Consider the following 225,498-nt stretch of genomic DNA (forward strand, 5'->3'; position numbering starts at 1 on the left):
CGTGTGCCCCGAGAACGTTCTGACCATCGGCCCGGACCAGACGGTCCCGCTGGCCGCCCCCGGCCTGACCGACGGCACGTGCGGGACCTGCACCCTGTGCACGGACGTGTGCCCCGGGCGGGACACCGGCGTCCCGGCCTCCGAGCGGCGCGTCTTCGGCCGGACGAGGACCGCCGAGGAGCGCTGGACCGGCATCTTCCGGCACTCCTACCGGGCCCGCGCGGGCGCTCCCGCCGTCCACGGCGCGGCCTCCGCCGGCGGCGCCGCCACCGCCCTGCTGGTCGCGGCCCTGGAGCAGGGGCGCATCGACGCGGCGCTGGTCGTCGGGCGGGACCCGGAGCGCCCCTGGGTGCCCATGGCCCGACTCGCCGACACCCCCGAGCAGATCATCGCGTGCGCGCAGGCCAGCTACTGCATCACGCCCAACCTGCAGGTCCTGCGCGACGCCCCGTACGAGCGCATCGGCATGGTCGGACTGGCCTGCCAGATCGAGGCCGTGCAGAAGATGCGCAACCTCCCGGTGCCGCCGCCGGTCGCCGAGCGGATCGTGCTCACCCTGGAGATCGGCTGCGCCTCCAACACCCGGCGGGAGGGTACCGAGCACCTCATCGAGGGGCGGCTGGGCCTGCCGCTGGTGGACGTCACGGGCATGAAGTACCGGGCCGGCACCTATCCGGGCGAGTTCACCGTGCGGGACCGCGAGGGCGCCGAGCACGCCCTGCCCTTCCACGAACTGGTCCTGGAGTTCAAGAACTTCAAGACCTTCCGCTGCCTGGCGTGCCCCGACTGGTGGAGCGGCCTGGCGGACATCTCCATCGCCGACGGCGACCCCAACATCTTCCGTACCAGCCGCGAGGGCGAACGCACCGACAAGGCGTCGGCCGTGCTGACCAGGACGGCCGAGGGCCAGGCCCTGCTGGACGCCGCCGTGGCCGACGGTTCCCTGCTGGTCACGGAGGAGGTCTTCCTGCCCGAGGAGAGCCTGGGCCTGCAGCGCAAGCGGCACCGCTACGCCTCCTACGCACGCGACCGCGCCGGTGAGATCCCCACGTCCCCGGTGGCCGAGGAGGAAGCGGTGGACACCCTGGAGGACGGCGAGTTGATCGAGCTGATGAGTAGGAACCCATGACCCCGCCCCACGCACCCGCACCCGCACCCGCACCCGCACCCGGCGCGCACGTCGGCACCGCCGAGGTCTTCGGCCCGGCCGCCGAGCAGCCCGACCGGGTCCTGGTCGGCCCGCTGCGCGCCGGCACGCCCGCGCCCGCGTGGCTGTACCCGCACCCCGACAAGGCCATCTCCCAGCGGGCGACGATCCTGGCCGCCCTGGCGGACGGCACCTCCCGGCTGTCCAACCTCGCCGACTGCCGCGACGTCCGCGCCAACCTGCGCGCCCTGTCCGGGCTGGGCGTCGCGGTCGAGCCGCTGGGCCCGCGCTCGGTGGCCGTCACCGGCCGGGCCGTCGCCGACATCCGGGCCCGGGGCCTGACCCTGGACGTCGGCAACAGCGCCACCACCTCGCGGCTGCTGCTGGCCCTGCTGGCCGGCAGCGGCGCGAGCTGCACGGTGACCGGCAACGAACTGCTGCGCGCCCGGCCGATGGGCGAGGTCGTCCGGCCCCTGCGGGCGCTCGGTGCGGACCTGGCGGAGCTGGGCGACCCCGACCGGCTTCCGATCCGCGTCACCGGCACCCGCCTGCGCGGCGGCGAGGTCGAGGTCACGGTGGACTCCGCCCAGCCGGTCTCCGCCCTGCTGCTGGCGGCCACGGCCGCCGACGGCCCGGTGCGCGTCCGGCGCCGCACGGCCGCACGCGACCACACCGAGCGGCTGCTGCGCTGGACCGGTGTGCCGGTCCAGGAGAGCGGCACCGACCTGCTGGTCACCCCCCGCCGTCCGACGGCCTTCGACCTGACCGTCCCCGGCGACCCCTCCGCGGCGGCGTTCCTGGCCGCCCTGCACCTGGCGTCGCCGGGCTCGGCGGGGGAACTGACCCTGCGCGAGGTCTGCCTGAACCGGCGGCGCACCGGGTTCCTGCGGGTCGTCGAGGCGATGGGCGCCCGGGTCGAGGAGATCCCGCGGGGCGGTGCCGCCCCGGAGCCGGTCGGGGACATCCGGGTCAGCCTGCCCGGCCCGCTGACCGGCACCGAGGTGTCCGGGCCCGCCCTGGTGCAGAGCTGCATCGACGAACTGCCGCTGGTCGCCGCCCTGGCGACGACCGCCCGCGGGACCACGGTGGTGCGGGACGCCGCCGAGCTGCGCGGCAAGGACACCGACCGGATCGCCTCCGTCGTCGAGCTGCTGCGCGCCTTCGGGGCGTCGGCCCGGGCCACCGACGACGGACTGGTGGTGGAGCCCTCGCCCCTGGTCGCGCCCGCCCGGGTGGACCTGCCCGCCGATCACCGGATCATCTTCGCCGCCTTCGTCCTGGCCGTGCTCTCCGGCGGCACCACCGAGCTGTCCGGCACCGCGGCGGTGGCGACGTCCAACCCGTCCGCGCTCCGCGAGCTGGCGCGCTTCGCCTCGGTGGAGGCGCTGTGAGCGCCCCCGCGCCGGAGCGCTACGCGGTGGTCGCGGGCGGCTCGGGCTTCCTGGGCGCGGCCGCGGCCGAGCGGCTGCGGGTCGACGGCCGGGAGGTGGTGGTGCTGGACCGCGTCGCGCCACGCCGCCCCGGCACCGCCTGGGCGCAGGTCGAGCTGACCGACGAGACCGCGGTGGCGCAGGCGCTGGACGGGCTGCTGCGCGAGCGCGGCGCGCCGGGCGCGCTGGTGCTGTGCCAGGGCTGGTCCCCCAAGGGCGGCGACGGACGGGCGGTCCCGGAGGACCAGGTGCCGCCGGAGCTCTTCCGTCGGGTCCTGGACGTCAACCTGACCAGCTGCTACCTGCTGCTGCGCACCCTGGTGCCCGCCATGGCCGCGGCCGGCGGCGGACGGGCGGTGGCGGTCGGCTCGGCCGCCGCCCACACCGGGCGGACCACCGCCGGCGCCGCCTACGCGGCGGCCAAGGCCGGGGTGGCGTCGCTGGTACGGACCTTCGCCGTGCGCTACGGCCCGGACGGCGTCCTGGTCAACGGCGTCGCCCCCGGCAAGGTCGCCAACCCGGCCTGGCCCGACGACCCCGAGGCCGTCGCCCGCTACCGCGAGCAGATCCCGGCGGGACGCCTGGGCGAGGCCGACGAGCTCGCCGACGTGATCGCCTTCCTCGTGTCCCCCCGCAACACCTACCTCACGGGCCAGACCGTGATCGTCGATGGAGGTCGACTCGCATGACACCACCCCTTTCCACGGCCACCTGGCTGGAGGACCTCACCTGGAGCGAGTTCGAGGAACTGGCCCCGCGGGTGCCCTACTGGATCCTGGTCGCCGGCAGCACCGAGCAGCACGGGCCGCACCTGCCGCTCGGAGCGGACACCCTCGTGGTGCAGCGGCTCGCCGAGCTCTCCTCCGCCCGGCACGGCGCGGTCGTGCTCGGCAGCATCCGCACCGGAGTGCTGCACGCCTTCCAGGACTGGCCGGGCAGCCAGCGGGTGCCCGCCGACGTGCTGGTCGGCCAGGCCACCGCGATGGCGCGGACCGCCGTGCCGCACAGCAACCGCCTGCTCATCCTCAACGGTCACGACGAGAACCACGAGCCGATGCTGCTCGCCGCCCGGGAGCTGGCCGAGCGCCACGGCACCGACGTCGTGGTCGTGGAGTGGGCGCAGCTGGTCAGCGACGTCATCCGCGAGGTCTCCGACTCCACCAGCGAGTCCCACGCCGGGGAGGGCCTGACCTCGGTGTTCCTGCACTGGTACCCCGAGCGGGTCCGCACCGGGCTGATCGCTCCCGGCACCCTGCCGGCCGGCGACCTGACCCGCGACGACCTGCACGTGAGCAAGCGCGCCCACCACGTGGTGCGCTTCCGTCGCGAGGACGTGCCCAGCGGTGTGCTGGGCGACCCGACCGCCGCGGACGCCAAGAAGGGCCGGGCCGTCACGGACGCCCTGGTCGAGCGGGTGGACGCGCTGGTCCGCGAGCGGGGGTGGCTGTGAGCACCCCCGCCGCCGGCGGCGCGGCCGTGGACTCCCTCCAGGTCGTGGCCCGCCGCGAGAGCCCCTCGATGGCCGCCACGATCGGCGCCGACATCGGCGTGGCGCTGGTCCGCGGCCGGGGCAGCCGGGTGTGGGACGAGCAGGGCCGCCCGTACCTGGACCTCACCTCCGGTTCCGGCGTGCACGCGCTCGGCCACGGACACCCCGCCGTGCTCGCCGCCATGCAGGCCCAGCTCGCCGAATTCGCCCACGGCGGCTGGCAGTTCACCTGCCCCGCCCGGGCCCGCCTGACCGAGCGGCTGTGCGCGCTGCTGCCCTGGGAGGACCCGATGGTGCTGTGGTGCACCACCGGCACCGAGGCGGTCGAGGCCGCGCTCAAGACCGCCCGGGCGGCGACCGGCCGCCGCCAGGTCCTGGGCTTCCTGGGCGGCTACCACGGCAAGACCTCGGGTTCGCTGGCGGTCACCGCGAACTCCGCCTACCGGGCCGGGGTCACCGAGCTACCGGTGGCCGGGCTGTCCCTGCCCTACCCGACCGCACCCGGCCACGTGCCGCCGGGTGCCGCGCCCGGCACCGGGCACCGCTTCGGGCAGGAGATCCTCGACCACCCCGACTTCGGTGCCGGCGATGTGGCCGGCCTCATCGTGGAGACGGTGCAGGGCGCGGGCGGCATGCAGGCCGCGGCCCCCGGCCTGCTGTCCGAGCTGCGGTCGTTCACCAGCGAGCGCGGCATGCTGCTCGTCGTCGACGAGATCTTCACGGGCTTCGGCCGCACCGGCGCGATGTTCGGCTTCGCCCACGAGGGCGTCGTGCCCGACCTGGTCGTGCTGGGCAAGGCGCTCGGCGGCGGGCTTCCGGTGTCCGCGGTCGTGGGTCCGCGCGCCCTGCTCTCCGCGCTGGCGCCGCTGCGCCAGACCAGCACCTTCTCGGCGAACCCGGTCGCCTGCGCGGCGGGTCTGGCGGTGCTGGACACCCTGGCCGAGCAGGACCTGCCCGCCCGGGCCGGTGCCGCGGGCGACCGGCTCGTGCGCGCGGTCGGCGCCCTGGACGTCCCGGGCGTGCGGCTGGAGACCATCGGCCGCGGGCTGATGACCGGCGTCCGCGTCGCCGAGGCCCCGGCCGCCGACCGCGGCGCCTTCACGAGCGCCGTGGTGCGGCGGATGCGCGACCTGGGTGTGATCGCCCTGCGCGGCGGCGCGGACGGCGCGGTGGTGAAGTGGACCCCGCCGCTCACCATCACCGACGCGGAACTGGACGCCTCGGTGGCCGCCCTGGCCGAGGCCCTGCACGCCGAGGCGGGGGGCCGCGCGCCAGCCGCCGGCGTCCCGGCGGAGGTGCCCGCATGACCCCCGCACACGCCCCCGGAGCGGCAGGGCTGTTCTGGTGCCGGGTGTTCGCCTCCGGTACGCGGGGCGGCAACCACACCGCCATCGTGCTGCCCGGGGCGCCCACCGCCGACCCGGCCGCGCTGGCCGCCGCGCTGGACGTCCCCGACACCGGCTTCGTCCAGGAGGCCTCGGCGGACCGGGTCCTGCTGCGCACCTTCTCCCCCGTCGAGGAACTCGCCCAGTGCGTCCAGACCTCGCTGGCGGCCGTCGTCGCCCTCGGCGTCCCCGAGGGCACCGCGCACCGGGTCCGGCACCTCGCGGGCGAGGAGCTGACGGTCCACCGGGAGGGCCCGGTCGTCTGGGCCCGCCCCGCCACCGCGCGGCCGCGCCCGGAGGAGACGGCGTGGCCGGACATCGTCCGCGCCGACCCCGACCCCGACCGGCCGCCGGTGGTCCTGCGTCAGGCCCGCAGCCGGCTGCACCTGGGCTGCGCCGACGCCGGACAGCTGGCCGCGCTGGACATCGCGGCGCCGGACGTGCTCGCCCTCTGCGAGGCCACCGGCACCAACGGCCTCGTACTGTCCGCCGCGGAGGACGGGGGCCGGCGCCGGGTACGGGTGTTCACCACCTCGCTGGCCGGTGCCGAGGACTCCGCCACCGGCGGCGCGGTGCTGGGCCTCGGACAGATCGAGGCACGGCACGGCGTACGCGGGGACCTGACCGTCGTCCAGGGCCCGGCCGACCCGGCCCGCCAGGGCCACCTGCGGCTGCGCCTGGCGGGCGCCGACGAGGTGCTGCTCGGCGGAGAGGTCCTGCCGCTCGCCCGAGGAACCCTGGAGCTGCCGTGACCACCTCCACCACCACCCGGGTGTACCGGCGCGTGGCCGACCTGCCCGACCTGGGCCCGCTGCTGCGCGACGCGGTGCTGTACGAGACGCCGGCCTGGCTCGCCTACTGCGAGGCGTCCGCCGGCGGACTGCTGCGTCATGTCGTCCTGGAGGACGGGACCGGCCGCGCCGCGGCGCTGGCCTCGTTCCGGATCGTCCCGGACGACGGCGTGCTCTCGCTGTACGACCTGTCGTCCTTCCTGGCCGGCCCGAGCGGACCGGCCGCCGGCGCCGACGCCCTGTTCCCCAACGCCGTCGCCGCCGTCTCCGGTGCGCACTGCGTGCTGCTCACCGACCCGGACGCGGACGCCGCGACCCGGTCGGCCCAGCGCCGCGCGCTCGCCCGGGCCGTCGCCGACCAGGCCGCCGACGAGGGTTGCGCCGCCGTCGGGTTCCTGTACCTGCGCGACCCCGGCAGCGTCCGGGACGTCGCCGCCGCCCTGGGCGAGGAGGCCTCCGCGCCGTTCCTGGCCGCGGCGCACATGGAACTCGAAGGCGGCTGGGCCGACTTCGAGGGCTACCTGGCAACCCTGCGCAGCCCCCGGCGCAACAAGATCCGGCGGGAGCGCCGCCAGTTCGCCGAGGCCGGGATCACCACCCGAGTGCTGCACGGCACGTCGGCCCTCGACGAGACCACCGCCCGGCTGCAGCTGTCGCTGCGTCGCCGCTACGGCGCCGGCGGCTCCCTGGAGTCGATCCTGGCCGACTACGCGCACCTGCGCGCGAGCGTGGAGGAGCACGTCCGGGTCTTCCTGTGCGAGAAGGACGGGCAGCCCGTCGGCCTGAGCCTCGCCCTGGCCGACGGCGACCGGCTCCACGTGCGGCTGGCCGGCTTCGACTACGAGGTCCTGGGCGAGGACTTCGCCTACTTCAACGCCGTGTACTACGAGCCGATCCTGTGGGGCATCGAGCACGGCGTGACCCGGTACTCCTTCGGCACCGGGACCTACGGCGCCAAGCTGGCCCGGGGCTGCGCCCCCGTCCCCACCTGGGGCGTGGTGCACTGGCCCGCCCCGCTGCGGCGGGCCGCCGCGGCGGCGACCGCCGACCGTCAGGCCGGGCTCTGCGCCGACCTCGGCCTGGACCCGGCCTGGCCCGACACCGCCCTGAAGCCGGGAGACGAGCGATGACCCCCACCCCGACCGGGCCAGGACACCGCCCGCGCATCGCCGTCGTCGACGCCCCCGGCGGCCCGCACCCCTCCCTCTACCTGCCCTCCTTGCTGCGGCACTTCGACGTCGAGGTGCTGTCGCTCGACGTCGAGAGCGGCGGCGCCCGCGAACGCCGCGCCCGGGCCCTGGCCGCGGTGCCCGCCGCCGGGGGCCGGCTGACCACCCTCGGCTCACCCGAGGACCTCCCGGACGCGCTGGCCGAGGCCCTGCGCACCGGCGGCGCCGAGGGCGTGGTCGCCTTCAGCGAGCGGGTGGTGCACGCCGCCCAGCGGGTCGCCTGGCGGGCCGGGCTGCCCGCCAACCCGCCCGAGGCGCTGGACGCACTGCAGGACAAGCGCGCTCAGCGCCGCCTGATGCGGGCCGCGGGCCTGCCCGTGCCGCAGGTGCGCGAGCTGCACGGGCCGCGGGAGGTGCGGGAGGCGGTGCGTTCGGCGGCCTTCCCCGCGGTGCTCAAGCCCGCGGTGGGCATGGGCAGCCTGGCCACCTTCCGGGTCGAGGAGCCCGGCGACCTGCCCGCGCTCTGGGAGACCGCCCGGGCCCTGGCGCACGCCGACGCCCGGGTGGGCCACCTGCGCCCGGCGATGCTGCTGGAGGAGGAGCTGGTCGGCGACCCGCGGCGGGCACGCGACGGGCTCGGGGACTACCTGTCGGTCGAGGCGCTGATGGTCGACGGGGAGCTGTGCGTGCTGGCCGTGTCCGACAAGCTCCCGCTGTCGCGGCCGTTCCGCGAGAACGGGCACATCCTGCCCGCGCTGCGCCCGGCCGAGGAGTGCGAGGAGGCCGTCGCCCACGTCCGGCAGGCCCACGCGGCCCTGGGCATCCGCTTCGGGGCGACCCACACCGAGGTGAAGCTGACCGCCGACGGGCCGCGGGTGATCGAGGTCAACGGGCGGGTGGGCGGCAGCGTCCCCGAGCAGCTCCTGCTGACCGCCGGCTACGACCTGCCGCTGAACCTCGCCCGGACGGCGGTCGGCCTCACCCCCGAGGTCCACCCGGTGCACCGCCGGTGGTCCGCCTACCTCACCCCCCAGCCCCCGTGCGGCCGGCACACCGTCGAGCGCACGCCCACCGCCGCCGAACTGGCAGCCGTGCCGGGCGTCTCCACCGTGCACCACGTGGTCCAGCCCGGCGAGGTCGTCGACTCGGCCGCCGGCACGGCGAGCAACCTGCTGCGGGTGGTGGCCGCCACCGACACCCCGCAGGAGCTGTTCGACCTGGCCGCCCGGCTCGGCGGACCCGACACCTTCACCCTCCGGCCGTTCGACCCCACGAAAGTGAGCGCCACCCATGGCTGACACCCCCCGTCGGATCCGGGTCTTCATCGGGGAGCCGTCCTCGATCGACCCCTGCAACGGTTTCGAGCACGACGGCGCGCTGCTGCTGCGCTTCCTCGCCGACCCCCTGGTGGACTACAGCCCCGCCACCGGCGAGCCCCGGCCCGCCGCCGCGCAGGGGTGGGAGGTGTCGGCGGACGGCCTGCAGGTGGACTTCACCCTGCGGCCCGGCGTGCGCTTCCACCACGGCCGCGAGGTGACCGCGGCGGACTACGTCTACTCGCTGTCGCGGGTCGCCCGTCCGGAGACCGGCTCCAAGCTCGCCTACCACCTCGCCTGTGTGGAGGGCTACCAGGACGTCCGGGACGGCCGGTCCCGGGTCCTCGCCGGGGTCCGCGCCCTGGGCCGGGACGTCCTGCGGGTCACCCTGGTGCGCCCCTTCCACGAGGTGGCCTCGGTCTTCGGACACCGGGTCACCGCACCGGTGCCGGCCGAACTGGCCGAGGCCGACGCCGAGCTGTTCCGCGTGCACCCGGTCAGCACCGGCCCGTACCGCGTCCTGGAGCCGTGGCGGACGGGCCGCGGCCTGGTCCTGGAACGCTTCGAGGACTACTACGCCGCCAACGGCGCCTTCCCGGACGGCGGCGCGGGCCACGCCGACCTGCTGGACTTCCGCATCTACGAGGAACTGGAGGACGCCTACCAGGCCTGGCACCGCGGCGAGCTGGACGTGGTCAAGGTCCCGCCGGCGCGCATCCCGGACTCCCTGCCGCTGGGCGAGCGCTTCCGCCGCACCCCCTGCGCGCTGATGCAGTACATCGGGTTCCCCACGGACGTGGCGCCCTTCGACGACCCGGCGGTGCGCCGGGCGGTGGCGATGGCCGTGGACCGGCAGGCCATCATCGACACCGCGTTCAGCGGCACCCGGCCGCTGGCCCAGCGCATCCTGCCGCCGGCCCTGGCCGGGCAGGACGACGCCGACCTCACCGCCGTGCGCTACGACCCCGCGGCCGCCCGTGCACTGCTGGCCGAGCGCGGCGTCGGACCGGTCACCACCGAGTTCGCCTACAACGCGGGCCTGGGGCACGACCAGTGGGTGGAGAGCGCCGTCGCGCAGCTGAACGAGAACCTCGGCTGGCACATCACGCCCCGGCCGATGGTCTGGCCGGAGTTCCTGCGCTGGCTGGGGCGCGCGGACACGCTGTTCCGGATGACCTGGGCCATCGACTACCCGTCGGCGGACAACTTCCTCTACCCGCTGTTCCACTCCGCCTCGATCGGCGACGACAACTTCACCCGGTACCGGGAACCGGAGGTCGACCGGCTCATCGACACCGCGCGCGCCACCGCGGACGGCGCCAAGCGGCAGGCGCTGTACGCCGAGGCCGAGGCGCGGGCCTGCGCCGACCTGCCGCTGCTGCCGCTGTGGTTCGGCGTCCAGTACCACCTGGTCGCGCTGGACTCCTTCGACGTCGACGGTCCCGTGGTGGACCTGTTCGGCGAACCCGTCCTGCGTTCCTTCCGTCCGAAGGCCTGACGGCCCGGGCGGCTCCCCACCAGCCGAGGACAGACCGACCGTGACCACCACCGCCCACCGCGACCAGCCCGACACCGCAGCCCCGGAGGACCGCACCGAGACCTACGAGCAGGCCTCCCCCGCCACCTCCGCCGCCGACCGGCCCCACGCCGGCCACGCCGACGCCGCGGAAGCCCCGCGCGATCCGGCCCTGTACGGCGTCTGACACCGCCACGGGTGCCTTCGCGCCGCCGCGCGGAGGCACCCGCCCGACCACCGGGCGATGTCCCGACCGGCACCCCGACGTCCGGGCCCGGTGCCGGGCGGCCCGGGAGTCGGGGCAGGCAGGCACCGGGCGGGCCGAGCGTCCGAGCCCGGCCGGGTCGACCCTCCGGTCCGCCCAACACGCCTGCCGCGCCTTGACCTTCACACCGGTGTGAAGCCCGATGATGCTCCCATGACCACCACGCACTTCGACCCGTACGCACTGCTCGCGCAGAGCCGCCTCGGCATCCTCGCCACCATCAAGGCGGACGGCCGGCCCCAGCTCTCCCCCGTCCTGCCGTTCTACGACCGGGAGGCGAACGTCATCCTGGTCTCCACCCGGGACGGGCTCGCCAAGACCGCCAACCTGCGCCGGGACCCGAGGGTCAGCCTGGAGGTGACCGGGCCGGACGGGCGCTCCTGGGTGACCGCCGAGGGCGTCGCCACCCTCACCGGCCCCGGCACCGACCCGGACGGCCCCGAGGTCGAGGCGCTGGTCGACTACTACCGCCGCGCCGCCGGGGAGCACCCCGACTGGGCGGAGTACCGCGAGGCGATGGTCTCCGACCGCCGGGTGCTGCTCACCATCCCGGTCGACCACGTGTACGGCACCCGCCTCTGAGGTCTTGCGGGGGCCGGGGACATCCGGGAGCTCCTCGGACGTCCGGGCCCGGTGCGGCCACCGTGTGGGGGGCGGTGGCCGCACCGGGCCCGCTGTGCGCCGGGCTCCGGTGGACCCGGCTCAGCGCAGCGTCGCGGTGACCACCGTGGCGTCCAGGTCCTCCTGCCGGCTCGCCTCCGCCGTCAGCCCGGCCGCCCGGGTGACGGCGAGGGCCGTCGCCACCTGCCGCTCGCTGGTCTCGAACAGCAGCGATCCGCCCGGCGCCAGCCACGCCGGCGCCGCCGCGGCGACCCTCCGCAGCACGTCCAGGCCGTCCGCGCCGCCGTCGAGCGCCGGCCGGGCCTCGTGCAGCCGCGCCTCGGGCGGCAGCAGCGCGATGTCCCCGGTCGGCACGTACGGCACGTTGGCGATCAGCACGTCCACCCGGCCGCGCAGCGCCTCGGGCAGGGCGTCGAACAGGTCGCCCTGGTGGACGGCGGCCGCGGTGCCGGCCAGGTTGCGGCGGGCGCAGCGGACCGCGTCCGGGGCGGTGTCGGCCGCGTGGAGCTCGATGGGGTGGGCCGCGCCGGCCGCGACGGCGGCGGCCAGCGCGCCGCTGCCGCAGCACAGGTCGAGCACCACCGCGCCGGGGCCGCGGGGCGGCCCGGTCAGCGCGGTGGCGGCGGCGGCCAGGAACTCGCTGCGGCGGCGCGGCACGAAGACGCCCGGGTCGACGGCGATCCGCAGACCGGCGAACTCGGCCCAGCCGACGACGTGTTCGAGCGGCCGCCCGTCGGCCCGGGCGCGGACCATGGCGGCCAGTTCGGCGGGCGAGGCGGCGGCGCTGAGCAGGATCCGCGCCTCGTCCTCGGCGAAGACGCATCCGGCGGCGCGCAGCCGGGAGGCCACCGAGGAACGGAGAGCGGCGGAGGAGAAGACCGGCAAGAGAACCCCTTCGGGGTGAACGGGAGGAGGTGAACGGAGGAGGAGAACTCCGTCGGGGCTCCCGCAGGGCCGACGCCGTGTCGGCGCGCCACCCGCGCTACGCGCGCGAGGCGCCCGCACGGCCGCGCTCCGGGAGCACCCGCTCGGACGTTCCGGTCATGGGTCTCACCTCCCTGAGTCGCGGTCATACATCGGCGTCGGCCACCCTACCGCACCGCCGGTCGCGGACGGTCGGACGATTCCGGGGGCTGGCCCGCTCGCGCGCCGGGCGCGCCGGGGGAACACGCGCCGGGCGGAACAGGCCCCGGGCGCGCGGGGCGGATCACGCGCCGGTCAGGCGGGTTGCGCCGCCGGCGGCCTGGTGCGGTAGGCGTCCGCCGTGCCCGGCGGGACAAGGCAGGGCAGCAGCCAGTCCCAGAGGGCGCCGACCCGACGGGCCCGCTCCTCGGCGGGGCAGCCGTCGGCGAACACCACCTCCAGGCCGCACGCCGCCGCCACCAGCAGGGTCTCCGGGCCGGGCCCGCCCGCCCGCTCGCGCAGCTCGCCCGCGCGGCGGGCTCCGGCCAGCAGGTCCCGGACGACGCCGGCCCAGACGCTGTGGAAACCGCGCAGGCCCGCGAAGGCCGGCCAGAGGTCCACCGACCCGGCCCCGGCGTCACCGAACCGCAGCTCCACCGGCCCGGCCGCACCCGGCCTGGTCTCGCCCCGCCTCGGCCCGCCCGCCCCGGCGCCGCCCGACCCGGGCCGCAGCTGCCAGCCGCCGTCCTCGCGGCCGAGGCGGAACGCGGCCCGGACCACCGGGTCCGCCCCCAGGGCGTCGACCAGCCAGTACCCGGCGTCGATCAGCCCCTGGAGCGGTGAGGCGGCGGCGCGCCGCTCTCCGCAGGCCGACCGCAAGGAGCGCTCGGCCTGCTCGAACACCGCTCTGGCCAGCTCCTCCTTGGAGGCGAAGTGGAAGTAGAGCGCTCCCTTCGTCACTCCCGCGGCTGCCGCGATCTCCCCGAGGGTGGCACCGGCGTAACCACGGCGGTCGAACAGCCCCGCCCCCGCCTCCACCAGCCGCCCGCGCGTCCGTTCCGACCTCTCCTGGACCACCCGTCCCACAACCCCTCACGACGACAAGCACGTTCCGCCCGGACCCGGCGATGGCCGGGCGGCGCCGGGTCCTCCGACCGGCTTCCTCAGCCCACCCGGCTGAGCCGGGCCACCGCGGCCTGCGGCACCGCGCTGGACGCGACGGCCGGTTCACGCTCCGCGCGGTCCGCCCCGACGACCCGCTCCGCGCCCGTGGGCCGCTCCGGAGCGGCGAGCAGGATGGAGCGCTGCAACCGGCGCAGCCCGGCCGAGGGCTCCATGCCCAACTCCCGCACCAGGGTGTTCCGTAGGCGCTGGTAGGCCTCCAGGGCCTCGCCGCGGCGCCCGGAGCGGTGCAGGGCGACCATGTACTGGCCGTGCAGGCTCTCGTGGGTGCGGTAGCGGTCGACCAGGACGGTCAGTTCGGCGAGCAGCACCCGGTGACGGCCGAGGCGCAGGTCGGCGTCGATCCGCTGGTCCAGTGCGCAGAGCCGGGTCTCCTCCAAGCGCTTGGCCTCGACGGCGAGTTGGCCGCCGACCGGGACGTCCGCGAAGGCCGGTCCGCGCCACAGCGCGAGCGCCTCGCCGAGCATCCGGGCGGCCAGCGGGTGGTCCTCGCCGTCGATCGCCCGGTAGCCCATACCGGCCAGCCGCTCGAACTCCCGGACGTCCGTCATCCCGCCGCCGCTGTTCAGCATGTAGCCGCCGGGCGAGGTCACCAGGACGTCCTTGGCGCAGGACACCCCGGTCTGCGCGCCGGCCTCGGCGAGCGCCCGGTCGATCAGGTCGCGCAGTTGCAGGACGTAGGTCTGCACGGTGGTGCGCGCGCTGCGTGGCGGACGGCCGGACCACAGCTCGTCGGCCAGCACCCCCGCCGGTACGACCTGGTCCGCGCGGAGCGCCAGCAACCCCAGCACCTGACGCGGCTTCGGTGCCGACGGCACCACTGACACCCCGCACACCCGGACGTCCAACGCCCCGAGCACCCGAATTTCCACGATGACCCACCCCAATCACACGGAACGCCGCAGGCTCTTCCGCCGCGGCCGGCACCCGGGTCGACGCCCAGGAGGCAACTGACACCCAGTGAAAAACAGGACGCGCGGTTTGTCAATACAAAACCGAACGTGCTGTTTGTTTTGAAGGGAAGGGCCGCTCGGCACGCCCGGGAACACCATGCGGATCCGGCCGATCACCCTCCGCGATGGCCTCGACGCAAACCAAAGGCGGCGCCGGACCCCCCGTGGGTCCCGCCGCCGCCCGTACGCCCGCACGCCGTGACGCGTCCGGCTCCCCGCCCCACCGGCCGCCGACGGTAGGACGGTTGAGTTTCCGTCAGCCCACGCCGACACCCGCCTGCGCCTGGGCCGGCACGTCGTCGCCCACCTCGCCGTCCAGACCGCCCACACCGTCCGGGCCGCCCTCGCCGTCCTCCGCGGCACGGGCCGCCGCGAGCTCCGCGACCACCTGGGCGCCCCGGTCCGGGCCCATCTGCAGCGAACCGAGCACGCCCGGGACGGCGATGCTCGGCATCAGGTGCTGGAACAGCGCGGACGCCCTGAGCTCCAGGTCCGCCCGGCCGGAGAGCTTCTGCGACTGGATCTGAACTCCCGTCCACGCAGCGACGATCAGCCACGCGGTGTCCGCCGGCACGATGTGCGGCAGCAGTTCCCCGCGCTCGCCGGCCGCGACCAGCATCTCCTCCATCCGGCCGATCCAGCCGGGAATGGCACCGCCGCCGAGGTCGTCGAACACGTCCTGCCCGAGCGAGAGCCGGGCCCCCGCGCTCAGCAGCGGATCACGCGGCATCAGGTGCGCCACGACCATCCCGGTGTCCACGAACTCCTGGAGCTTGCAGCTCCGTTCGGGAACGCCGTCCTGGGCGAACTGCGCCTCGACCACGCCCTGCGCCAGATCCCGCTTCGAGGCGAAATGGAAATACACCGCACCGCGCGTCACGCCGGCCCGGGAGACCACCTCCCCGATGGTCGCGCCCTCGTACCCGAACTCGTCGAAGACCGAGGCCGCCGCCTCCAGGATCAGCCGACGCGTCCGGAGCGCCCGCTCCTGCCGTACCACCGCAACCACCCCGCCCTGGGATCCCGGAAAACAAAACCAAACACCCCGTATCTTAGCTACGCCCCACCCGCAACCGACAAGACGATGGCGGTTGATCCCCCGACAACTCCCCTTTCTCCTCGACCCGTCGAGCCCCAACCGAGGGTCCGTCACCACCGAACCCACCCACCCCGGCCTTCATCCCCCGCCGAGGTCCATGGCGCCTATAAAACCGAACGATTGGTTTCTTCCGCTGGGTTTTACGGGTCGCCGCGCGCCGACGCGTGGCCGCGCCGCCGCGCCGTCCGCGCCCGGCCGCCGCGCAACCGCGCAACCGCCGCCCCGACCCCCGCGTCGTACCGGTGACTTGACCGGTGATCGACACGCTCGTCCACGGGGGGAACCGTGAGGCTCGACTCTCTGCGGCGCCATGCCGCCCTGTCCACCGCCATCGGGCTGGCCCTCGCCGCCCTGGTCTCCTGCGGCACCGCCGCGCCGACCGGCCCGGCCGCCACCGCGACCGTCCCGGCGGGCGCGGTCAGACTCCCGCTCGCCGAACGGGTCGCGGCCGGCCTGGCGCGGATCCGCGACGCGGCCAAGGACAACCCGCCCGGGGAGCAGTGGGCCCACTACATCGACGAGAGCGGCACCATCTGGTACTTCTGGCCCCTCCCCGACGGCCGGTCCTGCAACGGGCGGGGTTTCACCCTCGGGGATCAGGACATCCGGGAGACCGGCTGCACGGACCACCCGCTCCCCGGCGACGGCACGCCCTCCGCGCACGTGCTCGACGGCCCGGCCAGCGTGCACGGCGGCCGGTGGGTGGTCTTCCTCTACGCCGACCAGGAGGAGATCCAGCAGGTCTTCTGCGGTGGGCAGCAGCTCACCGCCCGCCGCTTCGGCCGGTTCGACTCCCCCGAGGGCCCCCGCACGGTCTACGCCGTCAGCACGCCGTGGTTCACCGTCGGATCCCTGCACACCGTGGTCCGCCGCCCGGACGGCAGCACCGCCGACGCCGAACTGCCGGTCGCGGACGGCGGCCCGGGCCCGCTCGTCTCCTACGCGCACGCCTGCGCGTGAGAAGTCGGCCCGGCCGACTTCTCGTGCGCGCCCCGCTGAGCCCTCGCGTCGAAGCCCGCCGCTTCCGAGCCCGCCGCCTCGAAGCCGGCTGCCTCGGAGTCCGCCGCCTCGGAGTCCGAGGCTACGAGTCGCGCGCGGCGGCGTTGCTGCGGGTCTCGGCGAGATGGAGGTCGATGTAGCGGACCAGGATCGGCGGGTCCCGCGGGTCGTCCGCCTGGAAGGTGACCCGCCGCAGCAGGTTGACGTCGTCCAGGCCCACGCCCTCGCGGGCGAGGACGAAGAGGAGGGCGAGGAAGGCCGCCCTGGCGTTGCCGTCCTCGAAGGGGTGGAAGAAGCAGACGTCGAGGTAGGCCCGGGCGGCGCGGGCGGACAGCGAGAGCGTGGTCCCGTCGCTCCCCGCGCTCTCCGCCAGGCAGGCGTCGAACCGGGCGCGGGTGTCGGGCCCGATGCCGTAGCGCTCCGCTCCGCCCTTGGCGAAGGCCGGCAGGGTGCGGAACGCCGGCGGCTGCGGAGTGTCCAGGACGTGCTGCTGCCAGCCGCTGAGCAGCTCGACGTCGAGCACCGCGCCCCGGGCCGCGTCGGCGCGGAGCAGGTCGAGGGCGGCCAGCAGGCCGTCCGCCCGGGCGACGTCGATGGCCCCGTCGAAGGCGCGGACGTCCTCGGCGGCGCCGTCGCGCGACGGGGTCACCGGCCCGTGCCCGGCTCCCGCCGAGGGCTCCGGCCAGACGACGTCCCGGCGGACGGCGAGCCAGCGTTCCAGGTGGTCCGGGAGCGGCTCGGCGGGCGGTCCACCCCTCGCGTGGCCCGGCCGCAGCGACTGGGCGAGCTGCTCCGCGACCGCGCCGACCAGCTCGGTGTCGGGGCTGATCCAGCTCCGGAACCGCCCGCCGATCGCCTCCCGGACCAGTCCCTCGGCGGCCTCCGGCGCGACGCCCCAGCGGTCCAGGAACCAGACCAGCACCTGCTCGCAGTGCCCGTACCAGCCGCTGTCGCCGCGGGTCCGCTCGGCCACCTGCAGGATCAGGCTCCGGGCGGCACGCTCCCACCGGCTCCGCTGCTCCTCGACGGCGGCCGCGTCCAGCGGGTGCTCCTCGAACCGGCAGGCGAGGTCCTCCAGCCAGGCGCGCCATTCGCACACCGCCGCGATCACGCGCTCGACCGTCTCCTCCGGCGTGCCGACCGAGTGCGGCGGGCAGCACCAGCTGCCGATCGGCCCGCCGTCGTAGTCGCCTTCGCCGATCGCCCAGCGCCAGCCCGCGACCCAGCCGCCGTAGTGCTCGGCCAGGGCGTAGGACATGGCGGCGGCCCAGGGCCCGGCCACGTTCCACTCCCACGCGTTCCGCCCCTCCTCGTCCGCCGGCGCGTCGGACGACGAGGGCACGCGCAGGGCCGGGCCGAGCCCGCGGATCTCCCGCGCGGCCGACGCACGGTCGAAGGGGTGACGGACCGGGTCCACGTCGTTCCAGCGCAGCAGGCGTGGGCTCAGGTTCGCGATCACCGCGCCAGCCTACGGTCAGCCCGTCCAGGGCAGCCGCAGTACCTCCAGCTCCGGGTCGTCCAGCAGCGCCCGGACGAGGTCCGGCGGCCCGGCGACCTTGGTGCCCCAGAGGTCGTAGTCGGTGCACAGCACCCAGGAGCGGTCGGCGGCCCAGAGGTTGGAGGGGCTGAAGTCCGCGTCGTCGGTGTCGTAGAGGAGTTCGGCGTCACCGAGGCGGCCCGCCCGCACGTGGTGGTGGTCGAACTCCCCCATCATCAGCGGGTTGTAGAAGGCCAGGCAGCGGGTGTCCGGCCCGTCCGGGCTGTACGCGGTGAGGACGGCGACCAGGCGGTTCCAGGTCTCCCGGTCCAGGCTCCCCTCAGCGGGCGGGACGATGCCGCGCGGCCAACTGCCGTTCTTCTTCACGGACGGGAAGCAGTGGAGGCACGGCAGCGTCCCCTCGGCCACCACGGGATCACCGCTGCGCTCGGCGAGTTCGGCCCACCGCAGCCGCCGCCAGCCCGGCCCCGGGTGCTCGGCGCGGCCCAGGCCGCCGCCCGTGACGACACCCACGGCATCGAGGTCTACGCCCGCGAGCACCCGCGGCCGCGCCCGGCCGTCCGCCAACCGGGCCCGCCGCTCCTCGTCGTACGAGACCTCGCCCGGCCCCCGCTCGTGCTCGTACATCGCGTGGAGCACCCAGCCCGCATCGGGCAGTCCCGGCGGCATGAACCCGAGCGTCCCGTCCTCGCACAGCTCCACCAACCAGTCGGCCTCGCCGGACGGCGCGAGCGGCCACCGCCCCGACAGCGGGTCGGTGGCCGGCGTCATCAGCTGATCGGTTTCCTCGGGCATCCGGCCATGATCGCACGACGACTCCGCCGGGCTCCGCGCGTCAGGACGGGCCAGGACGGCGGAGCCGGTTCGTCGTCCCCGTCTTGGCTTCCGTGACGGGCACGAGGGCGAGGCCGAGGAAGCCCGGCTCCGGCCGCCCGAGCCCACCGGCCGGTCCGAGGTAGGTCGTCCCGCCGGCGCTGTGGGCGGTCCACCCGAGCGCCTCCGCCCGGAACCGACCGCCCCCCGGAGGGTCGAGGGCCTCGATGTGCACCGTCACCGGTCCGCAGCGCCATGCCGGCGATCCCGTGCGCGCTCACCCGCCGTCGTCGGAGCGTTCGGCCAGGCGCCGGCGCCACTGCTCCATGCCCCGGCGGAGCGATTCGTTGACCAGGAGCAGGAGTTCGGCGGAGGACTCGAAGCGGGCGCCGGCCGGGGTGGTGCCGCCGAGGACCGCGGCCGCGTGCCGGGCCTCGGCGATGAGGGCCTCGTTCATCTGCATGGTGGCGAGGAGGGTCCGGGCCCAGGTGCCGTCGTCGATGACGTAGCGCTCGCGGCGCACGCCCGGGGTGCGCTCGCGTCGGAGCAGGCCCTGCTGTTCGAGGAAGGCGACGGCGTGGGAGATCGACGCCGCGCTGACCCGCAGCCGTTGGGCCAGCTCGGCGGCGGCGAGGGCGCCGGAGTCGGTGACGTACAGGCAGGCCAGCACACCGGCGGCGACCCGGGGCATGCCCTGCTGGACCAGGGCGGTGCTCCAGGACTCGACGAGCTCCTGGACGGCCCGGGGGTCGGGGCCGTGGCCGCCGTCGGGGACGGGCGGCGGCGCGGGCTCGGTCCGCCGGCGCCGGCGCGCGCGGTGCCGGGTCGCCTCCTGCGCTCGGTGCGCGCCGTAGCCGTCGGGTCCGCCGTTGCGGGTGACCTCCCGCAGGACGGTCGAGGCGGGCCGCCCCAGGCGTCGGCCGATCTCCGCGTAGCCGAGCCCTTCGGCCAGTCCGGCGGCGATCTGCCGCCGGTCCTCGTCGGTGAGTCTGCCTCCGGGCATCGGTACCCGTCTCCCCTCGGCCGGTGTGCGCGGATCCCGGCGCCCGCGCACTCGCCGGTCAGTATGCATTCACCCGAAGCTCATTGCAAAGGCTGACGCGCCCGCCCCTTGCATTAAGCGCCACACTCATTGCAAAGAAAGGCCAAGAAACCAAGCCGCAAAGTGCTCTGAGGCACCAAAGAGCGTTGACCAACTTCTGAACGCAATGTAGCGTCATGGACGTTCAGCGATCCCCGAACGTCAGCGAGAGCCGGTCGGGTACCGCACGTCGCGCCTCCGCCACCGGCGGATCCGAAGGAGGGCACCACCATGTCCGTCACCCCCACCGACCGGGACGAGCTCACCCCGCCGCAGGCCACCGCCGCTCCGGACCGCCCGGAGCTGCAGCAGGCCGTCCAGGCCTTCGTCGACTCCGGGTTCGCCGGAATGCAGATGCGGGTCCACGACGGGCGCGGCGCATGGGTCGGCACCGCCGGGATACGCGAGCTGGGCAGCACCGGGCAGCCGCCCGCGAACGGCCGGTTCTGGATCGGCAGCACCACCAAGACCTTCGTCGCGACGCTGGTCCTCCAGCTGGTGGCCGACGGCGCGATCGAGCTGGACGGCCCGGTGGCCGACCACCTGCCCGCGTTCGGCCTGGACCCGCGGATCACCGTTCGGATGCTGCTGCAGCACACCAGCGGCCTGTACAACTACACCGGCGAGCTGGACGCCGACGGCACGTTCGTTCCGGGGCTGCCCTCGGTCGGCAAGCCGTGGGTGGACAACCGTTTCCACAGCTACCGGCCCGAGGACCTGGTGCGGTTCGCGCTCGCCCGGCCGGCCCGGTTCGAGCCGGGGGCGGACCAGAGCTACGCCAACACCAACTACACCCTGGCCGTGCTGCTGATCGAGGCGCTCACCGGCCGCTCGTACGCCGAGGAGCTGCGGCAGCGGATCCTGGAGCCGCTCGGACTGCGGGACACCGCGGCGCCCGGTGACTCCCCCGAGCTCCCCGAGCCGCACGCCCACGGCTACTACCGCTACCAGGACGGCGAGCAGTGGGAGGTCGTCGACGTCACCCGCCAGAACCTCTCCCTGCTGGTCGGCGCCGGGGACCTGTTCTCCACCACCCGGGACCTCCACACCTTCTTCTCCGCGCTGCTGGGCGGCCGGCTCCTCCCGGCTCCGCTGCTGGACGAGATGCGCACGCCGCACGGGATGCTCGGCTACGGCCTCGGGCTCTTCGTGCAGGACCTCGGCCCGGAGCACGGCACCATCGTCCACCACAACGGCGGCGCCCCCGGCGGCTTCGGCGCCCTGATGATCAGCACCCCGGACGGCAGCACGACGCTCACCGCCGGACTGACCACCGGCGACTCGGCCACCGACCCGGCCCAGGAGTTCCCGAAGGCCCTGGACCGGCTCATCACGGCCGTCTTCCGCACCACCACCCCGGCCGACCCGGCCCGGCCCGCGGCCTGAGCAGCACCACGACCGCCGCGACGTGAAGCAGGACCGCCCGGTTGCCGACTCGGCCGAGTCGGCAACCGGGCGGTCCGGTCCTGTGCACCCCGGGTCGCGGGGGGGTCGCGTCAGGCGGTCAGACGGTGACCCGCTCGCGCTGCTCGGTGGAGAGGGCCTCGGCGACGGTGCCGGAGACGTTCTCCCGGGGCTCCGGGAGCACCGCCATGATCACGGCGGAGATCACGATGGTCGCCGCCCAGGCCAGCCCGTACCGGCCGACCGGGGTGTCGGAGAGCGGACCGGAGAACCAGTCGCACGTGGTGAAGGCGAGCCCGGCCAGCAGCGCGAGCACCCAGGAGGCCATCGCCTGCCAGCAGAAGCCGCCGACGTACCAGTAGCGGCCGCCCTTGCCGGTGTCCATCAGCGCCTCGGCGTCGTAGCGCACCGCACGCTTGCGGCGGCGGAACATGTCCACCGCGTAGACGCCGATCCAGGCCGAGAAGGAGACGGCGAGCAGGACCAGGAAGGTGATGAAGGAGCCCAGGAAGCTCTTCGCGACCAGCATCAGCAGCAGGCCGCCGACCAGCGAGATCACGGCGTTGATGCTGACGGCCATGGCGCGCGGCAGCTTGACGCCCATGGTCTGCGCGGTGAAGCCGGCCGAGTACATGGAGAGGCTGTTGATCAGCAGCATGCCCACGATCGCGGTCAGCAGGTAGGGCACGGCGAGCCAGGTCGGCAGCAGGTCACCGAGGAAGGAGACCGGGTCCGCGGCCTCGGCCAGGCCGGGCGAGGCCACCGCCATCACGGCACCCATCAGCACCATCGGCACCATGACCAGGCCGGCGCCGGAGACCGTCACGCCGACGATCTTCTTCCCGGAGGCGGCGTGCGGCAGGTAGCGGGCGAAGTCCGGGCCGGTGGGGACCCAGCTGATGCCGCCGGCGGCGATGGTCCCGATGCCGGCGATCATCATCGCGGTGGTGCCCGCGGGCTTGGCGAAGACCTCGCTCCAGTGCATGGTCGCGATCAGGTAGCCCAGCACCAGGACGCTGAAGACCCCGAACAGGTACGTCGACCAGGTGTTGCAGACGTTCAGCGCCTTGCGGCCCAGGCCGGAGACCAGGAAGGTGCAGGCGACGAAGGCGAAGAGCGTGATCACGATCAGCGCGGTGTTGCTCTTCACGCCGAACAGCAGGTCGAGCACGGTCAGCACCGCGTAGGCGCCGGTGACGGCGTTGATCGTCTCCCAGCCGAACCGGGCGATCCAGAGGATCGCGCCGGGGAACAGGTTGCCGCGCACGCCGAAGGTGGCCCGGGAGAGCGTGGCCCCCGGGGCCCCGCCCCACTTCCCGGAGACCGACAGCACGCCGACCATCCCGAAGGAGACCAGCGCGGCGCACGCGGCGACGATCAGGACCTGCCAGAAGTTCAGCTGGTTGAACACCACCAGGGCCGCCCCCATGGTGAGGAGCAGCACACTGATGTTCGCCGCGACCCAGGTCGGGAAGAGCTCGCGGACTCTGCCCCGTCGCTCGTGGTCCGGGACGGGTTCGATACCGCGGGTCTCGATCGCACCGTCGGCGTTGGCGGTGGACGGGTTGTCCATGTGGGTGGCTCCGTGCGTGTTCAAGCGGGAGATGAATCGGGCAAATGGAACATTTATGGAACTCCACGCGCGTAGCGCGGTAGTTGAGTCATCCTACTTTGTCCGCTTCACCGCTAGATCCACCCCGCCCCCGGCCCCCGCCCCCGCCCCCGCCCCCGCCCCGGCAGGGTTCCGGGCGTCAGTCCTGGACCGGGTACCCGATCGCGGCCAGGTCCTCCGCGAGGTCGGACAGGTCCAGCTCGGGGTTCAGCAGCGACACGACGTGCGGGGTGAGCGGGTGCAGGGCGTAGACGTGCCGGACGGCCGCAAGGTCCACCGCCACCTCGTAGTACTCCTCCGCGAACTGCTGGTACGCCTCGGGACGGCCGTCCAGCAGCACCTCGAACAACCACTCGCCGCTGCCGTCGTCCTCCACGCCCTCCGGCAACGGCTCGACCGTCCCCGCCTTCCACTCGCCGTCGGCCTGTTCGCGCCAGAAGCACACCGTGGCCCGCGGCGTCCCCTCGTCGCAGAAGGCGGGCTCCGCCACGTGGGCGCGCAGCGCCTCCGGCGCCCCGTCGAGCAGGCCCGGCCAGAGCGCCGGAGGCGTGACCCGGTACGGGGTCATCGGCGACTCGTGATCGAACCCGCGGGCGTAGGCGCCCGCCGGCGAGAAGAGGATCGAGTACTCGTTGCCGCAGCCGTCGCGCATCGAGGCCATCTCCTCCGTCGGCGACCAGCGGGAGTCGTACGAGAAGTACCGGTCCCCCCACTCCGGGCTCAGGACGGCCTCCAGCACGGCCATGGCGCGGCAGCGGTCCCGGACGACGGAGAGGGCGGGCAACTGGTCGATCAGCTCAGAAACAGACACCGGGACATCCAAGCCGATCCCCCTGACAGTCGGCGTCACTGCTGGAAGGGGCTCGGCTGCCAAGCGTTCCCGCCGACCGTCTGACCCGCCGCCGGACCGCGGGTCGGCCCTCAGGGGGTACCGGTCGCCACGAATCCCCCGGTCAGGCCCGCACGGTCCAACGCCCGGACGATGGCGGGCCCGTCCAGTGGATCACCGTCGCCGTTGGTCCGGGCCAGCCGCCGCAGCAGCCCCTGCGGCTCCAGTCGATACGCCTCCGCGTCGGCCAGGAGGCTGTCCGCGGTCGGCCCGTCGGCCGTGTCGTCCAGGTGGTCCTCCAGGTCGCCGAGCACGCTGCCGCGGTCGACGAAGGAACCCATGCCGCAGTCCAAGCCGTCGTCGTCCAGGTCGTCCGGGTATGGCGCCCGGGCCCAGGCACCGTTCTCGTACCAGTACACGCACCCGATCTCGTACCCTTCGAGCCGGCTCCGCAGTTCCTCGTAGGGCAGCCAGTCCGGACCGCCCGCCAGCACGTCGATCGCCGGTTCGTGCCACTTGACGCCGCTCGACTCGTCCTCGCCGTAGAGCACGAACCGGCCGGCGCCGGCCTCGGACATGATCCACCAGGTGCAGCCGCAGTCGTCCCAGTGCAGGCCCTCGTCGTCGATCCACCGACCGATCCGGTGACGCGGCGGGCGCTCCTCGTCCTCGGTGGTCGCCCCGAGGGCCGCGAGCAGCGCCCAGCGCGCCCACAGCTCCTCGGCCGGTGGAAGGTCCTGCGGCAGTCCCGGTCGGTGAACGGTCATCCGTGCCCCCGTGTGAGCGAATCCGATCGTGATCGCCGTAAGAATACGATCCGCCACCGACGCGCGGTGTCCGGTGCCCGGTCGGGGGGCCCGGCCCTCCTGGTCGCGTGGCGCGCCGACGGTGTCCCGTCGCGAGTCGGGGCGCGGCCCCGGTGTCGGTGGTCGGGGCTACGGTTCTCGGGACGGCGGGAGCTGACGGAACGGCAGCGGGAACGCGGAGCGGTCTGTTGCCCGGACGGCCGACGAGGCGTGCGCCGCCGACGTCCGACGGGATGCGAGCGGCGGACCGGTGACCGGCCGCCGGTGAGAGCTGGAAGACTCAGGCCATGACGTCCTCCCTGCCCGAGCCCGGCCAGCAGATCTCCGATCCCGGCACCCTGTTGCTGGAGTACCTGGACCACTACCGGTCCGTGATCGGCGCGAAGATCGCGGGACTGTCCGACGCGGAGCTGCGCACCAGCCGGCTGCCCTCCGGGTGGACCCTGCTCGAACTGCTGAAGCACCTGGTCCACATGGAACAGCGGTGGCTGCGCTGGGGCTTCCTGGCCGAACAGGTGGCGGCCCCGTGGGGCGACCGCGGCCCGCAGGGGCGCTGGTACGTCGGTCCGCAGGAGACGGCGGCCGAGCTGCTCGCCGCGCTGCACGCCGGTGGCGAGACCACCCGGGCCGTCGTGTCGCGCACCGCTCTGTCCACCGTCGCCGCGGCGGGCGGCCGTTTCCCGGACGACGGTACCCCCCGGCCCACCCTGGCCTGGATCCTGTTCCACGTCCTGCAGGAGTACGCCCGTCACGCGGGTCACCTGGACGTCGTCCGGGAACTCACCGACGGGGCCACCGGCTGACGGCGGCGCCCCGCGCCGGCGTCACTGCTGGAAGGGGCTCGGCTGCCAGGCGTTCCCACCGACCGGGTAGCTGTACAGCGGCCGGCCCTTGACCGCGCTGGTGCGGAAGGGCGCGCCCGCGCCGGGCCCGATGGTCAGCGTGCCCTTGCGGTTGCCGCTCGTCCACTCCAGTTCCAGGTACCAGCTGACGTCGTGCGAGATGGTCTTGGCGGTCACCTCGATGACCTCCGGGTCGCGCTCGCTCACCTTGAGCGGCAGACCGGTGGTGCCCTCGATCAGGACCGGACGGGGGCGGGCCGCGTCCAGGTCGAGGTTGTAGGAGTGGACGCTCATTCCGCCGCCGCAGCCCTCGCCCATGGAGTACGCGTTCCAGGGCAGCGGGGCCGCGGTCCGGGCGACGCGGACGTTGAGGGCGGTCAGCACCACGGTCTCGCTGCCGGTGCCCTGCACGGTGAGCTGGATCGACTGGTAGCGGCCGGGGACCGCGCCGACCCGGGCGACCCAGGCCGGGACGTCCTGCGGCGCGGGCGGACGGGGGACTTCCGACGGCGGGCGGTCCACCACGTACTGGTCGCACTCCGCGTCCCAGCCGGACGGGCGGACCGCGACCGTGATCGGGGCGCTCGCCCCCTGGTCCCCGGCGCCGGCCGGAGAGGCGCTGCCGACGGGCGTGGCGGAGCCGGTGGCGGTGGCAGTGGCGGCAGGGGTCGGCGTCGGGGATCCGGCGGACGGACCGGCGGACGGACCTGCAGCCGGACCGGCGTCAGCCGCCGGGGCGGCAGCCGAGGCGGCCGAACCGCCCGAGCGGGTCCCGAGACCGGTGGCCACGGCCCCGATGGTGGCGAGGACCGCCGCAGCCGTCACGGCGGCGAGGACGCCCCGACGCACGCGCCGCCGCAGCGGCACGGCGGGGGCGGACTGCGGGGCTGCCGCCCGGGCCTCGACGGCGCCTCCCGCGGCCGGTGCGTCCTCCGGTTCCTCCTCCGGCGCCTCATCAGACTCGGGAGCAGCCGGAGTGTCCGGCGCCGTTCGCGCCACCGGAGCCGCTGACGCAGCCTCAACCGCGGGCTCGGCTGCGGGTGAGGGCGCCGGCACAGGCGCAGCCGCGGACGCCGGCCGGTTCGCCCGCGCCTCGTGCGCGGTGACCCACCAGCGGTAGAGCTCGGTGCTCTCCTCCGGAGTCGCCCGGCACAAGCGCGCGAGGCGCTCCAACGGGGCGAACTCCACCGGCATCACCTCGCCGTTGCAGTAACGGTGGAGGGCCGACGTACTCACGTGCAGCCGCTTCGCCAGCGCCCCGTAACTGAGCCCCGACCGGCTCTTCAGCTCCTGGAGCAGCCGCGCGACCTCGTCCTCCGCCCGCAAATCCCCGATCCCCTCTGGCACTGTGTCCTCCACCCCTCCTGAACCCCCTCGGCGGCGCGCCCCCGGCTCCGGCCGTCGCCGGCCAATCACTCGCCGCCGAACCAGCCGGGCACGAACCGACATGAGCTCCGGCAGTCAAGTACGCCGCGGACCCGTCCCACGGTTCCCCCGAGGGCACCGCCGGAGCCGGCCGCGCCGTCCCGGAGCCCCGCGCGCGCGTCCCAGGAAGGTTACGTCTTCCCAGCTCAAACCCGGTAACGGCGTCCCAGCATCCCTGATCGCCCTCCCACCGTTGCGGCCGGGACGAACCGGCGGACAAGCTGACGGCGGAACATCGAGAGGGAGCAACTGTGAGCACTGTTCGGGCGGCCCGGGCCGCGATACGCACCAGCGACCGTCTCCACCGCGGCGCGGTGGCGCTGGCGATGGGCGGGGTCCTGCTGATGACCGCGGCCTGCGGCGACGGCAAGGGCGAGGGCGGCGGTGACGCCGCGCCGGCCGGCGCCGCCGCCTCCGCAACCGCTTCCGGGGCAGCCTCCGCCGGGGCGTCCGCCTCGGGAGCACCGAAGACGTCGACCGCGGTGCTGGACGTGGAGCCGAAGGACGGGGCCCAGGGCGTCGCGCCGACCGCGCTCCGGGTGTCCGTCTCGCAGGGCAAGCTCACCGCCGTCGACGTGACGGACAAGGACGGCAAGCCCGTCCAGGGCTCGATCACCCCGGACGGCGCGGGCTGGAAGCCCGCCGCCGCGCTCGCCCCGGGCACCGCGTACACGGTGAACGCCCAGGCGAAGGACGCCGACGGTCTGGTCGCCGCGGCCACCAGCGCCTTCACCACCGCCCCGCCCGGCAAGAAGGTGTCGACCAACGACAACATCGCCGACGGCCAGACCTACGGCGTGGGCATGATCGTCAAGGTGGACTTCAGCACCAAGGTCGTGAACAAGGAGGCCGTCGCCAAGGCCATCACCTTCGAGACCGACAACGGCACCGAGGTGAAGGGCCACTGGTTCGGCGACGACCGGCTCGACTTCCGCCCGGCCGAGCCCTGGAAGCCGAACACCAAGGTCACCATCCACTACCGGCTGAAGAACGTCGAGGTCGCCCCCGGCGTGTGGGGCGACGTCGACAAGGACGAACCGTTCACCATCGGCCGCTCCCAGATCTCCACCGCAGACGCCGCCACGCACCAGCTGACGATCGTGCGGGACGGCAAGTCCACCACCGTGCCCGCCACCCTCGGCGACGACCAGCACCCCTCCTGGGGCGGCACCATGGTCATCATGTCCAAGGAGCGGGTCACCCACATGAACTCCCAGACCGTCGGCATGGGCAACGAGTACGACATCCCCGCCGCCCCGCACGCGATGCGGCTGACCCGGTCCGGCACCTACCTCCACGGCAACTACTGGTACAAGGGCGACCCCTTCGGCAAGGCCAACACCAGCCACGGCTGCGTCTCGCTCAAGGACGTGGAGGGCGGCAGCGACATCTCCGTCGCCGGATCGTTCTACAACAGCTCGCTGATCGGCGACATCGTCACGGTCGTGAACACCAAGGAGAAGACCGTCGCCCCCGACAACGGCCTCGGCGGCTGGAACATCCCCTGGGCCACCTGGTAGCCCCCGCCCACTCCGCGTCAGGGCCCGCTCGGGAGGCCGACCCCACCTGCCGGTATGCGGAGGGCGGCCGCCCGGCCGACCACCAGGCGGCGCCGCGTGGGAAGTCGGCCCGTCCGACTCTTCACGCGGCGCCGGCTCCCTGAACCCGGACCATCGGCTCGATCCGCTGCTGCGTCCGTACGTACAGGCCCGTACCAGGAGGCCGACACCGAACACCGACGCCGGTCGATGGGCGGAGTGCAAGGGGCGGGATGAGAGCATGGGCTCTCGATCCGGCCTGATCTTGAGTGAGTGACCATGACTGCAGCTGAGCTCGTGTCGGCTTACCTGTCGGCGCTGGAGCGGGCGGATGCCGAGGCGGTGCTGGAGTTGTTCGCGCCTGGAGCGATGGTGCACTCTCCGCTGTACGGCCCCCGACCGGCCACGGAGTTCTATCCCGAGCTCTTCGCCGACACCAGCCGGGCGGACCTGACTCTGCTGGGGGTGGCGGAGGGCCGGACCCAGCAGGGGGCCGCACTGATCTCGTTCTGGTTCCACTTCGACTGGCGACTGCCGTCCGGAGCTGCCGCGCCGTTCGACGTGGTGGACCTGGCTGAACTCGCCGATGACGGCCGTATTGCCACGCTGCGTATCGTGTACGACACCGTTGACGTGCGTCCGGCGTTCGAACGCGAGACGGGCCGTTCGTGGCGGCCCACCCCAGACCAGAGCTGACGGCTGCTGCCCACCCTGGCCATGAAACGATTCTCAGCTCTCCCGGACGATCTGACGGTTGCAGTTCGCGGAGATCGGTGAGGCGATCAGCGAAGCCCTGCACCGGGTAACGGCCGTCGAGGCCGAGTCCGCCGGCTGACGACCGGCCAGCGCTGCGTGGGAAGTCGGAGGGGCCGACTTCCCGTGCGCCCCGACAAGCGGGTGCCGGCGGACTCACTCGTCGAACGGTTCGTCACTCCACCTGAACCACGCTCGGTCGTCACGGACGTGCAGGAGGAACTCCGCGACCGGACCCGACGGGGCTACCAGCGACAAGGCGTTCGCGATCCGGTTGTACGAGTCGTCGAAGCGCTCGTAGTCCTCCGCCTCCAGCAGGGCCAGTGACTCGTCGAACCACGGCTTCACCTGCCCGAACACCGGCGTTGGAACGAAGCGCCCGTTCAGCCACGGAAAGTCGGCCTCGTCGATCACGATCTCGCCGAGTCGCTCCTCCTGCCGCATCAGTCGCCAGACTTCGCCCTCGAAACCCATCCCGCCGGCTCCCCCTCCGCGTCCCGGTGCTGTCGGCAGCCTTTCACGCCGCAGGGACATCGAGGCGCGAACACCGGTGAGCCGTTCCGAATGCGGGGCTCGCTGGTGGGGCGAGGGGCGGTCGTTCCGTCGGTGGCCGGGCCGTTCGTGATCAGGGCGAGGACGTGAACGGCCCGCCGTTCCAGGACGGCGCCCGGCCGGGCGGTGCGATCGGCCCGTCCGGAATCCTCACCTCGGCCACCTCGTCCAGCGGGACGATCGTCAGGGCGACGCTCGGGTCGTGGACGAGCGCTCCGAGCTCGTCCACCGCCTGCCGGTAGGCCACCGCGTCGCCGACGGTGTGCTGGTAGGCGAGCACGTCGGTCAACTGCCGTGCCCGCTCCGCGCGTTCATCCCCCAGCGACTGCCACAGGTCCGGCGGCAGCAGGACCCTTGACTTGGCGAACCGGCGCCCGATGTCCACGAAGTTCCGGATGCAGGCGTCACGCGCGTCGTAGAAGTCCTGGGGGTAGCGGTACTCGTGGCCCTGGAACGCGATCCACGTCCGATCACCCCCTGCCCCGAACGACGTCGACACCGTTGCCGCGACGTCCAGCTGGTACGTCTCGTCATCCGGCCGGTTGGTCAGCCGCAGCCGCTCCCCGGCGGCGATGCGCTCGATCTCGTAGGACACGACGACCGTGCGCGTGTCCCCCTGCGGGTCGAGCCGGGAGTTCGCCACCTCGACCTCCTTGACGAAGGAGCACTGCCCGGAGGCACCCGTGAGCGGCACGTCGTCGACGGTCCAGGTCACCGTCACCGGCACGCCACCGGGCGGATAGGTCGCTTCGACGACGGCCTGCTGTTGCCGTGCCAGCTCGCGGTACTCCCAGGTGCCCACGACGCACAGCTTCTCACCGTGCCCCCAGGTGGTCTCGCCGGTGCCGCGTTCCTCCTCGCGCAGGGTGTCCGTACGGTCGGTGAACCCGATCGACACCGGAGTGGCCCGCCCCGGGCGCAGCCGGATCGTCACCGTATGGTCGTCGGGCGACCGGCCGACCACCTCCATCCCGAAACCGTGCCCGTTGTAGACGCTGCTCCAGGACCCGAAGGCGATCGGCAGGCGGCGCAGCCCCTGGTAGGTGGTCGCGAAGGTGCCGGGGTAGTGCGAGTCGCCGCTGCTGCCGCGGCCCTGGGCGACGATCAGGGCCGGCGACCCTTGTCCCCGGTCCCAGTCGGCGTCCTCCCGGTACTCGATGACGTAGTTCGTCCCGTCGGCCGCCAACACCTCCACCGCCTGCGGCGCAAGCCGGGGGTTCCGGCCGAGCCAGTGCCTGCTGCGAAGGGTGAACTCGGCGGGGCCGGCGGCCGCGGCCAGGTTGTAGGTGTCCCCGTGGATCCAGCCGCGGCCCAGCGCCGACGTTGCGTTCAGGCTCGGGCCGAGCCCCGAGTACTCGCGTCGGCCGTCCCGCGGGGTGGCCGGGAGGTAGGGGCGGCCGATGTCGCCGTAGGCCATCGCGCTCATGATGCAGTACGGGTGCGCGTAACCCCCGTAGTCCTCCCCGGGGTCCTTGAAGGCCGGATCGCCGAACGAGTGCGACAGGCCCAGGGCGTGGCCCAACTCGTGGGCCATGAAGTCGAACCGGTCTCCTGTCCGGGTCACGATTCCGTGGTGCCTGCGGTGCCTGGAGGTGGCCGGGGTCGACCCGCCGTTGACGGGGTAGTCGCCCCGTACGCCCAGCACCGCGACGATCACGTCGAAGGACGAGAAGTCGATGTTCCGGTCGTCCTCCATGGCTCGGATCACCCGGTCGACCGTCTTCGCCCGGTCGGAGAAGTCAGGGGCCGGATCCTCGAAGAGGGCCCGATCGAACACTTCCCCGTCGAGCAGCAGGTCGTTGTCGGTCTGCTTGAGCCAGTACGCCGCCTGTCCGTGCGTCGGGCTGAAGAAGTAGGAGACGTACCAGGGGGCGTCGCCTTGCACATCGAGCGGCTGTCCGGCCGGAAACTCGGTGAGCAGGACGGCGGTTCGGACGACGGGCACGATCGCTCTCCCTGATGCGCGGGGCGGCCCCGGAGCGGCACGACTACGTTCTGTGACCGAATCATGGCAACGGCGCGAGCGTCTGGGGCTGCGGCGCGCCGCACTGGTCGTCGACGTGGCCCGAGCGGGGAACTCACGGGTGGGCGAAGAGGGTGCTGGCGAGGGCGACGTGGACGGCGGTGCCGCCGAGGATGCTCAGGACGGCGTTGCGCCGCCACAGGTGCAGGCCGAGGGTGGCGGCCAGGGCGACGGCGGTGGGGGCGGCCCGCAGCGGGCTGGTGAGGGGGAGGTCGCGCAGGGCGTAGACGGTGAGGATCACCATCACGCCGACCGGCATCCGCTCGCCCAGGTGGTGCAGGACGGCGCTGGCCCGCAGCGGGGCGAGGGCGGCGAAGGGCAGGGCGCGCAGGCCCCAGGTGACGGCGACGGACACGCCGATGGCGGCGAGCAGGTAGGGCGTGTCAGGCACGGGCCGGCTCCTTCGGGGCGGGGGTGCGGTGCCGGGTGAGGGCCCGTCGGGCGAGCAGCCCGGCGGTGAACAGCGCGGTGGCGGCGAGCAGCATCTGACCGGGGAACAGGAAGCGCGCGGCGAGTGCGCAGACCAGGGCGAGCGCGGGGGTGGGGACGTCGCGCCGGGCCCGGTAGGCGTCGAGGGCGAGCACGACGAACAGCGCGGTCAGCGCGAAGTCCAGGCCGACCAGCCGGGCGGGCACCAGGGCCCCGAACAGCGCGCCGGCGGTGGCGCCGACGACCCAGTAGAGCTGGCAGAGCACCTGGAGCCAGATGATGCGCCGCCCGCTCCAGGAGCGCGCCTGCTGCCCGGTGGTCAGGGCGTAGGCCTCGTCCGTCATGGCGAAGGTGCTGTACGCCCGGCCGAACCGGCCGCCGACCCGGTGCAGCGGGAAGGACAGGGCGTAGAAGACGTGCCGGAAGTTCACCAGGAACGCGGTGAGGGCGATCTGTGCGAGCGGGGCGACCGCGACGACCAGCCCGATCAGCAGGAACTCCAGTGACCCGGCGTAGACCAGCGCGGTGAAGGCGGTGGCCCACCACCAGCTCAGGCCCGCGTGGACGACGAGCACGCCGAACGCGATGCCGAGCGGGAACAGGCCCAGGCCGACGGAGCTGGAGTCCCGGAGCGCGGCCGTCAGGTCGTTCCGGGCGCTCGACGCGGCCGCGGTCGTCTCGTCAGCGGGCATTTCGGGGGCGGGTGTTTCGGAGGCGGGCAGTTCGGAGGCGGGCGTATCGGAGGCGGGCGCGGGTGGCGGAACGGCACGGGTGAGCGTCCCGCCGGGAGCGGTGGTCATGGAGAAATTCTATGCCGAATTCCAGGTAATATGGTTTCCAATCATTGCCTCGCAATCCCGGGATGAGCAATAAAGAAATGCTGGATGGCATCGATCGTGAAATTTTGTTCCACCTGCGCCAGGACGGTCGGCTGACCAACGTCGAACTGGCCAAGCGGGTCGGCCTCACGCCGCCGCCGTGCCTGCGCCGGGTCAAGCGGCTGGAGGAGTCCGGGGTCATCGCCGGGTACCGGGCCCGGATCGACCCGGCGGCGGCCGGCCGCGGGTTCGAGGTGGTGGTCGCGGTCGAGATCGGCGTCAACGACCTGCAGACGGTGGAGGAGTTCGAGTCGACGGTGGCCTCCTACGAGGAGGTGGTCGAGTTCCGCCGGCTCTTCGGCCGCCCCGACTACTTCATCCGCGTCGCCGTCGCCGACCACGCCGCCTACGAGGGCTTCCTCACGGCCCGCCTGATGGGACTGCCGGCCGTCGCCCGGGTCGACTCGCACCTGACCATGAAGATCATCAAGAACGACGGCTGAGCGGCCGCGACCACCGGCGCCCGGGCGTCCGCCACCCCGACCCGGGCCGGACGGCTCCGGGGTCAGCCGCGGACGTGGAGCCCGAAGCCGGTGCGGCCGGCCGGCTCCAGGCCCCCCTTCAGGTGCAGCGAGGGGATCTCGTAGTCGCCGAAGTTCTGGCGCCGGAAGGCGATCGGCTCGGTCGTCTCCAGGGTGAGCAGGCGCTGCTTCCAGGCCTCGGCGACGGCCGGGTACTGCTCGTCGGTCATCCGGTCGGTGCCGTGGAGGACGAACGGCGGCAGCACCTCGATGCCCGGGTAGTAGAGGATGCCGTGCTGGATCGGGAACAGCAGGTCGTCGATGGGGCCGTTGATCCCGCGGGCCTGGTAGTGCGGTTCGGGGCCGCCGGTGGTGACCGACAGCAGGGCCCGGCGGCCCGCGAGGGTTCCCTCGCCGAAGCGCTCGCCGTACTTGGTGTCGCTGTGCTCGCCGACGCCGTACGCGAAGCGGTAGGTGAACACCCGGTCCACCCAGCCCTTGAGGATGGCGGGCATCGAGTACCACCACAGCGGGAACTGGAAGATGATCGTGTCAGCCCAGAGCAGCTTCTCCTGCTCGGTGCGGACGTCCGGGGTGAGCGTCCCGGCGGCGAAGGCCCGGCCGGAGTCGAGGGCGACCTTCAACGGGCTGGAGGCGTCCGGGCCGTAGTCCGCGGCGTCGACCACGGCCTTCCAGTTCATCGCGTACAGGTCGCTCACCCGCACCTCGTGCCCGGCGCCCTCCAGGGTGGACACCGCGAGGTCCTTGAGCGAACCGTTGAGCGACTTCGGCTCCGGGTGGGCATGGACGATCAGCGTCTTCACGGGAACTCCTGAGGATCGGTGGGGATCGGATGCCTTCGATCCTGGTCGCCCGGGCGCTCGCCGTTCAGGGGCGGCGATTCCGTCGGACCGGCGTTCCTGGTACTGGCAGGGCCACCCTCACGCCCCCTCCGACGGCCCCGGCCGCGGCCATACTTGGGGAATGGACGATCTTGCAGGCTTTCTGCGGACCAGGCGCTCCCGCGTCGACCCGGCGTCGGCCGGCATCCCCACCGACAGCCGCCGCCGGGTCCAGGGGCTGCGCCGCGAGGAGGTCGCGCACCTGTCCGGGGTCAGCGTCGACTACTACGTGCGCCTGGAGCAGGGCCGTGCGACCCAGCCCTCCGAGCAGGTCCTCGACACGCTCGCCCGCGTCCTCGGGCTGGACGACACCGAACGCGAGCACCTCCACCGGCTCGCCCGCCAGCCCCGCCGCCGGGCGAGGACCCCGGGCGGCCGGGTCCGGCCGGAGCTGCTGCGCGTGCTCGACCTGGTCCCCGACGCACCGGCGCTGATCGTGGACCACCGCCTGGACGTCCTCGCCGGGAACCGCCTCGCCCGGCTCCTGTTCGGCACGCCCATGCCGGGTCTGAACACCGCCCGGCACGTCTTCCTGGAGGAGACCGACGGCGGCCTCTACGCGGACTGGGAGAACTGCACCCTGGACGTGGTCGGCCATCTGCGCCTGGCCGCCGGCAAGTACCCCGACGATCGCCGACTGGCCGAGCTGATCGGCGAGTTGGCGATGGGCAGCGAGCGCTTCCGCCGCCTCTGGGCCCGCGCGGACGTGCGGGCCCGCACCCACGGGCGCAAGCCGTACCGGCACCCGCTGGTCGGACTGCTGGAACTTCACCACGAGAACTTCGCCCTGCAGGACGCCTCGGGCCTGGAGCTGCTGGTGCTGTCCGCGGCCCCCGGCAGCCCCGCCGAGGACGGGCTGCGCCTCCTCGCGGGCCTGGACGCGGACGGTGCTGCCGCGGCCACAGGGGTGAACCCCGAGGCCCGTACGTCCTGACGGCGGCGCCTCGGGACGGGCCGAGGCTGACAGGTGGAACCACCACCCGGACGACCGATTCCCCTCCGGAGGACGGGAGTTCGAGTCCGACGTCGACAGGGGCCCGGATACGCCACGGGTGGCCGACCGACCGGGAGCTGCGGCAGGTCTTCCCCCACGGAACTGGAGCGCGTGCTCACCGGCGGCGGGCCGCGCTCCCGCAGCGGGCTGGACGACGACACCGAGGAGGCGCTCCGGGCGATCGCCTCGGCCGAGCCCGCCGACCGCGAGGCCTTCGTGCCGGCCGCCGACCGGGCCTTCGCCGGTCAGCCGGACGGCGGCAACGCCGCGCGCCGGCACGCGGAGCTGGAGCGCCGGTTCGACGAGCGCGAGCGGCGGCGGCCGGACGGGACGGGGGAGGGGTTCGGATCCGGCAACGGCAGCCGTCCCGCCCGGGCCGGACGGTCAGGCGCGGGGCGGTCAGGCGCGGGGCGGTCAGCGCGGGGCGGGGTCCTCGGTGTGGTCGCCGAGGGTGAGGAGGACACGGCGCAGCAGGCCGGCGAGCTGGTCGCGTTCGGCACCGGTGAGCCCGGCGAGCTGGCGCTCCTCCCCCGCGAGGTGGTGTTCGACGAGGCGGTCGGTCAGCTCCCGGCCGGTGTCGGTCAGGGAGATCAGGACCCGCCGGCGGTGGGCGGGGTCGACGGCCCGTTCGACCAGGCCCTTCTTCTCCAGGTGATCGATGCGGTTGGTGAGCGCCGCGGAACTGACCATCGCGGCCGCGCTGAGCTCGCCGGCGGTGAGCACGTGCGGCGGGCCGGAACGCAGCAGGGTGGCGAGGACGTCGAACTCCCAGGGCTCGACGCCGTGGAGGGCCAGGTTGTCCTTGATCCCGCGCTCCAGCAGGCGGGAGGCGCGGGAGAGGCGGCCGATGACGGCCATGGGGGAGGTGTCCAGGTCGGGGCGGACCGCGCGCCACTGTGCGGTGATGCGGTCGACTCCGTCCTGCTGCGGCTGTTGGGCCGTCGAGTCCGTCACGGTGGGGCCGGTGGGGTCGGTGGGGGTCGAGTCCGTCATGGCCGGAGCCTAACACTTCGACATGGAAATGTTTGACATCGCCGACTACATCTCCCTATAGTTTCGACATCGAAATTTTCGACGTAGGGGGATGGTCATGAAGGTCCTGCTCACCGGCGCCACCGGCTACATCGGCACCGCCGTCACCGAACACCTCACCGCCGCCGGCCACCAGGTCGTCGCACTCACCCGCAGCACCGAGTCGCGGCCCGGCCGGGGCTGGCACGCCCGGATCGCCGGCGACACCGCCGACCCGGCCTCGCTGGTCGGCGCCGTCACGCCCGACATCGAGGCCGTGATCCACCTCGCTCCCCCGAGCGGCGACGCCGACGTCGACACCGCCGTCATCGAGGCGCTCGCCACTCCCCTGCGCGGCACCGGCCGCCCGTTCGTCTACACCAGCGGCGTCTGGGTGCTCGGCGCCACCGGCGAGGCCCAGGAGGTCGGCGAGGACACCCCGACCAACCCGATCGACATCGTCGGCTACCGCCCGCGGATCGAGCAGCGGGTGCTCGCCGAGGCCGCCGAGGGCGTGCGCGCGACCGTCGTCCGGCCCGGCATCGTGTACGGCCGCGGCGGCGGGATCCCCGCCATCCTGGTCGACCGGGCCCGCAAGCAGGGGGCACCCGAGTACTACGGCGAGGAGGGCGTGCGCTGGCCCACCGTCCACGTGGACGACCTGGCCGAGCTGTTCGTGGCCGCCGTCGAGCGGGCCGAGGCCGGCACCGTCTGGCACGGCGTCGGCGAGTCGGCCGTCCCGGTCCGCGACCTCGCCCGGGCCGCCGGTCAGGTGGCCGGCGTGCCCGCCGACCCACAGGTACTGGCGGCGGGCGAGGCCGCCGAGGTCTTCGGCCCGCTCTTCGCGGACGCGCTCGCCCTCGACCAGAGCGTCAGCGGCGCGGCCGCCCGTACCGCCCTCGGCTGGCGCCCGGTCCGCCCGGGCGCGGTGGCCGAGCTGGAGTCGGGCTCGTACCGGGCCGGCGAGTAGCCCCGCACCGCCCACGACCCGGCCCGGGGCGCACCTGCCCCGGGCCGGCTCCCGCGTACGGGCCCGGCCGCCCCGCCTCTCCCCCGTCCCCCCCTCGCCCCACGCCTTCACCCGCATCCCCCACGACCTCGTCCGCACCCTCGGCCAAGCCCCCCGCCGTGACCCGCACCGCGGTTGTCGGTGGCGGGTGATAGGACGGGGCTCGTACCGGAACGAAGCGGGTGTCGTACGGCCTCAGGCCAGGCCTCGGGCCTCGGGGCGGACAAGGCCTCAGGAAGAGGGATCTCGTGGGGTGGCTTGGCGGAGACGGAGCACCGGCGGTGTACCGCGAGGGCGGGTTGGACTTCCACGCGGGCACGGAAGAGGACGTGCGCGTGGTCACGGCCGCCCTGCCCTCGGAGGTCAAGGACGGCTTGCGGTACGACGCCGTGCCCTGGGTCCGGTTCCACCACGCCTACGGGCCCGGCGGCGACGTACCGGCCCGGTTGGAGGCGATCCGCCTCGGCGACGCCGACGCCGCCGAGCGAGCGCTGGGCACGCTGTGGAACAGCATCTGCCACCAGGGCGGAACCTCCGCCGTCGGCGCCCTCGCCGTGCCCTTCCTCCTCCGGATCGCCCTCGCCCACCCCCGCCACCGCGCCGACCTCTTGTGGCTGGTCGGCTCGGTCGCCCGCCGGCAACACTTCGGCGAGGCCTCCCGCACCGGTCTCCTGCGCGCCGGACTGCCCCACGACTCCATGCGCTGGGAACCGAGCGGCTACCCGCAGAACTGGTCGCTCGAAGCCGCCCGGCAGGCCGTGACCACGGACGCCGACCTCGTGCTCCACCTGCTCGACGACCCCGCCCCGGCCGTCCGCCAGGCCGCGGCCTTCGCCCTGGCGGCCGCCGCGCCCCCACCCCGCCACGGCCCGGCCGCCCTGCACGCCCGTCTCACCGTCGAGGACGACCCGGCGGTACGCGCCTGCCTGGTCCTGGCGATCGGTCAACTCGCCAGGGAGGAGGGCGAACCGGACACCGCCGCCCGCCTGCACGAGTGGTGGCAGGACCCCACCCGGCCCACGGACGTACGGGTGAGCGCCGCCCTGGCCTGGCTGTGCCTCGTCGACGACCCGATCCCCGACGACCTCGACACCCTCCTCGACACAGCCGTCACCGATGACCTGACAGCCCTCCTCGCCCCCGTCCCCTGGCTGCGCGACGCCGAAGACGGCGGCAAGGACAACGGCCTCCTGACAGCCCTCGCCCAGATGCGCAACCCCGACGACTACCGCTGGCTCGACTACTAGGAGTGCTGTGTCAGGTGACGTGCCACGCCAGGCGGTTGACGGTTCTCCGCCCGCCTGCCGGGACGTCCCGGAGCTGAGGACCCGCCACATGACCACCGACGTGATCACCGCCGGCTGTCGACGACGGCCTGGTCCCCAGGGGCTGTGTTCACGTAATTCCCCAGCCCCTGGGGCTGACGGAGGCTATGTGGCCGGGGGTTCGGTGGCGTTCTCCGGCCGCTTGTGGGGGCGGCAGCTGGGCCCGTCGATGATGCCGCGTAGGCGCTGCAGAACGCGTCGTCGGCCTGGTCGACGGTGCTGTCCTCGGCAATACGGTAGCCGCAGGAATCCATGGCGTCGGCGCCCCTGAGGCCGTCGCCGCGCCGATGATGCCTGGGGGACTGGTTGATCACGGTGATGCCCTGGACGCCTTCGAGACTGCTCCCCCGGGGACGGTCCGGAGTCGACCCCAGCGGAGTACCGTGGGAGACAACCGAGGACATTCCGCACACCGGCATCGGCGCCGACGTCGCCCTGGGTCATGAACTGGTCCCTTGCGGACCGGACGGGCGGCCTCTCATGATGCCGATTCCCCTCCCTTCGCCTTTCTCCTCCGGACGGTGGACGGTGCCCGGCGCTCCTCCGCTGCCTCGCCTGGTGCTTGAGCCGACGATGTCGCGCGACGGGGTCTTCGACGGTGCCTGGTGGCCCCGCTCGGACCACGTCCTCGCCGAACTGCCGGACCTGATCACCGCGCTCGGCGCCCACCTCGGACGCATCATCCGCGTCGGCCTCGACATGTCGGCCTGGGACGGCGTTCCCCGGTCCATCATGGCGAACGGCCTCATGGTCAGGATCAACTGGTTCACGGGCAGCGACGCGACGATCAGCATCACCCGGGGCTTCCAGGACCACTTCCTGCTCCTGGTGGTGCCGCCCCTCACCGACCCTGGCACGGCCTCGTCTGCGATGGCGGGGGCAGCAGCAACCGGAAACCACACCCCGGCAGCCGAGCTCCTGATGCCCAGCTGAGTGGTGATCGGGCGAAGGGCCGGCCCAGCTCCCCGCCGCCGGAGCGGATTACTTCCCCAGGAGGGGCGTCCCGGCGGACGGCCGCGCCGGAGCCGCACCGTGGCGATGACAGCCGGCCGACTGTCCGGCTCGCCCCCCCCGTCACCGTATTGGACGGCATTCCACGAAGGTAAGGCACCAGATGGCAGGGCGTTCGGCCGGCACGAGCGTGGCCCGCCGGGAGGGGAGGCAGTGGACTCCGTCTCTCCTCGATGCCGTACAGCTGCGACAACCTGGCCTCCTGGACGGTTCGTTGGCGTGATGCCCTTCGAACTACCGAGCGGCGCCCGGGAAGTGGCGCCCGTGCGGTGGTCAGGGGGCCGGTGCGGGCCGTGCGGCGGGTCAGGAGCGCGGTGGCAGCCGGTGGAGGCGTACGTCGGTGAGGTGGCCGTCGTGCGCGCGGGCGGTCAGGTAGGTGGCGAAGGGCTGGCGGCGCCGGTCGGTCGGGGAGCCCGGGTTGAGCAGCCGCAGGCCGCCGGGGGCCTGGCTGTCCCACGGGATGTGGCTGTGACCGAAGACCAGGACGTCCGTATCGGGGAAGCCCGAGCTGCACCGCTGTTCGCGGCCCCGGGCGGGGCCGGTCTCGTGGACGACGGCGAAGCGCAGGCCCGCCAGTTCGACGTGGGCGACCTCGGGCAGACGTGCGCGCAGCTCCGGCCCGTCGTTGTTGCCGTGGACGGCGACCAGCCGCCGGGCCCGGGCTTCGAACAGGTCGAGCGTGGCGGTGTCGACCCAGTCCCCGGCGTGGAAGACCACGTCGGCCTCGTCGAGGGCGCGCAGCAGCGGGTCGGGCAGGACGCGCGCCCGGGTGGGGAGGTGGGTGTCGGAGGTGAGGAGCAGTCGCACGTCCGCGGGCTTCCGTCGGGGTCGGGTGGGCGGGGTTCCGCTGGCCGGTGGCCGGTCAGCCGCTGACGTGGGCGGTGTGGTCGAGCCAGTGCCGGGCGAGGTCGGCGTCGCCGTCCACGGTGATTCCGGTGGCGTGGTGGTCGGTGAGCGGGAGCCGTCGGGTCAGGACCAGCAGCAGCGACCGTGCCGGGCCCGTGACCGTCACGTCGGCCCGTAGGCTGCGGGGCTGCCACGCCACACCGTCAGGGCGTCGTTCCACCAGCCAGGCGCCCGCGTCACCGGCGATGTCGGTGGCGAGCCACTGGAGGGTCTGCCCCGTGCCCCGGATCGCGTGGGCGGATTCGGGGCGCTGCAGCCGCCAGGTGGGCGAGGTGAGCATCGCGAGGTGGTTGCCGATGAGCGCCGCGGCGACGTCCGCGTCGATGTCGGTCGGCCGATCGGCCTGGCGGGCTGCGTCGCCCGCGTCGCCTGCGTCGCCCGCGTCGCCTGCGTCGCCTGCGTCGCCTGCGTCGGCAACGCGGGCTGCCTCGGCGTCGGCAGCGCGGGCCGCGTCGAAGCCGTGGACGACCGCCTCGTTGAGGAGGCTGGACAGCCAGAAACGCGTCCCCGAGCGCCCGTCCCAGGCGGCGTTGAACACCGGCGCGTCCAGCGCCGCGTCGGAGCAGGCGCTCGCGGCCCGCTGCGCCGACTCCGTCAGCCACGCCTGCCACCGGCCGGCGTCGGCGGGGACGGCGGCCATCTCCGTGGGCAGCTGAGCGGGGTCGGTGATGCGCCGCTCGACGATCTCCGCGACCCAGTGCTGGGTCCGGCCCACGTGCTCGACCAGGTCGGTGACGGTCCAGCCCGGGGCTGTCGGCACGACGGCGTCCGGTCCGGCCGCGGCGGCCGATTCCGCCAGACGCCGGGTGTGGTCGACGATCGTCCGGCGGGCGTGCTCCGCGTTCAGCTCGGTCATGTGCTCATCCTTCCCCAGGGTGCCGCTCGGGCGGTCACGGTTCGCTGCCACGCCTGGTGTGGCGTTGCCCAGGGGAAGACCGCGCACGGACGCGAAACTCATCGATCACCTCCCGACGACTTCTCCGGCGCGCCGGTCGCGGATCTGCTGCGGCCCGGGCCGACCGCGGGCGGCTGAAGCACCGAGGTGGGCCGTCGTGGCCCGGAGTCCACGGTTGAACGGTTGGACGCAGCAGAGCTTCATCACGTCGGTGTCCCCCGCGCCCTGTGCGTGCCGCTCCCGTTCCGTGTGTTCACCGAGCAGTCGGCGGACCTCGGCGATCAGCCCGGGGCGCAACGGGTCGTCCGCCCGGTCCGCTCCCGGGGCGTTCCCCGGCCCGCGTCCGAGGAGGCCGACGGTTCCTCCTGCACCAGCCCGAGCGCCTCCAGGAGGAACCGGTAGTCTTCGCGGTCGAGCGCGTGGGCGGCTATCGCCCTGCGCGCCCGGCACCGCACCGTCTCCGGCACGGCGCCCGCCGGTTCGAGAATCTCCCCGACCGACGCCGGGTCCCAGTTCGCACGCACCTGACCGACACCCCTTCGTGGACGATTGAACCTTTCAGGCTACTGCGGCCCGGGCGAACGCCTTCCCCCCGTGGGGCACACGACACCCCGCGGCGGGGGCTCGCCCGCGGGGGGCTTGTGCGTGAACCGGCCCCGGCGGGGGTTCGAGCGCGTCAGAGCCGGTCGTAGACGGCGGACAGCCGGTGCAGGACCTCGGCGGCACGGTCGAGGTCGTCGGCGTCGTAGTCCGCCAGGTCGGCGTGCAGGGCGTCGGCCAGTGCCGCCTGGCGCTGCCGGTGCCGTTCGCGCCCGGCGTCGGTGAGCGCGACCACGACGGAGCGCTTGTCCTCCGGCGGGCGGGTGCGGGTGACGTAACCGGCCGCGACCAGGCCGTTGACCAGCTGGGTGGTGGCGGCTCCGGTGGTCTCGGTGCCGGCGGCGAGCCCGCTGATGGTCAGCGGGCCCTGGTCGGCCAGCGTGCGCAGGGCGCGGGCATGGGTGAGGGAGAGGGCGCCGGGGGTACGGGTGGCGCGGCCGCGCAGGCGCGCGTCGGCGGCGCTGAGCCGGTAGGCGGCGCGGGCCAGGCGGTCGAGTGCCTGGGCCCGCTCGGGGGTGGGCGGCTGGTCGGCCATGGTGTCGCTCCTCCGGGCTGGGTTGACAGCCAGCCTAGCTTAAGTACTTAATGACTAAGTACTTACTCCTTAAGTACTTAGTGAATCACCGCCCCCGATTCAGGAGGAGACCGTCATGACCGTCCGTTCGACCGGCCAGAGCTGGGCCCTGGACATCGCCCTCGCCCAGGGCGGATTCGACGCCCTGCACCCCGAGGCCGTCGGGACCATGGAGCAGCTCGGCCACGACCACACCGACTTCGCCAAGGTCTTCGCCCTGGTCCGCAGCGGCGCGATGCTGCCCAAGGCGTGGGCGACCGTCGCCGGCCAGGCCGAGGAGCGCGCCGCCCACCACGAGCGCGGCGGCTTCGCGCAGACCGCCGCCGACCTCTACCTGCGGGCCGCGGTGATGTGGGGCCGCGCCCAGTACTCGATCTTCGACGCGGCCGACCCGCGCAAGGCGGCCCTGCGTGAGCGCGCCGACCACTGCGTGGCCCGCCTCGGCGCGCTGCGGGACGGGCGGGTGCGGCGGGTGGAGCTGGACTTCGAGGGCTCGACGATCCACGCCCTGCTGCACCTGCCCGCCGGCCCCGTCGAGAACGCGCCGGCCGTCATCCTCGGCCCGGGGATGGACATGATCAAGGAGGACTACATCTGGGCGGCCGAGCGGTACTACACCTCCCGCGGGATGGTCGCGCTGTCCGTCGAGGGACCGGGCCAGGGCGAGAGCCGGGCCGGCGGGCTCACCGTCGACCTGGCCAACTACGAGCGGGCGATCGGCCGCTACCTCGACCACCTGGCCTCGCTGCCGGAGGTCGACGGGACCCGGATCGGCATGTTCGGCATCTCGATGAGCGGCTACTGGGGCTCCCGGGCGGCCGCCACCGACGGTCGGCTGGCCGCGCTCGCCGCGTTCGAGGCCGTCACGGGCGACTTCGCGACCATCTTCGAGCGCGCCCAGCCGACCTTCAAGAACAACTACATGTACATGGCCGGGTACGACGACGAGGAGGCCTTCGACCGCGACCTCGCCCGACAGATGCCGCTCGGCGACCTGGTGGCCGGCATCACCTGCCCGGTGCTGTACGGCATCGGCGAGTTCGACGAGCTCACCGACCTCGGCCAGGCGATCGAGAGCTTCGAGCGGATCCGGGCGCCGAAGGAGCTCCGGGTCTACGAGGACGAGTTCCACCCGCTCGGCGGCGTGGCCGCCGAGGCCTTCCGGTTCGGGGCCGAGTGGCTGGAGCGCGCCCTCGCCGGCGAGTTCGCCGAGCCGGGCCGCGACGTGCGCCACTACGTCCACCGCGACGGCCGCACCACCGACGGCAGCGCCGACCCCACCTGGTGGCGCGGAGCGGCTCCGACCCGGCTGGCGGCCGTCCGGCGGGGGTGAGGGGGAGGCCTACTGGTCGGGCTCCTGCGGGTCGACGCCGGTGCGGGCCTTCTGGGAGTAGCCGCCGGACGGCCGCCCCGACGGGCCCTGGGGGCCGTGATCGCGCCGGTGCTCGGAAGGCCCCTGCTCCTCCCCGCGCGGCCCCTTGCTCTCCACCGTCTGCCCGGGCACGCCCTGCCTCTCCTCCTTGGAAGGCTCGCGCCCCGGACCGGGCTCGGGAGCGTACTCGTCGGGGTGGAAGGAGCGGTGCGCGCTGTCGTTGGGCTGCTGCTCCTCCGCGTCGATGTCACCCGACCAACCGTGGTGCGCACCCTCGTGGCGGCTGGCCTGGCCCTCGTCCATGGACTTGTGCGTGCCGGGTTTCCTGGAAGTCATGACCGAACGTCCTCACGTGCGGAGCTGTGTTCCCCACGCGCCTGTCCACCTCCCGGCCCGCGACACCCCGGTCCCGGCATCCGTTTCGTCAGGGGGCCGCCCGGCGGCGTCGGCGGGCCGGTCAGCCGCGGGGCGGCACGGTCATCAGCGGGTGGAAGTGAGCGAGTTCGGCGGGTTCGTCCACCGGCGCGCCGTCCGCCTCGATCCAGGCGTGGGCGCGGAACGGCTCCGTGCGCACCCCGGTGCGCCAGGTCGGCCAGCTCCCCCTGGCCCGGCACAGCAGGGCCGCGGCGATGGACCGCTGCAGGCAGCCCTGACCGGCGCAGCGCATGCTGAGCGCGACCACCTGTTGCCGGGCGGCCAGCGCCTCACGGGCGGTGGCCGGGCGGGCACCGCCGCGCAGGCGCAGCATCAGGCGGCGGATCCGGGCCGGTGGCATCCGCTCGATCAGCCGGGCGGCGGCGATCGCCGCGAGCGCGGCCGGGCGCCGGTGCCACGGCGGCCGGCCCGCCCCGGCGGCGTGGCCCTGCAGGCTCATCCGCGCGCCCCGGGGTGGCCGGCGGGGGTGCGCGTCCCGGTAGCGGACCGGCGCCGGGCGCTCATCCGGTGACCAGCCCGGCGGTGCGCAGGCTGCCCAGCAGGGCGGCGACGTCGGTGCGGGCCTGGTCCGCGGTGACGGGGTAGCGGCCGCTGAGGTCGGTGGCGATCTCGTCGGCGGTCCGGTCGTCGAGGAGGGACTGCAGGATGTGCAGTCCGGTGCGGTTGAGCTGGAAGTAGCGGCCGGAGCGCTCGTCCAGCACGACGGCGCCGCTGCCGGTCGGGGTGAGGGTCACATCGGGGCGCAGTTCCACGGACATGCGGTCTCCTCCTCGGGGGTTTCCGTGGCGGGTGGTCAGAAGGCGGTGTGCGCGGCCTCGTGGGCGCGCAGCCAGTGCTCGCAGGCGAGGGTGGCGTCGAGTGCCGCGTACGGGGTGCCGGGCGGGTAGAGCCCGAGGCAGGCCCGGCGCAGCGCGTCGGGGTCGACGAGGCCGGCGCGGGCGAGGGCGCTGTCCTCGGCGAGGGCGGCGAGTTCGGGTCGGTGGCGGGCCAGGCCCTGGTGGGCGTCGGGGCTGAAGTCGCCCTTGCCGGTGCGGCGCAGGAGCTCGTCGGGGACGTCCTGGGCGACGGCGGCGGTGAGCAGCGGCTTGTAGGCGAACGGGGTGCCGCGCTGGGCGGGTTCGGCGGCCAGGCAGGCGTCGAGGACCTGGTCGTCCAGGAACGGGACGGTGTACGGGGTGCCGACGGCGGCCGTGGCCTCGATCAGCTGGCGCATGGCGGCGGCGCTGTGGCGGACCATGTGCAGCGTCTGGTGCTGGGCGTGTTCGGGTGCGAGGGGCACGGCGTCGGCCGGCGCGACGGCGCGCAGCCGCTCGCGCAGGAGGTCGGCGGCCTGGGGGGTGATCCAGGGGGCGAGGCGGGGTTCGGGTCCCCAGCCGAGCAGTTGGGTGGTCGGTGGGGCGGTGCGGGTGAGGCGGTCGGAGGTGTGGGCGAGCCAGGCGTGGTAGGGGCGGGTGTCGGCGAGGGCGCGCAGCGCGGCGGACAGGCCCCAGCGCAGCCGGGCCCGGTGGCCGCGCAGGTGGCGCAGCGCGGTGGCGGGCTGGTGGACGGTCAGCAGGCGCAGGTACGAGGGCAGTGCCTGGAGGACCTCGTCGCCGCCCTCTCCGCTGAGGCGCAGACGGGCGCCGTGGGCCGCGAGGCGGCGGGCCACGGCCTCGTCGCGGGCCCGGGTGCGGGTCCAGGGCAGCGGTTCGTCGCCCTGCGGTCCCGCCGTGCCGACGTCCGCGAACATCGCGGGCAGGTCGTCGGGCGCCAGCAGGAGCCGCCGGCCGGGGAGGTGACGGGCGGCGCGCTCGGCCCAGGCGGCGTCGTCGTGGTGCGGGTCGGTGGAGCCGAGGGTGACGGTGAGCAGCTCGGCGGGCCCCCGGGCGGCGAGGAAGCACAGCGGGGTGGAGTCCAGGCCGCCGGACAGGTCGGCGGCGACGACCCCGCCGGTGCGGGTGCGGGCGTCGACGGCGCGGCGCAGCGCGTGGCCGAGTGCGGCCGCGGCCTCGGCCGGCGGACGGTCGGGGGCGGGCGGCTGCCAGTGGGCGAGCGTGCGGGCGGGGCGGCCGGGGGTGAGCACGGCCGCGTGGTGCGGGGGCACCGGGGTGATGTCGGGCCACAGGGGCAGCGCGTCGAGGGGGTGGGGCAGCGGGTGGGCGAGCCGCAGGGCGAGCCGGTCGAGGGACGGGGTGCGGTCGGTGAGCCCGGCGAGGGTGTCGGCCCGGTCCGCCAGGAGCGGGGTGCCGTCGTGTTCGGCCAGGTACAGGCGGCGCAGCCCGGACAGCGAGCCCCGGGCGAGGACCGTGCCGCGCACGGAGGCGACGAGGTGGAAGCAGCCCGCCGGTTCCCGGGCGAGGGTCAGGGCGTCGTAGGGGTCGCGGATCCGCTCGGCGAGGCGCAGCAGCCGGTGGTGGTCGGTGCCGACGGTGCCGAACACGGCGAGGGCCACCGGCCCGGCCTGCACGGTCAGCGGTTCCTCGTCGGCCGGCCACGCGCCGATGATCCAGGGGCGTCCGCCGGGGTGGGGCAGGACACGGCACTCGGCCGTGTCCTGCCCCGCGGCCACCGCGGACGCGGCTTCGGTATCCGGGAGGACCACGAACCAGGTCCTGCGGTGACCGCTCACTGGACGGCCCCTCAGATGAGGTAGAAGCCGTGACCGTCGAAGACGTCGCCGATCAGGAAGCCCTGGGTGAGGGCGGCGAAGTCACCGAGCTCGACCAGCATCGGGGTCTCGTACACGTCGGACATGACGGTTTCCTCTCGTTCGACTACTCAGTTGGACGGGAGTGCTTGCCGGCGACGACCACTCTTCCGGCCGGTCCGCTTTCCGGGCAACCGGTTCCCGGTGCTTTGACCGAAAGATGGTCACGCTCCGCTATCGATTGGATCCGTGGTGCGACCGGACGGAAGGGGCGGGTGGGGCGGGGGCGCGTCACCGGGCACTGGCCGGGTCCCATCCGTCACGGCTCCCCCAGGCTGCGTACACGCACTGCGTACGCCCCCCTCGGGCTTCCGGCCGCCGTCCACCCGGGCACGGCGATTTCCGGACCGGCCGGAGTGCGGGGGCGTGCGGCGGCCGCACGCCCCCGCGACGTCCGCCCCCGGCGCGCGGTCTGGACCACATGGCACGCGGTCGGGGTGCCCGGTCCTCGGGGGTGGGTCGGCGGGCCCGCGGACCGTGCGCGCACGCCGGGCACGCGGCGGCCGCCGGGCCGCACGGGAGGGGGAACCGGCTGCGCGCCGTGGCGGTCACGGCCGCCCGTGGCGGAACCGGGCGGTGAGGTCCTGGGGGTCGACGATGGGCGCCGGGTAGTCCCCGGCGAGGAGCCAGGGACGGTGGACGGACGGCCCGGGCAGGTGGGCGAGTTCGGGCACCCACCGGCGGACGTAGGCGCCGTCCGGGTCGTAGCGGTCGGCCTGGCGCAGCGGGTTGAGGACGCGGTTGGGCCGGGTGTCGGTGCCGGTGCCGGCGACCCACTGCCAGTTGAGCTGGTTGTTCGCGACGTCGCCGTCGACCAGCAGGGAGAGGAAGTGGGCGGCGCCGATCCGCCAGTCGAGGTAGAGGGTCTTGGCGAGGAAGCTCGCCGTCAGCAGCCGGGCCCGGTTGTGCATCCAGCCTTCCTCGGCGAGCTGGCGCATCCCGGCGTCGATGATCGGGTACCCCGTACGGCCCTGGCGCCAGGCCTCGGCCTCGCGCTCGTCGTGGTGCCAGCGGTCGTCCCGGGCGCGGTAGTCGCGGCGCGCGGCGTCGGGGCGGGCGGCGAGGACCTGGTGGTGGAAGTCGCGCCAGGCGAGTTGCCGGACGAAGGCCTCCGCGCCGGGGCCGCCGTGCCGCAGGGCGCGGTCGGTCAGCTCGGTGGCCGACAGGCAGCCGAAGTGCAGGTACGGGGAGAGCCGGGAGGTGTCGTCGGCCGCCAGGTCGTCGTGGACGTCGGCGTACGCGGCGACGTCCCAGCGGCGCCACCGCTCACGGGCCGCGCTCTCGCCGCCGCGCGGCAGGGAGGGCGAGAACGGGCCGCTGATCACGAGGTTCTCGCTGCCGATCTCCTCCGGGGTGCGGATCGCCCGGGGCGCGCCGAGCACGGTGCGGTGCGGGGCCTGCTGCCAGGCGCGGTGGTACGGGGTGAAGACGGCGTAGTGGTCGCGCCCGGCGGGGGCGATCCGCCCGGGCGGCACGACGGTCACGGAGGCGTCGTGGACGTGCAGCCGCTCGCCGAACAGGGCGCGCAGCGCCGCTTCGCGCCGCCGGGCGTAGCCGCTGACCCCGGCGGCGACGTGCACCGTCCCGGCGCCGGCCTCGGCGGCGACCTTGGCCGCCTGCTCGGCGGTCGCGCCCCGGCGGACGATGAGCCGGGAGCCGACGCGGCGCAGCGAGGCGTCCAGGTCGGCCAGGCAGTCGGCGAGGAAGGCCAGCCGGTTGGGGGCGGCGAAGCCGGCCGCCTCGACCGCCGGGTCGAGGACGAACAGCGGCACCACCTGGTCGGCGGCGGTGCGGGCGGCGTGCAGCACGGGGTTGTCGTGCAGGCGCAGGTCCTGGGTGAACAGGGCGATCGAGACGGTCACGGGTGGTGCCTCGCAGGTGGTGCGGTCGGGTGTGCGGGGTGTCGGCGTGGTGGCAGGGGGACGAAGCCGCTGGTGCGGGCGGCGTACGCGGCCCAGCCGGGCCGTTGGGCGCCGAGCTGCCGTTCCAGCATCGGTTTGCCGCTGCCGAAGGCGAGCAGCCAGGTCATCACGAGGGGGCTGAGGACGAAGGCCCAGCCGACGGGTGTGTCGGCGGCGAGCAGGAACAGGCCCCACCAGACGCAGGCGTCGCCGAAGTAGTTGGGGTGGCGGGTGTAGCGCCACAGGCCGCGGTCCATGATCCGGCCGCGGTGGGCGGGGTCGGCCTTGAAGCGGGCGAGCTGCCAGTCCCCCACGGCTTCGAAGAACAGGCCGACGGCCCACAGGGCGGTGCCCGCCCAGGCGAGCGGGCCGGGCGGGTGGGGCAGGTACTGGGCGGCTTGGACGGGGAGCGAGACGAACCAGACGAGGGCGGCCTGGAGCAGGTAGACGATCCGCAGGGCGTACCGGGTGCGGGCGGGGCCCTCGGGGGCGCGGGCGAGCATCCGGGCGTAGCGCGGGTCCTCGGGCGCGCCGCGGGCGCGCCACCAGATGTGCCCGGACAGCCGCAGCCCCCAGACGGTGACGAGGACGGTCGCCAGCAGCCGGCGCCCGGGATCCCCGTGGCCGTCCGAGAGCGCGTAGCCGGTCAGCGCCACGGCCGTGAACGCGAGCCCCCAGGCGACGTCCACGCCCCGGTGGCGCCCGGCGCGCACGCCCACCGCGAACGCGGCGAGGAGCACGGCGAGGGCGACGGCGGCGGTGACCGCGAGGTTGACGGCGAAGGCGGCGGCGTTCACGCCGTCGCCTCGTCGCGGGTGAGGAGGATCTGGTGGACGTCGAGGTAGCCGGTGCGGAATCCGGCCTCGGAGTAGGCGAGGTACAGCTCCCACATGCGCTGGAAGACCTCGTCGAAGCCGAGGGCCGCGACCTGCGGCGACCGTTCGGTGAACCGTTCGCGCCACAGGCGCAGGGTCTCGGCGTAGTGCGGCCCGTAGGCGTCGGCGCGGGTGAGCCGCAGGCGGGTGTGGCGGGTGGCGGTCTCCTCGATCGCCCGCACGGAGGGGATGAGGCCGCCGGGGAAGATGTACTTGAGGATCCAGGTGTAGGTGCGGCTGCTCGCGAGCATCCGGTCGTGGGGCATGGTGATCGCCTGCAGGGCGACGCGTCCGCCGGGCGCGAGGACCCGGTCGAGCGTGCGGAAGTAGTCCGGCCAGAACGGCCGTCCGACGGCTTCGATCATCTCCACGCTGACCACGGCGTCGTACCGGCCCTCGGCGGCGCGGTAGTCGCAGAGCCGGACCTCGGCCCGCTCCGAGTGCCCGGCCTCGGCGATCCGGTGCCGGGCGAGGTCGAGCTGTTCCTCGGAGAGGGTCAGGCTGACGGTGTGGGCGCCGCGTGCGGCGGCGCGCAGGGCGAGCTCGCCCCAGCCGGTGCCGATCTCCAGCAGCCGGGTGCCGGGGCCGACCCGGGCCAGGTCGAGCAGCCGGTCGATCTTGCGGTGCTGGGCGGCGGGCAGGGCCTCGCGGGTGGCGACCGGCGCGTGGTCGGCCCCGGTCGGGAAGAGGGCCGAGGAGTAGGTCATCGTCGGGTCGAGGAAGAGCGCGAAGAGGTCGTTGGACAGATCGTAGTGCCGGTGGATGTTGCGCCGCGCGTTCGCCGCGGTGGACAGTTCCTCGTCCGGCGGTCGCCGGACGTAGAGGCGGCGCAGCCACTGGGCGCCGGTGGGCACGAGGGTCTCCGGGGCGGTGGCGAGTTCGGTGAGCAGCGCGACCAGGTCGGGGCTGTCCCAGTCTCCGGCCTGGTAGGACTCCCCGAAGCCGATCAGGCCGCTCTCCCCCACCCGGTGGAAGAAGTCCTGCGGGCGGTGCAGGCGGAGCACCGGTGCGCCGGGCGGGGCGGGCAGCAGGGTGCGGCCGCCGGGGAGTTCGACGCGCAGGCCGCGTCGCGCGGCCACCCGGCGCAGCAGGCGGGCGGCGACGGCCGCGCGCAGCGGCACGTCCGGGACCCGGGCGACGTCCGGCCAGCGGGCGGGGTCGACGAGGGGCGTCGGCGTCCCTGCCGGGGGAACCGTGGTCGTCATGGGGCGGGCACCTCTTCCGTGGGAACGGGCGTGTCGGCGGGCCGGGACCGGCCGGCGGCCGGGCGGGGGTGGACGGGCAGGCCGCTGAGCCACAGGCGGGTGCCCTGGTAGCGGATGTGCAAACTGACGGCCCAGGTGGCGAACGGGTGCCTGAGCACCGCCCGCAGCAGGGTGGCGGGGCGGGCCGGGCGGGCGGTGCCGCGGACGGTGGCCGTGAAGGCCCGCCGGCCTCGGCGCTCCAGGTGGACGGTCAGGTGGAGGCGTTCGCCCGGTTCGGGCAGGACCATCCGGTAGCGGCCGTCGACGGGGAAGAACGGCGAGACGTAGAAGTCCTTGACGCTCTCGGCGCGGCCCTCGGGATCGGGTGGCAGCAGGTAGCGGTGCCGGCCGCCGTAGGTGTTGTGGACCTCGGCGACCGTGCACAGCGGGCGCCCTGCCCCGTCGCGGCACCAGTAGACGGTCAGCGGGTTGAACACGTGCCCGAGCGAGCGGGCCTGGGTGAGCATCAGCACCTGCCCGCCGCCGAGCCGCACGCCGTGCCGGGCGAGGTAGCGCTCCAGGTCCTGGCGGACGGACGGTGTCCGCCCGGCCGGGTCGAGGGCGTGGTCGCGGGGCAGGAACCGGGCCAGCGGCCGCAGCGGCCACGGCGGGGTCGGCAGGCGGTCCACGTCCACCAGCCACAGGTAGCCGCGGTGGCGGAACGACCGCAGCCGGGGCGCCGGGCGCACGTGCGTGGTGACGGTGTCGTAGAGGACCGCGCCCCACGGTCCGGGCAGAGCGGTCACGGCACGGGCGGTCACGGCGCGTTCACCCCCAGCAGCGCGCGAGCGGCCACGACGCCGGAGCGGCAGCCGTCCTCGTGGAAGCCCCAGCCGTGGTAGGCACCGGCGAACGCGGTGCGGGCGGTGGTGAGTTCGGGCAGCCGGCGCTGGGCGGCGACCGAGTGCGCGGTGTACACCGGGTGCTCGTAGACGGTGCGGGAGACCACCAGGTGGTCGGGGACGGGGTGGTGCCGGTCCTCGTTGAGGGTGACCAGGTAGTCCTCGGCGGTGTCCAGGCGCAGCAGCCGGTTGAGGTGGTAGCTGACCCGCACCCGGTGGGAGGGGGCGGTGCAGTGGGGCATCCGGTAGTTCCACGAGCCGCGCGCCGAGCGGGCGCCGGGCAGCACGGACGGGTCGCGGTGCAGGACGGTGGGGTTGCGCGAGTAGGTGAAGGCGCCGAGGATCTCGCGTTCGGCGTCGGTCGGCTCGGCGAGCAGCTCCAGGGCCTGGTCGGCGTGGGTGGCGACCACGACGGCGTCGGCCTCGGTGCGGTGTCCCCCGTCGGAGACCACGGTGACGCCGTCCGGGGAGCGGTGCACCGCGCGAACGGGGGTGGAGCGGTGCACGGTGGCGAGCCGCTCGGCGACCTTCTCGACGTAGGTGCGCGAGCCGCCGACGACGGTGCGCCAGGTCGGCGATCCGGTGACGGAGAGCATGCCGTGGTTGTCGAGGAAGGCGAACAGGTAGCGGGCCGGGTAGTCGCCCGCCAGGTCGGGGGCGCAGGACCACACGGCGGAGACCACCGGGGTCATGAAGTGGTTCACGAAGTACCGGGAGAAGCCCTCGGCGGCCAGGAAGTCCCGCAGGCTCGGGTCGCCCGCCGCCGGGTCGGCGAGCAGGCGGCGGGCGAGCCGGTGGAAGCGCGGCACCTCGGCGAGCATCCGCAGGTACCGGCCGCGGACCAGGGCGTCGGGCCGGGCGAACAGGCCGGCCGGCCCCCTCGCCCCGGCGTACTCCAGGCCGCATCCGTCGCATCGCACGGACATGCTCATCTCGCTGTCCTGGGTGCGGACGCCGAGTTCGGCGAAGAGCCGGACCAGGTGCGGGTAGGTCCGCTCGTTGTGGACCAGGAATCCCGTGTCCAGCGGGAGCGTCCGCCCGTCCCGGGCGCTCGCGTGCTGGGTGTGGGCGTGGCCGCCGAGCCGCCCGTCGGCCTCGAAGAGCTCGACGTCGACCCCGGCCCGGGAGAGCTCGTGGGCGGCGGTGAGGCCGGCGACGCCGGATCCCACCACCGCCACCCGGCGCGGACGCGCGCCGCCGTCCCTCCCGACGGTGATCCGGGCGGTGGAAACGGTGTCGAACACGGTCACGAGAGCCCCTCCCGACGGGGCCGCGACACGGCCCGCACTGTCCTTGCACCGGATCTTCGGAACGGAGACCGGACCGGATTGGCCCGACTTCGCGGGCACCGGAACGCCCGGGGACAGGGGGGGCAGAGAGGAGGGGGCAGGCGGTAGCCGGGGTGGTCCGGAGCCGCGAGTGGTTCCGGTGACGGGACGTCAGGGCGGACGTCAGTCCGTGACGGCCTGCTCCAGGAGGTCGACGGCGTCCGTGAGGGTGGCGGGGCGGGCGACGCCGGCCGGAAGCCGGTTGCGGGCCCAGCCCGGGCCGGCGGCCACCACCACGGCCGCGCCGCGGGAGCCGCGCGGACCCCACGCGCTGTCGCCGATCCTGCGGACCAGCTCGCGGTCCGCGGTGTGCTGGTCCTGGGACCAGATCATCACGGCCCCCGGACCGATCCGGTGGACGGCGTCCAGCAGGGCCCTGGCCGGAACGGCCGCGCCCAGCATGCGGAAGGGGACCGCGCGCTCCGCCAGGGCCGCGGCCGTGGCCTCGATCGGCAGGGTGTGCAGTTCGAGGGGCGTCGCCGCCAGGAGGACGGGCCTCACCCGACGGGCGGTGACCGCCCCGTCGGCCACGCCGCGCAGCGCACTGGAGACGTGCCAGGACAGCAGGTGCTCGACCTCGACGTACTGCTCGCCGTCCGCCGCCCACTTGCGGCCCGCGGCGCGGAGGGCGGGCATCATGACCTCCGTCCACGCGCTGATCACCCCGAGCGCGTCCACCGCCTCGCGCAGGATGCCGGCGACCTCCGGGGCGTCCAGCCGCACCGCCGCCCGGGCCAGGCCCCGGCATTCGGGGCGTACCGTCCCGACGCGCAGGTTGCGGCTTCCGCCCGGGGCGCGACCGGGCCGGTCATCGCCCTGCGGGCCGGTCGGCGGCTCGGGCGGAGCGGGCGGCGGGCCGTCCTCGCGCACGGACGCGTCGCGCTCCGCCAGGGCGGCGCGGGCCGCCTCGCCCGGGGGCACCCCGCGGGCCGTCAGCCGGCACATCGTCTCCAGGACGGCGATGTCCCCGGGGGTCCAGCGGCGGTGGTGGCCGGCCACCCGGTGGGCGGGGCCGATGCCGTAGCGGCGTTCCCAGGAACGGACCGTGGTGGGCGACACGCCCAGGCGCTGGGCCACCCCGCCGGTCGAGAGCCCGGCGTCGTCCGCCGGGTCGGGCGTCGGGCCGGGCGTCGGGCCGGGCGTCGGGGCCGCTTGCCCGGACCGCGCCCGGGGCGGCGGTCCCGCGTCGAGGCGGGCCGATGAGGTCACCATCCTGCGATCCTTCCCGCGGCGAACCCCGTGTCGCCACCGCTGTCGAACACCCGGACCGCCTGCGTCAGGCGCCCCGCCTTCGGCTGGGGGCGGTCGCCCTCACGGTCGAAGGCGGCCCTGAGCCGGATGAGGCCGTCGCGGATCCGGGTCTTGACGGTACCCAGCGGCACGCCCGTCCGGTTCGCGATCTCCCGGTGCGAGTACCCGCCGTAGTACGCCAGCACCACGGCCTCGCGCTGCGCCGAGCTCAGATCCGCGAGCGCGGACCTGACCCGCAGCCGGTCGAGCGCGCGGACCGTCTCCTCCTCCGGCGAATCGCTCCGCAGGGGCTCCCGGGCGGCGACCCGGTGGTCGCGCTCGGCGGCCGCCCGGGCGGAGCGTACCCGGTCCACCGAGCGGTGGTGCGCGATGGTCAGCACCCAGGTCAGCACCGACCCGCGTTCGGGCCGGTAGGCCGCGGCGGTGCGCCAGACCTCCAGGAGGACCTCCTGGGCGACCTCCTCGGCGTGCGCGGGACTGCGCAGCGTCCGCAGCGCGACGCCGTACACCGGGGCGGCAACCGCGCGGTACAGCGCCTCGAAGGCGCGTTCGTCGCCGCGCGCCGACAGCTCCAGGAGGTGGCGCAGCTCCGAGGGCGTCGGCGCGGGGTCGGCGACGGGAGCTGCCTCGGGAGGGGTTTGCACGAGCGGGGTCACAGGCCCACCGTGCAGCGATTGCGCACGTGGGGCCCACTTGCAGCGTTTACGCAGCGGTTGGCGGGCCGCGGCAAACGCTGCGGTACCGCTGCGACTCCCCCCGTCGGCCGCGCCGGGCGAACCTGGGCGGGGGCGCCTACCGCGCGCCCACCCACCCGGCCCCGGCCCCGGCCCCGGCCCCGGCCCTGAGGAACGGAGCCGACCATGGAACGGAACGACCGACCGACCGCACCCGCTCCGGGCCCTCCCGGCGGGGCGGCCCGACCCGTCCGGCCCGGACGACCGGCATGACCGGGCCGCGCCCGCACTGGCTGTTCGGCGACCAGCTCGGGCCGCACTTCCTCGTCCCGGGGGACGACGGCCCGGGTCCGGACGCCCCGGTGGTCATGATCGAGGCCCGCTCCGTGCTGCGCCGGCGGCGCTTCCACCGGGCCAAGGCCCACCTCGTCCTGTCCGCGATGCGCCACGCCGCGGACGCCCTCGGGGACCGGGTGCGCTACGTGCGCGCCGACACCTACCGGGAGGGCCTGGCCCGGGCGGTGGGCGGGCGCGAGGTGACGGTCCGCCACCCGACGTCGCGCGCGGCCCTCGCCCTGGTGAACGCCCTCCCCCGGGTCACGGTCCTGCCGCCGCGCGGCTTCCTCGTCCCCTTCGCCGACTTCCGCCGCTGGGCCGGCGAACCGGGCGAACGCCGCCTGCTGCTGGAGGACTTCTACCACCGGGTGCGCCGCGCCGAGCACCTGCTGCTGGAGCCGGACGGCAGCCCGGCCGGCGGCCGGTGGAACCTCGACCGGGACAATCGCGAACCCCCGCCCCGGGGCGCCACCACCCTGCCGGTCCCGCCGCCCTTCGAGCCCGAGGAGGACGGCATCGACGAACGCGTCCGGGCCGACCTGGACCGCTGGGAACGCGCCGGCGAGGTCGCGTTCGTCGGCCGGGACGGCCCGCGCCGCTTCGCCGCGACCCGGCCGGAGGCCGAACGGGCGCTCGCGCACTTCGTCGCCCACCGCCTGGCCGACTTCGGCCGCTACGAGGACGCCATGCTGCACGCCGACCCGTGGATGGCCCACAGCGCGCTCTCCGTCCCGCTCAACCTCGGCCTGCTCGACCCCGGCGAGTGCGTGCGCGCCGCCGAGGCCGCGTACCGGGCCGGGCGGGTGCCGCTCAACAGCGCCGAGGGCTTCGTGCGGCAGGTGGCCGGCTGGCGCGAGTACGTCTGGCAGCTCTACTGGCACCTGGGCGAGGACTACCGCCACGCCAACCGCCTCGGCCACCACGAGCCGCTGCCCGCCTGGTTCCGCGACCTCGACGCCGACGCCGTCACCGCCCGCTGCCTGGCCCGCGTCCTCGCCGAGGTCCGCGACCACGGCTGGGTCCACCACGTCCCCCGGCTGATGGTGCTCGGCAACTGGGCCCTGCAGCACGGCTGGGACCCGCGCGAGCTCACCGACTGGTTCCACCGGTGCTTCGTCGACGGCTACGACTGGGTGATGACCGCCAACGTCGTCGGCATGTCCCAGTTCGCCGACGGAGGACTGATCACCACCAAGCCCTACGCGGCGGGCGGTGCCTACCTCCACCGGATGGGCGACCACTGCGGCCCCTGCCGCTACCGTCCCACCGAACGCCTCGGCGATCGGGCCTGCCCGTTCACCACCGGCTACTGGGCCTTCGTCCACCGCCACCACGACCTGCTCGCCGCCAACCACCGCACCGCCCGGGCCGCCGCCGGCCTGCACCGCCTGACCGGCCTGCCCGAGCTCCTGGCCGCCGAACGCGCCCGCGGCCAGGCACCCCCGTGAACCGACGCCGCCCGTACCCGGCCGCCCGACGGCAGCCGACGGTGGCCCGGCGTCATCCGGACGGCGTAACCCGGCCCCCGGCGGCACCCGAGCGACGACGCCGCTCGGGTGCGGAAGAGCCGAACCCCGGGAGAATCGGGGGGTGGGGGCGGCCCCGGCTGCGCCGTAGGCGCTTACCTGAGAGGACCATGCCATGCCCGACTTCCACCCGAAGCACGACCACCTGATCGTCAAGCCGATCGGCGGGGCGGCCCCGCAGGACCCGGACCGGTGGAAGGGCGAGGTGGTGGCGGTGGGGCCCGGCCGGCCCCTGGGGAGCGGCAAGCCGCACCCGGTGGACGTCAAGGTCGGCGAGCGGATCCTCTTCAACCTGCGGGCCGGGTCGCCGTTCGAGGCGGACGGGGAGCAGTACGTCGAGCTCCCCGAGGACGAGGTCCTCGCGCTCTCCGCGGAGTAGCCGGCGACGGACCAGCGGCGCAGGAACACGGACGAGCCGCGACGCGAGACCCGGAGCACCGAGACCCCGAGCCCCCGACACCCCTGGAGAATCCCGCCATGACCGAACAGGCACCGGCCCGGATCGGCGTCACCGGCCTGGCCGTGATGGGCCGCAACCTGGCCCGGAACTTCGCCCGCCACGGACACCGCGTGGCCGTGCACAACCGCACCTGGGCACGGACCGCGGCGCTGCTGGAGGAGTTCGGGCACGAGGGCGACTTCGTGGCCGCCGAGACCACGGAGGCGTTCGTCGCGGCTCTGGAGCGCCCCCGACTGATCGTGATCATGGTCAAGGCCGGGGCGGCGACCGACGCGGTGATCGACGAACTGGTGCCGCTGCTCGACGAGGGCGACGTGGTCGTGGACGGCGGGAACGCGCACTTCCCCGACACCAGGCGGCGCGAGGCGGCCCTGCGGGAGCGCGGGCTGCACTTCGTGGGCAGCGGGATCTCCGGCGGCGAGCAGGGCGCGTTGGAGGGGCCGAGCATCATGCCCGGCGGCACTCCGGAGGCCTACCGGCTCCTGGGGCCGCTGCTGGAGGACATCGCGGCCAAGGTCGACGGCGAGCCCTGCTGCACCCACGTCGGTCCGGACGGCGCCGGCCACTTCGTCAAGATGGTCCACAACGGGATCGAGTACGCCGACATGCAGCTCATCGCCGAGGCGTACGACCTGCTGCGGCACGGCGGCGGGATGCAGCCCGCCGCGATCGCCGAGGTCTTCCGGGCCTGGAACGGCGGGCGCCTGGAGTCCTATCTGATCGAGATCACCGCCGACATCCTCGCCCACACCGACGCCGTCACCGGCAAGCCCTTCGTCGACGTCGTGCTGGACCAGGCCGAGCAGAAGGGCACCGGCCGCTGGACGGTGCAGAGCGCGCTGGACCTCGGCGTGCCCGTGAGCGGGATCGCCGAGGCCGTCTTCGCCCGCTCGCTCTCCGGCAGCGTGCCGCTGCGGCGGGCCGGCCGGGACCTGCCCGGCCCCACCGAGACCTGGCTCGACAGCGCGGCGGCGGACCGGTTCGCGGAGGACGTCGAACAGGCCCTGTACGCCTCCAAGATGGTGGCCTACGCGCAGGGCTTCAACCAGATCCAGGCCGGCAGCGCGGAGTACTCCTGGGACATCGACCCCGGCGCCATGGCCACCATCTGGCGCGGCGGCTGCATCATCAGGGCCCGTTTCCTGGACCGGATCAGGGCCGCCTACGAGGCGGACCGGGAACGCCCCACGCTGCTCACGGACGCGCACTTCCGGGAGGCGCTGGACTCCGCGCAGTCGGCCTGGCGGCGGGTCGTCTCGGCGGCGGTCCAACTGGGCGTGCCCGCCCCCGGCTTCGCCACCGCGCTCGCGTACTACGACGGCCTGCGGGCGGGGCGCCTGCCGGCCGCGCTGGTGCAGGGCCAGCGGGACTTCTTCGGCGCGCACACGTACCACCGGGTCGACCGGGACGGGACCTTCCACACCCGCTGGGAGCTCCCGGACCGTCCGGAGGAGCAGCGCTGACGGAGCGCGGCGCCCGGCTCCCGTTGCCGCGCGACCGGCTGCCGAGGACACTGAACGCTGTGACCGACGTGCGCGAGACCCTTGACTACCAGACCTTCGGCCGGGCGGTGCGCGAACTCGCGCAGACGATCGCCGACAGCGGGTACGAACCCGACCTCATCCTGAGCATCGCCCGCGGCGGCGTGTTCGTGGCCGGCGGTCTGGCGTACGCGCTGGACTGCAAGAACGTCCACCTGGTGAACGTCGAGTTCTACACGGGCGTGGGCACCACCCTCGACATGCCCGTCATGCTGGCGCCCGTCCCCCAGGCGGTCGACTTCACCAGCAAGAAGGTCCTGATCGCCGACGACGTCGCCGACACCGGCAAGACGCTGAAGCTGGTGCACGACTTCTGCCTCGACCACGTCGCCGAGGTGCGGTCCGCCGTCATCTACGAGAAGTCGCACTCCCTGGTGCAGTGCGAGTACGTGTGGAAGCGGACCGACGACTGGATCGAGTTCCCGTGGTCGACGGACGGACCGGTCGTCACCCGCGCGGGCCAGGTGCTCGACGCCTGATCGCCCCCGGAACCACCGGCCCCGCCGCCCGGGCGCGCCCGAAATCCGTGGCCGAGCTCACGCTGATCACACCGCACCCGGACGCGTACACCGTCGGCGAGCACGGCTGACGCTGGGTCATGTGAGTCGTGACGCCGCTGGGCAGGCGCCGGGGCCGCCGCGGGGGTGTCGGCGCACCGGGCTATCCTTCCCGGCACCGCACATCGACCGTGAGGATCATCCGTGGTGACCGGCCTGTCCGCCTTCCCGCTCCCCTTCCAGAACACCTCTTCCCCGGCGTTCGCGACGCCCCGGACGTTGCGGGAACTGCAGATGATGCAGTGCAGTGCCCAGCTGCGCGCCAAGCCCGGGTGGTTCGACAAGATGAACGACGCCGACATCGCCGCCCGGTGGACCCGGGAGGCGCTGGCGCAGGGCATGACCGAGGCTCAGGTGCGCTACGTCCTCGCCGAGCTGGGACACTACGCCGCCCTGCGGGACGCGCGCACCGGCATCGAGGTCTCCGCGGTCGACGGCGTCTGGCAGTCGGACAGCCTCGTCGACGAGCAGCTCAGGAACCGGCTGCGCGAGGCGGTCCGCGTCCTGGAAGAGGTACCCGAAGCGGCGCGGGACTGGCACCCCGGATCCGACGGCCAGGTGCTGGACCTCGTCCATCCCTCCCTGTTCTGCCTCGTGAGGGAGGCGAGCGGAGGGCCCGAGCAGGCGTGGCGGAACCCGACCAACCACTACGCGAAGTACGAGTTCTCGGAGCGGTTCCAGTGGCTGCCCACCGAGGTCGACGTCAGCGAGGACGGAGCCGTCGCCTTCCGCTCGTACGTCAACAACGTCCACCCCGAGGAGCACCGCGCGCTGGATTCCGTCCTGCCGGATCTGTTCGCGCGCCTGCTCCCCCTGTTCGAGAACGTGCTCACCGATCTGCGGCACCCGCGGCCCCTGCGGATCGAGGCCGACTCCTCCGGGTGGTACGACTCCGAACCGGAGTACCCGCTCAAGTCGTCCTACCCCGACGACGCCGCCTACCGTGAGGCCCGCTACGCGTGGGAGGACGCGTACGAGGAGTGGCTCGAGAACCGCCGCCCCACCGTCCCGGACGCCCCGGACTTCCGTGCGCCCGCCCTGCCCGACGCGTCCGCCCGCGTCGACCTGCGCGGCCGCCGCCTCCAGGTCATCGTCAAGCTGGCCACCGTCCACCTCACCCCGGACCAGCCCGAGTACGCCGGCGGTTCCTGGCACGTCGAGGGCATGCTGAACGAGCGCATCGTCTCGACCGGCATCTACTACTGGGACAGCGAGAACATCACCGAGAGCCGGCTGGGATTCCGTGCCGCTCTCGACGACCCGCGCTACGAACAGAACGACCACACCGGGGTGCGCGAGGTCTACGGGATCGAGGACGAGGACGCCCTGAACCAGGTGCTGGGCTCGGTACCCACCCCGGGCGGCCGCTGCCTGGCCTTTCCCAACGTCCTTCAGCACCGCGTGGACGCCTTCCGCCTCGCGGACCCGACCCGCCCGGGTCACCGCAAGATCCTCGCGTTCTTCCTCGTCGACCCGACGCAGCGGATCGTCTCGACCGCCGACGTACCGCCGCAACAGCCTTGGGCCGACACCACGACCATGACGCTGGAGGAGGCCAGGGCGTACCGCGTGGAGCTCATGCAGGAAAGGAAGTTCTTCGCGGACGAGCACAACGGGCAGCTCTACGAACGCGAGTTCTCCCTCTGCGAGCACTGAACCACCGGAGCAGGGAGCACTACCCGGTGAAGATGCCGAGGGCGTTGGGGACCGGCCGTTCCCGGCCGTGGTCGAGGTGGTTGCGCACGGTGGGATCGCCCGTGCCGGGATCGCGGGTGACGAGTGTCGCGGAGGCGCCGCCGTCCAGGTAGACACCCTCCGGGCAGCCGAGATCGGCCACCGTACGGGCGAGTTCCGTCAGGGTCAGACCGGTGGAGGTGCCCTCGCGCCCGTCCGTGGACAACAGCGTCAGCACCCGCCCACCGGCCGCGAGACCGACCGCGCTGCGCGGCTCGGCGACGGTCGCGTCCACCCCGGCGAGCGCGTGCCCGCCCCGCAGGAGGCGGTGGGCGCCCAGGGCGAACGCGAAGGGCACCGCCTCGCTCGACACGAGGCGGTAGTCCACCGCGACCGGCGCCCCGAGGGGCAGGCCCGCGAGCGCGTGGGCGCCGGCCTCGCGGCCGAGCAGCACGGTGCTCCCTGCCTCGATCGGACCGGTGCCGGGTGTCGCGGCGACCGCCGCCACCTGGCCATCGCGGATCGTCACCTCCGTGGTCTCCGTGGTGCACGGCGCCTTTCGCGCCTCGTCGCTCCCGCACGCGGCGCGGGCCCGGGAGACCTCTCCCCACGCGGAGGTGAACACGCCGATCGAACCGACCGGGAGCGCGTACTGGTTCAGCCCGCCCAGCGGCCAGGATCCGGCCGTCGTCCGCAGCCGGCCCCGCAGCTCCAGGCGTCCGATCCGCGCCACCCCGTCCACGCCGACCCCGAGCACGTCCTCGACCGTGTCGCCCGGCGGCGGCCGCCAGCCGAACCGCTGCGCCTCCGGGACCGCCGCCTTCAACGGCCGGCCCCGGTACACGGCCGGCCCGGAGGCGGCCCCGGTGGCCTGGACACCCGGGTGCTGATCCTCGGTGATGTCGAAGAAGTCCCCGTTCACGGCCGCCACCGCCCCGCGGGCGGCGGCCAGCCGGGTCAGCGGCGCCCGGGCGGCCACCGCGCCGGGGAAGAGCAGGTCCGCCCGCACACCCGCCGTCCGCAGGTCGGCGCGGACGGCGTACACCCTGGCGGTGCCTCGGGTGGTACGCACCGTCAGTTCCCGGTACGCCACCCCGGGAGCGAGCACCTCCCAGCCCTCCGGAGCCCCGGCGGCCCCGGCGGGCGAGACGAGCGGACCGGCCGGGGCGAGGGCCAACACCAGGGCGACCACACAGCGCAGGGCAGTTCTCACGCCTGCCATGCTGACGGCCGGCCCGCCGGCTCCGCCGGACCGCCGTCGGCGCGTCGCGCGTCAGCGGTCGTCGGATCGTCGGGTGGTCGGGTGATCGGGTCGTCATCGTTGTCCGGTCGTCCGGTCGTCACCGTTGTCCGGGGGCCTTCCTGGTCTCGTCACCGTCCTGTCACGCCCGACCGCTCGGGGAACCAGCGCCGGAACAGTGGTGTGTATCGGGCAGGTGCCGACGCCGGGTCGGCTCCACTCCATCCTCCGAGGGGGCGTCATGCAGGACATGCGGTACGGAACGAAGGCCCGAAGAGCCGCGGTCGTGGCGGTCTCGGCCGCCGCGGTCGCCCTGCTCGCCACGGCGTGCGGGCCCGGGAACGACGAGCCGTCGGGGGGCGGCGGGACGGCGGCGACCGCGGCACCGACGGTGGCGGCCACCGCCACGGCCGTGCCGAGCGCCAAGTCACCGGCCCCCACCAAGGCCGGCACCCCGTCCACGGGAGCGGCCACCTCCGCCGCCCCGTCCGGCGGACCGACGAGCAGCGGCGCGGCGGCGCCGACCTGCGCGCCCGCCGAGCTGAAGGTGGATGCCCACCAGGCCAAGTCGCGCCCCGAGGGCACCGGCCTGGGAGCGGCGATCGTCGCGTTCACCAACGCCTCCACCCACCCGTGCACGCTCCAGGGCTTCCCCACGGTGGCCGGAGCGGCCAACGGCTCCCCGGACCACAACGCGCCGCTCGCCGTGACCCACACCGGCACCGCCGCCCCCGTCCACCTGGCCCCGGGCGGGAAGGCCTGGCTCAAGCTGACCTTCGTCCAGGTCCAGGGCGAGGCCGACGGCTACTGCGTCTCCGGGGCCACCCCGGTGGCCTACCCCACCCTCGTCCTGGGCCTGCCCGGCGGCGCGGGCGCCCACCAAGTGGCCCTGGACGACGGCCTGTTCGCCGAGTGCGACAACAAGGTGACCACCACCGCGCTGCTGGCCACCAGCCCGTCCTGACGAAGCACCCGGCCGGGGTCGGCGGTCAGGCCCACCGGGCATGCCCGCCGGGCACCGCCGCCGCCGCGCGACCGCCGGCCCGCTTCCTCACGGGCGTGTAGGGTGCGCTGTCATGGCCGACGACTGGCGGGACGACAGGATCGGGAGCGCCCTGAACGGCACCAATCCCACGGTGCTCCGGCGACTTGACGCCGGCTTCGCGGTGATCGGCGACGTGCAGTTCCTGCCGGGGTATTCCGTCCTGCTGGTGGACGAGCGCGGTGTGGAGCGGCTGTCCGAACTCCCCCGGAGCAAGCGGACGGCGTTCCTGGCGGACATGGACCGCCTGGGCGAGGCGGTGGAGCGGGCCTGCCGGCGGCTCGACCCGGAGTTCCGCCGCGTGAACCTGGAGATCCTCGGCAACAAGGACGCCTTCCTGCACGCCCACGTGTGGCCCCGGTTCGCGTGGGAGAGCGCGGATCGCGTCCGTCACCCGGTGTGGCGGTACCCCCCGGAGAACTGGCACGATCCCGCGCACGCGCTCGGCCCGCAGCACGACACCCTGCGCGACGCGATCGGCCACGAACTCGACGCCAGTGCCGGGTACTGACGTCGCCGGGCATGGGCTCGGCCTGGGCGGGGTGGCGGTGCACCTGTCGTGACGTGCCTCCGGCCGGGTCCGTCCCCTGCGCGGACCCGGCCGGTGGCCCATCGGGCGGGTGTGGGACGTGGGCGCCGACCGGGTGTGCGGGCGGGTGTGCCTGTCCTGTGCCGTGGGGGTCGAGCCTAGGGAGGGGCGGCTTACCGATGGCTTACCGATCCGTGTGCGGTCGGTACGGCGGTGGTGAGGCCGGGCAGGGTGGTGGTCAGGACCCGTACGGCGGGCCGTCGCCGGGACCGGCTATCGGGGTGTCGCTCAGCTCGCGGGCCTCGGCGAGTGCGCGTGCGGCCGAGTCCGGCAGGCCGGCGGCCTGGTAGGCGCGGCCGAGGGCGCGGAGCGCCGCGGCGAGGAAGGAGCGCCAGCCGCGGGCGCGCCACACCAGGACGGATTCCTCCAGGTGCGCGATGGCCGAGGCGTGGTTCCCGGCGGCGAGGTCCAGTTCGCCGAGGATGCCGAGGGCTTGGGCGAGGTGGTGGCCCAGGTCGAAGCGCCGGGCGATGGCCAGGGCGGCGTCCGCGGTCTCGCGGGCGCGGTCGTCGCCGGTGGCCGCGTACACGGTGGCCAGGTAGAGCAGCGAGAACGCCTCCAGGTAGCGGTCGTCGAGGCAGCGGGCCATGGCGAGCGAGCGGGTGAGGAGCTCGCCGGCCCGTTCCACCTGGCCGGCGCGGCCGTGGGCGGCGCCCAGGAACTGGATCGCGGTCGCCTCGAAGCGGGTGTTGCCGATCATCCGGGCCAGCCGGAGGGTCTCGGTGAGGTGCTCGATCGTGCGGTCGAGGTCGGTCTCCCCGTGGGCGATGGCGATGATCTGGTGGGCGCGGGCCTGGCCGCCCGGGTGGTCGTGGGCGGTGGCGAGGTCGAGGGCGCGGTGGGCGGCGTCCAGGGCTTCCTGTTCGCGGCCCTGGGCGACCAGGCTCCAGGCGGCGAGGACGAGGGCGTCGGCGGTCCCGCGGGGCTCCCGGACGAGTTCGAACTGGCGCTGCAGGTGCCGGGCGCGGTCCTCCAGGGCGACCATCGTCTGGGTGCCGTCCGGCAGGTCGGACGTGGTCGAGCCGTCGGCCGGCGTGGTCCAGGTGGTGACCTCGATGAGGCCGCGGGTGAGCACGGCCGTGCCGAGGGCGTCGCCGACCGTCCGGCAGGCCTGCAGGGCGGCCTGGTGGGTGGTGCGCCAGTCGTCGTACAGGCCGCGGACGTCGCAGTACTTCTCCTGGCAGGCGGCGAGGTCCCAGGCCAGCGGCACCAGGCGCAGCGCGGCGGCCTGCCGGGCACTCGCGTTCAGGGCCGGCTGCTCGGCGTCGAACCAGGCCGTCGGGTCGTCCAGCAGCGCCGCGGTGACGGCGGACGGCAGCGGGTGGCGGCGCGCGGGGCCGTGGATCGGCGCGAGGCAGGGCCCGGGCACCTGGTCGGCCGCCTGCTCGGCCAGCCAGAGCCAGGCGCCGAAGGCCCGTTCCAGCGCGGCGGTGCGGGCGGGCGGTTCGTCGGCGGCCTCGGCGTGCTCGCGCGCGTAGAGCCGGACGAGGTCGTGGAAGCGGTAGCGCAGGTGCGGCTCCGTGCCGGTCTCCTGGAGGAGTTGGGCGTCGATCAGCTCCTCCAGCTGCCGTTCGGCCTGCTCCGGCGGGATGTCGGCGATCGCGGCCGCGGCCCAGGGGGCGAAGTCGGGTGCGTCGAGCAGGCCGAGCAGCCGGAACATGCGGCGGGTCGGCTCGGACAGCCGGGCGTAGCCGACGGCGAAGCCGGCCCGGACGGCGAGGTTGCCCGCCGCCAGTTCGTCGAGCCGTCGCCGTTCGTCGCGCAGCAGGTGGGCGAGGCGGGCGAGGGTCCAGCGGGGGCGGGCGGCCAGCCGGGCCCCGGCGATGCGGACGGCCAGCGGCATGCCGCCGCACAGGTCGACGATCTGGGCGGCGGCGACCGGTTCGGCGGCGACGCGCTGGTCGCCGAGGATGCGGCGCAGCAGGGTCCGGGCGTGCGGGGCGTCGAGTTCGTGGAGGTCGATGAGCCGGGCGCCGGGCACGGCGGTGAGCGGGGTGCGGCTGGTGACGAGGACGGCGGCGCCGCCGGTCGTGTGGGTCGGGGTGCCCGGGAGCAGGGGGCCGATCTGCTGCTCGTCGGCGGCGTTGTCGAGGAGGACGAGCGTACGGCGGTCGGCGAGCAGGGTGCGGTACAGCGCGGACCGCTCGTCCAGGGAGGCGGGGATCTCCCGGGGGTCGGCGCCGAGGGCGCGCAGGAAGGCGGCCAGGACGCGGGCGGGGTCGGCGGGAGCCTCGTCCACGCCGCGCAGGTCCGCGTAGAGCCGGCCGTCCGGGTAGTCGGCGGCGGCGCGGTGGGCGGTGTGGACGGCCAGCGCCGTCTTGCCGATGCCGCCCATGCCGGCGATCACCGGCACCCGGCCGGCGGCCAGGGTGTCCAGGACGAGCCGCACCTGCGCGTCACGGCCGGTGAAGTCGGGGAGGTCTCGCGGGAGTTGGGAGGGCACCCGGGACCGTCCGGGGTCGGTGCGGGTTCTCTCGCAGTCCTGGGCCAGCAGCGCCAGGAAGACGTTCTGCACCTGCTCGCCGGGCTCGATCCCGAGTTCTTCGGACAGCCGTCGGCGCAGCGACTGGAAGCGGCGCAGCGCCTCGGCCGCCCGGCCGTCCGCCGCGAGCAGCTCCAGCAGGGCGGCGTGCAGGGGTTCGTCGTACGGGTGGTCCTCGGCGAGCGCCTCCAGCGCGGGAACGACGGCCCGGGGCCCTCCGGCGGTCCAGGCTGCTCCGGCGGTCCAGGCTGCTCCGGCGACCCGGGGGGCCCCGGCGCCCGCGCGCCCTCCGCCGGACAGGGCGGCCAGGGCGGCCTGGGCGAGGGCCAGCGCCGCGGTGCGCACCTCGCCCTCCACGGACGTCACCAGCGGGTCCTCCCGGTTCACCCGCTCCAGCCCGGCGAGCACCGGCCCGCGCCGCAGCGCGATCGCGGCGGCCCGGTCCCCGGCGGCGAGGAGCCGGCGGAACCGGCCGAGGTCCACCGTGTCCGGGCCGGTGACCAGCCGGTACCCCTGCGCGTCGGACTCCAGCACCACCGTCCCGTCCCCGAACCCTCCGAGCCAGGTGCGCAGCCGCGACATCCCGGTGTGCACCGCGCCCCGGCCGATCCGGTCCGCCTGCTCGGCCCAGACGAGGTCCAGCAGCCGCCCGACGGGCAGTCGCTCCCCCTCCGCGAGCAGCAGGGCCCCGAGCAGCCCGCGCAGCACGGTCGCCCTCGGCAGCGCCTGCGGCACGGAGTCCACGGCGACCGTCAGGGGCCCCAGCAGCCCGAACGTCATCTTCATCCGCTTCAGCCCCCAGAGGTCACGGCTCGACCATGACACTAGTACGGGCACTGATCGGCGGTCTCCGATCCTCCGCATACGGCCGACGGAAGCGGCCGACGATCACCGGGGCGCCGGGGGCGCGGCCGGTCGCGGGGGCGGTCAGGCGAGCAGGCGGAGCCAGGCCGCGGCGAGCACGGCGTGGCCGGCCGGGGTGGGGTGGACACCGTCGGCGGCCCAGTGTTCCGGGGTGGTGGTCGCGGCGAGTTCGGCGAACATGCCGTCGGCGGCGATCAGGTGCGCGCCGTAGGTGCGGGCGAGGGTGCGGACGGCCTGGATCTTCGGGTCGAGGTCGGTGCGCCAGGCCGCGCGCTCGCGCTCGCCGATGCGCACGGCGTCGCCGGCCTCGACGACGCCGTGGATCGGCAGGAGGAAGGGCTCGATGAGGATCAGTTCGGTTCCCGCCTCGGCGAGGGGTGCGAGGAGGCGGTCGTAGCCGGCCTCGAACTCCTCGGCGGGGATCACGCGTCCGTCCGGGTCGAGGGTGTGCGAGCCCGCGTCGTTGACGCCGACGAGGATCGACAGCACGTCCGGGCGGGCGTCGAGGACGTCGGTCTGCCAGCGGGCTTCGAGGTCGCTCACCTTGTCGCCCGCGCGTGCGGTGTTCAACCAGGTGACGGGCCGGTCCGGGTGCCGGCGCGCCCACTCGCCGGCGATGCGCGGCGGGTAGCCGAAGCCGAGGCCGTCCGCGCTCTCCAGCCGCAGGCCGTCGGTGATCGAGTCGCCGGTGAACATCACGGTGCTTCCCGGCCGGAGGGTGATCGTCATGCGTGCTCCTTGGACGCGGGTGAGAGGGGTGGGCGGACCTCTCGAAGGGTGCCCGGTCCCACCGTCGGCACACTGACGGACACCGGCGTCCCGCTGACGAGCCGCTGCCGGGCGACGCACACGGACAAGGACACGGACTCCGGTACGGCGGTGATGTGCCGTCGGGCTCCGGCGGTTCCGGGCGGGCGGGACCCCCGGGTCAGGGAGCGAGGAGTCCCTGGTCCGCCGCGTAGTCCGCGAGGCCGTCCGGGGTGTGGCCGGCCCAGCCGAGGTAGCCGTCGGGGCGGACGAGGAAGACGCCGGTGCCGTACGCCTCGTAGGCCGGGATGCGGACCACGGGCGCGGTGAGGGCGGGCAGCGGGGCGTCGGTGCCGACGGTGAGCAGGGTCCAGTGCGGGCCTCGGAAGGCGTCGAAGAGGCGGGTGCCGCCGCGGCGGCCGTCCGGGGCGCGGTCGCCGGCGCGCAGCGCGTCCCCGGGGAGGTCCGGGCGGGTGTCCACGGCGAGCGAGGACCGGCGGTAGCCGAGGCCGAGCTGCTGGGTCCCCCGGCCGCGGCGCTCCTCGCCGCGGTGGACGCGGGTCGACAGGGCGAGCATCGCGGCGGCGTTGGCGCGGCGCTCCTCCTCGTAGGTGTCGAGGAGGGACTCCCCCGCTCGTCCGGCGAGGACGGCGGCGAGCTTCCAGGCCAGGTTGTAGGCGTCCTGCACGCTGGTGTTCAGGCCCTGGGCGCCGGCCGGCGAGTGGACGTGGGCGGCGTCACCGGCGAGGAGGACCCGGCCGGCACGGAAGCGGTCGGCGAGCGCGGCGCGGGGGCGGAACTCGGAGATCCAGCGCAGCTCGGTGACCTGTTCGGCGGTCAGGTGGGAGCGGGCGGCCACCACCGTGCGCAGGCCGTCGAGGGTGGGGTCGACGGGCGTGCCCTCGGGGAACTGCGCGACGAGCTGGAAGTCCTCGGTTCCGCCCATCGGGCAGATCGCGAGCAGGCCCTCGTCGGCGGGGAACACGTGCCAGTGCTCCCGGCCCAGCCCGGTGATCCGGACATCCGCGACCAGCATCGGGGCCGGGTCGACGGTCTCGCCCGTCATGCCGATGCCGAGCAGCCGGCGGACCGTCGACCGCCCGCCGTCCGCGGCGACGAGGTAGCGCGCCCGGACCGGGGCGCCGGTGGCGAACTCGGCGGTCACGCCCTGCTCGTCCTGGGCCAGGCCGACCAGCTCGCGGCCGAAGGCGACCTCGCCGCCGAGCTCGCGCAGCCGCCCGTAGAGGATCTGCTGGGTGCGCCACTGGGGGACCATCAGCGTCTCGGTGTACGGCTCGGCCTCGGAGGGCTCGGTCGGGTCGTAGAGGGTGCGCTCGCCCTGGGGCTGGCCGTCCTTCCAGAACAGGTTGGGCGGGTAGTGGCCCGCGACCGCACGGATCCGGTCGAGCACGCCGAAGTCGTCGAGGACCTCCAGGGTGCGCGGCTGCAGGCCCTTGCCGCGCGAGCCGGGGAAGAGCTCCGGGCCGCGCTCGACGGGCAGGGCGGCGACGCCGTGCCGGGCGAGGTCGAGTGCGAGGGCGAGGCCGGTGGGCCCGGCGCCGATGATCAGGACGTCCGTGTGCGTGCCGTGAGAGGTCACGACAACCCCCTTAACGTTGTTAAGCAGTCGTTGCCGGAAGCGTGCACTTAACGGCGTTAAACTGTCAAGCGTGACCCCGCAGAGAACCCCCAAGCTCGACCGCGCCCAGGTCGTCGACGCCGCGCTCCGCCTGCTCGACCGGGTCGGCCTCGACGGCCTCACCCTCCGCGCCATCGCCGCCGAGCTGGACGTCAAGGCACCCGCGCTGTACTGGCACTTCAAGGACAAGCAGGCGCTGCTGGACGAGATGGCGACCGAGATGATGCGCCGGATGACCGCCCGGACGGCCACGACGGAGAACGACCGGTCCGGGCACGGCGGCGACTGGCGGGACCTGTACCTGACGACCATGCGCACCCTGCGCGCCGAGCTGCTGCGCCACCGCGACGGCGCGAAGGTCTACAGCGGCGCCCGGTTCACCGACACCTCGTACGCGGCCGGCCTGGACGCCTCGCTGCGGATGCTCACCGAGGCCGGCTTCACGCTGGCGGCCGCCACCCGGGCCTGGTACACGGCGTACAGCTACACCATCGGCTACGTCGTCGAGGAGCAGGCGATGGCCCCGAACCCCTTCGACGGCGGCGCGGGCTACGACGTCGAGGCCCGCGCCGAGCGCCTGGCCGCCCACCCGCTGGCGGCCGAGGCCGGCCGGGTGATGTTCCAGGACTTCGACGAGGGCTTCGAGCAGGGCCTGGCGGCGGTACTCGCCGGTGTCGAAGCCACGCTGCTCCGCTGACCCGACGGCCCGCAGACCACCGCCCCGAGCCCCGGAGCAGCGGTCGAGGCGTCACGCGCCCGGGGCGCGCCCGGCCACGAGGAGTGCCACCCCGGGCGAGCAGGGCCCGGTACTGCGCGAGGGTGGGTCTCGGGCCCCGGGGAGCGTGACCGGTCCGGGGTGCGGGGCCAGCGGCCTCGGCCGTACAACGGAGGGACGCGGACGTTGCGCGTTCGGCGTTCGGCGTTCGGCGAGGGTGGAGGAGGTGAAGGGCCATGGGCCTGCCCCTGGCGGCCGGGCATGTGCTGGTCCGGCTCGGTGACGGGCCGCAGGAGGCGGCGGAGGCGGTGCTCGACGCGCTGGAGGCCGCCTTCCCGACGCACACCGGGCGCGGGCGGACCCGGATCGGCAACGTCTGGGAGGACCCGTCGACCGTGACCCCGGAGGGCACCTGGGTGGTCGCCGAAGCCCAGCCCGACGGCCCCGAGGCCATCACCGCGCCCGGCCCGTCGGTGGGCCTCTCGCAGACCTTCGACGCGCACGGGGCGGGCGCACCGGGGCAGCCGACCGCCCTCGCGGGCGAGGTCGGCGCCGAGCTGCTCGGCCGGTCCGAGGACGTGGCGCGGATCCTGCACGCGCTCGCCGGCCTCGGCCTGGTCGTCGAGGAGGGCCGCGAGGAGCAGGGCCCCCAGCTGGCCGTACGGCTGCGTCTCGGGCCGCGCCGGTAGCGGGCGTGTGCGGCGCGACCCGGCGGGTAGACGCGCAGCGCAGCAGACCGGCTACTCCGCTCGGGGGACACCATGGTCGTACAGCGCAAACCAGGCTTCCAGCGCGGCGCCCGTCGCCGCGCGGGCGAGCGCCATGACTTCCCGCACGCGCCGCGGGGCCCCGGCCGGACGATGCCGCAGCTGCGCCCGCAGGACACGGTCCGCCGGGGCACCGAGCCGGTCACCGCCCGCTCGGACCTGGAGCTGCGACGGGTGCTCTCGCGGGTCTTCCTCGTCCTGTTCGTCTGCGGGGCGGCGGCGTTCGCCGTCCTGGCCGCGCTGGCCGCCCCCGGCCCGGCGCCGAACCAGGGCACCTACGCCTTCTTCGCCGCCGTGTGCGCCGGGTTCGCGGCCGTCGCCGCGCTGGACCTGGGGGTGGTCCGGCGACGGCTGGCCGCGGGGCAGGGGCGGCGCCCGCTCACCCGGTCGGCCCACCGGGATCGGGCCGGTCGGCCAGTGCGGCCAGACGGCGACGGGCGGGATTGAGCGAGCGGCCGCGCCGGGGGACGTCCCGCCAGGGATCGTCCTTCAGGAGCCGGTCACCGGTGGCCAGGGTCCAGCGCCGCGCGGTGAGGTCCGGGTCGTCCAGGTCGGCCCAGGACACCGGCGCCGCGACGGGCGCACCCGGCCGGGCCCGTACGGCGTACGGGGCGACGGCGGTCTGCGCGTAGGCGTTGCGCTGGACGTCCAGGTAGAGCCGCCCCCGCCGGGACCGCTTCCTGGCCTCGGTGGTGAGCCGGTCGGGGTGACGGGCGACCAGCAGGTCGGCGAGCTCGCGGGCGAAGGCGCGGACCTCGTCGAAGCCGTCCCGGCGGTCCAGCGGCACGAGGACGTGCAGGCCGCGCGACCCGGTGGTCATGACGGCGGACGGCAGCTCCAGCTCGTCCAGCAGCGCGTGCAGCAGCCGGGCGGCCTCGCGGACCGGGGCGAAGTCCTCGCCGGGCGGGTCGAGGTCGAAGACCAGCCGGTCGGGGTGGTCGGGGCGGTCGGCCCGGGAGAGGAAGCGGTGCGGGGTGATCACCGCCTGGCCCGCCAGGTAGAGCAGGGTGGCGGTGTCGTCGCAGACGGCGTAGGTGACGGTGCCGTCCTCCTTGGGCAGTTCGACCCGGTGGACCCACTCCGGGAAGTGGCCGGGGACGTCCTTCTGCAGGAAGCCGGAGCGGTCCACGCCGTCCGGGTGGCGCTCCAGCATCAGCGGTCGGCCGCGCAGCTGCGGCAGCATCCGGCGCGCGACGCTCCGGTAGTACGCGGCCAGGTCCGCCTTGGTGATGCCGTCCTCGGGGAACAGCACCTTGTCGGGCCGGCTCAGCTCGACCGTCCGGCCGCCGACGCGGAGTTCCCCGGTCCTGGTCATCGGCTGTCCCCGGAGGGCTCGTCCGCCCGTCCTCGCGGGGGCGCGGCGCCGCCCGCCCCGGTCTGCTTCAGCGTGTGCCCGCTGCGCACCGAGCGTGCCCGGGCGGGGTCGGGCGCGCCGCCCGCGCCCGCGCTCGTGTCGGCGCGCTTGACCAGCAGCCAGGCCTCGCGTTCCCCGCCGCGGCCGTCCCGGATGCGGGTCAGCGAGTAGCCGCCGTGCAGCTTGTGCCCGTGCAGCCGGAAGGAGGCGTGGCCCCCGGCCAGCGCGTCGGCGAAGGCGAGCTCGCGGCCGGAGCGGTCGGTGGAGAGGTTCCGGTAGGTGCCCTCGTCCCAGACGATCACCGTGCCGGCGCCGTACTCCCCCGCGGCGATGACACCCTCGAACTCGCGGTACTCCAGCGGGTGGTCCTCGGTGGGCACGGCGAGCCGCTTGTCCTGCGGATCGTGGGACGGGCCCTTGGGGACGGCCCAGGACTTCAGCACGCCGTCGACCTCCAGCCGGAAGTCGAAGTGCATCGCCGTCGCGTCGTGGATCTGCACCACGAAGGAGGGCCACCGCGTGGACGGCCGTTCGCCGGGCCGCCCCTCGGGTTCGGCCGTCTTCGCGAAGTCCCGTCGGCGGTGGTACTCGGTGAGCTTGTCCTTCACGAGGGTGTCCCTTCCGCCGGCGACAACCATCCCACCGGGTCTGGCCCGGTGGCCGTTCCGCAGGCCCCGGGGTTGCAATGGACTGACCGAGCCCCCAGCGATCCGGAGGTAGTGCCGTGTACGAGATGTGGGCCGAGCACGACCCGGCGGTGTCCCCGCCCGCCGTGGTGTGGCACGTGGTGGCGAAGGACGATGCGACGTCCTCGCTGTGCGGGCGGTTCCTGGAGCCGTCCCAGCGCGTCGTCCCGGCGGGGGACGACGCGGACGGGGCCGGGCCGGACCGTTACTGCGATCCCTGCCTGGTCACCGTGCGCGAGGCCCTGGCGGCCAGCGCCCGGTAACGCTCCGTTACGCCCCCCACACCCCACCCACCGCGTACGTCGTCCTCGTCGTCCTCGTCGTCCTCGTCGTCCTTGGCACGAACGCCGCTCTCGTCGACCTCGCCGCGCTCGTGCCGGGCGGAGAACACCCGGCACGACACGCTCGCCCGTCACGGCAGCGGTACGGCCAGCAGGCACGGGTGCAGACTGCCGGCCCCCGGGGACGCGAGGACGGTGGCCACCCCGCCACTGATCTCCACCCGGAGTCCGCCGTCCGCGCTCTCCCAGACGAAGCCTCCGTCGGGTCCCACGGATTGCGTCTGGTGCACGACGACGACGTCCGGTGGAGCGTGGCCGCCGATCGGGCCGGGGAGCGTCACCGCGTAGCGGCGCGTGAGGCTTCTCATGACCGCCTCCTTCTCCCACCCTCTGTCATCGATTCTCCTCCCGCACCAGGCCGCTTGTACACGGACGGCCTGCCGCGCCCGGGCACCCGGCGGTCACCGGTGGTGACCGGGCAACGGGCGGATCCGGCTCGGCGTTTGCCCCGTCCGGGCACGGCTACACGCACCCGGTGGACAGTACGCGGAGGCGATCCCATGACCATGCAGGACACCGGCCGGAACGGCCGCGTCGGCCACCGCCGGGCCGGCCGGCGGGAGTCGCCCGAGGAGCGGGCGGACCGGCGCTGGAGCGACCTGCTCCAGGAGGTGCGGGTCGCCCAGACCGGTTCCCAGGTGCTCTTCGGCTTCCTGCTGAGCGTGGTCTTCATGCCCCGGTTCACCCAGCTCGCCGACTTCGACCAGGGGCTGTACGTGGCCACCGTCATCCTCGGCGCACTCGCCACCGGCTCGCTGACCGCCCCGGTCGCCTACCACCGGATCTTCGCCGGGCGTCGGCTCAAGCCCCAACTGGTCGACGCCGCCGCCCGGTTGGTGGCGATCGGCCTGATCCTGCTGGCACTGACCATCGGCTCGGCGCTGCTGCTCCTACTCAGGGTCGCGACCGACGACTCCGCCTCCTCCGGCTGGATCGCGGGTGCGGTGATGCTCTGGTTCGCAGCTTCCTGGCTGCTCCTCCCGGTCCTGCACCTGCGCCGGCACAACGGGCGGAGCGGCCCGCCCTCCGCCGAACCCGGGGCGGCCGGCGCGGACCCGCCCGCCGGGCCCCGCGCGGTGACCGGCCCGCCCGCCCGCGACCCACCGAGGTGACCCGGGCACGGACCGCACCCACCGCGAGCGGTGGGTGTACGAAGACCTCCGGCCGGAGAGACGCTGAGGTCAGGACTGCCACCCGGGAGGCTTCCATGGACAGCACGGTCACCATCGGCCGCCGTACCGCAGGGTCCGCACGGTGAGGAGCCGGTGAGCCCCCGCCCCGAGGGTGATCGGCCCGGTTCCGCCGGGCCGGACCGTCGCGCCGTGCCGCTCGGCAGTCGCCGTCCCCGGGTCGCCGGGCGGCGCGGCGGCCCGGCGGCGCCGGCCGGGAGCCGGGCACCCTCCGCCGAACGGGTGCCCTCCGGGCTGCGGACGGCCGCCGGGTACGCCTGGCGGCTGGGCCTGCTGGGCATCGGCGCCTACCTGGCCGTCGAGGTCCTCACCCGACTCGAACTGCCGGTCATCGCGGTGTTCGTGGCGCTGGTCATCACCTCGGTGCTGCGGCCGGTGGTCGACCTGCTGGCGAAGGTGATGCCGCGCTCGTTGGCCGTCCTGCTCTCCTTCCTCTGCACCATCGTGGTCATCGGCGGGGTCCTGGCCCTGGTCGGCACCACCGTCGCCGACGAATGGAGCCAACTCAGCAACGAGCTGCGCGGCGGCCTCGGCCGGATCGACCGCTGGCTGACCGGCTCGCCCTTCCACCTGCGGCCCGGCACCGTCACCGACCTGCGCGCCAAGATCGGCGACTTCATCGCCGCCCACCGCTCGACGCTGGTCAACACCGCGCTCAGCGGCGCCGGGCGCGCCGTCGAACTGGTCACCGGGCTCGCGCTCGCGGTGTTCTGCTCGGTGTTCTTCCTGCACTCCGGCGACCGGATGTGGTGCTGGGCGCAGCGGCAACTGCCGGCCCGCAGCCGCCCGGCCTGGGACCGCGCCGGGCGGGCGGCCTGGCGCACCTTCGCGGGCTACACCCGGGGCGTGCTGATCGTGGCGGCGACCAACGCCGTCCTGGTCGGCATCGCCCTGGCGATCCTGCGGGTGCCGCTGGTCCTGCCGCTGATGGTGCTGGAGTTCGTGGCGGCGCTGGTCCCGCTGATCGGCTCCCCGATCGCCCTGGCCATCGCCTCCCTCGTCGCCCTGGCGGCGCGCGGACCGGTGGTCGCCCTGCTGGTGCTCGCCCTGATCGTGATCATCGGCCAGATCGAGGGCCACCTGCTGCACCCGCTGGTGCTCGGCTGGTCGGTACGGCTCCATCCGGTGGCCGTCGCCCTGTCGGTGACGGGCGGCGCCGTGCTGGGCGGTGTGCTGGGCGCGGTGGTGGCGGTGCCGGTGGTGTCGGTCGCCTGGGCGGTGATCGGCGAACTGCGCGAAATGCGCGAGCAGCGCGGCCACCACGGGCCGCGCGGGAGCTCACGGGGTGATCCCCCGGCGGCGGGCGAGCAGTCGCGCCGCCGCGAGGGCGAGCGTCGGCGCCCAGACCAGGCCGAAGGCGGCCAGGACGGGCGATGAGTGCGCGGTGGCGCTGACCATCAGCAGGCCCAGGGACAGGGCCAGCAGGACGGACAGCACCGCTCCCGGCACCCGGAGGGTCGCTCTCAGCAGACCGCCCACCACCCAGCGGGGGCCGCGCCGCATGGTGCGCAGGGCGCGGTCCAAGCGGCCGTCCGCCCGTAGGTCATCCTCGATCTCCGCCAGGATCAGCAACTCCCGACGCGAGAGCCCCGGCCCGTCCATCGCCGCCACCTCCGGTCCCCGGTGAGGCGGTTGCCCAGCCGGGGGCGGCCGTAACCTCCGGGCGCGCGGCCCCGGCTCGGCGCGGCCCTGGTCTGCGGGGGCCGGCTCGGTGGGGGCCGGCTCGGCGGGGGCTCTGGTCTGCGGGGGCCGGCACGGTGGGGGCCCTGGTCGGTGGGGCCCTTCTGGTGTCAGGGCTCGACCGGCGTGGGCCCCGGGTCCGCCGAGGCGGTGAGTCGCCTGGCCCGGATCGCGTCGGCCGGGGCCTCGAAGACGACGGCGATCCCGTCGCGTTCGTTGCCCTGCTCACCGACGCGGGTGAACCCGAAGCCGGCGATGGTGGCCAGGGAGGCGGTGTTGTCAGGGCTGATCCTGGCCCGCACGGTCCTGACACCGGGTTCGGCGGCGGCTCTTTCGAGCAGCGCGGTCAGCATGGCACGGGCGTAGCCCTGGCGGCGGTACCCGGGCACCACGGTGTAGCCGACCTCAACCGTGCCGGCCCCGTCCGGCGGCCCGTGGAACCCGGCGTCGCCGACGACGACCCCGTCCGGTTCGGACACCGCGGCCCGCGTGATCCAGGGCGCGGCCGACGGGTCCTCGGCGAGCCGGCCGGCCCGGTAGCCGAAGATCCAGCGGGCCCGGTCGCTGACGAAGTGCGGGTCGAGGGCGACTCCGGCCTCGGCGCTGCCGCCGGCGAGATCGCCGTCGGCGAGCGCCCGCAGCGCCTTCTCACTGAGCTCGACGAAGCGGACGCGTCGGGGGGCGGGGTGGGGTTCGGTGTTCATCGCGGAGATGCTCGCCCGGCGGCCGGGGGGCTGTCCAACGCTTTACGGCCCCTCATCGGGCCTGGCCCGCCGAGCCGCCCGCGGAGCCCCGCCATAAGCCCGCATTATCGAATCTTGCCGATCTTGAGCGTTGATGGCCCGGTCGCACACCTGAATGATCGCCAGAGGCCGAAGCCGGACGGCCGGCGACGGCGGGGCTGCCGCACCACCCGGCTCGTCGTCCTGACCAGGCGGCCAACCGGCTTCTCCCGTACGCCCGCAGTCGAAACACATCAAGAAGGAACGAACGTGAAGGTACTTGTGCTGGGTTCCACCGGCTACGTCGGATCGGCGGTGGTGCGGAAGCTGACGGCGGACGGCCACCGGGTGGTCCACTTCGTGCGGGACACGGGCCGGCTCCCGCCCGGGGCGGACGTGCGGGTGGGCGACCTGGCCGACCCGTCCTCGCTGCGGGCCGCCGTGACCGACGACATCGACGCCGTCCTGAACCTGGCCACCCCGACCGGCGACGAGGCCGTGGACACGGCCGCCGTGGACGCGCTGACCAGACCGCTGCGCGGCAGCGGCCGGGCGTTCGTCTACACCAGCGGCGTCTGGGTGCTCGGCGCCACCGGCGACCGGGCGGCCGACGAGGCGGCGCCGGTGAACGCCATCCCCATCGTCGGCTACCGCCCGCGGATCGAGCAGCGGGTGCTGGCGAGCGCCGAGGACAACGTGCGGGCCGTCGTCCTGCGGCCCGGCATCGTGTACGGCCACGGCGGCGGCATCCCCGGCCTGATGACCGGCTGGGCGCGCGAGCACGGCACCGGCCGCTACGTCGGCCCGGTCACCACCCGCTGGCCGATGGTGCACGTCGACGACCTCGCCGAGCTGTACGCCCTGGCCCTGACCAAGGCCGAACCCGGCAGCGTGCTGCACGGCGTCGCCCACGAGGCGGTGCCCGTCGCCGCCCTGGCAGCGGCCGCCGACCTCGCCGCCGGCGGCACCGGCCGGGCCGAACCCTGGGCGGTGGAGCAGGCCGCCGAGGCCGTGGGCGTCCCGTTCGCCGAAGCCCTGGCCCTGCACCAGGTCGTCTCCGGCCGCCGCGCCGTCACCGAACTCGGCTGGAACCCCACCCGCCCCCACCCCCTCACCGACCTCACCGACACCACCGACCTCGTCGACGCCACCGGAGGCGACCGTGCCTGAACCCCTGGCCACCACCCTGCCCATCTGCCGCACCTGCGGCACCCAGTACGCCGCCCCGCGCCCCGACTGCCCGGTGTGCCTCGACGAACGGCAGTACGTCGGACACGACGGCCAGCAGTGGACCAGCCTCGCCGAACTGCGGGAGGAAGGCCACCAGGGCCGCTTCGAGGAACAGGGGCCCGGCGTCCTCGGCATCGGCTGCACCCCCGACTTCGCCATCGGCCAACGCGCCCTCCTGCTGCGCACGCCCGCCGGCAACGTGCTGTGGGACTGCGTCCCCTACCTCGACGACGCCATGATCCGCGAGGTGGAGGCCCTCGGCGGCATCACCGCGATCGCGATCAGCCACCCGCACTTCTACTCCGCCATGGTCGACTGGGCCCACGCCTTCGACGCCCCCGTGTACCTGCACGAGGCGGACCGCCAGTGGGTCGGGCGCCCCGATCCCGCCCTGCGCTTCTGGAACGGCCGGACCCACCGGCTCACCGACGACCTGACACTGATCAACCCGGGCATCCACTTCCCCGGCAGCACCGTGATGCACGACCGCACCGGCGGCGGCGCGCTGTTCACCGGCGACGTCGTCAACGTCGGCCCCGACCCCCGCTGGGTCAGCATCATGTACAGCTACGCCAACCACATCCCCGAACGGCCCAGCGCCGTCCGGGCCGCCGCCGAACTCCTCGGCGGCTACCGCTTCGAACGGATCTACGGCGCCTGGTGGAACCGCGTCGTCCCCACCGGCGGCAACGAGGTCCTGACCCGCTCGGTCGACCGCTACCTGCGGTTCGAAGAGGCACCGCCCCTGGGAGCCGGCGTCTGACGACGGCGGACGGTCCACCACCGCGGGTCCGGGACGGGGGCGGGGACGCGGTGCGGGGACGCGGTGCGGGGACGCGGTGCGGGGACGCGGTGCGGGGGCGGATCGAGCCGTTGGCTCCGGCCTATCCGGTCCGTGGGCGGCGGTGGGCGGCGGGCCCACCGCCGCCCACCGCCCGGCCTCGTGCGGGACCGTCGGTGGTGGGGTCGCGGATGACGAGCTCCCGCCCCGGACGACGACACGGTGCTCGCCGACGCGGTCGGGTTCCCTCCTCGTCGTCCTCGATCCGCTCCGGCCCGGCGGGCGGCCCGCGTTCGTCCTGCACGACCGGACTCTTCCCGGGCCCGGTGCCGGAGGGACAGAATGCGGGCATGCGCACGCGGGGGGACGCACAGCCGCGCCTGGAGCCGTTCGCGGCAGGGCCGGTCGGGGGGATCGCGGCCGCTGCCGCCGCGTTGCTGATCACGCTGTCGGGTCGCTACGGCTTCCACCGCGACGAGCTGTACTTCCTGCTCGCCGGCCGCCATCCGGCCTGGGGCTATCCGGACCAGCCACCGCTCACCCCGCAGCTGGCCCGACTCGGGGCGGAGCTCTTCGGCGCCACCCCGACCGGGGTGCGGATCCTGCCCGCGTTGCTCGCCGCGGCCTCGATCACGCTCACCGCGCTGATCGCCCGCGAGCTGGGCGCGGGGCGCGGCGGGCAGGTGCTCGCGGCGGGAGCGGCGGCCTGCTCGGGCTACGTCCTGGGCAACGGCCACCTGCTCTCCACCGCGACCTTCGACCTCACCGCCTGGCTGACGATCATCCTGCTGACGCTCCGCCTGGCGCGCACCGGCGAGGCCCGCTGGTGGCCACTGCTCGGGGTGGCGGTCGGGGGCGCGCTGCTGAACAAGCTGCTGGTGCTCGGGCTGCTCGTGGCACTGGCGGCGGGCGCCCTGACGGCCGGGCCGCGCCGGCCCTTCCCGCCCCGAAGGCACACCGTGCTCGGCCTGCTGACCGCGCTGCTCGCCGCGCTCCCGTTCGCACTGCCCGTCCTGGGGTGGCAGGCCGCGCACGGCTGGCCGGAACTGACGGTCGCCCAGGGGCTCAGCGCCGCCGGCGGGGCGGGCGGGCGGCTGCTCGTCCTCCCGATGCAGGCGCTCCAGCTCTCCCCGCTGCTGGCGCCCCTCTGGCTGGCCGGGCTGAGCCGGCTGCTGCGCCGGCCGGAGCTGCGCTGGGCCCGGCCGGTCGCGGTGGCCTGGGTGCTGCTCTGCCTGCTGGTGACGGCGGCCGGCGGCAAGCCGTACTACCCGATCCCGCTGCTGTACGCGCTCACCGCCGCCGGTTGCGAGTCGTACGCCCACTGGGTACGCGAGCACCGCGCCAAGCTGGCCGGCGGGCTGCTCGCGGCCCTGCTCACCAGTTCCCTGGCCGCCCTGCCGGTGCTGCCGGCCTCGGCGCTGGCCGCGCCGATGACCGTCGACCCCGACATCGGCGAAGAGGTCGGCTGGCCGGAGCTCGCGCGCGCCACCGCCACCGGCTGGGCGGCCGTCCCCGCCGAGCAGCGGGCCGCCGCCGTCCTGGTGACCGCGAACTACGGCGAGGCCGGAGCCCTCGCGCGGTACGGGCCCGCCCTCGGCCTGCCGGCCCCGTACTCGGGTCACATGGGCCTGCACGCCTGGGGCCCGCCACCGGCGACCGCCACGGGGCCGGTGCTGCTCGTCCACCCGGCGGGCCACACCGACCTGGAACACCACTTCACCGCCTGCCACCCGGTCGCCCGTGTCGACAACGGGCACGGCACGGCGAACACGGAGCAGCACGCGGCCGTCGTGCTCTGCGCGGGACCGGACCGGCCGTGGGCGGACCTGTGGCCACTGCTGCGTCGGTACTGAACGGCTCACCCGGGCCCGCTCGGGAGGGCGGTATGGCCGGGGCCCGGGGCGGACTGGCAGGATGCCCATGATCGACTTCAGCGTCTTCCCACCCGACCGAAAGGCCCATCGTGAGCACTCCCAGCAGCGTCGTCGTCGAGCGCGCGGACGAGCGGAACCGCTACGAGATCCACGTGGACGGCAAGCTCGCCGGCTTCACCGAGTACCGGGACCACGAGGAGCAGCGGGTCTTCTTCCACACCGAGATCGACGACGCCTTCGCCGGCCAGGGCCTGGCCGGCCGGCTCGTCCAGGAGGCGCTGACCGACGTGCGGGCGGCCGGGAAGCGGATCGTGCCGATCTGCCCGTACGTCGCCAAGTTCCTCACCAAGCACGAGGAGTTCACCGACATCACCGACCCGGTCACCCCGGAGGTCAAGGGCTGGCTGCGGACCCAGCTGTACTGACGCGCCCACGCCGGATCCGGATGCCCGCGCGGGGTATCCCCGAGGCCCGCGTACACGCCCGGTCGGCGGCCTTGCCCGGCCGGCCGCCTTGCCCGGCCGGCCGCCTTGCCCGAACCCGCCGCGCCCCCGAACCCGCCGCGCCCCCGCCGGGCGGCTGCTCGGCGGGGGCGCGGCGCGGTGTCAGAGCCGGTGCGTCACATGTTGATCATGTGACCGGCGAGGCCGTGGATGGCCTCCTTGACCGCCTCGCCCAGGGTCGGGTGCGCGTGCACGTTGCGGGCGACCTCGTGGACGGTCAGGTCCCACTGCTGGGCCAGCGTCAGCTCCGGCAGCAGCTCGGTGACCTCGGGGCCGATCAGGTGGGCGCCGAGCAGCTCGCCGTACTTGTTGTCGCTGATGACCTTGACGAAGCCGATCGGGTGGCCGAGGCCGTGCGCCTTGCCGTTGGCGGTGAACGGGAACTTGGCGACCTTGACGTCGTAGCCCAACTCGCGGGCCTGCGCCTCGGTGTAGCCGAAGGAGGCGATCTGCGGCTGGCAGTAGGTGGCGCGCGGGATCATGGCGAAGTCGACCTCCATGGTCTCCGCCCCGCCGATGGTCTCGGCGGCGATCACGGCCATCGTCTCGGCGGCGTGCGCGAGCATCAGCTTGGCGGTGACGTCGCCGATCGCGTAGATGTGGTCGACGCTGGTGCGGCCGCGGCCGTCGACCGCGATGGCGTTGCGGTCGGTCAGCTTGACGCCGGTGTTCTCCAGGCCGTAGCCGTTGACGCGCGGTGCGAAGCCGATCGCCTGGAGCACCTTGTCGGCCTCCAGCACCTTCTGCTCGCCGTCCTTGGTGACGGTGACGCGGACCTTGGCGTTCGGGTCGCTGTCGTCGATCGACTCGACCCGGGTCGAGGTCAGCACCTCGATGCCCAGCTTGCGGTACTGCTTGGCGAGTTCGGTGGAGACCTCGACGTCCTCCAGCGGGACCACGCGGTCCAGGAACTCGACGATGGTGACCTTCACGCCGTAGTTGTGCAGCACGTAGGCGAACTCGACGCCGATCGCACCGGCACCCGCGATGATGATGCTCTCCGGCAGCTGCTCGGTGAGGATCTGCTCCTCGTAGGTGACCACGCGCTCGCTGAGGCTGGTGCCGGGCAGCAGCCGGGTGGTGGCGCCGGCGGCGATGATGCAGTTGTCGAAGGTGACGACGTCGAAGCCGCCGCCGCTGAGCGCGACCTGGATGGTGTGGTCGTCGACGAAGGTGCCCCAGCCGTCGTACTCGGTGATGCCGTTCTTCTTCATCAGGTAGTGGACGCCCTTGACCCGGCCGTCGGCCACCGAGCGGCTGCGGCGGAACGCCTCGCCGAAGTCGAAGGTCACCTGGCCCTCGACCTTGATGCCGAAGGTCTTGGCCTCCTTGGTGAAGATGTGGGCGAGCTCGGCGTTGCGCAGCAGGGCCTTGGAGGGGATGCAGCCGACGTTGAGGCAGACGCCGCCCCAGTACTTGGCCTCGATGACCGCGACCTTCAGGCCCAGCTGGGCCGAGCGGACGGCGGCGGTGTAGCCGCCGGGGCCCGCGCCGAGGACGACGACGTCGTAGTGCGTGCTCATGTTGCTGACTCCTCCGAGGGTGTCACGGTGTCGTGATCTCGGTCCCATGGTGTCAGGACCGCGCTCGGCGCACCCACCGGGTCTCGGCGGATGCGCTCCGCGCGGCACCGTACAGGCCCCGGGGCCGGATTGTCAGTGGTCTCCGCTACGGTGACGGCACCGGCGCTCACCAGGGGCGATGACACGGGAGTGACGAAGGGAGGGCGCGGATGGCACGGATGGCGTGTCCGCGTGCCGCGGTCACGGTGCGTGTGGAGGTCATGCCGTGGCCGGCGGGTGGGTGGGCCCGCCGCCCGAGGACGGCAGCGGGCCCACCCCGGCGTCAGGCGGTCACCTCGTCGGCGCAGCCGATCGCGCCGGCCTCGTCGTTCGCGCCGGCCTCGCGCGCACCGGTACCGTCGGCGCCGCTGATACCGGCGCCGCTCGCCCCGGCCGCCGCCGCGGCCTTCCCGGCCGGGTTCTGCGCCGGTACGGGCCGCTGCAGCGAGGAGAGGTCCCAGGCGTAGGTGCCGACGGCGTGGGCGATGACGTCGATGTTGACGTCGAAGGCGTCCATGTCGATGTTGCCCAGGTCGTCGCAGGCCTTGTGGTAGCAGGAGTCGTACGCGCTGCCCGCCGCACCGCCGTAACGCTCCGCCTGCTCGGGGGACTTGATCTTCTCGGCACCGGTGTCCGTGCCGCCCGCCGGGATGCCCGCGTCGATGAACGGACCGTAGTCGGAACGGCCGTCGAAGGCGGTCGGGTCGTGCGGCAGGCCGAGGCCGTCCAGGTAGCCGGTGATGTCCCGCTCGATCTGCGCCGAGCCCTCGGGGCCCGCGCTGCCGCCGGCGCTGCCGGAGCCGTTGTAGACGAACTGCGCATAGTTGGGAGAGGCGATCATGTCGAAGTTGAGGTAGAGCCGGATCTTCTTCCGATCCGCCTCGGAGAGTGACTTCACATAGGCCTCGGAGCCCTTGAGGCCGAACTCCTCGGCGGACCACCAGGCGAACCTGACCTTGTTCTTCACCGGGTGGACGTTGAGGTTCTCGGCGACCTCGAGGATGCCGGCCGAGCCGGAGCCGTTGTCGTTGATGCCGGGCCCGGCCGGGACGGAGTCGAGGTGCGCGCCGACCATCACGGTGTTGTTCGGGTCGCCGCCGCGGGTCTCGGCGATGACGTTCCAGGTCTTGCGCGGCTCCATGACGGTGCGGAGGTCGAGGGTCACCCGAACGGGCCCACCGGCGGCGGCCGCGGCCAGGGCTTCCCCGGCAGCCTTGGTGATGCCGCCGGTCGGGACCTTCCCGGCCGTCGGGTCCCCGAGGGTCCCGTTGAGGTCGCCCTCGGCGTTGTTGTAGATCAGCGCCCCGGCCGCGCCCGCGGCCGCCGCGGCGGCCTGCTTCTGGGCGAAGCTGCACCCGCCGCGCCGGATCAGGGCGATCTTGCCGGTGAAGCCGCCCGCCGGGTAGTCGGTGGGCGCGCAGCCGGTGGTGGCGCTGACCGGGGCGACCGCCAACTCGGCGGTCAGGCCCGCCTCCGGGCTGCTCACCGAGTACGTCATGGCGATCACGGGAACGGACTCGGCCTTCGGGGACAGAACGTCGAGGCGCTGACTGCGGGCCTCGAAGAAGGTGTACTCGAACTCCTGCTTGGACACCTTGAGTCCGGCCTGCCGCGCCCGCTCGTAGACGTACTGCGCGGACTCCTCGTGCCCCTTCGAACCGGCCACCCGGGTACCGCCGTTGCGGTCGGCGAACCGCTGCAGCGCGGCCAGGGTGTCGTGGGCCGTTTCGGCGTCGCTGGCCTCGACCAGCCGGGCGGCCAGCTTGGCGCCCTTGCGCGCCGGGTCCGGATCGGCGGCGGCGCTCCCGGCACCGGTCAGCAACAGCGGGGTGACGAGTGCGGCGACGGTCAGCGCGACGCCCGCACCCCGCCGGGTGAGAGCGGTGCGCGGGCGCGGTACCGGGGTGGCTCTGTCGTGCCGGTTGGTGCGGTCGTGCCGGGTGGAACGGTCGAGCGGGGTGGTCGAGCGACGGTGGCGCAGCTTCAAGGCGACTCCTTCCGACGGGCCGTGAACTCACGATTTGACAGGACATGGATCGCCTTGCCAAGCCCGCCGCGCTTCCCGCGGGATGCGCACGGGGGGATGCGCGGTGATATTGGAGGAGTGGGGCCGTCTCATCCAGGAGTGTGACCACATGTCCATGATGGATAAGCTCAAGAGCCTGCTGAAGGGCCACGAGGAGCAGGCCGAGAAGGCCGTCGACAAGGCGGGTGACACCGTCGACGACCGTACTCAGGGCAAGTACAGCGGCCAGGTGGACGCCGCGCAGGAACACATGAAGGACCAGTTCCGCAACGAGCCGCCGCCGCAGTGATCCGGCCGTGACCGACCGGCGGAGCGGGCTGCGGCCCGCTCCGTCTGCCCGCCCGGGTCCGGCCGTTCGGCCGGACCCGGGCTTTTCGGCGCTCGGGCCGCCCGCGCTCCGTGGCGTCGGCCTCCGTTCCGCTCCCCGCCCGCAGGCCTCGCCCCCCGGTGTCGCCGCCGCAGTTCTCGCACGGCTGCGGCCCGGACCGCTCGCGCGGCCGTCCGCACTCCGGGCACACCCGCTCCCGTCGGCAGGCCGGTTCGCCGCCTTCGTCCATGCCGCCGGTGGCGCCCGGGCCTCCCCTCGCAGCGAGTAGACACTGTCTACGCCGGACTGGTAGACAGTGTCCATGACCGATCAGGAGAGGGACCTCCGGGCCAGGCTGGTGGCCGCCGGCGTCGAACTGGTGGCGACGGGCGGCGTCCAGGCGCTCGGGCTGCGCGAGATCGCCCGCCACGCCGGGGTCTCGCACGGCGCGCCCCGCCGCTACTTCCCCACCCACCGCGAGCTGCTGGCCGCCATCGCCCAGCAGGGCTTCGGGAAGTTCACGGACACCATGGCGGGCGCCGACGCCCTGGCCGTCACCACCGGCACGGACGCCCGCGGCCGGCTTGAGGCGCTCGCCCGCAGCTACCTCGGCTTCGCCGCCGCCAACCCCGGCATGTTCGAGCTGATGTTCCGTCACGACCTGCTGGAGGGCAGCGGTTCGGAGCTGCGCCGCACCACCGTGCCGCTGTTCCTCACCTTCGTCGGCCTGGTCGCCGAGGTGCACCCGGACTCCGACGATCCCGCCACCCTCACCGCCGCCCTCTGGTCCAACCTGCACGGCCTCACCCAGCTGCGCACCTGGGGCAGCCTGCGGCTGATCACCGGCAGCGAGGACGTCGAGCCGCTGCTGCGCGCCGCCCTGGACGCCCACCTCGGCCCGGTCGTCCGGTGACGCCGCGCCTTCGCGAGCGTCTCGCTCTCCTCGCCGGCATCACCGGCGCCGCCCTGGTCGCCGTCGACGGCACCGTGCTGACCGTCGCCCGGCCCGCCCTCCAGCACGACCTGCACGCCTCCGTCGCCGCCGTCCAGTGGGCCAGCACCGGCTACCTGGTCACCGTCGCCGCCCTGCTGGTCTTCGCCGGCCGCCTCGGCGACCGCTACGGCCACCGGCGGGTCTTCGTCCTCGGCGTGACGGGCTTCGCGCTGAGCTCCGCCGGGATGGTCCTCGCCCCCGACATCGGCTGGGTGATCGCCCTGCGGGTGGTCCAGGGCGTGGCGGGTGCCCTGCTCCAGCCGGCCACCCTCGGCATGCTGCGCGCCGTCTGGCCGGCCGAGCGGCTGCCCGGCGCGATCGCGGCCCGCACCGCTGCGATCGGGCTCGCGGCGGCCGCCGGGCCCGTGGTCGGCGGGGCGCTCACCGCGCACTTCGGCTGGCGGTCGGTCTTCCTCCTCGGCCTGCTGCCCGCCGCGGCCGCGCTGGCGGCGGCGCTCGCGGTGCCGTCCGCCCCGCCGCCGGCCGCCTCGCCCGCGGTCGGGCGGGGTGCGCGGCCCGACGGCCTCGACCTGCCGGGCGCGGCCCTGCTCGCGCTGGCCCTGGCCAGTCTCGTGCAGACCCTGGTCTCCCTGCCGGACAGCGGCTGGTCGGGGCGTACCGTGCTCGGCCTGGCGCTGTCCGCGGCCCTCGCCCTGGCGCTGGCCCGGCACGAGCGGCGCACCGCCCGTCCGTTGCTGCCGCCCGCCCTGCTCCGCTCCCCGGTACTCGCGCCGCCGCTCGGCGTCCTGCTCGCGGCTTCGGCGGCGCTGCAGGGAACGCTCTTCCCCGCCACCTACTTCCTGCAGGACGTGCTGGGTCTCGACCCGCTGCAGAGCGCCCTGTGGTCGATGCCGCTCGCGGCTGCGATGATCATCACGGCGGCGTTCTCGAGCCGGCTGACGAAACGTCACGGCGAACGGACCGTCGTCCTGACGGGGATGACCCTGGTCACCGCGGGCACGTTGCTCACCGCCCGGCTGGGAGCCGGCTCGGGGACGGTCTCGATCGCCGCCTGCTTCCTGCTGCTCGGCGCCGGCTTCGGCGTGGTGATGGCCACGGCCACCGCGCTGGTGGTCCGGGGCGCCCCCAGCTCCGAGGCGGGCGTCGCGGGCGGACTGCAGCAGACCATCATGAACGTCGGCCCCGCGCTGGGCATCGCCCTGGTCACCACCACCGCCGGCCGTACCGCCCCCGGCGCGGCACTGACGCCCGCCGCGCTGGCCATGGCCGCCGTGGCGGCGGCCGGCACGCTGCTCGCCACCCGGCTGCCGGGCCCGACGGCGGAGTTGGAACGGGAGGGCGGGTTCGCCGCACGCCCGTGACGCCGTCGACGGCCCGCCTGTGCGGCGAACACCCGCCGGTGCCAGGCGCGTTCGACCGCCGCCCGCCGCCGCGCCGGACCCGGCAGGGGATCGCCGGCGGGCGGCGGCACGTCACGTGACCGGGCGGAGCGCCCGCGCCTCGGCGTCCGCGGCCGGTGCCGGTGCCGCCACCAGTGCCACTGCCGGTGCCGGCGTCGGCGTCGGCGTCGCTGCCCAGGCCCGCTGCGCCCGTCGCACCGCGAGCACCCACAGCAGCGCCAGCTGCAGCGCCGCGCCCACCGCCGGTCCGAGCCACACGCCCGACACGCCGAGCGGGCCCGACAGGGCCGCGGAGGTGGCGAGTTGGGCCCCGAGGCCGAGCAGGACGGAGAGCACCAGCGGGCGGCCGACGCCCGCCGCTTGGTGGACGCCGCCGAGGGCCACCACCAGCGCGTACGGGAGGAGGTAGAGCGCCGCCATCCGCAGGAAGCCGACGGACTGCGCCGTCACCGCCCGGTCGTCGGTGAACAGCGCGCTCAGCGGGGCGGCGAGCGCCGCCGACAGCACCGCCGCCACCGCGCCGAGGAGTGCGGCGAGGCGTCCGGTGGCCCGGTGCAGGGTGAGCAGCGCTCCGGTCTCCCCCGCGCCGCTGAGGCGGGCGGCCTCGATAGCGGCGGCCTGGCGCAGCGCGTAGAAGGCCATGGTGACGACGAGCAGCACCCGGTAGCCGACCCCGTACCCGGCGACGGCCGCGACGCCGAAGCCCGCCACCAGCGCGAGTTGGGCCGTGCCGACCGCCATCCGGGCGGTGAAGTCCAGGCCGAACGGCGCTCCCGCGCGGACGATCCGGACCGCCGCCGCGCGCACTCCCCCGGCCGTCCCGGGCGACTCCGTGCGCAGTCGGTCCCGCTGCCGCCCCCGCAGCCGCAGTGTGACGGCGAAGGCGATCGCGCGCGAGGCCGTCAGCGCGAGCGCCGCGCCCGGGACGCCGAGGGCGGGCAGCGGACCGGCGCCGAGGATGAGCAGCGGGTCGAGGGCGAGCAGCAGCACGTTGGAGAGCAGGGCGATCCGCATCGGCGTGCGGGTGTCGCCCGCGCCCTTGAACAGTTCGTCGACGACGCGCTGGCCGACGAACAGCGCGAAGGCCGGGAAGGCGACGGTGAAGTACCCGGCGGCGAGGTCGGCCGCCTCGCCGTCCAGGAAGGTGCTCGCCAGCCGGTCGCGCAGCAGGAAGCCGGGGACGGCGAGCGCGAGGCTGCCCGCGGCACAGAGCCACCAGGCGGCGCGGGTGGTCCGGGCGGCGTCCGTGCGGTCCTCGGCGCCGAGGGCGTGCGAGAGCCGGACGCTGGTGCCGGAGGCGACCACCAGGACGAGCCCGAGCAGCAGGTTCTCGACGGTGCCGGCCAGCGTGACGGCGGCGACCGCGGCTCCGCCGAGGCCGGCCACCCACAGGGTGCCGATCACCGAGGCGATCACCCCGGACAGCAGTTCCGCGTAGACGGGTACGGCCAGCGCCGTGAGTCGGGACAGATGCCCCCGCATGTTTCCTCCCCTGTGTTCCGCCGCCCGGAGCCGGGACCGGGCCGAGACCGGGCCGGCGTGCGAACCGAGTCCGGCGCGCGAACCGAGTCCGGCCGTGTTGATCGGCACCGGCTGCGGCTCGGGCAGCAACCTCGAATAGAGATACATCGCTTCGAGGTATATCGGCAAGAGGTAGCATGACGGCTCACCGGGCGCACTCCGACAGAAGGGCTTCGACCGTGCTGACCCTCGCGATCCTCGGCTTCCTGTTCGACCACCCGCTGCACGGCTACGAGCTCAAGTCCCGGATCACCGGCCTGACCGGCCACGTCCGCCCGGTCAGCGACGGAGCCCTCTACCCGGCCATCGCCCGGCTGGAGAAGGCCGGCCTGCTGTCCCGCCGCAGCGAGCCCGGCACCGGGGCCGCACCCCGCCAGACCCTCGAACTCACCGAGGACGGCCGGGCCGAGCTGCTGCGGCGGCTGGCCGACCCGGAGCAGGCCGAGATCACCGACCAGATCCGGTTCTTCACGCTCACCGCGTTCCTGCACCACCTCGCCGACCCGCCCCGGCAGGCCGAGGTCCTCCGCCGCCGGCTCGCCTTCCTGACCGCGCCGAGCAGTTTCTTCTACGACGGGGACGGCCGACCGGTCACCGCCGAGCGGGAACCCAACCCGTTCCGGCGCGGCATGCTGCTCGTCGCCCGGGCGTCCACGGCGGCCGAGCTGGCCTGGCTGGACGAGACCATCGCGGAGCTGGAACGGGTGGGAGCGCCCGAACAGCCCGAACAGTTCGAACGGTCCGATCGATTCGCGTAACCCCAACGGCTCAATCGGGCCGCACGGACCACCCGGATCGAACGTTCGGGCGAACGGGCGGAACCAGGTCCTTCCACACCTGGTTCCAGAACGGCCCGGCGTGGCTATGATGATCCGCCTCACGTCCTCGGCGTCCCTCCGCGGCGTGACCCGCCACCGCGCCCCGCCGTCCTCCTGGAGGCCGCCGTGCCCATGTCCGAGACCGCAGCCGCCCGCCCCGCGCCGCTCAAGCGGGACGACATCCCCGGCTGGTTCTTCAGTCTCGACCGGGCCGCCTTCGCGCACCTGCTGACCGCCCAGAGCGCGGCCGGCGTCACCGGCGACATCCTGGAACTGGGCAGCTACCTGGGCCGCAGCGCCGTCCTGCTCGGCGACCACCTGCGGCCGGGCGAGCGGCTGACGGTCTGCGACCTGTTCGACTCCGAGGCCGGAGACGAGGACAACGCCGCCGAGATGGCGATGTCCTACCGGAAGACGCTGACCCGCAGCGCCTTCGAGGCCAACTACCTGGCGTTCCACCGCGAGCTCCCCGAGATCGTGCAGGCGCCCACCTCGGTGCTGGCCGACGGCCGGATCCCGGCGGGCAGCTGCCGGTTCGTCCACGTCGACGCCTCCCACCTGTACGAGCACGTCGCCGGGGACATCGCGGTCGCGCGGGCCGCGCTCGCCGAGAACGGCCTGGTCGCCCTGGACGACTACCGCTCCGAACACACCCCCGGCGTCTCGGCCGCGGTCTGGGAGGCGGTCTTCACCGCCGGGCTGCGGCCGGTCCTGCTCACCCCGATGAAGTTCTACGGCACCTGGGGCGACGCGGCGGCCGCCCGGCAGGTCCTGCTGGAGCGCGACTGGCAGGCCGAGGGCTACACCATGGACGACGACACCATCGCGGGGGCACGGGTGCTGCGCCTCAACTACCAGGTCAAGACCCCGGCCCAGGTCCAGCGCTCCGCCTCCCGCCGACTGGCCCTGGAACTCCTGCCGCCGGTCGCCACCAAGGCGACCCGCCGGATGCTCCGCACCCTCCGCGAACGCCGCGCCGCACCCCCGGTCCCGAGCGCCTGACCCCGCCGGCCCCCGCGGCCCCCTCCGCGCTTCCTCCGTCTCCGCCCGTCTGCTGCTCGGCAGGCACGGACTGCCCGACGACTGGGCCGAGCCGCCCGACTCGACCCCGAGCAGGCCGCACCGCTCGCCGCACCCCCGGGCCGAGGGTGCGGCGGCGGACCGCCGTGCTGCGCCGGGCCGGTGTGCTGACCTTCCTGGTCGACGTGGCGCCCGCCGTGCTCGGCTTCCGTGCCGAGGCCCGGCCGTGGATGTCCGTACGGCCCGCGCGGCTCGCCGCCACGGCCGCCGAGCTGGCCGGTCATCCGGAGGTGTCCCTGGTGGCCCACACCACCGGGCCCACCAATCTGCTGGCGGCCGTCAACTGCCGGGATTCACTGCACCTCGCGCGCTATCCGACCACCCGGATCGCCGCACCGGACGCGATCCGGACGATCGAGACGGCACCCGTCGTCCGCACCTTGAAGCGCGCGGGAGCCCTGCTGCCGTTGGAGCGCCGGGGTCGGTGATGTCCGGGCCCTGTGGCCTTCCCTTTGTCCCATGAACGGGTTTTAGGCCTTTCCTATTGTCGCCACCGATTCACCCTCAAGGGGGAATTTCACTTAAAGATTTGCCCACGGAACATTAAAGTGCGCATAGTGATGGCACCTCAGTTTGGTCTAGGAACGACCAAGTTCAGGCAAAGTCACTCCAGGTGAGGAGAGCGCCTTGTTCCACGGAACCACGACCGCGGACGCCCCCGGGCAGCGGCTCCGCGAGGAGATCGCGGGCCCCGGCACCACGCCGCTGATCGGCGTCTACGACATGTACTCGGCCTCGATCGCGGCCGAGCACTACAACGGCATGTTCGTCTCCGGCTTCGGCTTCGCGGCCTCCTACTACGGGCTGCCCGACATCGGTTTCATCGCCTGGCCCGACATGGTCGGCTTCGTCGAACGGCTGCGCGGGGCGTTCCCCGGGCACCACCTCCTGGTCGACATCGACGACGGTTACGTCGATCCCGAGGTGGCCTGCCACGTGGTGCGGAGGCTCGAACGCATCGGCGCCTCGGGCGTGATCCTGGAGGACCAGAAGCGGCCGCGCCGCTGCGGCCACGCGGACGGCAAGCAGGTCCTCCCGCTGGACGAGTACCTGGAGAAGCTGGAGCTGGTCCTCGCCAACCGGACGGACCTCGTGGTGGTCGCCCGCACCGACGCCACCGAGGAGGAGGACATCCTGCGCCGGGCCCGGGCGCTCGCCGCCACGGACGCCGACGTGGTGCTGGTCGACGGCGTGCGCAGCGAGGAGTGGATCCGCCGGATCCGCGCGGTGGTCGGTGACAAGCCGCTGCTGTTCAACCAGATCGCGGGCGGCAAGTCCCCCCGGCTGTCGCTCTCCGAGCTGACGGACCTGGGGGTGGACGTGGCCATCTACAGCACGCCCTGCCTGTTCGCGGCGCACCGGGCGATGGAGGAGGCGCTGGCCGGATTGAAGGTCTCCGACGGGCGGTTGCCCGCAACGGCGGACCAGGGCCGGCAGATCGGCGTTCGGGAGTCCACCGAACTGCTGGAGCGGAACGTCTCCCGCTCCCGGCGGCTGACGGCGGTGGGCGCGTGACGGCCCGACTGCGCGGGCCGGGCCCGCCCCCGGCGGCCGGCGCCTCGCGGGCCGGTGTGCTGCGGACCGGCACGCTGGGGCTGGCCGGGGCGTGCGCGCTGCTCATCGGCGGAGCGGCTCCGGCGGAGGCCGGCGGCAGTCTCATCACGGTCGTGGACAACTCCCACGCCGACTCCTGGCTGGAGATCGACCGGGCGGCCGATCTCCAGAACGGCAGCGGCTCGGCGGGCAGCGACCAGGACGGCGTGGGCGCCCTGGTGGGCGGTCTGCTGGCACCGGGCGCATCGGGGACACCGCGGGCATCGGGGACACCGGGAGCCCCGGCGGAGACGGGAGCGGCGGGGCCGCCGGGGCTCCCGGCCGGGCCCTCGCTCCGCCCGGTGGCGGGAGGCGGCCCGTGACCAAGCCGCCGAGCCGATCGCTGCCGCGCCGGCTCGATCCGTTCATGGTGGCCCTGGCCGGGACCGTCGGCCTGGCCACGCTGATCCCGGCCTCGGGGGCGGCGGCCCGGACCGCCGAGGCGGCCTGCGATCTCGCGGTGGCCCTGCTGTTCTTCCTCTACGGCGCCCGCCTCTCCACCCGCGAGACGCTGGCCGGGCTGCGCCACCCGCGGTTCCACACGCTGGTGTTGGCCGCCACCTTCGGCCTCTTCCCCCTGCTCGGGCTGGCCACCGCGCTGTTCACGCCCCTGCCGCTGACCGACCAGCTGCAGACCGGGGTGCTGTTCCTCTGCCTGGTGCCGTCGACGGTGCAGTCCTCGGTGGCGCTCACCGGCGCCGCCGGGGGCAACGTCCCGGCGGCGATCTGCGCGGGCACCTACTCCAGCCTGGCGGGGTTGGTCCTCACCCCGCTGCTGGCGGCCTGGCTGCTGGGTTCGCACGCCGAGCTGTCCGCGGGCGGGCTGCTGCGGATCGGGCTGCAGCTGCTCGCGCCGTTCCTGCTGGGACAGGTGCTGCGGCCGCGGATCGGCGGCCTGCTGGCCCGCCACCGACGGGCCCTGACCCCGGTGGACCGCGGTTCGATCCTGCTCGTCGTCTACACGGCGTTCAGCGCGGCGGTGACCCAGGGCATCTGGGGCCTGGCCACGCCCAACGCCCTGCTCGGGCTCCTCACGGTGCTGCTCGTCCTGCTCGCCGCCGCCCTGTCGGCCACCGGACTCGGGGCGCGGCTGCTGGGATTGGACCGCGCGGCCGCCATCGCGGCGGTGCTCTGCGGATCGCAGAAGAGTCTGGCCAACGGGCTGCCGATGGCCGCCGTCCTGTTCGGGCCGGAGGCGGGGCTGATGCTGCTGCCCCTGATGCTCTACCACGAGCTCCAGTTGGTGGTGGGCACGGTGCTGGCCGGCCGCTGGGCCCGGGCTCCCGCCGGGGCCTCGGGCAGGGGCGCCGCCCCGGGCAGGGGCCCCGCGCCGGCGAGGGGTTCACACGGCTCGGGAAAGCCCGGACCAAACCCCCTTGCGTAATGGTCAAGAAACGTTGACCATTGGAGCATGTCCAACGACGATCTTCCCGAGACGTTTCACGTCACCACGGACGAGCAGCTGCGCGCCGTCTCCAATCTGACGCGGCACCGGATCATGGCCGTGCTCCGCTTCGAGCCCGCGACGATCACCCAGATCGCCGAGCGGGTGGGCCTCGCCAAGGGGAGTTCCAGCTACCACGTGCGGCTGCTCGAACGGGCAGGCCTGGTGAAGGTGGTACGGACGCGGAAGGTGCGCGGGGTCAACGAGCGGTACTACGCGATGGCCGCGCGGTCGATCGTGCTGCCGGATCCGGGCGAGGGAGGGCCGGATGTGCTGATGCGGCACGCGGTGGCGGACCTGGAGGCGTCCCCGGCGGACGGCGAACGGCACGTACGGATGGCCCATCTGCGGCTCACCGAGGAGCAGTTCGCGGAGCTGGGGGCGCGGCTGCAGGCGCTGGCGGACGAGTACCGGGAGCTGTCCGATCCGTCGCTGCCGGACGCCTCGCTCGTCTTCGCGCTGTTCCACCCGGCAGCGTCCCAGCAGGCCGAGGGGGAGAACAAGTGACCGCGGACGATCGGAAGCTGCCGACCGGGTTCGGACGGCTGTGGACCGCACAGACGGTGTCCTCCCTCGGTGACGGGGTGACACATGCCGCGCTGCCGCTGCTCGCCTTGACGCTGACGCGGGATCCGATGTCGCTCGCCGTCGTCACGGCCGCCGGCACCCTGCCGTGGCTGCTCTTCGGGGTGCTCGGCGGTGCGCTGGTGGACCGCTGGGACCGTCGGCGCACCATGTGGGTCACGGACGCGGCGCGGGCGGCGCTGCTCGCGGTCCCGGCGGCAGCGGCCGCGCTCGACATGCTCGGCATACCCCTGCTCGCGGCCGTCGCCTTCCTCCTCGGCCTCGGCGGACTCTTCTTCGACACGGCCGCCACGGCCTACCTCCCGGATCTGCTGGGCCGCGACCCCGCGCTCCTGGAGCGTGCCAACTCCCGCCTGCGCGGCGCCCAGACCGCCGCGTCCGGCTTCGCCGGGCCGCCCGCGGGCAGTGTCCTGCTCGCGCTCGGGCGGGCGGTTCCGCTGCTCGCCGACGCGCTGTCCTTCGCGCTCTCCGCACTGCTCGTCCGGTCGCTGCCCGCCGCGCGCCGGCCCGTGCCGCAGGCCCGTGAGTCGCTGCTTCGGCAGGCGCGGGACGGCGCCTCGTACGTGTTCCGGGATCAGTTGCTGCTCGGGCTCGCCCTGCGTCCGGCGGTCGGGAACATCGCCTTCCTCGCCGTGGAGACCGTCCTCGCCCTCTTCGCGCACGACCGTCTCGGCACCGGCACCTTCGGCTTCGGCCTGCTCCTCACGGCCGAGGCCACCGGCGGTCTGCTCGGCGCGGGCATCGCCTCCTTCCTCGGCCGGCGACTCGGCACCGGCACCGCTCTGACCTGCACGGCCGCCGTCGAGGGGCTCGCGATCCTGGGCCTTGCCGTCGCCCCGAACCCGTACGTCGCCGGCCTCGCGCTCACGGTCTGCGGCGCGGGCATGGGCGCCACCATGGTGCTCGGCCCCTCCCTCCGACAGGCGATCGTCCCCGCCCACCTGATGGGCCGGGTCGCCTCCACCTCCCGCATGCTCGGCATGTGCGCCGCCCCGTTCGGCGCCTTCCTCGGTGGCTGGCTGGCGACCGCCTACGACGTGCGCACCCCGCTCTACACCGCGGCCGGCCTCCTGCTCACCATGACCGCCGTCACGGCGACCATGACCGGCAACCGCCGGGTCGAGGCGGCGCTTCGTGCCGCCGCCCCGGCCGGTGATCCGGACCGCCAGGACTCCCGGGAGCCGGTGCCGGCGGGCGCGGTGTAGGGCCCCACGAGGCTCAGCGTCGCGACGCGTCCGGCCACCGCGGGGTCTGACGAGGACCCACCCGGCCTCCGGACAGAACAGGCGCCGCCCACGGCCCGGCTCACCGCTCCGGGCGCGCCGCGAGCGCCCGGGTGATCCCCCGGCGCAGCCGGGTCGAGGCCCCGGGAAGCTGCCCCAGTCCGTGCAGCCGCTCGGCCGACGGTTCCGGCCGCCGGGCCAGTGCCAGCACGGCGGCGTACGGGCGGTCGCCCTCGCGCAGCCGCGCGGCCAGCAGGTCGACGAGCCCGTCCAGGTCCGCGCCGGTGAGGGCGGGGTGGACGGCGAGCAGCTGGAGCAGGTGGTTGTCGTTCCAGGTGCTGTGCCGCCGGGTTGACAGTGCGACCAGCAGATCGGCGGGTGCGGCGGCGTTCCGGGCGATCGCGTGCCAGACGAAGGAGTACTCGCCCACGGCCAGCCGCCGCAGCACCTCCGGGTGGGAGGTCCGCTCGGCCAGCCGGAGGTAGTCGCCGGCGTCGTGCAGGTGGCGCAGCGCCTCGACGTCGTCCATCCGGTCGGCGCCGTTCCGTTCGGTTCCGTTCTGGTCGATGTCGTGACGTTCGGTGTGGTGACGTTCGGTGTCGTGACGTTCGGTGTCGTGACGTTCGGTGTGGTGACGTTCGGTGTCGTCCATGTCGAGGCGCGACCCTAGCAGGCAAGCGCTCCGCCGCTCAGCGGGTTTCGGCCGGGGCGCTGAGGGCGGTGGGCGGCAGGACCGGCAGGGGCCCGGCGGGCGGCAGGGTCCAGGCGTCCGGATCGGGAGCGAACGGGCCGGTGCGGTCCCGGAGTTGGACGAGGGCGAGGTCGCGGGCGGCGTCCACCGCCCGGTGGGTGGCCTCGTCGATCAGGCCGAGCCGTCGGGCCTGGGCGTACTCGTCCTCGTCCTTCCAGGTGTGCGCGGACAGGTCGGGGGTGATCACCAGGTCCAGGAAGAGGTCGAGGGTGTCGATGCCGATGGCCGTCCGCCGGTACGGGCGCTCGAAGTTGACGTACCACCGCAGCGGTCGGCCCTCGGGAGTGAGGAAGCGGTGCACGCTGTACGGCTCCCCGGTGGCGAAGCGGCTGAGCACCACGGTGTCGCGCCAGACCCAGTGGTCGAGTTCCCAGTGGCGGGCCGCCAGGTCGTCGATGCCGCGCTTGCGGGCGGCGACGTCCCCCGCGCGCCGGGAGGTGGTCCAGCTCGACGGGGCCCGGCACTCGGTGCCGGGGCGGGCGGTCAGGGTCAGGGTGGCGCCGTCGTCCGCGAGGACGGTGTACGGCATGGCGGTCCAGACCCGGCCGTAGGCGATGTCCCGGCGGACGGCGGTGCTCCCCGGGGTGAAGGGAGCGCCGGTCATCGGACGTAGTAGGCGCGGTTGTGGGCGGCGACCGGCGGGGACTGGTAGGTCCAGACCCCGGCTGCCGGGGCGTCGGCGATCAGGTGGGCGAGGTCGCGGGCGGACTCCTCGGCGGGGTTGCCGAGGTCGAGCCGGACGCGGTCGGCGGTGCGGTCGTCCAGGGCGTAGTAGCGGTACGGCTGGTAGACGTCGAGCGGACCGGCGAGCAGCTTGCCCTCGTCGTCGGTGCCGTAGCCGGTGATCGGGGTGTTGTTGACCGACTCGGGGGTGAGGCCGGCCAGGTTCACGTCCAGGGCGAGGAGCTCCTCGTCGTGGCGGTCCAGCCCGTCGGGCCCGAGGGTGGCGCGGCGGCAGGAGACGGACCAGCGTTCGCGCACGGCGGGCGCGTTGAGGGAGGGCAGCGTGGTCTCGAACCAGCCCGGGTGCTTGGGCTCGGCGTAGAGCCGGCGCCCGGCGTCGATGGCCAGCGGGTTGTCGCAGAGCACGTGCAGCCGGGCGATGCCGAGCAGCTTGGTCTGATCGTAACCCCGGGCGTACTGGCCGTAGTTGACGACCGGGATCCGGTCCTCGGCGAACACCGGGTGGGCGATCAGGTTGATCTCCAGCTCCTGGGTGATGCCGCCACCGTTCGGGTACTGGGCGAAGTACAGCTGGTAGTTGAGCGACACGCAGGCCCCGCCGTCGAAGGCGGCGGCGTGCAGTCCGGGGTGGCGCTTGCCGAGCAGCTCGCGCGCCCGCTCGCGGTCGACCAGGTAGTCGACGCCGATGTTGTGCAACGCGCCGTAGTGGAACGGCAGGTGGTACGGCTCCGGGACGGGTGGCAGGGGCAGGCCGGTCATGAGGGCTCCGAGGACACAGGGCGAGACGAGGACACGGGCGAGGGCGAGGACAGCGGCGAGGAAGAGGACGAGGCCGAGGAAGGGCTGGAGGCGGTGCGGGGGGCCGCCGGAGCCGACACGGCCGCCGGGCGGTGCAGCTCCTGCAGGTCGCGGTGCATCCGCTCGGCGCTGCGCAGCGCCAGTGCGGCCATGGTGAGCGAGGGGTTGGAGGTGCCGAGCGAGGGCATCGAGCCGCAGCCGACGGCGTACAGGTTGGGGTGGTCCCAGCAGCGCTGCCACTGGTCGACCACGGAGGTGGCGGGCGAGTCGCCCATGAGGTGGGTGCCGCCGGCGTGGCCCGCGCCCCGGTAGCCGTGCACGGTGCCGCGGTGTTCGAGCCGTCCGGGCCAGCCGGTCGCCGGGTAGGCGGTGTGGTCCTCGGCGCCGAGCAGGGCGAAGAGCTGGTCGGACACGGCCCGGGCGGAGGCCATGCCCTCCCGGACGTACCCGGAGAGGTCGTAGCGGACGGCCGGTGCGGGCAGGCCGAGCGGGTCACGCCGGTCCGGGTCGAGGGTGACCCGGTTGGCCGGGTCGGCGGGCTGTTCCAGCTCGAACTGGAGCGAGAACTGACGGCCCAGCCGGTCACCGAGGCGTGTACGCAGTTCCTTGCCGCGCAGGCCGGCCGCGAGCAGCGCGGCGGCCTCGTCCTCCGGTGCCCGGCCGGCCCAGGACCAGCCCCAGTTGCCGAACTCGATCCGGAACGGCGCCCGGCGGTCGCGGCCCGGCCCGAACCGGAAGGCCTCCAGGCCGCTGGTCGATCCCGGCCCCCGGTAGGGGCCGACCGGGCGGGGCATCAGGCCCCAGGTGAGCAGGGCCGGGTGGTCCATCAGGTTGCGGCCGACCTGGTCGCTGCGGTTGGCCAGGCCGGAGAGGAGCAGCAGCCGGGCGTTCTCGATCGCGTGCGCGGCGAGGACCACCAGGTCCGCCTCGACCCGGTGGGTCCGGCCGCCCGACCGGTACTCGACTCCCCCGGCCCGCCCGGTCGCAGGATCGGCGAACACCCGGCTGACCACCGCGTCGGTGCGCAGTTCGACCCCGGCCGCCCAGCGGGCCTGGGTGCGCAGCGGGGTGTACTTGGCGCCGGTCGGGCAGGCCGGGACGCAGCCGGAGCTGCCCGCGCACAGCGGTCCGGCGGCGGAGCCCGGGCGGGTCGGCACGCCGTTGCGGGCGTGCGGGGTGGCGGTGACGGCGAGTCGGGCGGGGCCGGGCATCGCGGGGTCGTGGACGGTCCGGCCGTCGAGCGCGTCGGCCAGCTGCCGGTCGAGGTAGCTGGCGGGGATGGCGCGCATCGGGAAGGCGTAGTCGTCCGGGATGGGTAACCCGACGGCGTCGCGCTGTTCCCCGGCATCGGCGGCGACGCCGATCTCCTGCTCGGCGTCGCGGTAGTGCGGTTCCAGGTCGTGGTAGCCGAGCGGCCAGTTGCGGCCGTGTCCGAGGTCGGCGGTGCGGAAGTCCTCGGGGTGCATGCGCGGGGCGAGCCCGGTCCAGAGCAGGCCGGTGCCGCCGTTGGCGCGCAGGTAGCCGCTGGCGTAGGGCAGCGGCCCGTACTGGCCGAGGTGTCCGCCGGCGGTGAACCCGCCGTCGGGCAGGCCGGTGAGGTCGGTGACGTCGGGTGACGGTGCCTCGGGGCTGTGCGGGTACGGGGAGGTGGGCGGTCCGCCGCCGGCCGCGCGGTGGGCGGTGGAGGCCTCGGCGCCGGTGGGCGCGGGCCGTCCGGCCTCCAGGACGAGCACCCGCCAGCCCCGGGCGCCGAGGCGGTGGGCGACCAACGTTCCGGCGAAGCCGGCGCCGACCACGACGGCGTCCCAGCGCGTGCCGGCCGGGCCGCTGTGCGGGGATCCGCCGCTCATCGGGTTTCGCCTCCTCGGGGTGCCCCGCCCTCGGGGGCTTCGGACCAGCTGCCGTGTCCGGGCGCGGCGGAGCCGGGTGGTGCGACGCGGAAGGTCCGCCAGACCAGGCCCCCGTCGTGGGCGCGGGCGGAGCTGGGGGCCTCGCCGGGCCAGGCGCCGACGTACCAGAGGTGGACGAGGGCGTGTTCGTCGCGCACGCGGTGGGCCAGCGCGGTGCGGTGGTGTTCGTCGGCCATGCCGGTGGCACGCAGTTCGGGTACGTCGAAGCCGGTCAGTTCGGCGCAGACCCGCAGGAACTCGTCGAGGTCGGCCAACTCGTCGCCCTCGTCGCCCTCGTAGGCTCCGTAGCCTTCGTAGGCCGGGTCGGCCTCGACGGGGTCCCGGCTCTCGGCCAGGTCGTAGTCGGCCGGAGGGTCATCGGACAGGGACACGCGGGCACCCCCACGATCGGCAGCGGACGGCCACGGCATCGGTGACCGGGGACCGAGTGGCCAAGACATGACAGCCCCCGAGACCCTGACCGGCCCGGGGCACCGCGCCTCGTCGCACGGCCGGACCTGCCATCCCGATCCTGCCGCCGGCCCTCACCTCCGGAAACCCGTTGCCTGAATCTGCCCGGACTTGATCACCTGGCGCCCGATCGACCACCCATTCCGCAGGGGATGCCGATCAGCGGTGATCGGCAACGGGCAGCGACGGTCAGTCCGGCGTCTGCCCCCGCATCGGCCTCGCGGCGGGTCCCGCGTCGGACCCCGCGTCGGACCCCGCATCGTCCTCGCGTCGGCCCCCGCGGCAGTCCCGCGTCAGTCCAGGGCGCGCACCGCCGCCAGCACGTCCAGACCCAGCTCCGGGTCGGCGTCCTCCGGCAGGCTCACGGAGAGCCGGGTGACCAGGCCCGCGTACCGGCGGCGGAGCTCCCGGGCGACCTCCTCCGGCGAGCCGGACACCGCGAAGGTGTCGAACACCTCGTCGTCGATCAGCGCGGCCATCTCCGTCCAGCGCCCGCGCACCGAGTGCGGGTGCAGTTCCTCCTGCAGCCCCTCCCAGCCGTGCTGCGCCAGCACCGGGCGGTAGGCCGGCGTGGAGGCGTAGAAGGCGAGCCGCTCGCGGGTCGCGGCCCGGTTGGCCGCCAGCTCCTCCTCGGTGCGCCCGGCGGCGGTGAGCACGTTGCCGACGATCTCGAACGGCCGGGCCGTCCAGTCGGCGCCCTCCGCCTCGGCCCGGGCCCGCTCCTCGGTCAGCCCGGGCAGCACCTGCTCGGCCAGGTACGCGGTGGACGAGAAGGGGTGGCTGAGGAAGCCGTCGGCCACCGCACCGGCGGTCCGGGTCATCAGCGGTCCGACGCCCGCCAGCAGGATCCGCGGCACCCCGGCCGGGACGGGATCGGGCGAGAAGACCGGCGTCATCACCGTGTGGGTGTAGAACTCGCCCCGGAAGCGCAGCCGTTCACCGGTCTGCCAGCTGTGCCAGATCGCCCTCACCGCGTGCACGTACTCGCGCATCCGGGCGGCCGGACGGTCCCAGGGCATCCCGAAGCGCTTCTCGATGTGCGGCTTGACCTGCGAGCCCAGCCCGATGACGGCCCGTCCGCCGGAGGCCGCGTGCAGCCCCCAGGCCTGGTAGGCCAGCGTCATCGGGGTGCGGGCGAAGGCCACCGCGATCCCGGTGGCCAGCTCGATCGAGCTGGTCCGGTCGGCGGCCCGGGCGAGCTGGAGGAACGGGTCGTACGCGGTCTCGGCGACCACCAGCCGGTCCATGCCCCGGTGTTCGGCCCGCTCGGCGGCCTCCAGGATCCCCGCCGGGTGTCCGGAGGCGGTGGCGTCGAGGCGGAAGGCCGCGGGTCGGTCCATGGCGGTGCTCCTGGTCGCGGGCGGTGGTGCTACCCGGGTAGCCTGCCACGCCGTCGGCACGCCGCCCCTCCCCCGACGCCCTCCAGCGCCCGGCCGCCTTCGGCGACCTGCCCCCACCGGAGGGCGTCCCGGCTCCCGCAGGAGTTGCAGAAGGCCTGGATCCGGTTCGGCGTCACCGGCAACCCCCGCTGGCCCGACTTCGACCCGCGGACCAGCTCACCCGCGTCCTGGACGCCCACGCGCAGAGCGTCCGCTACCCCCGCAGGCCGTCCGCTACCCCGAGCAGGCCGCCCGCCGCATCTGGTCGGAGCATCCCCCGACCGCCTACGACCTGCAGTGACGGCGGAACTGACCGTGGGCCTCCCCGGTCCCGGCTCTTCCCCGTACCGCCCCTCGGGTGTCGCCCGTGCGCACGGCTTCGCCCCGCCGGGCAACGGCCCGACGGGGCGGAGGGGTTCGTGAGCCCGGGCTCACGCGCAGCGGGTCAGTGCGGCCGCTCGGCGCGGTCGCGTGGAATCACCCGGCGTGGGCGGCGCGGACCAGATCGGGCAGCAACCTCGCCGCGTCGGGCGTGCCGAGGCCGGTGACCGGGTCCCAGCCGCTGGTGGCGGGGTAGCCCGGCACCGTCGGATCGGTGGTGTTGTTGCCCAGGGTGACGTCATGGAAGTCGGCCGCGTACCTGGCCGGGTCGGCGCCCAGCTTGTACAGGGCCGGGTTGATCGGGCCGAGTCCCCCGCCGTTGACCTGGTCCGCGATCGAGACCAGGCCGGCCCACTCCGGGCAGGCGAGCGAGGTGCCGCCGATGTCGTACCAGCCCGTGCTGCACGGCGTGGCTCCGCACTTGAGGCCCGAGGAGCCGTCCGGCGGCAGCGACAGGTAGACCAGCGCGCCGGTGCCGGGGGCGGCCTGCAGGGCGACGTCCGGCACACCGCGCTTGGCCCCGACCGGGGTGGAGCCGGCGGGCAGCGCCGACTGGTAGGCGGGCTTGTCGAAGACCTGGCTGAACCCGCCACCCGCACCGGTCCAACCGACCTCGGCCGCACCACCGTTGGCCTGGCACACGGCCGGCTTGTCGGTGCTGTCCGCGGACCGGCCGCCGGTCGCGTTCGGGTCGGTGCACAGGAAGGTGCCGCCGACCCCGGTCACCAGCGGATCGGAGGCCGGCCACTCGACCGACGGGCCCGGCAGGGTGGAGCCGCCCTGCTTCACCGGGGTCTTCTTCGAACCGACCGAACCGTCGTCGCCGGAGGAGCCCAGCACCGTGACACCGTTCAGCGCCGCCGACTTGAAGGCGTGGCGCAGCGGCTCGATCGACTGGGCGCTCGCGAACGCGCCCTCGGCGGAGGCGAAGGACTGCGAGATGACGTTCGCCAGGTGGTGGTCGACGACGTACTGTTCGGCGTTCATCATGGCGGGGAAGCCCTGGACGCCGAGCGTCTCCGCGGTGGGCGTGGTGACCAGCAGGATGTTCGCACCGGGGGCCATCGCGTGCGCGGTCTCGACGTCGAGCGCGACCTCCAGCGCCCAGGCCGCCTTGTCCTCCTGGCCGGTGCCCTGGCTGGTGGACGGCGGCGCGGTGGTGCCGGGCGCACCCTGGACGTGCAGCTCGCTGAAGGTCGGCATGCCCGGCCCGCAGGTCACGCCCTCCTCGCCGCACATCGCCGCCAGGCCGAAGGCCTGGTCGAAGACGTGCAGGTCGTGCGCCATGGTGTCGCTGCCGTACGAGTCGACGATGGCGATCGTCTGGCCGCGACCGTCGTAGCCGTCGGCGTACAGCGGGCCGAGGTTGTAGGCGGCCCGGATCGCCTGCGGGGAGAAGCAGCGGCGGCCCGCCGTCGCGCACTGCGCCTGGGTGGGAGGCGTCGTGCCGCTCGAGACCTGGGTGTAGTCGGCCACCGCGGGGCGCACCGCCGGGTAGCCGGCGGCCACGGCGCTGCCGACGGTGGGGACGGCGAGCGCTCCGGAGGCCGCGAGGGCCAGGCTGCTCGCCCCCGCCAGGAGCATTCGGCGTACGGTTGGTGCCTTCAAGTCGTCCTCCATGAGGGTTGGTTGGGGGACATCGGCCGGTGGCCCGGGTCGGATCGAACGACACCGGGTGCGCCGGGTCCGTGGGGCCTCCGGGACGGGAGGTCACGAACGGGCGCGAGTGTAGGGGCGTGAGAAGCCCGGCCTCAATGACTCGTCAGGCAAAGGTTCCCCCTTCCGGTCCGTGTCGTGCGCACCGTCCTCCCGTCCGCGCCCTCCGCGTGACCCGCCGCGTCGGGCGCCGGGCCGTGGCAGACCACGCGGAACGGGCAGCCGGGCAGCCGGGTGGCCGGGTGGGCCGCACCGGGTCGGGCGGCGAGGCCACGCGGGCGGCGGAGGACGGGACGCGCGCGCAGACCGTCCGTTACCCCGAGCAGGCCGCCCGCCGCATCTGGTCGGAGCGCCCCCCGACCGCCTACGACCTGCACCGAGCGCGCGGCGCCCGACAGCAACGGCCCGCGTCAGGTGTGGGAGGTCGGCCCGCCCTGACGCGCACGACGGAACCCGAGCCCCACCGCCAGGGCGCCCAGCAGGCCGCAGACGCACCACAGCACGATCTCGGTCCGCCCGACGGGCGGTTCGGGGAAGCGCGCCCCCGGCGCGGCCGGCTGCGGGCCGAACCGGGTGCGCAACTCGCCCGCGCCCAGCGTCACCTGCTTGACCGCCGACTCGCCGAAGGCCGCCGTGGTGTCGATGTGGACGCTCGACACCGGGTACGGGAAGCGCTCCCAGAACACCCCGGCCTCCGAGCGGGCCAGGGCCATCGCCTCGTCCGGGTCGTGCTCGCGGCCCGAGTACCGGACGTCGAGCGGGTAGCCGTCGGCCGTCCGCGCGCCGACGGTGAAGCAGGCGAAGGTGGGCAGGGCGTCCTGCAGTTCTTCGACCCCGGGGAAGCCCGGGGCGCACGGCCCGTTCCAGTCCGGCGCGGTCGCGGCGCCCCAGCCGGCCAGGAGTGCGAGCACCAGCGCGGCCACGACGGCCGCCCACGGCGTGCGCCGGGCCTTCGTGCGCCGGGCCTTCGTACGTCGAGGCGTGCGGGGTGGGGTGGGTCTGTGGTCGTTGCTGTCCATCGGTCCGTCCGTGATCACCGTCGCCGTGTCGGCGGGCGACCAGCATGACGGAGGGGTGATCCGGCCGGTGCGCCGGGGTCGGTCGATCGGAGCCGGGGCGGTTGGAGCCGGGGTCGGTCGATCAGCCGGGTCGGATCGGTCAGATCGCCAGGTCGCGGCGCTCCAGCAGGCGGAACGCAGCCAGCAGTCCGAGCAGGCCGACGCCGATCAGCACCCCCAGCGCCACCCAAGGCACCCCGCCGTGGGCGAGCACGTCGCCCGGGGCGTAGTAGTGGAACGGGCTGAGGTAGCGCAGCGGCCGGGCCGGGGACCAGGCCAGCGCGACGAAGTTGAGCGCGAAGCCGACCGCGCCGAAGACGACCGCCGCGCCGATCACGTACGCCCGGCGCCGGCTGAGCGCCGACACCGCCAGCACCGGCCCGGTCAGGCAGAACGCGAGGGCGCAGCCGAGCAGTCCGGCGGTGAGCACCGCGCCCTCCGGGACGGCGTCGCGCAGCTTCGGGGAGAACGCGACGCCGAGCGCGACGGTCAAGGTGGCGGCGGCGTTGAGCAGCACCGAGGCGGCGACGAGGGCTCCGGCCCGTTCGGCGAGCAGTCGGCGGCGGGTGACCGGGCGGGTCATCAGCAGCTCGATGGTGCCGGACTCGACGTCGGCCGCGACGGCGGCGGCGCCGAGCGAGCCGATCACGGTGAGCTGGAGGGCGATCCAGAACGGGTGGGTGAGCCCGGCCCCGAGCAGCCCGGGGTAGCTGGCGATGGAGACGTCGCCGTTGGAACCGCTGAAGGCCCGGAACGCGCCGGGCGGGTTGCGCCGGGCGGCGCCGAACAGGTCGCCGGGCGGGACGGTTCCGGCGATCACCACGATCAGGGTCTCGAAGACGACCATGCCCAGGAGCAGCGAGAGCAGCATCCGGCGGCGCCGGTGCAGGGCGAGCCAGACCAGGGGGAGGCGGCGGCTGACGGTTCCGGGGGTCACGGCTTCTCCTCCGTGTCGGGGCGGCGGGCGGGTTCCGCCGCTGCCGGGCCGCCAGTGCCGCCAGTGCCGCCAGTGCCGCCAGTGCCGGCGGCCGTGCCGGTATCGCCGCCGTCACCGTCGCCGTCACCGCCGCCGTCGTCCTCGGCGTTCGAGCGGTAGAGGTCGAGGAAGGCCTCGTCCAGGCCCGCCTCCTCCACCGTCAGGTCGGCGACCGGCAGCTCGGCCAGCAGGGTGCGGACCGCCGGGACCACCTCGTCGGGCGGCACCAGCAGCTCCACCCGGGAGCCGTCCCAGCGCGGGGACCACCGCTCGGCGGCGCCCAGGGGGCGGACGCCCTGCCCGTCGGCGAAGACCAGCCGGACCCGGCGGGCCCGCGCCTGGCGGAGTTCGGCCACCGAGCGGACGGTGACGAGTCGGCCGTGGCGCACGATCGCGACCCGGCCGCAGGTGCGCTGCACCTCGGGCAGCACGTGGCTGGAGAGCAGCACGGTCCGCCCGGCGGCGGCCTCCTCGGCGAGCAGTTCGTAGAAGGTCTCCTGGACCAGCGGGTCCAGCCCCTCGCTCGGCTCGTCCAGCACCACCACGGGCGGCCGGTGCTGGAGCGACTGCACGAGCCCGAGCTTCTGCTTCATGCCCCGGGAGTACTCCCCCACCGGGCGGGCCAGGTCGGGCCGGGAGAGCTTCAGCCGGTCGCACAGTTCGCGCTGGCGCGGCACCGGGGCGCCCTGGAGGGCGGCGAGCAGGTCGAGGGTCTGCTGTCCGGTCAGCTCGGGGTAGAGCCGCAGTTCGCCGGGCAGGTAGCCGATCGCGGGGGCGAGCCGGCGGTGGTCGGCGACCGGGTCCAGGCCGAGCACGCGCACCCGCCCGTCGCTGGGGCTGAGCAGGCCGACCAGGCAGCGCAGCGTGGTGGTCTTGCCGGCGCCGTTGGGGCCGAGCAGGCCGAACACCTCGCCGGCCGCGACCGACACGTCCAGCCGCTCGATGCCGACCGTGCCGCCGTACCGCTTGGTGAGCGACCGCAGTTCGATCACCGGGCCGGCGCCCTCTCCGAGCCCGTGGGCGTCCTCGTTCCCCGGCATGGCCACCTCCTGCTGCTGGCTGCTGGTCCCCGGCCCCGCGACGGATGCGTCCGACATCAAAGCGCGCCCGGGCGGGCGAGTCGAGGGACACGACCGGAATCGGTGCCGGCTCCCCGCGTCCGGCCCGGTGGAGTGGCCGGTCGGGGCGGCGGGTCAGAGCGGCGGGTCAAGGCGACGGGTCAGAGCGGCGGGTCAGAGCGGCGGGTCAAGGCGACGGGCCGCGGTAGCGGGCCGGGGCGGAGTGGCTCAGCCCTTGCACACGCCCAGCGGCACCAGCCGGGCGACCTGCCGGGCCAGTCCGGCGGCCTCGGTGACGGCGGCCACCGCGTCGACGTCCTTGTACGCCTCGGGCGTCTCCTCGGCCAGCGCCCGCCAGGAGGCCGGGCGCACCGCGACGCCCTGTGCCTCCAGGGCGCTCTTGAGCCGCTCGCCGCGCACGGTGCGCAGCGCCTGGTGCCGGCTGAGCACCCGTCCGGCGCCGTGGCAGGCCGAGCGGAAGGCCTCGTTGTCGGGCAGGCCGACCATGACGTACGAGGCGGTGCCCATGGTGCCCGGGACGAGCACGGGCTGGCCGGCCCCGGCGAGGTCGGCGGGCAGGTCGGGGTCGCCGGGCGGCAGGGCGCGGGTGGCGCCCTTGCGGTGGACGCAGAGCTTCCGGGGGGCGCCGTCCACCTCGTGGGTCTCCAGTTTGGCGAGGTTGTGCGAGACGTCGTAGACCAGCTCCAGTCCGACGCCGAGCGCGGTGGCGAAGGCGCGGCGGGCCGCCTCGGAGAGCAGCTGCCGGTTGGCGCGGCCGTAGTTGGCGGCGGCGGTCATCGCGCCCAGGTAGGCGCGGCCGCGCGGCGAGTCGACCGGGGTGCAGGCGAGTTGGCGGTCCGGGAGCTCGATCCGGTAGCGGTGCAGGTCGCGCTCCATGGCGCGCACGTGGTCGGTGCAGATCTGGTGGCCGAGGCCGCGCGAGCCGCAGTGGATCATGACGCAGACCTGTCCGGGGTGCAGTCCGAAGGCGGCCGCCGTCTCCGGGTCGTGCACCCGGTCGACGGCCTGCACCTCCAGGAAGTGGTTGGCCGAGCCGAGGCTGCCGACCTGCTGCAGCCCGCGTTCGACGGCCCGGTGGCTCACCTCGCCGGGGGCCGCACCGGCCAGCACCCCGCCGTCCTCGCAGCGTTCCAGGTCGCGCGGCACGCCGTGGCCGTGCTCGACGGCGTAGCGGGCGCCGCCCAGCAGGAGGTCGTCCAGTTCGTCCGGCCCGGACAGCTGCCACAGGCCGCCCCGGCCGAGGCCGCGCGGGACGGTCTTGTCCAGCAGGTCCATCAGCCGGCGGATCCGCTCCTGGTCGAGTTCGTCCCGGGAGACTCCGGCGGCCAGCAGCCGGACCCCGCAGGAGATGTCGAAGCCCACCCCGCCGGGCGAGACCACGCCGCCCTCGTCGACGTCGGTGGCCGCGACCCCGCCGATCGGGAAGCCGTAGCCCCAGTGGACATCGGGCATCGCGAAGGAGGCGCGGACGATCCCGGGCAGCGTCGCCACGTTCGCCACCTGCTCCAGCGCCCGGTCCCCGGCGGCCTGCGGCAGCAGCGCCTCGGACGCGAAGACCACGCCCGGCACCCGCATCGGCGGGCGCGGCTCGATCCGCCAGCGGTACCGGCCCGCCCCGGTCAGTGCGATCTCCACCTCGCTCACCCTGCCTCCGCCGCTCGGCGCTCGTGCGCTCGCCGCTCGTGCGCTCCGATGGTCAGACGTCCACGGTGACCTGGCCGGTCCAGCCGCCCGGGCCGGCGCGCAGGTCCAGGTCGTGCAGCGAGACGGCCTTCGGTACGGCGCCGACCAGGGCGGCCGTGGCGGCCTCGGCCATCCGGAACCGGACCGCCACGGTGCGGGCGCCGTCCAGCCCCTCGATGCGGCCGATCGCCAGCGCGACGGGCAGTTCCCCGTCGGCGTCCATCCGGTAGATGACCTCCTCCAGGACGCCCGCGAGCAGGTCCGCGTCGCTCACCGCGAGGACGGTGCAGCCGCGCTCGCCGACGATCCGCGCGCCGCTCAGGTCGGCGAAGCTGCCCACGACGGCGTGCACCAGCTCGCCGATGCAGCCCTCGGCCGTCGGCGCCCAGGCCTCCACCCGCAGGTCCGCCGTGTGCGGCACGCTCCGGTGGCCGCTGCCGGACCGGCCCGCGGGCTCCTGTCCCTCCACGAGCGACGCCTCCCGAACCCGTTGCCGTCCCCCCTCCAGCCTCGTCCCGCCGACGGCCCGGGGGCAAGCCGCAGCCGTCACCGACCACCGCCCGCAGGCGCTCCGCCCTCGCTGCTCCGCCACACGGCGGCCGTCCCGTGCAGCGCCAGGCCCTCGGCCCTCGCCCGGTCGAGCCCCCGGCGGAAGGCCTCGCGGCGCGACGCGGGTTCCAGCGCCGCCAGGTCCGGCGGCCAGGTGCCGGGTGGTACGAGGGTGACCAGGACGACGCTCCGGTCCTCGGCGGCCGCCAGCCAGCCGGGCGTCGTCCCGACCGGCCCGTCCGGCTCCCATTCCCGGCGTCCAGCGTCCAGGACCAGGCGTTCCACCCCACCGCCGCCGACCTCGACGGCGCCGCTCGTGCCCGGCGGTTCACCCGCGCCCGTCGCCTTGCCCGCGGTGGGGACGAAGCCGCTGCGGACCGCGACCGCAGCGATCTCCTCGTGGAGCCCGGCGCCCGCCCCGACGATCAGCTCGGCGAAAAGCGGCCCCTCCGCGGCCTCCAGGACCGCCGGCACCCAGATCGACGGGACCGTGGCCCGGCGGTGGGCCTGCCAGGACGACGGACCCGTCGGCCGCGCGTACGGCTCTCGGCGGTTTCGGCCCGTGCCTCTTCCCGCCTTCGGCCGTCTCTTCGACGGTGGTGGGCGACGGTGCCGTCGGGCCGCGATCCAGGGGCCGATCACCGACTGCAGCAGGACCAGCAGGAGGATGGTGCCCGTCACGGCGAACTGGATCCACCCGGAGACCGGCAGGCCCGCCCACCGCAGCCCCGCACCGAACGTGGCGGTGACCACGACGGCCACGACGACGAACACCCTGTTCTCGTCCTCGGTGTCCCGGCCCGCCCAACCCCTCAGGCCGACGTGGAGGCCGTACAGGAAGGTCGCCCCGGCCTCCAGCGCCAGGATCACCACCCCGGCCAGGGTATCGAGGGGCCACCACGTCATGATCCGCAATCTCACCGCCGACGCGCATCGGCGCAGTGGTGAAGCTCACATGACCGCCCATCAGGCGCCGCGAGCGCCCGGCCCGGATCAGACCTGCCGGGGAGCCGACCGCCGGTCGAGGACGCGCAGGGCCGTCCCGCCCCAGCGGAGGTTCTCCTCCTCGAAGGCCATGCCGCGCAGCAGGGTGAGGTAGGGCCCGATGCGTTCGGACTCGGCGAGGTGCTGCTCCTCGGTGCGGCCGTCGAGCAGTTTCGCCCGGAGCCGTTCGTAGCGGGCGAGCTTGGCCCGCGCCCACTCCATCCGCTCGGCGATGGCCGCGCGGACGGCGGCGACGTCCCCGGCGTCGACGCTCTGGACCTTGACCAGGAGCTCGTCGCGGATGGTGCTCGGCCTGCTCGGGAGTTCGGCGGTGTAGGCGTGGACGGCGTCGAGTCCGGCCTCGGTGAGGGCGAACACCCGCTTGTTGGGACGCTTCTCCTGCTGGACGACGCGGGCGGCGATGAGCCCGTCGGCCTCCATGCGCTCGAGCTCCCGGTAGAGCTGCTGGGGGGTGGCCATCCAGAAGTTGGCCACGGACGCGTCGAAGCCCTTGGCGAGGTCGTACCCGGACGCCTCGCCCTCCAGGAGGGCCGCCATCACGGCGTTCCGCAGAGCCATGCGGCCAGTCTAGGCACGTCGTTGCCTACTCAACAACGCGACTAGGCAGGCCCCACCCACCTCCTGAGCCGACGGCCGCCCCGCGCACACGGCCGCAGCGCCCGGACCACCGCCGCCTTCCGCCGGCCCTGCAACGCGAAGGGGCTCGATGGCGGGCGTGCTCGCCCCGGACCACTTCGGTACCTCCGTCCAGGCCCGCATGACGATCCCGACCGGCACCCGGCCCGCTCGTGCCCCTGAACACCCACCGACCCGGCGACGCCACCACGCCGCGCCCGCGGCGACTGCTCAGCCGGCGCAGGTGTAGTCGAAGGTGGTGGAGCCGCTGAGCCGCTGGGGGGCCAGGACCTCGACGGTGGCGGTCGCGCGCAGGGTGCCCGGGCCGTCGAAGGTCCAGCGCAGTACCAGGTCGACCCGGCGATCTCCGGACTGGACCGGCTGCACGAGTTCGCCGGAGGACGTCCCGTCGCTGCGCAGCCAGCGGTAGCGGATGGTGCCGGGGTTGCCGTTGGTGGTGACCGAGGCGGTGAGGACGGCCGTCCCGCCGCAGGTCGGTCCGGCCGCCGGCGTGGCGGTGACGGAGACGCCGGTGAGGTCGAGCGGCGGATCGGCGCGGCAGCGGGTGAGCAGCACGGCCAGCAGGACGAGGAGGACGGCGGCCCAGACCAGCCAGCCGAAGGCCCGGCGTCGACGGGTCGGCGGTACCGGTCTGCCGGCCGACGCCTCGCCGCGCCACACCACGGCGGCCTGCGGCGGCACGCCGGGGCCGAAGCGGCGCAGCTCCGGCTCGGGCGACGGCGTGGACGCGGTGGGCGCCGTGGGAGGGGTGGGAGGCACGGGGGGAGGGGCGGAGTCCCAGACGGTCGGGTCGAGGAAGGTGGCACTCTCGTGGTCGTCCTCCGGCGGTGCGGTGGGCGGCTGCACGGGCGTGGGGCGAGCGGGGGCGGAGTCCCAGACGGTCGGGTCGAGGAAGGTGGCACTCTCGTGGTCGTCCTCCGGCGGTGCGGTGGGCGGCTGCACGGGCGTGGGGCGAGCGGGGGCGGAGCCCCAGACGGTCGGGTCGAGGAACGTGGCACTCTCGTGGTCGTCCTCCGGGGCGGGGCCGACGCGGTCGAACGGTGCGGTGCGTCTGGGCCCGCCGGGGGCGAGGCGCTGGGTGGGGTCCTGGTCGGGGGTGGATCCGGACGGGGGCACGGGGATTCCTCCTGGCGGTGGCGTGCGGATCAGCCGGGCTCGTGGCAGGACGGGGAGTACAGCTCCCGGTAGGCCGTCGGGGTGCTCCCGGCCGCTGGTGTGGTGGACACCCGCACGCCCCACTGGAGGCGGCTGTCGCCGGTGCCGAACTGGTGGTGGACGGTCAGGGTGGTGCGGCCGGTGCCGAGTTTCACGATGTCGGTGGCGACGGTCTCGCTCGGGAACGTGGGGGCCGAGTTGTGCATCCAGCTGAGGACGAGCGTGGCTCCGGGCGGGCCGGAGGTGACCACGGTGACGGTGGCCTGGATGCCGTAGCCGCCGTCGCAGGAGATCGAGTCGACGTTCACCGACGCCACCCGGACCGGCGGCGGAGTGGTGGGCGGCTTGCTGGTCGGGGGCGTGGTGGGCGGGGTGGAGCGGTTCGTGGGCGGGCTGGTCGGGGCGGTCGGGGACGGTGGCGGTGGCGGCGGTGGGGGCGCGGAGGTCACGGGGTCGCTGGGCGTGCGCGACGGGGTGGGGGCGGGCCGCCCGCCGGGACCGGGGCCCGGGCCGGGGCCGGGGCCGGGGTCCGTCGTGGGGCTGGGGCTTGGGGCGGGCGCCGGGTCGGTGGTGGGCGGGCCGGCGGGCGAGGGCACCGGGACGAGGGACGGCGCGAGGGAGGGCGACGGCGAGGGCCTCCCGGTGGGAACGTGTGTCGGGTCGGGCGACGGCGGGTCGGTCGCCGGGGTCGGGTCCAGGACGGTGGTGAACCGGGGCGCCGGACTGCCCGTCAGCGTGCGCTCGCCCCGGTCGGTCACGCCGGCCAGCGCGATGCCGCCGACCACGGCCACCACCACGCCGCCCGCCACCACGCCCACCGTCAGCCGGGCCCGTCTTCGCGGGAGCGGTCGCCGGACGGTCCCGAGAGCGGCGGGAGCGGCGGGAGCGGCGGGAGCGACGGGAGCGACGACGGCCGCGACGAGCCGGGTGTGCGCGAGCGCCGTCGTCCCGGCGGGCGCGGGGCCGCCGGGGCCCCGGGGCAGCAGCAGGGCCAGCAGGGCGACCAGGGCGGCGAGGTCCTCGTGGCCGCGCTCCTCCCACCGCTCGCCGTACCCGGCCGCCGCGACCCGGTCGAGCAGCCGGACGAACTCGGCCGCGCCGGCCGGCCGGTCCTGCGGCCGTTTGGCGAGCCCGGCCAGGACCAGCGGGCGCACGTGGTCCGGCACCAGCTCGTCGGGGATCCGGGACTCCTGGTGCTGCACGGCGAGCGCGCCGATCGTCCCCCCGGTGAAGGGGCGCTTGCCGGTGATGCACTCGAAGAAGGTGACGGTGGCCGCGTAGACGTCGGCGGCCGGCGAGGCCGGGTCGCCGGCCCACTGCTCGGGCGCCAGGTAGGCGGGGGTGCCGGAGACGTCGCGGTCGGACCCGCGGGGAACCGCAATGCCGAAGTCGACCAGCTTGGAGGTGCCGTCGGTGGCGACCAGGACATTGGCGGGCTTGTAGTCCCGGTGCACCAGCCCGGCCGCGTGGGCGGCGGCCAGCCCCAGGAGGGAGCCCTTGAGGACGACCAGCGCCGCCTCGGGCGTGGTCGCCTTCTCCTCCTTGAGCAGCGTGCGCAGCGAGACGCCGTCGACCAGCTCCATCACGAGGGCCGCGTGCGGCCCGCCCTCGACGTACTCGTAGAGCCGGGTGACGTACGGGGAGTCGAGCCGGGCCAGCGTCTCCGCCTCGGCGCGCAGGGCGGGGCCGGCGGCCGTGTCGTGCAGGTACTTGATGGCCACGGGCGTACCGGTGGGGTCGTGGCGGGCGAGCACCACGCGGCCGGCGGCTCCCGCGCCGAGCTCCCGCAGGTGGGTGTAGCCCGGCAGCTGCCAGTCCCCGACGTCCCGTACCGCCTCGTCGTCCATCGCCAACCCCCACGCCTCGTCCCGCCCGACGGCCACCGCCCGGACCGCGGCCGCTGCGATCGACGCAGCCGCCCAGCCCCGGGTTCCCTCGTGCGGCGCCCTCCGAACCGCCCGCGCGGCGCGGCGGACACCGCCGGCGACGTTCCCGCAGGCAGGCCGCCCCGTCCGACCGGACGACGATCGGAAACACACCGGCGCACGGGGGAGTTGTGCGCCACCACCCCCCGCGCCGGGGGCGCCGCCGCGGACGACGCGAGGCGAGGCGAGGCGAGGCGACGTGCGCGGGGAAATTCCGTCGAAGAGTCAGGCCGGCTCGATCTACGGTTGGCGCCATGGTCTCCATGAAGCTCTTCGACTCCGAGCGCCGCGTCATCGAGGCTGCGGAACGCCTCGCCGCCACCCTCGGGAACGATCCGAACCACACCGTGGCCGCAGCGGCGATGGACACGGCCGGCAGGATCCATGAGGCGGTCAACGTCTACCACTTCACCGGCGGACCGTGCGCCGAGCTCGTCGTCCTCGGTGCCGCCGCCGCCGCGGGAGCCGGCCCGCTCGTCACGATCGCCGCTGCGGGAGACCGGGGTCGTGGCCTGATCCCGCCATGCGGGCGCTGTCGCCAAGCGCTTCTCGACCTCCACCCCGACGTCTTCGTCGCCGTACCGACCGACGACGGGCCGACACTGCGCCCGATTCGGGAGCTTCTGCCGGACGCCTACGTCTTCCCCGATGCGCATGCGCGTCGAATCGTCCGGTTCCACAAGCGCTACTACGAGGACATCGCCGCCGCGCGGAAGACCTCCACCGTCCGCTATGAAGATCCGGTCGCGCCGGGTCCCGCGATCTTCCTCTTCGAGGACGACGAAGCCCACCGCACCTTGAACGGCACCGTCACCGGCGTCGAACGCCACCGGCTCGACCGCCTCACCGCCGAACAGGCTCGGCTCGACGGCTTCACGAGCATCGACCAGCTCAAGAAGGCACTCCAGGGCCACTATCCAGGCCTGCCCTCCGATGCCGAAGTCGATTTCGTGACGTTCACGGTCGAAGCGCCTGGCACCGCGAAGTGAGGCGGCGTGGACGGCTCCGGACCCGACGTGTACGGAATCGGTGATGAAGGTCCGGTAGGGCTCTGGAAGCGTTCACGTGGTTCTCGGCCTCCCAGGCCTCGGCCGCGGCGGCGTCCTGCTCGCCGCGCCGGGGTCCAGGCGTGACCCGTCGGCAGCCGGTCATGCCGCGTCATGCCGCGCACCGACCTCGTCGCCCCGATCCGCGAGGACGGCCGTCACGAGGACGGGGGTCCGGTGCGCCCGTGTGCGTCGGGGGGTCGAGCGGTCAGGACCGGTCGCCGGGAACGGGGATGAGGCGGCCGAGCATCGCCATCACGACGATCCGGATGTCCTTGTCGTTCGTCACCGTGCAATGGGCGTCGACGCCTCGCTCGTCCGGGTCCCGGTCGGGGTCGGTCAGGCCCACTCGAACCAGGTCGACGGCGTACTCGCGGCAGCGGGAGTGGTCCGCCACAGCGCTCACGGCTTCGACGTGGTCGATGCGAGCGGGGTCCGCAGAGCGCAGCAGTGCCGGGGTCGGCGGCGGGCCCAGTTCCTGCCCGATCCACTCCGCGACCGCCTCCCGGGGGCAGCCCGGTTGGAGTTTCGAAGCGGTCGCCGCCGTGAGTGCCAGGTGGATGAGGAGCGTCCCGAACCAGGCCGCGGCCTCGGCCGGCGGTGTGTCCGTTCCTGCCGGCGGCATCACGGCCCGGTAGAGCGCGGCCGGGTCGTCGGCGTGCACGGCGGCGGCAACCGCCCTCACCGCGCGGCCGAGGGCGGCCTGGTCGATGGTCATGTCCACAGTTCTCCCCACAGTCGGCAGTCGTCAACGTAGCGCTCCGCTGCGGTGGATGGCCGGCGAAGCGCGGATTCTCCCCCACACGCGTGACGGTGGCGCAGGTGATGGGGATCCCTGGAAGCGGCCGCTGGGGCGGGATCGGACGGGGCTGCCGTTGGTCGTTCCTTACCCGGCCGACACCGCCAACGCGCGAGCACCGCCCCGAAACCCCAGCAACTGCCCGCCGACGTCCGAGGCTTCGTCAACCGCGTCGACGAACTCGCTGACCGCATTCACGCCGCCCGAGGCCGTGGCTGAGCCCCCGCCATGCCGGGGGGAGGACGAGACGCCGTCACGGGACCCGAGGGCGCGCCGACCGCCCCCGGGTCAGCCGTTGCCCAGCAGCGCGGCGGCCGCGGTGATGAAGGCGACGGACGCCTCCTTCGCCGCGTGCCGCTGCGCGTCCAGCTCGGCTCGGTCGGCGGCCTTGCGCAGCGCGTAGGTCGCGTCCGCGGCCCGCTGTGCGGGGTCGGCCAGCTCGGGGACCAGGACCTGGAGCCGGATGTGGGGGGCGGTGATCGCCGCACGGGTGTCGTGGGACCTCGTCTGGGCCTCCAGCTGGTGCTCGGCGCCCGCCTCGGCCAGCGCCAGGCGCTCCCGGTGGAACATCGCCGAGCGGTGCGCGTCCAACGCGGCCGCGAAGTCGGTGACCGCACCGAGCTGGTCCTCGCGGCGGCTGTCGGCGCGCTCCTCGGCGCGTGCGGTGCGCGCCGAACGGTGCTGGAGGAGCCCGGCGGTCAGCGCACCGGCGAGAGTGCCGAGCACGGCGACGATCGAAGGCCATATGGACATCGGGTGTGGGTCTCCCTCGGGCAGTCGGTTCAGCGGTCTGGCCGGCGGACAGCGAGTCGCGGCCCACCTTGCGGCCATCACACCTGCGGCGCTCCGCACTAGGCAAGACCGCTGCCGAGGTTGGGCGGCCCTCGCCTACCGTGACGGGCAGACCGCGGTGGACCTCGCGGCCGGTACCCGGCGGCATCGCGCCACCGTCCACGCTCGCCCGGCTCCGCTGAGGGAGCGTGGACGCCCCCGCCAAGCGCCCGCAGGACAGCCGCCTGTCCTCGCAGGCCACCGAGATCCCACCTCAGAGGGTGGGCACGATCATCGCCGTGAACGGGCGGGTGGCCGCGAGGCGTTCCTCCAGCAGTTCCCGGTACTGCTCGGACTCGTAGACGGCGCGGGCCTGTTCGGCGTCGGCGAAACGCAGGACGACGGTGTGGGTGCCTCCGGCCGGCCGCCCTCCCTCGGACAGGTCCGTCCGGGCAGGCCCCGTGGGCTTTCGTGCCCCGCGTGCGCGCTCAACTGACCGCAGCGCCGAACCACTGGCGAAGTCGGTCGAGCAGATCCTGCTGGTCGTCACCAACCCACGCCACGTGGCCGTCCGGCCGCAGCAGCACCGCGGGCGCGTCCAGTTCCTCGCTGACGTCGACGACGTGGTCGACTCGGTCTGCCCAGCCCGCCACCGAGAGGCCGCCGGTCTGGTCGAGCAGCAGCCCGCGGCCGCCGCGCATCAGCTCGTAGAGGCGACCCCGCTTGAGCCCCACGTCCCGCAGCCGTCGGCCGAGCAGTTCGTGCCCCTCCCCGAAGTCGTAGCGGACGCCGACCGCCGTGATCTTCTCCATCAGGTACCGGTTCACCTCCTCGAAATCCATCAGTTCCGACACCAGTCGGCGCACTGCTCGGGGACCCGGCTCCAGGGACATCAGTTCCATCTGCGCGCGGGTGTTGTCCAGCACATCGGCGGCCACCGGGTGCCGTTCGGTGTGGTAGCTGTCCAGCAGGCCCTCCGGTGCCCAGCCGTTGACCTCGGCGGCCAGCTTCCAGCCGAGGTTGAACGCGTCCTGGATGCCGAGGTTGAGCCCCTGCCCGCCGGTCGGCGGGTGGATGTGCGCCGCGTCGCCGGCCAGCAGCACCCGGCCGGTCCGGTAGCGCTCGGCCAGCCGGGTGGCGTCGCCGAAGCGGGAGAGCCACCGCGGTGAGTGCACGCCGAAGTCGGTGCCGGCGAACTTCCGCACCTGCCGCTTCAGCTCGTCCAGGGTCGGCGGGACCGTACGGTCCTCGGCCACCCCTTCGGCGGGCACGACGAGGCGGTACACCCCGTCCCCGAGGGGCACGGCGCCGAACCGCTTGTGGGTCGTGCGGACCTCAGCCATCACGGCGCTCAGCGTTTCCGGCGGCACGGTCACCTCCACCTCGCCCAGCAGCGTCTCGACCCTGGAGGGCTCGCCGGGGAAGCCGACGCCGAGCAGCTTGCGCACCGTGCTGCGGCCGCCGTCACAACCGACGAGGTAGCCCGAGCGCAGCCGCGTGCCGTCGGCGAGTTCGGCGGTCACGCCGTGGTCGTCCTGGCTCAGCCCGACGAGTTCGCAGCCGCGCCGGATCTCGACCCCGAGTTCGGTGGCGTGCTCGGCAAGCAGGCGATCGGTGGTGGTCTGCGGGATGCCGAGGGTGTACGGATGCGCGGTGTCCATCCGGTCCGGCGCCGGCTTGTCGATGGCGGCGAAGAAACCACCGACCGGGTGCCGCCTGCCGAGCGCGAGGAACCGCTCCAGCAGACCGCGCTGGTCCATCACCTCGACGCTTCGCGCGTGCAGGCCGAGCGAGCGGACGATCCCGGTCGGCTTCGCTTCCTTCTCCAGCACGAGCACGTGCACGCCGTGCAGCCGCAACTCGGCGGCCAGCATCAAGCCGGTCGGTCCGCCGCCGGCAACGATCACATCAATCATGAACTCCCCATTCGACAAGGCATTTCGGCCGGCTGCTCTACGGAGGCGCGCGGCGCGCACACCGGGCCTCCGCGCCGCGTGCCCGCAACCACACCGCGAGCCCCACCAGCGGTTTCACGTCCCGCAGAACCCACAGTCGGTGCAGGGACGCGCACTTCGCGACTCCCTGCTTTCCCCACGTTCCGGCCTCGGCCGACGATTCTGCGCCACGACCCGGGCCTTGCCGCAAGGCCCCCCGTGCGCTATAAGTTGAGAGTGGCAAGGATCGGGCGACCTCCTTGCCTTTGTTCTTTTCCGTCCGTCGTGAACGGACAGGACCTTCCCGGATCGGGGCCCGCGACGCCCGTCTTCTAACCCGGTACGCGGGCCATCGATGTGACGGTCAGCGGTCCCAGCGGGGTCTCGCCGAGCGTGGTGAAGCCGAAGTGGCGGTACAGGGGGACGTTCGCCGGGTCCGCCGTGGTCAGGTGGACTGCTCCCGGCGTCGTCGTCAGGACGTGGTCCAGGAGGGTGCGGCCCGCTCCACGGCCGGTGAGGTCAGGGCGGACTCCGACGAACTCCAGGGTCCAGGCCCCCGCGGGAGCCCCGCCCTCGGTGGCCTCCAGATAGCGCAGGGTCCGGCCGAGGGCACGCGGCCCGCTGCCCAGCAGGGTCCGGGCCGCCCAGAGGACGCGGGCGCCGGCGGGCGGGGTCGCGCCCGGCGGGGTCAGGACGGCTGCCGCCAGGAGCCGTCCGTCGGTGTCCACGAGAGCCGCACGGCGGGCCCCGGCGAGGCCGGCGTGGGTGCGCAGCGTGGCGCGGAACCAGCGAGCGCGGGCGGTGTGGGCGCCGCCGCAGATCCAGGAGACGGCCGGCTCCCGGGCGAACGCGGCGGCCAGCAGATCGGCGCAGGCGGCCGGGTCGGGGTCGGTGTCGATCCGGCGGGAGGCCGCGGCAGCCAGGTCCTCAGGCATCCCGGCCCCGCTCCAGGGGCGCCTCGGGCACGAGGTGACAGACGAGCAGTTTGAGGAAGAACAGGGGCGCGAACCAGGCAAGCGCGGCCGGCGCCGGCAGCCAGAACAGGTTGACCAGGACGGCTGCCATCAACACCGCCATCGCCACGGGCCGTTTGAGGTGGACGGCCGCGAACTCCACCGCCACCGCCCCGCCGAGGAGCAGCGCGGCATTCGCCGAGGTCCAGGCGAGGTCGCCGGAGAGGACGTACAGCCCCATCGCGGCGAGGTGGATCAGGTGCGCCGAGACGAACAGCAGCCGGGCGCGCCGCGCCGCCGGGTCGGCCCGGTGGTACCAACGCTTCGCGGCGTTGGTGGCGTTGGTCAGGACCCCGCCGATCAGGTCGAGCCCGGCCAGGGCGACCACGGCGAGTTGCCCGGTCGACCAGTCGCGTGCGGCTCCCGAGCTCCACAGTCCGGCGGCCAGCAGCAGGGCACAGCCGAGGAGGCCGATGGTCTCCACCGCGGACTCGGAGCGGGACTTGCCCGGACCCATGAACCGTTCCAGACGGCCGGCGAGGCCGGACGGGGTGGCCGGTATCTCCCAGGAGATCCTCAGGTCAGTGCGCATCGTTCGACTCCTGTCCGGGGGCCGCGGTCGCCGCTGCACCCCACAGGCCGCACAGGAGGCTCCACAGCTGGTCCGGGGGGCCACCCTCCGGGAGGCCTTCGAGGGATCCGCTCGTCATCAGGGCCACGGCCCAGGCGTCCGCGGCCCGGACGACGGCGGCGGTCGCCGACACCATCAGTGCGTGGTCCACGTCGGTACGGATCATCCCGAGCCGACGGCCGTCCGTGACCAGGGCGCCGAACCAGTCGAGCCACGGGCTTCCGTCGCCGCGCCCGATGGCAGCCTCGGCGAGGGCCAGGTCCTCGGGGTGGTTCCCCAGGTGGGCGGCGAGGGCGCCGGATCCAGCGGTGAACCGGGCGCGGAAGTCCCCCTCGTCGCGGGCCGGCTGCCAGGGTCCGAGGGCGTCCAGCAGTCGGTCGAGGACTCCGTCGAGGACCGCGGTGAGCAGGTCCTCCCGGCCGTCGAAGTAGTGGTAGGCGGCGGTCTTGGAGACTCCTGCCGCCTCGATGATCTTGTTGTAGGAGGCGCCTTCGGCGCCGTGCTCGGCGAAGTGCCGACGCGCTACTCCCAGGATGTGCTCCCGGCGTTCGGCGGGCAGGCGGTCGAAACGTGGAAGAGGCATGAACGCATACTACGCACCGATAGGGTGTACCGCCAGTACACCCCGCTGGTTCCATGAGGGCGGGCTGCGGTTACCGAGGCCGAACTCGTGACATCGCCGGGTCCCCCGGGTCAGCCCGGCTCCGCCGTTCTGCGCGCGGAGCCGTTGACGTGCCGTCGACTGACGAGGCCGAGCACGGTCGAGCGCGACCGCACCTACGGCGCGCCCGAGCGCGCCCGACGCGACCGAGCGCGGGCTCCGCCTACTCCACGGCGGTGGCGATCACGGTCCACGCGTTGGTCGACGTGTCGTCCAGGCGGAGGTCGAACGCGAAGGTGATCGGTCGGCGCTTGTGCGCGTCGCCTCGGAGCACCTGCTCGCTGCGCCGGTCGACCTCGTAGTAGACGCCCTCGGCGTCGACCGCGACGCGGAAGACGATCGGGTCGCGGGAGACCAGCGAGCGCACCGTGACGGACCGGACGACGGCGTGACGCATGACGGTGCGGTCGACCGTGCGCACGGACGTGAAGTCCAGGCTGCCGTCGTTCATGACCCACTCCTCGAGGAACCGCTCGACGGCGACCTCGAGAACCGCCTTGTCGAACCGGCCGTCGAGCACGCTCAGATCGCCGACGGCGGCGTCGGCGTCCGTGCTCCACGCGATGTTGGTGAGCGACAGGATGTCACCCGCGCCCCTGACCGCGGTCTTCCCGGCGACCTCGAGCACCGCCTCGCGGGCGACCTCCTTCTGGTCCCAGCCGTCCGTCTCGATGGCGCTGGTCAGGTGGTGCGCACCCTCGGCCGCCTGTTCCACCGACGACACGATCCACTCCCCGGCCCCGCTCTTGCGCAGCGTCCAGTACTCGACCGGGCGGGTCGAGCCGTCCTTGCGCTCGGCGTCCGGGCCTTCGCCGCGGCGTACGTAGTCCCTGAGCGTCGCGGTGATCCGGAAGGTGACGGTGTCGTTCACCTCGCCCGCGCGATTGGCCACGTCGACCAGCTCGGCCTCCGGGCCGGAGACGATCTCCACGACGTTGACCTCGCCGCGTGACGCGTAGTCGCGCAGCTCCTCGGCCCACTTGCCGTAGAGCACCGGGGACAGGATCTGCTGCAGCGTGGCGTGGTCGTGGTGGGTCCAGGCGTGCTGGGCGGTCACGTACAGCCAGACGGCCCGGTGCTCCAGCGCGGCGCGATCGAAGGTCGGATCCGTGTCGGCGAGGGCGTCGACCCGGGCCCCGACCTGGGCCGCGCGCTCGCGCGCCTGCGCGTCCGCGCGGTGCGCCACCCGGTCCGACACCGTGTTCAGACCAGCCGTCTGCGCCGCCTTCCGGTGCCGGTACACGAGCCACAGGATCAGGAGGACGACGGCCACGACCACCACCAGGGCGACGAGCCCGCCGCCACCGGCGCCGACGCCGTAGCCGAAGCCACCGCCGGTCGACCCGTGGAAGCCACCGCCGTGGCTGCCCCCACTACCGCCGCTGCCGCCACTGCCCCCGAACCCGTGCCCACCGCCCCCGCCGCGGGCGTACGCGGCCGTCGGGCTGCTCAGCGCGACGACTCCAGCAACCACGGGTATCCACCGACGGGCGCGCACCGAGCTCCCCCTTCACGAACCGGAACTGTTCCACGAGAGCCTACAAGCCGGGTCGCCCGGGAGTCTGCGGGGGCCGCGAGTCGCCCGAGGGCGGGGACGGCGGGCCGACCAGGGCAGGGATCCTCATGGTCGGCGGCGGTTGAGCACCCCGATGAGAGCGGCAAGGTCCGCGGCGCCCGCCGGGTCATCCGCGTAGCGGGTGGTCTGGAGGGGACCGACCTCAGGCAGGACGATGTCCTCCCGGGCGAGAACATGGACCAAGGTCAACAGCGCGGCGCGGGCATTGCCGTCGGTGAAGGGGTGGAAGAACGCCACATCGAGGTAGGCGCGGGCCGCGCGGGCCGCCAGCGGAATGTCCGGGTCGGTCGTCTCGCGCAGGCACGCATCGAAATCGGCTCGGGTGCGCGACGTCAGGCCGTAGCGCTCCCGGCCGGCCTTCGCATAGGCGTCGCTCACGCGGAACGGCGCCTCCGTTGCGGCGAGGACTTCGCGCTGCCAACCGGCCAGCAGGGCGAAGTCCAGCGGGGTACGGCGTGCGGCGTCCTCCCGGGCCACGGCGTGTGCGGCGAGCAGGCGCTCGGCGCGAACCGGGTCGCGCCGACGCACCGGCCCCTCGCACCAGGAGCGGAACCCATCGCGGTCGGGCGGATTCCGTTGCAGGGCCGGTGCGCGGCGCCAGTCGGCCTCACGTCGCACGCGGAGCCAGACCGTAAGGCTGTCAGTAGCGGTCATGGAGCACCTCCAGCGCCTCCCTCTCACGGTGACCCCGGTACGGGGCGTGGCCGGTGAGGCCGGCGGCCAGGTCCTCACCGACGGATTCGATCAGCGTCCGCTCCGGGGTGACCCAGCTCTTGAACCGGCCACCGATCGCGCGCTGCACCGCTCGCGCGGCTTCGGCTCGGTCCATGCCGGTGCTGGTGAGGAACCAGCCCAGGACGATCGAGGCCTGCCCGTACCAGCCGCCCTCCGCGCCCGAGTCCAGCGTGTGGGTCACGAGCCGGACGCAGGCCCGTTCCAGGTGCCAGCTGCGATCTTCGGGTGAGGCGTCCGGCGGCGGCGCCAGCTCGGCGAAGCGCCCGGCCGTTCGCTCCAACCACTCCCGCCACTCCAACAGCGCGGCGACGACGCGTTCTGCGGTCTCGTCCGGGGTCGTCACCGACCCTCCCCCGCTGACCCAGTTCCCGATGGGCCCGCCGTCGCGGTGACACCAGCTCCATCCCCAGGCCCAGGCGCCGTATCGCTCCCGGATGATCGCGTCTATCTGACGTTCGCACCAGTCTTCGGCCTGCCACCTGCCGGCCATACCCGAGAGCACGGGTGGCACCCACGCGCGGACCAGAGAGCGGAGGTGGGCTTCCTCGGCCTCGTCCCAGGCGAACGGTCGGCGGGCGGGGTCGAACTCATCCCAGGTCCGGATGCCCTCGTAGGTGATGGGGGGCACACGGTTCTCGGGGAAGGGCAGGGTGTCACGGTTGTACGTCAGCGCTGGCCACTCTTCCTCTCCGACATGATCGACTCACCAGTCTCCGCCCCATGCCCCCGGCACCGCGAACGGTTTTTTCGAGCCCACTCCGCGCGGCCACCGTCCACGGCACGACGGCTCTCCGCCCGCGCCCCGCTGCGATTCCACGCCACCGTCCGGCGCCGTGTGGCGCTCGCTCTGGACTTCCCGTCACCGTTCGGCTCATACTCACCGACGCACCTATTCAACGATGTGACTATGGAGTGATCCCGTGCATCCCTTCCGCAAGGCCGTCGAGGAGCGCGATGAGCAGGCCATCGCCGATCTGCTCGCCGAGAACGTGGTGTTCACCAGCCCTGTCGCCTTCAAGCCCTACCCGGGCAAGGCGATCACCGCCGCGATCCTGCGCGCTGTGATGCGCGTCTTCGAGGACTTCACCTACGTGCGCGAGATCGCGGACCCCGGCGGCCGCGACCACGCGCTCGTCTTCACCGCGACCGTCGACGGCCGGCAGATCCAGGGCTGCGACTTCCTGCACGTCGACGAGGAGGGGAAGATCGACGACTTCACTGTGATGGTCCGCCCGCTGTCGGCCGCCCAGGCCCTGGCGGCGGCGATGGGCGCCCAGTTCGACCGCATCGCCGCCGAAGCGGCCGAAGCGGGCGCAGGGGCCGCAGGGGCCGCAGGGGCCGCAGGGGCCGCAGGGGCGGAAACGGACGAAGCGGGCGCGCGGTAGCGCCCGGGGTCATCCGGTCAGCGAGGCCAGGTAGCCCGCGGTGAGCTCGGGGGTGGCCAGCCAGGCGGCGTGGTCGCTGGGCTCGGCGTAGGTGTTGGCGAGGCGGCGGGCGACCTGATCGTGCTCGGCGGCGGCGGCGAACACGCCGTGCAGGTGGTCCGGCATGGTGAGCATGGAGGCGGTGAACTCGACGGTGTGCCGCGCGTGTTGCTGCCAGAAGCGTTCGGCGGTGCGGCACATCCAGTCGGCGGTGAACGGGGCGTCGCCGTGCTCGACGACGGCCCGCCGGTAGGCCTCGGCGGCGCGGGCCGCGCTGTTGGCGCCCTGGCCGGTGATCGGGTCGTTCACCACCAGCGCGTCGCCGAGGCCCAGGACGTGGACGGCGTCCACGCCCGAGCCCAGCTCGGCCACCGCGCGCCGGACGGTCGGGGTGACGGCGCCGAACAGCCCGGCTCCGGCGTCGGTCGGCTCGGCCTCGGTCCAGAGCTCCGCCTCCCACGGCAGGTACTCGCCCAACAGGGCGCGGATCCTGGCCAGTTGGACGTCCGGCGGCGGGCTGTCGCCGAACGCGTCCAGCGGGCCGCCGGGCAGCGCCTCCCAGAGCAGGATCGCGCAGGGACCGGAGAGCGTCAGCGCCGGCTGCAGGTACAGCTCGCCGAGGCCGGGCAGGGCGTGCATCCGCGCCCTGGGCCCGGCGGCCGGGTCGGGCGCACCGACGCCGTGCGCGTAGAGGCAGGACAGCACCCGCTGCGGCCGGTCGAAGGGCGAGCGGGCGGGGTCGCGGGCGAAGATCCCGGCCAGGTCGCCGCGCCCGGCCGCGACCACGGTCAGTTCGTGCCGGCGGGCCAGTTCGCGCAAGCCGTCCCGGTCCAGCGAGCGGTACTCGACCCGGGCGCCGCGCCCGGCCAGCAGCTCCAACCAGCCGGCCAGCTTGAGCCGCTGGTCCACCGACTGGGCGGGCTCGTCGAGCGTCATGGTGAACTCCAGCGCCCGTACCGCGGGTGGCGCCGCCAGCACCGCCGCGACCGAGGGGACGGCCGGCGCGCGGCCCGCCCAGAGGTCCAGCCCGGCCGCCGCCTCCAGCCGCAGCGCCGGGCCGAACATCGCCTGGGTGGACAGCACCCGCCCACCGCGCAGCTGCTCCGGGGTGCGCTCGGCGACCAGCGTCACCTCGTACCCGTCCGCGACCAGCCCGAGCGCGAACTGCAGGCCGGCCTGGCCCGCTCCGACGACGGCGATCCGGCGCAACGCGGCCTCCCGGTGCTCTGTTGACGGCTCGTCAAGCGGCACAGTAGCCGAGCGGCGCGGATCGGTCACCGGTGCGGACGGCCGGAACCTGTCAGCGCCGCGGACGGCCCGGACCGGTCACCGCCGCGGGCGGTCTCAGCCGCCGAGGTGGGCGGTGAGCAGCCGGACGACCTCGTCGGTCCGGTCCGCCAGGTAGAAGTGCCCGCCCGGGAAGACCCGCAGGTCGAAACCGCCGGTGGTGTGCCGCTCCCACTGGGCGACCTGCTCGGCCGTGGCGTTCGGGTCGCTCTCTCCCGCCAGGCCGGTGACCGGCACCGAGACCGTCGCGTCCGGGGCGCAGCGGTACGTCTCGATGGCGGTGTAGTCGGCGCGCAGGGCCGGCAGGATCAGCTCCTGCAGGGCGGGGATCTCGACCACCCGCTCGTCCGTGCCGCCGAGCTTGACGATCTCCGCGAGCAGTCGGTCGTCCGACAGCTTGTGCACCTCGCTGTCGCGGGGCAGCGAGGGCGCGCGGCCGGCCGAGACGAACAGCCGCCCGAGGCCCTCCAGTCCGTCGCGCTCGAAGCGCCGGGCGGTTTCGAAGGCGACGGCCGCGCCCATGCTGTGGCCGAAGAAGACGAGCGGCCGGTCGGTCCAGCCCCGCAGTTCCCGGCAGAGCTCCTCGGCGAGCCCCTCCACGGAGCTGATCGTCGGCTCCGTGAAGCGGTTCTGCCGGCCCGGGTACTGGACGGCGAGCACATCCGCGTACGGCGCCAGCGCGTTGGCGTACTCCAGGTAGTAGCTGGCCGAGCCGCCGGCGTGCGGGAAGATCACGACCCGGGCGGGCGCGGAGTCGGACGGGTTGAACCGGCGGAACCACGGGTTGTCGACGGCGGCGCTGCTGGTCATGCGGGGTGTGGCCTCTCTCCGTGACGGACTGTGCTGCCCCCAGTCTGGCAGCGCCGGGGTGGCCGCGGGGTGTTGCGGTGATCACGGGCGGCGGGCCGCTCGACGCCGCTCCCCCACCGGCCCCACGCCGACCCCGCCGATCCCCTGCCGCCCCCCGACCCCACGCCGCCCCCCGACCCCACGCCGATCTCCGGTCGATCCGCCGTCAGTCCTCCTCCGGCCACTCCTCCCAGGGATCGGTCTCGACCTCCCTGTCCGGTGCGGTCACCCAGCCCGCCGCGAGCACCAGGCCGGAGGTCCGGTGGACGGCGAGGAAGCCGAACGGCCGCCCGAAGCCGACCCGGCAGATCCGCTGCAGGTACGGCGGGCGGGACGGCGCGGCGCAGCCGACGGCCACGGCGAGGGCGGTCACCGAGGCGGCCCGGAAGCCGAGCGGGCCGAAGGTCGCGGTGGCCTTCTGCCGGGCGCTGTCCAGGTACAGCGGCTCGCCGTCCGCGAGACCGGGCAGGCGGTGCTCGGTCAACGAGGGCCTGGACAGCGTCCGCAGGCCGAAGGCGTCGGCGTGGTCGAGCAGGTCGTGGTCGGCCTCGACGGTGAACTGCGGGACGGTCACGACCAGCTGGTCCTCCGGGGTGTAGCTCCTGACCCGCTCGACCGTGAGGCCGGGGCCGGGCGAGCCGTCGGGCAGGCGGTCGGCGGTGGTCCGGCGGTGCCGCCGGTCCAGCACCTCGATGCCGGCGGCCAGTACCCGGCCGGGGCGGGCGTCGGGCTCGCCGAGCAGCAGGTGCACGCTGATGTCGCCGTTCCCGAGCACCCGCACCTCGGTGACGGGCCCGGCGGGCGTCTCCAGGACGGCGGCCCGCTCCAACAGGGAGGTCCACCGCGAGAGGTAGCGGACGTCGGTGCACCAGGCGGGGTCGGCGTCGTCCGGGGCCCAGCCGTAGTCGTCGAAGGGCTTGATCCAGTCGGTCCGCACGGTGAGCGCGGAGGCGAGCACCAGGCGGGTCTCCTCGTTCGTCCGCACCGGCATGGTGTCGATCAGGCCGTCCGTGGCCCGGCTCGCCCAGCCGTCCAGCTCCTTGCGGTCCTGCTCGGCGTCGCCGGTCAGCGCTCCGTGCAGGTGCGCCGGGAGCCCGGCCAGCCACTCCGGGCGCAGCCGCAGCTGCGGCGCCGTCCAGAGCCCGAGGGCGGAGCCGACCGACGGGATGTCCCGCAGCAGACCGAGGAGTTCACGGGCGCGCTCGGCGGCGGCGGTCGGCGGGAAGCCGAGCGCCTGGGCCAACTCGCCCTGGACGTCCGGGCTCCCGGTCGGTGCGAGCAGCCCGAGCAGCGGCCAGAGGCCGGCCGGCATCAGGACCGTCCCCGGCGCGACATCGGCCCGCTCGACCCAGCGCACCCCCAGTGCGTTGGTCGCCCGTACGGCTTCGGCCCTGCTCATCCGCTCCCCCGTTCTCGACCGTCCGGCGCGCCGAGCGTAGGGCAGGGCCGGTCCGGGTGCGACCGCTTAAACCCGTCGAACCGCTTCGCGCGCCGCTCAAACCGCTTCGCCCAGCGGTCAAACCCCTTCTCCCGCCGCTCAAATCCCTTCTCCCACCGGTCAAAACCGCTTCTCCCGGCGGCCGGTGCGGTGGCAGGATGGCGCGCATGAGCGAGCCCGACCCCGAGTGGATCACCATCGCCGGCTACCGCAACCTGCCCGGCTCCCCCACCCCGCCGGCGGCCGTCCGCGCTTGACTGCGTGACCGGGGCATCGACTGGATGCCCTTCCCGGCGGAGGCGCTGCGCTTCGACCTGAGCTGCGGGATCGGGCCGGACGGCCGCTGGCGGTGCTGGGTCGGCGTCAAGGTCGCCGCCGAGGCCCTGCGGCCGCTCGGACTCCACCCCGACCAGCCCTCCGCCGCCGTCGACGGGCCGTCCCCGCCCCGCTGGTGGCACGCCGAGGCCGAGCGCCGTTCCTACCGTTGAGTCCCCGCGCCGAAGCGCACCGTCTCGGCCCGGGAGCGGGAGACGGCGTCCAGCAGCAGCACGGACGACGCCTCGGGGGTGGGCACCGGGCCGCCGGACCGGACGTGCTTGGTGAAGGCCGCCAACAGCCGTGCCAGGCCCCGGTGATGGCGGGCGAACACCCGGGCGGAGGCGTGCCGGCCGCGGGCCCGCTGGCCGTCCAGCGCGGCGGCCGCGCCGACGTCCAGCAGCACCAGGTGCAGTTCCCGGCCCCGGCGGCCGGCCTCCCGGGCCAGCCAGCGGCGCATCCAGGCTCGGCTGCCGCAGTCGTGCACCAGCAGCGGCCCGCCGCGCCGCACCGAGGAGCGCAGCAGCCGGAAGTGCTCCAGCCGCGCCCACGGCCGGTACACGGCGTACGGCAGACGCGCCGGCATCACCGCCTCGCAGGCCTCGTGCACCGTCCGCGGGTCCACCGCCCGCACCGCCGACGCCGCCCCCGGCACCGTCGCCGACGCCGCACCGGACCACCGGCGCAGCAGGGTGCTCTTCCCGGCCCCGGGCAGGCCCGACACCACCACCACGGCATCGGCCGGGTACGCCACCACGAACCCCGCCCCGGCCTCGCCGCGCAGGTCCACCACCCCGCACGGCACCACGACCGCCTCCACCCTGCTGCCCACCAGCCCCCCGTTCAGGTCCGACCGGGAACCCTAACAACCCGCGCCGACGACCCGCCCACCGGAGGCCGACCGCCGCCCGCGGCGTCCGCGCGGGCGACGTGCGGGCATCGTGCGAGCGACGTGCGAGCGACGTGCGAGCGACGTGCGGGCGTCCGCCCGGGCAAGAGGCCGGGCACGGACGGTGCCCCGGAGGCTCCGTAGGCCGCCGTGATCCCCGGGGTGGCCCTTCCGCTAGGCTGACGCGCCGTCAGACAGGAGGAAGGCCATGGCAGAGGCGGGTCCGACGTACACCGAGCTGGTGCTGGGCGGGTTGGCCCTGGCGTCCGGCCGGGTGGCGCTCCGGTCCGGGGAGGCCGCGCTGACCGGGCGGGACTGCCTGGACGCGGTCCACCGCACGGCCCGGGCGCTGGAGCGGATCGGGCTGGGGCGCGGGGACGGGGTCACGGTGCTGGCCGGGAACCGGCCGGAGGCGCTGCTGGTGCGGCTGGCCGCGAACCTGCTGGGCTGCCGGGTGGCCATGCCGTACCCGGACGGGACGGTGGCGGAGCAGGTGGCACTGGCGGAGTTCGCGGGCACCTCGGCGCTGGTCTTCGACCCGGCGCGCTGCTCGGCCGCGGCCGCGGGGGTCGCGCGGGCCGTGCCCGGGGCCGTCCTCCTCTCGCTCGGGCCGGGGCCGCTCGGGCTCGGGGCGGACCTGCTGGAGCTCGCCGCCGAGTGCTCCCCCGCTCCGCTGGAACCGCGGTACCGGCCCGAGGACGTGATGGCGGTGCGCTTCACCGGCGGCACGACGGGACGGCCGAAGGGAGTGCTGCGCCGGTTCGCCCGGCCGCCGCGCCCACCCTTGCTGTCCGGCTCGACCTTCCTGCTGTGCACCCCGCTCTGCCACGGCGGCGGTACGACGGCGGACCTCGCGCTGGCGGCGGGCGGCACGGTGGTGCTGCAGGACGGCTTCGACGCGGGGGCGGTGCTGGCAGCGGTGGAGCGGTACCGGGTCTCCCGGCTGTACCTGCCGCCGCACCTGCTCTACCGGCTGCTGGACCACCCGCTGCTGCCGGTCACCGACACCGGCAGCCTGCGCCGGATCGGCTACACCGGCTGCCCGCCCTCGCCGCGCCGGCTGGCGGAGGCGACCCGGCGGCTGGGCCGGGTGCTGCACCAGACGTACAGCCTGACGGAGTGCGGGCCGGTCGCCCGGCTCGGCCCGGACGAGCACCTGGACCCGCGGCTGCTGAGCACCGCCGGCCGCCCGTACCCGGACACCGAGGTGCGCGTCGTGGACGAGGAGGGCGCGCCGCTGCCGCCGGGCCGGACCGGGGAGGTCCTCGTCCGCACGCCGACCGCCATGGTCGGCTACTGGCGCGATCCGGAGCGGACCGCGCAGGTGCTGCGGGACGGCTGGCTGCACACCGGCGACCTGGGCAGCCTGGACGCGGCGGGCTATCTGACCGTGGCCGGGCGGCGCGACCCGATGGCGATCGTCGAGGGGCACAATGTGTTCCCCCGTGAGGTCGAGGAAACCCTGCGCACCCACCCGGAGGTCCGTGAGGCGGTGGCGTTCACGACCACCGGCCCCGACCGGCTGGAGCGCGTCCACGCGGCGGTGGCGCTGGCCGACGGCTCCCGCACGACGGCGGAGGAACTGCGCCGCTGGAGCCGGGAGCGCGGTTGTGCGCGGTGCGCGCCGGACACCGTCCTGCGGCTGCCCGTGGTCCCGCTGAACAGCCTGGGGAAGCCGGACCTGCGCCTGCTGCGCGCCCTGACGGACGGCGGAACCCGGGCGGACGGCGGAACCCGGGCGGACACCGCCGCCTCGGCCGAGAACGGCGCCTCGGCCGAGAACGGCGCCTCGGCCGAGGACGGCGCCCGGACCGGCGCCGCGATGGGGGCGCGCGAGGCGGTGTGACGCGCCCCGCCAACGCTTCGAGCGCCTACGCGGGCGACCTCTCGCGCGGCCCGCGGCGGGAAGAACCGTCCGTGGGCACTCGACCGTGCGGGCCGACCTGCCGATACATCCCCGGCAGCGTTCCCCGCACCGTCCCCCAGGAGGCACTACCTTGACCTGGCTACGCGTCCTGACCGCAGTGGGCATCCTCGCCGTGGCGGCCAGTGCCCTGCTCGTCTTCGCCCTCTGCACCGCCACCTCCCGCGGCGAGCGCGCCCCGGGGGAGGCGCCGCCGGACCTCCGCGCGGACGCCGAGGGCAGCGGCCTGTTCCAGCGGATGGGCGGCGACACCTGACGCCGCCGCCCGGCCGCCGGAAGCGGGTCCGGATCACGGCCCGGGTCCGGATCACGGCCCGGGTCCGGGTCCGGTTCACGGCCCGGATCCGAACCCGGGCCCGGATCCGGGTCAGTGCCCCGCGAGGTCGTCCGGGCGGACCTCGATGTGGTCGGCCGCGAGGTCGACCGCCACCCGGTGCTCCATGCCCAGCGCCTCCAGGAACTTGACCGGAAGCTGCACCCGCCCGGTGCGGTCCAGCATCACGTACTCGCGCTCGTTGACCGACTCCTCGCCGTGCTCGTCGGTGACGGTGCGGCGCAGCACCTCGCTGCTGGTCCGGCCGTCCCGGATGGCGACCGTGCGGCGGACCTCGCCCGCGACCATCGGGTCGTGGGTGACGATGACGACGGTGGCGCCGAGCTCGCGGTTGACGGTGCGGAAGGACTCGAAGATCACCCCGGCGGTCTCCGAGTCCAGCTCGCCGGTGGGCTCGTCGGCGAGCAGCACCGGCGGGTTGTTGGCCATCGCCACCGCGATCGCCACCCGCTGCTGCTGGCCGCCGGAGAGCTCGTCGGGTCGCCGGTGGGCCAGCTGCCCGATCTCCAGCGCCTCCATCAACTCGGCCACCCGGGCCGCCTGTTGCTTCGCCCGTCCGGCACCGGAGCGACGGCCGCGCAGCTGCATGGGCAGCGCGATGTTCTCGGCGGCGGTGAGGAAGGGCAGCAGGTTGCGGGCGGTCTGCTGCCAGATGAAGCCGACCACCTCGCGCCGGTAGCGCAGCCGTTCCTTGACGGACATCTCCAGCAGGTCGCAGCCGGCCACGGTGGCCGTGCCGGCGGTCGGCACGTCCAGCCCGGCGAGGATGGTGAGCAGGGTGGACTTGCCGCTGCCGGAGGCGCCGACCAGGGCGACCAGATCGCCCTGCCGGATGGTCAGTTCCAGGCCCTGGAGCGCCTGGACCTCCACGCCCTCGGCGCTGAAGATCCGGACCAGCCGGTCGCAGACGATGGCCGCGTCCTCGCCGTGCGCCTTGGGCGAGGCGGCGGCCAGCGCCCGCTCCCGGAGCTCCTGCAGGCTGGGGGCCTCGACGACCGTCTGCCCCTGGGGGGTGCTGTTCACCGCTCGTCTCCTGTCTCGACTGCCTGCACTGCGCGCACTGCCGGTACCGCCTGTCCTGCCCGCGTCGTCTGCGCTGAGGGCGCTGGAGGTGCTGTGGGAGCTGGAGGTGCTGTGGGCACGACGGGCGCTGTCACGACCGCTCCCCCGCCCGCAGTTCGGTGGCGATCTGCCGCCGCCCGGCGATCAGCGTCTCCAGCACCACGCAGAGCCCGACCAGCAGCGCCAGGCCCACCGTGGGCAGCAGCACCGGCACCAGCGCCGGGGTCAGCGCGTCGCCGACCTTGGCGCCGACCAGCGAGGAGATGTCGAAGGCGGGTCCGAGCAGTCCGACCGCGGCCGTGGCGACCAGACCGCCGCCGACGACCGCCGCCAGGGTCTGCGGCAGCGCCTCGGCGATGATCAGCGCCAGCCCTTGCCGGGGTCGCAGACCCATGGTCCGCAGCCGGGCGAGGACGGCGGTTCGGTCGGGCGCGGCCCGGAACAGCGTCAGCAGGACGGCCAGCAGGGCGAATCCGGCTCCCGCGGCGGCCGCGTACCAGAACAGCCGGCCGGCGGCGTGCTGCAGCGGGTCGTCGGCGAGGGCGGCGACGGTCTCCCGGCTGCTGTGCACGGTGTACCCGGAGGGCAGCCCGTGGGTGGCCTTCCCGGCGGCCGCGGCCTCGTCCGCGATCAGCTTGGCCAGGCCCGTCGGCCGGGTCACGCCGCCGTCCCGGAGGACCGTCCTGACCTGGTCGGGGTCGACGTCGCCGACCTCGAACCACTTGTTCATCCGCTTCAGTTCCGGCAGACGCTCCCCGGCCGGGCCGGCCGGCACCACCACGAACGGCTTGCCCGGGTCCGGCAGCGCCGGGGTCGCCGCGACCGTTCCGGCGACGGTGGTGCGCAGCTGGTTCCCGCTGGGCGTGCGGACCTGCGGCGCGCCGGAGGCCAGCCGCTTGGCCAGGTCGCGGCTGAACAGGGCGGGGACGGGGGTGTCCGGGCCGCCGGGGCCGGCGGCGAGCGCCGCCGGGTCGAACGGCCCGACGCCGACGGTCCGGGCGATCTCCGCGTACGCCGTCGGCTCGACGACCACCAGGATCGCCTCGGTGTACTCCTTGTCCGCCCCGATGAACAGGGCCTTGGACTCCACCCGGGCCCCGGTGGCGGCGCGGACGCCGGGCAGCTTGCCGGCGGTGTCGGTGAACGTCTCGGGCAGCGTGCCGTAGTCCGGGATGGCGACGGAGACGTCGCCGCCGGTGGCCAGGCGCGCGGCCCGCATCCGGACGTGGTCCACGGTGTCGAGCACCGTGGCGCCGAATCCGGCCGTGGTGACGGCGATCAGCAGCGCCAGCAGCGGCAGGGCGGACGGCCGGCGCCGGCCCGTGTTGTCGCGGGCTGCCCGGGCCAGGCCGAGGAAGCCGATCAGCCCGCGGCCCCGGCCGGCCAGCGCCGCCAGCCAGCCGACCACCACCGGCTCGATCCGGGCCAGCAGCAGCCCGCCGGTGACGGCGAGCAGCAGCGGGGCGGCCACCAGCAGGGGGTCCACCCCGGTCGTCAGGGCGTGGCCGACGCCGCGTCGGCGGACCTCCGCCACGGCCGCGACGGTGACGGCGAGCACGGCGAGTTCACCGATCACCCGGCGCCAGCCGCCGACGCCCCGGGGCCGCGACCACATCAGGGCGGCGCGGGCCGGGAAGGCCAGCAGGGCGAGCAGGGTGGCGGCCAGCGCCGCGAGGAGCGGGTAGCCCCATCGGGGGGTGGGCAGCAGCAGCACGGCGAGCGCCGTCCCGAGCACGGCGGCGGGCAGGACGGTCGCCGTGCCCTCGCCGAGCAGGCGCAGCAGCACCCCGGCGCGTGAACCGCCGCGGGCCTGGAGCAGCTTGAGCTCGCCGGCGCGCCGGTCGGTGTTCAGCGCGGCGGCCAGGCAGAGCACCACCACGGCCACGCCGGCCACCCCGGCCGGGCCGATCGCGCTCAGCGGCATCGCGGCCTGGTAGCGGGCGTCCGCCCGGTTGAGGATGTCGGTCAGGTTGGAGGAGGTGTGCAGGTCCGGGCGGCCGGTCGCGCCGACCAGCGCCGTGGCGCCGGGCCCGGTCTGGAAGGACGCGAGGGCGGCCCGGGTCCGGTCGAGCCGGTCGGCGTGCAGCCCGGCGGGGTCGACGGGCAGCCGCCAGAAGTTCTCCGCGCCCGAGCCCCAGAGGTTCAGGGCGGTCAGGCTGCCGCCGTCGACGAAGCCGCTGGTCTGCCACCAGAAGCTGCCCTTGGCGGAGTACAGGCAGGCGCGGGCCGGGCAGCCGAGGTCGTCCCAGAACGGGTCCTGCGGGTCGTTCACCCGGTAGAGGCCGACGACCACGCTGCGGCGGGTCGCGCCCGGTCCGCCGTCGCCGTTCTCGACGGTGTCGCCGAGCTTGACGCCGATGGTCTCGGCCGCCGCCTTCGCCACCACGATCGGGAGCGGGGCTCCCGGGGTGGCGGGGGCGGCGCTCGGCCAGGTGCCGTCGGTCAGGGTCACCCGGTCCTGGAGCCCGTGCAGGTAGAGCAGGGCGATCATCGGCGGGGCGTTGTCGGAGAGCCGGGCGTAGCCCTGGTTGAGCATGGCGCCCTGGGACTCGGCCCGGGCGCCGTAGGCCTCGCCGGCCGGCGACAGCGTCAGCTCCCGGCCGACCCGCTCGGTGATCTTCCCGTGCACGGCGTCCAGGTCGGCGGCGGTGTCGTTCAGCCGGGTCTTGGTGGCGCTCTGCAGGCTGGTCAGGTTGAGGCCCTGGTGCCCGACGTAGTCCCGCAGGGCCGCGTCCGCTCCCCGGTCCGCGACCCGGGGGAAGGCCGCCGCCAGGAAGACGGTGACGAGTGCGAGGGCCGCCATCAGCAGGGCGGCCGCCGGGTCGGCGCGCAGTCGGGTGCGGACCCAGCGCGCGGGCCGGTACGCCGGCTGCTGCGCGGGGTCGGCGGTGGGCACGGGGGTGCCGGCCTTGGTGGTCACATCTCCTCCACGAGGCGCAGCCGGGTGGCCACGTTCCTGCCGCGGCGTCCGACGAGGAAGGCCGACAGCAGCGGGACGACGGCGATCGCGGCCGTGAGCAGCAGAGCCCGGCCCACCGGCAGTTCGACCAGCGCCTCGGGCAGTGGGCGGCGGGCGGCGGGGGTCAGCACCACGAACGGCACGATCAGGTGGACGAGCAGAGCCCCGAGCCCGAGGCCGACGGCTCCGCCGAGGGCGACCAGCAGGGCCGGCTCGGCCGCGGTGGTGCGGGAGACCAGTCGGCGGGGCGCGCCCAGCGCGAGCAGCAGGGCGGAGTCCTGGGAGCGCTGGCGGGCGGAGCCGGCCACGGCGGCGCCGAAGCCGATCGCGGCGAGCACGGCGGTGACGACCGCGATGGCCGTCAGCGCGCTCTGCGGGGCGGCGCCGACCGGGTCGGTGAGCAGGCTCTCGGCCGTCTCGTCGTAGAGCCGGACGTCCTGCGCCCCGGGGCCGGCCCGCAACGCGGCGGCGGCCTCGGCCGGGGTCCGGTCGCCCGGGTGAGTGGCGGGCAGCCACCACTCGGCGCTGCCGGAGACCGTACGGCCCTGGGCGATCAGGACGCGCGCGGTGGTGGCGAGGTCGACCACGACCGCGCTGCGGCCCGCCACCGGCAGGGCCTCGACGGCCGCGGTGACCTTGATCGGGAGGACCGTCCCGCCGAACGGCACCCGCAGGGTGTCGCCGACGGCGGAGCCGGTGGCCTTGAGGTAGTCGCGGGTGGCGACGCCCGGCACGGTCCCGGGGCCGCCTCCGGCCGGGGTGGCGCCGGGCGGGGCGCTCCCGGCCGGGGCGCTCACGGACGGGGCGCTGCCGGCCGGGGTGCTGCTGACGGGGGTGCTGCCGGTGGGGGCGCCCGACCAGGTGACGCCGGCCGGCACCGGGACGGCGGTCGCGGGTCCGTCGGCGGTGTCGGACACCGCCAGCCGGCGGACGGTGGCCGGCCGGTCGTCCTTGCCCTTGGCGGAGGCGGTCGCCCCGATCACGGTCAGCGGCGCGGCGACGGAGCCCATCGGCGCGTCCACCAGGGTGCTCAGCGGCGCCGAGCCGCGCACGGTCTCGTCGACCGGGGCACCGGTGAACGGGGCCTTGTAGACGATGCCGAAGCGGTCGCGCAGCAGCAGGGTCACCCGCAGGGTGCGGTCGGCGGCCGGGTACCCGGTCTCGGCGGTGTAGACGTCGGCGTCGATCCGCAGCGGGCGGCCCGGCAGCGGCACGCCGTCCTGGCCGCCGGCCGGGACGGGCTGGGCGCCGCCGGGGACGGGCTGGGCGAGCGGCCGGAACAGCTCGTCCCGGGTGTGCCCGTCGAGCAGGTCCCCGCGCATCGGGACGCGGTCGGCGAGGGCCGCGGCGTCCACCGCGAGCACCTGGCCGGTGCCGGACGGCAGCTGCTGCTGGTCGCGCACGACCGGCACCAGCCGGTCGCCGCCGGGCAGGGCGCCGAAGCGGCCGGCCTGGCCCATCAGCGAGCTGTGCGCGCCGGAGACGCGCAGGCCGCCGAGGGTGTCGAAGGCGGCCTGGTCCCGCTGGGAGGTGGTCCAGGTGGCCTGCTGGCCGAGGGCGAGCACGCCGGTGGCCACCGCCATGACCAGCAGCAGCACCGGGCCGGTCGCGCGGGCGGGCTGACGGGCCAGCTGCCAGCCGACCATCGCCGGGCCGAGGCCGCGGCCCCCGGCGGCCACCCGGGCGCCCAGCCGGGCGGCGAGCGGCAGCAGGCGCAGCACCACCAGGGTGCCCGCGCACAGCGCCAGGGTGGGGGTGGCGACCAGCAGCAGGTCGACGCCGAGCTCGCCCGAGGAGTCCGTGGACAGCCCGCCGCCGTACCGGCTGAGCTGCTGGTAGGCGAGGGCGGCCAGGACGAGCACGGCGAGGTCGCCGCCGTTGCGCGCGATGCCGGAGACCACGGCCTGGCGGCGTCCGGCCCGCCGGCGCAGGGCGGCGCCGGCACCGCGCAGCAGGCTGGGCACGGTGGCCAGCACGATGCAGGCGAGCGCGCAGAGCCCGGCCACCGGCCAGAGCGTCCAGCCCAGGGCGGTGTCCAGGGCGACCTGGTGGGAGTGGCCGAGGCCGGCCAGCACCCGGACCAGGAACGGGGTCAGCAGCGGCGCGAGCACCGCCGCCGGAGCCGCGAGCAGCACCAGCTCCAGGGCGGTGAAGGCGCCGAGCCGGGTGCCGGAGGCGCCGCGGGCGGCGAGCAGCTCGTTCTCCCACTCCTGGCGGGAGGAGATCAGCCGGACGACCAGCAGCAGGGCGGCCGCGGCGAGGACGGCCAGCTGCAGGGCGCCGATCAGCAGGGTGGACCGGGCGACCATCATGCTGGCGGACAACTCGCGCATCACGTCGGACAGTTCGGTGGTCGCGCTGAGCGAGTCGGCCTTCCGCAGGTCATCGGTCAGGCCCGGGGCGCGGTCGCCGATGGCCTGGGCCGCACCCTGGCCGACGCCCGCGAAGTCGGGGTCGAGCAGCCAGCTCCGGCTCCCCTGCAGCAGACCGCCCGCGGTGAAAGCGCTCTGATCGACCATCATCGGGCCGAAGGTGGTGAAACCGCCGACCTCGACCTCGTGGCCGCCGACCGGATCGATCCGCCAGTACGGGTCGAACGGGTCGACGGCCCGGTAGGCGCCGGTGACCCGGACGGTCAGCACCTGGCCGTCGAAACGGTCGGTGAGCTGGACCTCTGCGGGCAGCACCGGCTCGCTCAGGCCGAGCCGCCCCAGCATGCTCTGCGGGACGGCGACCTGCGGGGCCGCGGAGCGGACCGGACCGGAGGCGGCACCCGGCCACGCTCCGGCGACCAGTCGGGTCCGGCCGCGGTCGACGTCGGCGAGGAGCGTCAGGTCGACCTTGGCCGCACCGGCCTGACCGGACTGACCGGCTGCCTGCCCCGGGGTCGCGCCTGACGCGCTGTTCGCGCCCGACGCACCGCTCGCGTCGGGCGCGCCGTTCACACCGGCCGCCGCGCTGGTGCCGGGGAGGCCGAAGGAGCGGCTGCGCAGCATGCTGTCGGCGCGTACGGGCAGGTCGCCGAAGAGCTTCTGCCGGTAGGCGGCGAGCGCCTCCTCGTCCTTCGCCCGCTGGTCCAGCCCGTGTTCGGCGGTCACCACCACCGTGGTCCGGACGTGGCCGGGGCCCTGGAGCGCCTGCCGCAGACCGGCCTGACCGACGCTGCTGTTGAACGTCACCAGGGCGGTGAGCACCGCCGTGGTGATCAGGACCGTCAGCAGGACGGCGGCAGCCAGCGGCAGTCGCCCGCGCAGTCGGCGCACGACGAAGCCGAGCATCACGTTCCTCCCCCGGATTGCTCCCCCGGTAGCGTCGACCGACCCCGCCCGTCGACCCGATCCGGGCACAAATCGGCCACGGATGGACACATCGAGAGCACACCGGCGCATGGATCACCGGCATTCGGTCACCGGATAGCGGACGATGCTGTCAGATTCGATCCAGGAACGGAAGGGACTTGCGCGAATCAAGTAAGCAATGAGCAAATTCCTTTCATAGGTAACATCCCGACCGACGCGGCACCGTTGAAATGCCATGCACACTTCACAACTCTGGCTTCACGGCGCCGCGTTGGCCGGGCACTCCGCCCCCTTCCCGGATTCCCTCCGGGAGCGTGAACCGGCGGAGCAACCGCACCCGTAGACCCCGGATAGGACCGGGTCGCCACGCCCACAGGGGGGACGCCGCATGACGCAGGACCAGGCCGCCAACGCCACCACGGCCACGGTGACGGCCACCACTGCCACCGCTGCCATGGAACCGATGGTGGCCGTGACCGGTCTCCGACGCAGCTTCGGGTCCGGCGAGCGGACCGTGCACGCCCTGCGCGGCGTCTCCTTCACCGTCGGCCGCGGTGAACTCGCCGCACTCAAGGGCCGGTCCGGCTCCGGAAAGACCACCCTGCTCAATCTGGTCGGCGGCCTGGACGCCCCGACCGGCGGCACCATCTCCCTCGACGGCATCGACCTCGGCGCACTGAACGAGGACGGCCGGCTCGCTCTGCGGCGGGAGCGGATCGGCTTCGTCTTCCAGTCCTTCGGGCTGATCCCGATGCTCACCGCCGCCGAGAACGTCGGCGTGCCGATGCGGCTGCGCAAGGTGTCGCCCGCCGAGCGCGAGGAGCGCGCCCACACCCTGCTGGCCCTGGTCGGCCTGGCCGACCACGCCAACCAGCGCCCCGGCGAGCTCTCCGGCGGCCAGCAGCAGCGCGTCGCCATCGCCCGCGCACTGGCCAACGAGCCCGGCCTGATCATCGCCGACGAGCCCACCGGCCAGCTGGACTCGGAGACCGGCCGCTCGATCATGGAGCTGCTGCGCGCGGTGGTGCGCAGCGAGGGCGTCACCGTGCTGGTCGCCACCCACGACCCGACGCTGATGGGACTCGCCGACCGCGTGATCGAGCTCCGGGACGGACGGATCGTCGAGGAGGAGGCCGAACGGGCCGCATAGGGCCCGCGGCACAGCCCTTCTCGGTCAGGGATCAGGAACGGATGAACGCGAGGATGTCCGGGTTGAGGACCTCCGGGTGCGTCGACAGCATCCCGTGCGGATAGCCCTCGTAGGACTTGAGGGTCCCGTTCCTCAGAAGCCTGACCGTCAGGGGTGCCGAGTCGTCGTACGGGACGACCTGGTCGTCGGTTCCGTGCGCGACGAGGACAGGCACCTCGATCTGCTGCAAGTCCTCGGTGAAGTCCGTCTCGGAGAACGCCGCAACGCACTCATAGTGCGCGATCGCCGCGCCCATCATGCCCTGGCGCCACCAGTTGTCGGTCAAACCCCGTGACACCCGCGCTCCAGGACGGTTGAAGCCGTAGAACGGCCCCGAGGGAATATCAATGAACGACTGAGCCCGGTTGCCCGCAACGCCCTCACGGAAGCCGTCGAAGACCTCCATCGGCAAGCCGCCCGGGTTGGCCTCCGTCTTCAGCATCAGCGGTGGCACCGCGCCCACCAGGACCGCCTTTGAGACACGGCCGGGCTTAGCGCGGGCGACGTAGCGGGCGACCTCGCCACCGCCGGTGGAGTGGCCGATGTGTACGGCGCCCCGCAGGTCGAGTGCGTCGGTCAGGGCGGTCACGTCCGCGGCGTAGGTGTCCATGTCGTGGCCGGTCGCGGTCTGGGTGGAGCGTCCGTGGCCACGGCGGTCGTGGGCGATGACTCGGTAGCCCTGCGCCAGGAAGAACAACATCTGATTGTCCCAGTCGTCGGCGCTCAGCGGCCACCCGTGGTGGAAGACGATCGACTCCCCATCGCGAGGATCCCAGTCCTTGTAGAAGATCATGGTGCCGTCGTCGGTCGTGACCGTACCCATCGCAGATCCTCCGCTCGTCCAGGCGCCCCCAGCCAATGCCTCAGAGATCGTGTTCTGTCGTCTCCAGCCGCCTTGCGAGACAGACCAAAGCGTCGCAACAAGCGGCGACGGCGCACCGCGTCCAGATCGACTTCACCGAGGCCCGCCTCGCCCTGAGGCGCCCGTGCAGGCACGGCACGGGCGACCTCGACCGCCGTCCGTACGTCAGGTCGCCGCAGCCACGGCCGTCCTGGTCGACGCGCTCCTGCGGCCCGGCCTCGCCCGGGCCGGGTGACGCGCGTCTCCTGGCTGCCCGTCCGATGGACGTCCGGCATTCACCCCTCGATTGGCTTCCCGAACCACGGTGCGTCTACATTCCGACTTGTCATGACCCACGCCGCTCAGGCGGACTCGTAGGAACAGGGACTCGTGCAGATCCTCTTGCTGGGGCCAGTGGAACTCCGGGCGCGCGACGGCTCCGCGGTGCACATCGGGGGAGCCAGGCGCCGTGCCGTGCTGGCCGCGCTGGCGATGGAGGTCAACCGGGTGGTGCCGGTCGAGCGGCTGCTCGACATGGTGTGGGACGAGGCGCCGCCACCGAGTGCCAAGGCCGTGCTGCAGGGTCATGTGGCCAGCCTCCGCGGGCTGTTCGACGACAGCGTCCGGCTGATCACCAGGGAGCCCGGGTACCTCTTGCAGGCCGACCCGGAGCAGATCGACGCGCACCGCCAGGACGGGCTGCTGGCCCGCGCCCAAGCCGAGGAGGACCGGGCGGCGGTGCCGCTGCTGCGCCGGGCGCTGGGCGAGTGGCGCGGCCCGGCGCTCGCGGACTGCGGCTCCCGGGCACTGCGCGAACGCTCGGCGCAGCACTTCGAGGGCACCCGGCTGCGGGCCCTGGAGCAGCTGGCCGAGCGTCTGCTGCGCTCCGGACAGGGCGCACTCGTCACGGCCGAGCTGGCCGAGGCGTTCACTGCGCACCCGCTGCGCGAGTCGCTGGCCCGGCTGCTGATGCTCGCCCTGCACCAGGACGGCCGCGCCCCGGAAGCCTTGGCGGTCTACCGGACCGTGCGCGCCCGGCTGACCGAGGAGGCCGGGGTCGACCCGGGGACCGATCTGCGGGCGGCCCTGCACGACGTGCTCGGCACCGCCCCGGTGGGGGCCGGCCGGGCCCGCGGCGCGCGCCCCGCCGTACCGGTCCGCACGGCGGAGCCCGCCGCCGACCAGCCGCCGGCGGCCCCGCCGATCCCGGTCGGCGCTCCACGGCCGCCCGCGCCGGCCCCCGCGCCGGCCTCCGGGCCGCCCGAGCCCGCGACCGACCAACCCGTCAACCAACTCCCCCGCGAGGCCCGCGGCTTCACCGGCCGGGCGGCCGAACTGGAGTGGCTGGACGAGCGCGCCGGTCAGGCCGTGGGACCGGCCGACGGTCCGAGCCACAGCCTGCTGGCCGTCACCGGCCCGGCCGGGGTGGGCAAGACCGCGCTGGTGCTGCGCTGGGCGCACCGCTTCACGGGCTCCTTCCCGGACGGCCGGCACTGGGTCGACCTGCGGGGGTTCGACGAGAGCGCGCCGCTCACCCCCGAGGAGGCGCTCGCCGCGCTGCTGCGCTCGCTCGGGGTCGCCCGGGCCTCCGTGCCGGAGGACCTGGCCGGCCGGACGGCGCTGTACCGGACGGTGGTGGCGGAGCGCCGCGCGCTGATCGTGCTGGAGAACGCCCGTGACGCCGAGCAGGTCGTCCCGCTGCTGCCCGGAGGCGCCGGGTGCCTGACGGTGGTCACCAGCCGGGAGCGGCTGTTCGAGCTGGTGGCACTGGAGGGCGCGGCCGTGCTGCCGCTCGGGCTGCTGACGGCCGGGGAGGGCATGGCCGTGCTGGCCCGGGTCGCGGGCCGGGACCGGCTCGCCGCCGAACCGGCCGCGGCCGCCCGGGTGGTGGAGCTGTGCGAGGGGCTGCCGTTGGCGCTGCGGATCGCGGCGGCCCGGCTGGCCACCCGGCCGGGGTGGCCGGTGGCGGCGCTGGCCGGGGAACTGGCCGACGAGCGGTCACGGCTGGCCGCGCTGGCCGTGGCGGGCTCGCTGAGCATCGAGGCCGCGCTGGAACTCAGCTGCCGCACCCTGCCCGGCCCGGCGCTGGAGCTGTTCGGCGTGCTCGGACTGCACCCGGGTCAGCAGGTCGACACCCATGCGGCCGCCGCCCTCGCGGGCACGGACCTGCGGTCGGTCCGCGCGGCGCTCACCACGCTCGACTCCGCCCACCTGCTCCAGGAGACCGCACCCGGCCGGTACGCCCGGCACGACCTGGTCCGGCTCTACTCCCGCCAGCTGCCGGAGCCCGGGCGTTCCGAGGACCCTGCACGCGCGACCGGCCCCGCCGACGCCGGGCAGCCCACCGACCCCGGGCACCTCGCCGACCCCGGGCCGCCGCCCGCCGCCCGGACCCGGGCCGCCCGCACCCGCCTGCTGGACTACTACCTCGCCGCGACCACCGCCGCGGCCGCCACCTTCCGCGCCCACACACGCTGGCACCAGCCGGATGCACCGCCCACCGGCGGCGTGCCGCGGTTCTCCGACCCCGCGGAGGCCCTCGGCTGGTTCCGCCGCGAGGAGCCCGCCATCCGTGAGCTGGTCAGACTCGCCCAGGGTTGGGGGCTGGGGGACCCCGGCTGCCGACTGGCCGTCAACGCCGGCCTGCTCTACTACGACGACGGGGGCCTGCTGCGGGAGTGGGAGCAGACCGTCACCACCGCGCTGGCCGGTGCCGAGGCCGCCGGGACGGCCGATCGCTGGGCCGACCTGTACGCCGACCACGCGGGCGCGCTCAAGGAACAGGGCCGGTTCCGGGAGGCCCTGCGCCCCGCCGAGCGCGCCTGTCTGCTGGCCGACCGGCTCGGCGACCCGGCCCTCGCCCACCTCACCCGGACCAGGCTGGCCAACCTCCTGGTGGCGGACGGACGGCCCGAGCAGGCCGTACCCCACCTGGAGGCCACCGTGACCGCCGCCCGGCAGCTCGCCGACGACCGCCTGCTGGGGCAGTCCCTCAACAACCTCGCCAACGCCTGGCTCGGGCTGGAGCGCCCGGCAGCCGCGCTGCCCGCCGTCCGGGAGTCGCTGCGCCTGCTCGCCGGCCGGACGGCCGACCCCTTCCTGGTGATCTCCACCCAGTCCTACGCCGAGGCCCTGCACGGGCTCGGCCGCGCCGGGGAGGCGATCACCTGGAGCACCCGGGCCCTCGAACTGGGGCGGGCCCAGGGCAACCACCGGGTCGAGGGGTACTGCGCGGAGTTCGTCGGCGACGTGCTGGCCGAGCTCGGCCGCCACGAACAGGCCCGGGCCCGGTGGCGGCACGCCCTCGACCTGGCCACCCGTCAGGGCCGTCCGACCGCACGGCTCAGCGCCAAGCTCGCAGTCGGCCGCCCCCGCCGCTGACGGCCTGCCCGCACCGCGGCCTCACCGCGGGCGGCCCAGGCCGATGAGCAGTCCGAGCTCACGCCGCACCTCGAGGGCCGTCTCCGAACGGGAGGTCTCCAGCAGCAGGGCTGCCCGGGCCAGGTGGCCGGCGGCCTCCTCCCGGCGGCCGAGTGCGGCCAGCAGACGGGCGAGCAGCCGCCGGATGTCGGCCTCCCCCGCCGCCGGGCCGTGGCGGTCGCTCAGGTCGAGCGAGCGGCGGGCCGAGACCAGGGCCTCCTCCAGCCGGCCGAGCGCGTGCAGGGCGCGGGCCTGGATGGTCAGCATCCAGACCAGGTCCGGCTTCGAACCGCCCGCGAGCAGGGCCAGGCCGCGCCGGGCGTGTTCCAGGGCCGTCCCGGGCTCGCCGAGGGCGAGCAGCGTGGCGGCCAGGTGATGGCTGGCGGTGGCCTCGGTGCGCGGACGGTCGGCGGCCTCCGCCAGCCGGGCCGCCTCCTGGAGCAGCGGCCGGGCCCGGCCGGGCTGCCCGGCGTCGAGCAGGCCCTCGCCCAGGGTGAGCGCGGTCGGCAGCCGTCGGCGCCACCCTCCGCCCGCCGCGGCGGCGTCCGCAGCGGCCCGTTCGAGCTCCGCCAGGCCCGCCGCCCACTCCTGCGCCTTCACCAGCGCCAGGCCCAGCACCCGGCGCAGCCGCCAGACCCCCTCGGAGTCGCCCGCGCGTTCGGCGGCCCGCAGCCCCGCTTCGGCGACCGTCCGCCACCGGCCGAGGAAGTCGGGGTGGGTGTAGTACGCCGTGCTGCAGTTCTCCGCCAGCCGCCAGGCCCGGTCATGGTCGCCGCGGGCCGTCGTCTCCTCGACCAGCGCCCGGATCACGGGTTCCTGTTCGCGGAACCACGCGAGCCCGGCGGCGTTGGTGGCCATGGCAGGGAGGTCCAGCGGCCGGTGCTCGCGGTGCCGGGAGAGCAGCCAGGGGTACGGGGTGAGCCGGTCGACGGCGGTGGCGACGGCTGTCAGGTGGTAGTCGGTCAGCCGGGCGGTGGCGGCCGCGCGCTCCGCCGGGCCGTACCGCTCGGCGAGCTGCCGGCGGCAGTACTGGGCGACCAGGGCGTCGCGGCGGTACCGGCCGGGGTGGGGCTCGCCGATCAGGTGGGCGCCGGCCAGGCGGCCGAACGTCCGTCGGGCCTCCTCCGCCGGGCAGCCGAGCAGGGCCGCGCCGCCGAGCAGGTCGATCTCCGCGCCGGGATGGGCGCCGAGCAGTGAGAGCAGTCGGGCGGCCGACTCCGGCAGCAGCCGGCTGCTGAGGGTGAGGGCGGCCGTGACGCCCGCGCCGCCGGGGTGTTCGGGGCCGTCGGGGTACGCCTGCTGCTCGGTGATCTCCTGGACGAGGTGGGCGATCCGCCAGCCGGGTCGGGCGGCCAGTCGGGCGCCGGCGAGCCGGACGGCGAGCGGCAGGCGGTCGCACAGTTCGACCAGTCGGGCCGCCTGCTCGGGCTCGGCGGCGACCCGGGCGGGGCCGATCGCGGCGGCGAGCAGCGCGAGCGCGTCCCGCGGCCCCGGGCGGTCCAGCGACCGCCAGGCGCCGCCCTCGCGGGCGATCAGCTCGGCCAGCGCGGACCGGCTGGTGACCACGGTGGCGCAGCCCGCGCCGGTGGGCAGCAGCGGGCGTACGTCGGCCGCCTCCCGGGCATTGTCGAGCACCAGCAACAGCCGCCGGGTGCGGGTCAGTTCGGCGAACAGGGCGGAGCGGTCGGCGCCGTCGGCGGGGATCTCGGCGGCGGGGACGCCGAGTGCGTGGAGGAAGCCGCCCAGCACGTTCTCGGGCCGTTCTGGGCTGCGGGTGTCGTAGCCGCGGAGGTCGGCGAAGAGCTGGCCGTCGGGGTAGTGGCCGGCCGCGTGGTGGGCCCAGCGCACCACGAGGGCGGTCTTGCCGACCCCGGCCGGGCCGACCACGACGGCCAGCGCGGGCTCCTCCGGGTCGGCCTCCCGGACCCGGTCCAGCCAGTGCCAGTCCTCCTCCCGGCCGACGAAACCGCCTCCCGCGCGGGGAAGTTGGCGCGGCGTGAGCGGAAGCGCCGGGCCTGCGGGTGCGCCCGCGGCGGCGGGCGGGCCGACGGGTTCCGGAGGCGTAGCCGGAGCGGAATCCGGAGCCGTCGACAGGACTGGAGCCGAGGGCACGGCCGCGCGTGCGGGCTGTGCCGACGGTACGGGCGGTGCCGCCCGCAGCACCTGTTCGAAGGCCTCGCGCAGGCCCGAACCGGGTTCGACGCCGAGCTCCAGCAGCAGCCGTTCGCGGGTGCGGTGGTAGAGCTCCAGCGCCTCGGCCTGCCGCCCGTCCTGCCGGAGGCAGAGCATCAGGACCCGGACCAGCGACTCCCGCAGGCCGTCGGCGCGCACGGACTGGTCGAGCGAGGGGATCGTTTCGCCACCCCGGCCGAGGGCGAGTTCGACCTCCGCCCAGGATTCGAGCACGCCCAGGTGCTGCTCCTGCAGGGAGCGGGCGGCGGTCTCACGGCGCTCCCCGGCGGGCAGGTCGGTGAGCGGGCAGCCGCGCCACAGGGCGAGCGCGTCGCGCAGCAGGCCGGCCTTGATCCGGGGGTCGTCGGTGTGCGCGGCCCGGCCGGCCAGTTCCTCGAAGCGGTAGAGGTCGACCTGGTCGGCCGCGCCGGTGAGCCGGTAGCCGTTGTCCCGGGTCTGCAACTCCAGTCCGCCGCCGAGCAGTTTGCGCAGCGCGGCGACATGGCCCTGGAGCGCCTGCCGGGCCCGGGGCGGCGGGGTGCCCTCCCAGGCCAGCCGCATCAGCCGCCCGACGGGGACGGTCCGGTTGAACTCCAGGGCCAACCCGGCCAGCACGGCGCGCCGTTTGGCGCTGCCGATGGGCACCACGGCGCCCCCTTCGGCGCACAGCTCGACCGGACCCAGCAGCAGGACCCGCACGTGGCCCTCCCCCTCTTCCTCTCGGTGTCGGCGGACACCCGGTGGACGTCCGATGATCGCAACACGAGACCGACGCGCCCGGTCGGCCGGCGGCTCAGGCGGGCGGCAGCTCGAACAGCGCGGAGCCGGAGAAGGCGCCGTTGGCGACGTTGACGACGCCGACCCCGCTCTCCACCGCCGTGCCCCGGGCCAGCACCCCGGCGAAACCGTCCGCCATCGTGAAGACCCCCCAGACGATCAGCCAAGGCCGCAGGGTGCCGTCCTCGTCCGGGAACAGCTCGGTGACCGGCCTGATCCGGCGCTGCAGCACGTAGGGGCCGTCGAGCGCGGCCGCGACCTGCTCGCGCCACCGCTCGGCGGTGACCGACTCGTCCCAGCCGAGCACGATGCCCTGGCCGCCGTGCGAGACGGTCGGTTTGAGCGCCAGCTCCTGCCGGTTCGCCAGCGCGTGGTCGAGGAGGTCGGCCGTCGTGCCGTCCTCCAGGGTGACCGCGCCGGGGCGCACCATCCTGGTCCACGGCAGCAGGCGGTCCAGGGCGGCGAGTTCGTCCGCGCCGAAGAGCCCGCGGTTGCGCTCGTCGGAGAGCATCGCCAACGCCGCCTTGCTCGCGTACAGTTCGGCCTCCAGCGGGGCGAACAGGTGCACCTCGCCGCGCTCGGCGGCGTCCAGCACCCGGCCCATCAGCGCCGGCGCCTCGGCGGACTCCAGCAGGTCCTCGTTGATGAAGATCCGCAGCACGATGTCCACCGCCCGCCCGCCGAGCCACACCCGCCCGTCGCGGTACTCGAACTCGCCGAGGTGGCAGGGGTGCGCGTCCACACCCAGGTCCCGGAGGTGGGCGCAGAACTCGGCCAGGATCGGGGCCCATCGCTCCTGGTAGCTGCTCGGCCAGTCGGTCATCGCGACCACGGGCCGGCTCTCGGCGTCCAGGCCGGTCTCGGCGTACATGGTCGCCACCAGTTCGCCCATGGTGTCCAGGCAGCCGAGGCCGTGGCGCTCGGCGAAGTCGGCGAGCAGCGGGTGCTCCAGCAGGGCCCGGGCCATCACCGCGTTGTCCATGCCGCCCAGCGCACTGCTCATGTTGGCTTCGAGCAGCTTGAAGCCGGTCTCGTCCACGCACAGGTCGGTCCGGGCCATCCGGGTCACCGAGGCGCCCCGGCTGCGCAGCATCGTCTCCAGCCGGACCCCGGTGACGCCCACGGCCTCGCCGAAGGCGGCCAGGTCCCCGCCGAAGAGCCGGTCGGGCAGGCTCAGCAGGGCGCTGCGGAAGAGTTCCAGGTCGGCGGCGAGCCGGGTCCTCTCCTCGTGGCCGAGGAAGAGCGGGCGGGAGAGGAAGCCGTTGTAGTTGGTGGTGAGCAGCTCGATCTCGGGCTGGCGGCCGATGAGTTCGGCTGCCTTCGCGCCGCGGGCGGTGACCTCGGCGAGGTAGCGCTCGGTCAGGGTGGATCGGTCCATCAGGGAGCCTTCCATGGGATGACGGTACGTCAGCCGCGAGAGACGCGACGGCGGATGAGGTCCGCGAGGGCGGCGAGGTCGGGCTGACGCATCACCTCGGCGGCACGGCAGCGGATCCGGTACTCCTCCTCGATGGCCGCCAGCAGCCGCGCGGCGGCCAGTGAAGTGCCGCCGGCTTCGGCGAAGTTGGCATCCAGGGTGAGGTCGGGCCGGTCGAGCAGGGTGCGGCAGGTGGCGAGCACGAAGCCCTCGGGGCCCGCGCCGACCGCATCCGGTTCCGTCGACGGCTCCCCTTCCACCGGAGGCTCCACGGACGGTTCCGGCCCCACCGACGGCTCCCGCTCCAGCAGTGCGGCCAGCTCGGTGCGGTCGATCTTGCCGTTGGCGTTGAGCGGGAAGTCCGCGACCACCCGGACGACGGCGGGCACCGCCTGGGGCAGCAGCCGGGCCCGGGCGGCCGCCAGCACCTCGGCCTCGGCCGGCTCGCCTCCCTCGGCCGGTCGCAGGAAGGCGGCCAGCCGCGGCGCCCCGCCGGCGCCCGGCACCGGGACCACCACGGCGCGGCGCACCGAGGGGTGCGCCTCCAGGGCGGACTCCACCTCGGCCGGCTCGATCCGGACACCGCTGATCTTCACCTGGTTATCCAGCCGCCCCAGGAACTCCAGCACCCCGTCGGCCCGCATCCGCACCCGGTCGCCGCTGCGGTAGACCCGCCCGCCCAGGCCGTCCGGGCCCGGCGCGAAGCGCTCGGCGGTGCGCGCCGCGTCCAGGTAGCCGATCGCCAACCCGGCTCCGCCGATGAGCAGTTCACCGCTCTCGCCGCGTGGCAGCAGCTCCCCGTCCGGGCCCACGACGCCCACCGTGACGCCGCTGACCGGCACCCCGATCGGCACCGGCTCGGCGGCGTCCGCGACGGCCTCCACCCGGTGCGAGGTGGTGAGCACGGTGGCCTCGGCCGGGCCGTACATGTTGTGCACCGCGGCCGTGCAGTCGGCGGGGGGCCGCACCCGCATCCGGTCGCCGCCCACGGAGAGGTGCCGCAGCGCCAGGCCCGCGGGCCACGGCCGGGAGAAGGCCAGGTCGGCCAGCGGAGTGGGCAGGATGCAGTGCGTGACGGCCGCCTCCCGCCACCAGTCGAAGAGCCCGGCGGTGGAGCCGCGGGCCTCCTCGGGGGCGATGTGCAGCGCGGCCCCCGAGCACAGGGCCGCCCAGAGCTCCATCAGGTGCGGGTCGAAAGTGGTGCCGATCAGCAGACTCACCCGGCTGCCGGGGCCGATGGCGAGGCGGTCGCAGGTCCAGCGCACGAGGTTGGCCAGCCCGGCCTCGGGCACCAGCACGATCTTCGGGGTGCCGGTGGAGCCGGAGGTGGTCACCGCGTAGAAGGCTTCGGTGCGTCGGGGCGCCGGGCCCTCACCTCGGCGCGCCACCCCCAGGCCCGACAGCCCGCCTGTTGCCCCGTCAGCCGACGCCGGGGCGGGCTGTTCCAGGTCCCAGCCGACGGGCGGCTCGGCGCCGGCCTCGGTGAGCAGGCAGCCGATCCCGGCGTCCTCGGTGAGGGCGCGCAGCCGCTCCTCGGCGGGCTCGGTGCCGAGCGGCAGGTACACCGCGCCGAGCCGGGCCAGCGCCACGGCGGCCGCGACCAGCAGCGGTGAGCGGTCCAGTCGGACGCCGACCAGCTCGCCGGGGCCGACCAGGCCGCGCAGTCGTTCGGTGATCAGGTGGGCGTTCCGGTCCAGCTGTCGGTAGCTCCAGGTGTCGGGGCCGCAGACCACGGCCGGGGCGTCCGGGTCCTTGGCGAGCCGGCTCTCGAACCAGTCGAGCGGGCCCCCGCCCGTCCCGGGGGCGGAGACGGGCTCGCCGCCGCGGGCGAGGCTCGGCGGCGGGGTGGTGGCGGTGGTCACGTCGTGGTCCTCTCGGTCGGTGGGTGGCGGGGCCGTCAGAGGGCGGCGAGCGGGGTGTCGGCAGCAGCGAGGTAGTTGCGGAGCATGGCGGTCAGCTCGCCGTGCAGGGCGTCGATCTGCCCGGGCGTGAAGAGGTCCGAGGCGTGGTCCCAGATCAGCAGCATCCCGGCCCGGCGGGTACGGGAGTTGACGGTGCGACGGGCGTCGGGGATCAGCACCACGTCGAGGTCGAAGCGCGAGGTGCCGGTGTTGTAGCCCTCGTGGATGGAGACCTCCAGACCGAGTCCGTCCAGCTGCGGCAGCGGCGCGTCGTGCGCGCTGAACATGACCCGGAAGAGCGGGTTGTCCAGGCCCGCGGTGGAGTGCGCGCCCAGCTCCCGGGCGAGGTCCTGGATCGGCACGCCCTGGTGCGGCAGCGAGCGGAACAGCACCTCGGTGACGTCGTCCACGGCCGTGAGCGCCGTGTCCGCCTGGTCCAGGCGCACCCGCAGCGGCACGGTGTTGACGAACATCCCGACCGTCTCGGCGTGGCCGGGCGGCCGGTTGCCCACCGCGCTGCCGATCACCAGGTCGGTGCGGCCGCTGTGCCGGTGCAGCAGCTGGGCGAAGAGGGTGAGCAGGATCGAGAACGGGGTGTGGCCGTCCCGCCGGGCCACCGCCCGCAGCCGGTCGGCGAGGTCGGGCTCCAGCAGGTAGCGCAGTTGCTCGCCGTGCGGCACCGCGCGCACCCGTGCGCTGTCCACCAGTCCGGGCAGCGGCAGGTCGAAGGCGGCGCCCGCCAGGGCCTCCCGCCAGTAGGCGACCGCCTCCCGCCGGTGCCCGGGCTCGGCCTGGGCGGCCAGCTGCTCGCGGACGTGCTCGGCGTACGAGCGCGGCGCGGGCAGCTCGGCGGGCACACCGGTGGTCAGCTCGCGGTAGGTGGCGAAGACGTCCCGCAGGACCAGGCCGAAGGACCAGCCGTCGTGGACCAGGTGGTGCTCGGTCTGCAGCAGGCGGTGGTGGTCGGGGCCGAGCGCCGCCAGGGTCCAGCGCACCATGGGCGCGGCGGTGGTGTCGAAGGGGTCGTCGTGCTGCTCTCGCCAGAGCGCCTCGAAGGCCGCCTCCGCATCGGGCTCGCCCCGCAGGTCGACGGTGCGCCAGCGCAACCCGCAGTCGGGGTTGACGCGTTGCAGCGGCGGGAAGCCGTCGGGCACGAGCTCCAGGCGGAAGCCCTCGTGGCGTTCCAGCACGGTGGCCAGGCTGCGGCGCAGCGCCTGCTCGTCCAGCGGTCCGCGCAGGTCGAGGGCGGCGGTGAAGTTGTAGGCGCGGCTGTCGGGGAAGAGCTCCTCGTGCAGCCAGACGATCTCCTGCGATCGGGAGAGCTCGAACATGGACGGCCCTTTCAGAGCGGTCGGCGGGGAGGACGGGACGGAGGCGGCGGGCGCAGCAGCAGACGCGGCAGGCGCAGCGGCGGGGGAGGCGGGCGCGGCTCAGCCGTCCGCCGCGGAGGTGTCGGTGAGGGTGTCGCGCAGCAGGAAGTCCAGGCCCTCGCCGTGCAGCCAGCGCTCGGCGAGCGCGCCGTGGCCCGGCTGGTCCTGCTCCTCCTCGGCCAGGCGCCGGCGGGCGTCGGCGACCCGCTGACGGGCGTCGGCGCAGTAGACGTCGGCGAGGTCCTGGCTCGGGCCGGTGCCGGAGACGTCCAGGTCGGCGGCCCGGGCGAGCACCACGGCCATCGTGAACAGTTCGGCGTTGACCCGGTTGAGCAGGATGAGGGTGCGCTCGCGGGCGAACAGCTCCTCCTGGTCGGGGTGGCGCTCGGCCAGGCTCCTGGCGAGGGCCGCGTACTCGACCGCCTGCTCGGCGACGAAGCGCAGGTGCCCGCGGTTGCGCGGGGCCAGCGCCTCGGTCTGCCAGGGCCGGTCGACGGGCTCGGTCGCCACCGGCAGCGGCTCGGGGTAGTGCCGGGAGAGGGCACGCCGGGAGGCCCAGTGGTCCACCAGGAAGTCCACCCCGCCGGCCACCCGCAGGGCGCGCGCATCGCGGAAGTAGCGTTCCACCGGCAGCGGTTGGGCGCCGCGGCGGGCCTTGCTGCGCGCGGTCTCGTAGCCTTCGGCGGCGAGCAGCGAGAGGGTGCGGTCGATGATCCGCCAGGCGGTGAGCGAGGTGATGTTCTTGGCGGCGGTCTGCTCCGGGTCGAGGTCGATACCGGGGTGGGCGTCCTCGGCGAGCAGGCACCACTCGACGACGCTCTCCATCGCGAACACCTCGGCGAGGCCGGTCGCCACGATGCGCCGGATCTCCTCGTACTGCTCCAGGCCGCGGCCGGCCACCGAGCGGCGGCGGACGAACTCGCGGCTCCAGTGCAGGCTCAGGCGCCCGACCGCCAGGGCGGGCGCGGAGATCGGGTACATCCGTCCGCGCACGCTGATGCTGTGCAGGGCCGGGGCGAGCCGCCACTCCGCGTCGGGGTCCAGACCCGCGGGGGCGAACACCCGGCTGTGCGGGACGAAGACGCCGTCCAGGGTCAGCGCCGCGTTGGGCAGGCCCTTGAGGCCCAGGTACTCGTGCCAGGACCGGACGGCGAAGCCCGGGTCGGCGGTGTCCACGAAGAACAGCCGGATCGTCTCCCGGTCGCCTTCGCACACGGTGGCCGAGACCCGCAGCAGCCGGGCGATCGGGCCGTTCTGGATGAACACCTTCTCGCCCGTGAGCAGGTAGCCGCGGCCGTCCTCGGTGGGCACCGCGGTGGTGGTGCGGGAGCGGTTGACCGCCCCGGCGGGCTCGGTGTCGGCGTCGCCGGAGATCGCGCCGTCGGCGAGGATCCCCACCAGTTCGGCCTTCAACTCGCCCTCCGCGAGCACCGGCAGGTAGGCGCCGGCGCCGAGGCCGAGGTGCACGGCCATCGCGTAGCAGGCCGTCACCGACCAGCTGGCGGCGGCCTGGATCATCCGGAAGGCGTTCTGCGCGGAGAGGCCGAGGCCGCCCTGCTCGGGGGCGTCCTGGAGGCGGAAGTAGCCTCGCTCGGCGCACTGCCGGTGGAAGTCCTCGGGCAGGGCACCGCTGCGGTCCACCTCCTCCGGGTCGACGGCCGCCCGCAGGAAGGCCGTCAGCTCGGCCACGGCGGCGTCGCCCCGGACCCGGTCGGCGGGGCTCTGCCGCGGGAAGGGGCTGATCAGGTCCCAGCGCAGCCGCCCGAGTTGGAGCTCGGCGAGGAAGCCGGTGGGGCCGGTGGGGCCGGTGGCGGTGGCGTCGTCCGTCGTGGTGTCGTTCGTGGCAGCGTGCGTCATGGCGGCCTTCACAGGTGGTCGGGGGTGTGGTCGAGGGCCGGGGTCAGCAGCACCCGGCGGAGGTGGCCGAGCAGGGCGGCGCGCTGCTCGCGCAGGTAGAAGTGGCCGCCGGGCAGCAGGTGCAGGCTCAGCGGGCCGTCGCTGTGCCGCTCCCAGGCGGCCAGGTCCTCGGGCGTCAGCCGGTCCTCGCTGCCGCCGAAGACGTGCAGCGGCAGGCCGAGCGGTGGGCCGGGCCGGTGGCGGTGGGTGTCGACGATCTCGAAGTCGGCCCGGTGCGGCGCCATCACGAGGGCCAGCAGCTCCGGGTCCTCGGTGATCTCCTCGGGGAGTGAGCCGTACTCGCCCTGGATCACGGCGAACAGCTCCTGGTCGCCCAGGTGGTACAGCGGTGGCAGCCGGCGGGCCAGGTGCGGGCCGGGGTGGGCGGAGAGCAGCAGGCACTCGGGTTGGGGCAGCCCCCGGTCGCGCAGGGCGCGGGCCGTCTCGTAGGCGAGCAGGGCACCGAGGCTGTGCCCGAAGAAGGCGAACGGGCCTTCGAAGGAGGCCTGTTCGACCAGGGCGGCGACCAGCGGTTCGACGGCGGTGTACGGCTCCTCGTCGAGCCGCGAGCCCCGGCCGGGGAGCTGGACGCCCCAGACCTCGACCTCGGGCAGCTCGTCGCCCCAGCGGACGAACTCGCCGACCGCCCCGCCGCTGTGCGCGAAGCAGTACAGCCGGATCGCGGCCGCGGGCCGCCGGTGGCGGGTGACCAGCCAGCGCGGGGCGGCCGGGTCGGGGTGGTCAGACATGCTGGTCCTCCTTGGTCGGGCCGTCCGTGGGAGTGGCGGCGGGAGTTGCGGCCGGAGTCTCGGCACTGGTCGTGGCAGGGACGGCCGCGGCGGCGACGGGCAGCTCGCGAAGGGCGCGCACCGCCGGGGCCAGCAGCGGCAGCCCGGCCAGCACAGCGCCCGCGCCGGCCAGCCAGAGCACCCCGCGCAGCCCGAGCGGGCCGGCCAGCGCACCACCGAGGAAGGTGCCCAGCGGGATCACCCCCCAGACCACGAACCGCAGCGTCGCGGTCATCCGCCCGCGCAGCTCGGCGGGGGTGACGGCCTGCCGCAGGCTGACCTGGTTGACGTTGAACACGGCGGCGCAGAGTCCGGACAGCGCCATCGCGACACCCAGCAGCGGCAGCGCGGTGGCGGGCCCGGCCAACGGCAGCAGCAGGAGGGCCAGGCCCATCGCGACGGTCGCGCCGAGCAGCGCGGAGCCGACGCCCCAGCGCCGGACGACCCGGCCGTTGATCGCCGCGCCGAGCAGCACGCCCGCGTTGGCCACGGCCAGCACTGTACCCAACTCGCCGGCAGAGAAGTCGAGTTCGCGGACACAGTAGAGCACCAGCACGGCCTGGACCATCCCGAACAGGCCGAACAGGTTGCCGATCCCGGCGCTCAGCGCGATCGGCCGCAGCAGCGGATGCCGGAAGACGTACCCGAGCCCCTCCCGGATCTCGGCGACCAGGCCCGGGCCGGCACCGCGCCGCGACTGCTCCTCGTCCACCCGTACGGCGAGCAGCAGCAGCCCGGAGACGGCGTAGCCGACCGCGTTGGCCGCCACCGCGACCGGTGCACCGACCAGCTGGGCCAGCAGGCCGCCCGCGCTCGGCCCGGCCAACTGGCCCGAGGTCTGGGCCAGTTGCAGCTTGGTATTGCCCTCCACCAGGCGCTCCTCGCCGATCAGGGCGGGGAGGAAGGACTGCGCGGCCAGGTCGAAGAAGACGGTGGACACACCGATCAGCGCGGCCACCGGAAAGAGCAACCACAGCTGCAGCACGCCACACCAGGCGGCCAGCGGTACGGCCAGCAGGACCGCGAAGCGCGCCAGGTCCGCCACCACCATGACGGGCCGTCGGCGCAGGCGGTCCACCCAGGCCCCGGCCGGCAGGCCGATCACCAGGAACGGCAGGTACTGCACGGCCGCCAGCAGGCCGACCTGGAAGGCGCTCGCGTGCAGCACCGTCACCGCCGTCAGTGGCAGGGCGAGTTCGGTGATCTGGGCGCCCAGCACGCTCACCGCCTGCGCGCCCCAGAGCTTGCGGAAGCCGGAATGACGCCAGAGACCCGGCGCCACCCCGCCACCGGAGGCCGCAGCGGTCATCGCCCGGCCCGCTCGCGCACGCTCAGCGGGCGCAGGTCGGCCCAGAGCCCGCCGATCCTGGCCAGGCACTCCGCCCGGGAACCCGTCGTGCCCTCGCCGGCCCAGCCGGGCGGGAGCTCCCGGCCGGCCGGCCAGAGCGAGTACTGCTCCTCGGCGTTGCGGACGACCCGGTACGCGCGGTCGTCGTCGTCCTCGAACATGCTTCTCCTCGGTGTTCGTCGCTCGGTTACGTCGGCGGTTTCGTCGACGGTGTCGTCGCCCGCTTAGGTCGACGGATTCGTCGGCGGTTCGTCGACGGTTTCGTCGCCCGGTCCCGCCGGCCGGCGCCGTCGGCGGTGCTGTCGCCCGGCGCCGTCGGCGGCCACGGGGACCGGTGGTTCAGGCCTGTTCGGCGGTCAGCAGCCGGGCCAGGCGGGCGGGGGTGGGTGCGCCGAAGAGCTCCTTGACGGTCACCCGCACCCCGAACTCGGCGCGGACGGCCGAGACGAGTTGCACGGCGATCAGCGAGTCGCCTCCCAGCTCGAAGAAGTGGTCCTGCGGGCCGACCTCCGCCAGTCCGAGGACCCGGGCGAACAGCCGGGCCAGCCGCTCCTCGCGGCTCCCCCCGCCCGGCGCCCGCCGCCCGGCACCGTCGGCGGCCTCGGCGACCTCCGCACCGCCGCCGTCCGCGGCACCGACCGTGACCTCACCCTGGGGGCCGCCCGGAACAGCCGAAGCCCCGCCGGGCAGCGGCGAGTGGCGGTCCCGGCTGAACGGATAGGTCGGCAGCGGCGTCCGCCACGGTTCCCGACTGCCCCGCAAGGCCTCCCAGGAGAGCGGTGCGCCCGCCGCCCACAGCCGCCCGGCGGCCGCCAGCGCCGTCCGCAGGGCGGTCTCGCCGTCGGCCGGGTGCGGCAGGCTCGGGACGGCCGACTGCCCTTCGGCTAGGGCCGGGTGGCGCCGGGCCAGACCGGTGAGCGTCCGTCCGGGGCCGACTTCGAGCAGGATCCGGGTCGGCTCGGCGAGCAGCGTGGTGAGCGTGTCGGAGAAGCGGACGGCCTCGCGCATGTGGGCGGTCCAGTACGCGACCGTCGGCGCCCGGTCGACGGGCACCCAGCCGCCGGTGGTGTCACCGACCCAGGGCAGGGTCGGCGGCCGGAACTCGACCCGGGCCAGCGCCTCGGCGAACTCCGCAAGGATCGGCTCGACCACCGCGCAGTGGCCGGCGGCCGCGATGTGCAGCAGCCGGGCGTCCACGCCGTCGGCGCCGAGCCGTTCCTGCAGTCGTCCGACGGCCGGTGCCGGCCCGGACAGCACGCACTGCTCCGGCCCGTTGACGGCCGCCAACTCGACTGCGAGGTCAGGGAGTTCGGAGAGAATCCGGTCGACCGCCGACTCGGCGAGCGGCACCGCCAGCATCGCCCCGGCGGGCAGGGTGCCCAGCAGTCGGCCCCGCTCGGCGACGAGCAGCAGGGCCTCCGGCAGCGTCATGACGCCGGCCACACAGGCGGCCACGAACGCGCCGAGGCTGTGCCCGGCGACGGCCGTCGGACGGATCCCCCAGTGCTGCCACAGCTCGGCGAGCGCGTACTCCACGACGAAGACGGCGGGTTGGGCGATCCCCATGTCCCGCAGGGCCTCCCGGGCGGCGGCCGTCTGCTGTTCCCCCACCGGGTGGAGCACGTCCCGCAGGTCCCGTCCGAGCACTCCGGCGAGCAGCGCGCAGCACTCGTCCACCCGGGCCCGGAAGACCGGCTCCTGTTCGTACAGCTCCCGACCCATGCCGATGTGCTGTCCGCCCTGGCCGGGGAAGACGAAGGCCACCTGTGGGTCGCCCGCGGGCCGGCCCGCCGGGCCGGTGGGGTCGAGCAGCTGCTCGACGGCCTCGCGGTGGTCGCCCGCGACGGCGAAGCGGCGGTGCTCGAAGGCGCGGCGGCCGGTCTGCAGCGTCCAGGCCGCGTCGGCCAGCGGCCGTTCGCCGCTGTGCTGCAGGTGCTCGGCGAGCCGGGCGGCGGAGGCGGCCAGCGCGGGGGCCGTCCGGGCGGAGAGCACCAGCAGCTCCGGTCGCGGCGCCTGCTGCGCACGGGCCCGGGTCGGCGGCTGTTCGACCACCACGTGGGCGTTGGTGCCGCCGATGCCGAAGGAGCTGACCCCGGCCCGACGCGGGTGGCCGGTCGGCCGCCAGTCGTACAGCTCGGCGTTGACCACGAACGGGCTTTCGGCGAACGGGATTTCGGGGTTGGGCTCGGTCCAGTGCAGGCTCGCCGGGATGAGCCCGTGCTCGACGGTGAGGACGGCCTTGATGAAGCCCGCCACTCCGGCAGCGGCGTCGGTGTGCCCGATGTTGGTCTTGACCGAGCCGATCCGGCAGAAGCCGCGCCGGTCGGTGCCGTGGCGGAACGCGGCGGTGAGGGCGCCGAGTTCGATCGGGTCGCCGAGCGGGGTGGCGGTGCCGTGCGCCTCGACGTAGCCGATGGTCGCGGGGTCGACCTCGGCCACCAGGTGCGCGGCGCGGATCACCTCGGACTGCCCGGTGACCCCGGGGGCGGTGAAGCCGACCTTGTCCGGGCCGTCGTTGTTGACGGCGGTGCCGCGGACCACGGCGTGGATGTGGTCGCCGTCCGCCAGGGCCTCGGCGAGCCGCTTGAGCACGACGATGCCGACACCGTTGGCGCCGACCGTGCCGCGCGCCCGGGCGTCGAAGGCCCGGCAGTGGCCGTCCGGCGAGATGACCCCGCCCTCGGCGTACTCCCCGAAGCGCAGCGGCACGTTCACCGAGGCCCCGCCCGCCAGCGCCAGGTCGCACTCCCCCGCCAGCAGGGCCTGCGCGGCGACGTGGATCGCGACCAGCGAGGTGGAGCAGGCCGTCTGCACGGTGATCGCGGGCCCGGTGAGGCCGAGCTTGTGGGCGACGCGGGAGGTCAGGAAGTCGATGCCGGTGGCCAGCCGCAGCTGCCACTCGCTGACCGGCCCGAGGCTCGCCCGGTGCGCCAGCAGGGTGTCGAGGTAGGAGGTCTGGCTGCTGCCCGCGTAGACGCCGATCGCGCCCTCGCACGCCTTGGCGTCGTAGCCCGCCGCTTCCAGGGCCTCCCAGGCACACTGCAGGAAGAGCCGCTGCTGGGGGTCGAGGATCAGTGCCTCGCGGGGCGGGTAGCCGAAGAAGGCGGCGTCGAACTCCTCGGCCCCGTCGAGGAGTCCGAGGGCGGGCGTGTACTCGGGGGTGTCCGGCGCGGCACCGGGGAAACGGGTGATCGACTCCTGCCCCTTGAGCAGGTTGGTCCAGTACTCCGCCACGGTCCGCGCCCCGGGGAAGCGCCCGGCCATGCCGACCACGGCCAGGTACGGACCGTCCGGGTCGGGTTGCTCGACGGCGTCCGGCGCGTGCCCGGCGTCCACGGCTGCGGGCGCGGTCATCGGGCACCTCCGGCGGTCTGCCGGGCCGCGCGGCGCTGCTGGAGCCGGGTGCCGGCGGCCCGCCGGGCATCGGCCCGCTCACCGGAGCCCGACCCCGAGCCGGCGCCCGGGCCTCCGCCCGGGCCTGCGCCGGGGACGTCCCCCGATCCGTCGCCCGCCTCCCGCCCCGTCAGGTGCGCGGCGAGCGTACGGACCGTCGGGTGCGCGAACAGCTCGACGCCGTTGACCGGTCGGCCCAGCTCGGCGGAGAGCTTGCGCTGCACCTGGACGAGCAGCAGCGAATGCCCGCCGATCTCGAAGAAGCTGTCGTCCAGGCCGACCCGGTCGGTCTTCAGCACCTCGCACCAGATCGCCGCGATCCGCCCCTCCAGCCCGGCCGCCGGCGCGCCGACGGCCGGAGGAGCGGAGGTGTCCGCCGGCGCCGGAACGGGCAGGGCCCGCTGGTCGATCTTGCCGTTGGCGGTCAGCGGCAGCTCGTCCAGCAGCACGTAGGAGGCGGGCACCATGGCCGGGAGCAGCCGGGCGGCGAGGTGCCCGCGCAGTTCGGCGACGGTGGCGGGCTGCGACCCGAGCGCGGCGTAGGCCACCAGCCGGGTGTCGCCGCCGTCGTCGCGGACGGCCCGTACGTGCGCCTGGCGGACGGCCGGGTGGGTCAGCAGGGCGGCGCTGACCTCGGTCGGCTCCACCCGCTGGCCGCGGATCTTCACCTGGTCGTCGCTGCGGCCCAGGAAGAGCAGTTCGCCGTCGGCCCCGAACCGGGCGAGGTCGCCGGTGCGGTAGAGCCGGGCGCCGGGGCGGCCGCCGAATGGGTCGGGCACGAAGCGCTCGGCGGTCTGCTCGGGCCGGCCGAGGTAGCCGCGGGCCAGCAGGGCGCCGCCGAGGTAGAGCTCTCCGGGCTCACCGGCCGGAACGGGGGCGAGGTCGGCGTCCAGCAGGTGCGCCTCGACGCCGGGCAGCGGGCGGCCGATCGGCAGGGTGTCCGTCCCGGGCAGCGGACGGTCGGCGAGGTGGTGCAGGGTGGCGGTGATCGTGGTCTCGGTCAGGCCGTACGCATTGACCACGGGCACGGTGCCGTGCCGGCGCCAGGCGGCGAGCGTGTGGGTGTACGCGGTGTCACTGCCGACCACCAGCAGGCGCAGCGCGGCGGGCAGCGGACGCGGCTGGGCGTCCAGGTCCCGGGCCCACTGGTCCCAATACGGGGTGGGCAGGTTGGCGAGGGTGACGGCCTGCTCGCGCAGGAACTCCTCCAGTTCGACCGGCGGCGGCACCGGGGCGGGTGCGACGGCGACGCCCGCGCCGGTGACCAGGGCGGGGTACAGCTCCTCGCCGAGCACGTCGAAGCCGGGGTTGGCGAACTGCAGCACCCGGTCGGCCGGGGTGAGTCCGAAGGCGTCGCGGATCGCCCGCGCGTGGTGCGCCAGCGAGCCGTGCGTGACGGCCACCGGCTTGGGGCGGCCGGTGGAGCCGGAGGTGAAGATCACATAGGCGAGGTCCCCGAGGGCGGGGGCCTGCGGCCGGTCCTGGTCCGGGCGGGCGGCGAGCTCCGGCGCCGCCGGGTCGACGGTCTCGACGCCGTCCTCGGTGCCGGTGCCGATCAGCAGCCGGGCGCCGGCGGCCGCCAGCAGCTCCGCACGCCGCTGGGCCGGCAGGGCCGGGTCGAGCGGCAGGTAGCCGGCCCCCGACTTGAGCACCGCGAGCACGGCGGTGACGAGTGCGCGGCCGCGCGGCAGGCTGATCGCCACGACGGCCTCGGCGGCCGCGCCGCGCTCGACCAGCAGGTCGGCCAGCCGGTTGGCGTCGGCGTTGAGCCGGGCGTAGGTCACCGCGCCCGCCGCGTCGCTGACCGCGACGCCGTCGGGGTTGGCCCGCACCCGCTGTTCGAACAGCCGCGACACGCACTCGCCGGTGCCCGGCTGCTCCGTGCCCGGAGCAGCGACCGTTCGGCTGTCCATCGGTTCGGCTTCCATCCGCCCCTCCTCGGTCCCGCGGTCCGGCGTCCGAACCGCTGTCGCACCGAGCCTGGGTGAACGCGCCAACGCCGCGCCATCGATCGGGGCCTCCGGTCGATGGCGCGGCGTTGGCCGGCCGTTCCGCAGGTCAGCGACGTCGAGGAGAGCGTCGACGCTGGCGGCGGTCCGCTCGGAAGGCGGAGTCGGCGAACCACGGCGCCAGCAGCTGCCCGTCGCCGGCCACGGCGACCCCGGCCGCCGAGCGGTCGGGGCGTCGACGCGGTGGACGAGGGTTTCGAAGAGCATCCGGCGCACCCGGAACCGGGCGTGCTGGTCGGCGCCCAACGTCGGACGGCGCCTCCCCTCGGGTTATGGTTCCGGCTGGCCTGGTCTCAACGAGTACTCAGACGAGGATCCCCATGGCGGAGAGCCGAAGCACCGCGACCCGCGCGCTGGCGATGGCCGGCGCCCTGCTGCTGAGCGGCTGTGTCTCCTCCGGCGGTCACCAGCACAAAGCCTCCGCCGCCTCCGCGCCCGCGGCGCCGGGCGTCTGCGTGACGGCGGTACCCACGACGGTGCCCACGGCGGCGGTCACGCCGGTGGACCTGAGCGCCTGGACGCTGGTGCTGCCCACCGCCAAGCCCGGAGACCCGTCCGTGGCCGAGCAGCTCACCCCGGCCCGGCTCACCGACCCGTACCTCACCCGGGGGCCGGGCGGCGGACTGGACTTCTGGGCCCCCGCGGGCGGCGCCACCACCGCCCACTCGCTGCACTCCCGCACGGAGCTGTCCGCGCCCCGGAGGTTCGCCCCGGGCACCGCCTGCCACCACCTGACCGAGAGCCTGGCGATCACCCAACTGCCGGACGTCTCGCACAAGATCACCGTCGGCCAGCTGCACGGAGCAGGAGCCGACGAGGCCGCGCCCTTCGTCATGCTGGCCGTCCAGGGCGACGGCGTCGACGTGACTCTCGAGACCGTGCCCAAACCGCAGGGCTCGGTCGGGTCGATCCCGGCGGGCGAGAAGAACCTCAAGTACCACCTGCTCAGCGGGGTACGGCTGGGGGCGACGTTCGGCTACACCATCGCCGACAACGGCAACGGCTCGCTGACCTTCGCCGGCGACTGCGCCGGCGCTCCCGGCTGCCAGGCCGCCCCGCCGGTCACCGCCCCCGTCCCGCCCGCCTGGACCGGGCACAGCGTGCACTTCATGGCGGGCGACTACGAGCAGGACGACGCCGCGACCTCGCACACCGGCGGCGGCCGGCTCACCTGCTACGCGCTCAGCTCCGACTGACGGTCCATCAGGGAGCAGTGCCGGGGGCGACGATCCTCATCGCCGCCGGACTCCTCCGAGGGGATCGGAAGGACGGCGTCGCCCGGCGCGAACGAGCGGTACGCCGTATTCGGCAGCCGTTCACGGTACCGTCACCCGCCTCGCCTCGAACCGCATTGTCAGTGGCCCCGGCCAGGGTCGCCGACGACGCGACGGAATCCGCTTCCACAGAGGTTCGATGGCGATCTTCTTCCGCATTTCCGGGGCGCTCGGGAGCATCGGGAACATCGGCCGGAAAACACGGCTGTGGTGGCCGGCAGCACCGCCGACCACCACAGCCGTCGTCCCGGGCGTCAGCCGCCCGGAGGCCGGACGGTCGGACCGTCCGGATCACGCGCACCGCTCGGACCACTCCGAGCGCTCAGAGCACTCAGAGCACTCAGAGCACTCAGACCGCCGGGAAGATCTCCGCGTCCGGCTTCAGCAGCTGGCCCGGCTTCGGCGCGGTGCCGTCCACCAGGTAGCGGGTGACCAGCGCGTTCAGCGCCGAGCTGCGGCCAACGGCGCAGTGCTCGATCGAGTCGACGCTGACCAGCACGGCGTTGCCCAGCTCCTGCTGCATCCGCTGGGCGAACTTGTACTGGGTCGCCGGGTCGTAGAGGTTGCCGATGACCATCACGGTGTTGGAGGTCTTCTTGTTCCACGGGCCGGTGAAGCGCTCGGCGTCCCGGGCCGGGGCCGGCCAGCTGGCGCAGGCGGGCGCGTCGAAGGCCTGGTAGCGACCGAAGGTCGGCGACTCCTGCTCCCAGGTCTTGGCGACGTTCGCGAACACCCGGTCGTTCGACGGGTACGGCTTGTCCTGGCAGTTGACGCCCATGTAGGAGTCGTCGGCGGTGTACTCGGAGTCCGCCGGGGCCTCCCGCAGCGCCCGCGGGACGTCCACCGAGAGGAGGTTGGCGTCCTCCTCCGCGACGTTCGCCTTCGGGGCCAGCAGGTTGGCGGCGGCCGGCTTCTGCAGCACCTGGTAGGTGGCCTGCAGCGACTTGGCCAGCGGGGCCAGCTTGGCCTGCGAGTACAGCGCGCTGGCGACCTCGCTGGTGAAGCTGCTCAGCGTCACCTGCTTGCCGTTCGGCAGCGTGATCGGGCTGGTCCGCAGGTGGTCGCGGAGCGCGTCGAACTTGGCCCGGGTGTCGCCCTCGCCGAAGGCGCAGCGCGGGGCGCCGGCGGTCTGGCAGCGCTTCAGGAACTCGTCCAGGGCCAGCTCGAAGCCGCCCGCGCGCTGGCGGTCGTACTCCAGGCCGTTGTGCAGGCGCAGGTTCGGGTCGACGTTGCCGTCGATGATGATCGCCCGGACCTTGTTCGGGTACATGTTGGCGTACGTCGAACCGATCAGGGTGCCGTAGGAGAAGCCGGCGAAGGTGAGCTGGGAGTCACCGACGGCGCGGCGCATCCGGTCCAGGTCGCGCACCACGTTGATGGTCGACATGTGCTCGATCAGCGGGCCGGCGTTCTTGCTGCAGGCGTCGGTGTAGTCCTCGTCCGCGTCCAGCGTCTCGTTGATCTCGGCCTTGGTGACCGGCACGCCGACCATGCGGTTGTTGACCGCGTCGGCCTCTTCCTGGGTCTTGAAGCACTTGAGCGGGTTGCTCCGGGCCACGCCGCGGGGGTCGAAGCCGACCAGGTCGAACTTGGACTGCACCTCGGGGCCGAAACGGCTGGTCGTCGCCCACAGGTAGCCGCTGCCGCCCGGGCCGCCGGGGTTGAGGAAGAGCGAACCGATCCGCTTGGACGGGTCGCTCGCCCGCCGCCGCATCATGGCGATGCCGATCTTCTCGCCCGACGGGTTGTCGTAGTCCAGCGGCACGGGGTAGACGGCGCAGTCGTAGATCCCCGGGTCCGGCTTGCTCGGGTCGGGGTTGCACGGCTTCCAGCCGACGGGGTCGACCTTCGCCTCGGCCAGGCTCGGGGCCTGGTCGATCGGCGCCGCCGACGCGGCTACGGCACTACCGGTGACAAGGGCAAGGGCACAGGTGACCGCTCCGGCCAACGTGGATATGCGGGACAAGGAACCTCCTCCGTACTGAAAAGGGCTGCCCCAGACTGTCAGCCGGAGATCTCCGTGTGAAGACCCGTGGGCGGCGGAAAATCATCCGCGCCCCCTCCCGGATTCCGCGGAATATTCTGTGAATAAACCAACTTGACGGTTGTTTGACCTGATGGCACGTCACATCGGGACGTTCCTCGGCTCTGCTATTCCGCGATCGGCTGCGACAGGTGGTCCTCGGAGCGCACCCGGTGGACGGCGTTCAGGCTCGGCGGGCCGGCCAGGTCACCGCCGGCCGGCGAGTGACCACCGGCCCGTGGCCGCCGGCCCAAGACCGCTCAGCCGCCCCCCGCCCCGCGCAGGGCGGCCGCCACCAGCCCGTGGATCTCGTCGGCCCCGGGCTCTCCCCCGCCCACCAGACGGTCGAAGACCAGACCGTCGATGCAGGCCAGCAGCGTGCCGGTCCGCCCGTCCGGATCCGGTACGCCCCGCTCGACGAGGAAGGCCCGGACGGCGGCCCGCCCCGCGTTCTCCCGCGGGACGAGGATCTCCCGCAGCTCGGGATCCCGCACGCTCTCGACCGCACACGCGTACCGGGCGAGCGAGCGCCGCCGCCCCTCACCGGTCAGCCGGTGCCGCGTCAACGCGAGGATCCCGTCCACCAGTTCCTCCACCGAGCGCACCGGAATCCGCTCCCCCATGGCCTGCAGCTCCCCCTGGTCCAACTCCACGAGCCGCCGCACCAGCGCGGTCAGCAGCGCCTGCCGGGTCCGCAGATAGGCCGAGGTGGTCCCGGTCGGCAGTCCGGCCGCCGCGTCCACCGCCCGGTGGGTCAGCCCGCGCACCCCGAGGTCCGCCAACACCCCGATCGCCGCGTCCGCCAGCACCGTCCGCCGGTCCGGTCGTCCCTGCTCCTCGTCTCGCCGCATCCCCCCTTTCTACCGGCACCGCCCGCCCCACCGCCCACCGGCGGGGACACCCGGCAGGCCGGCGGGCAGCCCTGGGCAGCCGGGCCGGGACACGTTGTCGGCCCGGCGCGAGAGGATTCCGGGTATGACGATCACACCCCGACTGGTGGCCACGTATCCGATCCCGGACCGGGACGGAGCCCTGACGTACCTCGACGCCACCGAGCCGGTTCCCCGGCTGGTGGTCCGGAGCACGGAGTCGCTGCGCCTCTACGAGCTGGGGGAACGGGCGGAGCTGATAGCCGAGTTCGCCGCCCCGTCGCCCAACCGGTGGTCGCGCCACTGGGTCGCTCCCGACCTCTCGTTCGCCGTCTTCGGCGCCGAGACGGAGTACGTCGCGGTCGCGCCGGACGGCACCAGGTTGTGGACACAGCCGTACGGCACCTGGGAGGTGAGTCGTTGGGGCTCCCTCGACTTCTCCGTGACCGGCGGCGCGTCCCGTCCCGCCGCCGGCGACTCCGGGGCGGGCGGTGCCGATCAGGAACTCCGGATCTGGTTGCGGCTGCCCTCCGGGCTGCCGGACAGCACCCTGATCGTCACCCTGGACGCCGAGGGCACCGTGCTGGCGCGGAGCATGCTCCCGTGCGGTGGCTACGAGCAGTCCGTCAGCCTGCTCTGGGACGAGAACGACGAGGTCGCCGGGGTGACCGTGTCCGGCGAGCGGGGGGCATCCACGTACTACGACGCGCGGTGGGAGTCCGGCGGCATCGTCCTGGGCGAGCGTTTGCCGCAGGACCCGGGCAGCCTGCTCCTGAGCGGGCGCGACTACCTGGGCACGGACTCACGGAACTCCCGCTGCATGACCGTCGACCGCAGGAGACGGGACGTCAGCTGGCACAGCCTCCCCACGTACGAGGTCACCGCCTCACTCCGTCTGGGCGACTTCCCGGCCCCCGGCACCGGCGACTGCTCGGTGCACAACGACCCGCAGCTCTCCACGATGAGCGGCTTCGTGGACGACGACACGGCGATCGTGACGCTCTACAACCCGTACGACGAGGCCGCGGTGTACATGTTCGGAAGGGACCGCTGGAGGGAGAACAGCCACTGGCTCGCCGACCCCGCCACCGGCGCCCTGCACGGCCGCATCGAGTACCCGATGGCCGAGGTCGACAACGTGATGCCGGTCGGCGACGGCACCTGGATCACCGAGGAATGGAACGCCGTCTACCGCTGGCGGCGCTGATCCCGTCGGCGCCGCGCTCGTCGCGGCGCACGCGGAATAGCCTGAGGGCGCAGACGTGTCGGGCCGAGGGGGCAAGGGGAGCGACGTGGGGGTCAAGGATCCGACCGGGAGCGACGATACGGGCGACGCGCTGCCCACGACCTGTCCGCAGTGCGCGCGGGACCTGGTGCAGGAGTTCACCCGCGCCGGGGCGTACGGCGGCACCCACGAGTGGTGGACGTGCCCCGGCTGCGGGTTCCTGGGGCGTCCCGATCTCAAGGGCCGTCCGGTCCTGCACCCGTTCCGGTACGTGACCGGCGAGGAAGCGGACTGCGTCTTCTGCGGCTGGGAGGACTGCAACCGGGCGAGCGAGCCCTTCGCCTGGGACGGCCGGCAGTGCGAATGGATCGTCTGCGCGACCTGCGGACGGGAGAACGTCCGCCGGATCGGGCGCGATCGCGCCTAGGGCGCCGGTCTTTCAGCGGAGGCCCAGGTGGGCCGGATCACGGAGCAGTGGTACCCGAGGTGGCGGGCGCCGCGCGGGCTCCCGCCCCGGGCGTCAGGCGTGGCGGGTGGCCCGGGTGTGCGACAGGGTGATCCGGCGGTGGGTGGGGTCGACGGCGATGATCTCCACGGCGAGGCGGTCGCCGACCCGGACGGCGTCCTCGGGGCGGTCGACGGGCGGCTCGGCGAGGTCGGTGGTGTGCACCAGCCCTTCGAAGCCGTCCTTCCGGTCCTCGATGCGGACGAAGGCGCCGAACGGCACCAGCCGGGTGACCTCCCCGGTGACGATCCGGCCGACCTGCCGGGCGATCCGCGGCATCGGGTCCTCCTGCAGGGCCTTGAGCGAGAGCGGTACGCGTTCCCGCACCAGGTCGACGTCGAGGACCTTCGCGGTGACCTGCCGGCCGACCTCGACGACCTCGCCGGGGTGGCCGAAGGGGCGCCAGGACAGTTCGGGGATGTTGATCATCGCGGTGAAGCCGCCGATGTCGACGAAGGTGACCCCGAAGGAGGCGATCCGGGTGACGGTGCCGGTCACCGTCTGACCGCGGCGCAGCGTCCGCAGGAAGGCCCAGGCCCGGTCGCTGGGGGTCGGTTCGGTCCGCCACCGGGCGCGGACGGCGCCGTCGGCGTCGGGCAGCACGGCCGTGAACAGCGGGGTGCGCTCGTCCACGTACGCCGGGAGCACCGCGGCGGCCCGGGCACCGGCGAGCCGGGCGGCCGCCGCCGGGAACTGCTCCTCGTCGGCGACCACGCTGGTGATCCGGCCGTCCCGGTCCTCCCAGACGAACTCGACCAGGCCCTCGTCCGGGAGGCCGGCGAGGACGGCGCCGACGTCGGTGGAGAGGTCCGGCCAGACGGCCAGCCGGGCCCGAGGGGTCAGCCGCGCACGCACCGCGTCGAGGGAACCCTCGCCGAGCCGGTGCCAGCGCGAGGCGTTGTCGAGGTGCATCTCCTCCAGGAGCGCCGCCTCGCCCGTCGCCACGCACGAGCGCAGCCGGGCCCAGAAGACGTCGTCGGCGGGGCGCTGCACACCCGGCTCGTCCGGTTCCACGTCGTACGGGGACGCCTCCACCGGCTCGGGGAAGAGCCCCAGGTCGCGGGTGCGCTCCACCGCCGCCTCGCAGGGCACGGCGCTGCCCACGTAGACGTACTGGTCCCAGCCGACGTGCACCGCGAAGGTGTCCTCGACCTCCAGCCGGCACCAGGCGCCGTTGTCGCGGAGCATCGCGCGCACGAGTTCCAGGCCGAGCGGCACCGGTACGAGTGCGCCGTCGTGGAAGCCGGTCAGGTCGGGCGGGAAGAGTCCCGCGAGGCCTCCGCCCTCGACCGCCGGCTCCAGGCCGAAGTGCGCGAGGCCGGGCGCGGCCTGGGGTTCGCGGACGGCCAGCTGCCGCACACCGGTGTCCTCGGCGAAGGCGGCGACCGCCTCCAGGTAGGCGGCCTCGACCGGCCCGTGGTCGCTGACCGGCTCCTCCGACCCGGTGTAGGAGCCCCGCTCGTCGCGGTCCGCGGGGTCGTACTTGGTGACCCGCCACACGTAGGGCAGCACGCGTCACGCCTCCGCAGCCGCTACGACGGGAGCCGTGGCCCGGGTGCGCACCAGGGCGTTCGCGCCCGGGCGCGAGGGGAACGTCCGGCGCCGACGATGAAGGTTCATCGGGCCATCCTGCCGGAAGCGGCCGGTCCGGCGCTCCCCTGTTTCCCGCGGCCCGCCGCCCACCACCCTGAGCCGACCACCCTGAGCCCGCAGCCCTGAGCCCACCGCCCCCTGAGTGCCCGTAGTACGCTCCTTCTACATCTGTAGAAGACAGCGCGCGGCGACACGGGAGGGACCGGGCATGAACGGCAACAGCGCGGTGGTGGTCGGGGGCGGGATCGGTGGACTGGCGGCCGGGATCGGGCTCCGGCTGGCGGGGTGGGAGGTGACGGTGGTCGAGCGGGCGGCCGTGCTGGACGACGCCGGGGCCGGGATCTCGCTGGCCGCCAACGGGATGCGGGCACTCGCCGCCCTGGGCGTCGGCGAGGCGGTCGAGGCCGCCTCGCGCCGCCAGTACAGCGGCGGCACCCGCACACCGGACGGCCGCCGGCTCGCGGTGATGGACGGGCAGGCGCTGGAGCGGGAGCTGGGCGCGCCGATCGTGGGGATCCCGCGCGCGGCGCTGCACCGGATCCTGCGCGAGGCGCTGCCGGCCGACTCCCTGCTGATCGGCGCCGAGGTGACCGAAGTGACTGAAGTGACCGACGTGAAGGAAGCGCCCGACGTGGACACCACACATCCCGCCCGGGTGCGGGTGAGCGCCGGCGGCACCACCCTGGACGCCGACCTCGTCGTCGCGGCCGACGGGATCAACAGCCGCCTCCGCCGCCGGCTCTTCCCCGCCCACCCGGGGCCGACCTACAGCGGTTCGACGGTGCTGCGGGCGATCACGGGGCGCCCGGTCGACGGCCTGACGGCGGACTTCGAGATCACCTGGGGTCACGGCGCCGAGTTCGGCCACATCGCCTTTCCGGACGGGACGGCCGAGTGGCACGCCGTCCTCAACTCCCCGCCCGGGGTCCGCTACCGCGACCCGCTGGCGGAGGTCCGCCGCCGCTTCGCGCACTGGCACCAGCCGATCCCGGCGCTGCTCGCGGCGACCCGCCCGGAGGCCGTGCTGCACCACGACGTGAACGAGCTGGCCACCCCGCTGCCCTCCTTCGTCGCGGGCCGGATCGCGCTGCTCGGCGACGCCGCGCACGCCATGACGCCCCACCTCGGCCAGGGCGCCTGCCAGGCCCTGGAGGACGCGGTGACCCTGGCGGCGGCGCTCGCCGAGGGCCCGACCGTCGCGGGGGCCCTCGCCCGCTACGACGCGCTCCGCCGTCCACGCAGCCAGACCGTCGCCCGCGACGCCCGCCGGGCCGGCCGGATGGGCCAGCGGCTCGCCAATCCACTGGCGGTCGGCCTGCGCAACGCCGCGATCCGGCTGACCCCGCCCGGAGTGATGGTCCGCACCGTCCTGAAGCACGCCGACTGGACGCCGCCCCGGATCGCACCCCGCGCCACCTAGGACCCGCCTGAGATCCCGCCGAAGACCCGCCCAGGACCCACTCGCCTGCGGACCCGCCCGGGCGCCACCGGAACACTCCCACTCCCCGAGAAGCGCCGGCCGCACCGGCCGCACTTGACGAGGGATCTGATTAGGCGCCATATTACTTCTCGTGACCCAGCACTCCGAGCCCGACCCCGGCGCACCCACGCTCGACCAGGCCCGCCGCCAGATCGCCCGCTACGGCCTCGCGGCCCAGGCCGATCCGCAGGCGGTCCTGGTCGCGGCGCGGCTGATGGCGGCGGGGGCGAGGATCGGCCAGGCCGGCGAGGTGCACTTCGGCCGCTTCGGGCTCTCCACCGGCCGCTACCGCCTGCTGTCCGACCTGGAGGACCACGGCGGCGAGAAGTCGCCGTCCCAGCTCGCGGCGAGCCTCGGCGTCTCCCGGGCGACGGTGACCGGACTGGTCGACGGCCTGGAGCGGCAGGGCCTGGTGGCACGCCGCCCGTCCACCGAGGACGGGCGCGGCAACGTGGTGATCCTCACCGCGCGCGGCGCCGAGAAGCTGCGCGACCTGGCCCCGGAGCACTTCGCCCGGATGCAGGCGCTGGTCGGCGGACTCTCCGTCGAGGAGCGCGCGACCTTCCTCGACCTGCTGGCCAGGGTGGTCGCGGGCATCGACGCGCTGACCGCCGACTGACCACGGACCGACCTCGACCCCGGGCGGGCCGCCGAACGGCCCGCCCTTCCCTCAGGCCCAATAGTTAGGTGCCTAAGCACTAATACTTAGGCACCTAATCAAGCACCGACGAGAGGACAATCCCATGAGCAAGAAAGCCCCCGGCGCTCCCCCGCGCTTCGTCCTGTGGCGCGAGGTCCTGGTCGCCTACCTGATGCCCGCCGTGACGGCCGGCCTCGGCGGTGCCGCCACCGGGCAGCGGCAGCTGGTGATCGCCGCGCTCACCACCATCGGCGGCACCTCCGCCCTGGTGGCCGCCGCACTCGGCTCCGTCCTGCGCCGCCGACCGGTCCGCAGCAGGCCGCCCCGGACCCCGCGCGTCCTCGCGGCCGCCACGCTCGGGCTGCTCGCCGCCGGGTGCGGCCTCGCCGTCGGCCTGGGCGCCGCGCACTGGCTCCCGCACGTCCCCGGCCTCGCCGGCCGTGCCTGGCCGGACCGGCTGCCGATCGACCTTCCGGCCTCCTCCGCCATCGCCGCCACCATCACCACCTGGCGCTGGCGGGGCAGTCGCCGCACCCCAGCGCCGCAGCACCGCCCCGACAGCCACACCCACACCCACACCACCACCCCCACCGCACCCCAGCCCGAAAGGCAGACATCGTGATCGTCATCATGGGCGCCGCCGGCGCCACCGGCGGCGCCACCCTGCGCAGCCTCGCCGCCCTCGGCACCCCGAGCCGCGCGCTCAGCCGCGACCCGGCCCGCCTGGCCGCCCGGCTCGCCGCCGACCCGGACGGGCCGACCCTCGCGCGGGCCGAGCCGTTCGCGGCCGACGCCGCCGACCCGGACTCGCTCCGCGCGGCCTTCCGCGGCGCGCGGCAGCTCTTCCTCACCATGGCCAACGGCCCGGACCAGGTGCGGCACGAGCTGAACGCCGTCGACGCGGCGCTCGACTGCGGAGTGGAGCACATCGTGAAGGTGTCCGCACCCGCCGCCGAGCCGGACTCCCCCGTCGCCGTCTCCCGCGGCCACCACCTGATCGAGGAGCGCCTGCGCCGCTCCGGCGTCACCACCACCGTCCTGCGGCCGTACGCGTTCATGCAGAAGCTGCTGCTCCTGGCGCCCGGCATCGCGGCCGCCGGGGTGGTGCACGGCGCGCTGGGCCGGGCGCGGTGCAACTACGTGGACGTCCGGGACATCGGCGATCTCGCCGCCGACGTGCTCACCCGCCCGGAGCTGGCCGGCGGCAGCTATCCGCTGACCGGCGGGCGGGCCTACAGCCACCCGGAGCTCACCGCACTGCTCGGCGAGCTGCTCGGCCGCCCGGTCCGCTACCTCGACCTCCCACCGGCCGAGCTGCGGGCCCACCTGGTCCAGCGGTCGGGGATGCCGGACTGGCTCGCCGCCCACGTCGTGGAGATCCAGCAGCTCGCCGTGGCCCGCCGGGAGGTGCCCGACGGCGCGTTCACGCAGGCCACCGGGCGCAGTCCGCGCACCCTGGAGGCCTTCCTCCAGGAGCACCTGCACCTCTTCCGCTGACCACCCCGCCACCGTGGCGGGCCCGGACCCGAGGAGCCACCGGGACGCCGGGCCCGCCACCCGAAGGGAGCAGCGATCGCTGTGGCATGGATCACGATGGAAAATCAGATCTGACGATCCGTCAATTTGCCTGACCGTCCGTCACATCAATGTTTTGAAGCCTCAGTTATTGACTGATGGTCCATCAGATTCAGTGAAAATCGGCCGAGTTGGGTCGATCGACACCCCGGCGTCTCCGGAAATACGGAGCTACCATCGGTCGGGTTGTCCGCTCCGACCCCGGAGTGGGGTCACCCGGTTACGGCGAGTGGTCCCCACCGCCCCCAAGGGTCGGGCATCGATCCTTGGGAACGGGGCGAGTGACGAGGAGCGCACGGGTTGCCATGACAGCTGAACCGAGCCGACCCAACGAACCGAACCACCCGGACCGTCCCGACCACACGGACTACCCGGACCACCCGGACCGCACGGACCACACGGACCACACGAGCCACACGAGCCACTGGGACGAGACGAACCCGACCGCCGCACCGCCGCGCGCCCTGTTCCCCGGCCGCCCGGCCGCCGCGCCGCGCACCCTGGTGGACGTCCTGGACGCCACCGTGCGCGCCCACCCCGACGAGCCCGCCCTCGACGACGGCCACGCCGTGCTGAGCTACCGCGCGCTGGCCGCCGAGGTCGAGCAGCTGCGCCGCCGCCTGGCCGCCGCCGGGATCGGCCCGGGCGACCGGGTCGGCGTGCGCGTGCCGTCGGGCACCAACGACCTGTACGTCTCGATCCTCGCCGTGCTCACCGCCGGGGCCGCCTACGTCCCGGTGGACGCGGAGGACCCGGACGAGCGCGCCGAACTGGTCTTCGGCGAGGCCGGCGTCGCCGCCGTGCTCGGCGCCGACCGCGTCATCGCCACCACGACCGAGCGCGCGCCCTCCCCGGAGCGCCGCCCCACCCCGGCCGACGACGCCTGGATCATCTTCACCTCCGGCTCCACCGGCAAGCCCAAGGGCGTCGCCGTCACCCACCGCAACGCGGCCGCCTTCGTGGACGCCGAGGCCGCGCTCTTCCTGCAGGAGGAGCCGATCGGCCCCGGCGACCGGGTGATGGCCGGGCTGTCGGTCGCCTTCGACGCCTCCTGCGAGGAGATGTGGCTCGCCTGGCGCCAGGGCGCGTGCCTGGTGCCGGTGCCCCGCTCGCAGGTGCGCAGCGGCGCCGACCTCGGCCCCTGGCTGAGCGAGCAGGAGATCACCGTCGTCTCCACCGTCCCGACCCTGGCCGCGCTGTGGCCGGCCGAGGCGCTGAACGAGGTCCGGCTGCTGATCTTCGGCGGCGAGGCCTGCCCGCCCGAGCTGGTGCAGCGCCTGGTCACCGAGGGCCGGGAGGTGTGGAACACCTACGGCCCGACCGAGGCCACCGTGGTCGCCTGCGCCGCGCTGCTGACCGGCGAGGGCCCGGTGCGGATCGGCCTGCCGCTGGACGGCTGGGACCTCGCCGTGGTGGACGAGGCCGGCGAGCCGGTCGCCCCCGGCGGCACCGGTCAGCTGGTGATCGGCGGCGTCGGCCTGGCCCGCTACCTCGACCCGGAGAAGGACGCCGAGAAGTACGCGCCACTGCCCTCGCTGGGCTGGGAGCGCGCCTACCGCAGCGGCGACCTGGTCCAGGCCGACCCGGCCGGCCTGCTGTTCCTCGGCCGCACCGACGAGCAGATCAAGCTGGGCGGCCGCCGGATCGAGCTCGGCGAGGTCGACGCGGCGCTGCAGGCGCTGCCCGGCGTCGCCGGCGCGGCCGCCGCCGTGCGGACCGCCCGCGGCGGCAACCAGCTGCTGGTCGGCTACCTGGTGGTCCAGGACGGCTTCGACCGCGAGCAGGCCGTCGAGCGGCTGCGCGCCGAGCTGCCCGCCGCCCTCGTCCCGCTGCTCGCGACCGTCGAGACCCTGCCCACCCGGACCTCCGGCAAGGTGGACCGCAACGCCCTGCCGTGGCCGCTGCCCGAGCTGGAGGCCGCGGGCCCGAGCGAGCAGCTGTACGGCACCGAGGCGTGGCTGGCCGAGCAGTGGGCCGAGATCCTCGGCATCACCGTCAGCGGCCCGCGCGACGACTTCTTCGCGATCGGCGGCGGCAGCCTGGCCGCCGCCCGGCTGACCACCCTGCTGCGCACCCGCTACCCCAGCGCGGCCGTCCTCGACATCTACCAGAACCCGACGCTGCGCAAGCTCGCCCGGCACCTGGAGCGCACCGCCGCGGACAGCGCCGAGGCCCGTACCGTCACCCTGGTCCCGACCAGGGCGAAGCTGCTGCAGCTGCTCCTGCTGCTCCCGCTGTTCACCGTGGTCGGCCTGCGCTGGACGGTGGCCCTGCTGGCCGCCGGGAACCTGCTCACGCACCTCGGCGACTACCCGTGGGCGCCCACCGCCTCCTGGTGGTGGGTCGGCGCGGGCGCGCTGGCGCTGTTCTCCCCGGCGGGCCGGCTGGCCGTCTCGGCGGGCGGCGCCCGGCTGCTGCTGCGCGGTGTGCGCCCCGGCACCCACCCGCGCGGCGGCTCGGTGCACCTGCGCCTGTGGGCGGCCGAGCGGCTCGCCGAGCTGAGCGGCGCGACCTCGCTGTCCGGCTCCTGGCTGGTGCGCTACGCCCGCGCGCTGGGCTGCAAGGTCGCACCCGACGTGGACCTGCACTCGCTGCCGCCGGTCACCGGGATGCTGAAGCTGGGCCGCGGCTGCGCGGTCGAGGCCGAGGTGGACCTGTGCGGCTACTGGCTGGACGGCGACCGGCTGCTGATCGGCCAGGTCAAGGTCGGCTCCGGCGCCGTGGTCGGCACCCGCTCGACGCTGCTGCCCGGCGCCCGGATCGGCAAGCGCGCCCAGGTGGTGGCCGGCTCCAGCGTCACCGGGCAGGTCCCGACGGGCCAGCGCTGGGGCGGCGCGCCCGCCGTCAAGCTGGGCCGCGCCGAGCGCACCTGGCCCAAGGACCGCCCGGCGCGCCGGGCCCGCTGGGCGGCGATGTACGGCGCCGGCGGTGCCGCGCTCGGCCTGCTCCCGGTGCTGCCCGCCGTCGGCGCGCTCGCCGTGCTCTCCCGCTTCGTCCACCAGGGCGACGCGCTCGGCCCGGCGCTCGGCGGCGCCCTGCTCGGGCTGCTGCCCGCGACGCTGGCGTACGGCGCGGTGTACGCGGCGCAGCTGCTGGTGCTGGTCCGGCTGCTGAGCATCGGCCTGGTACCCGGCGTGCACCCGCTGCACGGGCGGGTCGGCTGGCAGGCCTGGACGGTCAGCCAGCTGATGGACCGGGCCCGCGAGGTGCTGTTCCCGCTGTACGCCGGGCTGGTCACGCCGCTGTGGCTGCGGGCGCTCGGGATGCGGATCGGCCGCGGCGCCGAGGTGTCGACGGTGCTGGCGCTGCCCAGCCTGACCACGGTGGGCGACGGCGCGTTCCTGGCGGACGACACCCTGATCGCGCCGTACGAGCTGGGCGGCGGCTGGGTGCGGCTCGGCGAGGCGAAGGTCGGCGAGCGGGCGTTCCTCGGCAACTCGGGGATGACCGCGCCGGGCCGCTCGGTGCCCAAGCGCGGCCTGGTGGGCGTGCTGTCGGCGACTCCGGCGAAGGCGAAGAAGGGCGGCTCGTACCTGGGCATGCCGCCGATGCGGCTGCCGCGCTCGGCGGACCGGGCCGACCAGAGCCTGACCTACGAGCCGCCGACCCGGCTGCTGTGGGCGCGCGGGCTGGTCGAGCTGGGCCGGCTGGTGCCGGTGCTGGCCTCGGCGGCGCTGGGCCTGCTGACGACGGCGGCGCTGTCCTGGCTGGCCGCCGGCTCGCCGCCGGCCGCCGCGCTGCTCTCCGGCCCGGTGCTGCTGGGCGCCGGCACGGTGGCCTGCGTGGTCGCGGTGGCGGCGAAGTGGCTGCTGGTCGGGCGGTTCCGGGCGGTGGAGCACCCGCTGTGGAGCGGCTTCGTGTGGCGCAACGAGCTGGCGGACACCTTCGTGGAGATGCTGGCGGTGCCGTGGCTGGTCGGCTCCGTGCCGGGCACCCCGGTGCTCAACCTGTGGCTGCGGTCGCTCGGCGCGAAGGTCGGGCGCGGCGTCTGGTGCGAGAGCTACTGGCTCCCGGAGGCGGACCTGGTCACCCTCGGCGACGGGGTCAGCATCAACCGGGGCTGTGTGGTGCAGACCCACCTCTTCCACGACCGGATCATGCGGATGGATACTGTGGTCCTCCGCGAGGGCGCCACCCTGGGCCCGGGCGGCATCGTGCTGCCCGGCAGCACGGTGGGCGCGCGCAGCACGCTCGGCCCGGCCTCGCTGGTGATGCGCGCCGAGTCCGTCCCCGCCGACACGCGGTGGCTGGGCAACCCCATCGAGGCGTGGCAGACCACGTCATGACCGCCTCGACGACCCCCCGTCCCGGCCCGCAGGAAGCGCACGTCCCCGTGAAGTCCAAGCACGCCCCCGCGGCCGCCGGCGCCCCGGACCCGTACTTCCCGAACAGCGGTGACCACCGCTACCGGGTGCACCGCTACGAGCTGACGCTGGACTACCGGCCCGGGCCCAACCGGCTGGCCGGTTCGGCCCGGCTGAGCGCGGTGGCGGACGCGGCACTGGCGGAGTTCGCGCTCGACCTGGCCGAGTTCCGGATCGGCCGGGTGCTGGTCGACGGCCGGGCCGCCCGCTACACCCACCGCGCCGGCAAGCTGCGGGTCCGCCCGGCCAAGGCGCTCGCGGCGGGCGCGGCGTTCACCGTCGAGGTGCACTACACCGGCAACCCGCGCCCGGTGCGCAGCCCGTGGGGCGGCCTGGGCTGGGAGGAGCTGACCGAGGGCGCGCTGGTGGCCAGCCAGCCGATCGGCGCGCCGTCCTGGTTCCCGTGCAACGACCGGCCCGCCGACAAGGCGACGTACCAGATAGCGGTGACCACGGCGTCCCCGTTCACCGTGGTGGCCGGCGGCCGGCTGCTCACCCGCACCACCCGGGCGTCCAGCACCACCTGGGTGTACGAGCAGAGCGCGCCGACCCCGACGTACCTGGTGACGGTGTCGATCGGCCACTACCGGGCGGTGCCGCTGGCCGCCCGGCCGGCCGTGCCGCAGACCGGGTACGTGCCGGAGCGGCTGGCCACCGGCTTCGCCCGGGACTTCGCCCGGCAGCCGGAGATGACGGCGTACTTCGCCGAGGTCTTCGGGCCGTACCCGTTCGGCGAGTACGCGGTGGTCCTCGCGGACGAGGAGCTGGACGTCCCGGTGGAGGCGCAGGGCGTCGCCACCTTCGGCACCAACCACCTCGGCGGCGGCTGGGAGCGCGAGCGGCTGATCGCGCACGAGCTGGCCCACCAGTGGTTCGGCAACAGCGTCACGATCGCGGACTGGCGGCACATCTGGCTGAACGAGGGCTTCGCCAAGTACGCGGAGTGGCTCTGGTCCGAGCACGCCGGCGGCCCGGCCGCGGCCGCCCGCGCGCACGCCGCCCACACCCGGCTCGCCGGCCAGCCGCAGGACCTCGTCCTCGGCGACCCGGGCCGCAAGCTGATGTTCGACGACCGGCTGTACCAGCGCGGCGGGCTCGTCGTGCACGCGCTGCGCCGGGCGCTGGGCGACGACGCGTTCTTCGCGATGCTGCGGGACTGGGCGGGCCTCAACCGGCACGGCGTGGTCGACACGGCGGACCTGCGGGCGCACGCCTCCCGGTACACCTCCGTGCCGCTCGGCCCGCTCTTCGAGGCCTGGCTGGAGCGCCCGGAACTGCCGCCGCTGCCGGTCTGAGGCCCCGTCGGGGTGCGACGGTCGCACCGCCCGGGGCGCGGCGGGCACGGCGGTCGAACTGCCCGGGGCACGGCGGAATCCGCTCGGGATCGGCGCCGCGCTGGGCTACTGTCCGTCCACATGTCGATGAGTTCAGAAGCCCACATGACCGGTCTGCCGGACGAGCTGCTCCCCACCACCCGCCGCGCCCTGCTGCACCGGGTCGCCCTCGCCCAGGCCGAGGGGCGGGCGCCCGCCGTGGTCGCCGGGGTGGTGCGGGACGGACGGCCGGTGTGGAGCGGCGCCCGCAGCATGATCGACGGGCACGCGCCCACCCCGGACGTCCAGTTCCGGATCGGCTCCATCACCAAGACCTTCGTCGCCGTGCTGGTGCTGCGGCTGCGTGACGAGGGCCTGCTCGACCTCGCCGACCCGCTCTCCCGCCACCTGCCCGGCACCCCGGCCGACGACGCGACCGTCGCCCACCTGCTCTCGCACTCCTCGGGACTCGCCGCCGAGACCCCCGGCCCGTGGTGGGAGCGGACCGAGGGCTCGCTGCGGCCCCGCCTCGACGACCTGCTGGAGGCCGAACGCCCGCTCAAGCACCCGGCCGGCCGCCTCCTGCACTACTCCAACCCCGGCTACGCGCTGCTCGGCGCCCTGGTGGAGAAGGTGCGCGGCGAGCCCTGGGGCGAGGTACTGCGCCGCGAGGTGCTGGCCCCGCTCGGCATGGACCGCACCACGCTGCTGCCCGAGCACCCGCACGCCGGGGGCTTCGCCGTCCACCCGTGGGCCGACGTGATGCGGCCCGAACCGCTCACCGACACCGGCCTGATGGGCCCGGCCGGCCAACTCTGGTCCACCGGCGCCGACCTGGCCCGCTGGGCGGCCTTCCTCGGCGCGGGCGACGACAAGGTGCTCGCCGCCGACACCCTCGCCGAGATGCGCCGCCCGGTCGCCGCCCCGCTCGACGACGGGTGGACCACCGCCTTCGGCCTCGGGCTGCAGCTGCTCCGCCACGAGGGCCGGTTGCTGTACGGGCACACCGGCTCGATGCCCGGCTTCACGGCCGGACTGTGGGTCAGCGAGGCCGACGGCCTGGCCGCGTACGCCCTCGCCAACGCCACCAGCGGCGTCGGCACCTCGCTGCTGACCGCGCGGTTGATCGCGCTCACCGCCGAGCACGAGCCGCGGCTGCCCGAGCCCTGGCGCCCGCTGCCCGAGGTCGACCAGGAGCTGCTGGAGCTCACCGGCCCCTGGTACTGGGGTGCCGCCCCGAACGTCCTGCGACTGCGGGCCGGGCGCGTCCTGGAGCTCACCCAGCTCGGCGGCGGCACCCGGGGCTCGCGCTTCCGGCCCGAGCCGGACGGCACCTGGACCGGCCTGGACAACTACTACGCGGGCGAGACCCTGCGGGTGGTCCGGGGCGCCGACGGCTCGGTCAGCCACCTCGACATCGGCTCCTTCGTCTACACCCGCGAGCCCTACGGACCGGCCGACACCGTCCCGGGCGGCGTGGACCCGGAGGGCTGGCAGGCCATGTGAACCGGCCGGGCCGGGTGAGCCGACCGGGCCGGGTGAGTCGGCCGGGCGGGACAGCGGGGGCGCACGGTGCAGCTGTGCACCCCCGTTGTCCACCCCGCGCGGAAGAGCGCCGGGTGCCGGGCAGGTGACCGGGAGGCCACGGGTGGTCCCATTCAACAGGTGCACATCTGCGATCCGCCGGGCCGCAACGTGAATGCCAACCGATTCGGAGAGACATACCGGGACCGGTTCGCGTCCATGCCCGACCACCAGCGGACCGGGACGGTGCCCTGGCGATCCACGGCACCGCCGATCGTGCTGCCCTGGAGGGTCCGCCATGAGCACCGTCCCCACGTACGCTCCGTCCGCAGTCGCCCCCGCCCACGACGCCCCGGCGGTCCCCGCCCCGCGCCACCGGCCCGCGCCGACCGCGGCCCCCACCCCGGCGCCCGCGTACACCGTCTCCCTCGCCCGCGACGAGGACGACGTGCGCGCCGCCCAGCAGCTGCGCCACCAGGTGTTCGCCGCCGAGCTCGGCGCCCTCCTGCACAGCCCGGTCGCCGGCCTCGACATCGACCCGTTCGACGAGTACTGCGACCACCTGCTGGTCCGCGAGGGCGAGCACGGAACCGTCGTCGGCACCTACCGGCTGCTGCGCCCCGAGGCGGCCCGCCGGGCCGGACGCCTCTACTCCGAGGGCGAGTTCGACCTGTCCGCCCTGGCGCCGGTCCGTCCCGGCCTGGTCGAGCTGGGACGCTCGTGCATCCGCCCGGACCACCGCGGCAACGGCGCCGTCATCAACCTGATGTGGGGCGGCATCGCCCGCTACCTCGCCGACACCGGCAACACCTGGGTCGGCGGCTGCTGCTCGATCGGCCTGGAGGACGGCGGCGCCACCGCGGCCCGGGTCTGGGACACCGTCAGCACCAGGCACCTGGCCCCCGCGGAGTACCGGGTCTCCCCGCACCGCCGCTGGGACGCCGCCGGCGTGCCGCGCGCCGAGCGCGGCGCCCTGCCGCCCCTGCTCCGCGGCTACCTGCGGCTCGGCGCCTGGGTCTGCGGCGAGCCCGCGTACGACCCGGACTTCCACTGCGCCGACCTGTACGTGCTGCTCTCGCTGGAGCGCACCGACCCGCGCTACCTGCGGCACTTCCTCTCCGGACTGCCCGCGCTGGGCACCACGTCATGAGCGTCTGGCTGCCCACGGCGACCTGCCGGCCGGAGACCTGCCTGGCCGACGCGGCGCCGGAGGTGTCCCACCCCCGGCGCGTCCTGCGGCTGACGGCCTGCCTGCTGGCGGTCCTGGCCGGCGTCGTGCTCAGCCTGCCGGGCAGGCTGCTCCCGTACGGCGGCCGGGAGCGGCTGACCCGGCTCTGGGCGCGCGTCGTGCTGCGCGCCCTCGGGGTGACCGTCCAGCTCACCGGGCCGGGCCGCGGCCCGGGCGCCGGCGGGGTGCTGGTGGTCGCCAACCACGTGTCCTGGCTGGACATCCCGCTGCTCGCGGCCGGCCGGCCGGGCCGGTCGCTGGCCAAGTCCGAGGTCCGGCGGTGGCCGGTGCTCGGCCCGCTGGTCGCCTGGGGCGGCACCGTCTTCCTGGACCGCGACCGGCTGCGGACGCTGCCGGACACCGTCGCGGCGGTGGCCGGGGTGCTGCGCTCCGGGCACCCGGTGATCGTCTTCCCGGAGGGCTCGACCTGGTGCGGGCGGGAGAGCGGCAGGTTCCGGCCCGCGCTGTTCCAGGCCGCGGTCGAGGCGGGCGCCTTCGTCCAGCCGGTGACGATCCGCTACCGGCTGGCCGACGGGCGGCCGACCAGCGTCCCCGCGTTCGTCGGGGACGACGGGCTGCTCACCTCGCTCGCCCGGGTGGTCGCGGCGCGCGGGCTGGTCGCCGAGGTGACCTTCCTCCCGCCGATCCCCCCTCCCGCCCCGCAGGCCACCCGGGCGGGCGCCCGGCGCGAGCTGGCCCGCGCGGCCCAGGCGGCGGTCGAAGGGATCCGCTGACCGGCCGCCCCACGGCGGCCGGTCACGGCCGGTGAGGGTCTGCCGGTCACGGCCAGTGAGGGTCGGTCAGGGGCGGTCAGGGTCGGTCAGGACGGATGGCGCGGGCCCGGTCAGGCAGGTCCCAGCGGATCGCGCCCCGGCGGCTCGCGCACGTCACGAGATCAGCTCGATGTCGTGGAAGCGCATGACGCCGAACCAGGCACTGGTCTCCTCCCGCATGACGCGCTCGGTCTCGACCGCGACCTCGCGGACGCGTTCCAGGGTCTGTGCCCGCACCATCTTCGATTCGAGGTCCTCCAGTAGCTGGGCCATGCGTCGATAGCGCTGACAGTGCTGCCGGAACTGGGCCTGGGTCCGGATCCCGTGCACGGCCGCGCCGATGGTCGGCATGCCGATCGACAGGACGACGAGGAGGAGCCCCCAGTCGGAGGGCCGGTCCGTCTCCTCGCCGGTGCCGACCATGTGCAGCACGGCCGCGATCAACGTGATCCCGAAGATGACGCTGGTCGCCAGGTAGAGCCTGATCTCCCAGGCGCCCTGCCGGTCGGCTGCCTTCCGGTGGTAGCTGATCTGCGCCCCGATCCAGTGTCGGCTGAGGTAGTCGCGCAGGAACGGGACGTCGGACGAGGACATCGGGATCGCGGGGCGGTGGGCGGTGACCTCCCGAAGGGCCCTTCTGACCCATGCCTCCGAGGGATCGAAGAGCCGGCTGCCGCTACGGGGCCGCTGCCCGCGGTCACCGGTTCCGGCGACGGCGAGGAAATAGGCGGACCGCAGCCGCTCGGCCAGGAACCGGTAGGAGATCCAACGGTCGAGCACCCGCTTCCGGCGGCTCACCACGGGAACCACGAGCAGCACGCCCAGCAGCGCGACCTCGACGGCGGTGATCCACTCCCGCTTGGGCAGGAAGGTCACCTGGACCGCGATCGCGACGACGGACGCGGCCGCCATGAGGAAGATCGCCGCCCCCGCCATCCGGAACCGCCGGTGCAGGCGGCATGCCAGGGCGTCGGCCCGGACGAAGTACGGGAGGATCCAGGCGGCCGCGACCTCGTGGGCCCGCGCGACGGCGTCGGACCGCCCGGTGTGCTCGGGCTCGAGCCGGTCCCGTTCGTCCCCCAGCCGGACCGGGAGGTCACGCAGGGCCGCGGCGTTGTAGCGGCGGAACTCGTCCGCGGCGCGTCGCGTGTCGCGGGCGCGCTCCTCGTCCAGCAGGAATTCCAGCTCGGCACCACCCGTCGTGCGGACCCACGCCAGCGGCACGCCGCGTTCCTTGGCGTAGTCGACGACGGTCGCGGTGCCGCCCCGGCCCCGTGCCGGTCGGCCGTCCCAGAGGGCGACCAGCACGTCGGACCGGTCCACGATGTGGCGGCCGGCCCGCTCGTAGGCCTCCTCCCTCGTCCTGCTCGGGGGAGCCTGCCAGGTGGCGGCGGACCGGGAGAGCAGGTCGGAGAACTCGGCCTTCGACGCGGCACCGGCGAAATCGGTCAGGTAGTCCTCGGGAGGCAGCGGCAGGACCGCCTCGAAGCGCGCTCCCGGCTCGGTCAGCAGCTCCCTGACCACCAATCGATCGGCGCCCTCCGCCAGTGCGGAGAGAACGACCAGTGGGGGCGGCCGGGAGCCGCCGAGGAGGCGTTGGGCGAGCCCTCGGACGGCCTCGTGGATCACCGGTGTCAGGGCGGACGGATCGTCGAGGCTGCGATGGCCGGTCACTCCCACGCGCAGCGTCAGCGGCAGGCGCCCCGTCCGGTCGGCGGGCTCCGGCAGATCGGAGGGACGCGGGGTCACGGCCGCTCCCCCGGCTTCCCGCGCCGTCCGGGCTCGACGGCCCGTTCGGCCTCCTGCCTCTCCCGCAGCTCCTGCAATGCCTCGTTCATCTGGTGGACCCATCCGGATCGTTCGCGGGCCAGGACCGTCTCCGTCCTCCTGACCAGCTCGACGACCGGGTTCGCCCCGCGCTGCTCATGGGGCCGGCGCGCCTCCCACGCGTCCCGCAGCACTTCCAGGTCACCGACGGCCCGGTTGTAGGCGATGATCGTGCTGTCCGCCTGCAGGTATCCGAGGCCGGCCAGCGCGGCGGTCGACAAGCCACCGGTGAACCCGATCCACGGGTCGATCCCGATGGCGGCGAGAAGCGTTCCCGCGCCGCCCGCGGTGATCGCCAGCGCCTGCAGGCCGGTCCGCAGCCGGTCCAGCTGGCGCAGTCGCTGGTAGTAGTAGGTGATCTGGTCCCCCACCCGGATCTCGACGTAGCGCTCGGCCGTCAGCGGGCTCAGGCCGTCGTCGGTGCTGCCCGCGCCGAAGAGCTCGGGTGGCATCGGCCCGTCGTACGGGGAGAGGGGAGCCGTACCGGCCTCCGTTCTGACCAGGCGGCTCTCGATCGCGCCGAGGCTCTCCAGCAGCTGCCTGCGTCGCTGGAGCGTCGCGTGCCCCTTGCCGCGTTCCGACGCGTACGCGCACTTGAGGGCCCGGTGGCGGTAGATCTCCGCCTTCACGTCCTCGGCCGCGGAGCGGAGGGCGATCCACCGCTGTCCGCTGGCGCGACGGCTGGTCCATGCGATGAGCACCGAAACGATGACGGGTGCCACGACGACCACCCAGTGCAGCGTCCTGCCGCCGATCTCGGCGTCGATCAGCGCGAGCAGGGTCGCGAAGACGCCGAGCGCGAGGATCAGGGCCTGGAACCGCTGGAAGGCCCGGCGCAGGCGGCTGGCGAGGCGGTCGTACGTGGCGAAGGTCCGCCAGGCCGCTTTCAGGACGGGCTCGTCCTGCAGGTCCCAGCTGATCCGCCGGGCGAGCGCACGGGGTTCGTCGGCGGTGAGCAGCCGGAGGTCGCCCTCGCGGATGATCTCGCCCACCTCGGCGTCGTGGTCGGTCACCGCGAGCGACGCACCGCCCCGGTGCCGTCGGCGGAACACGGCGGGGTGCTTCGACCGGTGGAGCTGCCGCCACTGCTCGCCGAGCTCCCGGGCCAGCCCGCCTGACCACCCGACGACGAAGACCGGCAGCCCGCGGCGCACCGCCGCCAGCACCTCGGCCCGGGCTCCCGGGCCGCCGCCCACCAGCACCACCGCCACCGGTCCCCCTCCGGCCAAGACGGCGGCCACCGCCGGTTTCCAGGTGGCGTCCGTCCCCCAGGCGACCACGCTGATGGTGACAGCACGTGACCGTTCCCGTCCCTGCTTCTCGCCAGCGCCTCCGGGGGGCGCAGGGCGCTCCGCCCGGCCGGGCGGAGCGCCCAGAACAGTACGCGGGCCCTCCGCTCCCCGGGCGCGACTGGCGCGCAGTGCCGCAGCGGCCACCACACCGGTGGCGTGGTCCACCACGACGGCGCCGGTCAGCTCCGCGGCCAGGGAGACCGCGGCGCCCACCGTCTCGCCGGTCCGTCCCGGCGGCGTCGCCTCCGGGTCCTCGACTCCGCCGCTGACGACGACCACTGGTTGACCGTCGGGCGGTGCCGGAAACGGCGGCTCGGGGTGATCGGGGTCGACACCGGTGGTGGTGGTTCCGAGCCCCTGGCAGCCGATGCCGTGCCCGTGCTGCCGGGGGCCGCTCCCGGCCGGCGGGTGCGTCGCGGCACCGCGCACGGCCGCCGACCGTGCCACCGGCCCCCGGGACACGGGTCCGCCTGCTGGCCGGTCCTCAGGCGGTGGGACGTCATCTGCCGGTAGGCCGGGGGCCGCCCCGTGGTCGGGGTCGAAGGTCATGCACGGTCACCTCGGAGAACAGCTGGTTTCCGGTGCTTCCACTCCCACCTTCAGGATCTCCGACCGCGCTCGCTCCCGCACCAGCAAACCCCGGACGTATCTGCACCACCTGGTGCCCGTCCGCGGGAATAAAAGCTAGCCTGAAAGGAGAGATCGTATGCATACAGCTGGGTGGGACTCATGTCAACCACAGCTCCGGGGGCGCCGCACAGCGGACGCCGCCTCTTCATCTCGTACGCGCGAGCCGACAGCGACGCGGTACAGCTGTTGGTGAAGCTCCTCCGCGCGATGCATCACGATCCATGGTTCGACAACGAGCTCGAATCCGAGGGCGGCAAGGAGTGGTGGGACCGGATCCTCTCCGAGATCCGGGACTGCGACGCGGTGGTCGTCGCCGTGTCGCCGTCACTCACGAAGTCGGTGCCCGCCAGGCTGGAACGCCAGTACGCCAAGGATCTGGGCAAGCCGGTCGTCGCCGTCATGGTCGAGACCGTGCTCTACACCTTGTTGCCGAAGGAACTCGCCGTCCTGCAGATCGTCGACCTCACCAACGCGGGCCCCATGACCGGGATCAACCTCGCGAACACCCTGGCGGGCCTCGCTCCCGCACCCTCGCTGCCCGATCCGATGCCCGCCCTGCCGGACGTGCCGCTCAGCTACCTGGGCGACCTGGCCGACCGCGTGCGGGCGGAAACGATGACGCAGGACGAGCAGCTCCACCTGATCACCAAGCTACGGCTCGAACTGAAGGACCGACGCGGACGGAAGGCCGCGATCACCCTGCTGCAGGAGCTGTGGGAGCGCCGCGACCTCTACGCCGACGCGTGGCAGGAGTTGGACTCGGTGCTCCGCATCGCGCGGGACGAGGAGCCGGAACCCCGGGCGACGCAGCAGACGGCCGACTTCCCGCCGGCGTCGGACCGCTCCGAGCCCGCCCCGCCGGCCGGCTGGTACCCGGACCCGTCGGGCCGTCACGAGCTCCGCTGGTTCTCCGCGGAGTGGACCGACTACGCCGCCGACCACGGCGAGATCGTCGAAGACCCGGACTTCTGAGACACCGAAGGGAGAAGCGATCATGGCTATGCCAGGACCTCCACCAGGCGACGGTCGTGCACCTCCGAGCCCTCCCCGGGGGCACCGGCACCCGCCGCCGTCGGCCGACGAGCGGCGCACCGCCCAGTCGTTCCCGACCGAGCAACCCCCGCACCCGACGGAGCACTTCCAGCAACCGGGGCAGAGGCCGGTGCCACCACCGGACACCCGGCCCAGAACCTACTGGGCCTTGTCGATCATCGCGCTCGTGCTGTTCTTCCCCATCGGCGCGCTGGGGATGTACTTCTCCGCCCAGGTCACCAGTCGGTGGCTCGACGGGGCCCCGGCCGGGGCGAAGAGCGCGTCGACGACCGCGCTCGTCCTCGACCTGTGCTTCATCGTCATCGGCCTGCTCTTCTGGGTGATCATCATCATCGCCGCCGCTTCCACCGGCGACAGCACTGACTACAACTATTGACGGAGGTACCTGCGCCCGCGGTCGGCACCGCACCTCGTCACCGCACGCCGATCCGGCAACGGCAGTCGACCCGACCGACTGCGGAACTGCCCGCGGCGGACGCGACCCAGCACGGCGGACGCGCCCTCAGGGCACGGCGCGGCACGGACGAACACCGGAGCCGTGTGCCGATCCGTCCCGGGGCCTCACGGCCCCGGGTGACCCGAGGCATCACGGTCCCGCCCTCGGACGGACCGCCGGCAACCCCTGCCTGCGCGATCCGCCGTCAACGGACTAGGCTCGCCGGGACCGGCCGGGACGACCTCGGAGGAGCCACCGATGAGCGCGCTGTACCCCCTCTACGAGCCGTACGCGCAGGGCTGGTTGGACGTCGGTGACGGGCAGGAACTGTACTGGAACGCCTCCGGCAACCCGGCCGGCACACCGGCCGCGGTAGTGCACGGCGGGCCGGGATCCGGCCACGGCCCGGGCACCCGGCGGTACTTCGACCCGAAGCGCTACCACGTCGTCCAGTTCGACCAGCGCGGCTGCGGTCGGAGCCGGCCGCACGCCGCGGACGCCTCCACCGGGCTGGAGCACAACACCACCGCACACCTGATCGCCGACATGGAGCGGCTGCGCGAACACCTCGGCATCGACAAGTGGCTTCTCCACGGCGGCTCGTGGGGCTCCACGCTGATCCTCGCGTACGCCCAGGCCCACCCCGAGCGGGTCTCCGCGATCGTGCTCTGCGGCGTCACCATGACCCGCCCCGAGGAGACCGACTGGCTCTACCGGGGCGTCGGCCGCTTCCTGCCGGGCCCCTGGGCGGAGTTCCGGGACTTCCTGCCGCCCGCCGACCGGGACGGCGACCTGGTCGCCGCCTACAGCCGGCTGCTCAACAGCCCGGACGAGGACGTCCGTCGGGCCGCCGCCAGCGCCTGGGCCACCTGGGAGGACGCGGTCATCTCGCACGAGACGCTGGGCAAGCCGAACGCGTACTCCGACCGCCCCTCCGACGCCCTGATGGCCTTCACCCGGATCACCGCGCACTACTTCTCGCACGGCGCCTTCCTGGAGGACGGCCAACTGCTGCGCGACGCCGGGCGGCTGGCCGGCATCCCGGGGGAACTGATCCACGGCCGACTGGACCTCGGCGGGCCGCTCCACACCGCCTGGCAACTGGCCGAGGCCTGGCCGGACGCCCGACTGACCGTCATCGACGAGGCCGGACACACCGGCAGCCCCCGGATGCGGGACGCCGTCCTGGCTGCCATCGAGCGCTTCGCCTGAGCACCCGGGGGCCGGTGGGATCGCCCCGGGCGGCGGGACCGTTCGTACAAGTGGGCCATTCCTGGGAACCCCTACGATACGACGCATGATCGCCTATGCCCCAGCCGCCCTGTCCTTCCTGCTGTTCGGGATCGGGGTACTCCGTGACCGCCGCCGGTTCAGCAACGCCGTCCTCCTGGGCATCGCCGTCTCGCTCCTCTCCCTCGCCCTGCTCGCCGAACTGCGCAAGGCACCGACGGTGGTGGTGGAGGTCGTCGCGGCGGCGATCATCCTGCTGCCGGCCGTCGGCACGGTGGCCCTGGTCTGGTTCCTGATCTCCAACGGGATGACCATGATCCGCAAGGAGGGGAGACGGCCGGCCAACCTGCTGTCGCTGCTCGCCGGACTGGGCATCATCGCCGTCATCGTCCTGCTCGGCGCCGCCGTCGCCACCGGCTCCCGGTCGTTGGCCATCCTGGCCGGCGCCGCCGTCCTGGTGGTCCTCTACGTGTCCTTCCTGTTCGTCTGCTTCGTCGGCTACGCCTTCCTGTACAGCCGTCACCGGCCGCGCCGGAACGTGGACTTCGTGGTCGTGCTCGGCTCCGGACTGATCGGCGGCGAGCGCGTCCCGCCGCTGCTGGCCAGCCGGCTGAACCGGGGCCGCGAGGCGTACGAGAAGCAGGCCGCCCGCGGCAACCCGCCGGTCCTGATCACCTCGGGCGGCCAGGGGCCGGACGAGAAGCTGCCGGAGGCCCACGCGATGGCCGACTACCTGGTCGACGCCGGCTTCCCGGCCGAGCACATCGAGCGGGAGGACCGCTCGCGCACCACCGAGGAGAACCTGCTCTTCAGCAAGGCCATCATGGAGCGGGCCAAGCCCGACTACCGCTGCGTGGTGGTCACCAACAACTTCCACGCCTTCCGGGCTGCGCTCCTCGCCCGCCAGACCGGCGTGAACGGCCACGTCCTCGGCTCGCCCACCGCCAGGTACTACTGGCCGAGCGCGACCATCCGCGAGTTCGCCGCGGTGTTCCTCTCGCACAAGCTGGTCAACTTCGGCATCTGCGGCCTGCTCGCCCTCTGCGGGGTGCTCGCCGCACTCTGAGTGGCCGGACCGGACCGGGCCGGTCGGTTCGGCGAGTTCGGCGAGTTCGGCGAGTTCGGGCCCCGGTCGCCGAGGCGGCCGGGGCCCGGGGCCCGGGGCGCTCCCCGCTCCATTCCCGTCAGAGCCGCTCAGATTCCGTCAGACCGCCGGACGGGGCGTCAGGATCGCACAGGTGGTGGTGGCATGGGCGTACAACTTCCCGTTCTCGGTGCCGATCACCCTGGCCTCGGCGGTCGCCATCGTCCGGCCCAGGTGCAGCACCTCGGCCTCGCAGCGCACCGGCGCCGAGTCGGCGAACAAGGGACGCAGCATGTGGACGTTCAACTGCGTGGTGGTGTAACCGACTCCGGCCGGCAACCGGCTCAGCACTGCGCAGCCGAGCGCCGAGTCGAGCAGGGTGGCCAGATAGCCGCCGTGCACGGTGTTCATCGGGTTGTGCAGGTGGTCGCCGAAGTGGCCCTCGAACACGGCGGTGCCCGGCTTGACCTCGATCAGGTGGAAGCCCATCGTGCTGCAGATCGAGGGCTCCGGAATCCGCCCGGCGATCCACTCCAGCAGGATCTCCTCTCCGGTCAGGTGGGAGTACTCGGCGATCGGCGGACCGGCCGTCCAGGTGTGGGTGCGGGTGCGCTGCTCGTGGCCGACCGGGCGCCGCTGCTCGTTGGAGTCGATCTCATCAGTCGTCATGGGATCAACCTGCCCGGTTCGAACCCCTGCCTCAAGTCCCCTCTGCCGCAGGGCGGTACGGCCCGCGCCGGGAATACCCCCGGGCACTTCGACGAGGCATGGCGGCCCGCGCCATGCGGGGGTGGCGGACCCCGGCTGACCACCACATGGCCCCGGGGTACGGGGCGCGCCACGCTGCACGTGACCGGCCCCCACTCCTCCCCCACCCAGGAGTCCCCGTGCCTCTGCGCCCCGCCGCCGCCGCGCTGTTGACGACCCTCGCCCTCACCGTCGGCACCGCGCCCGTCACCGCCGCTGCCACTCCCATGTCCGCCGCTGCCACGCCCGTGTCCGCGGCCACCCCCGCCGCCGACCCCGCGGGCGGGACCTTCCGGCAGGTCACCGGCTTCGGCGCCAACCCGGGCAACCTCGCCATGTACAGCTACACCCCCGCCGGACTGCCCCCCGGCGCACCCCTGGTGGTCGCCCTGCACGGCTGCCTGCAGAGCGCCACCGACTACTACCGCGACTCCGGCTGGACCGAGTTCGCCGACCAGTACGGCTTCGCGGTCGTGTTCCCGCAGACCGGCAGCACCAACAACAGCCTCTCCTGCTTCAACTGGTTCGACGCGAGCAAGGACGCCCGGGGCGTCGGCGAGGCGGAGTCGGTGGTCGAGATGGTCACCACAGCCGAGGCCCTGTACGGCTCGGACGCCCACCGGGTGTTCGTCACCGGGCTCTCGGTCGGCGGCGGGATGGCCGCCGACCTGCTGGCCGACTACCCGGACGTCTTCGCCGGCGGGGCGATCGACTCCGGCCTGCCCGCTCACTGCGCCACCACCCCGAGCGCCGCCTCCGGGTGCCAGAACACCGACCAGGGGCTCACCCCGGCGCAGTGGGGCGACAAGGTCCGGGCCGCGCACCCGGGCCACACCGGGCCGTGGCCCCGGGTGGCGATCTGGCAGGGCAGCGCCGACACCGTGGTCAGGCCGGTGAACGCGACCGAGCTGCGCGACCAGTGGACCGACGTCCAGGGCATCGCCCCTCGGCCGACCAGCACCCGCAACCTCCCCGGCGGCACCAGCGAGGAGCTCTACGCCGACGCGGCCGGGCGCCCCGCCGTGGCACTGTTCACGATCAGCGGGATGGGCCACGGACTGGCCGTCCACCCGGGCACCGGAGCCGACCAGTGCGGGGCGACCGGCGCCTACTTCCTGGACACGATCTGCTCCGGCTACTACACCGCGCGGTTCTGGGGCCTGGACGGCGGCACCGGCCCCACCTCGCCCGGCCTGCCCGCCCCGGTCGGGCTGACCGCGGCCCCGGCCGGGGCCGGCTCGGTGACCCTCGGCTGGCAGGCCGTCAACGACGCCGCCTCGTACCGGATCTACCGCGACGGCAGCCAGGTCGGCAGCACCACCGGCCCCTCGTTCACCGACACCGGCCTCGCCGCCGGAACGACCTACGGCTACGCCGTGGCGGCGGTCGACGCGACCGGCGCACTGGGCAGCCGGTCGGGGACGGTCACGGTGACCACCCCCGGTGGCGCTCCCCAGTGCTTCACCGCCGGCAACTACGACCACGTCCGAGCCGGCCGCGCCACCCAGAGCGGCGGTCTGACGTACGCGCTCGGCTCCGGCCAGAGCATGGGGCTGTGGAACACCTTCGTCATCCACACCCTGAAGCAGACCGGTCCCGGCTACTTCGTGCTCGCCGACGGCCAGTGCTGAACGGGCACCGGCCGACCCGGCACCGGTTGGCACGACACCGGCCGACAGGGCACCGTTTGGTACGGCACCGGCCCCCACGGAACCGGCCGGGGCGCCCAGGACCCACACCCTGACCCTCACCCCACCCCCTCTCCCGCCCGGAGCCCGGCGAACAGGTCGGTCTCGACCCCGCCCCCGCCGGCCGTCCCGCCCGAGCCGAGGGCGCCAGCGGCCCCGGGCACCAGGCTCCGGGCCAGGTGGTAGTCCTCGGTCGGCCACACCTCGCGCTCGACGTCCCGCGGGTGGGCCATGAACGCGACGCCCGGTGCGACCTGGGTGGCGTGCGCCAGCAATGCCGCGTCCCGGACGGGGAACTGCTCGGCGCACGCTATCCGGGTGGTGGTCGCCAGGGCGGGCGGGGTGTCGGGCCACTCGGCGAGCAGTCCGCCCATCACCGAGGGGAGGCCGCGCTCCGTCATGGCGTCGTGCAGGGTCTGGAACCAGGCCCGGGAGAGCGCCAGGTGGTAGTAGAGCTTGGCGACCTGCCAGGGCTCGCCCGCCTCGGGCTGGTGGTCCGGGTCGGCGGCGGCCTCGAAGGCCGCCACGGTGACCCGGTGGGTCATCACGTGGTCCGGGTGCGGGTACCCGCCGGTCTCGTCGTAGGTGATCACCACATGCGGTCGGAACTCCCGGATCAGCGCGACCAGCGGGGCCGCCGCGACCTCGACCGGCAGAGCGGCGAAGCAGCCGTCCGGCAGCGGCTCGTCCGGCCCCGGCATGCCGGAGTCCACGAAGCCGAGGAACTCCTGGCGCACACCGAGGATCTCGCGGGCGGCCGCCATCTCCTCGCGTCGGATCCGGGCGATGTCGGCCCGGACCTCGGGGCGGTCCATCGCGGGGTTGAGCACCGAACCGCGCTCGCCACCGGTGCAGGTGGCGACCAGGACGTCCACGCCCTCGGCCGCGTACCGGGCGAGGGTCGCCGCGCCCTTGCTGGACTCGTCGTCGGGGTGGGCGTGCACGGCGAGCAGGCGCAGCCCGCCGGGGTGCTTGGTGAACATGGGTACCTCCGGATCGTCGGTGGTGTGGCTGCCGGTCGTACGGCTGCCGGGCGTACGGCTGCCGCCGGGGCCTGACGGCCGCTCAGGCAGCGTTCTTACGGGTGTTCGGGTAGAGCCAGGCCGGTCCGATCGCCAGGGCGGACAGGGCCAGCACCCACCAGAAGGTGTCCCCGAAGGCCGCGCCCGGCCGCTCCGGGTGACCGTGCTGCGCCTGCTGGAGGGCCAGCGTCAGCACCGCCGTGCCGAGCGCCCCGCCGACCCGGTTCAGCACGTTGACCGCTCCGGCGGCCGCCGGCACCTGTTCCTTCTCGACGCTCCCGTACACCGCCGCCAGGCCGGGGATCGAGATGATCCCCATGCCCGCGCCGCGCAGCGCCAGCGAGCCGGCGATCAGCCAGTGCGCCGGGTCGGAACCGCTGCCGAGCCGGGTGAACGCGAGTGTGCCGACCAGGGAGCAGGCGATGCCGATCAGGATCAGCGGACGGGGTGCGACGCGGTCGGTTATTCGGGCGGCCAGCATCGCGGTGACGGCCGTGCCGAGGGCCTGCGGCGCCAGCAGCAGACCGGCCTCCACCGCCCCGACGTGCTGCACCTGCTGGTAGTAGAGCGGCACCAGGAACATCGAACTGTAGAGCGCGGCCCCCTGCAGGAAGCTGTTCGCGGTCGCCACGCTGAAGCCGCGCCGGGCGAACAGCCGCAGGTCGATCAGCGGCGGCCGGGCTCCACCGCGCGCCACCCGCAACGCGTGAACGCCGTAGAGCGCCACCAGCACCACGCCCGCGACCAGCGCGACCCAGCCGGCCGTGCCGCCGGCGCCGATCGTCGAGAGTCCGTAGACCAGCCCGGTGAGGCCGGGCGAGAGCAGCAGCAGGCCGGTCACGTCCAGCGTGGGCCTCGGCACGTCCGAGGCCTGCTCGACCGGGAGCCAGCGGGCGGCCAGCAGCAGCGTCAGCAGCCCGACCGGCACGTTCAGCAGGAACATCCAGCGCCAGTCGAGGTGCTCCAGCACCACGCCGCCGAGGATCGGCCCCAGGACCGGTGCGAGGCTGATCGGGAGCATCAGGGTGCCCATCACCCGCCCGATCCTGGACGGCCCGGCCGCTTGTATGATGATCGCTTGGCCGAGCGGTTGAATCATCCCGCCGCCGATCCCCTGCAGCACCCGGAAGGCGATCAGACTGCCCGTCGACCAGGCCAGGCCGCACAGCGCCGATCCGAGCACGAACAGGACGACCGAGGCGAGCCACGCCCGCCGGGCCCCGAAGCGGCCGGCCGCCCACCCCGAGAGCGGCATGGTCAGCGAGATCGCCAGCAGGTACCCCGTGGCCACCCACTGCACCGCCGCGATCGAGCTGTGCAGATCGCGGCCCACCGCGTCGATGCCGACATTGACGATGGTGGCGTCCAGCAACGCGAGCATCGGGCCCAGCGCCAGCACCGCGCCCATCTTCCACAGGCCCGGCGGGATCGACTCCGGCTCCCCCTCCCCGACGCCCCCTCGTCGACCCTTCGCCGTGACGGATGCGGTCATGCGCCCCTCCCCTGAGTCGCTCCTCGGGTGAGAGCCGGCCTCACGCAGGCCGACGGTCACCCCGGGCGGCCGCTCCGACCGCCCGGGAAGAACTTAGGACGGACCCACTGATTGGGTCAAGCCTAATTCCTGTACCCGACCCAGCGAACTGCGTTAGGCTCCCGCCATGACCGAGACCGGCACCACCCCCAGCCCCAGCCCCAACCTCCGCGAACTCAACAAGCGCCGCACCCGCGAGGCGATCTCGCACGCCGCGACCAGGCTCTTCATCGAGCAGGGCTTCGACCGGACGACCATCGCCGAGGTCGCCGCCGCCGCGGGCGTCGCCAAGATGACCGTCACCAACCACTTCCCGCGCAAGGAGGACCTCTTCTTCGACCTGCACGAGGAGCTCGCCGGCCGGCTCGCCCGGGTCGTCGCCGAACGCGCGCCGGGAGAGTCCGCCCTGGCCGCACTGCGCCGCGACTGCCTGGCCCGGATCGACCGGCACGACCCCCGGCTGGGCTTCTCCGGCCGGGACTTCGCCCGCACGGTCGTCGACAGCCCGGCCCTGGTCGCCCGGCTGCGCGAGCTGCAGGAGCAGGGCGAGGCCGCCCTGGCCGAGGCCCTCGCCGAGGCCGTGCACGAGAGACCCGTCGGCTTCGAGAGCCGGGTCGCCGCCGCCCTGCTCGCGGCCGTCGACCGGGCGGTCTTCGCCGAGGTGCTCCGCCGCACCCTGGCCGACGAGGACCACGCCACGATCGCCGCCGCCGTCCGCCCCTCCGCCCTCCGGGCCTACGACCGCCTGGCGGGGGCACTCGGCGGCTTCGCCGTCCGGGAGGCCTGACGATCCCCCGGCCCCGTCACCCGCACCCAGCGGGCGGCATCGCCTCAGACCCCGACTGTGCCGAGGGCCGCCGCCCGCAGCCGGATGGCGGCCCTCCACGCCCTTCTCGTCACCGGGCGCCTACGGCGTGCCGCAGGTCAGCCCGAACTCGTGGTGCTCGACCGTCACCTCGCCCGGGTCCGGTTCCCCGTTGGCGTTCAGGTCCCGGTAGACGATCTGGTGGTCCTCGTGGATGGTCAGGGTCCCGATGACCGTCCCGTCCGCGGCGTGGATCGTGCGCTCGTCCTGGGTGCTGACGTCGGCCACCGTGTCGTACGGGAGCCGCAGCACCACCTGGAAGTCGTCCCGGTCGAGGCCGCTCCGCACGTACCGTCCGTCGGGGAGGTCCATGTGGAAGTCGACGCACCTGACGCCACCGGCCGCCGTCCCACGAGGTCAACCGAGTGACCTGCCCCGGCGAGGTCCACCGAGTGACCCGCCCCGGTCCACACCGGTCTCTTGGCGAAAGGTTGACCTGCTCACGGCAGAAGCTTGGCGATCGCCACCCCTATCGTCGGCGCATGCCCTCACAGCCCATCAGGCCCACCACGCTGCCGGTCCTGCCGTACCGCAAACCCACCCGGGGCCGGGACTTCTGGGTCCTGAACGACGTGCTACCCGACCCGGACGCCGTCCGCGAACGCTGCCTGGCCCGCGACGAGTGGACCGAGGGCTACCCGCACCGCCCCGAGACCTGGCCCGGTCTGCGCACCATGCCCGGCCTGGAACCGGAGGAGCTGGCCCGGGTCGAGTCCCTGGTCCGCAAGGCCACCGGCGCCTCCCGCCTCTGGGTGCAGAGCACCCCGGGCGGCGGCACCCTCAACCACAACTGCGTGCAGGTCGTCGGCGCCGGGGAGTCGGAGTCCCGCCCGCACACCGACTCCCGCGCGCTCTGCCGCTACGCCGCCGTGCTCTACCTCAGCCCCGGCGCACCCAAGGACGCCGGGACCAGCTTCTACCGCCAGCAGTTCCCCGGCGGCCGTCTCGGCGGCAACGTGGTCGAAGCCCCGCACAACAACCTGGTCGAGGCGCTCGGCACCCGCCGCGTACCCGCCGACCACTTCGTCGAGGACGTCCGCGTCCCCAACCGCTACAACCAACTGCTGCTCTACAACGCCAACCTGATCCACAGCGCCACCAGCTACTACGGCAACGAGCTGGCGGAGCGCCGGATGACAGCGGTGTTCTTCTGGATGGCCTGACCCCCGCGAACCCCCGCCACCGCCGCCCTCGCCACCGCACCCCTGCCACGGCGGCCGTCAGCGGGATCGCCGCCGCTTCGGCCACGGGCGTTCAGTCCGGACCGGACCAGTCGAAGGTGATGGTCTTGCTGGACTGACCGGTGCGGTCCCAGGCGAACCCGAAGGCGTCCGCCCGGTCCGTGGTGGCGCGACCCCAGGTGGCGAGCTGGCCGGGCCCGGTCTCGCAGCCGGGCAGGTTGGTCGACTGCACGCGGGCACCGGCCGGGGTGGTGGGGCCGGTGAGCGCCTCGGCGCGGGCCTCGACCCGCCCCGGCACACTGGCCCTCCAGGTGGCCAGGTCCTCGTCGATCTCCACCTCGATGGGGGCGAAGTCCATGCCCCGCACCTCGAAGGCGGCCATGCTCACCAGCTGCGCGGGCCAGCTGCCGGCCTGCCCACTGAAGATCATCTGCAGGGCCTGGCGCTGTCCGTCGTCGGCCCGCTCGTCGAAGATGAACGCCGCGTACGAGTCCGAGTGCTCGCCCCAGATGTTGCCGACGAAGGAACCGAGCATCACCATGTTCAGGCCGTCCAGCCGGACGTCACCGTAGTTCCCCTCGCGGATGTGCCAGACCAGGACGCCGTCGCAGTCACCGGTGGTGGGCTGCTGTCCGAAGGAACACGGACACGGGATGTTGCACTTGCACGTGTCGAACCAGTCACCCACCACACGCCAGGCAGGCACGGTCCCCGCCGCCTGCGTCATCGCTCTCACTCCTCACACGGCTGATGCCACGGGCCGAAGGAGCGGAGCGCAGGACGGGTGACCCGTGTCCGTTCCGCCGCGCCCAGCGGCCGGAATCGGCTGTCCCCTCACCTCCATCGTGCGCCCCGGCCCGGCAGGGCAGCCAGCGCGGGCGGGGGGGTTTGCCGCGCCCGGGATCCGTGCTGTGCTGGAAGGGTCCCAGAGGAGTGCGTCATGCGGACGATTCAGCGGCCGATCACCAACGACCACCCGTTGCGGCCGGGGGTGCTGCTACCGGCCCGGGACCTCGCCGTCGCCTGGGCCCTCATCCTCCTGATCGCCGCCCTGGCCTGGGTCCTCACCGTGGGCCAGGCCCTGGACATGGGGATCGAGCCCGGCACGATGGGCATGGCCCTTCCGCTGTTCCTGGTGCTGTGGCTGGCCATGATGGCGGCGATGATGCTGCCCTCCGTCGCGCCCGTCGCCGTGACCTGGGCGAAGGGGATCGCCCGCCAGTCCGGCGGCGCCACCCGGGCACTGCGCACCACCGAGTTCGTGTCCGGCTACCTGATCGTCTGGACGGCCTTCGGCCTGCTGGCCTACGGCGCTCTCGCGCTCACCGGCCACCTGGTCGACCAGGACCCGGACACCGGCAAGTGGATCGGCGCGGCCGCCTTCGCGCTGGCCGGGCTGTACCAACTGGGTCCGCTCAAGAACATCTGCCTGCGGCACTGCCGCAGCCCGATGGCGCAGCTGATGCGCTACGCCTCGTACCGGCCGAGGACGCGCGACCTGAGGGTGGGGCTGCACCACGGCGCGTACTGCCTCGGTTGCTGCTGGGCGCTGATGGTCGTGCTGATCCCGCTGGGCGTCATGAACATCGCGGCGATGGCGGGCCTGGCAGCGCTGATCTTCCTGGAGAAGCTCTGGTACCGGGGGCCCCGGCTGGCCCGGGTGGCCGGCGTCGCCTTCCTGGTGCTGGCCGTGCTGGCGCCCTTCCACGACTGGCTGCTGCCGGGCCTGCAGAGCTCGATGGCAGCGATGTGACCAGCGCCGACGATGGCACCAGCCCGGCGAGGAGGGCCCCGCCGGCGGAGCCGCCGTCGCGCCACAGCCGGTGACCGTCGGGAGCCCCGGGACCGGCCGGTCCTCCGACCCGACGACGGTCCGGGGCCGCCCGGGGGCCGAGACACCGGGCAGCACCCGGCGCTGCTCGGCCCCTGGCAGACAAGAGTCGCCTCAGAGGTCCGGGGGCAGGTTGTCCACGATCACGGCGACGGTGGCCGTCGCGCCGTCCACCTCCTGCACGCTGCGGTCGAGGAACATCACCTCGTAGCGGCCTGCGCCCAGCGGCCTGGTGCGCGGGAAGTCCCTGACGACGGGATACGTGGCGCTGCGGCTGAGGGTCAACCAGCACATGGACCGGCCCGGGGACAGGGCCCGCAGGCGGCGGTGTTCGAAGGCGGCCCGGACGAGCTCGCCGAAGTCGGCGTCCCGCCGGGGTGCGGGGCCCCGCTGCATCATCCGCCACCGCACGGCGATGGCCTCGGTCTCGCCGCGCTCGTGGGCCTCGGCGAGCTCCCAGGTCCGCAGGAAGGGCCAGCGGTCGGTGAGTTCGCGCACTCCGGCGCCCTGGATCCAGGTGTGCACGGCGCCAGCGGCCCGGGAGAGGTCCTGCACGCTGCCGGTGGCCATCCCGATGTCGTGAGCCCGGCAGGTGACCCTGAAGTCGCGCTCGTCACCGCGCAGCATCAGGACGGTCGCCGTGCGGCCGTCGGCCTCCACCTGTGCGGCCACGTGGCGCCAGCCCGGCGCGGAGGTCGGCTCGACCGCGAGGGCGTGGCCCGCCCGGTCGGCCGCCGTCTGGAGCGCGTCGCGCAGCGAACCGGCGTGCACCACCTCGGGGTAGAGCGTCGCGTACTCGCGCAGGGCATCGGCAGGGTGTTCGGGCATGAGGGCGATTGTGCCGGAACCCCCCTCCCGGTGGCCCTCTTGACGGCAGGCCCGCGGAGGGAGCCACGGGTCCGTACGTCGGCGGCAGGCCGTACGGCGACTGGGGTGCCGGGCGCTACTTGCGGTACCGCTCCAGGTCGTCGACGGTCAGGCCGTGGGTGTTGTGCATGGCGATCGAGCTGTAGGAGGAGCGGGCGGCCTGCAGCCGGGCCCGGTGCTCCTGCTCGGCGCGCAGTCCTTCGACGGTCTCGGTCCGGCTGCCGGACCGCCGGTGCAGGCAGGCCGCGAGGCCGGTCGCGATGACGACGAGGCCGACGATCAAGGCGGTCAGCGTGGCCACGGCCACCCCCTCGGGTCAGTGTTCGAACATTCGGTGTCTGCCCGCACGGCGCCGGGCCGAACCCCGGCCCGTGAGCATTCGAACACAGCCGGGGTCCCCAGGCAGCCGGCTTCCCGGAAGTCCCGGGAAGCCCGCATCACCCCCCGTCCCGGTCACACCACCCGGGCGCCGACGGGTCCGGTGCGGCCACGGTGGGCGACGCCGTCGAGCAGGAGGCGGAGTCCGAGTTCGAAGCCACGGTCGTCCAGGTCCGACGCGCCGTCGCGGGCGAAGGAGCCCTCGAGGGCGTCCGCGAGCGCGGGGTAGTCCGGGCGGTAGGCGTCCGGGGTGCGGGTGAAGCCGGCGGTGAAGGTCTCCAGGGCGGAGCCCAGCACCAGGTAGTCGAGTGCGGCGGCGGTCTCCGCCGCGTCCGCCGGGCCGAGGCCGGCCCGGCCGAGCGTGGCCAGCAGGGTGTCGTAGCCGCGCAGCGCCCGCTCGGCCTCGACGCGGCGGCGGGCCAGCAGGGCGATGGTGTTGGGGTGCCGCAGGAAGACCGCGCGGTAGCCGCGGGCGTACGCGGCGAGGCCGGCGCGCCAGTCGGGGTCGGCGAGCGGCGCGTGGTCGATCTCGTCGTTGACCAGCTCGGAGACCGCGTCGACCAGGGCATCCTTGCTCTGGATGTGGTTGTAGAGTGACGCCGCCTTGACCCCGAGCCGATCCGCGAGCGCTCGCATGGTCAGGCCGTCGGGGCCCTCCTCGTCCACCACCTGGAGCGCGGCACGTGCGATCCGTTCGCGGGTCAGCAATGCCCTGCTCGGTCGGCCCACTGGAAAATCCCCTCTTCCGCTCTCCGTGTCCTGCGGCTATCGTGCCAGACCAGCAGCGGTTGCTAACAAAGTTAGTTTTACCAGGAGGGCACAGCGCATGGCCGAGAACACCCCATCCGATGACGACACGCTGGCCGCGCTCGGCTACCGCCAGGAGCTCAGACGCAGCCTGAGCGTCCTCGGCAACATCTCCATGGGCTTCGCCGTGGTCAGCCCCGTGGTCGGCCTGTACGCCGCCGTGCAGGTCGGCATGAGCGTGGCCGGCGGTGCCTGGGTCTGGGCGCTGCCGCTGTGCCTGCTCGCGCAGTGCCTGGTCGTGGCCGTCTACGCCGAGCTCGCCTCGCAGTGGCCGCTGGCCGGCGGCGCCTACCAGTGGGGCCGGCGCCTGGCGAACCCGGCCTTCGCCTGGCTGACCGGCTGGATGTGGCAGTTCGCGGTGATGTTCGGCAACACCACCGTCGCCTACCTCGCCTCGCCCTGGCTCTTCGCGCTCTTCGGCGGCGTTCCGACGCCCACCGAGCAGGTGCTCGTCTCGGTCGGGTTCGTGCTCTTCTGCACCCTGGTCAACGCCTACGGCATCAACCTCCTGCGCTGGTTCGTCAGCCTCGGCATCGCCGCCGAGGCGGTCGCCTCGGTCCTCGTGGGCTTCACCCTGCTGCTGGTCTTCCGGCAGCACGGCTTCTCGCTGCTGACCGACTTCCTGGACGCGCCCACCGGGCTCGGCATCGGTGACACCGGCGCGCTGCTCGCCGCCCTGGCCATCGCGGGATGGGCGTTCGTCGGGTTCGACGCCTGCGTGTCGACGGCCGAGGAGACCAAGGACGCGGCCCGGCAGGTGCCCCGGGCGATGTGGTGGTCCCTGCTCAGCGTCGGGCTGGTCGTCATCCTGAACGCGGTCTCGGTCGAGCTGGCCCACCCGGACCCCGCCGACGTCGTGGCCGGCACCGACCTCGACCCGGTGACCACCGCCGTCACGCACGCGTTCGGCGGCTGGGCCGACAAGCCCTTCGTCCTCGTCGTCCTGATCAGCTTCACCGCGTGCCTGATGGCCTCCCAGGGCGGGGCCGCGCGCGGGCTCTACTCCCTCGCCCGCGACGACGTCTTCCCGTTCTCCCGCCAGGTGCGCAAGGTCAACAAGCACCGCGCACCGATCGGCGGCCTGGTCGCGGCGACGCTGATCAGCTGCGCCGCCCTGCCGCTGGGCCTGAGCACCTCGGCCATCGGCAGCCTGATGACCTTCGGCAGCGCGGCGATCTTCGCCCCGTTCTTCCTGATCTGCCTCGTCGCCCTGGTCGCCCGCCTGCGCGGCTCCTGGACGCCCGCCGGCGCGGTCGGCTACGGGCGCCTCGGCACCCCCGTCAACCTGCTCGCGGTGCTCTGGACCGGCTTCGAGCTGGTCAACATCTGCTGGCCGCGCGCCATCCTCGCCCCGGCCGGCGCGCCCTGGTACCAGATCTGGGCGGCCCCGCTGGGCGTCGCCACCGTCACCCTCGCCGGCCTCGCCTACCTGCTCGTACGCCGCCCCGACCGGCGCATGGACGGCAGCGACCGGGACCGCCCGCTGGGCGACGAGCTCGCGCCCGCCGTCCTGTAGCCGGCACCCGCCGTGGAGCTCCCCGCACCACCCGCCTCCGCACCCTCGGCTCCACGCCCCCAGCTCCGCACCCTCGCCTCCGCACCCTCGGCTCCACACCCTCGGCTCCCAACCCCCGCGGCCGAGCGCCCGGGACCGCTTCCTCCGCACCACCCTGGAGACACCCGCATGACCCGCACGACCGACACCTTCACCCCCACCACCGGCACCAGCACCCTCCCCCGCACCATCGACGTCGTCGAGGCGGGCATCGCCGAGCTGCGCACGGCACTGGAGAACGGCACGACCACCGCCGTCGCCCTGCTCGACGCCTACCTCGCCCGGATCGAGGCCTACGACCGGCCCGGCACGGCCACCGCGCTCAACTCGCTCGTGGTGATGAACCCGGACGCCCGCGCCGACGCCGAGGCCTCCGACGCCCGCCGCGCCCGCGGCGAGACCCTCGGCCCGCTCGACGGCATCCCGTACACCGCCAAGGACAGCTACCTCGCCAAGGGGCTGACCGCAGCCGCCGGTTCGCCGGCGTTCGAGCACCTCGTCGCCCAGCGCGACGCCTTCACCATCGAGCGCCTGCGCGCCGCCGGGGCCGTGCTGATCGGCCTGACCAACATGCCCCCGATGGCGAACGGCGGCATGCAGCGCGGTGTGTACGGCCGCGCCGAGAGCCCGTACCGGGCCGAATGGCTGACCAGTGCCTACGGCTCCGGCTCGTCCAACGGCTCGGGCACCGCCACCGCCGCCTCGTTCGGCGCGTTCGGGCTCGGCGAGGAGACCTGGTCCTCGGGCCGGGCGCCCGCCTCGAACAACGCGCTGTGCGCGTACACCCCCAGCCGCGGCGTGATCTCGGTCCGCGGCAACTGGCCGCTGGTGCCGACCATGGACGTCGTCGTCCCGCACACCCGCACCATGGCCGACCTCCTCGAACTGCTCGACGTCATCGTCGCCGACGACCCGGAGACCCGCGGCGACCTGTGGCGCGCCCAGCCGTGGGTGCCGATCCCCGCGGCCTCCCGGGTGCGGCCGGCGTCGTACCCGGCGCTGGCCCCCGCGGACGCGGCGGCGGCCCGCGCCGCGCTCACCGGCAAGCGCGTCGGCGTCCCCCGGATGTACGTCAACGCCGACCCCGAGGCGGGCAGCAACCCCGACGGCGGCATCGGCGGCGCGACCGGGCGGCGGATCGACACGCGCGCCTCGGTGATCGCCCTGTGGCAGGCCGCCCGCCGTGACCTGGAGGCCGCGGGTGCCGAGGTCGTCGAGGTCGACTTCCCCGTGGTGACCAACTACGAGTCCGACCGGCCCGGCGCGCCGTCCCTCCTCACCCGGGGCCTCGTCAGCCGCGAGTTCCTCGCCCGCGAGGTCCTCGACCTGTCGGCCTGGGCCTGGGACGACTTCCTGCGCGCCAACGGGGACCCGGCGCTCCCGACGCTCGCCGACGTCGACGGCGCACGGATCTGGCCCAAGCACCCCGGCGAACTCCCGGACCGCTACACGGGCTTCGACGACGTGATCGCCGACTACCCGCGGCAGGTGCGCGAGCACCCGTACCCGTCGTTCACCGGGATCCCGGACCTGGCGGAGGGTCTGCGCGGCCTGGAGGAGACCCGGAGGACCGACCTGGAGACGTGGATGGACGAACTGCGCCTGGACGCCGTCGTGTTCCCCGCGGTCGCCGATGTCGCTCCGGCCGACATGGACGTGAACGAGGCCTCCGCCGAGCTCGGCTGGCGCAACGGCGTGTGGGTCGCGAACGGCAACCTCGTACCGCGCCACCTCGGCATCCCGACGGTGACCGTGCCGATGGGCACCATGACCGACACCGGCATGCCCGTGGGGCTGACCTTCGCCGGCCGCGCCTACGACGACAACGAGCTCCTCCGGCTCGCCGCCGCCTTCCACGCGACCGGGCACCGCCGCACCGAGCCGCCGCGCACCCCGCGCCTCCCGGCCGCCTGACGGACCACCGGGACAGCCCGCGTCCGGCCCGGCGCTCCACGCTCGGACGAGGTCCGGTGCCCGTACGGGTGCCGGACCTCGTCCGCGTCGGCGGGGCCGTCCGCCCCATCGGCGCCGGCTCGCTCGCACCATCGGCGCCGGGCGTTCGCCATGCCGACGCCCGCCCGGCCGTTCGCCATGCCGAGACCGACGAGGGCGTGGTCGGGGTCGACCGGGCGGCTCAGGCGGCGTCGACGTGCGCCAGGCTCGCCCGGGTCAGGGCCGCCGCCAGCCGGGCCAGGTCCCCCGCCGCGACCAGTTCCGCCAGGCCGGCCGGGCTTCCCGGCAGCCCGAGCGTCCGGGCCTCCGCCAGCACCCGCTCGTCGAAGTACGGCCGCAGCGAAGGCCAGACCTCCTGGACCTCGCGCCGGAAGATCCCGGCCCCGACCGCCCCGATCCGGGGGAACTCCTGCAGCAGCTCGCCGATCCGCCCCGATTCGCCCCCGGCCTCGTCCCGCAGTCGCCGCAGGTCCCCGTGCCAGCGGTCGAGCAGCAGCCCGGCGCCCTCGCCGAGCGCGGTGGCGGTGCCCTCGTCGTACCGCACGTAGTGGGCCCGGCCGAGCGCGGCGATCAGGGTGCCGCGCCGGGCGTCGGCCATCGCGCGCGGGGTCCGCAGCCCGGCGGCCGACAGCTCGCGGGCGGCCGCCGTGGCGGTCTCGGCACTGATCCGCACGGAGCACAGCACGGTCAGGACGAGCAGCCGGTAGAGCGGTGAGGGCTTGTCGCGCAGCGTGATCCCGGCCTCCTCGGCATAGGTGCGGCCGAACCGTTTCAGCAGGTCGGAAACGGTCGATGCGGTGGCCATGGCCATGGCCATCACCTCCTCCTCCCCCGCGCTTGCCCGGATTCGCGCGCCGCGCACCAGGGGACGCTCGCCGTATGACCGCCGAGCCCACGAGCCCCGTGCCGCACCGCCCGCAGCGCCCCACGACACCCCCGGCCAGGTCCTCGGCCGCGCCCCCGACCGAGACCGTCCGCCCCGACTGGGCGGCGATCGACGAACTGCCCACCCCCGCACTGCTCCGCCTGCTGAACGCCGAGGACCGCACCGTCCCCGCCGCCGTCGCCGGGCAGCTGGACCGCATCGCCGCCGTGGTGGACGCGGTCGCGGCCCGGATGGCCCGAGGCGGCCGGCTGGTCTACGCCGGAGCCGGGACGCCCGGCCGCCTCGGGGTGCTGGACGCCGCCGAGTGCCCGCCGACCTTCGGCACGGATCCGGCCCTGGTGGTGGGCCTGATCGCGGGCGGACGCCCGGCCGTGACGGCGGCCGCCGAGGGCGCCGAGGACCGCCCCGACCTCGCCGAGGCCGACGTCACCGCCCTCGCCCTCACCCCCGCCGACACCCTGGTGGGCGTCTCCGCCTCCGGCCGTACCCCGTACACGGTGGCGGCCGTACGGGCCGCGCGGGCAGCCGGCGCACTCACCGTGGCACTGGCGTGCAACCGCGGCTCGGCGCTGGCGGCCGCCGCCGACCTGGCCGTCGAAGTGGAGGTCGGCCCCGAGGTGCTGGCCGGCTCGACCCGGCTCAAGGCGGGCACCGCACAGAAGCTGGTGCTCAACATGCTGTCGACGGCCGTGATGATCCGCCTCGGCCGGACGTACGGGAACCTGATGGTCGACCTCCGTGCCACCAACGCCAAACTCCGCGAGCGCGCCCGGCGGATCGTCGCCGAGGCCACCGGCGCCGACGAGCAGTCCGTCCACCGAGCCCTGTCCGCGACCGACGGACGGACGAAGGACGCGATCCTGGTCCTGCTCGCCGACGTGGACGCCCCCACCGCCGCCCGCCTCCTCGACACCGCGAACGGCCACCTGCGCGAGGCCCTGCGCGCAGCCCCGCGTGCGGCCGGCCCCAGCTGATCCGAGCCCGGGTCCGGACCCCGCAGGGCCCCTCCCCCGCCATCGGCCACTCCCCGTCCAGGGCTTCCCGGACGCACGTCGGCCAGTCCGCCCACGCGCTCCCCCGAGCCCCGCTACCGCTCCTCGCGCAGGGTCAGGACGTAGGCCGCGGTGAGCGCGACGACCCGGTCCTCGTCCTGTGCCAGCTCCGCGATGGCGTGCGACGCCGTGGTCCCCGGGATGTCCGCGAGCGCCTGGGTGAGGCGTCGGCGGGCGGCGGGTCCGGTGGTGGCGTGGGCGAGGCAGTGGACCAGCCCGGCGGCGATCCGCTCGGCGAGCCCGGGGTCGCCCGCCAGCGCGGCCAGGGCGTCGGCCGCGTCGGCGTCCTTCCGCTCCTCGACGATCATCTCGATGAGCACGGGGACCGCGTCGTCCACGCCCCGCGCCCCGAGCGCCAGCGCCGCGCACTCGCGGACCACGGGGTCGGGGCTCGCGAGGGCGTCCCGCAGCAGGGCGGTCGCCTCGGTGGTCGGGATCTCCGCGATGGACCGGACGGCACGGTCCCGCACCTCCGCCGCGGGTGATCCGAGGCCCTCCGCCAGCAGGGCCGTCGCCTCCTCGCCCGCTTGCACCAGAGCCCACCGGAGGGCCCCGGCGACGACCGGGTCCGACTCGTTCAGCACAGCCTCGGTCAGTGCTTCCACCGGTACGGCGCCGTCCTCGGCCGCGGACAGCGCCGCGCGCTGCCGCGCTCCCGGGCTCTTCGACTCCAGGCCCTGGAGGAGCGAGACGATCTGGAGGACCTCCTCCCAGCCGGCCGGTCCCGCGGCTCCGATCCGACGCAGTCGGGTGAGCAACTCGTTCTCCGCCGCGATGCGTTCCAGCGTCCGGCCGATCAGCTCGTCGACGAGCTCCGAGGGCGCGAAGCCGGGATCGTCGAGCGCGCGCCCGACGTCGTGCAGCGACAAGCCCAGCGACCGCAGGCTCTCGATGTGGAAGATCCGCCGGATGTTCTCGTCGGAGTACTCCCGGTAGCCGGAGTCGGTACGGCCCGAGGGCCGCACCAGACCGAGCGCCTCGTAGTGCCGCAGCATGCGGGCACTGACCCCGGACCGCCGCGCGACATCACCGATCAGCACTGCCTACCGCCCCTCCTGGGAGTCCCCGCCGAGGACCGCGACGCGCTTCGCCTCCTCGATCGCGGACTCGAATCCGGCCTCCGGGTCGCGCCACAGCCGTTCCGTGGCGATCGCATGGGTGCGCACCCTCCGGTCGCGTTCCGCCGCCGCGGCGGCCAGGACCGGCAGCACCACCTCCCCGAGCGCGATCAGCGCCCGACTGAGACTCAGCTGCGTCTCCCGTCCGCCGCGCCCGAGTTGTGTCGCCAACCCTACGGCCAGCTCGGGCTCCTCACCCTCGGGCACGAGCACGACCGCGGCCCGCCAGGCGCTCCGGGCCACCTCCTCGTCGGCGTCGGACAGCAGCGCCGGCGTGATCGCCGGCCAGGCCCGCCGGTCCCCGATCTTGGACAGCGTGTGCAGGGCCTGGCTCCGTGCCTGCGCGCGCTCCGAGCGGACCTCGTCGATCAACAGCGGGACTGTCAGCGCCGCCGCGTGGCGGGTGAGCGCCCAGGTGAGCATCTCGCGCACGAAGAACTCGGGCTCCACCGCGCACCGCTCGACGAGCGTACCGACGGCCCCCGGGTCCGGGGTCGTGCCGACGGCCAGCGCAGCCTGCAGCCGTACCGACGAGTCGCCGTGCGCCAGCCCCCGGAGCATCCCCGCCGTGTTCGGACTCCCGGCCGTGTTCGGACTCCCCGCCGCGTTCGTGCTCCCCGCCGCGTTCGCGCTCCCCGTCGACTCCTCCGCCGACCTGGTCATCAGGACCACCTCCTCGGCCACAGTGAAGTCCTTGTCACCGTGTCAAGGTCAAGCGCAGCCGGGACCGGGAGCCCGGGACGGACGGCCGGGAAGACGGGCTTAGCCCAGCCGCAGGTCCGCCGCCGCCACGACCTCGCCGAGGCGCGGGAAGTCCAGTTCCACCGACGCCCGGTGCTCCTCGGCCGTGAGGGCGGTCATCGCGTCCTCGACGAACACCAGCTCGTAGCCGTGGTCGGCGGCCGCGCGGGCGCTCGACTCCACCCCGAGGTTGGTGGCGATGCCGGCGAACACCAGGGTTTCCACGCCCCGGGCCCGGAGCAGGTCGTGCAGGCCGGTGGCCTGGAAGGCGCCGATGGTGCGCTTCACCACGATCTCGTCGGCCAGCTCCTCGACCTCGGCGAGCAGTTCGCTCCCGGGCGGCTGCTCGGCGACGTTCGGCCGCTCGACCTTGACGGCGACGACCGGGGCACCGGCGGCACGGAAGGCGCGGGCGAGCTCCAGCGAGGTCGCCAGCACCTCCGAACCGCTGTGCGGCGCGAGCGGGTTGGCCACGATCCGGCCCATCAGGTCGATCAGGACCAGGGCCGTGCTGCGGGGATCAAGGGTGGTCATGGCGCCAACCTAGCCCATCCCCCTCCGGCCCCTCCGCTCCCGCCGACGTCCTCGACGTCCCCGTCTCCCTCGTCTCCCCCGTCTCGCGGTCGATCTCGGACCGGAACCCCTCGATCAGCACCCGCAGCCCGTACTCGAAGTCGGCGTCGTGGTCGGTCATCCGCAGCACGTCGGCCGCCTCGCGCAGCAACGGCAGCTCGCTCAGCGCCTCCTCCGGGAACGGCGGCCGCTCGCGGTCGGCGGCGTCCTGCCGCCAGGCCTGTTCCTCGGTGACCCAGCCCATGATGTACCGGTCGACGGTCAGCAGCAGCCGCAGCGCCGTGCGCGGGCGCAGCCCCGCCCCGCAGAGGGCGCTCAACTGGGCTTCGACGGCCGGCAGTTCGTCCTCCGTGGGCAGGGTTCCGGCGTGCACCCGGGCGCCGTCGCGGTAGGCGAGCAGGGCGTGGCGCTTGGCGCGGGCGTCGGCGGCGATCCACTCGGGCCAGTGCTCTGGGTCCGGCCGGCGGTCGGGCGGGAGGGCCTCGGCGAGCATCGCCTCGGCCATCAGGTCGAGCAGTTCCCGCTTGTTCTTGAAGTGCCAGTACAACGCCGGTGACTGGACGCCGAGTTCGCGGGCCAGCCGCCGGGTGGTCAGCCCCTCGATGCCCTCCTCGTTGAGCAGGCGCAGCGCGGTGCGCACCACCTCGTCGCGTCGCAGCGCCATCCGTTCGCCCTTCCGGGTTATTCGCTTGCCGGGTCCACCTTATCGCCGATAAGTTCCCGAGCTGGAATCTATCGGCGATAAGGACGGCTGCCGCCGCCGAGACGGCCACGAAGGGACCACCCGCGCATGACCTCCGCCCCCGACCGCTTCCGGTCCCGGCTGCTGCCCGACACCGCACCCCTGTGGTCGTCCCGGGACTTCCGCCTGGTCTGGTCCTCCGGCGCGGTCACCCTGTTCGGTTCGATCTTCACCATGACGGCCGTCCCCCTGCAGATCGCCGAGCTCACCGGCTCGCCCTGGGCCGTGGGTGCGGTCGGCGCGGTCGAGCTCGTGCCCGCCCTCGTGTTCGGCCTGTACGGCGGCGTCCTCGCCGACCGCGCCGACCGCCGCGCGGTGGCCCTGGTCAGCGAGGTCGCGCTGGCCGTGCTCAGCGCGCTGCTGCTGGCCAACGCACTGCTCGGCACTCCGGCCGCCTGGCCGCTCTACGTGGCCGCCGGACTGGCGGCGGCACTGCAGGGCATCCAGCAGCCCTCGGTCGAGGCGATGGTCCCGCGGCTGGTACCGCCCGATCAGCTGGTGGCGGCGGGTGCGCTGCTCTCCTTGCGCTGGAGCGTCGGCGGAGTGGTGGGCCCGGCCGCCGCCGGGCTGGTGATCGCGACGGCCGGGGTGCCCGCCGCCTTCCTGGTCGACCTCGCCACCTTCCTGCTCTCGATCGCGCTGCTCGCCCGGGTCCGGCCGGTCCCCTCGGCGCGGGACGCCGGGAAGCCGCGGCTGGGCGAGTTCGTCGACGGTGTCCGGTACGCCGCGCGGCGGCCCGATCTGATCGGCACCTACCTGGCCGACCTCGCGGCCACCGTCTTCGCCCTGCCCACCGCGCTGTTCCCCTTCCTCGCCGACGACCTGGACGCGACGTGGGCGCTCGGCCTGCTCTACTCGGCCGGTGCGGTGGGCAGCCTGCTCGCCGCGACGACCGGCGGCTGGACGGAGCGGGTGCACCGGCACGGCCGAATGGTCCTGCTCTCGGCCGCCCTGGTCGGGGCGGCGACGGCCGCGGCCGCGTTCGCCCCGGGCCTGGGGGCCGTCCTGCTCTGCCTGATCGTCGCCGGCGGCGCTCACTGGCTCGGCGACACCTTCCGCAGTGCGATCTGGAACCAGTCCGTTCCGGACGAACTCCGCGGCCGGGCCGCCGGGTTGGAGATGCTGATCGGCTCCGCCGGGCCCGCCCTGGGCGATCTGCGCGCCGGTGGCCTGGCCGCCCGGCAGGGTATCCGGGCGGCACTGCGCACCGGCGGCCTGCTCTGCTTCGGCAGTGCCGCCGTCCTCGCCGCCGCGATACCGGCGCTCTGGCGCTACGACCAGCGCGCACACCTCGGCACGCACCACCCCACGCACCACCCCGCCCACCGCCCCGCCCACCGCCCCGCGCACCGGGTCGATCCCGCCGAGGAGCCCGCCCCCTGACGTGAATCCGGCGTTTCCCGTCGCACGACCATTGACCGCTCGCCCCACCCGGCGGTTGGCTCACTCCGAGCCTGCCGCCGGGGAGTTCGGCGCCATCGCCGACGCGGCACGGCCGATCCCAGGGGAGGGACCAGATGACCCGTATCCGCCGCCCGCTGCGCGCGGCCTGCACCCTCGCGGCCGCCGCGCTGACCGCCGCCGTCGCCGCACCCGCCCATGCGACACCCCCACCGCTGAGCCCGACCGCCCGTACCGAGCGGGTGTCGGTCGGTCTCGGCCAGGCCCAGCCCGACGGCGCCTCGGCGGCCGGCGGGCTGAGCGCCGACGGCCGCTTCGCCGTCTTCACCTCGGACGCCGCCAACCTGGTGCCCGGCGACACCAACGGAAAGTCCGACGTCTTCGTCCGCGACCTGTGGACGGGCCGCACCGAGCGGGTCGACACCGGCCCGGACCACGCGCAGGCCGACGGCGACTCCTTCGAGGCCACGATCAGCGGCAACGGCCGTTACGTGGCGTTCAGTTCCTCCGCCACCAACCTCGCGCCCGGCGCCAACCTGGGCGCCGAGGACGTCTACGTCCACGACCGCTGGACCGGCGAGACCCGGCTGGTCTCCACCGGCAAGGCCCCGGGCGCACCGCAGACCCAGAAGGTGTCCGGCCACCCGTCGATCAGCTGGGACGGCCGATCCATCGCCTACCAGTCCAACCGCAGCGACCTCGCCCCCGGCACGGTCACCTGGTTCGGCGGCAACATCTACGTCGCCGACCTCCGCTCCGGCGGGACGACCCTGGTCAGCATCGGCGCGGACGGCAAGGAGGCGGACAGCTCCTCCGCCGAGCCGGAGATCAGCGCCGACGGCAGGACCGTCGTCTTCATCTCCAAGGCGACCAACCTCATCGCCGGCGGCCAGCCCGGCGCCCTCTCCCCGAGCGCGGTCGCCGAACTCGCCGCCGGCTCGGACGCCCAGTTCACCGCCGACTCCCTCCGGCCCGCCGCCCGGCCGAAGTCCGCCGCGCCCGGCATCACCAAGCCGCGCCTCTACCCCCTGTACGTCCGCGACCTGAACGCCGGGCGGACCAGCCTGGCCAGCCCGGACGGCGCCGGCGGCTACCGCGGCGTGGCCAACCCCTCGATCAGCCCGGACGGCCGCTTCGCCGTCTACTCCTCCTGGGTCCTGCACGGCGACAGCCAGTGGGACCGCCACTTCGAGGTCTACGCCCGCGACCTGAAGCTGGGCACCGAGACCCTGATCAGCACCGGCCTGCCCGGCACGAAGACCACCGAGAGCTCCTACGCCGGCCGGATGACGGCGGACGACCGCTGGGTGTTCTTCTCCTCGACGGCGGACAACCTCGTCCCCGGCGACACCAACCAGGCCTCGGACATCTTCCGCCACGACCGGTGGACCGGTCGCACCGAGCGGGTCGACCTGGCGAACGACGGCTCCCAGGGCGCCGGTTCGGAGGCGCCCTTCGTCAACGCCTTCGGTACCGCGGTGGTCTTCACCTCGTCCGACGGCGCCCTCGTCCCCGGTGACAGCAACAACGCCGCGGATGTCTTCGTCCGCCACCTGCGGCTGTTCTGACGCACCGCCGGGCGATTCGGACCGGACTCCCGCCCCGCCCCACCTCGGGCGGGCGGCACTCACAGGGTGAGCGCCCGCGCCGACGCGTTGATCGGCGCCGGGAGTTCGGTCCGCCCGCGCAGGTACCGGTCCACCGCCGCGGCGGCCGCCCGCCCCTCGGCGATCGCCCAGACGATGAGCGACTGTCCGCGCCCGGCGTCGCCCGCGACGAACACGCCCTCCGCCTCGCTGGCGAAGCCGTCGTTCCTGGCCAGGGTGCCCTCCGGGCCGGTGGCGAGACCGAGCTGGGCGAACAGTGGCTGGTCCGGCTCGGGCCCGGTGAAGCCCAGCGCGATCAGCGCCAGCTGCGCCGGCAGGCTCCGTTCGGTGCCCGCCCGCGGGCTGCGGTCGGCGGGTTCGGCCTCCGCGAACCGGACGGCGCCGAGCCGGCCGTCCGGGCCGGGCTCGAAGCCCACGGTGGCCGCCGCGAACACCCGGGGTCCGGCCGAGGCGGCGGCGGACTCCTCGTGCGAGGTGGTCTCCCGGTAGACCTTGGGGTGGACGGGCCAGGGCTGATCGGGCGCCCGGCCCTGCGGCGGACGGGGGTTGATGTCCAGTTGGGTGACCGAGGCGGCGCGCTGGCGCAGCGCCGTACCCAGGCAGTCGGCCGCGGTGTCCCCGCCTCCGACGATCACCACGTGACGGCCCTCGGCGGAGACCGGCGAGGCCGGGCAGTCGCCCTCGTCCGCCCGGTTCGCCCAGGTCAGGTACTCCATCGCCTGGTGCACGCCGGGCAGTTCACGCCCGGGCACCGGCAGCTCCCGACGGGCGGTGGCCCCCACCGCGACCACCAACGCGTCGTACCCGGCCCGCAGTTCCTCCCCCGGTACGTCCCGGCCGACCCACACCCCGGTGCGGAACGCGGTGCCCTCGGCCCGCAGCTGGTCGAGCCGGCGCTCCAGCCGGTGCTTCTCCAGCCGGAACGGCGGGATGCCGTAGCGCAGCAGCCCGCCGGCACGGTCGGCCCGCTCGTAGACGGTCGTGGCGTGCCCGGCCCGGGTCAGCTGCTGGGCGGCGGCCAGCCCGGCCGGACCGGATCCGATCACCGCGACCCGCCATCCGCCGCCCCACCCGGCCCCACCTCCCCGATCAGCCGTGCCTTCCGGCTGCGGCGGCCGCGGCCCGTCCCACCCCTCGTCCCAGGCCCGGTCGGCGATCGCCAGCTCGACGTTCTTGATGGTCACCGCGGCGCCGTCGATCGCCAGCACGCAGGCGCTCTCGCAGGGCGCCGGGCAGAGCCGCCCGGTGAACTCGGGGAAGTTGTTGGTGGCCAGCAGCCGGGCCGCCGCGGCCCGCCAGTCGGCCTCCGCCACCAGCCGGTTCCACTCCGGCACCAGGTTCCCCAACGGGCAGGCGCTGTGGCAGAACGGCAGTCCGCAGTCCATGCACCGCTCCGCCTGCCCGCCCACCACCGGCAGCAGCGACCCCGGCCGGTAGACCTCCCGCCAGTCCCCCACCCGCTCGCGCGCGTCCCGCCGCGCCCGCTCCGCGCGCGGGGTGCTGAAGAAGGCCATCCGGTCTGCCATCGCGGCCTCCGGCAGGGCGTGCCGACACGGACCCGGCGGCCCACCCGGCGGGCACGCCACCGTGTGGCCACCGTACGCCTGCGGAGCAGCGCGCGAAAGCGGCAGCCGAACAACCCTTCCCGCCCGCGTCCCCCGCCGTCCCCCGCTTCCCTCCGACCCCGCCCGAACCCGCTGTGAGCACGACAGGGAGAATCTCCGCCATGACGCACACCGTGCTGATCGCCGAGGACGACCGGGCCATCCGGGACTCCCTCGCCCGCGCCCTGATGCTGGCCGGCTACCGGGTGCGGATCGCCGCCAACGGCACCCAGACCCTGGCCGTCCTCGCCGAGCAGCGCCCGGACGTCCTGCTGCTCGACGTGATGATGCCCGAGCCGGACGGCCTGGAGGTCTGCCGCCGACTGCGCGCCGCGGGCGACCGCACCCCGGTGCTGATGCTCACCGCCCGGGTCGAGGTCCCGGACCGGATCGCCGGCCTGGACGCCGGGGCCGACGACTACCTGGTCAAGCCCTTCGACGTGGACGAGCTGTTCGCCCGCCTGCGCGCCCTGCTGCGCCGCAACGGGACCGTCCCGACCACCGAGGTCCTGAGCGTCGCCGACCTGCGGATCGAGCCGCCCGCCCGCCGGGTCTGGCGGGCCGGCCGGGAGCTGGAGCTGTCCCGCACCGAGTTCGACCTACTGGAGCTGCTGGCCCGGCACGCCGGCGCCGTCCTCGACCAGGCGACCCTGTACGAGCGGATCTGGGGCTACGACTTCGGCCCGGGCTCGAAGAACCTCGCCGTCTTCATCGGCTACCTGCGCCGCAAGATCGACCGCCCCGGGTTGGTCCCGCTGATCCACACCGTCCGCGGCGTCGGTTACACGCTGCGCGAGTCGTGACCGGCCCGGTGCGCCGCCGCCCGCGCCTGCCGCGCCCGGGCCTGCACGCCACCCTCTCGCTCGCCTTCGCCGCGATCGCCGCCCTGGTCGCCGTGCTGATCGGCGCCCTGGGCTACCACGCCGCCGCCCGGCTGATCCGCGACGACGAGACGGCCGACTTCACCGCGGCCGTCGACTCCGTCCACCGCCAGGTCGAGCTGGAGACCCTGTACCCGGGCGACTTCGCCGGCCCCAACGGGCTGAGCGACGACCTGCTGCGCCCGATCCGGGTGACCTCCCAGGCACTCGACCCGGACGCCCGGGTGCTCCCCGGCACCGCCCGGCTCGATCTGGCGACGACCCCCGCCGACCGCGAGCTGGCCCGGGCCGAGGAGCCTGGCCGCACCGCGACCGGGCTCCGCCGGCAGCACGGCGGCACCCTCCGGGTCGGGGTGGTCTCGCTCGGCGGCCGCCGCGGCGCGGTCCAGATCATCCAGCAGGTCGGCCCCACCGAGGAGCTGCTGGCCGCCCTACGGCTGCGCACCGCGGCGCTGGTGGCGATCGTCGGCGTGGTCGCGGGCGGCGCCGGCTGGCTGCTCGCCCGCTGGATCTCGCGCCGACTGGTGCGGCTCACCGCCGCGGCCGAACTGGTGGCCGCGAGCGGCCGGTTGGACGTCCCGGTGCCCGCCGCCGGCACGGACGAGGTGGGCCGGCTCGGTCGGGCCTTCGACCGGATGCTGGTCCGGCTGGCGACCGCCAAGGAGAACCAGCGCCGCCTCGTCCAGGACGCCGGGCACGAGCTGCGCACCCCGCTGACCAGCCTGCGCACCAACCTCGCCGTGCTCCCCGCCATGGACCGGCTGCCACCCGCCGAGCGCGCCGCGCTGATGGCCGATCTGGCCGACGAGGCAAGGGAGTTGACCCAGCTGGTGGAGGAGCTGGTGGCACTCGCCGCGGACCGCAGGGCGGACGAGCGGCCGACCGAGGTGGTGCTGGCCGAGGTGGTCCGCGGGGCAGCCGCCCAGGTCCGGCGGCGCAGCGACCGGGAGATCCTGGTGGACGCGGACGACACCGTGGTCACCGCCCGTCCGGACGCGCTGGCCCGCGCGGTCGGCAACCTGCTGGACAACGCCGCCAAGTTCGACCCGGCCGGAGCGGGCCCGATCGAGGTGGTGGTGCGCGGTCCGCGGGTGGAGGTGCGCGACCGCGGGCCGGGCATCGACGTGGCCGACCTCGACCGGGTCTTCGACCGCTTCTACCGGGCCACCGCGGCCCGCAGCCTGCCGGGTTCGGGGCTGGGCCTGGCGATCGTGCACGAGGTGGCCCGCTCCCACGGCGGCACCGCCTTCGCCGCCAACCGCGAGGGCGGCGGCGCGGTGATCGGCTTCACCCTCGGCCTCACCGGCCGCACCCCCGGCGGCTGAGGTCAGCCCCGGCGGCTGCCCGCACCGGTCTCGGACTCACACCGAGCTCAGACCCACACCGACCTCGGACCGACACCCAGCTCAGACCCCCACCGACGTCAGCAGCCCCCGCCCCAGCCAGTCCGCGTCGTCCTTCACCCCCGGCAGGACGAAGAAGTACCCGCCCCCGGTCGGCGAGATGTAGTCCACCAGCGGCTCGCCGATCAGCCGGGTCTGGGTGGCCTCGAACTGCCGCACCACGTCCTGCTGGTAGCAGCAGAACACCAGGCCCATGTCCAGGTTGCCCGCCGTGTCGACGCCCCGGTCGTAGTTGAAGCCGCGGCGCAGGATGCGCGAGTCGTCGGTGTCGGCGGTACGCGGGTTGGCGAGGCGGATGTGGGCGTCGAGCGGGATCGCCTTGCCGTCCGGGTCCTTGCCGTAGTCCGGCGCGTCGGTCTCCCGGTGACCGTCGAGCGGGGCGCCGGTGTCCCGGCGACGGCCGAACATCTTCTCCTGCTCGGTGAGGGTGACGCGGTCCCAGAACTCGATCAGCATCCGGATGATCCGGATCACCTGGTAGCTGCCGCCGACGGCCCAGGCGGGCTCGCCGGTCGCGCCGTTCACCCAGATCAGTCGGTCCATCTCCCGGGACGAGCCGGTGTCCGGGTTGACGATGCCGTCCTTGAAGCCGAGCAGGTTGCGCTGGGCGCCGTCGGGGCGGGACTGGTTCTGGAAGCCGTCGATCCGCCAGAGGATCTGCAGCGCGCCGCGGGTGTGCCGGGTGATGTCGCGCAGCGCGTGCAGCACGGTGTCCTGGCGGTCGGCGCAGATCTGCAGCGAGAGGTCACCGTGCAGTTCTTCGGCCCGCAGGTTGTCGTTGGGGAAGGTCCGCATCGGCGCCAGCTTGAGCGGCTTGGCCTTCGCCAGCCCGTAGCGGTCGTCGAAGAGGGAGGCGCCGACGCCGACCGTGACGGTCAGGTTGTCGGTGGGGAGGGTCGGGCCGAGGATGCCGCTGTCGGAGGGCGGCGCGCCGACGCCGAGGTCGGGCGGGGTGCCGCCGGCGGTGAGGAAGCGGATCCGCTCGGTCAGGGTCTTGAAGAGCTCTTCGAGTCCCTTGCGGTCCTGGGCGATCACCTGGCAGGAGACGAAGGCCACGTGCGCCGGTGCCGGGGTGGTGATCCCGGCCTGGTGGTCGCCGTGGAACGGCACCGCGCCGCTCTTCGCCGGCTGGCCGTCCCCGGCGGAGGCCGGTCCGGCGCCGAGGCTCAGGGCGCCGCCGACGAGCACGGCGGCGCCGGCCCCGGCGCCGAGCACCGCCCGGACGAAGCCGCGCCGGGCCGGGCCGGCCGGGCAGCCGCCTTCCTCGGCGGCCGCGGCCGGGACGGCGGTGTGCGGGAAGGGGCAGGAGCCGGCGGCTGCGGTGTGGTCGGTCATCAGGCGGCCTTCCGGATCTCGAGCAGGGCGGGGACGGGGGCGAGGTCTTCGAGCAGCTGGCCGGTGGCGCCGTTGAGCTGGCGGCGGGTGGCGGCGGGCAGCCGGTCGACGGGCGTCCAGCCCTCGGGCCGGTCGGCGGTGGCGAGCAGGTCGCCGACCCGCTTCATCCCGGCGTTCACCCTGACCAGCAGCTGCGGGTCGCGCTCGTCGAGCAGCGGCTGCAGCAGGGTCAGCAGCTCCCGGGTGCCCTCCAGGTTGGCCCGGGCGGTGGCCAGATTGGTGCCGCTGCCCATGTCGGTGTCGCCGGTCAGCTCGAACTGGAGGGTGTTCTCCAGGATCTCGTGGGCGCGCAGCGGCAGGTCGGCCGGGTCGAAGACCTGCCCGGGGAAGTCGTGCACCAGCTTGGCGACGTTCTGCGCCAGTTCGTCCGCGACGGGCGTCAGCTCGGTGGCGGACTGGCCGTGCCAGAGGCCGTGCTCCAGGCGCAGGAAGCCGGTGAAGCCCGGGTCCCGGTCCCTGTCCGGGAGTCCGTCCGGGCGTCCGTCGATCTTGCCGTCGAGGTCGGCGAAGGTGCCGTAGGCGGCGCCGAGCGAGGCGTACCGCAGGTGCGCGGCGAGCCAGTCGGCCCTGGCCGTGGCGAGGTCGCCGGAGCGCACGTCGCCCTGCAGCTTCTGGGTCTGCGTCATGAGGGTCGCCAGGCCCTGCTCGACGTACTGCCTGTAGCCGTCGAGCGGGCCCCTGAGGTCGTCCTCGGAGACGGGCTTGACCGCCTTGACCTCGGTGCCGCCGGAGACGTGCACGGCGGCGGAGGTGACGGCGCTCCCGCCGGTGGGCACGCAGCGCCAGGCGTAGTCGCCGGTGCCGATGGTGGCGGTCAGGGCGCGGGTGGTGCCGGGGGCCAGCCCCTCGACCTCGCCGTAGACGGCACCGCTGCCCGGGTCGACCAGGTACACCTCGGCGACCTTGTCGCCGGTGTTGTGCATCTGGAACACCTGTTGGCCGGGCTGCGGGGTGCCGAAGCCCTTGCCGCAGTCCCGCTCGGAGACGGTGACGGTGGCGGAGCCGGCCCGCTTGCCGTCGCTGACGGCGATCACGGCCCCGGCCACCACGACCGGCACGGCGACCAGCGCGGTCGGCAGCACCCAGCGCGGACGCCCGGGGCGCACCCGCCCGGCCTTCTCCCCCGCCGCGGCCTGGTCGACCGGCGCCGCAGCCGCCGGAGCCGGTGCGGCCGCCCCGCCCCGCACGCCCTCGATGAACATCGTCAGCACGACGCCCAGGTACGCGACGTACCCGACGACCTGCAGGACCGTCATGGTGACGGTCAGGTTGAGGGTGCCCTGGACGAGCGTGGCGTACCAGGACGAGGCGTCCAGGTGCCCGCTCAGGTCGAAGGCGTACGCGCTGCCCCCGCCGACCAGGCCGGACTCCTGCAGGTCGCGCAGGCCGTAGCCGAGCACACCCGCCGCGACGACGATCAGCCCGGCGCCGGTGACGGTGAAGAAGCGGGTGAGGTTCATCCTCAGCGCCCGCCGGTACAGGCCCCAGCACAGCCCGGTGGAGAGCAGCAGACCGACGGCCGCGCCGAGCAGCGGCCCGGTGGACTCCCCGGCGGTGCGGACGTTGGTCCACAGGAAGAGCGAGGTCTCCAGGCCCTCGCGGGCGACCGCGAGGAAGCTGGTGAGGACCAGCGCGCCCGCGCCCATCGCCAGCGAGGCCTGGACCTTCTCCTTCAGTTCGGTGGAGAGGGTGCGCGCCGAGCGGCGCATCCAGAACACCATCGCGGTGACGAAGCCGACCGCGATCAGGCTGAGCACGCCGCCGAACGCCTCCTGGGCGTGGCCGGAGAGGTTGGCGGCGGTGAAGGTGAGCACCGCGCCGAAGCTCAGGCTGAGCGCGAGGGCCGCCGCGATGCCGGTCCAGACCTGCGGCAACCGGTCCTTCCGTCCGGCCCGGACCAGCGCGGCGACCAGGATCGACACGATCAGTCCGGCTTCCAGGCCTTCGCGCAGCCCGATCAGGAAGCTGGGAAACGCCTCATCCCACATGCAGCGGGCTCCTCCCCCCGGGCCGCCCCGGGCCGTCACCTGTCCTCGCCCCGGCGCGGTGGCGGCGGAGCGGCACAGCCGAACGCCCCGGACGTCGTGGCCCAGGGCGCTCCGGCTTAGCTTAGGCAAACCTTAGGGCCGCACCGGTCAACTGCACCCCCGCTTCGGGTAAGGGTTCGGTGTGGAAACCCCGGCCGGGCCGGACCGGCATCAGCGGGAGCCGCGCGTCACCCCCACCACTGCTCGGGCACCGGGTCCGGCCCGGCGGGGACGGCCACCGGTTCGGCGGAGCGCACCAGCAGGTCGCCCGTCTCGGTCTCGGCGACCAGGTAGCCGCGCTCGCGCAGCACGAGCGCGGCGGCGCCGCTCATCGCCGCGCGTGCCTCCGGAGTGGGCCGAGCGTCCGGGTCTCCGTCCGCCGTCCAGCCGACCGCCACACCCTCGGGGTGATGGCCGATCCACAGCGGTGAGGAACCGGGCGCGGTGTCGAACCCGGCGCGGGCCAGGGCCCGGGTGACGTTCTCGAGGAGTTCACGGTGATCCACCATTGGCGCAGCGTAGGCCTCGGACCGCGCGACCCCCGGCTGCGGCGCGCGCCGACACGGCCCAGCGGCACCCGAGCGCAGCATCGACCCCGTTGGGCCGAGCGGGGGCCAGCCGATCGGGCGTCAGGAACCCCCGTCCGGCCCGACACGCGCGGCCGGACGGGCCGATGGACGTGCACAGTCGGCCCCCTGCCGACAGCATGACAGAGTAAGCGCTCCATCACCCTGAGCAACGAGTCCTGCGGGCCGGCCCGGTCCGCGCGCCGGTCCGACCGGCGGACCCGTATCGAGAGGTCCCATGATCACAACACTTCGCCGGCCGGCGTTCCCGCCGACGGGGCCCCAGCACGGCACGCCGAGGACGCCGGGGAGCCCGTCGTGAGAACCGACCAGCAGTCGCAGCCGGGACCGGCGACCAGCACGCGCGCCAAGCCCGCGAACAAGGCCGAGGCCCTCGCCGACTGGACCGACGGACGGCTCGGCATCTACTCCCTGGCCAAGGCCAACCTGCGCAAGATCTTCCCGGACCACTGGTCCTTCATGCTGGGCGAGGTCGCGCTCTACACCTTCGTCATCATCATCCTGACCGGCGTCTGGCTGACCCTCTTCTTCAACCCGAGCATGGGCGAGGTCGTCTACGACGGCTCCTACGTCCCCCTCAAGGGCATCCCGATGTCGGAGGCCTACGCCTCCACGATCAACATCAGCTTCGAGGTCCGCGGCGGCCTGCTGATGCGCCAGATCCACCACTGGGCGGCCGTCGTCTTCATCGCCTCGATGCTGACGCACATGCTGCGCGTCTTCTTCACCGGCGCGTTCCGCAAGCCGCGCGAGATCAACTGGATCTTCGGGGCGCTGCTGCTGTTCCTCGGCATGTTCGACGGCTTCATGGGCTACTCGCTCCCGGACGACCTGCTCTCCGGTACGGGCATCCGCTTCATGGAGGGCGCCATCCTGGCCGTCCCGATCGTCGGCACCTACCTGCAGTTCTTCATCTTCGGCGGCGAGTTCCCGGGCCACGACATCATCCCGCGGCTGTTCACCGTCCACATCCTGCTGATCCCGGGGATCATGGTGGGCCTGCTCGCGGCGCACCTGATCCTGGTCTTCTACCACAAGCACACCCAGTTCGCCGGGCCCGGCCGGACCAACGACAACGTGGTCGGCATGCCGCTGATGCCGGTCTACATGGCCAAGGCCGGCGGCTTCTTCTTCCTGGTCTTCGGCGTGGTCGCGTTCATGTCGGCGATCGCCACGATCAACCCGATCTGGGCGTACGGCCCGTACCGTCCGGACCAGGTGTCCACGGACGCCCAACCGGACTGGTACATGGGCTTCTCCGAAGGCCTCATCCGCGTGATGCCGGGCTGGGAGATCAGCGTCTGGGGCGGCCACACCCTGAACCTCGGGGTGTTCATCCCCTTGGTGGTCTTCCCGACCGTGCTGATGGCCATCTGGATCTGGCCGTTCCTGGAGGCGTGGGTCACCGGGGACCGCGGGGAGCACCACATCGCCGACCGCCCGCGCAACGCCCCGGTCCGCACCGCCTTCGGCGTGGCCTGGATGGGCCTCTACCTGATCCTGCTGGCCGGCGGCGGCAACGACCTGCTGGCCACGCACTTCCACCTGTCCATCAACGCGATCACCTACGCGGTGCGGGCCGGCTTCTTCGCCGTGCCGGTGGTCCTCTTCGTGATCACCAAGCGCTGGTGCCTCGGCCTGCAGCGGCGGGACAAGGAGAAGGTGCTGCACGGCCGGGAGACCGGCGTCATCAAGCGGCTCCAGCACGGCGAGTTCATCGAGATCCACGAACCGCTGCCGCCGGGCCGGCTCTACACCCTCACCTCGCACGACCAGCCGCAGCCGACCGTGCTGCCGCCGGAGGTCGACGAGAACGGCGTGGCCCGCAAGGCCGGGTTGTGGACCCGCACCCGGGTGAAGCTCTCCCGCGGCTTCTACGGCCAGGGCAGCCAGATCGCCAAGCCCACCGCCGAGGAGCACGCGGAGGTCACCAGCGGCCACGGCCACCACTGACCGACTCCGGGCACCACGAGGGCCCGCCGCGCCGTTGCCGGCACGGCGGGCCCTCGTCGTCCGTACCGGCCGCGCGGCCCGGGTCAGCCGCGCAGGGCCGCGGGGACGACGGCGAACAGTGCCGCCGCCACGGTGACGGAGAGGCAGAGCGCCGCCCAGCGGGTGCAGATCCGGCGGCACTCGGCGCGGTAGCGGGCGGCCAGGCGGCGGCAGCGCTCCACGGCGCGGTCCACGACCTCCTCGGCGTAGCGCAACCGGTCGGCGGTGTAGGCCTGTTCGACGGCCTCCCGCTCGGCGGCCGGCAGCCAGGGGAACCGCGCGGCGAACGCCGCAGCGTCGCGCTCGGCCGCCGCGACCTCCGCCTCCCAGGCCAGGAAGCCCTCGATCCGGGCGAATTCCACCCGGGAGTCCATCCGCGCACCCTCCCGCGCGCTCCCCCGGGAGTTCTCCCGGGAGGCACTGCCGGCGGGCCTGCCCTGGCGAGGGTTCCGCGCTCTCGGCGGGCGCTGTCTGCCACCCATGGCCGCTCCTCGTGTCGAGTCGTCCGGCCAGGTCGGCCGTGCGGGAGTTGGCTCTGCGGCGCATCGATCCGCAACCAGGCAACTACTATCAGTGACGAACGGGGCGTGCGGGGCGACTCGCCGGGCCCCGGCCGAAGACGATCGCGCCGCCCCGTCAGCGCGGCCGGCGCGACGGGTAGTCGTCACGCTGCTCCCGTCCGCGGCTGGCCGCCGCCGTGGTCGCGATGTTCACCATCGGGATCGGGACGTGACGACGGGACGTGGTCCGGATCGTCCGACGGGACCGACGCACGGTCAACTATGGTCGTCGCGACCCGCTCCACCGGGGGCGGATCCACGACTGACGAAACGGGGAAACGGTGCGCATCGGAATCATCGGCACGGGTGTGGTCGGGCAGACGCTGGGCAGCAAGCTGGTCTCGCTCGGCCACCAGGTGACGCTGGGCTCCCGCGACAAGGACAACGAGAAGGGGCTGGCCTGGGCCGCGCAGGCCGGCCCCGACGCCCACGCCGGGACGTTCGCCGAGGCGGCCGCCTTCGGCGAGGTGGTGCTGAACGCCACCGGCGGGACGGTCGCCCTGGCCGCCCTGCGGGCGGCCGGCGCGGAGCACCTCGCGGGGAAGCTGCTGGTCGACGTCTCCAACCCACTGGTCTTCGAGCCCGGCGGCCAGGTCACCCTCGACCCGGTGAACACCGACAGCGTCGGTGAGCGGATCCAGCGCGAGTTCCCCGAGGCCCGGGTGGTCAAGACGCTCAACACCGTCAACTGCGAGGTGATGGTGGAGCCCGGCCGGCTGTCCGGCGAGCACAACGTCTTCGTGGCCGGCGACGACGCGGCGGCCAAGGCCGAGGCGGTCGCGCTGCTCGGCGCCTTCGGCTGGCCGGCCGAGTGGATCATCGACCTCGGGGACATCTCGGGTGCCCGGGCGATGGAGATGCTGATGCCGTTCTGGCTCCGGATGATGCGGCACTTCGGCGACGCCGAGTTCAACTACGCGTTCCGGCGCCCCGCGTAACGCGGACGGGCCCGCGCCCGGCCGGCACGTCCAGGGTCCGCCCCCTCGGTGCGCCGAGGGGGCGGGCCCGGGTTCGCCGGAGACCGGGCGGCGGGGGCCGACGCCGGGTGGGGGAGAATGGACGGCATGTCCCGACGTCGTCCCGCGCCCCGCACCGCCGCGCCGCGGCTGCTGCCCTCCTCCCCCTGCCCGTGCGGCCTGTCCGCCGCCTACGGCGACTGCTGCGGCCGGCTGCACCGCGGCCAGGCGGCGGCCACCACCGCCGAGTCCCTGATGCGCTCCCGGTTCAGCGCCTTCGTCGCGCAGGACGAGGCGTACCTGCTGCGCACCTGGCACCCGGACACCCGGCCCGCCGAGGTCGACTTCGACCCGGCGCTGCGCTGGACCCGGCTGGAGGTGGTCTCCACCAGCGAGGGCGGCGCGTTCCACGCCGCGGGCACGGTCGCCTTCCGCGCGCACTGGACCGAGGGCGGCGAGGAGGGCGTGCTCACCGAACACAGCCGCTTCGTGCGGCACGAGGGCGCCTGGGTGTACCTGGACGCCCTCTCGCTCGGCTGAGCCGCTCCGGGGCGCGGGCCGCGCCGGAGCGGCCCGCGCTACAGGTAGTCGTCGAGGCGCCCCAGCGAGAAGCCGGCCGCGGTGACGTCGTTGACCACCTTGCGCAGCAGGTCCGGCATCGACGCCTTCCAGATGTCGGTGCCCCGGAAGTGGGTGAGGATGATGTCGCCCGGGTGCAGCTGCCGGTCGTCGTAGCGCCACTCCATGTGGTCCGGGAAGGCCTCCTCGTTCCACAGCGGCACCGCCTGCACCCCGCAGGAGGCCGCCGCGCGCAGCGTGGTGTCGTTGTACTCGCCGTACGGCGGCCGGAACAGCCGGGGGCGGACGCCGATCTGCTGCTCCAGCTGGTCCTGCTGGTCGCAGATCTCCCGGCGCTGGGTCTCGTAGTCCAGGACCTTCAGGTTGCGGTGGTTGATCGTGTGGTTGTTGATCTCCACGCCCTGGGCGTGCATGTCCCGGAAGTAGCCGTAGTTCTCGCGTACCAGGTAGTCGGACACGAAGGCGCTGTACGGGATCCCGAGCTCCTCGGCCATCCTGGTGAACGCGGGATCCTTCTCCGCCCCGTCGTCGACGGTCAGGAAGACCACCTTGTCGTCGGTCGGCACCCGGTAGACCACGGGCGGGCGGCCGTCGGCGAGCTTGACGCCCTGGACCGGGGTGAGGTGGGCCCTGGTCGCCGGGCGCGGCGGGGCCTTCAGGGGCGGGCGCTCCAGGCCCCAGCGCTGGGCCGTCTCCAGCGCGGTCCGGACGGCGGCCTCCTGTCGGGCGACGGCCTCGCTGCTGGTCTCCTCCTCCTGCCGGGCCAGGCCGGGCAGCAGCGGCGGAGCCGCCGGCGGGCGGGCCGCACCGCGGTCGGCGGCCTCGACGGCGGCCCCCGGTGCCCCGGCGGCCCCGACGGCTTCGACGGCGGGCGCCGCGCCCGCCCTGGCCGGGGCGGCCTTCGAGGTGGCGGGGCCGGCCGGGCCGGCGCAGCCGGCGAGGGCGGCGGAGAGGCAGACGGTGGCCAGCAGACCGGTCCGTACGCCGCTCCGACGCTTCTGACTCCCCCTCAGACCCCCATTAATCCGACAATCTGATGGTCTATCCATAGCTGCACTGCTCCCCCGCCGTGCACCCCCGCCAATCCCCCCATCACCCGCACGGGGCAACGGCACGCCGAACGCCGTGCCGTTGCCCCGGACGAAGCACCCCCGGTGGTCCGAAAACCGCTTGCCGGGGCGCGGCCGTGGAACGGATCATGCGGCACATGACGAACACCGCGCCCCGACGCTCCGACCAGTGGGCCGTCACCACGGCCGATGTGACCGCACCCGAGGCCCTGGAGCTGCTGCGCGAGTACTACTACGACGTGGCCAACCGCTACTACCGCCTCCACCTCGGGCGGGAGGGCACCCCGGAGGAGCTGGAGACCGGGCTGGCCGACTCCCCCAGCGACGACCTCGCGGCGCCGCACGGCGTGTTCCTGCTCGGCCGCCACGACGGCGCCGCCC

The 225,498-nt window shown here is 74.5% G+C and carries 199 protein-coding genes and 1 pseudogene (2 of these 200 running past the window's edge); 88 read left to right on the forward strand and 112 right to left on the reverse strand.

Going from position 1 to position 225,498, the window contains the following annotated elements:
• From ACIRD3_RS13055 to ACIRD3_RS13105, 11 genes are all read left to right on the forward strand, one after another.
• Positions 1 to 1,129, forward strand: partial view of a Coenzyme F420 hydrogenase/dehydrogenase, beta subunit C-terminal domain gene (locus ACIRD3_RS13055; protein WP_402214858.1) — the 3' portion only. Its footprint begins 71 nt before the window's first position; the window shows 1,129 of its 1,200 coding nt (coding positions 72–1,200); the start codon falls outside the window, past its left edge; the stop codon is at positions 1,127 to 1,129.
• On the forward strand, positions 1,126 to 2,538 hold the full coding sequence (locus ACIRD3_RS13060) for a 3-phosphoshikimate 1-carboxyvinyltransferase (RefSeq protein ID WP_402214860.1): 1,413 nt from the start codon (positions 1,126 to 1,128) through the stop codon (positions 2,536 to 2,538). Before ACIRD3_RS13055 ends, ACIRD3_RS13060 begins: the two co-directional genes overlap by 4 nt.
• A complete protein-coding gene (locus ACIRD3_RS13065; protein ID WP_402214861.1) occupies positions 2,535 to 3,266 on the forward strand; it encodes an SDR family NAD(P)-dependent oxidoreductase in 732 nt (243 codons plus the stop codon). The genes ACIRD3_RS13060 and ACIRD3_RS13065 overlap by 4 nt, the downstream gene beginning before the upstream one ends.
• The gene (locus ACIRD3_RS13070; protein WP_402214863.1) at positions 3,263 to 4,027 is read left to right on the forward strand and encodes a creatininase family protein; all 765 of its coding nucleotides are present in this window, start codon (positions 3,263 to 3,265) and stop codon (positions 4,025 to 4,027) included. The genes ACIRD3_RS13065 and ACIRD3_RS13070 overlap by 4 nt, the downstream gene beginning before the upstream one ends.
• Positions 4,024 to 5,373: an aspartate aminotransferase family protein gene (locus tag ACIRD3_RS13075; protein WP_402214865.1), complete on the forward strand. Its 1,350-nt coding sequence runs from the start codon at positions 4,024 to 4,026 to the stop codon at positions 5,371 to 5,373. Before ACIRD3_RS13070 ends, ACIRD3_RS13075 begins: the two co-directional genes overlap by 4 nt.
• Positions 5,370 to 6,203, forward strand: coding sequence for a PhzF family phenazine biosynthesis protein (locus ACIRD3_RS13080; RefSeq protein ID WP_402214867.1), 834 nt, complete (start codon positions 5,370 to 5,372; stop codon positions 6,201 to 6,203). The genes ACIRD3_RS13075 and ACIRD3_RS13080 overlap by 4 nt, the downstream gene beginning before the upstream one ends.
• Positions 6,200 to 7,372, forward strand: a complete 1,173-nt coding sequence (locus tag ACIRD3_RS13085) for a GNAT family N-acetyltransferase (RefSeq protein ID WP_402214868.1) — start codon at positions 6,200 to 6,202, stop codon at positions 7,370 to 7,372. The genes ACIRD3_RS13080 and ACIRD3_RS13085 overlap by 4 nt, the downstream gene beginning before the upstream one ends.
• Positions 7,369 to 8,709, forward strand: a complete 1,341-nt coding sequence (locus ACIRD3_RS13090; protein WP_402214870.1) for an acetyl-CoA carboxylase biotin carboxylase subunit family protein — start codon at positions 7,369 to 7,371, stop codon at positions 8,707 to 8,709. The genes ACIRD3_RS13085 and ACIRD3_RS13090 overlap by 4 nt, the downstream gene beginning before the upstream one ends.
• A complete protein-coding gene (locus tag ACIRD3_RS13095) occupies positions 8,702 to 10,225 on the forward strand; it encodes an ABC transporter substrate-binding protein (protein WP_402214872.1) in 1,524 nt (507 codons plus the stop codon). Before ACIRD3_RS13090 ends, ACIRD3_RS13095 begins: the two co-directional genes overlap by 8 nt.
• A 40-nt stretch (positions 10,226 to 10,265) precedes the next feature.
• The gene (locus tag ACIRD3_RS13100) at positions 10,266 to 10,430 is read left to right on the forward strand and encodes a hypothetical protein (RefSeq protein WP_402214874.1); all 165 of its coding nucleotides are present in this window, start codon (positions 10,266 to 10,268) and stop codon (positions 10,428 to 10,430) included.
• Between the two features lie 231 nt (positions 10,431 to 10,661).
• Complete coding sequence (locus ACIRD3_RS13105; RefSeq protein WP_402214875.1) at positions 10,662 to 11,090, forward strand: PPOX class F420-dependent oxidoreductase; 429 nt, start codon at positions 10,662 to 10,664, stop codon at positions 11,088 to 11,090.
• 120 nt (positions 11,091 to 11,210) lie between these two features.
• Here ACIRD3_RS13105 and ACIRD3_RS13110 read toward each other — a convergent pair whose 3' ends face one another.
• From ACIRD3_RS13110 to ACIRD3_RS13125, 4 genes are all read right to left on the reverse strand, one after another.
• A complete protein-coding gene (locus ACIRD3_RS13110) occupies positions 11,211 to 12,014 on the reverse strand; it encodes a putative protein N(5)-glutamine methyltransferase (protein ID WP_402214877.1) in 804 nt (267 codons plus the stop codon).
• 333 nt (positions 12,015 to 12,347) lie between these two features.
• Entirely contained in the window at positions 12,348 to 13,109 is a 762-nt protein-coding gene (locus ACIRD3_RS13115) for a TetR family transcriptional regulator (protein WP_402214879.1), read from the reverse strand.
• A gap of 86 nt (positions 13,110 to 13,195) precedes the next feature.
• Positions 13,196 to 14,086: a BTAD domain-containing putative transcriptional regulator gene (locus ACIRD3_RS13120; protein WP_402214881.1), complete on the reverse strand. Its 891-nt coding sequence runs from the start codon at positions 14,084 to 14,086 to the stop codon at positions 13,196 to 13,198.
• 337 nt (positions 14,087 to 14,423) lie between these two features.
• A complete protein-coding gene (locus ACIRD3_RS13125) occupies positions 14,424 to 15,167 on the reverse strand; it encodes a ScbR family autoregulator-binding transcription factor (RefSeq protein WP_402214882.1) in 744 nt (247 codons plus the stop codon).
• Between the two features lie 384 nt (positions 15,168 to 15,551).
• Between ACIRD3_RS13125 and ACIRD3_RS13130 the strand changes: the two genes are divergently transcribed.
• Entirely contained in the window at positions 15,552 to 16,226 is a 675-nt protein-coding gene (locus ACIRD3_RS13130) for a hypothetical protein (protein ID WP_402214884.1), read from the forward strand.
• A gap of 121 nt (positions 16,227 to 16,347) precedes the next feature.
• On the opposite strand, the gene ACIRD3_RS13135 is transcribed toward ACIRD3_RS13130, so the two are convergent.
• The 3 genes from ACIRD3_RS13135 to ACIRD3_RS13145 all read right to left on the reverse strand — a co-directional run bounded on the left by ACIRD3_RS13135 (position 16,348) and on the right by ACIRD3_RS13145 (position 19,579).
• On the reverse strand, positions 16,348 to 17,724 hold the full coding sequence (locus ACIRD3_RS13135; protein WP_402214886.1) for a Fic family protein: 1,377 nt from the start codon (positions 17,722 to 17,724) through the stop codon (positions 16,348 to 16,350).
• A 15-nt stretch (positions 17,725 to 17,739) separates the two neighbouring features.
• A complete protein-coding gene (locus ACIRD3_RS13140) occupies positions 17,740 to 18,558 on the reverse strand; it encodes a hypothetical protein (protein WP_402214888.1) in 819 nt (272 codons plus the stop codon).
• Between the two features lie 295 nt (positions 18,559 to 18,853).
• The gene (locus ACIRD3_RS13145; protein ID WP_402214889.1) at positions 18,854 to 19,579 is read right to left on the reverse strand and encodes a helix-turn-helix domain-containing protein; all 726 of its coding nucleotides are present in this window, start codon (positions 19,577 to 19,579) and stop codon (positions 18,854 to 18,856) included.
• Between the two features lie 309 nt (positions 19,580 to 19,888).
• On the opposite strand from ACIRD3_RS13145, the gene ACIRD3_RS13150 reads away from it, so the two are divergent.
• Positions 19,889 to 21,043 carry a serine hydrolase domain-containing protein gene (locus ACIRD3_RS13150; RefSeq protein ID WP_402214891.1) on the forward strand — a complete coding sequence of 385 codons (1,155 nt, stop codon included), beginning with the start codon at positions 19,889 to 19,891 and terminating at the stop codon, positions 21,041 to 21,043.
• A 118-nt stretch (positions 21,044 to 21,161) separates the two neighbouring features.
• Here the strand turns inward: ACIRD3_RS13150 and ACIRD3_RS13155 are convergent, their stop codons facing one another.
• The 3 genes from ACIRD3_RS13155 to ACIRD3_RS13165 all read right to left on the reverse strand — a co-directional run bounded on the left by ACIRD3_RS13155 (position 21,162) and on the right by ACIRD3_RS13165 (position 24,269).
• Positions 21,162 to 22,634: a purine-cytosine permease family protein gene (locus tag ACIRD3_RS13155; RefSeq protein ID WP_402215548.1), complete on the reverse strand. Its 1,473-nt coding sequence runs from the start codon at positions 22,632 to 22,634 to the stop codon at positions 21,162 to 21,164.
• Positions 22,635 to 22,812: 178 nt separating this feature from the next.
• Complete coding sequence (locus tag ACIRD3_RS13160) at positions 22,813 to 23,484, reverse strand: hypothetical protein (RefSeq protein WP_402214893.1); 672 nt, start codon at positions 23,482 to 23,484, stop codon at positions 22,813 to 22,815.
• A gap of 110 nt (positions 23,485 to 23,594) precedes the next feature.
• Complete coding sequence (locus ACIRD3_RS13165; RefSeq protein ID WP_402214895.1) at positions 23,595 to 24,269, reverse strand: hypothetical protein; 675 nt, start codon at positions 24,267 to 24,269, stop codon at positions 23,595 to 23,597.
• A gap of 326 nt (positions 24,270 to 24,595) precedes the next feature.
• On the opposite strand from ACIRD3_RS13165, the gene ACIRD3_RS13170 reads away from it, so the two are divergent.
• Positions 24,596 to 25,111, forward strand: coding sequence for a DinB family protein (locus tag ACIRD3_RS13170; RefSeq protein ID WP_402214897.1), 516 nt, complete (start codon positions 24,596 to 24,598; stop codon positions 25,109 to 25,111).
• A gap of 21 nt (positions 25,112 to 25,132) precedes the next feature.
• Here the strand turns inward: ACIRD3_RS13170 and ACIRD3_RS13175 are convergent, their stop codons facing one another.
• Positions 25,133 to 26,497 carry a helix-turn-helix domain-containing protein gene (locus ACIRD3_RS13175; RefSeq protein ID WP_402214899.1) on the reverse strand — a complete coding sequence of 455 codons (1,365 nt, stop codon included), beginning with the start codon at positions 26,495 to 26,497 and terminating at the stop codon, positions 25,133 to 25,135.
• A gap of 329 nt (positions 26,498 to 26,826) precedes the next feature.
• Between ACIRD3_RS13175 and ACIRD3_RS13180 the strand changes: the two genes are divergently transcribed.
• Complete coding sequence (locus ACIRD3_RS13180) at positions 26,827 to 28,095, forward strand: Ig-like domain-containing protein (RefSeq protein ID WP_402214901.1); 1,269 nt, start codon at positions 26,827 to 26,829, stop codon at positions 28,093 to 28,095.
• Between the two features lie 297 nt (positions 28,096 to 28,392).
• Positions 28,393 to 28,809 carry a nuclear transport factor 2 family protein gene (locus ACIRD3_RS13185; RefSeq protein WP_402214903.1) on the forward strand — a complete coding sequence of 139 codons (417 nt, stop codon included), beginning with the start codon at positions 28,393 to 28,395 and terminating at the stop codon, positions 28,807 to 28,809.
• A gap of 213 nt (positions 28,810 to 29,022) precedes the next feature.
• On the opposite strand, the gene ACIRD3_RS13190 is transcribed toward ACIRD3_RS13185, so the two are convergent.
• The 4 genes from ACIRD3_RS13190 to ACIRD3_RS13205 all read right to left on the reverse strand — a co-directional run bounded on the left by ACIRD3_RS13190 (position 29,023) and on the right by ACIRD3_RS13205 (position 32,670).
• A complete protein-coding gene (locus tag ACIRD3_RS13190) occupies positions 29,023 to 29,340 on the reverse strand; it encodes a hypothetical protein (RefSeq protein WP_402214905.1) in 318 nt (105 codons plus the stop codon).
• A gap of 151 nt (positions 29,341 to 29,491) precedes the next feature.
• Positions 29,492 to 31,363 carry a hypothetical protein gene (locus ACIRD3_RS13195; protein ID WP_402214907.1) on the reverse strand — a complete coding sequence of 624 codons (1,872 nt, stop codon included), beginning with the start codon at positions 31,361 to 31,363 and terminating at the stop codon, positions 29,492 to 29,494.
• 133 nt (positions 31,364 to 31,496) lie between these two features.
• Positions 31,497 to 31,832 (reverse strand): branched-chain amino acid transporter permease, encoded by a 336-nt coding sequence (locus tag ACIRD3_RS13200; protein WP_402214908.1) that lies wholly within the window; start codon positions 31,830 to 31,832, stop codon positions 31,497 to 31,499.
• Complete coding sequence (locus ACIRD3_RS13205) at positions 31,825 to 32,670, reverse strand: AzlC family ABC transporter permease (RefSeq protein ID WP_402214909.1); 846 nt, start codon at positions 32,668 to 32,670, stop codon at positions 31,825 to 31,827. The genes ACIRD3_RS13200 and ACIRD3_RS13205 overlap by 8 nt, the downstream gene beginning before the upstream one ends.
• 77 nt (positions 32,671 to 32,747) lie before the next feature.
• On the opposite strand from ACIRD3_RS13205, the gene ACIRD3_RS13210 reads away from it, so the two are divergent.
• A complete protein-coding gene (locus tag ACIRD3_RS13210) occupies positions 32,748 to 33,191 on the forward strand; it encodes an Lrp/AsnC family transcriptional regulator (RefSeq protein WP_402214911.1) in 444 nt (147 codons plus the stop codon).
• 62 nt (positions 33,192 to 33,253) lie between these two features.
• Here ACIRD3_RS13210 and ACIRD3_RS13215 read toward each other — a convergent pair whose 3' ends face one another.
• Entirely contained in the window at positions 33,254 to 34,033 is a 780-nt protein-coding gene (locus ACIRD3_RS13215) for an NAD(P)H-dependent oxidoreductase (protein WP_402214913.1), read from the reverse strand.
• Between the two features lie 160 nt (positions 34,034 to 34,193).
• On the opposite strand from ACIRD3_RS13215, the gene ACIRD3_RS13220 reads away from it, so the two are divergent.
• Complete coding sequence (locus ACIRD3_RS13220; protein ID WP_402214914.1) at positions 34,194 to 35,045, forward strand: helix-turn-helix transcriptional regulator; 852 nt, start codon at positions 34,194 to 34,196, stop codon at positions 35,043 to 35,045.
• Positions 35,046 to 35,519: 474 nt separating this feature from the next.
• Here the strand turns inward: ACIRD3_RS13220 and ACIRD3_RS13225 are convergent, their stop codons facing one another.
• A complete protein-coding gene (locus tag ACIRD3_RS13225) occupies positions 35,520 to 36,098 on the reverse strand; it encodes a MarR family winged helix-turn-helix transcriptional regulator (protein WP_402214916.1) in 579 nt (192 codons plus the stop codon).
• Between the two features lie 97 nt (positions 36,099 to 36,195).
• Here ACIRD3_RS13225 and ACIRD3_RS13230 point away from each other — a divergent pair, with 97 nt between their 5' ends.
• The 3 genes from ACIRD3_RS13230 (at position 36,196) to ACIRD3_RS13240 (ending at position 39,383) form a co-directional block, all read left to right on the forward strand.
• Positions 36,196 to 37,086, forward strand: coding sequence for an NAD-dependent epimerase/dehydratase family protein (locus tag ACIRD3_RS13230; protein ID WP_402214918.1), 891 nt, complete (start codon positions 36,196 to 36,198; stop codon positions 37,084 to 37,086).
• Between the two features lie 320 nt (positions 37,087 to 37,406).
• A complete protein-coding gene (locus tag ACIRD3_RS13235) occupies positions 37,407 to 38,372 on the forward strand; it encodes a HEAT repeat domain-containing protein (RefSeq protein WP_402214920.1) in 966 nt (321 codons plus the stop codon).
• 636 nt (positions 38,373 to 39,008) lie between these two features.
• Positions 39,009 to 39,383 (forward strand): DUF5994 family protein, encoded by a 375-nt coding sequence (locus ACIRD3_RS13240; protein ID WP_402214922.1) that lies wholly within the window; start codon positions 39,009 to 39,011, stop codon positions 39,381 to 39,383.
• Positions 39,384 to 39,764: 381 nt separating this feature from the next.
• Here the strand turns inward: ACIRD3_RS13240 and ACIRD3_RS13245 are convergent, their stop codons facing one another.
• From ACIRD3_RS13245 to ACIRD3_RS13255, 3 genes are all read right to left on the reverse strand, one after another.
• Entirely contained in the window at positions 39,765 to 40,268 is a 504-nt protein-coding gene (locus ACIRD3_RS13245; RefSeq protein ID WP_402214924.1) for a metallophosphoesterase family protein, read from the reverse strand.
• A 55-nt stretch (positions 40,269 to 40,323) separates the two neighbouring features.
• Positions 40,324 to 41,223, reverse strand: a complete 900-nt coding sequence (locus ACIRD3_RS13250) for a maleylpyruvate isomerase N-terminal domain-containing protein (protein ID WP_402214926.1) — start codon at positions 41,221 to 41,223, stop codon at positions 40,324 to 40,326.
• A 715-nt stretch (positions 41,224 to 41,938) separates the two neighbouring features.
• The gene (locus tag ACIRD3_RS13255; protein WP_402214928.1) at positions 41,939 to 42,397 is read right to left on the reverse strand and encodes a MarR family transcriptional regulator; all 459 of its coding nucleotides are present in this window, start codon (positions 42,395 to 42,397) and stop codon (positions 41,939 to 41,941) included.
• Between the two features lie 115 nt (positions 42,398 to 42,512).
• On the opposite strand from ACIRD3_RS13255, the gene ACIRD3_RS13260 reads away from it, so the two are divergent.
• Entirely contained in the window at positions 42,513 to 43,769 is a 1,257-nt protein-coding gene (locus tag ACIRD3_RS13260; protein WP_402214930.1) for an alpha/beta hydrolase, read from the forward strand.
• 9 nt (positions 43,770 to 43,778) lie between these two features.
• Here ACIRD3_RS13260 and ACIRD3_RS13265 read toward each other — a convergent pair whose 3' ends face one another.
• From ACIRD3_RS13265 to ACIRD3_RS13320, 12 genes and pseudogenes are all read right to left on the reverse strand, one after another.
• Positions 43,779 to 44,144 (reverse strand): hypothetical protein, encoded by a 366-nt coding sequence (locus tag ACIRD3_RS13265; protein ID WP_402214932.1) that lies wholly within the window; start codon positions 44,142 to 44,144, stop codon positions 43,779 to 43,781.
• Between the two features lie 121 nt (positions 44,145 to 44,265).
• Complete coding sequence (locus ACIRD3_RS13270; protein ID WP_402214934.1) at positions 44,266 to 44,682, reverse strand: lasso peptide biosynthesis B2 protein; 417 nt, start codon at positions 44,680 to 44,682, stop codon at positions 44,266 to 44,268.
• A gap of 61 nt (positions 44,683 to 44,743) precedes the next feature.
• Positions 44,744 to 45,001, reverse strand: a complete 258-nt coding sequence (locus ACIRD3_RS13275) for a lasso peptide biosynthesis PqqD family chaperone (protein ID WP_402214936.1) — start codon at positions 44,999 to 45,001, stop codon at positions 44,744 to 44,746.
• A gap of 35 nt (positions 45,002 to 45,036) precedes the next feature.
• Positions 45,037 to 46,824: an asparagine synthase-related protein gene (locus ACIRD3_RS13280; protein ID WP_402214938.1), complete on the reverse strand. Its 1,788-nt coding sequence runs from the start codon at positions 46,822 to 46,824 to the stop codon at positions 45,037 to 45,039.
• Positions 46,825 to 46,862: 38 nt separating this feature from the next.
• Entirely contained in the window at positions 46,863 to 46,976 is a 114-nt protein-coding gene (locus ACIRD3_RS13285; RefSeq protein ID WP_402214940.1) for a lasso RiPP family leader peptide-containing protein, read from the reverse strand.
• A gap of 501 nt (positions 46,977 to 47,477) precedes the next feature.
• Positions 47,478 to 48,791, reverse strand: a complete 1,314-nt coding sequence (locus tag ACIRD3_RS13290; protein WP_402214941.1) for a cryptochrome/photolyase family protein — start codon at positions 48,789 to 48,791, stop codon at positions 47,478 to 47,480.
• A complete protein-coding gene (locus ACIRD3_RS13295; protein WP_402214942.1) occupies positions 48,788 to 49,627 on the reverse strand; it encodes a DUF1295 domain-containing protein in 840 nt (279 codons plus the stop codon). The genes ACIRD3_RS13290 and ACIRD3_RS13295 overlap by 4 nt, the downstream gene beginning before the upstream one ends.
• A complete protein-coding gene (locus ACIRD3_RS13300; RefSeq protein ID WP_402214944.1) occupies positions 49,624 to 50,910 on the reverse strand; it encodes a class I SAM-dependent methyltransferase in 1,287 nt (428 codons plus the stop codon). The genes ACIRD3_RS13295 and ACIRD3_RS13300 overlap by 4 nt, the downstream gene beginning before the upstream one ends.
• Complete coding sequence (locus ACIRD3_RS13305; RefSeq protein ID WP_402214946.1) at positions 50,907 to 51,710, reverse strand: DUF1365 domain-containing protein; 804 nt, start codon at positions 51,708 to 51,710, stop codon at positions 50,907 to 50,909. The genes ACIRD3_RS13300 and ACIRD3_RS13305 overlap by 4 nt, the downstream gene beginning before the upstream one ends.
• A complete protein-coding gene (locus ACIRD3_RS13310) occupies positions 51,707 to 52,969 on the reverse strand; it encodes an NAD(P)/FAD-dependent oxidoreductase (protein ID WP_402215551.1) in 1,263 nt (420 codons plus the stop codon). The genes ACIRD3_RS13305 and ACIRD3_RS13310 overlap by 4 nt, the downstream gene beginning before the upstream one ends.
• 273 nt (positions 52,970 to 53,242) lie before the next feature.
• Positions 53,243 to 54,331 (reverse strand): MerR family transcriptional regulator, encoded by a 1,089-nt coding sequence (locus tag ACIRD3_RS13315; protein WP_402214948.1) that lies wholly within the window; start codon positions 54,329 to 54,331, stop codon positions 53,243 to 53,245.
• A 116-nt stretch (positions 54,332 to 54,447) separates the two neighbouring features.
• Positions 54,448 to 54,957 (reverse strand): annotated as a pseudogene (locus ACIRD3_RS13320) (sigma-70 family RNA polymerase sigma factor); the annotation flags it as partial.
• 356 nt (positions 54,958 to 55,313) lie between these two features.
• On the opposite strand from ACIRD3_RS13320, the gene ACIRD3_RS13325 reads away from it, so the two are divergent.
• From ACIRD3_RS13325 to ACIRD3_RS13345, 5 genes are all read left to right on the forward strand, one after another.
• Entirely contained in the window at positions 55,314 to 56,828 is a 1,515-nt protein-coding gene (locus ACIRD3_RS13325; RefSeq protein WP_402214949.1) for a cryptochrome/photolyase family protein, read from the forward strand.
• A 193-nt stretch (positions 56,829 to 57,021) separates the two neighbouring features.
• Positions 57,022 to 57,285 (forward strand): co-chaperone GroES, encoded by a 264-nt coding sequence (locus ACIRD3_RS13330; protein ID WP_402214951.1) that lies wholly within the window; start codon positions 57,022 to 57,024, stop codon positions 57,283 to 57,285.
• Positions 57,286 to 57,383: 98 nt separating this feature from the next.
• Entirely contained in the window at positions 57,384 to 58,829 is a 1,446-nt protein-coding gene (gene gndA / locus ACIRD3_RS13335; RefSeq protein WP_402214953.1) for an NADP-dependent phosphogluconate dehydrogenase, read from the forward strand.
• A gap of 59 nt (positions 58,830 to 58,888) precedes the next feature.
• Entirely contained in the window at positions 58,889 to 59,386 is a 498-nt protein-coding gene (locus ACIRD3_RS13340; RefSeq protein WP_402214954.1) for a phosphoribosyltransferase, read from the forward strand.
• Between the two features lie 225 nt (positions 59,387 to 59,611).
• On the forward strand, positions 59,612 to 61,120 hold the full coding sequence (locus ACIRD3_RS13345) for a DUF4246 domain-containing protein (protein WP_402214956.1): 1,509 nt from the start codon (positions 59,612 to 59,614) through the stop codon (positions 61,118 to 61,120).
• 19 nt (positions 61,121 to 61,139) lie between these two features.
• Here ACIRD3_RS13345 and ACIRD3_RS13350 read toward each other — a convergent pair whose 3' ends face one another.
• Positions 61,140 to 62,360 carry a phosphodiester glycosidase family protein gene (locus ACIRD3_RS13350; protein WP_402214958.1) on the reverse strand — a complete coding sequence of 407 codons (1,221 nt, stop codon included), beginning with the start codon at positions 62,358 to 62,360 and terminating at the stop codon, positions 61,140 to 61,142.
• Positions 62,361 to 62,619: 259 nt separating this feature from the next.
• On the opposite strand from ACIRD3_RS13350, the gene ACIRD3_RS13355 reads away from it, so the two are divergent.
• A complete protein-coding gene (locus ACIRD3_RS13355; protein ID WP_402214960.1) occupies positions 62,620 to 63,342 on the forward strand; it encodes a DUF4232 domain-containing protein in 723 nt (240 codons plus the stop codon).
• A gap of 112 nt (positions 63,343 to 63,454) precedes the next feature.
• Positions 63,455 to 63,931, forward strand: a complete 477-nt coding sequence (locus ACIRD3_RS13360) for a diadenosine tetraphosphate hydrolase (protein ID WP_402214962.1) — start codon at positions 63,455 to 63,457, stop codon at positions 63,929 to 63,931.
• 256 nt (positions 63,932 to 64,187) lie between these two features.
• Here the strand turns inward: ACIRD3_RS13360 and ACIRD3_RS13365 are convergent, their stop codons facing one another.
• The 3 genes from ACIRD3_RS13365 to ACIRD3_RS13375 all read right to left on the reverse strand — a co-directional run bounded on the left by ACIRD3_RS13365 (position 64,188) and on the right by ACIRD3_RS13375 (position 69,702).
• Positions 64,188 to 67,277: an ATP-binding protein gene (locus ACIRD3_RS13365; RefSeq protein ID WP_402214963.1), complete on the reverse strand. Its 3,090-nt coding sequence runs from the start codon at positions 67,275 to 67,277 to the stop codon at positions 64,188 to 64,190.
• Positions 67,278 to 67,418: 141 nt separating this feature from the next.
• A complete protein-coding gene (locus tag ACIRD3_RS13370) occupies positions 67,419 to 68,084 on the reverse strand; it encodes an SGNH/GDSL hydrolase family protein (protein WP_402214964.1) in 666 nt (221 codons plus the stop codon).
• Between the two features lie 199 nt (positions 68,085 to 68,283).
• Positions 68,284 to 69,702: an FAD-dependent monooxygenase gene (locus ACIRD3_RS13375; protein ID WP_402214966.1), complete on the reverse strand. Its 1,419-nt coding sequence runs from the start codon at positions 69,700 to 69,702 to the stop codon at positions 68,284 to 68,286.
• Between the two features lie 70 nt (positions 69,703 to 69,772).
• Here ACIRD3_RS13375 and ACIRD3_RS13380 point away from each other — a divergent pair, with 70 nt between their 5' ends.
• The 3 genes from ACIRD3_RS13380 (at position 69,773) to ACIRD3_RS13390 (ending at position 71,670) form a co-directional block, all read left to right on the forward strand.
• Entirely contained in the window at positions 69,773 to 70,438 is a 666-nt protein-coding gene (locus ACIRD3_RS13380; protein ID WP_402214969.1) for a TetR/AcrR family transcriptional regulator C-terminal domain-containing protein, read from the forward strand.
• Positions 70,439 to 70,692: 254 nt separating this feature from the next.
• The gene (locus tag ACIRD3_RS13385) at positions 70,693 to 71,145 is read left to right on the forward strand and encodes a hypothetical protein (RefSeq protein ID WP_402214971.1); all 453 of its coding nucleotides are present in this window, start codon (positions 70,693 to 70,695) and stop codon (positions 71,143 to 71,145) included.
• Between the two features lie 72 nt (positions 71,146 to 71,217).
• Positions 71,218 to 71,670, forward strand: coding sequence for a DUF6343 family protein (locus ACIRD3_RS13390; RefSeq protein WP_402214974.1), 453 nt, complete (start codon positions 71,218 to 71,220; stop codon positions 71,668 to 71,670).
• Here ACIRD3_RS13390 and ligD read toward each other — a convergent pair.
• Together ligD and ACIRD3_RS13400 are read right to left on the reverse strand one after the other, a co-directional pair.
• Positions 71,603 to 72,538 (reverse strand): non-homologous end-joining DNA ligase, encoded by a 936-nt coding sequence (gene ligD, locus ACIRD3_RS13395; RefSeq protein WP_402214977.1) that lies wholly within the window; start codon positions 72,536 to 72,538, stop codon positions 71,603 to 71,605. The two genes, ACIRD3_RS13390 and ligD, sit on opposite strands and share 68 nt — an antisense overlap.
• Positions 72,535 to 73,185, reverse strand: coding sequence for a DNA polymerase ligase N-terminal domain-containing protein (locus ACIRD3_RS13400; protein WP_402214980.1), 651 nt, complete (start codon positions 73,183 to 73,185; stop codon positions 72,535 to 72,537). The genes ligD and ACIRD3_RS13400 overlap by 4 nt, the downstream gene beginning before the upstream one ends.
• Positions 73,186 to 73,301: 116 nt before the next feature.
• Between ACIRD3_RS13400 and ACIRD3_RS13405 the strand changes: the two genes are divergently transcribed.
• A complete protein-coding gene (locus ACIRD3_RS13405) occupies positions 73,302 to 73,526 on the forward strand; it encodes a hypothetical protein (protein ID WP_402214983.1) in 225 nt (74 codons plus the stop codon).
• A 149-nt stretch (positions 73,527 to 73,675) separates the two neighbouring features.
• Here ACIRD3_RS13405 and ACIRD3_RS13410 read toward each other — a convergent pair whose 3' ends face one another.
• Complete coding sequence (locus tag ACIRD3_RS13410; protein WP_402214986.1) at positions 73,676 to 73,912, reverse strand: DUF6296 family protein; 237 nt, start codon at positions 73,910 to 73,912, stop codon at positions 73,676 to 73,678.
• A 192-nt stretch (positions 73,913 to 74,104) separates the two neighbouring features.
• Here ACIRD3_RS13410 and ACIRD3_RS13415 point away from each other — a divergent pair, with 192 nt between their 5' ends.
• A complete protein-coding gene (locus tag ACIRD3_RS13415) occupies positions 74,105 to 74,716 on the forward strand; it encodes a DUF6328 family protein (protein WP_402214989.1) in 612 nt (203 codons plus the stop codon).
• Between the two features lie 210 nt (positions 74,717 to 74,926).
• The gene (locus tag ACIRD3_RS13420) at positions 74,927 to 76,171 is read left to right on the forward strand and encodes an AI-2E family transporter (protein ID WP_402214992.1); all 1,245 of its coding nucleotides are present in this window, start codon (positions 74,927 to 74,929) and stop codon (positions 76,169 to 76,171) included.
• On the opposite strand, the gene ACIRD3_RS13425 is transcribed toward ACIRD3_RS13420, so the two are convergent.
• Entirely contained in the window at positions 76,073 to 76,396 is a 324-nt protein-coding gene (locus ACIRD3_RS13425; RefSeq protein ID WP_402214995.1) for a hypothetical protein, read from the reverse strand. The genes ACIRD3_RS13420 and ACIRD3_RS13425 overlap by 99 nt on opposite strands.
• A 188-nt stretch (positions 76,397 to 76,584) precedes the next feature.
• The gene (locus ACIRD3_RS13430; RefSeq protein ID WP_402214998.1) at positions 76,585 to 77,178 is read right to left on the reverse strand and encodes a GNAT family N-acetyltransferase; all 594 of its coding nucleotides are present in this window, start codon (positions 77,176 to 77,178) and stop codon (positions 76,585 to 76,587) included.
• 288 nt (positions 77,179 to 77,466) lie between these two features.
• Between ACIRD3_RS13430 and ACIRD3_RS13435 the strand changes: the two genes are divergently transcribed.
• The 4 genes from ACIRD3_RS13435 (at position 77,467) to ACIRD3_RS13450 (ending at position 81,506) form a co-directional block, all read left to right on the forward strand.
• On the forward strand, positions 77,467 to 78,366 hold the full coding sequence (locus tag ACIRD3_RS13435; protein WP_402215001.1) for an NAD-dependent epimerase/dehydratase family protein: 900 nt from the start codon (positions 77,467 to 77,469) through the stop codon (positions 78,364 to 78,366).
• The gene (locus ACIRD3_RS13440; protein ID WP_402215003.1) at positions 78,359 to 79,189 is read left to right on the forward strand and encodes an MBL fold metallo-hydrolase; all 831 of its coding nucleotides are present in this window, start codon (positions 78,359 to 78,361) and stop codon (positions 79,187 to 79,189) included. The genes ACIRD3_RS13435 and ACIRD3_RS13440 overlap by 8 nt, the downstream gene beginning before the upstream one ends.
• A gap of 368 nt (positions 79,190 to 79,557) precedes the next feature.
• The gene (locus ACIRD3_RS13445; RefSeq protein ID WP_402215006.1) at positions 79,558 to 81,060 is read left to right on the forward strand and encodes an ArnT family glycosyltransferase; all 1,503 of its coding nucleotides are present in this window, start codon (positions 79,558 to 79,560) and stop codon (positions 81,058 to 81,060) included.
• 110 nt (positions 81,061 to 81,170) lie between these two features.
• Positions 81,171 to 81,506: a GNAT family N-acetyltransferase gene (locus ACIRD3_RS13450; protein WP_402215008.1), complete on the forward strand. Its 336-nt coding sequence runs from the start codon at positions 81,171 to 81,173 to the stop codon at positions 81,504 to 81,506.
• Positions 81,507 to 81,700: 194 nt separating this feature from the next.
• Here ACIRD3_RS13450 and lpdA read toward each other — a convergent pair whose 3' ends face one another.
• Both lpdA and ACIRD3_RS13460 read right to left on the reverse strand, forming a co-directional pair.
• A complete protein-coding gene (gene lpdA, locus ACIRD3_RS13455; protein ID WP_402215011.1) occupies positions 81,701 to 83,107 on the reverse strand; it encodes a dihydrolipoyl dehydrogenase in 1,407 nt (468 codons plus the stop codon).
• Positions 83,108 to 83,429: 322 nt separating this feature from the next.
• On the reverse strand, positions 83,430 to 84,998 hold the full coding sequence (locus tag ACIRD3_RS13460) for a M28 family metallopeptidase (RefSeq protein WP_402215554.1): 1,569 nt from the start codon (positions 84,996 to 84,998) through the stop codon (positions 83,430 to 83,432).
• A 283-nt stretch (positions 84,999 to 85,281) separates the two neighbouring features.
• On the opposite strand from ACIRD3_RS13460, the gene ACIRD3_RS13465 reads away from it, so the two are divergent.
• The 3 genes from ACIRD3_RS13465 to ACIRD3_RS13475 all read left to right on the forward strand — a co-directional run bounded on the left by ACIRD3_RS13465 (position 85,282) and on the right by ACIRD3_RS13475 (position 87,795).
• Positions 85,282 to 85,461 carry an antitoxin gene (locus ACIRD3_RS13465; RefSeq protein ID WP_402215013.1) on the forward strand — a complete coding sequence of 60 codons (180 nt, stop codon included), beginning with the start codon at positions 85,282 to 85,284 and terminating at the stop codon, positions 85,459 to 85,461.
• Between the two features lie 340 nt (positions 85,462 to 85,801).
• Positions 85,802 to 86,392 carry a TetR/AcrR family transcriptional regulator gene (locus ACIRD3_RS13470; RefSeq protein ID WP_402215015.1) on the forward strand — a complete coding sequence of 197 codons (591 nt, stop codon included), beginning with the start codon at positions 85,802 to 85,804 and terminating at the stop codon, positions 86,390 to 86,392.
• Positions 86,389 to 87,795, forward strand: a complete 1,407-nt coding sequence (locus ACIRD3_RS13475) for an MFS transporter (protein WP_402215018.1) — start codon at positions 86,389 to 86,391, stop codon at positions 87,793 to 87,795. Before ACIRD3_RS13470 ends, ACIRD3_RS13475 begins: the two co-directional genes overlap by 4 nt.
• Positions 87,796 to 87,906: 111 nt before the next feature.
• Here ACIRD3_RS13475 and ACIRD3_RS13480 read toward each other — a convergent pair whose 3' ends face one another.
• Entirely contained in the window at positions 87,907 to 89,316 is a 1,410-nt protein-coding gene (locus ACIRD3_RS13480) for an MATE family efflux transporter (protein ID WP_402215021.1), read from the reverse strand.
• Between the two features lie 218 nt (positions 89,317 to 89,534).
• Between ACIRD3_RS13480 and ACIRD3_RS13485 the strand changes: the two genes are divergently transcribed.
• The 8 genes from ACIRD3_RS13485 (at position 89,535) to ACIRD3_RS13520 (ending at position 96,080) form a co-directional block, all read left to right on the forward strand.
• A complete protein-coding gene (locus ACIRD3_RS13485; RefSeq protein ID WP_402215024.1) occupies positions 89,535 to 90,113 on the forward strand; it encodes a PadR family transcriptional regulator in 579 nt (192 codons plus the stop codon).
• 192 nt (positions 90,114 to 90,305) lie between these two features.
• Complete coding sequence (locus ACIRD3_RS13490) at positions 90,306 to 91,175, forward strand: class I SAM-dependent methyltransferase (protein WP_402215027.1); 870 nt, start codon at positions 90,306 to 90,308, stop codon at positions 91,173 to 91,175.
• Positions 91,176 to 91,321: 146 nt separating this feature from the next.
• Complete coding sequence (locus ACIRD3_RS13495; protein WP_402215029.1) at positions 91,322 to 91,681, forward strand: Lrp/AsnC family transcriptional regulator; 360 nt, start codon at positions 91,322 to 91,324, stop codon at positions 91,679 to 91,681.
• Positions 91,682 to 91,880: 199 nt separating this feature from the next.
• Positions 91,881 to 92,768 (forward strand): oxaloacetate decarboxylase, encoded by an 888-nt coding sequence (locus tag ACIRD3_RS13500; RefSeq protein WP_402215031.1) that lies wholly within the window; start codon positions 91,881 to 91,883, stop codon positions 92,766 to 92,768.
• Positions 92,765 to 93,169 carry a hypothetical protein gene (locus ACIRD3_RS13505; RefSeq protein WP_402215034.1) on the forward strand — a complete coding sequence of 135 codons (405 nt, stop codon included), beginning with the start codon at positions 92,765 to 92,767 and terminating at the stop codon, positions 93,167 to 93,169. The genes ACIRD3_RS13500 and ACIRD3_RS13505 overlap by 4 nt, the downstream gene beginning before the upstream one ends.
• A 44-nt stretch (positions 93,170 to 93,213) precedes the next feature.
• Positions 93,214 to 94,230 (forward strand): bile acid:sodium symporter family protein, encoded by a 1,017-nt coding sequence (locus ACIRD3_RS13510; RefSeq protein ID WP_402215556.1) that lies wholly within the window; start codon positions 93,214 to 93,216, stop codon positions 94,228 to 94,230.
• Between the two features lie 27 nt (positions 94,231 to 94,257).
• Positions 94,258 to 94,797, forward strand: a complete 540-nt coding sequence (locus ACIRD3_RS13515; RefSeq protein WP_402215037.1) for an ArsR/SmtB family transcription factor — start codon at positions 94,258 to 94,260, stop codon at positions 94,795 to 94,797.
• Positions 94,794 to 96,080: an MFS transporter gene (locus ACIRD3_RS13520; protein ID WP_402215039.1), complete on the forward strand. Its 1,287-nt coding sequence runs from the start codon at positions 94,794 to 94,796 to the stop codon at positions 96,078 to 96,080. Before ACIRD3_RS13515 ends, ACIRD3_RS13520 begins: the two co-directional genes overlap by 4 nt.
• Positions 96,081 to 96,180: 100 nt before the next feature.
• Here ACIRD3_RS13520 and ACIRD3_RS13525 read toward each other — a convergent pair whose 3' ends face one another.
• From ACIRD3_RS13525 to ACIRD3_RS13600, 16 genes are all read right to left on the reverse strand, one after another.
• Positions 96,181 to 96,750, reverse strand: a complete 570-nt coding sequence (locus tag ACIRD3_RS13525) for a hypothetical protein (RefSeq protein ID WP_402215042.1) — start codon at positions 96,748 to 96,750, stop codon at positions 96,181 to 96,183.
• 37 nt (positions 96,751 to 96,787) lie between these two features.
• Positions 96,788 to 97,453, reverse strand: coding sequence for a DUF402 domain-containing protein (locus ACIRD3_RS13530; protein WP_402215045.1), 666 nt, complete (start codon positions 97,451 to 97,453; stop codon positions 96,788 to 96,790).
• On the reverse strand, positions 97,450 to 98,292 hold the full coding sequence (locus ACIRD3_RS13535; protein ID WP_402215047.1) for a hypothetical protein: 843 nt from the start codon (positions 98,290 to 98,292) through the stop codon (positions 97,450 to 97,452). The genes ACIRD3_RS13530 and ACIRD3_RS13535 overlap by 4 nt, the downstream gene beginning before the upstream one ends.
• Positions 98,289 to 100,181, reverse strand: coding sequence for a GMC family oxidoreductase (locus ACIRD3_RS13540; RefSeq protein ID WP_402215049.1), 1,893 nt, complete (start codon positions 100,179 to 100,181; stop codon positions 98,289 to 98,291). Before ACIRD3_RS13540 ends, ACIRD3_RS13535 begins: the two co-directional genes overlap by 4 nt.
• Entirely contained in the window at positions 100,178 to 100,612 is a 435-nt protein-coding gene (locus tag ACIRD3_RS13545) for a hypothetical protein (protein WP_402215052.1), read from the reverse strand. Before ACIRD3_RS13545 ends, ACIRD3_RS13540 begins: the two co-directional genes overlap by 4 nt.
• A 372-nt stretch (positions 100,613 to 100,984) precedes the next feature.
• A complete protein-coding gene (locus ACIRD3_RS13550; protein WP_402215054.1) occupies positions 100,985 to 102,031 on the reverse strand; it encodes a TIGR03617 family F420-dependent LLM class oxidoreductase in 1,047 nt (348 codons plus the stop codon).
• A gap of 516 nt (positions 102,032 to 102,547) precedes the next feature.
• A complete protein-coding gene (locus tag ACIRD3_RS13555) occupies positions 102,548 to 104,035 on the reverse strand; it encodes a protease (RefSeq protein WP_402215056.1) in 1,488 nt (495 codons plus the stop codon).
• Positions 104,036 to 104,517: 482 nt separating this feature from the next.
• Entirely contained in the window at positions 104,518 to 105,126 is a 609-nt protein-coding gene (locus tag ACIRD3_RS13560) for a hypothetical protein (protein ID WP_402215059.1), read from the reverse strand.
• Between the two features lie 139 nt (positions 105,127 to 105,265).
• A complete protein-coding gene (locus ACIRD3_RS13565; protein ID WP_402215062.1) occupies positions 105,266 to 106,102 on the reverse strand; it encodes an ABC transporter permease subunit in 837 nt (278 codons plus the stop codon).
• Positions 106,099 to 107,238 carry an ABC transporter ATP-binding protein gene (locus tag ACIRD3_RS13570; protein ID WP_402215064.1) on the reverse strand — a complete coding sequence of 380 codons (1,140 nt, stop codon included), beginning with the start codon at positions 107,236 to 107,238 and terminating at the stop codon, positions 106,099 to 106,101. The genes ACIRD3_RS13565 and ACIRD3_RS13570 overlap by 4 nt, the downstream gene beginning before the upstream one ends.
• Positions 107,239 to 107,427: 189 nt before the next feature.
• Entirely contained in the window at positions 107,428 to 108,855 is a 1,428-nt protein-coding gene (locus ACIRD3_RS13575; protein WP_402215066.1) for an RtcB family protein, read from the reverse strand.
• Between the two features lie 61 nt (positions 108,856 to 108,916).
• Complete coding sequence (locus ACIRD3_RS13580; RefSeq protein WP_402215069.1) at positions 108,917 to 109,372, reverse strand: archease; 456 nt, start codon at positions 109,370 to 109,372, stop codon at positions 108,917 to 108,919.
• 77 nt (positions 109,373 to 109,449) lie between these two features.
• Entirely contained in the window at positions 109,450 to 110,358 is a 909-nt protein-coding gene (locus tag ACIRD3_RS13585) for a hypothetical protein (RefSeq protein ID WP_402215071.1), read from the reverse strand.
• Between the two features lie 87 nt (positions 110,359 to 110,445).
• Entirely contained in the window at positions 110,446 to 111,015 is a 570-nt protein-coding gene (locus tag ACIRD3_RS13590; protein WP_402215073.1) for a PadR family transcriptional regulator, read from the reverse strand.
• 288 nt (positions 111,016 to 111,303) lie between these two features.
• Positions 111,304 to 112,209 carry a hypothetical protein gene (locus ACIRD3_RS13595; protein ID WP_402215076.1) on the reverse strand — a complete coding sequence of 302 codons (906 nt, stop codon included), beginning with the start codon at positions 112,207 to 112,209 and terminating at the stop codon, positions 111,304 to 111,306.
• A 29-nt stretch (positions 112,210 to 112,238) separates the two neighbouring features.
• Positions 112,239 to 114,095: a protein kinase gene (locus ACIRD3_RS13600; RefSeq protein WP_402215079.1), complete on the reverse strand. Its 1,857-nt coding sequence runs from the start codon at positions 114,093 to 114,095 to the stop codon at positions 112,239 to 112,241.
• A 332-nt stretch (positions 114,096 to 114,427) separates the two neighbouring features.
• Between ACIRD3_RS13600 and ACIRD3_RS13605 the strand changes: the two genes are divergently transcribed.
• On the forward strand, positions 114,428 to 115,162 hold the full coding sequence (locus tag ACIRD3_RS13605; RefSeq protein WP_402215081.1) for an ASCH domain-containing protein: 735 nt from the start codon (positions 114,428 to 114,430) through the stop codon (positions 115,160 to 115,162).
• Positions 115,163 to 115,427: 265 nt separating this feature from the next.
• On the opposite strand, the gene ACIRD3_RS13610 is transcribed toward ACIRD3_RS13605, so the two are convergent.
• The 10 genes from ACIRD3_RS13610 to ACIRD3_RS13655 all read right to left on the reverse strand — a co-directional run bounded on the left by ACIRD3_RS13610 (position 115,428) and on the right by ACIRD3_RS13655 (position 123,622).
• Positions 115,428 to 115,937: a hypothetical protein gene (locus tag ACIRD3_RS13610; RefSeq protein WP_402215083.1), complete on the reverse strand. Its 510-nt coding sequence runs from the start codon at positions 115,935 to 115,937 to the stop codon at positions 115,428 to 115,430.
• A gap of 369 nt (positions 115,938 to 116,306) precedes the next feature.
• On the reverse strand, positions 116,307 to 116,771 hold the full coding sequence (locus ACIRD3_RS13615; protein ID WP_402215086.1) for a hypothetical protein: 465 nt from the start codon (positions 116,769 to 116,771) through the stop codon (positions 116,307 to 116,309).
• Positions 116,772 to 117,063: 292 nt separating this feature from the next.
• The gene (locus tag ACIRD3_RS13620; RefSeq protein WP_402215088.1) at positions 117,064 to 117,339 is read right to left on the reverse strand and encodes a DUF1330 domain-containing protein; all 276 of its coding nucleotides are present in this window, start codon (positions 117,337 to 117,339) and stop codon (positions 117,064 to 117,066) included.
• Positions 117,278 to 118,705, reverse strand: a complete 1,428-nt coding sequence (gene rox, locus ACIRD3_RS13625; protein WP_402215091.1) for a rifampin monooxygenase — start codon at positions 118,703 to 118,705, stop codon at positions 117,278 to 117,280. The genes ACIRD3_RS13620 and rox overlap by 62 nt, the downstream gene beginning before the upstream one ends.
• A 350-nt stretch (positions 118,706 to 119,055) precedes the next feature.
• Entirely contained in the window at positions 119,056 to 119,658 is a 603-nt protein-coding gene (locus ACIRD3_RS13630; protein WP_402215094.1) for a GNAT family N-acetyltransferase, read from the reverse strand.
• On the reverse strand, positions 119,651 to 120,268 hold the full coding sequence (locus ACIRD3_RS13635) for a hypothetical protein (protein ID WP_402215096.1): 618 nt from the start codon (positions 120,266 to 120,268) through the stop codon (positions 119,651 to 119,653). Before ACIRD3_RS13635 ends, ACIRD3_RS13630 begins: the two co-directional genes overlap by 8 nt.
• The gene (locus tag ACIRD3_RS13640; protein WP_402215098.1) at positions 120,258 to 120,890 is read right to left on the reverse strand and encodes a TetR/AcrR family transcriptional regulator; all 633 of its coding nucleotides are present in this window, start codon (positions 120,888 to 120,890) and stop codon (positions 120,258 to 120,260) included. Before ACIRD3_RS13640 ends, ACIRD3_RS13635 begins: the two co-directional genes overlap by 11 nt.
• 241 nt (positions 120,891 to 121,131) lie before the next feature.
• Positions 121,132 to 122,442, reverse strand: coding sequence for a TIM44-like domain-containing protein (locus ACIRD3_RS13645; RefSeq protein ID WP_402215101.1), 1,311 nt, complete (start codon positions 122,440 to 122,442; stop codon positions 121,132 to 121,134).
• 147 nt (positions 122,443 to 122,589) lie between these two features.
• Positions 122,590 to 123,198: a Fic family protein gene (locus ACIRD3_RS13650; RefSeq protein ID WP_402215104.1), complete on the reverse strand. Its 609-nt coding sequence runs from the start codon at positions 123,196 to 123,198 to the stop codon at positions 122,590 to 122,592.
• Positions 123,185 to 123,622 (reverse strand): hypothetical protein, encoded by a 438-nt coding sequence (locus tag ACIRD3_RS13655; protein ID WP_402215107.1) that lies wholly within the window; start codon positions 123,620 to 123,622, stop codon positions 123,185 to 123,187. The genes ACIRD3_RS13650 and ACIRD3_RS13655 overlap by 14 nt, the downstream gene beginning before the upstream one ends.
• Positions 123,623 to 124,199: 577 nt before the next feature.
• Here ACIRD3_RS13655 and ACIRD3_RS13660 point away from each other — a divergent pair.
• Positions 124,200 to 124,664 (forward strand): nuclear transport factor 2 family protein, encoded by a 465-nt coding sequence (locus tag ACIRD3_RS13660; RefSeq protein WP_402215109.1) that lies wholly within the window; start codon positions 124,200 to 124,202, stop codon positions 124,662 to 124,664.
• Between the two features lie 9 nt (positions 124,665 to 124,673).
• On the opposite strand, the gene ACIRD3_RS13665 is transcribed toward ACIRD3_RS13660, so the two are convergent.
• The 3 genes from ACIRD3_RS13665 to ACIRD3_RS13675 form a co-directional block, all read right to left on the reverse strand.
• Positions 124,674 to 125,912 carry a styrene monooxygenase/indole monooxygenase family protein gene (locus tag ACIRD3_RS13665; RefSeq protein ID WP_402215112.1) on the reverse strand — a complete coding sequence of 413 codons (1,239 nt, stop codon included), beginning with the start codon at positions 125,910 to 125,912 and terminating at the stop codon, positions 124,674 to 124,676.
• A 135-nt stretch (positions 125,913 to 126,047) separates the two neighbouring features.
• The gene (locus tag ACIRD3_RS13670; protein WP_402215114.1) at positions 126,048 to 126,800 is read right to left on the reverse strand and encodes a thioesterase II family protein; all 753 of its coding nucleotides are present in this window, start codon (positions 126,798 to 126,800) and stop codon (positions 126,048 to 126,050) included.
• A 205-nt stretch (positions 126,801 to 127,005) separates the two neighbouring features.
• A complete protein-coding gene (locus tag ACIRD3_RS13675) occupies positions 127,006 to 128,238 on the reverse strand; it encodes a serpin family protein (RefSeq protein WP_402215117.1) in 1,233 nt (410 codons plus the stop codon).
• Between the two features lie 320 nt (positions 128,239 to 128,558).
• Between ACIRD3_RS13675 and ACIRD3_RS13680 the strand changes: the two genes are divergently transcribed.
• Entirely contained in the window at positions 128,559 to 128,765 is a 207-nt protein-coding gene (locus ACIRD3_RS13680) for a hypothetical protein (protein WP_402215120.1), read from the forward strand.
• On the opposite strand, the gene ACIRD3_RS13685 is transcribed toward ACIRD3_RS13680, so the two are convergent.
• Complete coding sequence (locus ACIRD3_RS13685; RefSeq protein ID WP_402215123.1) at positions 128,756 to 129,424, reverse strand: AAA family ATPase; 669 nt, start codon at positions 129,422 to 129,424, stop codon at positions 128,756 to 128,758. The genes ACIRD3_RS13680 and ACIRD3_RS13685 overlap by 10 nt on opposite strands.
• 265 nt (positions 129,425 to 129,689) lie before the next feature.
• On the opposite strand from ACIRD3_RS13685, the gene ACIRD3_RS13690 reads away from it, so the two are divergent.
• Together ACIRD3_RS13690 and ACIRD3_RS13695 are read left to right on the forward strand one after the other, a co-directional pair.
• Positions 129,690 to 131,327, forward strand: a complete 1,638-nt coding sequence (locus tag ACIRD3_RS13690; RefSeq protein ID WP_402215126.1) for an AMP-binding protein — start codon at positions 129,690 to 129,692, stop codon at positions 131,325 to 131,327.
• Between the two features lie 151 nt (positions 131,328 to 131,478).
• Positions 131,479 to 131,661 (forward strand): hypothetical protein, encoded by a 183-nt coding sequence (locus ACIRD3_RS13695; RefSeq protein WP_402215129.1) that lies wholly within the window; start codon positions 131,479 to 131,481, stop codon positions 131,659 to 131,661.
• Positions 131,662 to 131,772: 111 nt separating this feature from the next.
• Here ACIRD3_RS13695 and ACIRD3_RS13700 read toward each other — a convergent pair whose 3' ends face one another.
• The 3 genes from ACIRD3_RS13700 to ACIRD3_RS13710 all read right to left on the reverse strand — a co-directional run bounded on the left by ACIRD3_RS13700 (position 131,773) and on the right by ACIRD3_RS13710 (position 139,038).
• Entirely contained in the window at positions 131,773 to 132,762 is a 990-nt protein-coding gene (locus tag ACIRD3_RS13700; RefSeq protein ID WP_402215132.1) for an ABC transporter ATP-binding protein, read from the reverse strand.
• Positions 132,763 to 132,892: 130 nt separating this feature from the next.
• The gene (locus ACIRD3_RS13705) at positions 132,893 to 135,721 is read right to left on the reverse strand and encodes a hypothetical protein (RefSeq protein WP_402215135.1); all 2,829 of its coding nucleotides are present in this window, start codon (positions 135,719 to 135,721) and stop codon (positions 132,893 to 132,895) included.
• Entirely contained in the window at positions 135,718 to 139,038 is a 3,321-nt protein-coding gene (locus tag ACIRD3_RS13710; protein ID WP_402215137.1) for an FtsX-like permease family protein, read from the reverse strand. The genes ACIRD3_RS13705 and ACIRD3_RS13710 overlap by 4 nt, the downstream gene beginning before the upstream one ends.
• 475 nt (positions 139,039 to 139,513) lie before the next feature.
• On the opposite strand from ACIRD3_RS13710, the gene ACIRD3_RS13715 reads away from it, so the two are divergent.
• Positions 139,514 to 140,209, forward strand: a complete 696-nt coding sequence (locus ACIRD3_RS13715) for an ABC transporter ATP-binding protein (RefSeq protein ID WP_402215559.1) — start codon at positions 139,514 to 139,516, stop codon at positions 140,207 to 140,209.
• 31 nt (positions 140,210 to 140,240) lie between these two features.
• On the opposite strand, the gene ACIRD3_RS13720 is transcribed toward ACIRD3_RS13715, so the two are convergent.
• On the reverse strand, positions 140,241 to 141,071 hold the full coding sequence (locus ACIRD3_RS13720; protein ID WP_402215140.1) for an alpha/beta fold hydrolase: 831 nt from the start codon (positions 141,069 to 141,071) through the stop codon (positions 140,241 to 140,243).
• A gap of 408 nt (positions 141,072 to 141,479) precedes the next feature.
• Between ACIRD3_RS13720 and ACIRD3_RS13725 the strand changes: the two genes are divergently transcribed.
• Positions 141,480 to 144,470, forward strand: coding sequence for a BTAD domain-containing putative transcriptional regulator (locus ACIRD3_RS13725; protein WP_402215143.1), 2,991 nt, complete (start codon positions 141,480 to 141,482; stop codon positions 144,468 to 144,470).
• Between the two features lie 21 nt (positions 144,471 to 144,491).
• On the opposite strand, the gene ACIRD3_RS13730 is transcribed toward ACIRD3_RS13725, so the two are convergent.
• The 10 genes from ACIRD3_RS13730 to ACIRD3_RS13775 form a co-directional block, all read right to left on the reverse strand.
• Complete coding sequence (locus ACIRD3_RS13730; protein WP_402215146.1) at positions 144,492 to 147,380, reverse strand: AfsR/SARP family transcriptional regulator; 2,889 nt, start codon at positions 147,378 to 147,380, stop codon at positions 144,492 to 144,494.
• Between the two features lie 94 nt (positions 147,381 to 147,474).
• Complete coding sequence (locus ACIRD3_RS13735; RefSeq protein WP_402215149.1) at positions 147,475 to 148,851, reverse strand: hypothetical protein; 1,377 nt, start codon at positions 148,849 to 148,851, stop codon at positions 147,475 to 147,477.
• 14 nt (positions 148,852 to 148,865) lie between these two features.
• A complete protein-coding gene (locus ACIRD3_RS13740) occupies positions 148,866 to 150,737 on the reverse strand; it encodes an amino acid adenylation domain-containing protein (RefSeq protein WP_402215152.1) in 1,872 nt (623 codons plus the stop codon).
• Positions 150,738 to 150,772: 35 nt separating this feature from the next.
• The gene (locus ACIRD3_RS13745) at positions 150,773 to 152,107 is read right to left on the reverse strand and encodes a condensation domain-containing protein (RefSeq protein ID WP_402215155.1); all 1,335 of its coding nucleotides are present in this window, start codon (positions 152,105 to 152,107) and stop codon (positions 150,773 to 150,775) included.
• Positions 152,108 to 152,206: 99 nt separating this feature from the next.
• Entirely contained in the window at positions 152,207 to 154,003 is a 1,797-nt protein-coding gene (locus ACIRD3_RS13750; RefSeq protein ID WP_402215158.1) for an acyl-CoA dehydrogenase family protein, read from the reverse strand.
• Positions 154,004 to 154,011: 8 nt separating this feature from the next.
• Positions 154,012 to 154,791 carry a thioesterase II family protein gene (locus ACIRD3_RS13755; RefSeq protein ID WP_402215161.1) on the reverse strand — a complete coding sequence of 260 codons (780 nt, stop codon included), beginning with the start codon at positions 154,789 to 154,791 and terminating at the stop codon, positions 154,012 to 154,014.
• A complete protein-coding gene (locus ACIRD3_RS13760) occupies positions 154,784 to 156,139 on the reverse strand; it encodes an MFS transporter (protein WP_402215163.1) in 1,356 nt (451 codons plus the stop codon). Before ACIRD3_RS13760 ends, ACIRD3_RS13755 begins: the two co-directional genes overlap by 8 nt.
• Positions 156,136 to 156,339, reverse strand: coding sequence for an MbtH family protein (locus tag ACIRD3_RS13765; RefSeq protein ID WP_402215166.1), 204 nt, complete (start codon positions 156,337 to 156,339; stop codon positions 156,136 to 156,138). The genes ACIRD3_RS13760 and ACIRD3_RS13765 overlap by 4 nt, the downstream gene beginning before the upstream one ends.
• A gap of 178 nt (positions 156,340 to 156,517) precedes the next feature.
• Complete coding sequence (locus tag ACIRD3_RS13770; protein ID WP_402215169.1) at positions 156,518 to 159,532, reverse strand: type I polyketide synthase; 3,015 nt, start codon at positions 159,530 to 159,532, stop codon at positions 156,518 to 156,520.
• Positions 159,529 to 161,499, reverse strand: coding sequence for a non-ribosomal peptide synthetase (locus ACIRD3_RS13775; RefSeq protein ID WP_402215171.1), 1,971 nt, complete (start codon positions 161,497 to 161,499; stop codon positions 159,529 to 159,531). Before ACIRD3_RS13775 ends, ACIRD3_RS13770 begins: the two co-directional genes overlap by 4 nt.
• A 401-nt stretch (positions 161,500 to 161,900) precedes the next feature.
• On the opposite strand from ACIRD3_RS13775, the gene ACIRD3_RS13780 reads away from it, so the two are divergent.
• The gene (locus tag ACIRD3_RS13780; protein ID WP_402215174.1) at positions 161,901 to 162,776 is read left to right on the forward strand and encodes a polysaccharide lyase family 7 protein; all 876 of its coding nucleotides are present in this window, start codon (positions 161,901 to 161,903) and stop codon (positions 162,774 to 162,776) included.
• A gap of 427 nt (positions 162,777 to 163,203) precedes the next feature.
• Here the strand turns inward: ACIRD3_RS13780 and ACIRD3_RS13785 are convergent, their stop codons facing one another.
• Both ACIRD3_RS13785 and ACIRD3_RS13790 read right to left on the reverse strand, forming a co-directional pair.
• On the reverse strand, positions 163,204 to 164,820 hold the full coding sequence (locus ACIRD3_RS13785; RefSeq protein ID WP_402215177.1) for an alpha/beta hydrolase: 1,617 nt from the start codon (positions 164,818 to 164,820) through the stop codon (positions 163,204 to 163,206).
• 317 nt (positions 164,821 to 165,137) lie between these two features.
• Positions 165,138 to 165,728: a TetR/AcrR family transcriptional regulator gene (locus ACIRD3_RS13790; protein ID WP_402215179.1), complete on the reverse strand. Its 591-nt coding sequence runs from the start codon at positions 165,726 to 165,728 to the stop codon at positions 165,138 to 165,140.
• A gap of 124 nt (positions 165,729 to 165,852) precedes the next feature.
• Between ACIRD3_RS13790 and ACIRD3_RS13795 the strand changes: the two genes are divergently transcribed.
• Both ACIRD3_RS13795 and ACIRD3_RS13800 read left to right on the forward strand, forming a co-directional pair.
• Positions 165,853 to 166,953, forward strand: a complete 1,101-nt coding sequence (locus ACIRD3_RS13795) for a hypothetical protein (protein ID WP_402215182.1) — start codon at positions 165,853 to 165,855, stop codon at positions 166,951 to 166,953.
• Between the two features lie 85 nt (positions 166,954 to 167,038).
• On the forward strand, positions 167,039 to 167,398 hold the full coding sequence (locus ACIRD3_RS13800; protein WP_402215184.1) for a hypothetical protein: 360 nt from the start codon (positions 167,039 to 167,041) through the stop codon (positions 167,396 to 167,398).
• Positions 167,399 to 167,491: 93 nt separating this feature from the next.
• On the opposite strand, the gene ACIRD3_RS13805 is transcribed toward ACIRD3_RS13800, so the two are convergent.
• Positions 167,492 to 168,988, reverse strand: coding sequence for a S1 RNA-binding domain-containing protein (locus ACIRD3_RS13805; protein WP_402215186.1), 1,497 nt, complete (start codon positions 168,986 to 168,988; stop codon positions 167,492 to 167,494).
• Positions 168,989 to 169,277: 289 nt separating this feature from the next.
• On the opposite strand from ACIRD3_RS13805, the gene ACIRD3_RS13810 reads away from it, so the two are divergent.
• From ACIRD3_RS13810 to ACIRD3_RS13850, 9 genes are all read left to right on the forward strand, one after another.
• Positions 169,278 to 170,489, forward strand: a complete 1,212-nt coding sequence (locus ACIRD3_RS13810; RefSeq protein ID WP_402215188.1) for an FAD-dependent monooxygenase — start codon at positions 169,278 to 169,280, stop codon at positions 170,487 to 170,489.
• 151 nt (positions 170,490 to 170,640) lie between these two features.
• Positions 170,641 to 171,168: a MarR family winged helix-turn-helix transcriptional regulator gene (locus tag ACIRD3_RS13815; RefSeq protein WP_402215191.1), complete on the forward strand. Its 528-nt coding sequence runs from the start codon at positions 170,641 to 170,643 to the stop codon at positions 171,166 to 171,168.
• Between the two features lie 124 nt (positions 171,169 to 171,292).
• Positions 171,293 to 171,811 (forward strand): hypothetical protein, encoded by a 519-nt coding sequence (locus ACIRD3_RS13820; RefSeq protein WP_402215193.1) that lies wholly within the window; start codon positions 171,293 to 171,295, stop codon positions 171,809 to 171,811.
• Entirely contained in the window at positions 171,808 to 172,686 is an 879-nt protein-coding gene (locus tag ACIRD3_RS13825) for an NmrA family NAD(P)-binding protein (RefSeq protein ID WP_402215196.1), read from the forward strand. The genes ACIRD3_RS13820 and ACIRD3_RS13825 overlap by 4 nt, the downstream gene beginning before the upstream one ends.
• A 383-nt stretch (positions 172,687 to 173,069) precedes the next feature.
• Positions 173,070 to 177,050, forward strand: a complete 3,981-nt coding sequence (locus tag ACIRD3_RS13830; protein ID WP_402215198.1) for a Pls/PosA family non-ribosomal peptide synthetase — start codon at positions 173,070 to 173,072, stop codon at positions 177,048 to 177,050.
• Positions 177,032 to 178,423: a M1 family metallopeptidase gene (locus ACIRD3_RS13835; protein ID WP_402215200.1), complete on the forward strand. Its 1,392-nt coding sequence runs from the start codon at positions 177,032 to 177,034 to the stop codon at positions 178,421 to 178,423. The genes ACIRD3_RS13830 and ACIRD3_RS13835 overlap by 19 nt, the downstream gene beginning before the upstream one ends.
• A 144-nt stretch (positions 178,424 to 178,567) precedes the next feature.
• A complete protein-coding gene (locus ACIRD3_RS13840; RefSeq protein ID WP_402215203.1) occupies positions 178,568 to 179,947 on the forward strand; it encodes a serine hydrolase domain-containing protein in 1,380 nt (459 codons plus the stop codon).
• A 316-nt stretch (positions 179,948 to 180,263) separates the two neighbouring features.
• Complete coding sequence (locus ACIRD3_RS13845) at positions 180,264 to 181,115, forward strand: GNAT family N-acetyltransferase (protein WP_402215205.1); 852 nt, start codon at positions 180,264 to 180,266, stop codon at positions 181,113 to 181,115.
• Positions 181,112 to 181,927: a lysophospholipid acyltransferase family protein gene (locus ACIRD3_RS13850; RefSeq protein ID WP_402215208.1), complete on the forward strand. Its 816-nt coding sequence runs from the start codon at positions 181,112 to 181,114 to the stop codon at positions 181,925 to 181,927. The genes ACIRD3_RS13845 and ACIRD3_RS13850 overlap by 4 nt, the downstream gene beginning before the upstream one ends.
• 153 nt (positions 181,928 to 182,080) lie before the next feature.
• Here ACIRD3_RS13850 and ACIRD3_RS13855 read toward each other — a convergent pair whose 3' ends face one another.
• On the reverse strand, positions 182,081 to 183,715 hold the full coding sequence (locus ACIRD3_RS13855; RefSeq protein WP_402215210.1) for a hypothetical protein: 1,635 nt from the start codon (positions 183,713 to 183,715) through the stop codon (positions 182,081 to 182,083).
• Positions 183,712 to 185,364, reverse strand: a complete 1,653-nt coding sequence (locus ACIRD3_RS13860; RefSeq protein ID WP_402215213.1) for a DUF4231 domain-containing protein — start codon at positions 185,362 to 185,364, stop codon at positions 183,712 to 183,714. The genes ACIRD3_RS13855 and ACIRD3_RS13860 overlap by 4 nt, the downstream gene beginning before the upstream one ends.
• Before the next feature lie 450 nt (positions 185,365 to 185,814).
• On the opposite strand from ACIRD3_RS13860, the gene ACIRD3_RS13865 reads away from it, so the two are divergent.
• The 4 genes from ACIRD3_RS13865 (at position 185,815) to ACIRD3_RS13880 (ending at position 189,500) form a co-directional block, all read left to right on the forward strand.
• Positions 185,815 to 186,687 (forward strand): TIR domain-containing protein, encoded by an 873-nt coding sequence (locus tag ACIRD3_RS13865; protein ID WP_402215216.1) that lies wholly within the window; start codon positions 185,815 to 185,817, stop codon positions 186,685 to 186,687.
• Positions 186,688 to 186,715: 28 nt separating this feature from the next.
• Positions 186,716 to 187,144: a CD225/dispanin family protein gene (locus ACIRD3_RS13870; RefSeq protein ID WP_402215562.1), complete on the forward strand. Its 429-nt coding sequence runs from the start codon at positions 186,716 to 186,718 to the stop codon at positions 187,142 to 187,144.
• Between the two features lie 318 nt (positions 187,145 to 187,462).
• The gene (pip, locus tag ACIRD3_RS13875) at positions 187,463 to 188,416 is read left to right on the forward strand and encodes a prolyl aminopeptidase (protein WP_402215219.1); all 954 of its coding nucleotides are present in this window, start codon (positions 187,463 to 187,465) and stop codon (positions 188,414 to 188,416) included.
• A gap of 85 nt (positions 188,417 to 188,501) precedes the next feature.
• Positions 188,502 to 189,500, forward strand: coding sequence for a YdcF family protein (locus tag ACIRD3_RS13880; protein ID WP_402215222.1), 999 nt, complete (start codon positions 188,502 to 188,504; stop codon positions 189,498 to 189,500).
• Between the two features lie 138 nt (positions 189,501 to 189,638).
• On the opposite strand, the gene ACIRD3_RS13885 is transcribed toward ACIRD3_RS13880, so the two are convergent.
• Positions 189,639 to 190,187: a PaaI family thioesterase gene (locus ACIRD3_RS13885; protein WP_402215224.1), complete on the reverse strand. Its 549-nt coding sequence runs from the start codon at positions 190,185 to 190,187 to the stop codon at positions 189,639 to 189,641.
• 305 nt (positions 190,188 to 190,492) lie between these two features.
• On the opposite strand from ACIRD3_RS13885, the gene ACIRD3_RS13890 reads away from it, so the two are divergent.
• On the forward strand, positions 190,493 to 191,896 hold the full coding sequence (locus ACIRD3_RS13890) for a PHB depolymerase family esterase (protein WP_402215565.1): 1,404 nt from the start codon (positions 190,493 to 190,495) through the stop codon (positions 191,894 to 191,896).
• A 116-nt stretch (positions 191,897 to 192,012) separates the two neighbouring features.
• Here the strand turns inward: ACIRD3_RS13890 and mca are convergent, their stop codons facing one another.
• A complete protein-coding gene (mca, locus tag ACIRD3_RS13895) occupies positions 192,013 to 192,936 on the reverse strand; it encodes a mycothiol conjugate amidase Mca (RefSeq protein ID WP_402215227.1) in 924 nt (307 codons plus the stop codon).
• Between the two features lie 82 nt (positions 192,937 to 193,018).
• Entirely contained in the window at positions 193,019 to 194,467 is a 1,449-nt protein-coding gene (locus tag ACIRD3_RS13900; RefSeq protein WP_402215229.1) for an MDR family MFS transporter, read from the reverse strand.
• Positions 194,468 to 194,633: 166 nt separating this feature from the next.
• Between ACIRD3_RS13900 and ACIRD3_RS13905 the strand changes: the two genes are divergently transcribed.
• A complete protein-coding gene (locus tag ACIRD3_RS13905; RefSeq protein ID WP_402215232.1) occupies positions 194,634 to 195,293 on the forward strand; it encodes a TetR/AcrR family transcriptional regulator in 660 nt (219 codons plus the stop codon).
• Positions 195,294 to 195,413: 120 nt separating this feature from the next.
• Here the strand turns inward: ACIRD3_RS13905 and ACIRD3_RS13910 are convergent, their stop codons facing one another.
• On the reverse strand, positions 195,414 to 195,683 hold the full coding sequence (locus ACIRD3_RS13910) for a hypothetical protein (protein WP_402215237.1): 270 nt from the start codon (positions 195,681 to 195,683) through the stop codon (positions 195,414 to 195,416).
• Positions 195,684 to 195,853: 170 nt separating this feature from the next.
• Between ACIRD3_RS13910 and ACIRD3_RS13915 the strand changes: the two genes are divergently transcribed.
• Positions 195,854 to 196,534: a DUF6445 family protein gene (locus tag ACIRD3_RS13915; protein WP_402215240.1), complete on the forward strand. Its 681-nt coding sequence runs from the start codon at positions 195,854 to 195,856 to the stop codon at positions 196,532 to 196,534.
• Positions 196,535 to 196,625: 91 nt separating this feature from the next.
• On the opposite strand, the gene ACIRD3_RS13920 is transcribed toward ACIRD3_RS13915, so the two are convergent.
• The gene (locus tag ACIRD3_RS13920; protein WP_402215243.1) at positions 196,626 to 197,279 is read right to left on the reverse strand and encodes a DUF1326 domain-containing protein; all 654 of its coding nucleotides are present in this window, start codon (positions 197,277 to 197,279) and stop codon (positions 196,626 to 196,628) included.
• A gap of 213 nt (positions 197,280 to 197,492) precedes the next feature.
• Between ACIRD3_RS13920 and ACIRD3_RS13925 the strand changes: the two genes are divergently transcribed.
• Positions 197,493 to 198,305: a DUF2182 domain-containing protein gene (locus ACIRD3_RS13925; RefSeq protein WP_402215246.1), complete on the forward strand. Its 813-nt coding sequence runs from the start codon at positions 197,493 to 197,495 to the stop codon at positions 198,303 to 198,305.
• Positions 198,306 to 198,497: 192 nt separating this feature from the next.
• Here ACIRD3_RS13925 and ACIRD3_RS13930 read toward each other — a convergent pair whose 3' ends face one another.
• The 3 genes from ACIRD3_RS13930 to ACIRD3_RS13940 all read right to left on the reverse strand — a co-directional run bounded on the left by ACIRD3_RS13930 (position 198,498) and on the right by ACIRD3_RS13940 (position 200,336).
• The gene (locus ACIRD3_RS13930) at positions 198,498 to 199,211 is read right to left on the reverse strand and encodes a DUF6193 family natural product biosynthesis protein (RefSeq protein WP_402215249.1); all 714 of its coding nucleotides are present in this window, start codon (positions 199,209 to 199,211) and stop codon (positions 198,498 to 198,500) included.
• 115 nt (positions 199,212 to 199,326) lie between these two features.
• On the reverse strand, positions 199,327 to 199,551 hold the full coding sequence (locus ACIRD3_RS13935; protein WP_402215252.1) for a hypothetical protein: 225 nt from the start codon (positions 199,549 to 199,551) through the stop codon (positions 199,327 to 199,329).
• 152 nt (positions 199,552 to 199,703) lie between these two features.
• A complete protein-coding gene (locus tag ACIRD3_RS13940) occupies positions 199,704 to 200,336 on the reverse strand; it encodes a TetR/AcrR family transcriptional regulator (protein WP_402215254.1) in 633 nt (210 codons plus the stop codon).
• A 118-nt stretch (positions 200,337 to 200,454) separates the two neighbouring features.
• Between ACIRD3_RS13940 and ACIRD3_RS13945 the strand changes: the two genes are divergently transcribed.
• Together ACIRD3_RS13945 and ACIRD3_RS13950 are read left to right on the forward strand one after the other, a co-directional pair.
• Positions 200,455 to 201,951, forward strand: a complete 1,497-nt coding sequence (locus ACIRD3_RS13945; protein WP_402215257.1) for an APC family permease — start codon at positions 200,455 to 200,457, stop codon at positions 201,949 to 201,951.
• A gap of 168 nt (positions 201,952 to 202,119) precedes the next feature.
• Positions 202,120 to 203,904, forward strand: a complete 1,785-nt coding sequence (locus ACIRD3_RS13950) for an amidase (protein WP_402215260.1) — start codon at positions 202,120 to 202,122, stop codon at positions 203,902 to 203,904.
• A 220-nt stretch (positions 203,905 to 204,124) separates the two neighbouring features.
• On the opposite strand, the gene ACIRD3_RS13955 is transcribed toward ACIRD3_RS13950, so the two are convergent.
• The gene (locus ACIRD3_RS13955) at positions 204,125 to 204,754 is read right to left on the reverse strand and encodes an endonuclease (protein WP_402215567.1); all 630 of its coding nucleotides are present in this window, start codon (positions 204,752 to 204,754) and stop codon (positions 204,125 to 204,127) included.
• A gap of 68 nt (positions 204,755 to 204,822) precedes the next feature.
• Between ACIRD3_RS13955 and murQ the strand changes: the two genes are divergently transcribed.
• On the forward strand, positions 204,823 to 205,803 hold the full coding sequence (murQ, locus tag ACIRD3_RS13960) for an N-acetylmuramic acid 6-phosphate etherase (protein ID WP_402215262.1): 981 nt from the start codon (positions 204,823 to 204,825) through the stop codon (positions 205,801 to 205,803).
• A gap of 113 nt (positions 205,804 to 205,916) precedes the next feature.
• Here murQ and ACIRD3_RS13965 read toward each other — a convergent pair whose 3' ends face one another.
• From ACIRD3_RS13965 to ACIRD3_RS13980, 4 genes are all read right to left on the reverse strand, one after another.
• A complete protein-coding gene (locus ACIRD3_RS13965) occupies positions 205,917 to 206,921 on the reverse strand; it encodes a HEAT repeat domain-containing protein (RefSeq protein WP_402215264.1) in 1,005 nt (334 codons plus the stop codon).
• A gap of 3 nt (positions 206,922 to 206,924) precedes the next feature.
• Complete coding sequence (locus ACIRD3_RS13970; protein ID WP_402215570.1) at positions 206,925 to 207,560, reverse strand: HEAT repeat domain-containing protein; 636 nt, start codon at positions 207,558 to 207,560, stop codon at positions 206,925 to 206,927.
• A 201-nt stretch (positions 207,561 to 207,761) separates the two neighbouring features.
• Entirely contained in the window at positions 207,762 to 208,274 is a 513-nt protein-coding gene (locus tag ACIRD3_RS13975; protein WP_402215266.1) for an isochorismatase family protein, read from the reverse strand.
• On the reverse strand, positions 208,261 to 208,977 hold the full coding sequence (locus tag ACIRD3_RS13980) for a TetR/AcrR family transcriptional regulator C-terminal domain-containing protein (RefSeq protein WP_402215269.1): 717 nt from the start codon (positions 208,975 to 208,977) through the stop codon (positions 208,261 to 208,263). Before ACIRD3_RS13980 ends, ACIRD3_RS13975 begins: the two co-directional genes overlap by 14 nt.
• A gap of 126 nt (positions 208,978 to 209,103) precedes the next feature.
• On the opposite strand from ACIRD3_RS13980, the gene ACIRD3_RS13985 reads away from it, so the two are divergent.
• Together ACIRD3_RS13985 and ACIRD3_RS13990 are read left to right on the forward strand one after the other, a co-directional pair.
• Complete coding sequence (locus ACIRD3_RS13985) at positions 209,104 to 210,438, forward strand: MFS transporter (protein WP_402215272.1); 1,335 nt, start codon at positions 209,104 to 209,106, stop codon at positions 210,436 to 210,438.
• 134 nt (positions 210,439 to 210,572) lie between these two features.
• Positions 210,573 to 212,024, forward strand: coding sequence for a TolB family protein (locus tag ACIRD3_RS13990; protein WP_402215275.1), 1,452 nt, complete (start codon positions 210,573 to 210,575; stop codon positions 212,022 to 212,024).
• 59 nt (positions 212,025 to 212,083) lie between these two features.
• Here the strand turns inward: ACIRD3_RS13990 and ACIRD3_RS13995 are convergent, their stop codons facing one another.
• Positions 212,084 to 213,589, reverse strand: a complete 1,506-nt coding sequence (locus tag ACIRD3_RS13995) for a glutamate synthase subunit beta (protein WP_402215277.1) — start codon at positions 213,587 to 213,589, stop codon at positions 212,084 to 212,086.
• Positions 213,590 to 213,789: 200 nt separating this feature from the next.
• Here ACIRD3_RS13995 and ACIRD3_RS14000 point away from each other — a divergent pair, with 200 nt between their 5' ends.
• Both ACIRD3_RS14000 and ACIRD3_RS14005 read left to right on the forward strand, forming a co-directional pair.
• Positions 213,790 to 214,470 carry a response regulator transcription factor gene (locus ACIRD3_RS14000; protein ID WP_402215280.1) on the forward strand — a complete coding sequence of 227 codons (681 nt, stop codon included), beginning with the start codon at positions 213,790 to 213,792 and terminating at the stop codon, positions 214,468 to 214,470.
• Entirely contained in the window at positions 214,467 to 215,873 is a 1,407-nt protein-coding gene (locus ACIRD3_RS14005; RefSeq protein ID WP_402215282.1) for an ATP-binding protein, read from the forward strand. Before ACIRD3_RS14000 ends, ACIRD3_RS14005 begins: the two co-directional genes overlap by 4 nt.
• 81 nt (positions 215,874 to 215,954) lie before the next feature.
• On the opposite strand, the gene efeB is transcribed toward ACIRD3_RS14005, so the two are convergent.
• From efeB to ACIRD3_RS14020, 3 genes are all read right to left on the reverse strand, one after another.
• The gene (gene efeB, locus ACIRD3_RS14010) at positions 215,955 to 217,286 is read right to left on the reverse strand and encodes an iron uptake transporter deferrochelatase/peroxidase subunit (protein WP_402215285.1); all 1,332 of its coding nucleotides are present in this window, start codon (positions 217,284 to 217,286) and stop codon (positions 215,955 to 215,957) included.
• Complete coding sequence (gene efeU / locus ACIRD3_RS14015; RefSeq protein WP_402215288.1) at positions 217,286 to 219,334, reverse strand: iron uptake transporter permease EfeU; 2,049 nt, start codon at positions 219,332 to 219,334, stop codon at positions 217,286 to 217,288. Before efeU ends, efeB begins: the two co-directional genes overlap by 1 nt.
• Before the next feature lie 227 nt (positions 219,335 to 219,561).
• The gene (locus ACIRD3_RS14020; protein WP_402215291.1) at positions 219,562 to 219,882 is read right to left on the reverse strand and encodes a hypothetical protein; all 321 of its coding nucleotides are present in this window, start codon (positions 219,880 to 219,882) and stop codon (positions 219,562 to 219,564) included.
• Positions 219,883 to 220,257: 375 nt separating this feature from the next.
• Here ACIRD3_RS14020 and ACIRD3_RS14025 point away from each other — a divergent pair, with 375 nt between their 5' ends.
• Positions 220,258 to 221,913 carry a cytochrome bc complex cytochrome b subunit gene (locus tag ACIRD3_RS14025; protein ID WP_402215293.1) on the forward strand — a complete coding sequence of 552 codons (1,656 nt, stop codon included), beginning with the start codon at positions 220,258 to 220,260 and terminating at the stop codon, positions 221,911 to 221,913.
• Between the two features lie 83 nt (positions 221,914 to 221,996).
• Here ACIRD3_RS14025 and ACIRD3_RS14030 read toward each other — a convergent pair whose 3' ends face one another.
• Positions 221,997 to 222,326, reverse strand: coding sequence for a cytochrome C oxidase subunit I (locus tag ACIRD3_RS14030; RefSeq protein ID WP_402215295.1), 330 nt, complete (start codon positions 222,324 to 222,326; stop codon positions 221,997 to 221,999).
• Between the two features lie 467 nt (positions 222,327 to 222,793).
• Here ACIRD3_RS14030 and ACIRD3_RS14035 point away from each other — a divergent pair, with 467 nt between their 5' ends.
• Complete coding sequence (locus ACIRD3_RS14035; RefSeq protein WP_402215298.1) at positions 222,794 to 223,450, forward strand: NADPH-dependent F420 reductase; 657 nt, start codon at positions 222,794 to 222,796, stop codon at positions 223,448 to 223,450.
• A 126-nt stretch (positions 223,451 to 223,576) separates the two neighbouring features.
• Positions 223,577 to 224,008, forward strand: a complete 432-nt coding sequence (locus ACIRD3_RS14040; RefSeq protein WP_402215301.1) for a YchJ family protein — start codon at positions 223,577 to 223,579, stop codon at positions 224,006 to 224,008.
• A 38-nt stretch (positions 224,009 to 224,046) separates the two neighbouring features.
• Here the strand turns inward: ACIRD3_RS14040 and ACIRD3_RS14045 are convergent, their stop codons facing one another.
• On the reverse strand, positions 224,047 to 225,096 hold the full coding sequence (locus ACIRD3_RS14045; RefSeq protein ID WP_402215304.1) for a polysaccharide deacetylase family protein: 1,050 nt from the start codon (positions 225,094 to 225,096) through the stop codon (positions 224,047 to 224,049).
• Between the two features lie 158 nt (positions 225,097 to 225,254).
• Here ACIRD3_RS14045 and ACIRD3_RS14050 point away from each other — a divergent pair, with 158 nt between their 5' ends.
• A protein-coding gene (locus ACIRD3_RS14050; protein ID WP_402215307.1) for a GNAT family N-acetyltransferase crosses the window boundary here: on the forward strand, positions 225,255 to 225,498 show its 5' end (the start). Its footprint extends 296 nt past the window's final position; the window shows 244 of its 540 coding nt (coding positions 1–244); the start codon lies at positions 225,255 to 225,257; its stop codon lies beyond the right edge, outside the window.

Origin of the sequence: Kitasatospora sp. NPDC093550 (assembly GCF_044764985.1) — a bacterium.
Lineage (GTDB): Bacteria > Actinomycetota > Actinomycetes > Streptomycetales > Streptomycetaceae > Kitasatospora.

Excerpts from the sequence above, each read along its gene's own strand:
- ACIRD3_RS13410 (WP_402214986.1), bottom strand. The coding sequence starts at position 73,912 with ATGAGAAGCCTCACGCGCCGCTACGCGGTGACGCTCCCCGGCCCGATC.
- ACIRD3_RS13870 (WP_402215562.1), top strand. The coding sequence starts at position 186,716 with ATGCCAGGACCTCCACCAGGCGACGGTCGTGCACCTCCGAGCCCTCCC.
- ACIRD3_RS13885 (WP_402215224.1), bottom strand. The coding sequence starts at position 190,187 with ATGACGACTGATGAGATCGACTCCAACGAGCAGCGGCGCCCGGTCGGC.
- ACIRD3_RS13915 (WP_402215240.1), top strand. The coding sequence starts at position 195,854 with ATGCCCTCACAGCCCATCAGGCCCACCACGCTGCCGGTCCTGCCGTAC.
- ACIRD3_RS13330 (WP_402214951.1), top strand. The coding sequence starts at position 57,022 with ATGCCCGACTTCCACCCGAAGCACGACCACCTGATCGTCAAGCCGATC.
- ACIRD3_RS13890 (WP_402215565.1), top strand. The coding sequence starts at position 190,493 with ATGTCCGCCGCTGCCACGCCCGTGTCCGCGGCCACCCCCGCCGCCGAC.
- ACIRD3_RS13285 (WP_402214940.1), bottom strand. The coding sequence starts at position 46,976 with ATGTCCGACGTGTACGAGACCCCGATGCTGGTCGAGCTCGGTGACTTC.
- ACIRD3_RS13795 (WP_402215182.1), top strand. The coding sequence starts at position 165,853 with ATGACGATCACACCCCGACTGGTGGCCACGTATCCGATCCCGGACCGG.
- ACIRD3_RS13720 (WP_402215140.1), bottom strand. The coding sequence starts at position 141,071 with ATGGGTACGGTCACGACCGACGACGGCACCATGATCTTCTACAAGGAC.
- ACIRD3_RS13675 (WP_402215117.1), bottom strand. The coding sequence starts at position 128,238 with ATGAGCAGGGCCGAAGCCGTACGGGCGACCAACGCACTGGGGGTGCGC.
- ACIRD3_RS13690 (WP_402215126.1), top strand. The coding sequence starts at position 129,690 with ATGGCAGAGGCGGGTCCGACGTACACCGAGCTGGTGCTGGGCGGGTTG.
- ACIRD3_RS13530 (WP_402215045.1), bottom strand. The coding sequence starts at position 97,453 with ATGACCGGCGCTCCCTTCACCCCGGGGAGCACCGCCGTCCGCCGGGAC.
- ACIRD3_RS13750 (WP_402215158.1), bottom strand. The coding sequence starts at position 154,003 with ATGACGCACGCTGCCACGAACGACACCACGACGGACGACGCCACCGCC.
- ACIRD3_RS13680 (WP_402215120.1), top strand. The coding sequence starts at position 128,559 with ATGCCCTTCCCGGCGGAGGCGCTGCGCTTCGACCTGAGCTGCGGGATC.
- ACIRD3_RS13220 (WP_402214914.1), top strand. The coding sequence starts at position 34,194 with ATGGACGATCTTGCAGGCTTTCTGCGGACCAGGCGCTCCCGCGTCGAC.
- ACIRD3_RS13980 (WP_402215269.1), bottom strand. The coding sequence starts at position 208,977 with ATGGCGCTGCGACGCGACGAGGTGGTGCGCACCGCGCTGCGCCTGCTC.
- ACIRD3_RS13525 (WP_402215042.1), bottom strand. The coding sequence starts at position 96,750 with ATGGACGACACCGAACGTCACCACACCGAACGTCACGACACCGAACGT.
- ACIRD3_RS13975 (WP_402215266.1), bottom strand. The coding sequence starts at position 208,274 with ATGACCACCCTTGATCCCCGCAGCACGGCCCTGGTCCTGATCGACCTG.
- ACIRD3_RS13970 (WP_402215570.1), bottom strand. The coding sequence starts at position 207,560 with ATGCTCCGGGGGCTGGCGCACGGCGACTCGTCGGTACGGCTGCAGGCT.
- ACIRD3_RS13845 (WP_402215205.1), top strand. The coding sequence starts at position 180,264 with ATGAGCACCGTCCCCACGTACGCTCCGTCCGCAGTCGCCCCCGCCCAC.
- ACIRD3_RS13560 (WP_402215059.1), bottom strand. The coding sequence starts at position 105,126 with ATGGACAGCAACGACCACAGACCCACCCCACCCCGCACGCCTCGACGT.
- ACIRD3_RS13590 (WP_402215073.1), bottom strand. The coding sequence starts at position 111,015 with ATGGCTCTGCGGAACGCCGTGATGGCGGCCCTCCTGGAGGGCGAGGCG.
- ACIRD3_RS13925 (WP_402215246.1), top strand. The coding sequence starts at position 197,493 with ATGCGGACGATTCAGCGGCCGATCACCAACGACCACCCGTTGCGGCCG.
- ACIRD3_RS13990 (WP_402215275.1), top strand. The coding sequence starts at position 210,573 with ATGACCCGTATCCGCCGCCCGCTGCGCGCGGCCTGCACCCTCGCGGCC.
- murQ (WP_402215262.1), top strand. The coding sequence starts at position 204,823 with ATGACCGCCGAGCCCACGAGCCCCGTGCCGCACCGCCCGCAGCGCCCC.
- ACIRD3_RS13165 (WP_402214895.1), bottom strand. The coding sequence starts at position 24,269 with ATGACCGTTCACCGACCGGGACTGCCGCAGGACCTTCCACCGGCCGAG.
- ACIRD3_RS13865 (WP_402215216.1), top strand. The coding sequence starts at position 185,815 with ATGTCAACCACAGCTCCGGGGGCGCCGCACAGCGGACGCCGCCTCTTC.
- ACIRD3_RS13820 (WP_402215193.1), top strand. The coding sequence starts at position 171,293 with ATGAGCAAGAAAGCCCCCGGCGCTCCCCCGCGCTTCGTCCTGTGGCGC.
- ACIRD3_RS13230 (WP_402214918.1), top strand. The coding sequence starts at position 36,196 with ATGAAGGTCCTGCTCACCGGCGCCACCGGCTACATCGGCACCGCCGTC.
- ACIRD3_RS13760 (WP_402215163.1), bottom strand. The coding sequence starts at position 156,139 with ATGACCGCTGCGGCCTCCGGTGGCGGGGTGGCGCCGGGTCTCTGGCGT.
- ACIRD3_RS13145 (WP_402214889.1), bottom strand. The coding sequence starts at position 19,579 with ATGCCCGGAGGCAGACTCACCGACGAGGACCGGCGGCAGATCGCCGCC.
- efeU (WP_402215288.1), bottom strand. The coding sequence starts at position 219,334 with ATGTGGGATGAGGCGTTTCCCAGCTTCCTGATCGGGCTGCGCGAAGGC.
- ACIRD3_RS13635 (WP_402215096.1), bottom strand. The coding sequence starts at position 120,268 with ATGCGCACTGACCTGAGGATCTCCTGGGAGATACCGGCCACCCCGTCC.
- ACIRD3_RS13425 (WP_402214995.1), bottom strand. The coding sequence starts at position 76,396 with ATGGACGGGCCGGGGCTCTCGCGTCGGGAGTTGCTGATCCTGGCGGAG.
- ACIRD3_RS13605 (WP_402215081.1), top strand. The coding sequence starts at position 114,428 with ATGGTCTCCATGAAGCTCTTCGACTCCGAGCGCCGCGTCATCGAGGCT.
- ACIRD3_RS14030 (WP_402215295.1), bottom strand. The coding sequence starts at position 222,326 with ATGGACTCCCGGGTGGAATTCGCCCGGATCGAGGGCTTCCTGGCCTGG.
- ACIRD3_RS13775 (WP_402215171.1), bottom strand. The coding sequence starts at position 161,499 with ATGGAAGCCGAACCGATGGACAGCCGAACGGTCGCTGCTCCGGGCACG.
- ACIRD3_RS13225 (WP_402214916.1), bottom strand. The coding sequence starts at position 36,098 with ATGACGGACTCGACCCCCACCGACCCCACCGGCCCCACCGTGACGGAC.
- ACIRD3_RS13930 (WP_402215249.1), bottom strand. The coding sequence starts at position 199,211 with ATGCCCGAACACCCTGCCGATGCCCTGCGCGAGTACGCGACGCTCTAC.
- efeB (WP_402215285.1), bottom strand. The coding sequence starts at position 217,286 with ATGACCGACCACACCGCAGCCGCCGGCTCCTGCCCCTTCCCGCACACC.
- ACIRD3_RS13300 (WP_402214944.1), bottom strand. The coding sequence starts at position 50,910 with ATGACGACCACGGTTCCCCCGGCAGGGACGCCGACGCCCCTCGTCGAC.
- ACIRD3_RS13370 (WP_402214964.1), bottom strand. The coding sequence starts at position 68,084 with ATGACGATCACCCTCCGGCCGGGAAGCACCGTGATGTTCACCGGCGAC.
- ACIRD3_RS13955 (WP_402215567.1), bottom strand. The coding sequence starts at position 204,754 with ATGGCCATGGCCACCGCATCGACCGTTTCCGACCTGCTGAAACGGTTC.
- ACIRD3_RS13185 (WP_402214903.1), top strand. The coding sequence starts at position 28,393 with ATGACTGCAGCTGAGCTCGTGTCGGCTTACCTGTCGGCGCTGGAGCGG.
- ACIRD3_RS13190 (WP_402214905.1), bottom strand. The coding sequence starts at position 29,340 with ATGGGTTTCGAGGGCGAAGTCTGGCGACTGATGCGGCAGGAGGAGCGA.
- ACIRD3_RS13550 (WP_402215054.1), bottom strand. The coding sequence starts at position 102,031 with ATGGACCGACCCGCGGCCTTCCGCCTCGACGCCACCGCCTCCGGACAC.
- ACIRD3_RS13360 (WP_402214962.1), top strand. The coding sequence starts at position 63,455 with ATGGCCGACGACTGGCGGGACGACAGGATCGGGAGCGCCCTGAACGGC.
- ACIRD3_RS13910 (WP_402215237.1), bottom strand. The coding sequence starts at position 195,683 with ATGGACCTCCCCGACGGACGGTACGTGCGGAGCGGCCTCGACCGGGAC.
- ACIRD3_RS14045 (WP_402215304.1), bottom strand. The coding sequence starts at position 225,096 with ATGGATAGACCATCAGATTGTCGGATTAATGGGGGTCTGAGGGGGAGT.
- ACIRD3_RS13905 (WP_402215232.1), top strand. The coding sequence starts at position 194,634 with ATGACCGAGACCGGCACCACCCCCAGCCCCAGCCCCAACCTCCGCGAA.
- ACIRD3_RS13950 (WP_402215260.1), top strand. The coding sequence starts at position 202,120 with ATGACCCGCACGACCGACACCTTCACCCCCACCACCGGCACCAGCACC.
- ACIRD3_RS13790 (WP_402215179.1), bottom strand. The coding sequence starts at position 165,728 with ATGCGGCGAGACGAGGAGCAGGGACGACCGGACCGGCGGACGGTGCTG.
- ACIRD3_RS13070 (WP_402214863.1), top strand. The coding sequence starts at position 3,263 with ATGACACCACCCCTTTCCACGGCCACCTGGCTGGAGGACCTCACCTGG.
- ACIRD3_RS13765 (WP_402215166.1), bottom strand. The coding sequence starts at position 156,339 with ATGTTCGAGGACGACGACGACCGCGCGTACCGGGTCGTCCGCAACGCC.
- pip (WP_402215219.1), top strand. The coding sequence starts at position 187,463 with ATGAGCGCGCTGTACCCCCTCTACGAGCCGTACGCGCAGGGCTGGTTG.
- ACIRD3_RS13255 (WP_402214928.1), bottom strand. The coding sequence starts at position 42,397 with ATGGCCGACCAGCCGCCCACCCCCGAGCGGGCCCAGGCACTCGACCGC.
- ACIRD3_RS13615 (WP_402215086.1), bottom strand. The coding sequence starts at position 116,771 with ATGTCCATATGGCCTTCGATCGTCGCCGTGCTCGGCACTCTCGCCGGT.
- ACIRD3_RS13315 (WP_402214948.1), bottom strand. The coding sequence starts at position 54,331 with ATGGTGACCTCATCGGCCCGCCTCGACGCGGGACCGCCGCCCCGGGCG.
- ACIRD3_RS13095 (WP_402214872.1), top strand. The coding sequence starts at position 8,702 with ATGGCTGACACCCCCCGTCGGATCCGGGTCTTCATCGGGGAGCCGTCC.
- ACIRD3_RS13900 (WP_402215229.1), bottom strand. The coding sequence starts at position 194,467 with ATGACCGCATCCGTCACGGCGAAGGGTCGACGAGGGGGCGTCGGGGAG.
- ACIRD3_RS13650 (WP_402215104.1), bottom strand. The coding sequence starts at position 123,198 with ATGACCGCTACTGACAGCCTTACGGTCTGGCTCCGCGTGCGACGTGAG.
- ACIRD3_RS13445 (WP_402215006.1), top strand. The coding sequence starts at position 79,558 with ATGCGCACGCGGGGGGACGCACAGCCGCGCCTGGAGCCGTTCGCGGCA.
- ACIRD3_RS13170 (WP_402214897.1), top strand. The coding sequence starts at position 24,596 with ATGACGTCCTCCCTGCCCGAGCCCGGCCAGCAGATCTCCGATCCCGGC.
- ACIRD3_RS14040 (WP_402215301.1), top strand. The coding sequence starts at position 223,577 with ATGTCCCGACGTCGTCCCGCGCCCCGCACCGCCGCGCCGCGGCTGCTG.
- ACIRD3_RS13600 (WP_402215079.1), bottom strand. The coding sequence starts at position 114,095 with ATGGACGACGAGGCGGTACGGGACGTCGGGGACTGGCAGCTGCCGGGC.
- ACIRD3_RS13735 (WP_402215149.1), bottom strand. The coding sequence starts at position 148,851 with ATGGAAGGCTCCCTGATGGACCGATCCACCCTGACCGAGCGCTACCTC.
- gndA (WP_402214953.1), top strand. The coding sequence starts at position 57,384 with ATGACCGAACAGGCACCGGCCCGGATCGGCGTCACCGGCCTGGCCGTG.
- ligD (WP_402214977.1), bottom strand. The coding sequence starts at position 72,538 with ATGACCAGGACCGGGGAACTCCGCGTCGGCGGCCGGACGGTCGAGCTG.
- ACIRD3_RS13515 (WP_402215037.1), top strand. The coding sequence starts at position 94,258 with ATGTCCAACGACGATCTTCCCGAGACGTTTCACGTCACCACGGACGAG.
- ACIRD3_RS13140 (WP_402214888.1), bottom strand. The coding sequence starts at position 18,558 with ATGCCCGAGGAAACCGATCAGCTGATGACGCCGGCCACCGACCCGCTG.
- ACIRD3_RS13715 (WP_402215559.1), top strand. The coding sequence starts at position 139,514 with ATGGAACCGATGGTGGCCGTGACCGGTCTCCGACGCAGCTTCGGGTCC.
- ACIRD3_RS13540 (WP_402215049.1), bottom strand. The coding sequence starts at position 100,181 with ATGAGCGGCGGATCCCCGCACAGCGGCCCGGCCGGCACGCGCTGGGAC.
- lpdA (WP_402215011.1), bottom strand. The coding sequence starts at position 83,107 with ATGAGCACGCACTACGACGTCGTCGTCCTCGGCGCGGGCCCCGGCGGC.
- ACIRD3_RS13610 (WP_402215083.1), bottom strand. The coding sequence starts at position 115,937 with ATGACCATCGACCAGGCCGCCCTCGGCCGCGCGGTGAGGGCGGTTGCC.
- ACIRD3_RS13430 (WP_402214998.1), bottom strand. The coding sequence starts at position 77,178 with ATGAACACCGAACCCCACCCCGCCCCCCGACGCGTCCGCTTCGTCGAG.
- ACIRD3_RS13850 (WP_402215208.1), top strand. The coding sequence starts at position 181,112 with ATGAGCGTCTGGCTGCCCACGGCGACCTGCCGGCCGGAGACCTGCCTG.
- ACIRD3_RS13555 (WP_402215056.1), bottom strand. The coding sequence starts at position 104,035 with ATGCTCCTGGCGGGGGCGAGCAGCCTGGCCCTCGCGGCCTCCGGAGCG.
- ACIRD3_RS13150 (WP_402214891.1), top strand. The coding sequence starts at position 19,889 with ATGTCCGTCACCCCCACCGACCGGGACGAGCTCACCCCGCCGCAGGCC.
- ACIRD3_RS13945 (WP_402215257.1), top strand. The coding sequence starts at position 200,455 with ATGGCCGAGAACACCCCATCCGATGACGACACGCTGGCCGCGCTCGGC.
- ACIRD3_RS13155 (WP_402215548.1), bottom strand. The coding sequence starts at position 22,634 with ATGGACAACCCGTCCACCGCCAACGCCGACGGTGCGATCGAGACCCGC.
- ACIRD3_RS13995 (WP_402215277.1), bottom strand. The coding sequence starts at position 213,589 with ATGGCAGACCGGATGGCCTTCTTCAGCACCCCGCGCGCGGAGCGGGCG.
- ACIRD3_RS13630 (WP_402215094.1), bottom strand. The coding sequence starts at position 119,658 with ATGCCTGAGGACCTGGCTGCCGCGGCCTCCCGCCGGATCGACACCGAC.
- ACIRD3_RS13920 (WP_402215243.1), bottom strand. The coding sequence starts at position 197,279 with ATGACGCAGGCGGCGGGGACCGTGCCTGCCTGGCGTGTGGTGGGTGAC.
- ACIRD3_RS13250 (WP_402214926.1), bottom strand. The coding sequence starts at position 41,223 with ATGACCGAGCTGAACGCGGAGCACGCCCGCCGGACGATCGTCGACCAC.
- ACIRD3_RS13355 (WP_402214960.1), top strand. The coding sequence starts at position 62,620 with ATGCAGGACATGCGGTACGGAACGAAGGCCCGAAGAGCCGCGGTCGTG.
- ACIRD3_RS13585 (WP_402215071.1), bottom strand. The coding sequence starts at position 110,358 with ATGACGTGGTGGCCCCTCGATACCCTGGCCGGGGTGGTGATCCTGGCG.
- ACIRD3_RS13490 (WP_402215027.1), top strand. The coding sequence starts at position 90,306 with ATGTCCGAGACCGCAGCCGCCCGCCCCGCGCCGCTCAAGCGGGACGAC.
- ACIRD3_RS13465 (WP_402215013.1), top strand. The coding sequence starts at position 85,282 with ATGTCCATGATGGATAAGCTCAAGAGCCTGCTGAAGGGCCACGAGGAG.
- ACIRD3_RS13260 (WP_402214930.1), top strand. The coding sequence starts at position 42,513 with ATGACCGTCCGTTCGACCGGCCAGAGCTGGGCCCTGGACATCGCCCTC.
- ACIRD3_RS13710 (WP_402215137.1), bottom strand. The coding sequence starts at position 139,038 with ATGCTCGGCTTCGTCGTGCGCCGACTGCGCGGGCGACTGCCGCTGGCT.
- ACIRD3_RS13880 (WP_402215222.1), top strand. The coding sequence starts at position 188,502 with ATGATCGCCTATGCCCCAGCCGCCCTGTCCTTCCTGCTGTTCGGGATC.
- ACIRD3_RS13105 (WP_402214875.1), top strand. The coding sequence starts at position 10,662 with ATGACCACCACGCACTTCGACCCGTACGCACTGCTCGCGCAGAGCCGC.
- ACIRD3_RS13810 (WP_402215188.1), top strand. The coding sequence starts at position 169,278 with ATGAACGGCAACAGCGCGGTGGTGGTCGGGGGCGGGATCGGTGGACTG.
- ACIRD3_RS13270 (WP_402214934.1), bottom strand. The coding sequence starts at position 44,682 with ATGAGCCTGCAGGGCCACGCCGCCGGGGCGGGCCGGCCGCCGTGGCAC.
- ACIRD3_RS13350 (WP_402214958.1), bottom strand. The coding sequence starts at position 62,360 with ATGGCAGGCGTGAGAACTGCCCTGCGCTGTGTGGTCGCCCTGGTGTTG.
- ACIRD3_RS13265 (WP_402214932.1), bottom strand. The coding sequence starts at position 44,144 with ATGACTTCCAGGAAACCCGGCACGCACAAGTCCATGGACGAGGGCCAG.
- ACIRD3_RS13535 (WP_402215047.1), bottom strand. The coding sequence starts at position 98,292 with ATGACCGGCCTGCCCCTGCCACCCGTCCCGGAGCCGTACCACCTGCCG.
- ACIRD3_RS13830 (WP_402215198.1), top strand. The coding sequence starts at position 173,070 with ATGACAGCTGAACCGAGCCGACCCAACGAACCGAACCACCCGGACCGT.
- ACIRD3_RS13755 (WP_402215161.1), bottom strand. The coding sequence starts at position 154,791 with ATGTCTGACCACCCCGACCCGGCCGCCCCGCGCTGGCTGGTCACCCGC.
- ACIRD3_RS13060 (WP_402214860.1), top strand. The coding sequence starts at position 1,126 with ATGACCCCGCCCCACGCACCCGCACCCGCACCCGCACCCGCACCCGGC.
- ACIRD3_RS13080 (WP_402214867.1), top strand. The coding sequence starts at position 5,370 with ATGACCCCCGCACACGCCCCCGGAGCGGCAGGGCTGTTCTGGTGCCGG.
- ACIRD3_RS13210 (WP_402214911.1), top strand. The coding sequence starts at position 32,748 with ATGCTGGATGGCATCGATCGTGAAATTTTGTTCCACCTGCGCCAGGAC.
- ACIRD3_RS13365 (WP_402214963.1), bottom strand. The coding sequence starts at position 67,277 with ATGAAGATGACGTTCGGGCTGCTGGGGCCCCTGACGGTCGCCGTGGAC.
- ACIRD3_RS13570 (WP_402215064.1), bottom strand. The coding sequence starts at position 107,238 with ATGTCGGACGCATCCGTCGCGGGGCCGGGGACCAGCAGCCAGCAGCAG.
- ACIRD3_RS13510 (WP_402215556.1), top strand. The coding sequence starts at position 93,214 with ATGGTGGCCCTGGCCGGGACCGTCGGCCTGGCCACGCTGATCCCGGCC.
- ACIRD3_RS13385 (WP_402214971.1), top strand. The coding sequence starts at position 70,693 with ATGGGCCTGCCCCTGGCGGCCGGGCATGTGCTGGTCCGGCTCGGTGAC.
- ACIRD3_RS13780 (WP_402215174.1), top strand. The coding sequence starts at position 161,901 with ATGGCGGAGAGCCGAAGCACCGCGACCCGCGCGCTGGCGATGGCCGGC.
- ACIRD3_RS13770 (WP_402215169.1), bottom strand. The coding sequence starts at position 159,532 with ATGACCGCGCCCGCAGCCGTGGACGCCGGGCACGCGCCGGACGCCGTC.
- rox (WP_402215091.1), bottom strand. The coding sequence starts at position 118,705 with ATGATTGATGTGATCGTTGCCGGCGGCGGACCGACCGGCTTGATGCTG.
- ACIRD3_RS13985 (WP_402215272.1), top strand. The coding sequence starts at position 209,104 with ATGACCTCCGCCCCCGACCGCTTCCGGTCCCGGCTGCTGCCCGACACC.
- ACIRD3_RS13640 (WP_402215098.1), bottom strand. The coding sequence starts at position 120,890 with ATGCCTCTTCCACGTTTCGACCGCCTGCCCGCCGAACGCCGGGAGCAC.
- ACIRD3_RS13840 (WP_402215203.1), top strand. The coding sequence starts at position 178,568 with ATGACCGGTCTGCCGGACGAGCTGCTCCCCACCACCCGCCGCGCCCTG.
- ACIRD3_RS13470 (WP_402215015.1), top strand. The coding sequence starts at position 85,802 with ATGACCGATCAGGAGAGGGACCTCCGGGCCAGGCTGGTGGCCGCCGGC.
- mca (WP_402215227.1), bottom strand. The coding sequence starts at position 192,936 with ATGTTCACCAAGCACCCCGGCGGGCTGCGCCTGCTCGCCGTGCACGCC.
- ACIRD3_RS13390 (WP_402214974.1), top strand. The coding sequence starts at position 71,218 with ATGGTCGTACAGCGCAAACCAGGCTTCCAGCGCGGCGCCCGTCGCCGC.
- ACIRD3_RS13670 (WP_402215114.1), bottom strand. The coding sequence starts at position 126,800 with ATGACCAGCAGCGCCGCCGTCGACAACCCGTGGTTCCGCCGGTTCAAC.
- ACIRD3_RS13480 (WP_402215021.1), bottom strand. The coding sequence starts at position 89,316 with ATGCGGGGGCATCTGTCCCGACTCACGGCGCTGGCCGTACCCGTCTAC.
- ACIRD3_RS13090 (WP_402214870.1), top strand. The coding sequence starts at position 7,369 with ATGACCCCCACCCCGACCGGGCCAGGACACCGCCCGCGCATCGCCGTC.
- ACIRD3_RS13415 (WP_402214989.1), top strand. The coding sequence starts at position 74,105 with ATGACCATGCAGGACACCGGCCGGAACGGCCGCGTCGGCCACCGCCGG.
- ACIRD3_RS13325 (WP_402214949.1), top strand. The coding sequence starts at position 55,314 with ATGACCGGGCCGCGCCCGCACTGGCTGTTCGGCGACCAGCTCGGGCCG.
- ACIRD3_RS14020 (WP_402215291.1), bottom strand. The coding sequence starts at position 219,882 with ATGGTGGATCACCGTGAACTCCTCGAGAACGTCACCCGGGCCCTGGCC.
- ACIRD3_RS14000 (WP_402215280.1), top strand. The coding sequence starts at position 213,790 with ATGACGCACACCGTGCTGATCGCCGAGGACGACCGGGCCATCCGGGAC.
- ACIRD3_RS13205 (WP_402214909.1), bottom strand. The coding sequence starts at position 32,670 with ATGACCACCGCTCCCGGCGGGACGCTCACCCGTGCCGTTCCGCCACCC.
- ACIRD3_RS13275 (WP_402214936.1), bottom strand. The coding sequence starts at position 45,001 with ATGTCCGTGGAACTGCGCCCCGATGTGACCCTCACCCCGACCGGCAGC.
- ACIRD3_RS13745 (WP_402215155.1), bottom strand. The coding sequence starts at position 152,107 with ATGTTCGAGCTCTCCCGATCGCAGGAGATCGTCTGGCTGCACGAGGAG.